Genomic DNA, 230,686 nt, shown 5'->3' with positions numbered 1-230,686 from the left:
AAATTCTTTAGCCTTACGTAAGTTTTGTATGCGGTTTATCAGTTCGCGGGCTATGCCCTCTTCTTTCAACTCATCGGTTATCGTAACATCTAAAGCCACGGTTAGTTTGCCTAAATTTGCAACCTGCCATCCCGGTACATCTTCTGCGATGATCTCCACGTCGGTAAGTAGTATCGGGTATTTGCCATCAAGCACTGTAATAGTGCCTGCAATCTCTAATTCCGAAATCTCTTCCTGTCCAAAAGCGTTAATGGCAGCAGCCACATCCTTCATATCCTTACCTACTTTGGCACCAAGGGCCTTAAAGTTTGGTTTGATCTTCTTTTTGATAAAACCGGCGGCATCGGTAATGTATTCTATGCCTTTGATATTGGTTTCAGATAGGATCAGCTCTTTTACTTTTTCTATCTGCTCTTTAAAGTTCTTATCCAGTATCGGCAATAAAATTTTGCTTAAAGGGCGGCGGACAGGGATCTCGATCTTTTTACGGAGCGATAATACCAGTGATGATATATCCTGCGCCATCTGCATCCGCTCTTCCAGTGCGGCATCTACCAGGTTGTTATGATATTCCGGGTAGTAAGCCAGATGTACAGATTCAAATTCCTCTTTACCGGTTACGCTGTTCAGGTCGGTATATAAACGCTCGGCAAAAAACGGCGCAATAGGTGCCATTAATTTGCTGATGGTGATTAAACAGGTGTAAAGCGTTTGGTAAGCAGATAGCTTATCATCCGAGTTATCCGACCGCCAGAAACGGCGGCGGCTTAAACGGATGTACCAGTTACTAAAGTGTGCATCCACAAATTCCTGTATAGCACGGGCGGCTTTGGTAGGCTCAAAATCAGCGTAAAAATCGTCAACCTCTTTGCTTAAGGTATTTAGTAAGGAGATGATCCAGCGGTCAAGCTCGGGGCGTTGCTCAATGGCTATCTCGGCTTCCTCATACTTAAACTGATCGATATTGGCATAAAGCACAAAGAATGAATAAGTATTATACAGCGTACCGAAGAACTTACGTCGAACCTCATCCAGGCCTTCTATGTTAAACTTCAGGTTATCCCATGGTGCGGCATTGCTGATCATGTACCAGCGGGCGGCATCGGCACCAAATTGCTCTATGGTTTCAAACGGATCTATACCATTGCCTAAACGTTTAGACATTTTGTTACCGTTCTTATCCAGCACTAAACCGTTAGATACTACGTTTTTAAACGCTACGCCCTTGTTGCCAACCAGTTCGTTAATGGCTTTCACCTCGTCGCTGGCTTCGCTCAACATCACTGCAATGGCATGCAGGGTAAAAAACCAGCCGCGGGTTTGGTCAACACCTTCGGCAATAAAATCTGCCGGATAGGCAGCAGCAAATTCGTCTTTATTCTCAAAAGGGAAATGCCATTGCGCATAAGGCATAGCGCCGCTATCAAACCAAACGTCAATCAGGTCAGGCTCGCGCAGCATGCGTTTACCGGTAGATGAAGTCAGTATTACATCATCCACATAGGGGCGGTGCATATCCTCCAGCTTAAAGCCCGCAGGCATTAAACCTGCTGCAATAGATTTTTCAATTTCGGCATTCAGTTCTGCTATCGAACCGATGCATTTTTCTTCTTTGCCATCTTCCTCGCGCCAGATAGGCAGTGGGGTACCCCAATAGCGTGAACGCGACAGGTTCCAGTCCACCAAATTCTCCAACCAGTTACCAAAACGGCCTGTACCGGTGCTTTCGGGTTTCCAGTTAATGGTTTTGTTCAGCGCAACCATTTTATCCTTCACCGCGGTAGTACGGATGAACCAGCTATCTAACGGGTAGTATAGTATCGGCTCATCAGAACGCCACGAATGTGGGTAGCTGTGCTCGTATTTTTTAACATCGAATGCGCGGTTCTCTGTTTTTAATTTGATAGAGATCAGTACATCAGTTGGTTTAAAACCTTCTGCTGTACGGTCTGCATCAGTATAATATTCTTCTTTAACATAACGGCCTGCAAAATCGGTAACTTCATCTACAAAACGGCCTTGTTTATCAACCAAAGGCACTTCTTTACCATTCTCGTCTTTGATCAGTACCGATGGCACGTTATTTTCCTTACATGCCCTAAAGTCATCCGCACCAAAAATAGATGCCGTGTGTACGATACCGGTACCATCCTCGGTAGTCACAAAATCAGCAGGAATAACACGGAAAGCATTAGCCTCCAGATCCGCATTGGTTACATACGGCATTAGCTGTTCGTAGTGGATGCCCAACAGATCCGTGCCTTTAAACTCGCGGGTTAAAGTCCACGGTATAATTTTATCACCGCCTTTGTAATCATCAAAAGAAGCATTTTCTCCTTCGGCCTTAAAGTATTTTTTTACCAGATCCTTAGCCAATACAACGCTAACAGGCTCGTAAGTATAAGGGTTAAAGGTATTTATCTGTACGTAATTAATGGTTTCACCAACGGCCAGCGCACAGTTTGATGGAAGCGTCCAGGGGGTGGTCGTCCAGGCCAGGATAAATACATCGCTGTTTACGCCATCAAATAAAAAGGCCGAATCCTGATAGTTCTTTACTTTAAACTGGGCCACAATGGTGGTATCCTTTACCATTTTGTAGGTACCCGGCTGGTTCAGCTCGTGCGAGCTAAGGCCCGTGCCCGATTTTGGTGAGTAGGGCTGTACGGTGTAACCTTTATAAAGCAGGCCCTTATTGTAAAGCTGTTTCAGGATCCACCAAAGGCTTTCTATATATTCGTTCTCGTAAGTAACGTAGGGATTATCAAGATCGACCCAGTAACCCATTTTAAGGGTAAGGTCGTTCCAAACATCCGTGTAACGCATTACCTCTTTGCGGCAGGCGTCGTTATACTCTTTTACAGTTATCTTTTTACCAATATCATCTTTAGTGATGCCTAAGGATTTTTCTACAGCCAGCTCAATAGGCAAACCGTGGGTATCCCAGCCGCCTTTACGCTTTACCTGGAAACCTTTGAGGGTTTTGTAACGGCAAAAAATATCTTTAATGCTACGCCCCATAACGTGGTGAATACCGGGCATACCATTAGCGCTGGGCGGGCCTTCGTAAAAGGTGTATGGCTTGCTTGCCGGCCTGCTGCTGATACTTTTCTCGAATATGCCGTTCTGTTTCCAGAAATCCAGCACATCTTTACCTGTTTGGGATAGATTTAACTGCTTATATTCCTTGTACATCAATGTGTTCGCGTCGAATTTTAAAGGTTGCAAAAATAGGCAATTTTATTATTAAATGATAGTTAATTGGCTAATAATGACGGAGAGATTTTGTTTAATTAATATAGAGTATGGCTTAGATTTAACCACAGAGCGCACTGGAGGATTGCATGATTATTAATCACAGAGAGCACTGAGATGTTTAAATTTGATTTTTTAGTCTCCATGGCCTCTGTGATTCCCTCTCTGTGCCCTACGTGGTTAAAAAAACCTTTCTATATTTGATCAACAAACACATCCGATCATGAAAAAAACTTCAGGATTTATAGCCCTAACAGCCATTGCCGCCTTTTTTGCAGGCTGTGCAGGTAACGAAAAGAAATCAACAACAAGTACAACACCTGATACCGGCCTTGCAGCCGACATCAAACAGCATATTGCCGTTTTAGCTAATGATAGCCTGCTTGGCCGCAAGCCATTTACCAAAGGCGAGGACAAGACAATTGCCTACATAGCAAGCGAATTTAAAAAGCTGGGCTTAGAGCCGGGCAACAACGGCAGCTACTTTCAGGAAGTGCCGTTGGTAGAAATAACATCTGCCGCGCAGGATATGCAGATACAAGGCGCGGCCACGGTTGCCCTTAAACCGGGTGTGGATTTTGTTGCCGCTACCCGCCGCGAAGTAGATACATTAAGCTTAAAAAAATCTCCGCTGGTATTTGCCGGCTTTGGCGTAGTGGCGCCCGAGTATGGCTGGAACGACTATAAAGGCTTGGATGTTAAGGGGAAAACGGTTATTGTTTTGGTAAATGACCCCGGCTTTAAGGCCGAAAAGAAATTATTTAAAGGTGATACCATGAGCTATTACGGCCGGTGGACCTACAAATACGAAGAAGCCGCCCGGCAAGGTGCCGCAGGGGTGATCATTGTACATCAAACCGAGCCGGCAAGCTACGGCTGGCAGGTGATCCAAAATAGCTTTAGCGGTGCAAAACTATATCTGCAACAGGCTGATAAACATTTCAATCGCTGCCAGGTAGAGGGCTGGATAAGCGAAGAAGCTGCAACAAAATTACTGTCGTCCGCAGGTATTACGGGTGATATGCGTGCTTATGCGCGTAAGCCTGGTTTTAAGGCTGTTGCCTTAAACAGCACGGTATCTTTATCCTTAAAAAATACGCTGAAGTATTCTAAATCGCACAATGTAATCGCTACCCTAAAAGGTACCGAAAGGCCCGATGAAACCGTACTTTACACCGCCCACTGGGACCATTTTGGCGTAGGTAAACCCGATGCTAAAGGAGACAGCATTTACAACGGCGCCATTGATAATGCCAGCGGTGTGGCAGCTATTTTAGCGGTGGCCAAAAAATTCATCCAACAAAAAGAGAAACCAAAACGCAGCATTGTTTTTTTAGCGGTAACTGCTGAAGAACAGGGCCTTCTGGGTTCTGAATATTATGCTACACACCCTGTTTACCCCTTAAATAAAACGGTGGCTGATCTGAATATTGATGCCCTATCCGACTTTGGCGAGACCAGTAATTTCTCTATCACCGGTAAGGGACAAAACGACCTGGATGACTATGTGATTGCCTTAGCCAAACCCAAAGGCTGGGATGTTGTGGGCGATGAAACACCGGGCTCGGGCAGCTACTACCGGTCAGACCATTTTAACTTTGCCAAGGTGGGCGTACCGGCGCTCGACCTGCATAATGGCTCTAAAAGCATCCAGCGGGGCGAAGAATTTGGCAAGGAAAAAGCTAAGGAGTATAACGAGCAGCACTACCACCAACCCTCAGATGAATACACCGACGCCATGGACACCAAAGGCATGGCCCAAACCGCCAACTTGATGTACCAGCTTGGCGTTAAACTCAGTAACGAAACTACCTTCCCCGGATGGAAAAAAGGTTCGGAGTTTAAGGCCATAAGGGATAAGGCGATGGTGAAGTAAGTATTGTTAAGGTGTTTAAAGTATTGTTAATGAATTATTTATAATATTAAAAAATTTATGTTACCCTTGCTCGTATCCAAACAAATTCGCAAAGCTGATGCTTACACTATCGCTCATGAACCGATAAGTTCTGTTGATTTGATGGAGCGGGCATCCAAAGCTTTTGTAGGGTGGTTTATCAACCATTTTCCGGATAAGGAGCAGGCTATCGCCGTTTACTGCGGTACTGGCAATAACGGGGGCGACGGCCTGGCCATTGCCCGCATTTTATGCGAGCATAGTTATTGTAATATTAATGTGAAGATTTGCCGCTTTAATAACAGCGCCAGCGACGACTTTAAATCGACTTTAAAACGCCTTAAAACGACTTCAATAAGCATCAAAGAGATCAAGCCAGGCACCAAACCGACCGAAGAAAAAGCCGACCTGATTATTGATGCCATGCTGGGCAGCGGGTTGAACAAACTGCTCCAAAATGATTATAAAATTTGGGTTGAATACCTCAACAGCCTTAGTAAAATTGTTGTAGCCGTTGATGTGCCTACCGGTTTTTTCACCGATGGCGAGATCCCCCCAAATGCTACGATTTTAAAGGCCGACCTGGTGATCACTTTTCAGCAACCCAAACTTAACTTTTTGCTGCCGGAGAGCGGGCCGCATATCAATTGCTGGGAGGTGGTAAAGATAGGCCTGAGCGAAGCGTTTATAAACCATACCCCTACGCCCTACCAGCTGGTAGAGGAGGGCGATGTACAGCGAATCATCAAAACCCGGCGGCGGTTTAGCAACAAAGGCACCTATGGGCATGCCCTGGTTATAGCCGGTAAAAACGAAACAATGGGGGCGGCCCTGCTGTCGGCTTCGGCCTGTGCGCATACAGGGGCGGGGCTTACTACGGCCTGTATCCCGCAAAGCGGATTGATTGCCCTGAATACCTCTATGCCCGAGGTAATGGCCCTGGTGCGGGATGAAAATAAGGTACCTGATGTGGAGTGGGATAAGTTTAGCTCCATCGGCATCGGCCCGGGCCTGGGTAAAACGCCCGGCACCTTAAAGCTGCTTAAAGCGGTTTTTAAAAATTATAACAAACCTGTGGTGATTGATGCAGATGCCCTGAACGTGCTGGCTGATAACCCCGCCCTGTTGAAAAAAATACCTGCAGGGAGTATCTTAACGCCGCATATGAAAGAGTTTGACCGACTGTTTGGCAAGCATACCAGCTGGTGGCAGCGCTTACAAACAGCCGGGGCCAAAGCCAAAGAGCTGAATAGCTATATCATCCTTAAAAACGATTATACCATTACGGCTACGCCGGATGAAAAGTTTTATTTTAACAGTACCAGTAATGCGGCTATGGCAACAGGTGGGATGGGCGATGTACTTACGGGGATCCTCACATCGTTGCTGGCGCAAAAATATTTGCCGGGGGATGCCTGTATAGCAGGTGTGTATATCCACGGCAAAGCGGGCGACGAACTGGCGCTGCCCAATAGAATGTATGTGGTGCTACCCACCAACATCATCAACCGGTTACCGGTTACCATGGCAAAATTAAAGGCATAAAAAAAGCGGGGATCAGTATCAGAATCCCCGCTTTTTAACTATTAACTGATCTTATAAAGAACTAAATACTTCTAATTAACTGTATATATGACGTGTGAGCCATACATTAGTTACACTAACAACGCGAAATATTTAAATGTTTTATAACCGCAACCGCATTTAACAAAAATTTAACATAAAAGGGCCTTTTGCACCGTGCAAAAGGCCCTTTTATGTTATTATAAGTTATTTAATATATCTTATTAAAATTTCCCGATAACCACCATCTGGTCAATTGTTGGGTTAACGCTGCCGCCCATAGGTTCAAGCGTTACGGCAAATGCATCGGCAGATGCTATGGCCTTCATTTCTTTTACGCCTGCGGTACTATCTGCCTTCGGTGCGTCAAAAACGCCCATGTCAACCGGCTTGCCGCCTACAAGTGCCCATAGCTGGTACTGGTGCTTTTGATCGTGCTGCGGCAGTTTAAGGGTTTGCATATCAACCATTACCTTTTTACTTACCGAGTTCCAGGCAAGTATCATCGCGGCAGTTGGCGTTTTTGGCATACCTTTTAGTTTAAGCACTTTATAAGCCGTATCGCGGTACATATTTAGCTGGCTATCCATCAGGTTTACCTGGTTGGCAAAGCGCTGCTTATCGGTTTGCAGTGCGGTTAGCTGGCTGTTTGAATCCTGCAGTTTGGTGTATAAATTAACCAGGCCATATATGCTTACCAATAACAGGGTAAGGCAGGCGGCAAAGGCATATTTATAAAAGCTGTTAACCCTTGCAACAGGCAGGGCTACTACATTATCGTCATCCTGGTGTGTTCTGCTTTTGGTAAAGGTATTATCATCGCCCAGGTTTACCAGCAGGCTGTTCAGCACTTTGGTACGCAATTGTTCTGATGGTTCAACGGCATGCTCTTCCGCATAAAACTCCATTGATCTTTCTATTTCGGTAATTTCGGCCCTTACCTCGGCATAATTTGCGGCCATCTCCTCCACATGCGCTTTTTCTTCTGCGCTGATGTCTCCTAAAACATAAAGTTCTAAGATGCCTGATTCGATATATGCCTTAACGTCTTTCACTGTCAATTAAAATGTTTTCTGAGTTGAAGTATAGCCATTCTTAACCTTGTTTTAATGGTGCCCAGTGGTACGCCAAGTTCTTCGGCCGCCTCCACATGGGTATAACCCTTAAAATACACCAGGTCCAGAATTGATTTTTGCTCAGGTTTTAGGGTAGATACTAATTCCCTGATGCCCAACAACTCAGGCTTGTAAACTGTATTTCTTTGTTCGTCAATGAAAGTTACGTTATTTTCAAGCTCATGGTTTTTGCTTTGGTTCTTAAAATCTTTCGATCTTACCTTGTCTATAGCTAAATTGCGTGCGATATTTACCATCCAGGTAAATAAACGGCCTTTTTCGCTGCTGTAGCCGCTAAAGGAATGCCAGATCTTTACAAAAGTTTCCTGCAAAACATCTTCGGCAACGGCTTCGTCGGTAATAATTCTGGAGATAACACCAAACAGGGATGCAGAGTACATATCGTACAAAGCCTCAACCGCAATTTTTTCGCGGTTGCGCAAAGCAAGAACTAACTCGTCCTCAGATAGTGATATTTTACGTTTGGGGCTCAATTCGATGAAGATATAAAGGAAAACTTACATTTCAAACAAATGTTTTTCGGCATGGTAGGATGAGCGTACCAGCGGGCCGCTTTCTACATACCTGAACCCCTTTTTTAACCCCCATTCTTTATAGCTGGCAAACTGATCCGGGTGGATCCAGTCTATCACCGGGTGGTGGTTGCGGGTTGGCTGCAGGTACTGGCCTAAGGTAAGGATGTGCACACCTGCTTCCAGCAGATCGTCCATCGCCTCCAGCACATCTTCTTCGCGCTCGCCCAGGCCAAGCATAATGCCCGATTTGGTGCGCAGGCCGGTAGCCGATGTGCGTTTTAAAGCTTCCAGGCTGCGGTCGTATTTAGCCTGGATGCGCACTTCGCGGGTTAGGCGGCGCACAGTTTCTAAATTATGTGATACTACCTCGGGGCGGGTTTGCAGCACACGATCCAGGTTATCCCAAATACCCCTAAAGTCGGGCAGTAAAGTTTCCAGCGTAGTATCCGGGCTTTCGCGGCGGATGGCGTTGATTGTTTCTGCCCAGATGATGGAGCCGCCGTCTTTAATATCATCGCGGTCTACCGAGGTGATCACGCAATGCTTCACCTGCATCAGCTTTACCGAATTGGCCACGCGGTTCGGCTCGTCGGTATCAACAGCCAAAGGCCTGCCGGTGGCAACGGCGCAAAAAGAGCAGGAGCGGGTACAAATATTACCCAGTATCATGAATGTGGCAGTACCGGCGCCCCAGCACTCGCCCATATTAGGGCAATTGCCGCTTTCGCAGATGGTGTGCAGCTTATGTTCGTCAACCAAACCACGTACGTGGGCGTATTCCTTCCCTACCGGAAGCCTAACCCTTAACCAATCGGGCTTGCGCTGCGGTTGGGTGGCGGGTACTACTGGCAAATCTATCATGCAACAAAAATAGGTAAAAAGCAATTAGGTGCATCCTGCCGGTAAACTAAAATTACTTAGAAACGATAATGTGAATCGCTGCCGCGAGATTAGCGTAGCGTATCTGGTGGTAGGGCAGGTGGCAGGCTTTCAGCTGGCATCAGCTGAAAGCTGACCTTATGCGCACCACGAGCTGAAAGCTCGCGGCAGCACTTTATTAATATCTACGATTCGGTTAATTCGCCCCGCAGGTCTTTTTCCAGGCAGCGTTTTACTTCTTTGGGGTCGTCTATTTCGCCAAGCAGGTACATCATTTTGGTAACGGCGGCCTCGTAGGTCATGTCGTAGCCGTTGGCAACGCCAATATCTTTAAGCTGTTTGCTGGTTTCATAACGGCCAAGTTCAACCGTACCTACCTTGCATTGCGAGATATCCAGTATCACCTTACCACTGTCTATAGCAGTTTTCAGCAGGTCTACAAACCATTGGTCGGTTGTGGTGTTACCGGCGCCGAAAGTTTCCATCACAATGCCGCGCACATCTGCTGTCAGGATAGTTTCTACCACTTTAGGGCTGATGCCGGGGTATAGCTTTAATACGGCCACATCGCTTACCAGTTTATTATGGATCTTTAGCGGGCCTTCTCCCGGCTCGCGGATATCGTTCACACTAAAACGCAGGTGCACGCCCGACTCGGCCAGGATAGGGTAATTAGGCGAGCGAAACGCCTCGAACTTGGAGGAGTTGTATTTAAAGGCACGGTTACCGCGAAAAAGCTTGTAATCAAAATAGATACAAACCTCGGGCACGCGCGACTTATCGTTCTTTTTGGCCTTGGCAATTTCTATAGAGGTCATCAGGTTTTCCTTGGCATCGGTACGTACCGCGCTAATGGGCAACTGCGACCCGGTAAAAATAACAGGCTTGTTCAGGTTTTGCAGCATAAAGCTCAATGCCGACGCCGTAAAGGCCATCGTATCCGAGCCATGCAGTATCACAAAGCCATCCACTTCATCATAACTGGCCTCAATAAGCGTAGCCAGTTCGCCCCAAATCTCGGGGTTCATGTTGGATGAATCGATGATGTGCTCAAAAGAGTGTACCTTAATTTTACAATTAAGCTTCTCTAATTCGGGCACGTTATCCATTATCTGCTCAAAATTAATGGGCACCAATGTTTTGGTAACAGGGTCGCTCATCATACCAATTGTCCCTCCGGTATAGATGATCAGGATCTGGCTCATTCAGGTATCAGGTTTATACGTTTAATAAAAATTCAATTGATTCAGGAAATCAAGATACAGGATTCAAGAAAATCGCTTACTGCTGTTTTTCTTGGATCCTGACGCTCATCATCCTGCATCTGCTTATACACCAAATATTTTTATTGAGTTTTGGGTGGTGATATTGGCCACCTCCTCAACAGGTATTTGATATAGCTCCGCAACCTTTTGGGCCACGTGTATCAAGTAAGAGCTTTCGTTTGGTTTACCTCGGTACGGAACAGGCGCAAGATACGGAGAATCGGTTTCTAAAACGATATGCTTTAAATCAATTTGTGGTAAAACCAGATCAAGCCCCGCCTTTTTATAAGTTACCACCCCGCCGATGCCCAAATAAAAACCCAGGCCGGTTATTTTATTGGCCTGCTCCGGCGTGCCGCCAAAACAATGGAATATGCCGCGCAGCTTATCGTCCTGCTCATCCAGCAGTACCTGGTACACCTCGTCAAAGGCATCGCGGCAATGTATCACAATGGGCAGGTTTAAGCTTTTTGCCCATTTTATTTGCAGCTTAAAAGCCTGTATCTGCTCATTCAGGAAGGTTTTATCCCAGTAAAGGTCTATCCCAATTTCGCCAATGGCGTAGATAGGGTGTTTGTGAAGAGCGGGCTGTATCACTGCCAGTTCTTCTTCCCAGTTATTATTTACCGAGCAGGGGTGCAGCCCCAGCATGGCGTAGCAATTGCCGGGATAGGCCTGCAGCAGATCAAACACCATGGGTACAGATGCTGCATCAACATTTGGTAAAAACAACCTGCTAACGCCGTTGTCTATGCACCGCTGCATCAGGCCGGCGCGCTTATCTGCATCAGTTTCGTAATACAGATGGGTATGTGTATCGGTTAACACCATGGCACAAAAGTAAAAAAGCCTTCTTTGCAGATGGCTTTTCTATTGTAATTAATTTTTCTTTTTTGTGGCGGTTCGCTTTTTAACAGCCGTTTTTTTCTTTAGCGGCGCCTTGGCAGCAGGTTTAACAGCAGCGTGTTTTATCCTGCCTACTTTTACCAGCTCTACATCAAACACCAGCGTTGAAAAGGGTTTGATAACCGGGCCGGAAGCATTTTCGCCATAAGCGAGGTCAGACGGGATGATAAACCTTGCCTTCGAGCCTTCGTTCAATAACGATAAGCCCTCTTCCCAGCCTTTAATAACGCGGTTGCTGCCCAGCACAAAATCAATAGGCTCGTACGGCCTGCCGGCCTGGAAAATACCGCCTGCTTTTGCATCAGCCTCAATGCTGCTATCAAACATTTTACCATCTAGCGTTTGGCCGGTGTAGTTCACATATACGGTATCGCCATTTAGCGGTTTAGGTTTAGCACCTACCGATTTAACAATGTATTTTAAGCCCGATGGCGTAGTGGTTGCCGTAATATTATTCTTTTTAAGATAAGCGGCCATGGTGGCAGTTTCGGCAAGCTTTAATTTGCCGGCTTCGGCCTTTGCTTTCCCCAGGGCGGCATTACGCTCGGCCATCGCCTCGTCCAGCGTTTGTACCTTTAAAACCTTCAGCTTAAAAACAATGCTGCCGCCTTTTTTAAAGATGGGGGGCATCTCGGTTTCGTGGCCTTTAAAAACAGAATCAACGGGCACTTTTACGATTGCGCTGTCATTAACAGACAATAGCGGGAAAATATCCATCAGATCGGCAATGTTGTTTGAAGCACGTATCTGGGTTTTGATTGGCTGCCCTGCGCTGTAAGTACTAAACAATACCGAATCCTTATCTGTGCTTTGGGTAGCATTAAAAGTAATTATATCATTCATTTTTAACTTAGCGCCGGGGTTGGTGCTGATGATCTGATATTGCGCACCCTTTGCAGTGGTGGTAAACTGTGCGTTTGCATTTACGGCAAACAGGCAAAATGTAAGGGATGTAAAAAGAATATTTTTCATGGTCATAAAAAAAGCCCTCCGGGTAAAACCGGAAGGCTGTATAAGTTTTATAATAATTATCTAACTGCCGGGGCTGCAGGCTGTGCAGGCTTAGGCGCGTTAGGGTTGGCTTTAATAATGTTCACCATTTCTACATCAAAGGTAACCGGTGCAAAAGAACCGATCTTTGGCGGAGCGCCTTGTTCGCCCCAACCCAGGTTTGACGGGATCACCAAAGTAGCTTTGGCGCCTTTGTTTAACAATTGCAAACCTTCGTCCCAGCCTTTAATTACAGCACCCTGGCCAACTACCACCTTAATAGGCTCGTAACGGCGGCGCGGGTCAAAATCTTTGGTAGATTTCATGGCTTCTTCTTTAATGCTGGTATCAAACAATTTATCATTTAAAGTTTTACCAATGTAATTAACAACGGCGGTATCACCTACGGTTGCGTTTGCACCTGCACCCGGTTTGGTAATTACATACTGTAAGCCCGATGCTGTGGTTTTAGTAGCAAGTTTTTTGTCTTCGATAAATTTTTTGATCTTGGCAGGCTCCTGTTTTTTGATCACGTCGGCCTGTGCCTTAAAGTAATCGGTAACATGCGCCTGGAAAACCGCTTCGCTTGCAGAACCACGTGGAATTACTTTTTCAATTTTAACCTCGTAAACCAGGTATTTACCTTTAATGCCCGGCGGCTTAGGCTGGCCTTTCTTAAACATCGAATCAACCGCTAATTTAACGGTTGCGCTATCACCTTCGCTTAGTAATAAAAATGCGGAAGAGATATCACCTTTACGGCTGCTTTTTTCCATAATCTGCGGCACGGGGCGGCCCAAATCATAGGTGCTGCCAATTACCGAGTCGCCCTCGGTTTTCAGGATTAGGTTAAGGCTTACAAAATCGCCCGGTTTAATGGTAGCGCCGGCCTTATCTGTACGGATGTTGTATAACAAACCGCCTTCGCCTTGTTTAAACCCGCCTTTGCAACTTGCAAGCCCTAATGCCGCAACTGCTATGATCATTAAGTTTTTTCTCATTTTCTTTTTTTAGTTCTTATTGTAATAATAGTGTTTTATACTGGGGTAATATTGATTTTAATTTGGCTACGGTTGCCTCCAGCGATTCATCAGACTGCCCGCCGGCGGCATTGCGGTGCCCGCCGCCTTCAAAATATTTTTTACAGATCTCATTAGCCGGGAATTCGCCTTTAGAGCGTAAGGATAGTTTAACCCTATCGGTACGTTCAACCACAAAGGCGGCTAAATGCACATTTGCTATAGATAGTGCATAGTTAACAATCCCTTCGGTATCGCCGGTGTTTACATCAAACCGGGCAATATCACTTTTACTAACGGTAATAATGGCCGTATTGTATTCGGGCAGTATCTCTAAACAGTTTGCCAGGCAATGGCCTAAAAAGCGCAGGCGGTTTTCTGACGAGCTGCTGTAGATCAATTCGTGAATGCGGGAGTTATTGGCGCCGGCATCAATCAGGTCGGCCACTATGCGGTGCACCGTTGCTGTGGTGTTTGGCAAACGGAAGGATGCAGAATCCGTCATGATGCCTGTATATAAACAGGTAGCAACATCTTTATTGATATATTGCTTTTGATTAAGCTGGTTAGCTATAAAGGTGTAAACCAGCTGTGCAGCTGCGCAGGCATTGATATCCCAATGGCGGTAATCGTCAAAATCTTCGGGCTCCAGGTGATGGTCTATCATCACTTTAATGGCTTTGCTTTCGCCTACCAGCGCACCCATCTCGTTGATGCGGCCAAGGGCGTTAAAGTCGAGGCAAAAAATGATCCCGGCATCGGCAATCAACCTGGCCGAAAGATCCTTATTTTCTGTATAGATGATCACCTCTTCGTTACCGGGCATCCAGGCTAAAAACTCCGGGTAATCTGTTGGGGTAACTACTTTGGCGTGGTGCCCAAGCTGTATCAAAAAATTGTATAACCCTAAAGACGATCCCATGGCGTCACCATCAGGCTTATGATGGGTGGTGATCACAATTTTACGGGGCTGACTTAAAAGTTCAGTAAGCGAAGCTAAATCCAACATCAATTTTAAAAGAGTTGCAAAGCTAAGTAAATTAATTAAATACGTATAGCATATTTATAGCAAAAGCTTTAATTTTCAGTTATAAAACCCTACTTTTGCGCCACTTTAATTATCAAGCATATTACACAATGGCAAATAACAGAACTTTTACAATGATAAAGCCCGATGCAGTTGCAAACGGCCACATTGGTGCTATTTTAGATCACATAACCAAAGCGGGTTTTAAAATTGTAGCATTAAAATACACATCACTAAGCCCCGAAAAAGCGGGTGAATTTTACGCAGTGCATGCCGAACGCGGTTTCTTTGCAGACCTGGTTGGCTTTATGTCATCAGGCCCTATCGTGGCGGCCATACTGGAAAAAGATAATGCTATCGAAGATTTTCGTAAACTGATTGGCGCTACCGACCCGGCCAAGGCTGACAAGGGCACCATCCGTAACTTATTTGCAAAATCTATCGATGCCAATGCCGTGCACGGGTCAGATTCTGACGAGAACGCAGCCATTGAAGGCAACTTCTTCTTTTCGGCATTCGAAAGATTCTAAATTATTGAGGCTCAATTGAAAAAGCGTTTGTAAAATATACCTTACAAACGCTTTTTTTTGGCATTTTAGTTGCGAAACTAAAAGCAATGTGTACCTTTACATACCAGGGCAACTTTACGCCCGCCAATTAAATGCAAAAGCCATGAAGTCACTGTTTAAGTACCTGATCTATTCATTAATCATTGTTGCTATAATCGTTACTTCTATGGATATCTTCAGAAACCATCCTGAGGCGCAGTTTGCATTTATCTTCCCTGGTATCTTTTTGCTTGCCTTTTCGCAGATCATGGATGATAGTTTCCGTAAAGTATCACATCGCCTGCGTTTTTCCCGCGGAAGATAATCCCCACATTGGGTAAAATAATCTACGTTTATTTATAGGAATACGATTTCTGTTACTAATTCTGTATTAGCATCTTCATTTATTTTGTGGATGATTTGGTTGCGCATCATTACCAATTCGTTTTTTATTACAGAAGATTCTATCCGTAAAAACAACTTCTTATCGCGTATAAATAACTCCTTAGTGCGGTTAGCTACAGATTTACCCACCAATTGCGGCCATGCGCTTGCAATAGCGGTTTCATCATAACGGCGCTTAATTTTATACACATTAAGCATCTGCTCAATGGCCTCTTTCAGCGTTTTATCATTGGCCTTACGCATCTATGCCACCCTCCATTACCTTAAACAGTTTTACATCCACACTTATCTTATTAAAAATCCCTTCTACCCTGGCCCGGCTGGTATCGGTTATAAACACCTGCCCAAAATCGTTGTTAGATACCATTTGCATCAGCTTGGTTACCCGGCTATCATCCAGCTTATCAAAAATATCATCCAGCAGCAGCAAAGGCTTAAACCCTTTTTTTTGCGTAAGGAAGGTATATTGCGCCAGTTTTAAGGCTATCAGAAAAGATTTTTGCTGCCCCTGCGATCCAAACTTTTTCATGGCCATGCCGTGGATGTTAAACTGCAGGTCGTCCTTGTGGATGCCGGTTGTGGTGCGCTCCAGGATGCGGTCGCGCTCCATGCTTTTTTTTAGCAGATTAGCAAAGCTATCCTGCAGTAATTGCGATTCGTAAACCATTTCCACCCGTTCGGCATCCTCGCTTATAAACTGGTAATGCCGGTTAAAAATTTGGGTAAAGCTTTCCATAAAGGCACGGCGTTTTTCAAAAATGCGCGCGCCGGATGCTATTAATTGTTCATCAAAAACGGCCAGCAGTTCCGGGTCGTAACGGCCGGTATCGGCAATTTGCTTTAGCAGCGCGTTGCGGTTGGTTAATACCTTATTATAGGCTATCAGTTCATCCAGGTATTGATGGTCGGTCTGCGAGATCACATTATCGATGAATTTGCGGCGTTCCTCACTACCTTCTATAATAATGCTGATGTCATACGGCGAGATCATTACCAGGGGCAGCAGGCCAATATGGTCGGCCAGGCGCTGGTAGTCTTTCTTATTGCGTTTAAACTGCTTTTTTTGATTACGCTTAACCCCGCAGGCCACTACTTCTTTATTCCCGTTTTTTTGAAAAATGCCGTTGATCATAAAAAAATCGGCACCCTGTTTTATTTGCTGCGTATCAATCGGGTTAAAATAGCTTTTACAAAGCGAGAGGTAGTGCACTGCATCCAGCAGGTTGGTTTTACCCGCCCCGTTATTACCCACAAAAGCATTCACCCCCTCGGCCAGTGTAATTTCGGCTTCGGTATAGTTTTTAAAATTGATGAAAGAGAGTTGCTGCAGGTACATAAGCGGAAGGCAAATTTAGTGTTTTTACATTAGTTTATTGATAATTTTTGGAAGATGCACGATACTTCGCGTATGTTATAGACAGGTTAACACTTGTTAGGTTTGAATGCATAGATACGCGAAGTATCGCGTATCTATGATAGAATTTATTTACCTATATTAACGTCACTGCAATTTGCACCAACCTATCCAAAGGCGCGAAGTATCGCGCCTCTACGGGTAAAGGGGAATGCCCGATAGGCCAGGCAATACAAGGCGCGAGGCATTGCGCCTGTACGTGCAGCATGGCCCTTTAAATAATAACATTATGCCGTGTGTTTTCAAAATCCGGTAGATCGAAAAAATCTGTTTGATCCCGGTTCAGACACTCAAACAATCAGCCCTTTAAGGATGCGAAATTTAAATTTGCTAAAAGGTTTGAAAACCGTATTTTTGCAAACTTAATTTTCAAATACAGATGTCAGCAACCGAGGTGAATACCAAAACTACAGCAGAAAAAGCAACTGTTGTAAAAAGCAGTAGTTTTGTTCAGGAGAACCAAAAAAGCTTGTTATTTATTGCAGCAGCCATTGTTGTAATGATTGTTATATATGTGGCTTACCTAAAGCTTTACCTTGCACCAAGGGAGGTTACTGCTGCCAACCAAATGCACGTAGCACAAGATTTTTGGGCTAAAAAAGATTGGGACAAAGCCATTAAAGGCGATGCCGGTTACCCTGGTTTTGAAAAGATCATAGCAGATTACAGCAACACCAAAGTTGCTAACCTGGCTTATTTTTATTTGGGTACCGCCTATTTAAACAAAGGCGAATACCGCAAGGCTATCGAAAACTTAACCAACTACCGCGGCGATGATAATATGGTTGCTGCCGAGGCTTTGGGTAGCGCAGGTGATGCTTATGTAGAATTGAAAGATTACGACAAGGCCGAAACCTACTTCAAAAAAGCGGCTGATAAAGCAAGCAACAAATTCCTTTCGCCGTTTTACTTAAAAAAACTGGGTTTGGTTTACGAAGCTAAAAACAACTTTAAAGATGCTGCCGATACCTACAAAAAAATCAAAACAGATTATTTTGACAGCGCAGAAGCACAAAATATAGAGGAATACATTGCCCGCGCAGAAGCGAAGTAATTATTCTGCTTATTAAGCATGTTAATAATGCCTGCCTCAAAAGCAGGCATTATTTATTTAAAACGATTGATATCTTTACATGAAGTATTTACGTGTATCTTATGAGATGTAAGACCGTAAATCATAATTCTGAAAAAAAATGGCTACTCAATTAAAAAACCTTTCAGATTTTTCAACCGCAAGCGAAATTCCATCGGCACAGAATTACAGCTTTGGTATTGTGGTTGCAGAATGGAATGCCGAAATAACCAATGCCCTGTACCAGGGTGCATACGATAGCCTGATAAAATACGGCGCCCAGCCCGAAAATATTCACTCGTACCCTGTACCGGGCAGCTTTGAGCTAACCAGCGGCGCCGAGCTGTTGCTGAAAAACAAAAAGCTAGATGCCGTGATAACCCTGGGCTGTGTGATACAGGGCGAAACCCGCCATTTTGATTTTATTTGCGCAGCAGTTGCAAATGGTGTAACTAATGTTGCCGTAAAATATTCAAAACCAGTTATATTTGGGGTATTAACTACGGATAATCAGCAGCAGGCGATAGACCGCAGCGGCGGCAAACATGGCAACAAAGGTGATGAAGCCGCTGTAACGGCCATTAAAATGGCCAGGCTAAACGAAACTTTGGCCGGCTAAATCCGTATAAATATTAACTCGAAAAAGCATATGAAAAAGATTTTATACATTGTAATTATGGCGCTGGCATTAGGTAGCATGTCTTCATGCTCCAATAAATTATGCCCGGCATACGGCTCGTATCCTAACCACCGCTAATACAGTAATTTGTCATTTTTTTACTTTTGAGTTAAAACTAAAAGCGGTTTTACATTGTTTTTACTTTTAAACTGGCATTTTACTATACTTTTGTTGCATGGAATGGATATCGTTGGACACGGCAGATCAGCTGGATAATATTAAGCAAAACCAGGGCTACAGCCTTATTTTTAAGCATAGCACCCGCTGCTCTATCAGCATGATGGCTAAAAGGCGTTTTGAAATGGACTGGGAAAACCTGCCTGCAGATATGCCCCTTTACTTTTTAGACCTGATCAAACACCGCGACCTATCCAACAAAGTAGCGCAAGATTTTTCGGTGTACCACGAGTCGCCGCAGATGCTGCTGATCAAAGATGGCGAATGTATCCTCGATCAATCGCACGGCTCTATCTCGGTAGATGAGGCCATGAGTGTGCTTTCTTAAAAGAAGCAAGATTTTCAGAGTCAGGGATCAAGAACAAGATATATACGATCCGCAGGTTTATGCTGCGGATTTTTTTTGTTTATTACTCTGCTGCCGCGAGCTTTCAGCTCGTGATGCGCATAAGGTCAGCTTTTAGCTAATGCCAGATCTACCACACAGAACAATTAGGCTAAAAGCTATGTTTATGGTCATATGCATGCAACGGCCATTACCATCGTTTTTCCGCATCAGTTGTTTGAGCAACATCCGGCGGTGCAGCCGGGGCGGCTGGTTTACCTGGTAGAAGAGGCCCTGTATTTTAACCAATACACTTTCCACAAAAAAAAGCTGGTGCTGCATCGTGCATCCATGCAGTATTATGCAGAAATGTTGGAGCGTAAAGGCATCGAAGTAAAGTATATCGAAGCAACCGATCTGCTTTGCGACATCCGCCAACTGGTGCCTTACCTGGCCAAACAGAGTGTAAATACCATTCACTATGCCCATGTGGCCGACGACTGGCTGGAGAAACGACTGGACGGCCAATGCGCCAAACACAACATCGCGTTAACAAAATATCGCACACCCAATTACCTGAACAGCGCCGAAGAAGTGGCCGATTTTTTTGATAACCGTAAAACCTATTTCCAAACTGATTTTTACATTGCGCAGCGCAAACAACGAAATATTTTACTGGAAGCAAACGGCAAACCCCTCGGCGGTAAATGGACCTACGATACCGACAACCGCCAAAAATTCCCTAAAAATGGAGTGGTGCCCGTGCTGGATGTCCCTGCCGAAAATAATTATGTTGCGCAAGCGCAAATATGGGTAGATAAAAACTATCCGGATAATTACGGCAGCACAGCCTCGCCCTTTGGCAACCTGGGCGGCTTTTACCCGGTTACTCACCAGGAAGCCGAACAATGGCTGGATGATTTTTTGCTGCAGCGCTTTCATCATTTTGGTATTTACGAGGATGCGATGGTTGGGCAGCAAAGTTTTTTATATCATTCGGTGCTTACACCGGTATTAAACATCGGGCTGTTAAACCCGCAGCAGATTATTGATCGAGCGCTTGATTTTGCCGCAGAGCATGATATCCCGCTAAACTCGCTCGAGGGTTTCATCAGGCAGGTGATGGGCTGGCGCGAGTTTATCCATATCGTGTACGAACGCGAAGGGGTAAAACAGCGTACCAAAAACTATTGGGGCTTTAAACGTAAGATCCCCGCATCTTTTTGGAAAGGCGAAACAGGCATAGCGCCGGTAGATGCGGTTATTAAAAAGGTACTGCATACCGGGTACAGCCACCATATAGAACGCCTGATGGTGATGGGTAACTTTATGCTGCTTTGTGAATTTGACCCGCATCACGTTTACCAATGGTTTATGGAACTATACATTGATGCCTACGACTGGGTAATGGTGCCCAATACCTACGGCATGACCCAGTTTGCCGATGGCGGCCTGATGATGACCAAGCCCTACATCAGCGGCAGCAACTATTTACTCAAAATGGGCGACTGGCCCAAAGGCCCCTGGCAGGATGTATGGGACGGCCTGTTTTGGCGGTTTATGCACGTGCACCGCAACTTTTTTTTGCAAAACCCGCGCCTGGGCATGCTGATTAAAACTTTTGATAAAATGCCCGAAGAGAAAAAAGCCAAACACCTGCAAAATGCCGAGCAGTTTTTGACCGGGCTGGACAGACAGGAAAATTATAATTAAAAATAAACTTTCAAAAATTTTTGAAAGTTTGAAAAGATGTTTATATTTGTACATGGAATTACCAGAAGCAAAACTAAAGTTTATTGAAGCATGGGGCAAGCTGGGTTCTGAGTGGGGGATAAACCGCACCATGGCGCAGGTGCATGCCCTGTTGCTGGTTACGCCGGATGCGCTGACTACCGAAGAGATCATGGAAAGCCTGAGCATCTCTCGCGGTAATGCCAACATGACCCTGCGCGAACTGATGGGTTGGGGCCTGGTAGAAAAACACCATAAGGCAGGCGAGCGCAAGGAGTATTTTTTTGCCGATAAAAACACCTGGAATATTGCCCGCCAGGTAGCCAAAGAACGCCGCAAGCGCGAACTGGAACCGGTACTTAAGATACTGGATGAACTTACCAAAGTAAAAGGCGACAATAAACACCCGGATTACAAAACTTTTAATACCACCGTTACCGACATTAATAAAATGGCCAAAAACGTAGACAAAACTTTAGATGCCATGCTTAAGGCAGAAGAGAGCTGGTTTTGGGGCTCTATTTTTAAAATGTTCAAGTAGCATTTTTTTTGCTCAAAATATTTCATAATTTATTGAAAGTTCAAATATTATTATAATGACAACCTTAAAGAACCACACAATTTTATACGATGCCGAATGCCCCATGTGCAAGCTATACACCCATGCATTTGTGCAAACCGGCCTGCTTGATAAAAATGGCAGGGCGCCTTATCAGCAATTACCACAGGATGCCTGCCCTATGGTTAACAGGCAGCGCGCCGTAAACGAAATAGCACTCATTAACCAGCAAACAGGCGAGGTTACCTACGGTGTAAAAAGCCTCTTTAAAATTATTGGTAACGCTATGCCGGTATTTAAACCGTTGTTTGGTTTTAGTCCGTTTGTGTGGCTCATGAGCAAGGTTTATGCCTTTATCTCTTACAATCGCCGGGTAATTATCCCAACCGCAGGCGATGGGTTTGCATTGCAGCCCACCTTTAAATTAAGGTATCGGGTAACCTACTTAGTATTTGCCTGGGCGCTTACCTCATATATCCTTACCTGCTACGCCCCGTTGTTGGGTGGTATCATGCCGGTAGGCAACCTCTACCGCGAAGCCTTGATATGCGGCGGACAAATATTTTTTCAGGGGGTGGTTATCAGTATAGTCGCCAATAAAAAGAAATGGGATTATTTGGGCAGCATGATGACCATCTCTTTAGCAGGCGGGCTTTTATTACTGCCTGTGGTTTTACTGGCTAATGTATTTGGGCCGCACCCCATTATCTACGCAGGTTATTTTATGCTGATAGCAGGCCTGATGTTTTTAGAACACATCCGCAGAAGTAAAGTATTAGGAATTGGCTGGGTGCTAACGATTACCTGGGCTGTATATCGTGCCGCGATACTGGCGGCTATTTTATTTATTTAACATTATCATCATCATGAAATACAAAAAGATCATATTAGCCGGCGGCAACGGGCAGTTAGGCAAGGCCCTTGCCGGGCATTACAAATATGATACCGAACAGATCCTTGTTTTAAGCAGAAGGCCGCAGGCCGACCAGGGCAACATTAAAACACTGGTATGGGACGGCCGCACCATGGGCGACTGGGCCCAACAACTGGAAGGAGCGGATATGCTGATCAATCTGTGTGGTAAAAACGTGAATTGCCGTTATACAGAAAAGAATAAAGAAGAAATCATCACCTCCAGGGTAGAGCCAACCAACTTACTTGGCAAAGTGGTAGACGGACTGATCCATCCGCCTAAGTTGTGGATCAATGCGGCATCTGCCACCATATATCGCCACGCCGAAGACCGCCCGCAGGATGAGGAAACCGGCGAAATAGGCTACGGTTTTTCTATAGAGGTATGCAAGATCTGGGAGAAAACCTTTTTTGACTTAGAACTGCCCAATACCCGTAAAGTTGCGCTGCGCATAGGTATTGTACTTGGCCGTAATGATGGCGCGCTGCCCCGTTTAATTAACCTGGTTAAGGCAGGTATGGGCGGTAAGCAGGGCGATGGGCAACAGTACGTTTCATGGGTGCATGAGCAGGATGTGGTAAAAACCACCGAATGGCTAATGCAGCACCCCGAAATAAACGGCGTGATCAATTGCACCGCGCCCGAACCTGTTAAGAATACCGACCTGATGAAAGAGCTGCGGCACGCCTATGGCATCCCTATCGGTTTACCGGCGCCCGCCTGGCTTTTAGAAATAGGCGCAGCGCTGATTGGCACCGAAACCGAACTGATCCTGAAAAGCCGCTGGGTAGTACCTAAACGTTTGCTGGATGCAGGTTTCCGGTTTCAGTTTGCGAGGGTGGCCCATGCCGTTAAAGATATTTTAAGTATCCGCTTTTAAAACACCTTATTATGCAACCCACCGAAACGCAATTAAAAAAGAAAATTAAATGCTGGCTTATCTTCCTGATAGCAGGCCTGTTTTTAAGCGGCGCAACCGCCTTCCCGATAGAGAGCGAACTGGCCATAGCCGTAAATAACCTGGATGCCTTTTCGCCCAAAATACAGCAATGGTTAACTACCATCTACACGGCGGTTAAAACCACCAATGCGCAATATCCTTACCTTAGTTACGGCACCGATTGGCTGGCATTTGCGCATGTGATACTGGCCTTGCTGTTTGTTGGCCCGCTGCGCGATCCGGTACGTAATATCTGGGTATTGCAGTTTGGGATGATAGCTTGCGTATTGATCTTGCCGCTGGCTTTTATTGCCGGGCCTATCAGGCATATCCCGCTGTTTTGGCAACTGATAGATTGTTCTTTCGGGGTGGTGGGGATTGTTCCACTATATATAGCCTACCGGTACACTAAACAGTTAGAAAGTATCACAAATTATAATCATATTTAATAAACCTTACCATGTTACAAAAAGTATTTTCCGTAAAAAATAATGGCTTTATTGTTTCAAATGCCGTTGCTTTAATCATCATTGGGGGCACTAAGTATCTTTTCCAGCGCTTTTATGATGTTCCCGGCGTACTTGTATTTTCTGAGTTTGTTATCATCCCCATGTTGATGGGTATCGTTAGCATTTGGTATTGGCGAAACATAGTTACAACCAAACGGCAATTAACTTTGTGGGCTTTAGCTAATACATTTATAGCTTGTGTGTTAAGTGCTGTTTTTTTGAAAGAGGGTATCATATGCCTCATAATAGTATCGCCTTTGTTATTTGCATTTATATTGATAGGGCAGGTGGTTGGTAAAGCAATGTTTAACCGTAATAATCAAACCCTCAACACAAGTGTGTTTGTGATGCTGTTTGGTATCTTTATTTATGATTCGCTGTCTGTACATCATTACGAAAACATGGTTGCAGATACCATCACCGTAAATGCACCACCTGCCGAAGTATGGAAATATGTAGTGGCCTATAAGCGGATCGAAAAGAAAAGTGATTACTGGTTGTTTAGAATTGGAATGTCAAGCCCGGTGCAATCAACCGCCGAGGGCTACTACCTGGGCGCTAAACGTAAGTGCATTTTTAGTAATGGTTATGTGTTTGATGAAAAGATTGTTACGTATGATGAGAACAAAGACCTTACTTTTGATATTACCAACCAGCCCCGCGACCCGGAGATCATGGGACACATCGATATCCTGCGCGGGCAATTTTTATTGAAGGATAATGGCAACGGCACCACAACGCTAACGGGCAACAGCTGGTATAGATTGTATGTGTTCCCGGTTTGGTATTATGATATCTGGGCAGAGAGTGTTACCCGTAACGTGCACCTGCGTGTAATGGAGCATATTAAAGAACTGGCCGAGGCTAAGTAAACATGTTTAAATTCATCATCAGGTATTTTGGTTTTTTAAAGTTTGTGCCCGGCCTGGCATTGGTATTTGATGCATTTTTAGTTTTGTGGACGCTGATGACAAACCCAGCCCTGCTTGATCATATGGATGCGTTGGAAAAAAAAGTTTTAAGCTGGCCAAACACCACCTCAACCATACATAAGTATGGCGGCTTGCAGCTTAATTACGGTAAAAAGGAATTAGGCCATATACATGGTAATGGCTTGCTGGATATGCTGCTCAACAGGAAATTAAAGGCATACGTGATGGGTAATGATAGTAAGATAAAAGATCATCACAGTTTTAAGGATAGTGGCTGGATAAGCTTTTATATTAAAGATGAGTGTGACAAACAGGTTGCGTTAAACCTGTTTAACTTAGCTTATCAATGGCATGTTAATAAAGGTTAAATAAGTAAACATTAGTTAAAAAAGGCTGTTCTATCAGTTCACAAACTTTAAAATATAGTTATGAGTATTTCATTAGAACAAGCAGAGCAATTATCAAAAGTTGCGAAAGAAAAAGCAAATGCAATTGGTGTGCCTATGAATATAGCCATTGTTGATGAAGGCGCTAACCTGGTGGCTTTCCATCGCATGGATAATGCCTGGTTAGGGTCGATAGATATTGCTATTAAGAAAGCAAGGACAGCGCGTTTTTTTGATATGAACTCGGGCGAAATAGGTAAACTATCGCAACCGGGCGGCCCGCTTTACAATATCGAACACTCTAATGGCGGGTTAATTTCTTTCCCGGGTGGTGTGGTGTTAAAAGATGGCGACGGTAAGATCGTTGGTGCTATTGGTGTATCCGGCGGTTCGGTAGAGCAGGACCATGAGGTGGCATCTGCCGGTGCGGAAGCTTTATAGTAATAATTTATAAGCCAAAAAAATAGCCTGCAATTTACACTGCAGGCTATTTTTTTTTGAATTTTTTTTAGCGTCTGTTTGCTTTTGGGCCTAACTGATAATCGTAAGGTGGCTCGGCACCTAACAGGTTCTTTACAAAGTAATCCCAGCGGCGTCGCATCATGTAGTACGAGTACTGGCCGTAACCATGTGCACTGTTAGGGAACACCACCAGGTCGAAGCTTTTGTTAGCTTTCTCAAGTGCCTCGGCTACTAACAGGGTGTTATATGGCGGTACGTTGTTATCCAGCATACCGGTAGCAAGCATGATTTTTCCTTTCAGGTTTTTAGCGAAGTTTTGGTTGGCTTGTGCGTCATAGTCCGAGTTTTCTACCAGGCCGTTATAGCGTTCCCCCCAATCATCCTCGTAGTTGCGGTTCTCGTGGTTGCCAGATTCGGAGATCCCTACTTTAAAAAAGTCAGGATATTTAAACATGGCTGTTGCTGTTGCAAAACCACCGCCCGAGTGCCCCCAGATGCCCACCTTAGTGGTATCGATAGGGTATTGCGCAGCTAATTGTTTAATACCGGTTATCTGATCAGGCAACGTGTTATCACCCATGTTGCCGTAGCTCATATCATGGAAGCTTTTTGAGCGCAGCGGGTTGCTGGTACCTTCTATCACCACCACAATAAAGCCAAGTTCGGCCAGCGCCTGGTGGTCGCCGCGCGATGCCACGAACGACCAGCTGCCCACACCACCGCCCTGCGGGCCGGGGTAAATGTAATTGATAACCGGGTACTTTTTACCGGCAGCCATTTGGGTTGGGGTAAACATCAGCCCGTAAATATCGGTAGTGCCGTCATGCGCTTTTACCTTTACCGGGATAGGCGCTTTCCAGCCGGTGGCCACCAGGCGCGACAGGTCTGTTTTTTCTAATGTCGAGATCAGTTTGCCTTTTACATCGCGCAAAACGGTAACAGGTGCCACATCAGGCTTGGAGTAGCTATCCACAAAATAAGTATAATCCGGCGAGAAGGTTACGCTGTGGTTACCATCCTCGGGCGTAAGCAGGGTTAACCCTTTGCCATTAAAGCCAATTTTATACAGATGCGAAAAATAGGGATTGCCCGGTTCGCGGCCGCCTGCCACAAAATACAGGGTGCGGGTTTTTTCATCAACCTTAAGCAGTTTGGTTACTACCCAGTCGCCTTTGGTGATCTGGTTTTTTACTTTCCCGGTTGTAGCATCATACAGGTATAAATGGCCCCAGTTATCGCGTTCAGAGAACCAAATGATCTCTTTTGACGCAGGCAGATAACGCCAGTTGATAGCGCCCCAGCCAGATTCGTATTGCGTTTTTACGGTTTCTTCAAACACCTCCCTAACAGCGCCCGTAGTGGCGTTGGCAATGCGGAATTTTTCGTTCTTATGATCGCGTGAGGTAGATACGAAGGCAAACTCGCTGCCGTCGGCTTTCCAGTCGGCATCATCAAAGCTGCCGCTGCTGGATATATCATCGCTCAGGGTAGCACGGTGCGGGTCCGGCGCAATATTAAAGCGCACTACCTTGGGGTTATCCACATCAATGATCACACGCTGAATGGTGATGATCTCTTTATCGCCGGGCAAAGGGTATTTCCAGGCTTTAAGGGTTGGCTTGCCTACATTTGTGGTAACCAGGTACATATCGCTGGCGTTGCGCTGATCCTGCTGAAAGGTTGCCACCTTTTTAGAATCGGGCGACCACGATACGATCGGCCTGTCGCTCATGGTCCAGCCGGCGTTATCGGTTGCATAGCCAAAATCTTTTACACCATCGGTGGTTAGCTGGGTTTGTTTGCCGCCGGCAACATCGCGCACCCAAAGGTTATAATCTTTTATAAACACGGCTTTGGTACCATCCGGGGATAATACTTCGTTACCGCCGCCACGTGCCGCGCGGCCGGTTAGGGCAGGAGCTTTTGTAGCCACCGAATTAGATGTATCTGCACTTACCTGGTTGGTTTGCGGGTTATAGGCCCATTTTTTACCATCGGCAGTAAATAAAACCTGTGTGCCGTCGGCAGCATAGCTAATAGTTTGGAATGGCAGTTTATCAGCCTCATACTTTTTACCGGCGGCGGCAGATAAGGCGTCGGCCAGCTTCTGCGGATCGAAAGCTGCTGTACGCGTTTTTTTTGTCGGGTCTACCCATATAAATTCGGCACCCTGGGCCGTGTTTACGCGGTACCAGAATTTATTGCTCCCGCTGATCCAGTTTGGGCGAACATTTGCACGATCTATCAAAGATTCGGTATTATAACCCAAAAAGCTTTCGGCATGTGCGTAATCCTTAGCGGTTACGGTGGCGCTTTGCTGGGCATTTGCATTCAGCGCCAATACAAATGCGGTTACCGTTAGTAAATATTTGTTCATAGCTATAAAATAGTTTTCGGTATTAAAATTTACGATACCAAGGTAAAGCAATTTAACAATTTAATAATGCCGGTAAAGGTATAATGATTGTTACACAGGCGCGTTAATATTTAAGTGCGCCGCTGCCAAAATCTCTTAATAAATGGGCAATAAATCAGAAAATATCTTGCGCTGAATAAGGTTAATTTGAAAAACCAATATCTAAGAATTGATAATATCTTTACACCTGCAAATATTATGAAAGTACTCACCTGTGCAGAACCCGGATCATTAGTTTACTCGGAACAGGAAATTCCTGTTGCAAAAAAAGATCACGCCATCATCAGGATTAGGCGGATTGGAATTTGCGGGACTGACCTGCACGCCTTTGGCGGCAACCAGCCCTTTTTTAATTACCCGCGTGTGCTTGGGCATGAACTGGCCGGGGAACTGGTTGATACCGGTGATGCGCCCGGCTTTAGCGTAGGCGAAGCGGTAACCCTGATACCGTATTTTAATTGCGGCAGCTGCCTGCCTTGCCGCAGCGGTAAGCCAAACCACTGTGTTAATATAAAGGTATGCGGCGTGCATATTGATGGCGGCATGGCGCAATATCTGTCTGTGCCATCCTATTCCCTTGTACATGGTAAAAAATTAAGTTTTGACCAGCTGGCGCTGGTTGAGCCTTTGGCCATTGGCGCACATGGTGTGAACAGGGCAGGGGTGCAAAAAGATGAATGGGTACTGGTGATTGGTGCAGGCCCCATTGGTTTAGGCGCCATGGAGTTTGCACGTATTGCAGGCGCCAAAGTAATTGCTATGGACCTGAGTGATGCCAAGCTGCAGTTTTGTAAAGCGTATTTAAAGGTTGATGAAACCATCAATGCCGCATCGGCAGATGTGGTTGAGCAGCTACAGCGGATCACGAACGGAGATATGCCTACGGTAGTGATAGACGCTACCGGGAGCCTCGCAGCAATAAATAATGGCTTTAAATACATGTCGCACGGGGCAAGGTATGTGCTTATAGGGCTGCAGAAGGGCAATATTGAATTTAATCATCCCGAGTTTCATAAACGCGAAGCTACGCTGATGAGCAGCAGGAACGCGGTACGGGCAGATTTTGACCATGTAATCAACGCGCTTGAACAAGGATGGATAGACCCGCTAAACTATATTACACACCGGGTAAAATTTAGTGGGGTAAAGGATGATTTTGCAAGCTGGACGAAACCCGAAACGGGCGTAATAAAGGCTATGGTTACGGTTGATTGATCTGATATGCCTTGTTTTATGGCCTATGTGGCCGCTATCCCTGCCGGCTGATTCATTTGTTCGCCATCGCTGGTTTTAAACTTATCGTTTTTATCTGTTTGTTTTTTGGCAGGCGGCCAGTTCACATGTTCGCCGTTTAAGATACCTTCTATCCGGGTTACAAAAAGCGATTCCTTGTCAACACCTGCAGCCCCGTAAGGCCCTACATTAAAATTATAGTAATAGATCTCGGGCTTAAGCAACTCCTGGGTAGACCGGTAGCCGGCCCAAAGTTCCTGGTAATTAAAAGTTTTTAGCCCGGTTGTAAGAATGGCTACAATAACAGATACGATAATGACCATCAAATTCAGGGTGCTTTTAATATCAATACCCAGAATATCCGTTTTAAAACTGCCCAGTGCGGCAAAAACGGGCGTTAAGGCAGACAGTATGATCAGGATCCATTGAAATTTATTGTATTTGTGCTGGTTTTTTGCAGCCCAGTTACTGTAGTAATCCATCTGTACCAGGTAGCGCTCCTGCACATACTGATCAAAAAGTTTTTTGTCCATGATTTAGGTTTGCAATAAAAATAGGAAATAAATATATATTTTTAAGTAATAATTATATAAGTTTATACAAAATCAAAATCCCGGCAAATGTCCGGTAGGAATACCTAACCTAAAACTTATGGCCGGCCAAACGATACGAATCTTTCTTGCTTCGTCTTCAGAACTCAAAGCTGACAGGGAACAATTTAAACTGTTTGTTTCAGAAGAAAATGTGCGGCTTAAAGCAATGGATATTTTTTTGGAGGTAGTAGGTTACGAGAATTTTCCTAACGCGATATCAAACACCGGCCTGCAGGCCGAGTACAATAAAGCTTTATGCGCCTGCGATATGGCGGTATTCCTGGTGTTTTCAAAGGTTGGTACTTTTACCAATCAGGAATTTGATGCCGCAATGGCCGCCTTTAAAAATAAACAGTCGCCCCAGATCTGGACTTATTTTAAGAATGAAGCCTTGTATCCCGAATCTATACGGGAAGAAGATATCCGGTCGTTATTCGCCTTTAAAAAAAAGTTGAAGGATCTGATGCACTATCGCACAGCCTACAACAATATCGATCATTTAAAGTACCAGTTTAAGGTAGAGTTAGACCATAAATACCCAAGTTTATTTGCACCTGCGCCAGAAAAGCATGCCGAAGAAGAAGGGCCCAAATCAGAAATTGTAGATACGGCATCGAAAAGGGCTTATAACGAAGTGCTGAGTTTCAGGCTTTTTGAGGCGATAAGGGATAAGAACGACCGGGCTAAAGAGTTGTTTGAGATAGCCGAAATGAATGAAATACTTTGGCAGCATGATGTAGCCTACCGTAAGGAAGCTAAGGCGATAATTGCCAGCGCTTACGGTGTTTTAGGTGTACAATTGCGTAAGCTGATGGCTATCGGCGCCCAGGATAATGCTGTTGAAAATAGCCATACTGCCAACGAGAATCAAAAAAACTATATTATTATTTGCCACTTAACAGCGCTTAGGGCAATACAGCTTTTGTGCTTTGCCATGCTATCTAAGTTATGGGATGAAAAAAGCAAGGGCTATTTATACGAGGCCGCACAGGTAGACCTGGTACGAAGGTTTTTTAACACCCCGGTAGAGATGCCGCTGGCGGGATATAAAAAACTGCTGCTAACCCTGCTGGCCATGTTTGATGAAAAACAGCTGGATTACCCCATGATAGAACTAAAAAACTTTATGGTAAATATGCAGCCCGGCAGCGCCTTTATAACGGCCTGCGATAGCCTGAATGCCATGTCGCGGTCTGCTTACAGCGAAGAGGATTGTAAGGAAGCCGAAAACAGCCTTACTGTGATGCTGGAGCATCTGAGCTTTTTAACCAACTACACCATGGAATCTATCAAAAATGTGGAGTATTTTGGTTTGCGCAATATCAAACAATATTATGTACACAATTATACGGCGCTGGGCTGCGATGAAAATACCACGATAGACCTGAGCAAGCAACAGGATGCACCCTTAAACACGTATGCTGTTTTGCTGAAAAACACCAAGATCGCGTATCAGCCAAAATTAAACCTGTTTCCCTTTATTATCGATGCGAATGCGCTTGCGGCTGAAAAAGGAGCAAAGATCTATTTCTATTCATCCACCAGTGCAGACGGAAGCTTAAAATATAGTTTTTGGGAAGACAGGGAAAATGTAATTGCTATCACACAGTCGCCGGCGGGTGGCGCAGCGGATGTGGGTGGGGCAAAGTTTAATGCCAGCCGCTCGTTAGATGTGCTCACCTTATTTGAGGATGCCCAGCGGGCCATTACCGGTACCGAACAGCAGCCATTATAATTTAACCTAAGCCTTATTACTAATATGAAACGATACCCGTTTAAATTTTTAGATTCATATAATAAAAACGATGCGAGGTTTTTTTCTGGCCGGGATGAGGAGATTGCACAGCTTTATGAAATGGTTTTTCAATCGCCCATATTACTGGTTTACGGGGCATCGGGCACGGGTAAAACAAGTTTGATCCAGTGCGGGCTTGCCAGCAGGTTCGCTTCGCACGATTGGATGGCCTTAACCATAAGGCGCGGTGCCAACATCAATCATAGCCTGCAAAAGGTACTTACAGAGGCCGGCGGCCAGGGTAGTGCCGGCACTGCAGAACCGGGCTGGCTAAGTAAGTTTAAAGAGAAAAACACCGTTATAGAAAATTCTGGCCCGGCTACGGTGATGACCGGCGCCCTTAAAAACATCTATCTCAATTCGTTTAAACCGGTTTACCTTATTTTTGATCAGTTTGAAGAACTGTACATTTTTGGTTCGGCCGATGAGCAGTCGGAATTTATCAGCTGTGTGCAACAGATCCTGCAGGTTGAGCAGCCGGTAAAAATGATCTTTTCTATCCGGGAGGAATTTTTGGGCTATCTGGATGAATTTGAAAGGGAAGTACCCCAGCTTACCCATAAAAAGTTACGGGTAGAGCCCATGAACGATACCAAGATAAAACAGGTGATAAGCCGTGCTACCTGTAAAGATAATTCATTGGTAACCATAGCGCCCGGCGAAGAACAGCAGGTAGAAAAGCTGATATTTGAGAAACTGAAGATCACCGAGCGGGCCAAAACCATCCAGCTGCCTTACCTGCAGGTTTTTTTAGACCGGTTTTACCTGGCTGTTACCAAGGATGCGGCCAAAGAAACTGAGGCCGTGTTTGATTTAGCGCAGCTGAGTAAACAAGGCAAAATAGGCGATGTGCTTCAGGATTTTTTGGAAGAGCAGGTTACCAGTATCAGCACAAAAATGGTTGCAGGCAATGGTGACCTGAAGCCTGCAATAATTTGGAACATGTTATCGCCGTTTGCCACCCTGGAAGGCACCAAAGACCCCATCAGCAAAGATATGCTGTACGGCAGATTGCCGGGTGTGGATAACATACTGATAGATACCGTGGTGGAAGAATTTGTTAACAGCCGTATCATTCGCTATGATGAACATGCCGACAGGTACGAACTGGCGCACGACTCTTTAGCCAACCGCATAGCCGAAAAACGGAGCAAGCAGGAGATTGCTTTGCTGGAAGCAAAAAGCATCCTTAAATTCAGAACAAACCGTAATAATAGCAATGAAGATATCCTGTCTGAAAGCGACCTGGCCTTTGTGGAGCCGTTTTTAGATAAGCTGAAGCTTACCGCAGAAGAACAACAACTGTTTGATAAAAGTAAAAATGCTGCCATACGGCGGCGCAAATCTGAAGAGTTGCGGCTGATGAAAGATAACCGGCAGTTGAAAAAAACGCAGCGTTTGTTAGAAAAGAACGCCAGGTGGCAAAAAATAATTATAGCCGTTACGGGCGGTTTCCTGCTGTTAACGATTGGGTTTACCTATCACACCATTACATCGTACAGAAATTTGCAGGCCTTACAGGCAACCACTAAGAAACTGATCGCGTCTGTATTATTTTACAGGGATAAAATAGGCCTGGCAAAAAAGGAGATCGACGGCAAGCTATGGTATGGGTTTATTGATAAGAACCTGAATGTTATTATCGATTATAAATATACCGATGCCGAAACATTTGACGATACGGGCTTTGCGAAAGGAAAGCGCGACGGTAAATTATACCTGATAGATATTGCAGGTAACGAATACTTGTTAAGCACCCGGGTAGATTCGTTAAACAACAATACCACGGCTCTTGTTTTAAGTGGTACCGACCATAAGAAATTCCCAAGCCAGATCTATAATTACACGCATTTAAAAGTGCTGATCTTATCAGATTGTAATATTGATGAACTGCCTGCCGGGATAGAAAAATTAACTAACTTAAGGCAGCTGGACTTGTCGCAAAATTATCTGACAAAGATCCCCCCGTCTGTTTTAAAATTAAGTAACCTGACAGAACTGAACCTGTCGCGCAATAATCTTGCAGCCTTACCAAAAGATATCGATCAGCTTCAAAAATTACAGGAGTTACAGTTGTATTGGAACACCGGGTTAAAAGAGTTGCCTTTGCAGCTTAGTAATATAAAATCGCTAAACTGGCTGGATTTAGCCGGTACAGGGGTGAAAAGCACAAGCACAGGCATTAAAAAGCTACTGGCGGCATCCCCTAACTGCAGAATAATCTGGAGAGGCAAGCAGGTATATTAAAACAGCTATACCATAAAAGCATAAAAATTTAAATAATAAACATTTATTAAACTAAATACCTAAACCATGACAGCACAATTTGAAGCAACTTATGCAATAACCATGAAAAATGAAGGCGGCTATGCCAATAACCCTAACGACCGTGGCGGAGAAACCTGGCGCGGAATTGCACGGAATTTTTGGGGCAGCTGGCCCGGATGGAAAATTGTTGACCAGATAAAACAGACAAACCCGGCATCGTTGAACGCTGCACTGGCCGCTAACACGCAGCTTGAAAGTTTGGTGCTTGTTTTTTACAAACAAAATTTTTGGAACCCGTTGAGGCTTGATCAGATCGTGTGTGCGCAAATTGCTAACCAGTTGTTTGATATCAGTGTAAATTCGGGTACTGCACGCGGGGCAAAAATGTTGCAGCAGGCAATTAACCAATTCCGTGGCAATAACCCCATCGCTGTTGACGGGCAAGTTGGGCCTGCCACACTTGCCGCTGCAAACAGCATTGGGCATCAGCAGCTTTACAACCAGATAAATGTGTTAAGGGCAGCTTTTTATAATAGTATCATTCAAAATAATCCGTCGCAAGCTCAATTCAGGAATTCCTGGTTTAGCCGTATTAAGCCTTTTGTACCCGAAAGCGGCGCCACCCAGGCATAACCTTTAGCAATTAACCCTGCCCCAGATGCACTCCCCGTTATTTATAAAAGTGGATAATATACAGATGAGGCAGGCTGATTAGGGATATTATTTTTTTATAGTATCTACCAATAAAAAGCATTAAATTAGCTTAAACCTAAACTTATTACAATGGCACAAAATTACACAATCGGCGCAAGCACTGCGCAGATCACCCTTGAGCTTAATGTAAACACTATTGGCCTTGCCGCAAGCCGTGTGTTTTACCTGGACGTAGCCGGCACAGGCGCGGGCAAAGCAGTAGCACACTCTGTAGATGCAACAGGCGATATTGCTACGGCACCGGTAGGTAACTTCAGTACGCTGAAAGGCATGCGACTGGCCACGTTTACTAAAATTTCTTTGATTGGTGCAGATGCCGACGCCCGGCAAACAGAGGCAAACAACTGTACTGCCGAATGCACGATAGACGGTGGGGATGGCGGCATCAAAACCTACACAAACCCCGACAAAACCTACCTGGACCCGAATGTATTTTTATCCTTTAGCATCGATATGCAATGAAAAAGATCATCATCACGATTGTAATCGGCATCAGCGGCATGGCTGCTTTTGCCCAAAGCCCGGCTAATACCAAACTAAGCGACCTGGCCGTTCCGGCTTCGCCGGCATTTGTCATTACCGATATTACACCTACCCTGATCCAGGATCCTGCCACGCCCAAATCATTAGTGCTTGGTATCGCCCAATCTACCGTTCAGCAATCAGGCCTTGCGTTCCCGAATAATTATTCGGCAGAGTTTGCACCATACTGGTGGATAAAGCCCGACGGAAGGAATGTTTACGGCGTACTGGGCATAAATAAGCAAACCGGAAAGGAAGACCCCTTTGCCGGCCTTAAGTTTAGCCGCATATCTATCGCCTTTATTAATAAGGACCTGATACCGGATACATCCAGCGGTAACCAAAAAGTATTTGCCATAGGCCTGCGCACCACCCTGATAAAGGTACATGGTAAACAATGGGCGGCAAATATCACCAAAACTATTGCCGATTGGGTAACGGCAGCCAAAGGCGAGCTTGACTTTACAGCCAATGCCGATGTACAGGCCGCTTATGTGCGCGCATCTGGTAACCCGGATAAACAGGCACAGATCATTAAGGATTACAATAATTCGATGACGGCGGCCAGTTTTGCGGCTATCAATAAGCTGCTGTTGCAAAAACCCACTTTTACCTGGGATATAGCCGGCGCATATTCTGCCTACGGTATCAATAACCAAACCATTAGCACCGGCAGGAATGGCGCCTGGACTACGTTATCCTATTACCAGCCTTTAGATAAAGGCAACGTAAATTATTTTAATATCGGGGGTTCGGTGCGTTATTTGGTAGATAACTTTCAAAAAGATGATGCAGGTGTAATAGGGCGGGCAAACAACCTGGATGTAGGCGGATCTGCAGGTTTTAGTTTCAATCAGCTAACTATCGGTGTCGAGTCGCTTTACCGTTACAGCAAAGGTGTTGCTAATACAGCTAACCGCACTGTGGGGGTGGTTAATTTTAAGGTAGCAGAGAATATTTACGTCAGCGGTATCTTTGGTAAAGATTTTGCCGGGCCAAATAAAATTATCTCGGCCTTTGGCCTTAACTGGGGTTTCGGGAGCGAGAAGGTTGAGTTGCCTGCCGGCCAGTAATAGTAATTACACTTGCGGAGATCTTAACATACAGCACTTTTAATATTTTTTTACTTTAAAACAAGCGCCTTACGCCACTGCTTGAAAAAAAATTCTAATAATATAAAATATAATTAACACTAAACCTTAGCGTTTAGTGTTAATTAAAAAAGTTAAAGTATCAATTAGAGAGAAATTGATTTACTTTTGCAAACAATATTTTTTTAAATATTGTTCTTATTCTGATATTTTATATGAATAGATTTCTAATAATTTTAATTGTTATCAATGTTTTTTGCGGTGCATTATTTACTAAGGCCGTGGCACAGGGTAGTTTGCAAAATATCTCCTCTGTTAATGTAGATAACCTTTCAAATCAACAAATAAGCCAGTTGCTGCAACAGGCAGAAAAAGCGGGCTTAAGCGATGCAGAAGTACTGCAACAGGCGCAGGCCAAAGGTATGCAGGCAGATCAGGTTCAAAAACTGCAAAGCCGCATTCAAAGTTTTAGGGCAAACAGTGCAGGGCGCGTTGCCTCAGGTGCAGACACCTCCGGTTCTTCGCAAAGGCAACTTAACTATAAGCCCGATACCGAAGATAATGACAATAGCCGTAAGGACCTGTTTGAAAGTTTAAAGCCCCAAATTTTTGGTGCAGATATCTTTAAGAACAAAAACAGTTCATTTCAGCCAAATTTAAGGTTAGCTACACCTGTAAATTATATTGTAGGCCCAAGCGATCAGCTTAATGTAAATGTGTATGGCAAATCGCTGGTTAACTGGAAACTTGAAGTAAGCCCGGAGGGTACTATTAACATACCGGGTACCGGTGTATTAAATGTTGGCGGCAAAACTATTGAACAGGCTACCGCCCTGATAAAAAGTAAACTTGCAGCCAATAACTATGCGGTTGACCGGGGCACAACCGTGCAGGTATCATTAGGCAACATCCGCAGCATACAGGTAATTATTATTGGGCAGGTGCTAAAGCCGGGTACTTATACCTTGCCTTCGCTTGCTACTGTTTTTAATGCTTTGTATGTGGCAGGCGGCCCAAATGATAACGGTAGCTTACGGCAGATAGAGGTTATCAGAAACAACCGCATCGTGCGGCATCTGGATGTGTATGATTTCTTGTTAAAAGCAGATCAAAAGAATAATATTGCGCTTCAGGACCAGGACATAGTTAGGGTGCCAACGTACCGTACAAGGGTTGAACTTAGTGGCGAAGTAAAAACACCTGCTTTGTTTGAGGTTTTACCGGGCGAATCATTACAAAACGTCATCAATTTTGCAGGAGGCTTTACAGATAGTGCTTATACGGCCCGTATCAAGGTATCGCAGATAAGCGATCAGCAACGTAAGCTTACCGATGTTATAGAAGCTGATTATAAAAATTATATCCCATTAAGAGGAGATAAATATACGGTAGAATCTATTATCAACAGGTTTGAGAACCGGGTTGTTATTAATGGGGCGGTTTTTAGGCCGGGTATTTATGAGCTGCAAACCGGTTTAACATTACTGCAGTTGATAGAAAAGGCATCAGGGTTAAAAGAAGATGCTTTTACCGAGCGGGGTGTTATAACCCGTTTGAAGCCGGATAATACAACAGAAACGATAAGTTTTAATGTGAAGGATGTAATTAACAAAACCGTAAACATCCCGCTGCAACGCGAAGATGTGGTCAATATCTCCTCTATATTTGATCTGCGCGATAAATATACGGTTACCATAAATGGCAATGTGCGCAGGCCCGGCGTTTTCGCTTTTGCCGAGAATATGAAAGTAGAAGACCTGATACTGAAAGCGGGCGGGTTTGCAGAAGGTGCCAGCACTAACCGGATTGAGGTTGCACGCAGGATTGCAGATGCTAATCCAAACTCAAAAAACAGTTCGGTAGCACAAGTGTTCAGCGTAAATATTGACGGGCAACTTAAACCTGCAGATGCCAATTTTGTATTATCGCCGTTTGATATTGTTTCTATTTACAGCCTGCCGGGTTACGAAAAACAAAAAGTGGTAAAGGTGGAGGGTGAGGTTTTGTATCCGGGATCATACACTATTAAAAATAAGAACGAGAAAGTATCAGACCTGGTTGCAAGGGCCGGTGGGCTTACGGCATCTGCCGATGCCCAGGGCGGATCCTTAAAGCGCGAAAACATTGCCATACTTGGTATCGATAAAAATAAAACTGATTCTACTACAGTCGCATCTGAGCGGGCCAATCAGGCAAACCGTTTAAAAAGAACTTACCGGGACTCTACCAATACCGAAGACTTTCAGCTGCGCAATAATTTTGTAGGTATCGAGCTGGATAAGATCCTTAAAAACCCGGGCACAAATGGCGATCTGCTGCTGGAGGACGGTGATGTTTTAAGAATTCCGAAACAACAGCAGGTTGTTCGGGTTAACGGGCAGGTATTGTACCCAAGTGCGGTGGTTTTCGATAAATCTAAATCTTTTAACGATTTTGTATCAAATGCGGGTGGTTACGCGCCAAGGGCTTTAAAAAGCGGGGCGTATGTAGTTTATCCAAATGGTACAGTAAAAGGTACCCGAAAGTTTTTGTTTTTTAATAGCCATCCTGCTGTAAAACCAGGCAGTGAAATTTATGTGCCAAGAAAGCCTGAAAGCAAAGGAACATCCGTACAAACCATTTTAGGGTTCACTACAGGTTTAGCATCATTAGGTGCAATTATTTTGGGCATATTAAGTTTAAATAGATAGCCTCAATAAGTTTTATAGTATTATTTATTTAAATGGATAAAATTAATAGTAGCGAGCCGGAAGAGATTTCAGTAAAAGATATTATTCTGAAATATCAGGACGGTTTACGATTCCTTAAAAGCAAAATAAAAATAATTTTACTTTGCGGTGCTGTAGGCAGTGTTGTGGGTGTTGGTTATGCAATTATGAAAAAGCCGGTATATACGGCTACGTGCACTTTTGTTTTAGATGATAACAGGGGTGGTGGTTTGGGCCAATATGCCAGTTTAGCTGCATTTGCAGGTATAGACATTGCCGGCGGTACAGGGGGCGTATTTGAAGGTGATAACATCATGGAGCTTTACAAATCAAGAAACATGATAAAGCAGGCCTTGTTGAGTAGCATTGTAATGCCCGACGGTAAAAAACAATTGTTAATAGACAGGTATGTTAGCGTTTTAAACCTTAAAAAAAGATGGAAAGAAAAAGATCATATCGAAACTATAAATTTTAACCCCTCGGCAGATAAATTTAACAGAAAACAGGATAGTTTAATTATAGATATATCTTCTACTATTGCCAATAAAATTTTAAACATCAGCAAGCCGGATAAAAAGCTGAATGTTGTTAAGGTAGATATTGCATTTGTTGATGAACTGTTTTCTAAAGAGTTTAATGATAAACTTGTTGCAACGGTAAACGACTTTTACATAAAAACGAAAACCAAAAAGGCGCAAAAAAACCTCGATATATTAAAGAACCAGGTAGATAGCGTGAAAGGTATCCTTAACCAATCTTTAGGCAGGGTAGCTTCATCAAACGATGCTACACCTAACGCAAACCCTTTAAGGTCAATTTTGAATGTGCCATCCCAAAGAAAACAGGTGGATGTACAGGCGAGTTCAAGCATTTATGCCGAACTGGTTAAAAACTTAGAGTTAGCCAAAATTTCATTACGGCAGGAAATGCCCCTGATACAGGTAATAGACGAACCTATTTATCCCTTGTCAAAAAGTACTTCAAATAAAATACTATACATAGTTGGTGGCTTTTTTTTAATGGTGCTTGCATCTGTTTTTATATTAATAGTTTGGGGCACATCAAAAAAAAGTAAAGAATTTAAGGATGCTTAAAAAAAACATTTTCTTTAATTTTTTACTATCTGTAAGCCAGATTTTATTCTCTCTCATCATTTTTCCTTACGCTTCCAGAACGCTTGGGCCGGCAGGTATTGGTTCGGTTGTTTTTATTGACAGTATAACACAGATCTTTTTACTAATTGCGGCTTTAGGCATACCGATTTATGGCATAAGAGAAATATCGAAAGCCCGGAATGATCCGGAAAAATTTGCCAGCCTGTTCTCTGAACTTGTAGTGATCCATTTAATTTGCACGGCGCTGTTTGTTGTAGGATACATTATAGTAGCATTATTTGTTAAAGAGATCTACATCCATTTTAACCTGGTAATAATTGGCCTGTTTATTTTGGTATGTAATGTTTTTACCATGGAGTGGTTTTTTCAGGGGATAGAGCAGTTTACTTATATTACTAAAAGGACACTTTTGGTAAGAGGTACTTTTATCGTACTGCTTTTTATTTTTGTACATAAAAAGGGTGATGAGGCTTTATACTACGGATTTACGGCAGCCAGTTATTTATTTAATGCCTTGTTTAATTTTTTCTATAGCCGCAAATACGTAAAGTTATCCTTTAAGGGGTTGGATCTTAAAAAGCATGTTAAGCCCCTGGTTATTATATTATGCTCAAATATTGTAATGACGGTTTATCTGTTAATGGATAATACGATACTCGGTTTTATAAAGGGCGAAACGCCCGTGGGTTTTTACAGTACAGCCGTTAAAATAGCCAAAATTTCAATCACCATAGTAACGGCGCTTGGTGCGGTACTTATTCCGCAAATTAGCAGTGCTTATAAGGATAAAGATTTTGGTAAGATCCAATCACTTATTAACAAGTCGTTTAATTTTGTATGTACTTTTGGTGTGCCAATATGTATCGGTATGATTATTACCGGGCCCTTTTTAATAGGTATTATATTTGGCAAGGCCTTTACACCATCTATTTTACCGCTACAGTTGCTATCCCCTATTATCATTATCATCGGGATGACCAACATATTTGTTTGGCAGATACTTTCGCCTTTGGGTATGGATAAAAAGGTGCTTACCGTTGTTGTTTTTGGGATGATAGTAAGTTTGGTGTTAAACTTTGCTACCATACCATATTTTTCGCAAAACGGCGCAGCCATTTCTAATACTTTAACAGAACTTACAGTAATGGTATCAAGCTTTATATTTGTCAGGAGGCTTAAAATAGTAACGCTGGATATAAAGCCTTTAATTTATAGTGGGTTGGGTTCTGCATTATTTTTTGTAATTGCCTATGCAATACACCACTTATTTGCACAAACTATTATCACCGAAGTTTGTGTTATTATGCTATGTGCAGGTGTTTACTTTGCCTTTCAGTTATACGTGGTAAAAAACCAGATTATATTATCTGTAATTAACATGGTGAAAAGTAAATTAATTAAAGTTGCCCCCCTTAATAATCAATAACACAATTGATAGTACTTATGAAAATAAATGTAGTTTTTCCATTTATTCCTAAAAAACCCGGCGGCGGTTTACGTGTGCTTTTTGAATATGCTAATCAACTGGCAGAATTTGGGCATGAGGTTACTGTTTATTACCCTGGGTTTGTAAATTATGTACATACCGGTAATAAATTTAAAAATTACTTAAAATATTTATATCGGAAGCTTTTTGAAAAGAATATACCCGAGTGGTTTAGCCTGAATAGAAATATTGCCGTTAAATATGTTAAAAAAATAGATGATACAACTATTAACGATGGCGACGTAATCCTGTCTACCTGGTGGGCGCTTGTGTTTGAACTTGAAAAATTGAGTGTTTTAAAAGGGGCCAGGTTTAACCTTGTGCAGGATATCGAAGACTGGGCAGGTAACAGTGCCAAGGTTAAAGAATCGTATCTTGTTAAGGGGTCTAAAAACGTTGTAATAGCTAATTACCTTTATAAATATTTATCTGAGATGGCCGGCTATCATCCCTATAAAATTTCCTTGGCTATTGATAAAACAAAGTACCATGTTTATAACCCGATAGCCAACCGCAACCCCTTATCAGTTTGTATGATGTATTCTACAGAACCCAGAAAGGGTTCGGTTTTTGGGATCAAAGCATTGCAAATAGTTAAAAAGAATCATCCGGAGCTGGTGGTTAACCTTTTTAGTATTTATGATAAGCCGGCTGATTTGCCGGATTGGATGATCTATCATTACAAAAACAGCAAGCTGGAAGATATTTACAATTCATCGGCCATTTTTTTAGGGCCAAGTGTGCAGGAGGGTTGTGCATTACCCCCTATGGAAGCAATGTATTGTGGTTGTGCAGTTGTATGCAGTGATATTGACGGGCATAAGGATTATGCCTTTGATAACGATACAGCCATATACGCCAAAACGGAAAACGCCGATGATATGGCATCAAAAATTGAAAAGCTGATTTTTGATATCAAACTACGCCAAGAAACAGCTACCCGGGGAAATACATTTATCAGTACACATACCTGGTACAATTCGGCAAAGGAATTGGAACTGGCTTTTGAAACTGAATTGAATAAAAAGTAACGAATGGGCAGTAAGGTTTATATTATACTTGTTAATTATATAAAGTTTCAGGATACCATTGAGTGCCTTGAAAGTATCTTTAAGAGTAGTTATAAGGATTTTCAGGTATTGGTTGTAGATAACTCACCTGATGAGATTTCGGCCGGTAATATAAAAGAGTGGCTTAACAACAACTATAAACAGGTTGATACGCTATACAAAGATTTGGTTTACCCGTTAATTGATGCACCAATACCATTCGTTTATTTAAAAGAAACAGAGCTTGAGCGGGCAACCGAGATATACGATGTGCCTGTTGTTTTGGTAAGCGCAGTAAACAACGGCTTTGCTGCTGCTAATAACGTTGCCTTAAAATACGTATTGAAAAATGCAACCGATACATCTTTTGCCTGGCTTTTAAACAACGATACTGTTATTGATACATATGCTATAGAAAACTTAGTGGCATTTTATAAAACTAAGCACGATAAGGCATATTTTATAACCAGCAAGCTGTTGTTTTATCATCAAAAAAATAAAATACAGGCTGTAGCGGGCAAATATAATAAGTGGACAGGCAGCAGTTACCACATTGGCGAAGGCGAAGATGATAACGGGCAGTATGATAATTACCAGCTGGCCGAGGGTAATTATCTGGTGGGTGCATCTATGTTTATGCCCTACCAGTTTATGAAGCAAGCCGGGTTAATGGCCGAGGATTATTTTTTATATTTTGAAGACCTGGATTGGTCTATGCAGGCTGTTAAAAAAGGCTTCAAACTTGCTTTACAGCCGGCAGCGAGGGTGTACCATAAAGAGGGCGGTACCAATGTTACTATCATAAATAATAAAGCCAATAAAGATATGCCCGGATATTACACACTGGTAAACCGGGTTAAGTTTACAAAAAAATGGTATCCGCTTATGCTGTTCACCGTTTATTTAGGCGTTATTTTTGGGCTTGTGAAACGGATATTGCAGGGTAAAACAGCGGTTGTAAAAAAGGCCTGTTTTGCTTTAATGAATACAGATAAACTTATAAGGTATTAACCTTAAGATGAAAGATTTTGACGCTATTGCTGGTGTGGTAAGGTTTAATTGGGTATTGTTTATACTCAATTTAATCCTTATCGTACATTTTTTCTCGTCATGGTATTTATCTTACAAAAAAACCGGCTGGAAGATAGATTACTGGAATTTTACCATGTTCCTGGTATATTTTGTGCCGTTTTTATTAATGTATCCGTTTGCCGGTTCGCTTTTAAACGTAATAGCGGTTGGCGATAATATTGATGCCATACAAGGCTATATCAGCCAGGCATACCTGATAAGTTTTGCTGGATATGTAAGCGTTTTTATAGGTAAGTTTTTGTTTGACAGGTATTTGCTGAGTAATGTGATCAACTATTGTTTTATATTTCCATTTGAACTTTCAATTACCCGCTTATATATTTCAATTGTTAAAAGTAAAATTTGCTGCATAATTACTTTTCTTCTATTTTGTTTAGCATTGTTCTTTGTTCTTTTACTTGCGTTAAAATCAGGCCAGATCCTTAATCCAAGGGGGTATTTTCAATCGGATACCAGTGTAAGGCCTATTTATAATTTTATGCTGGTTTTAAGTGCTGTGATAGCACAGATATTTATAGCACGAATATTTGTTTATAACCAGTTAAGCGATAAAGTTATTTTTGGTGTTTACCTGTTGCTCTCAATGTTTATCGGCTCGCGGGGGGCAATTGTATATCCTATTATTCAGCTTTATACCTACTACCTGTTTTTAAAAAAGCAGGGTAAAGTGAATTTAACAAAACTGATTTTTCTTGGGCTCTTCATGTTGTTTTTTGTAATTTATTTAGGGTCTGTAAGAGATGGCGATACATCAGTTATGAATACGCTCGCAAAAATGTCTATGATGACTTTTTACGGTAATTCATTTTCTGATCTTCGTGATTTTTCGTGGGTGCTATCTGCATGGGATGGTATTTATCTTAACGGCAAAACCTATCTGTCAGCCTTTATCTCATTTGTGCCGAGTGCCATTTCCAGTTTCAGGACGCAATGGGGGATAGGCAAAGTTACTGCAGTGTTAGCGGGTTTTGACCCGCTCGAACACCCGGGATTACGCCCCGGCATGTTTGGTGAGTCTTTTTTAAATTTTGGGATAGCTGGTGTAATGTTTATTGGTACCATACTTGGCTACAGCTATAGGTATATTGATTATAAAATAAAAAAAGCAGCAAATAATAAGGATTTTATAATAGCGTTTTCGGCACCGATGTCCTGTATTTTTATTTCAAACCTCCCGATAACTCCCGGCTTTTTTAATTTGTACTTTATGCTGCTGATATTTTTATTATTGTTTTTTATAAAAGCCCTGTTATATATTTTTATAAAAAAAGATGTATCAATAAAGGCTTAACATAATAAAAATCAAATTAATTGTAAATGATGCCAGATAAAAAAACGCTATGTATTGATGCAAGGATGTTACACCACTCGGGTATTGGTACCTACCTGCGCATGTTACTGCCTTATGTGTTAGCAGAATTTAGTGTTACTTTACTTGGCGACCCGGAAGTATTGAAAGCGTACAGTGGTGAGGCTGCTATCATTCCGTTTAATGCGCCTATTTACTCTATAGAAGAGCAAAAGCAATATAAAAGTATTGTTCCGCATACGGATCTTTTTTGGTCTCCTCATTACAATACCCCTGTATTTGCAGTTAAGGCCAAAAAAAGGGTAGTAACTATTCATGATGTTTTTCACCTGGCATTTTTTAAGCAGCTAAGTATAAAACAAAAAATATATGCAAAGCTGATGATAAGCCGTGCGGTGAAAGCCAGCGATGCTATCATCACCGTATCTAATTTTTCAAAGGGCGAGATCACTACACTTGCCCATGCCAAACCCGGTAAAATAACTGTTATATATAACGGCGTTAAACAAAAGCCATTAACCGGGGTGTTTGAAACTGTAGCAGCTAAATATAAGCTGCCTGCAAAGTATATGCTATATGTAGGTAATGTTAAGCCGCATAAAAATTTAAAAGGGCTTGTAGCCGCTTATTTAAAGTTATCAACAGAAATACAGCAGCAATATAAAATTGTGGTAGTAGGTAAAATTGAAGGCTTTATTACCGGCGATGAAAGCTTATTTGAACTGATCAATAAAAATAATATTAAAGATCATATTGTATTTACCGGCTTTGTTAATGACGATGATATGGATACTATTTACGCCGGTGCATCGCTTTTTATACTCCCATCCCTTTACGAAGGATTTGGCCTGCCCCCGCTTGAGGCAATGGTAAACAAATGCCCGGTGCTGGTATCTAACCTAAATAGCCTGCCCGAGGTATGTGGCGACGCCGCGGTTTATTTTGATCCGCAAGATTATGATGATATAGCCTTGCAGATAAATAAGGTTTTATCAGATCCGTCTTTAAGTAAGGGCCTGGTGATGAAGGGTACCGAACGTATCAAGTTATTTACCTGGGCCGATAGCGCAAGGCAGCACATACAATTATTTAAAAAATTAATAAATAGCTAATAATGAAAGTTGCGTTAGTACATGAATGGCTTACCGTTATTGGCGGTTCTGAAAATGTTTTTAAAGAAATAGCCTCACTTTATCCCGAAGCTGATATTTTTACCCTGGTAGCACGCGAAGAAACGATCAAAAAATTAAAGCTTGACGGGCACAAGGTTACCACCTCTTTTATTCAAAAGCTGCCTTTTGCAAAAACCAAATACAGGTCATATCTGCCACTTTTCCCGTTAGCTATCGAGCAATTTGATCTGTCTGGTTATGATATGGTCATTTCATCATCACATGCCGTTGCTAAGGGCGCGTTAACAAACTCTAACCAGTTGCACATCTGTTATTGCCACTCGCCCATAAGATACGCCTGGGATCTGCATCATCAGTATTTGAAAGAATCGGGGCTTAATAAGGGAATTAAGGGGTTTATAGCAAAATACTTACTGCACCGTATCCGTATATGGGATATCATCAGCACTAACCGGGTAGATTATTTTATTGCCAATTCAAATTACATTGCCCGGCGCATTAAAAAGATCTATGGCCGCGATAGTGTGGTTATTTATCCAAATGTTGCAACCGAAGATTTTTTGCCGGTTTTTAAAAAGGAAGATTACTATGTTACCTGTTCGAGGTTTGTCCCTTACAAAAAGATCGACCTGATTGTAAAGGCTTTTGCACAAATGCCGGATAAAAAACTTTTTGTAATTGGCGAGGGGCCCGACTTTAAAAAGGTAAGCAAGCTGGCTGCGCCAAATACCGTTTTGTTAGGCTATCAGCCTTTTGATGTTATGAAACAGTATATGGCCGGGGCACAGGCATTTGTTTTTGCTGCTGAAGAAGATTTTGGCATTTTACCGGTAGAAGCACAGGCATGCGGTACGCCGGTAATAGCCTTTGGGAAAGGCGGGGCGCTGGAAAGTGTCGTAGAAAATAAAACAGGAATGTTTTTTTATGAACAATCGGCAGATGCTATTAAGGAATCTGTAAAACAATTCGAACTTAATAAAGCATCTTTTAATAACGAAGATATTTCCAGGCACGCATCATCGTTTTCCACCCAAGTATTTAAAAATCAGATGCTTGAATTCATAAATGAGAAATTAAGTACGAAATAGAAAAAATAATGGAGGTTATTTGTAGCATTTTTAAACATTCATACGTATTTAGTAAATAAATATCTTTTTTGTAAAGAAAAGCGATTTTTTTATAAAACATTTTAATTAATAGTGTGTTTTGTAAATATGTTTATATTTGTACCTTTTAAACTCCATTTGCGATGCGTTATTCAAAATTACTAAAACCATTTACGTTTCTCTGTGATCTGGCAATGCTCAATATCGCATTATCCATATCCAGTTTTTTGGTTGTCAGGTATTATTCTACAGAAGCACAAACGGCAAATTTTATCTTGTTATCTAATTTAACGTGGGTTTCTATCGCTTCACTAACAAAAAATTATACTATTAACAGGCCGTTAGTACTAAGCCAAAATCTTAATAATTTTCTATCATCCATTGTTTACCACCTTGTATTGGTATTGGGTATAGTTTACTTTTTTAGATTTTTTGAAGTTAGCAGGCTACAAATGTTATTTACCTACATGTTGTTTGTTGCTTTAATCGTGATAGAGCGTTCGTTCATTTTTACCGTGCTGGATTATATTCGTAAGAAAGGCTTTAATAATAAGCAGATTCTTGTGATCGGGAATGATGATGTAGCCCGCAGGATGGAAAAGTCGTTTATGAAACATCCGGAATACGGTTATAACTTTACTAAAAATCTTTCGGAAGAAGCGCTTGCCAATTTTACAAAGCAGGGTTTGTTCGATCATATCTTAGAAACTAACGTTAGCGAAATATTTATATGTTACACGGCGCTTGATCAGGACTTTTTGAAAAGCCTTGTTGATTTTGGCGACCAAAACTCCATCAAGATCAAGTTTGTACCCGACCTGTTACTTGAAAATAGCAAGGCAACAATTATCAATTACGGCAACCTTCCGGTAATACAATTATCGGGTGGAATGGAATTAAGCTTTAAGATAGTTGTGTTTAAAAGATGTTTTGATGTTTTATTCTCATTGGCGGTAATGATACCAGGCTTGCCTGTTTTTGTATTATTAACCCTTATTACCAAGCTAACCTCAAAAGGCCCTGTGTTTTACGCCCAAGAACGAATAGGGAAGAATAACAAGCCTTTTAGAATTTATAAGTTTAGGAGCATGCATGTTAATTCAGAAAAACTTGGTCCTCAGTTATCCCGTGATCATGATCCGCGTATTACTAAATGGGGGCGGGTAATCAGAAAGTCGCGTTTGGATGAATTACCACAGTTTTGGAACGTATTAAAAGGTGATATGTCTGTTGTAGGGCCAAGGCCAGAGCGCCAGTTCTTTATAGAACAACTTATGCAAAGGTCTCCTAATTATAAAAAGTTATTGCGCTTAAAACCAGGACTAACATCAATGGGGCAAGTGAACTATGGCTATGCAGAAAATGTTGACCAAATGTGCAATCGCGTACGTTATGACTTGCTTTATTTAAACAACATCAATTTTAACAGTGAGATGGGCGTTATCCTGAAAACCATTAAAGTGATGGCACAATTGAAAGGCAAATAGTCAGCAAAATAAGCGTTTATTAAAACGCAAACGCAATGTATAAAAAAGAGGTTATTCAATTTTGAATAACCTCTTTTTATTTGAAAGCTGGCTAATTTTGCCGTGCCTTGGGATATATTCTATTATTTGTAATTAATTTTAGTTTAATTTTTTATCTTATTAAAACAATTATCTATTCGTATTCCTTAGTTATTAAACAGGATAAGAATATGCAAGCACTATCAAACACAGATAAAGAAAACAGTATTACATCAAGCTTTTATAAGCATCTCCCCGGCAATATTATCTGCTTTTCTCATTTAAGATGGGATTTCGTTTTTCAGCGGCCGCAGCATCTCATGACCCGGCTATCAAAACAGTTTAATATATTTTTTATAGAGGAGCCCGTTTTAGATACAGATGGTGATGCATATTATGTTTACCATCAGCGGGATGACTTGCAGGTTGTTGTTCCGCATTTACCCAAAGCCACGCATGCAAAAGATGTTACCCGGCAACTCAAAGCTTTGCTGGATGATTTTATGAGTGGCAAATCATTTAACAACTATACTTTTTGGTATTATACGCCAATGGCACTTGAGTTTTCGCGCAAGCATCAGCCTGATTTAACGGTGTACGATTGTATGGATGAACTATCTGCATTTAAATATGCCCCGCAATCGCTTAAGGAGCTCGAAAAGGAACTTTTGAAAAAAGCGGATATTGTTTTTACCGGCGGCCAATCCCTATACGAAGCCAAAAGGGATCAGCATTCAAATATCCATCCTTTCCCGAGCAGTATTGATAAAAAACACTTTCAATCCGCAAGGGATATCAGAATGAAGTTAAAAGCGCAGGGTAAAAGTGATAATACTGTTAAGCTTGGCTTTTACGGTGTAATAGACGAGCGTTTTGATATTGAATTAATAAAGGGGATTGCAGATGCAAGGCCCAACTGGCAAATTATTTTATTGGGGCCAGTTGTTAAGATAGATGCGGCGCAACTCCCTGCAAATAAAAACATACATTATCCCGGCGCAAAAACCTACCAGCAACTCCCGGCTTACCTGGCAGAGTGGGATGTAGCTTTAATACCGTTCCTTTTAAATGAATCTACCAAATTCATTAGCCCTACCAAAACGCCGGAATATCTGGCGGCAGGTGTGCCGGTTATATCTACTGCTATAAGGGATGTAGTAAACCCCTATGGTAAAAACAAACTTGTTAAAATTGCAGCAACTGCCAAAGAGTTTATTACCGAAGCAGAAAAACCTATGCAAGCTTTGGAAAAAGAGAACTGGCTTGTTCATGTAGATGAGTTTCTTTCGCAAAATTCATGGGATAACACCTGCAGCCGCATGTTGAATTTAATGAGTAAAACTATAGCTGGTCGTTCGCTTTCATCTATTGCACAGTAAATTGCTTTACAAACACAAAATTTAAGCAGCATTACAATTGCTGTTTAAATTTTGTGTGAAACTGCAATAGCAGGCTATTGGTTATAAATATTGTGGCTGATGTGTTTGTACCACAGTATAATTAAATTTCGTTGATAAGTAGTTCGTTGTATTTTTCTAACAGTAAGAGGTATTTGTCCTTATACAAGTCGTTCTCGTTAGTATTAACATTTACCTCGTTAGGTATTTGGTACGGAAACTTTTTTGTAGTTGCCCGGAAATCATCGCTTGTGAAAAACTCAGGGAACTCCTGCGAAAAATCGTGTCTTAAAACACATCCTATATTATATATCACATCACACCGCAGCATTTTTTGGTTAAACCAGTTATAAATAGATCTTCTGTTAACATTTGTATTTCTTGCCAGGTCGCTAATACTGTAACCATTTTTCCTAACCACATATTCTATTATTTGTCCATGATGCTTGTCCATAACATTGCTTTGTAGTAATAACTGTATTATCAATTAATTTTTATAAAAATAAATAGCTATTAAAATCTATCAGCATGTATTAGTACCATAAAAAAAAGTTTAATACTTAAAATGTAATGTATTTATACGAAAGCCATGTTTTCCATAATCGATGAGAGCCTTTCTCTGGTTACAGGTTTTATAAGATATGACTTTACAAACGCATATTTTTCTGAACGCTTAACATCTTTTGGGTCAACTGATGATGAAAGGATGTAAACATTTAAGGGTTTTATCAATTCCGGATACAGCACTTTTAAGCCTTCTAAAAAACGCCAGCCGTTTAATTTGGGCATATTCAGATCTAAAAAAAGTAATTCGGGCAATATTTTTTTTTCATTTTTATGTGCCGATAAAAATTCCAGCACATTTACACCGTCGTCGGTAAATATCGTATCGCTGGTTATACCATATTTACCCATCATCTTTTTTAAGATCAGTTGCTGGATCTGGTCATCATCTAACACAATAACTTTACACATACTTTTAGCTTAACTGTATAATCATCAAAGCTATTTTATAGATGAAACTTTAAGGCGAAAAGGCCTGCACGTTGTACGGTCTATTTTTATCACATAGGTGAGAAGCAACAGCTCATTTTACAGCAATGTGATACCTATTACACACTATTTCTCAACATGTTATACGCTTTAGGGTAAGCAGGAATTTGAAGGCTTTTAACTCATAGTTTTACAAAAAAAATACGAAATTATGAGAAAATTAAATTACAAAAGCTTAAATACGGCCAGCAAACATCTGCCGTTATTTTTTGATGTTAAAAAGTTAATGCTGGTATGCATTATCATTTTAACTGCGGTAGGGTGTAAAAAAGCTGACAACGAAGACCGCAATTATGGGTATGCTAAAATAATTGTTAAATGCGAAAAAAAGTGTAATGTACTTTACGGCACCCCCGAGAAAATGAACGCATTTGACGTGGAGGCAAGTACAGCCACTTATTACCAGCGCTACCAGCGTAATTACAATCTGGATATTAATATAACCCCGGTTGATGCAGATCAGAGTATTGATTTAAGCGTTTACAGCAGGGAAGAAAAGCAGATCTTCCATAACTCTGTGGTTAGAAAATCAAACGTATTATGGAATTCAAAGATCTTGATCCCATAAAGTATAAACCTAAGAATAGTTATTACCCCCGGTAATAACTATTCTTAGGTTATTGATATTTGCTATGTATTTTATTTAATAATTGCCAGGTTAATCAGGTTGGCTGGTGCAGGCGGTTTATCAGCAGGTCGTTGTATCTTTCCAGCAAAGCAATGTATTTATCTTTCCACACAACATTCTCAGGTATCTCGTTATTAGCAACAAGGGGTTTGTCACTTTTATTAAAATGTTCGGGTGTGAACAATTCCGGGAATTCAACAGAAAAGTCGTGATTGATGATGCAGCCTATCCGGTATATAATTTCTGGCTTTAAGTATTTTTGATTGAACCAATTATAAACTGATTTCCTGTTAATTGAGGTTAAGCGTGCTATCTCGCTTATACTGTAACCGCCTTTTCTAATAACCAGTTCAACAATTTGTCCGTAATGCTTATCCATGATATTGTATTTTTTCGGTTCTTATAACCTGATTAATTAAGCATGCAATAATTGGTTCTGATCAATTTTTACAGTTAGTACACAGTTTAATTTTTCGATGATCATTACCACCGCTTTTCCATGTATCTCTTTAATCTCGCCGGTGTGATCAATCAACAAACCGTTTTTTATTTTTACCCTGTCACCAATGTTAATATCATTTAAAGGCAAGGTTTCAATATCTGAGTACACTCTTACTGTATTACGGATCCGGTCAATTTCTTTATCGCTTATTACAGCCGGTTTCCCGCAATGGGATACATAATTAATTACACCGTTTGTTTGTATGGCTTTTGTTAATTCTAATGGTGTGGCATTAATAAACAAGTACGAATTGAATAAAGGCATTTCAACAACTTTGTTTCTATCCACCCATTTTCTGTTCCTTTTTACCAATGGGCAAAAACAGGTAATATTCTGATCAGACAAAAGTTTATCAACCTTCTTTTCCCATCGGGATCGGGTATAAAGCACTACCCAGTTTTTCATTGCAATTTTAGTCATGACCTTGATGTTTACTTTTTAGCATTAATTAAACTCACAGATAATTGATTGTTTAAATCAAAAAAATGTGTTTCTTTTTTGAAACTAAATTATATTAAAAGGAACAATGAATTTAATTATTGGTCAAATTGTGTATCAACATGTGAAAATTTGAGAAGAGAAAAAGTCTCCCTTAAAAAGCTTGTTTACAGTGCTTTATTTGGCATCGCCACAAGCAGGCGCCTATTTTGCCACATCTTGGTGGCAGGCCGGTAATGGAGTTTTCTCACCGCGTTCACACATTTGTGCCAATAATTTACAACTGCTTTACAAGTTGATACTGTGCCGGTGTTTTTAGTGGGTTATTGGTTAAAATTGTAAAAAGCTTAAAAAAATCGCCTCAAAAAACTTATAATGTAAGTGAAAGAGCGAAGCTATATCAATAAGTAAGCCCGGTATGTTGAGGCTGCTACACTACTGCCTGATGATTTCTTTATCAGGCTTATTTACCTGTCTGTATTAAAAATTCATTTGCATGATACTGCCTGTGCTTCATTTTCTTAAAAAACATCTGTTAGTTATATTAACGGCATTGGCATCGGTTTTTTTTGTGGTGATTTTTAACCAAAACTTTTTTGGAAAAAATAGCACTTTGCCCCAGGCAAATTACCGGGATACAGAAACCTTTAACCTGGCCGAGGCACCGGTTATCGAACCGCTAAAAATTAATTTTCAGGATGAAAAAACGGTGCCGCCGCCGGGCTGGCTAAAAGATATTGGTGAGCCTTTTGGCCCTCATCCGGGTATTTACCAGGGCGCGCCTTTGGTTTATGGCTGGCGTGCTGTTCAAAATAAATTGCCGGTAGATTTAAAAGGTAATGGGCGCGCCAGAACCGAGCCCGAGGATGTCTTATTATCTACGTTTATGCACATGCAATCTGATGACATCAGTATAAGATACGGAATGTTTGAAGGTATTAAAGCTAATGCATTCTGGGAGCTGAAGCTACTTAACGGTGTTTACAAAGTATCTGTAGCTGTTGGCGATGCCACAGGCAAGGCAGAAGAAGTGGATTGTATAAATATTGAAGGTGTAAAAACCATCTCTAACTTTAAACCTTTTGGGAAAATGCGTAGCCCGGGCAGGTTTAAATCAGCGTCATCAACAGTTACCGTTGATGATGGCTACCTTACTATTGATGCCCTTGGTGGTAAAAATACCAAGCTGTGTTATGTAGAGGTGACGCCGGTAACCATGATGCCTTACATATATCTCCTGTCAAAAACCCAAAACTTATTGGTAAAAAAAGGCAGTAAGCAGGCAAGGGCATTTAATGTTAAGATCAAAAATTCATTAGGGGAAAATGCAGCGTATAATTTATCGGTCACTCATAGTTTACAAAGTGCGCCCTGGCTGCATATCAATCAAAAAACCACTACAGATACGGTAATAAATGTGGATTACATGGTAGCAGACCAGCTGCCCGTGGGCACATACACAGCTAAAATAAATGCTGTTGCAAACGGTTATACCGGTAATAGCCTGGCTATACAACTGCGTGTTGTGAGTAATAACAGGCCTTATGTAATAACAGCCACCCCGGTAAACGGATCGCGCATAAACAACAATTTTTCTATTGCGGCAAATAGCCTTTATATACCCGCCATACAGGGGTTTAAAGGGGGGATTGATAATACCACTATCAACAATAACACAGTAAAGCTTTTAAAAATAAATAGCGGCAAAGAAATAAGCATACCGGGTGTTGTACAGGGTACCGGCGGCGGCGATGCTATAAGTTTTACCCCATCACGGCAGCTGGAACCTAATAGCAACTACAAATTTGTAATTACAGATGGTGTAAAGTCTTACAGTCACCTGGCATTTATTCCGTTCGAGTCGTATTTTTCAACTTCCGCAGCACCTATAGATTCTGCCAATATCTTAAATGCCTCATTCACCAAAATATCTATGCCCGGCACACAAAATAAAAAATACACATCGCTGGTGTTTGGCCCCGATGGTAAATTTTATGCCCTTAAAATTGATGGCGGGATAGAGCGTTATGCTGTTGACCATACAAGCGGCATGCTTACCGGGAAACAGGAGATTAATACCCTGATTAAAAAAAGAGGGCAGTCAACCGCTATTGGTTTAACTTTTGATCAGGCCTCAACAGCAGGTAAAATGGTTGCATGGGTATCATACTCATCTGCCGGTTTAAACGCGGCCCCTGTATTTGATGGCAAGATATCAAAGTTAAGCGGCCCAAACCTGCAGTATGAAGAACAGGTGATTATAAACTTGCCCCGGTCAACCAGAGACCACATGGTTAACAGCATGGCTTTTGGCCCCGATGGTGCGCTATATATTTCGGTAGGCAGTAACAGTTCTGCTGGCTTATATGATAAAGGATGGCAGCGGGATGAAACCTTGCTGGCAGGTGCCATACTGCGGCTGGATACTAAAATGCTACAGGGACTAAAGCTGCCTTTAGATGTAAAAACCACTGCAAACCAGGATCTGATCAACAAGGCATCCGGCAGCAGCCCTAAAATGGCCGATGGTACTTACAACCCGTATAGTTCAAATTCTGCGTTAACTATTTATGCATCAGGCATACGTAATGCGTATGATTTGATCTGGCATAGTAACGGGCAGTTGTATATCCCCGCAAACGGGTCTGGCGGCGGCGGTAATTCACCGGCATCGGTAAACGGTACAAAAAGGCCGGATAATACTTTTTATAACGGGCCGGATATTGTTTCTACCGAAGATATCCCTGTTCAGCATGATTGGCTTTTTCGGGTAAATCCAAACAGGGGGGTAGGTTATTACGGCCATCCCAACCCTTTAAGGGGCGAATATGTGATAAACAGGGGCTATCCTGATAACCCAACGTATTCTCCAAAAGTTAAGCCTGATGTAAATTACCGCGGTGCTGCATTTGATTTTGGCTTCAACAAATCGCCAAACGGGGTAATTGAATATAAAAGCGCTGCATTCAATGGCGTGTTAAAGGGTAAGTTGCTGGTGTGCCGGTTTAGCGGCGGCGGGGATATTATGGTGCTTGAACCCGGTTCAATGAAACGGATCAGCATGGCTGATAACAGTAAGGATGGAATTTATGATATTGTCCGCTCGTCAAGCGGCTCGGGTAATTATGGTTTGCAGGGCATGGTGGGTTTTGCCAATCCTTTAGATATAATCGAGGATGTCACTAACGGTAATTTATATGTAAGCGAGTTTAACTGGAATGAGAACCCCAATCTTACTTCGCAGATAACCCTTTTAAAAGTGAACGATAAGCCTAAAAAATGGCTTGCAAATAACACCCGGCCACGTAAATAATTACGTTTTATCGGCCCCTTTATTCCGGCTTATTCGCCCACACCCACTTTACTTATTACAAATCTTTAAATGATATAATTTATACCGCTGGTTATGATGTGTTTTATACAGGTGTTTGTTTTTAAGCAATGCAAAAAGCTTTTTGCTGCAGGGTTATTGCTGTTGGTTTTTGTATCTGCTTATCCTGCGGCAGGCATAATTACTGCTGCGCCATTAAAAGTGCATCAGGATACATGCAGCCCTTTAAGTACGCTTCCTTGTAACTCCTTATCGGTTACGCTGCCATTCAGCCTTTCATTTGATGCACCGGTTAATGCAAGCATAGCTGATAGGGAAGGTATGGGTACAGGTTTTACCACTGTAAACAACTACTCGGGCGTACGGCTTGCAGCAGACGGCCCGCCATCAAACACCCTGGTGCCCGGTTACGAACCATCAAAAATATTTTTAAACGGGGGTAAGCTGCAGTTAACAGCAAGCAAAGGAATAGATTACCTGACAAATAACAATCAACTAAATATTTTAGGGGTAAAGCTTGCTACGGTTAAAAAATTGCAGGCAGAAGTAGATGTGGTTAATCCTTACAATGGTACGCAAGCGCAGCAGGCCGGTTTATGGTATGGGTTAAATGACAAAATGTTTATTAAACTAACGATATCCGGCAACAAAGTAGAGCTAAGGAAAGAAACCAATGATATATCAAGCACCGTATCGGGAAGCACTAACCAGGATCAGCGGATAACCGGCGTTATTAACGGTCTTAACACCAAAACTGTGCGTTTACGTATCGTTATTGATTCGGCACAAAACACTGCCGAGGGATTCTATTCTGTTGATGGCGGTGCAACATATACCAGCACGGGTGCAGGGTACGGGTCTCCGCTGAATATAGCAGGGATGGGGATCACCGGCAGTAGTGCTTATGCAGGTGTTTATGGTACTTACCGTAATGGTACCAGTGCTGTTACCTATAGTTTTGATGATTTTTCTATCCAATCTGTTGCTGCCCCTGTGTCGCAGCTGGTAAATATAAATTTTCAGCCGGCCAATACCACAATTCCGGCAGGTTACCTGGCAGATACAGGTTTACCCTTTGATGCAGCGCGCAAATATGGCTGGCTGGATGCAACAACCGGCCAGCCGGTAAGCCTGCAGGCAAATATGCGGGCAAGAAGCGGCACAGGCGATGCCCGGCAGCTTACACTGGTACAAATGCAGGCAACCACTAACGGGCAATTACCGGGCAAATGGGAATACGCTTTAAATAACGGCATATACAGGGTAACAGTTAGTGCAGGTGATAACGGGTATTATGACAGCAACAACCAGATAAATGTTGAAGGGTTACCGGCTATAGCAGATCAGATCCCGTCAGCTGCAGATAAGTATCGCCTGGCTGCAGCTGTTGTACAGGTGAACGACGGAAAGCTTACCATTGATGCAAATGGCGGCGTAAACACCAAAATGAATTATATAACCATAGCACCTGCAACCCCGGTTAGCGATGCAGTTGGCCCCAAAGTAAGCGCCAGGTTAGCGGGTACGCTTAAATCGGCCGGTGTATATGATGACCAGGTACAGGTGTATATTACAGCATCGGATGATGGCGGTTCGGGGCTGGCGGCGGTGCAGTATTCAATTAATAACAGTGCCTACACAGATTATAAATTACCGTTTACAATAACCGCGGCAGGTAATTATACCTTAAATGTAAAAGCTGTAGACGGTAACAATAATCAATCTGTTATTAATACATACAACTTTGCTGTAGCGGCACAGCCAACTAACGGGGCCTATATGGTGTTAAAAAATATGGATAACTTCCCATCTAACGACCGGCTTGTTTTCTCTTTGATACAAACACCCTGGCGGCGCACCAGCCCGGATACCACCCCTTATAATGCAAACCACGATAGGGTTAGGCTGCGTGTAAACAACAAAGGCACAGGCAAGCTCATCATCAGCGGTTTAAACCTTTCTAACGCACCCGCATGGAAAATTGTATCTGTAAATTCAGATACGCTGGCCAAAATGCCGGTATCTTTAAACACCGGCACTTATGCAGATGTTACCATACGGTTTATTGCAAAAGATGCCGCTACAAGGTTAAAGGTTTTTACCGATACGCTTACCATAACCAGTAATGATAGTATTGCCCCGGCTAAAAAGGTAATATTAAGCGGCATATGGCAAAAGGCAGGCGAAAGTACCAATGAGCCTTATGCACAGCAAATTATAAGTGCATTTGGTTTTAATACCACAGTTGGTTATGGCCACGATGATGGTAATATAGATGGCAGTACCAGGGTGCCCGGCTCAAGCGAGGTAAATGCAGCCTATTTTGTAAAGGCTGATCTTAGCAAGCCGGTTACAATATATCAAATGGCGGCATATCATGGCTGTTGCTCGGCGGTAGAATCTATCAGGTATCACAAAAAAGGCTCTTCATCAGTATTTAACGTTTTTACACATAATAATTTAGATGGCCAGTCGGTATTACCGCGGCTTACAGGGTCGGGCACTAATCTGGCTCAGGGTAGTTTTGATCCAACCGGCACTTTTGGTTTAAAGGTAGGCTCCTCTTGGTCAGATCGTACCCAAAACTACAACGGCCTCATTGGTATCCGGTTTTTAAAAGTTTATGATGGTAACGGTAACATTGTACCCGATGCCTATTTTATGAATTGCGATTACCTTGGCACATCATTCACCAATTATGATTACCAGGATAATATTTATTATATCGAAAATATCAGGCCCGATTCCGGCTCGGTACATAATTCTGAACTTGCATCACTGCCTGTTACCGGAATAAATTTTGCACCAACCTTAACCGGTAACAATGCCAGTTTTAATTTAACGCTTAAAAATTTAGGTAATACCTACCCGGATGGTTCCAATGACCCGGCCATTCAGCTTAAAAGTGCGCAGATAGTAGGCCCCAATGCTAATGAGTTTTCCATTGGTACATTTACGGCATCCAGCCTGGCAATTCAGGCAACAAGGGCCGTAGCCGTTAAATTTAATCCTGCTACTGTTGGTATAAAAAATGCGGCTTTATTAATCAGCTACAATAATTCAAGGTCGCCGCTGCGTATTCCGTTGTATGGTATTGGCAATAGCACTGCGGCAACTATAAGTGTTACCAAGCGTATTAAAGGCGCTGCAGATGTTAATGTAACTATAGGTAATAACCTGTACGAAGCCGACAAAAACTACCGTAAGGGCTCAATTAAGATAGATAAGCAAACCATATTAAGCGGCGTGGCCGGTACAGATATAGATTCGTTATACCAAACCTATTTATCTGCCGCTGCTGATCTTGCAGAAACGCGGTACGAGATACCGGTACCTAACGGTAACTATTTTGTAAGAATGCATTTTGTAGAGAACTATTGGCCCGGGGCCGGGCAGCGGGTATTCGCAATTACCTTAGAAAATGCAATTGTGCTTTCAAATTTTGACATTTTTAACGAGGTTGGTTACCGTGCAGCACTGGTAAAGGACTTTAATACATCAGTTAATGATGGCGTTTTAAATATAAAGTTTAACCCTACGGCAAATCGCGTTGCACTTGCTGCGGTAGAATTGTTTAAAGCTAATGATACTACGCCGGCTATGATGGCGATGACCGAACGGCCCGTTAACGCCGAAAGATCACTCATCGTTTACCCTAATCCTAATACCGGGAGTTTTTTCAATTTAAGGCTAACCAGTTTCTTAAAAAACGAAAGGGTATCCGTATCTGTAACAAACACATGGGGCAGATTAATACAAACCCAGATACTTACAACAGATGGCTTTGGTAATGCAACTATACCGGTAACATTTAACAGAGTTTTAGATAAAGGCGTTTATATGATCAATGCTAACTCTGCGTCCGGTATTAAAATGTATGGTAAACTCCTGGTACAATAGCCTGTAAGGTTAAATACATACACCTTCATCACCCTCAAAGTAATTAGCCGGCAGCATTTTATTGCCGGCCATTAATAACTATACGCCCTGAATTTTATGAAAATAGAAACTTTGAATATAATCGCGCTGGTGATATATGGTTCGTTATTACCCGTTTCTTTAGTTGCTATTTCTTGCCTTAGGTATAAAAGAAAAAAGCATTAGTGTTACCTGTCAACATATATTTTCTCATCTGTTGCACACTATTTTACATTAAGGTATCAAGGTGGCAGATCAGGCTTTTTCTTTTAATATTTTAACAATCTTTGTTTATAAATAATGAAAAAGTGATTACAAACCAAGCGATAAATGCATCGGATTTGTAATTTCTGAAGCCAAATTTTAAAACAAAGATATTGCTTATGTAAGCGAAATGGCGAAGCTGTAAGCCCCGCCTGTTTATTTAACGTTACCTATGGCTGTATCCGGTTGCAGATTTTAAGAAGTGTAACCAATATCCTGTAAGCAGCCACTAACCTCAATTAAAAAAATGAAAAAATTGCCATTCCTGATGCAGCTGTTATTGATTGTTACGGTTGCAGGTATGTTAAGCTCTTGCGCAAACACCAAAAGACTCAGGTACTTTCAGGACCTGTCTGAATCTGCCACGGCCTCTGACCTTGCGATTGCAAAATATAATGAGCCCTACATACAACCGGATGACATCTTATCCATAAACATCAATACAATTGACCCCGAAGCTACTGCAAGTATTAATAACAGGAATGGCGGTTATTCAAATGTTGCCGGTGCGCAGCCGGGCAGTGTAGCCTCAACATCAGGTTACCTGGTTGATAAGGATGGCTTTGCAGATATACCTGTTTTAGGGAAAATTAAGCTGGCAGGCTTAACCACATTGCAGGCCAGGGATGCGGTAAGGGCCAAAGCGCTGGCATCGTTTAAAAACCCGGTTGTAGATGTGAGGTTTTCAAACTTTAAAATAACTGTAATAGGCGAAGTTAACCGCCCGGCATCATATATCATACCAAACGAGCAGGTAACCCTGTTAGATGCCATTGGTTACGCTGGCGACTTAACCGTTTATGGCAAGCGCGAAAATGTATTGCTTATCCGTAAAGATGCAAACGGCAAAAACTTTTCGGTAAAAATGGATATGACTAAAAAAAGCACCCTTAACTCGCCCTATTTCTACCTGCGCCAAAATGATGTTATTTACGTGGAGCCAAACAAAACCAAAGTGCTTAACAGCGATAATAACCTGATCAAATATATTACGGTTGCTGCAACCGTGTTTACCGCATTTGTGCTGGGTATAAGGTACCTGTAAGGTAAAGGCCTTGTACCTGATATTATAAATCTAAAAATAAACTATGAAAAATTATAACGTGAAAGAGAATAACAACTTCAACTTCTTTCTTTCACAATTTAAATCATACTGGTATTTATTTGTGATATGCCTGTTACTTTTTATCGGCCTGGCATATGTGTACAACACTTATGCTACCAAACAATATTTAATTAGCAGTACCATGCTGCTGCAGCAGCATCCCAACGCGCCGGATGCTTCCTCTCAGTTTGCTAATGGCGGCGTGTCTTCGGTGTTAAACATTACTGATAATATTAAAAACGAGGGTGATGTGCTGCGTTCGCGCAACCTGATGAAGGAAGTAGTGCAAAACATGCATCTTAACATGCAATATTTTACCGGCAGCGGGTTATCTGCTGTCGAGATTTATGATGAGGCGCCATTTGAATTGAAAATCTTAAAATATAAGGTCGATTCCCTCCAAAAGCAGGAATATGTGATTGATATTATTGATGCCAATACGATAAATATTGTAAACGATGATGAGGAAGTTAACAGCAAACTGCCTTTTAATAAAGTGATAAGCCTGCCGCAATACGATTTGCAGATAATTCGCCGCCCCCAGGTGCCTTTGGTGCCACAGCAGCAATTTTCTGCACGGATCGTATCAGAAGATGATGCCGTTACCGCTTTGCTGGCTAACTACGATGCCGAGTTTACAGATAAGGCAACTACCAACATTGCGTTTACGCTTTATTATCCCAATGCAAAAAAGGGCGAAGTGATATTACAGAACCTGATGGCCCGGTATTTACAGGATAATATCAATAACAAAAAACAAGCTATTGACAGCACCATTAATTTTATAAACGGCCGTATAGGAGTTGTTGAGAATGAACTGAGCGGAATAGAGAAAAAGTATCAGGAATTTAGAAGCAATAATGAGATAACGGATATCGACGAGCAATCTAAAGTATTGGTGGGCGATGCCAGCGAAAATACCAACAGGTATCAGCAGCAGCAAATACAGCTATCAATTATTAACGATCTTAAAAGAAGGTTAAACGACCCAACAAATAAAGAGGTTATACCAAGCTCGTTAAGTATCCAAAATACATCGTTTGCTGCAGGCCTGGCACAATACAATAATTTAATGACGGAGCGGGAAAGGCGAAAACTATCCTACACCGAATCAAACCCCGTAATACAAAACATCGATCAGCAGATACAGGTGGTAAGGCGCAACTTATTGCAAAGCATCGATAGCTATAAAAAGGAAATGGAATTGAGCAGCAGCGGTTTAAGCAGCCAAAACAATACCATAAGCAACTTTATTAAAAAAGTACCCGGAAAGCAGCGTGCCATTATAGATTTTGCAAGGCAGCAGGAATTAAAGCAGCAGCTGTATGTTTATCTGCTGCAAAAAAGGGAAGAAACAGCCATGGCCAAAGCAGCCGATATGCCTTATTCCCGAATTGTTGATAACGCTAAAAGTACCAAGCAACCTGTAAAGCCAATCAAGTCTATTATCTACGTAATGTCTTTCTTTTTAGGGATAGTTGTTCCGTTTGGTTATATAAACTCTAAACAACTGCTGGGTACCAAAATAAGTTCGGAGGCTGATATCGAAAAGCAAACAGATGTTACCATTATTGGTAAAATAGGGCACAACGCCTTATCCGAGAAATACCTGGTAGATATTGCATCCAGATCGCCGGTAACGGAGAGCTTCCGTACCTTGAGGACTAAACTGGGTAATATACTGGACAGGCAGCAATCAAACGTTATCATGATCACCTCAAGCGTTAAGGGTGAAGGTAAAACCTTTTTAACTTATAACCTGGGTAGCACGCTGGCAATGTCTGGCAAAAGTGTGGTACTGGTAGAGCTTGATCTGCGCAAGCCAAGGCTATCCGGTTTATTAGGGATAGAGAATACGAAGCTTGGTTTTTCAAACTATGTAATTGATGATCTGGATGTAAGCAGTATCATTAAACCAAGTAAATTTAGCCCCAATTGCTTTGTAATATCATCAGGCCCCGTAGTTGCCAATGCCAGCGAATTATTACTGAATGATAAACTTGGCGACATGATCAGCTACCTGCGTACTAAGTTTGATTATATACTGATAGATAGTTCGCCGGTTGGGCTGGTATCTGATGCACTGGTTATTCAAAAACATGTAGATATGACTATCTACGTATGCCGCCATAATTATACGGATAAAAACCAGATAGAAATTATCAATGATATTAAGTTAAAGGACAATGTAGATAACATTTACGTTGTGATAAATGATGTAGACTTTTCAAAGGCGGGCTATTTTGGTTATGGCTATGGTTTAGGATACGGTGATTAAGGCTGCCAGCCAAAATGCCTGCTTTTGATAATTTACTTCATAACAAGTTTATCTGCACCATGCTTAACACCTATCCAAATTATCCGTTTGAACATACCGGGCCGTTTATTAAAAAGTATGTAAACGTACTGATGCTGTTTTTCCCGGTAACGGCGTTTTTATTGATACCTGCCATACCCAGCACAACTATCACAACCGTTTTTGCGGGTTTAATGTTATTGCTTATCCCGCTATCATCATTTAAAGAAGAGAAAACCTGGTTTGCGATAGAGCTGCTGTATTTTTTCAGTGTGTTATTTGTATTAAGTTTTTGTTCGCAGTTTATTAACCTGGTTAGCCATTTAAAATTAACCAACAACCTGATTTTAATTAACCGGAATGATTTTACCAAAACCTTTTACAGAACGTCGCATTTAACGCAAACGCTATCTTTAGTTGTTGGGTTTATTATTTACACCTATGTAAAGTACTTTTCAAAAGAAACGATCATAAACTATATATACTGGGGCTTGCGCTTGCTTTGTATTTATGGCCTGTATGAATTTTGCTTTTATATTTTAACAGGGCAAAGCGGCGATTTTGTTGTTAACCGCACATTCGGAGACGGAGAAAAATCAGGGTCGTTATTCCAAACAGTAAGCTTAGGTGGTTTAAGTTTAATGCGGTTTAAAGGTTATACCGGCGAGCCATCGATGTTTGTTTTTACGGTTTTCCCGTTTTGGGTACTATCATTTGGCTTAAAGCGCACATTTGATCAGTACTTTTTACTGGGCTGTTTAATATTATCGTTCTCTACTACGGCTTACCTAAGCATCATGATGTTTTTAACCTTTTGGCTGATATATAAAAGGCAGTTTCAGATATTTTATTACCTCAGTATATTTATTGTAATTGTTTGCTTCATTCTGCAGTTAGACAGGTTTCAGCATTTGTTAGATAGCATTTATAACTTTGTATTTGCGGGTAAGATACAGGGGCATGCAGCATCCTCCAGGGATAGGAGTAATGCCTTTAATAACCACATATCATTTTGGGCCAGCCTTAACGGGTTTAACCAGGCGTTTGGTATAGGTTTCGGTTACGTGCGCTCTACAGATTTTTTCTCTACCATTATTGTAAACAACGGGCTTATCGGTTTCCTGGTTTTTACCTGGTTTGTGTTAAAGAATATCTGGCTTAAGATACCCAACCGATTGTTATCAATATGCTACAAAATAGGCTTATTTATGGTTTACCTCATCATGATGGCCACGGTGCCCGAATTTGCCTACCCATCTTTATGGATCTATATTGGGTTAGGGTTTGTTCTTCAGCAGATGCATTAGCCGACACGGTTAAACAGCCATAACGCATAACGTTACATTCATTTATTAAGCCATGAAAAATACGATGCTTAAAGCATGGTTAATTGTACCCTGTGTATTATTATGCTGCAATTTACAAGCACAAGATACAGGTGCGCCATTTGTTTGGGGTATCAACGGCCATCCGTTAACGCAGGCTGCCTATGCCAATAACTGGGACGATCAGTTTAACAGGTTAAAAGATCTGCAATTAAACAGCTATCGTTTTGATGTGCTTTTAAATGCAGATGGAATTGCAAAAAAAGATGCACTGTTTAACAAACTTTTAAACAGGTTAAAAACCAGCGGTATCAAACCTTTGCCCGTAATTAGCCTGAGCGGACTTAAAGGGCTGGATAGCACTGCAATTTATCAGACCAGCTACAGGCAGGGCATAAATTTTGGCCAGCGTTATGGCAGCTATTTATCTGTAATGGAAGTTAATAACGAAGTTGATAACAAAATAATGTATAAGGGCGATCGGCCGGGCACAAGGGCAAGCGATTACGATCCCGAAAAAACCACCAGGATATTAACCGGGATGCGTGGCTTTATTGATGGTGTAAAATATGCTGTATCATCAGTTAAATTTACATTATCAGTTAGTTACACACATTTTTATTACCTGGAACTACTGCAGCGATACCAGGTAAATTACGATATAATAGGATGCCACTGGTACTCGTCTATGGGTGATATTACCAACTTCAGGCCGCCGTTTGGTAATATCTTAACTATGCTTACCCAAAAGTTTAAGAAGCCCATCTGGATCACCGAATTCAACTATTCAAAAGGTACCACTTATGCTACTTTTGCCAAACAAAACGATTATATAACTACAGCCATCCCTAAAATACTGGCTCAAAAAATAATAGGCGGCATATTTATATATGAATTGTATGACCAGCCTTTAATAAGAAAGCAATACCCCTTTGAGGCTTGTTACGGCCTTTTGCAAAAGGATTACAACGGCAATACAATCGAAAAAGGGGCATACCAGGGGTACAAGCAGGTTGTTCAAAAATATCGTTAGTATTTGCCTGCAGTATATATTTCTCTGATGCAGGTAATACTGTATTTATACATTTTCTCTCTACTTATGAAAATAGCAATTGTACATGATAAACTTGTATGCAAAGGTGGTGCAGAACAGGTTGTGTTAAGTTTTCATAACGCTTTCCCGGATGCGCCCATTTACACGCTTGCTTATGATGCCGATAACACCTACCCGGAATTTAAAGCATGCCGGGTAAAAACCAGTTGGTTTGGGCGGATCATTAAAAGCGAAAAAAATGTAAAACGGTTATATTTCCCGCTGGGTGTGTTAGCTATGCAGCAGTTGGATGTTACCGGTTATGATGTTGTTTTGCAATCTGCAACGCACTGTGCAAAATACGTAAAAACAAGCCCGGCATCGTTGGTAATAACCTATTGCCATAATCCGTTCCGCCTGGTTTGGAGTACAGAATCTTATGAGGTTATGCTTCGTACCAATGGTATAAAAAAGTTTTTGTATCAGCAGGCTATCGCTATTTTAAAGCATATAGACGTTTTTTTTGCCAACAGAACCAACTGGTATATCACCAATTCGGCAGAAGTACGGTCACGCATTAAGGCGGCCTACGCACCGCAGAATGAAATAACGGTAATTAACCCATCGGTTAAATGCAGTAATTTTTATGTTTCAAATACCGAAGGCGGTTATTATCTGATCGTATCGAGATTTGAAAGTTATAAGCGGGTAAACCTGGTTATAAATGCTTTTAACCAAATGCCCCATAAAAGGCTGGTTGTTGTAGGTAAGGGATCCAGAGAAGATGAATTGAAAGGGATTGCCGGGCCAAACATTACTTTTTTAAATGGATTAAAAGCAAACGAGCTTGCAGATATATATGCAAATTGCAAAGCACTGGTTTTTCCGCAATTAGAAGATTATGGCATTACTCCGCTTGAAGCAAATGCCGCCGGCAGGCCGGTGATAGCCTATGCAAAGGGCGGCGTTTTAGAAACAATGATACCTTATACAACAAATTCATTAAAGTGTACTGCTGTATTTTTTGATGAACAAACAGAAGAGGCTTTAATAAAGGCCGTAAACCTTTTTGAAACACTGTTATTTGATGCTGCTTTTATACGCTCGCATGCCGAGTTGTTTGATGAGTTTGCTTTTGTAAATAAGATAAAGGAGTTTGTTACCCAAAAGTACGGCCAGAAAAACACACAGGCAGATACTCGTGTAGCCCCGGCTGATATCACAACAGTTGCTGTATGAAAGTACTTTTAGTAAATACTTTTTATTACCCGGCATTTGATGGCGGGGCTGAAATTTCTGTTAAGCTTTTGGCCGAAGGAATTTACAACAATGGGCACAAAGCGTATGTGTTAACAACAGGTTTAACAAACAGGGTTTATCGTGTAAACGGCGTAATTGTGATCAGCATTAAGCAAAAAAATATTTTTAACAGTTATGCCAGGGATAACAAACCATTGCCTTTTAAATTAATATGGCACTTAATAGATAGCTGTAACATATTTTACCATTTTAAGGTAATTGCTTTAATAAAAAAAATAAAGCCTGCGCTTGTTCATACCAACAATATCCAGGGGTTTTCGCCTTTTTTATGGTTAACTATAAAGTCGCAAAAAATACCTTTGATACATTCTATGCGCGATTATTATATGCTTTGTTTTAAGTGCAACATGTTTAATGGCGATAACAAAGCAAATTGCGAGGGATTGTGTGGTATTTGCAAAGTAACACATACCATCAAAAAGAACTTTTTTAAATATCCCGATCATTTTATTGGCATAAGCCAGTTTATCCTGAATAAATATAAGGCTTACGTAAATATCAGTAAAAGCACATCGGTTATTTATAATGCAGTAAATAACCATATTGCCAGGGTTGATAAAATACAGGCAAAAAAATTACACTTTGGTTTTATCGGCAGAATAGCCAGGGATAAAGGAGTTGAGTACCTGGTTGATGAACTGGCAAAGTTAAGCAAGCATCAAAAAACAGAATTTAAGATAACCTTTGCCGGTAAAGGCGACCCTGAATTTTTACAGCAGATCAAAAAAAAGCTGCAGGGTATAGAATGCCGGTTTTTAGGTGTGGTAAGCCCCGAAGTTTTTTATGGCCAGATAGATGTGTTATTGGTGCCCGCTTTATGGAATGAGCCGTTTGGGCGTATTGTAATAGAGTCTTTATCCTATTCGGTGCCCGTTTGCCAGTCGGACAGGGGCGGTTTAAAAGAACTTTATAACCCCCAAAACTCCTGGATGTTTTCACCCAAAGATGGCGAGCTTTTTAACTTATTATCAAACATATTAAACAACGTTGATCAGGTTTGGCAAAAGAAAAGCAAATGTGCCGATGGGCTCGAAAAATTTTCTCACGAAAATTATATCAACAATCATTTAGAAGTATATCGTCAACTAACCTCCAATAAACCTGAAAGTAGTAAAGCAGGAGATCTGCCTGCTTTACTTACTAAAATGGATTACTTGCCCGAAAGGTAGTTGGCTACTAATTTATTTTTCCAAAGGGTGTAGTTGGTTATCCACTTGGCTATACCGTAGTTGCTTTCGTCGGCTCTTTTATAAGGCTCATCAAACAACTCATAAATCATGGCAACTTTAACCTGCGGGTTATTTTTGCACTTGGCAATAAAGTTTGATACGAATGTTTTTTGGTCGGCCTCGTTTGTGGTGCTTGATGATTTATATCTGTAATTAAACTCCGTGAACCAGATAGGTTTATTGGGGAACAAGCTGGACAGCTTTTTGGTAATATCAGGGATATTATTGGGCGATTTTGGTGCGGCAGCTTCCATATCAGAGTACCAGTGGTAGGCTACAACATCAAATTTAACCCCATACCAGGCGCACATCCTGATGAAGCCATAGTGCAACCAACCGGCAGAAACCATGGTTTTTGCATCCGGGTCTTTAGATTTAATACCTTCATCCATGCCTTTTAAATAGGCAGCCATGGTATTAAACTTTTTACGGTCGTAATGTTCCTGGCTTTGGCCTGTTTTGTTGGGCAATAATACTTTAAGGTCTAAATCATTGCCCAGGTCATAGTAGCTGAATTTATCAGCATACTTTGCCGCAAAGTTTGCACCAAGTGTTTTGCCTTTGGCATAAGATTCGGCTTGGCTGTCAGACAGGTCCATTGTGCGTGGATTAAGCATAGGCAGCAATTTTACTTTGCCTGCTTCGGCAGCTTCAAGTAAGGGGCTAAGTAAATGCGGCACGGTAACCGTACCGTTTGATTGTGTCAACAAGTCGATCCTGTACCAGGACATGTTCATGTTGTTTAACAAATTGATTTGCTTTGCCGGTGTTGTGGCAAGGTAAGGGGCATCCCCAAGTGGGTGCCCGTTGATACCCAGTTGCAAATTTGAGCCTGCTAAAAGCGACGTACTGGCAGTACTTGCTGCCATAAGCGTTTCTGTTGAGGCGGATAGGGGAAGAGGGCTAACGGCAACATCTTTTTTGCACGACGATAATACAAAACCCGCAATGCAAACCAGCATCACTTGTTTTTTTAAGTAACTTTCTAACATAAGCGTTTTAATTAATCAATAGTTACCCCTTTAACGGGGCAATTATTCAAAAGTTATACACTGTGTCGTTCTAATTAAACCAATTGAAATAAACAGAGAAGTTGTAGCGTATCTAAATTTTTTACAAACAGATTATAAATCATACAAAATCAATAATTTAAAAAAGCCTTAGTGTTTTCAAAAAAAAATGAAAATTTTTAAAACTTTTTTCAATTTTTAATCACAAAGCACCAAAAATAATAGTGAATGGATCATATTATTAAAAATAAAGTGGTAGAAAACGACAAAAAATTGGTGATATCCGGCGTTTTCTGGACGTTTTTACAACTCATCGTAAACCAATCATTCGCTTTTATTTTAAAGTTGATCTTAGCTAAACTATTGTATCCAAACCAGTTTGGCTTAGTAGGTATGGCGGCAGTTTTTACCGGTTTTGTACAAGTGTTAAATGATTTAGGTATTGGCGCCGCGCTTGTGCAACGTAAAAAAGACCAGTTACGCAACGAGCATTATCATACCGCTTTTTGGACGGGCGTTATATGGTCGGTATTACTGTTTGCAATAATGAGCCTTGCTGTTGCGCCTTTAGCGGCGCATTTTTATAACGAGCCGTTATTAAAGGCAATTATACCGGTTTTAAGCATAGGTATTTTAATGAGCCCGGTTAACCTGGTGCATAAAGCGCAGTTATCTAAACAAATGAGTTTTAAGAAATTGGCTTTTATTGATAATGCTTCAAATATTGCCGCGGGTATTATTGCATTTGCAATGGCCTGGTATGGCGCCGGGGTTTGGGCTTTGGTATTTAATTCGGTAGCGACGGTTTTTTTTGCTATGCCATTATTTTTTAATGCTACCGGGTGGAAACCGGCTTTCGTATTTGAAAAGCAGGCATTTAAAGAAGTGTTTGGTTTTGGTGCTTATGCTACCGGTTCAAACATCATGAATTATTTATACAATAATCTTGATTATTTATTGATCGGGAAACTTTTGGGCGCATCCGCATTAGGGGTTTACACGTTGGCGTTTGTGCTTACAGATACTTTTAGAAGCAGGTTGATGTCTGTTATTAATAGTGTAATGTATCCGCTTTATGGTAACAGGCAAACCGATTTTGAATCGTTAAAAAGATATTATTTAAAAGTGGTACTGTTTAATTGCCTGTTTATTTTTCCGATAATGCTATTTTTTGTGATGGAAGGCGGGCCGTTTATTACGCATGTATTTGGGTTAAAATGGCAGCAAACGGTTGGGCCGCTGCAAATATTAGCTCTATCAGTAATGTTGCATATACTGGTTAGTGGTAATACGGCTTTGCTAAGGGGGATAGGCCGCCCCGGGCTGGAGATGAAGCAGCAATTGTTAAAAGCAGCTATATTTTTACCAACCCTGGCTTTAGGTATTTATTACTATGGCCTGATGGGCGCTGCTGTTGCAATAATGCTTAATAAATTTATTGTAGTTGTTATTGCACAGTACACTTTTAACTTTCTTATCCCCGTAAAAATTTCTATTGCCGAATTTATTGCAGCTATTAAAGCCCCGTTGGTTGCATCGTTCTTTTCTGCCTCGATACTTATTCTTTCGCGCTTTTTGGGATTGAATTTTATAATTGCCGGGGTAATATTAAGTATCACCTATTGCGGAATTATCTGGCTGATGATGGGCACAGAACTTAAAGCCCTGCTTTCGGATTTTAAAAAATAACATCGCTTTTAATAGTTAATAATGGTATCAGTTGTTATTCCATGCCATAATTGTGCAAACTTTATTGATCGTGCCATTTGCAGCGTAATGGCCCAAAGCTATACTGATATTGAAATAATATTAGTTAATAACAATTCAACAGATAATACACTGCGGATATTGAATTATTATCAAAAAAAATATCCCCATTGTGTATCTGTGTATAGTGAGTATAAACGGGGGGCACCAGCTGCGCGGAATTGTGGTTTGCAACAGGCTAAAGGCGAATGGGTGCAATTTTTGGATGCGGATGACGAACTGGCAGAGAGTAAAATATTAAGGCAGGTGCAACTGGGGGATAATTATGAAGCAGATATTATTGCAGGTGCCTGTTTATTAAAATATGCTACTCCTCAAAAAACATATGATGTTTACAGGCCGGTAGATGATGATATCTGGAAGGGTTTGATAACCTCTAATTTGGGCATCACCAGTTCTAACCTATGGCGAAGGGAGGCCCTTTTGCAAGTTAACGGATGGAATGAGCGATTTAGTTCGTCGCAAGAGTACGATCTGCTTTTCCGGATGATCAAGAATGGGGCAAAGGTTATAGCTGATGAGCAGTTTAATACGATCGTTCATTTCTCTGGCAACTCTGTTTCTAAAACAAGTAATAAAGAGCGGTTGGAAGAGATCCTGAACAACAGGATAGAGTTAAGATTAGCGATAAAGAATGAATTAATGTTGCGCGGGCTGCTAACCCCCGGTCTTTTGCTTAGTATTGATACTTATATCTACAGCGAATTGGTAAATAATGCCGACCAGGTAAGTGATTACGCTTATAGCCTTTTAAAAAAATATCATCTTAACGTTAAGCTGGAAACAGTGCTGAAGCTTAAAGGCAAAATGTATCTGAAAAAGCTGTTAAGAATAGTGGATAGCATACAAGCTTAACCCTGTTCTCTCTTCCATCATATCCGGCTATAAGTTTAAAGCTGTTATATATATGAATAAAACTTTTGTATCTATTATAATCCCAACCTTTAAAGATTGGGGCAGGCTGTCATTTTGTTTAAATTCTTTGTCGCGCCAAAGTTATCCGCAAAACGGTTTTGAAATTATCCTGATTAACAATTATGTGGGGGATAAAGTACCGGATGACTATTTTATCCCGCAAAATTGCAGGGTGTTTACCGAAGAGAAGCCCGGCTCTTACGCAGCCCGTAATTTGGGTATTACAAAATCTGCAGGGAATATTATTGGTTTTACCGATTCGGACTGTATCCCGGATATAGATTGGGTAGCCAACGCAGTTAAAGCATTTAAAGATAACCAGGCCTATAGCCGCATTGCCGGCAGGATAAGGTTGTACTATAAATCTGAAAAGCTAACCAAGGCGGAGCTGTATGAAAAGATATATGCTTTTAACCAGGATATTTATGTGGAGCAGGATGGATCTGGCGTTACGGCAAACATGTTTACTTACAGGCATGTATTTGATGAAGTTGGGCTGTTTAAAGAGAACCTGCTTTCGGGCGGTGACTACGAATGGTCTGTTAGGGCAAGAGATGCCGGCCACAAAATTAAATATGCCGAAGACGTTGTAGTAAATCACCCGGCAAGGTTCCACTTAAACGAGTTAATTAAAAAAGCTAAAAGGGTAGGCGGCGGGCAGGCCGGCTTTGATGATCTGCCAAACTTTCGCTCATTCCGCTCATTCTTCAGGTTGGTTTATGACCTTCGCCCGCCTGTTAAAAGTATTCCGCTTATCATTAACAAAGGTAAAGGCCTTCAGCTTTCGCAAAAGCTGCTTGTTTTTTACATCAGGTACTATCTATCCATCATAACCGCATGCGAAAAATTTAAGGTGAGCCTTGGTAAAACCTCCCAGCGCGAATGATCTGTTCTACCCGCAAATATTAATTACATACACACAAATATTAAATTTTATGAAAATAGCTGTGATAGGAACAGGTTATGTTGGCCTGGTAACCGGTACATGTTTAGCAGAAACGGGCAACATCGTAACATGCGTTGATATTAACAAGCAAAAAGTGCAGATGATGCAACAGGGCCAGCTGCCAATTTACGAGCCTGGGATAGAAACGCTGTTTCATCGTAATATTATTGAAGAACGCCTTTTTTTTACTGCAAACCTGGCCGGGGCAATTGCAGACGCCACCATTATATTTTTAGCGCTGCCAACGCCGCCCGGTGCAGATGGGGATGCCGATTTAAGTTATGTATTGGGCGCATCTAAAGATATCGCATTACTCATATCATCATACAAGGTAATTATAACCAAATCAACAGTGCCGGTGGGTACGGCAGATAAGGTAAAAGCCATATTCAGGCAAAATACAGATGTTGCGGTAGCGGTAGTATCAAACCCCGAATTTTTGCGCGAAGGGGTAGCCGTTGAAGATTTTATGAAGCCCGACAGGATAGTTATAGGCACACAGGATGAAAGGGCCAAAGAGATACTGACGGAACTTTATGCCCCTTATGTGCGCCAGGGCAACCCTATTATTTTTATGGACGAAAGATCGGCGGAGTTAACCAAGTATGCGGCAAATTCTTTCCTTGCAACCAAGATCTCATTTATGAACGAGATTGCAAATTTATGTGAAAAACTTGGTGCGGATGTAGATATGGTAAGGCTTGGAGTTGGTGCCGACGAACGGATAGGCAAGCGGTTTTTATTCCCTGGCATAGGCTATGGTGGCAGCTGTTTCCCTAAGGATGTACAAGCCCTGGCAAAATCGGCAGAAACCAATGATTACGATTTTAAGATCCTCCATTCGGTAATACAGGTAAACAGCCTGCAAAAAAATGTATTGATAAATAAACTGAACGCATTTTTTAATAACGATTTGAAAGGCAAAACATTTGCTTTATGGGGACTGTCTTTTAAACCCGAAACCGATGACATCCGCGAGGCGCCATCTTTAACGGTTATTGGCCACTTGCTTAAAGCAGGCGCTAAGGTTGTTGCTTACGACCCCGAAGCAATGAATAACGTTAAAGCCCTGATTGGCGAAAAAATTAAATATGCCGACGACCAGTACGATGCTTTGATTGGCGCTGATGCCTTATTGATACTTACAGAATGGAGCGTTTTTAGAACGCCGGATTTTAATCGCATTAAAAAACTGCTGGCCGGCCCCGTAATTTTTGACGGGCGCAATTTATATAGCCCGCATAAAATGGCCGGTTTTGGCTTTTATTACAACAGCATAGGCAGAATGGCAGCAGGCCCCAAATATGCAGCGGTTGCGCCTTTGTAAAGCAGTATTTAATATCTATTCATTCAGTTAATACCCCATAATCATGAAAACACGCTACCTATATATGGTGTATTTTATAATGTCGGTTACTGATATTATTACCATCAATATTTCTAACATAATTGCTAATAATTATCATAATCTTAATACCAGCGCATCTGTAAGCCAGTTAATTGTAGCTAATTATTTATGGCTGCTTGCTGCCGTATATTTTGGTTTATATAGCCGTAAGTTTATACACAGTTTAAAAAATGTTTACCAGCTAACGGTTAAAAGCTTTATACTGTTTACATTTTTATTTTTCCCTTACGTAGCTATCACTAAAAGCACGCCGTCTACCGGTTTTTTGGTGCTGTTTTATGTAATTATGCTGATAGGCTTATTACTTAACAGGCTTTTATACACCATTAGCGAAAACCTTTTAAAAAAGTATTTTAAAATAACCAAGCCCGTAGCCATTATTGGTTCTAACGATATGGCTTTGCGCCTGGCCGGCTACTTTAAAGAAACCAATAATCATTTTGCATTCGAAGGCTTTTTACATCAGGAAAACGCATCTTATCTGGATGGCCAGGGGAGTATCCTGCCATCTATTGTAAGCCAGATAGAATCAGCTGCGCATAGCGGTATCAAAGATATTTATGTATCACTTTCTACCGAAAGGTTTACAGAATTTGAACTGCTGCAAAAAGAAGCCGAAAAGCATTGCATGCGTGTAAAAATGGTGCCCGACAGTTCTTTAGCTTCGCATTTAAAGGTAAGTTACATGGGCGATTTTGCCGTGTTAAGCCATCGTGATGAACCGCTGGAGGAAATAGAGAACAGGTTTAAAAAACGTGTTTTTGATATTGTATTCAGTTCGCTGGTTATTGTGTTTATACTTAGCTGGCTTTATCCAATCATCGGGTTAATAATTAAGCTGCAAAGCCCGGGGCCTGTATTGTTTAAGCAACTCAGAAGCGGTAAAAATAACAAAGCCTTTATATGTTACAAGTTCAGGAGTATGCGTATGCATGATGGTTTTAAACAAGCCACCAGGGACGATGATCGTATCACCCGGATCGGGGCCTTTTTACGCAAAACCAGCCTGGATGAATTGCCGCAGTTTTTTAATGTACTGTTGGGCGACATGAGCACGGTTGGCCCGCGGCCGCATGTGCTAAACATGACAAAAGAGTACAGCCAGATCATCAATCAATATATGGTTAGGCATTTTTTAAAGTCGGGCATAACGGGCTGGGCCCAGGTAAACGGCTTTAGGGGCGAAACTAAAGACCCGGTATTGATGCAAAAAAGGGTAGAGCATGATATATGGTATCTGGAGAACTGGTCGATGTGGCTGGATCTGAAGATCGTTTTTAAAACCGTGTTCCAGGTTTTAAAAGGAGACGAAAATGCTTATTGATCTTAAGATTTCTGATCAGGCTATATCAGCACTATTATCCATCTAAAAAAACTCATTATGCTTCTGGAAAAACTTAATTATTTAAAAGCATCAGCTACCGGGTGCCCGATACTTGTTATAGGCGATCTGATGATAGATCATTACATTGTTGGTAACTGTACAAGGCTTTCGCCCGAGGCGCCGGTGCCGGTAGTAAACGTACAAAACGAATCTACTACCCTGGGTGGCGCCGGTAATGTTGTTCAAAACCTGGTATCGCTGGGTGCCGGTGTAACCATTGGCGGTGTTGTAGGGAATGATGCCGCTGCTGCACAATTGCTGCAGATGTTAAGCCTGGAAGAGGTTAAAACAGATTGCATAGTAAAAGATCCTATGCGTTTAACCACGGTTAAAACAAGGGTTTTAGCAGGTGGCCATCAACTGGTTCGGTTTGATAAGGAACACGTTCATCCTTTGTGCGAAAGTGTTGAAGATGAATTAATGGCGCATCTGATACCCTGTATGCAAACTGCAGAGATAATTGTTTTCTCTGACTATAATAAAGGGTTGTTTTCCCCCCGGTTTACACAGCGCCTCATCCTGGAGGCCCAAAGGCTGAACAAGCCGGTAGTTATAGACCCAAAGGGGAACGATTACAGCAAATACAAGGGTGCTTACATTATTAAGCCCAACCGGCAGGAGCTTGCAGTTGCTGCCAATGTAAGCAGCATCAATACCATAGAAAGCCTGCAAGCAGCTGCTAAAGTTATTTTTAAACAAACCGGTGCCCGGTATCTGATCGTAACATTATCAGAAGAAGGGATGGTGATATTAACCGAAAACGGGCATACCTCGTTACCTGTAAAGGCTACCGAAGTGTTTGATGTAACCGGGGCAGGAGATACTGTTTTGGCAACTATTACCTATTTTTTGGCATTGGGCTTTACTTTACCCGAAGCCTGCGAACTGGCCAACCACGCTGCCGCAATAGTTATCAGGCAAATAGGGGCGGCTACTACCACTGTGCAAGAGATCATAAACGATATCAAAGAAGACGATAAGCGGCAGCTAAATTTACAATTTAAACCGACACAACTATAATAATGGTATTAACAGAACTTACATCCCATCATGATTTAATTAAAAAGGTTATAACAGAAACAGCAGCCGATATCACATCGGCCTGTAATATGGTTACAACCGCAATAAGCAATGGCAACAAAATTTTTTTAGCCGGCAATGGGGGCAGCGCTGCAGATGCGCAGCACATCGCAGCAGAATTAACGGGTCGTTTTGTAAAAGAGCGCAAGCCCCTTCCCGGGATGGCCTTAACTACAGATACCTCTGCTTTAACGGCAATAGCGAATGATTATGGTTACAGGCATGTATTTTCCCGGCAGTTAGAAGCGTTTGCTGTGCCGGGTGATCTGTTTATCGGGATCTCTACAAGCGGTAATAGCGCCGGCATCTTAAACGCTTTTGATTCTGCACAAAAAATAGGTTGCCGCACTTTAGGCTTATCCGGCAACGATGGCGGTATGATGAATGATAAATGCGAACTTAATATTGTTGTGCCATCTGATACAACTGCGCGCATACAAGAAATGCACATACTTATAGGCCATATACTGTGCAAAGCAGTAGACGGCCTTTTTTAAAGCCGCTAAAATACACCAATGCCGCAGCCGGCACACTCTTCAGCCGGCCATCCTAACAGATGCAAGATCATCTGTCAGGATACCTTGATATCCCGCCCCTACCAAAGTATTGCAAATACTATTGGCAGCAGCACGCCATTTCTTTAACAATTATTTATTTATAAATAATAATGAAACCTATAAGATACAGGTTCAGCCCAAACGTTTCGCCTAATAAAATTGCTTTAATTAAATTAATTGACAGGGCATTGCTTTTTTTAATGCCTAAGCCTGCTTATCAACCACAGGTACCTGTTAAAACGATCACAATTACGCAGTTTGCACACATTGGCGACTTAATACTATTGATGCCCGCCCTAAAAAAGCTGAAGATATTAACTAACTATAAAATAAACTTAGTGGTTAGCTCACAAAATTTTTCTATAGCAAGTAAATTAAAGTTTATTGATAAAATTGAGATTGCAGATGCGCCTTATTTTTTACGCGGTAAAAAGGGCACGTATTTTCAATTTATCGGTCAGCTAAAAAAAATAAAGACAGATTTGATATTTGATGTTCGGGGCGATTTGCGTAACAACCTTTTTATTAAATTATTTACCAGGCATAAGCTGTTTGTTGGCTATAACGTTGCCGGTGGCGATGCCCTTTTAAATTTGGTGTTACCGTATCCGCATGGCCGGCATATCACCGGTTTGGTAGATCCGCTGTTTGATTATTTACAGTTGCCCCAAATAAATTTTTCTGTTTGCTGGCATGAGAAGGATGTTCCCTTTGAGGTTATTGACGATCATTTGTTCCCCGAAGATTTTATGGTTGTGCATTTAGGCGCAGGCGAGCAGTCCAGAAGGTGGGGGATGCATAATTTTGCAAAAACGATAAAAAGCCTGGCCGAAACCATACCTGTTTATGTTTTAGGTACAGCGCAAGACGCTGATGCCGGGCAATTAAAATTGTTGAACAGTATCCCTAATGTTACCGTTTGTATTGGTAGATACAGCATACTGCAATCCATATATATCCTTAAAAAGAGCAGTGTTTTTTTGGGCCTCGATTCCGGCTTTTCGCACATAGCCGCTATGTTGAAGAAAAAGGTATTTGTACTGTTTAGCGGTACTGCAAATAAAGATGTATGGCGGCCCTATAATTTTTACGATAACCAGATCACCTTTATAAAACGCAATGTACCATGTGATTGCGGTACAGGCTGTGGAAAACTAATATGTGCGGATAATATCTGCATGACCTTGATTAGTCCGCCCGAGGTAATTAATTTAATTAAAATTTACCTCAGTAAAAAAGCAAGTGTAATCAATAATGGCTAACCGGTTTATTCGTTAACAACATTGATGCTGATGTTTTCTAACAAGGCATCAAGCTGGGTGTAATAATCCTCAAAAGCAATTTTAGCCTTCTGCATTTGTTCCCTTAAAAAATCAAATTGAATTTTAACGGCATGCTTTTTTGTAAATCCTTCAGCTACAATAAGTTTGTTTTTGTGGTAGCTAACTAATTGCGGGTATTTTGTTGAAGCAATAACACTTTCAATCTTTTTTATCTTGTTATTTTCGGCAATAATCAAGTGTAGCATTCTCACATTCTTGTGGCATCTAATAATGTTTTCTGCTCTTCTTCTTTGTCTGTTTATCATCTTAATATATATTAGCAGCTCACATGCAGGCCCTCAAAAATATAAAGCTTTTTTAGGCGCTGCTTTTTGCAATTTAAGTGAGAATTTTTACTTTTTTAATAAATATAAAATTTAGTTTTTAACATGTTTTGGGCTGTAGTAAACTACCCGTACCCAGGCTTATATTTAACTGTTTTGCTATATATTTATTATACGATTTATCAGTAACAGATGTTGCAAAAAAAAATAAAATTATTAAAAAAGGGCTCGAAATTTTCGAGCCCTTTTTTAATATAAAAAATAATGTATTTAACTGTAGTGGTTAACTGTTTTTAGCTTATTGTTTGCTATCGTGTGATCTATTTGTTCACCTATGGCATCAACCTCTAACTGGCACACTGGCCCTGGGTAAGATACGGCCTTGTACGTGTTGTTGTCAAAGCGGCGTAATAGGGCAAACCAGCGGCCATCTTTATAAACATGGTAGCTTTCGGTATTTGATAATGGCTTTAAGGCAACCTTTAAATTACAGGTTGTATTTTTAATAAGGCAATTGATTGTAAATTTTTCGGCCATATGTTAATTTTTATCTAATTTAAATATTACATACAGCAAATCCTTTTCAATCAACAGGTTGTGTGCATTTTTGAGAAACCCTTCACAAACTTTACACACCTTCTAAATCATCAATATTTCTTGTAGTAGCGCTTATCAAAGTTTAATAAAAGCGTTTTAATCTGATTTCGCCTGTGGTATGGTTTTTTACCTTTTGTATGATGATGTTTTTTAATTTTTTACAGGGTTGCAAATCGGCAATAAAGCACCAGTCGTTATGGTCGTTAATCAGTATATATTTGGCATAAAGTATCCTTATCTCGTAAATAAAATAGTTTACAGAACCTTTGGCCGACGTTATCTTAAGATCGTAACTGGTGCCCATATAAGTAAAATTCAGAATGGTTTTCTTGCTTGGTTTCATACTTTAAGATCGTAACTTTTACGCCGTGTTTGGTGTACAACACTATGGGCATCTTTTTTCTCACATTAGTGCTTGTTTGTGCAGATATAAAACGCTTTTAATAATTCAACTAACCGGGCGGGCTGATGTATCGGGGTTTTATCATAAGGGCTATTCTGTTCTGTAATTATGCACACTTTCACGTTTTTAAGATGCCTTTCTCAATTTAGGATACATGCTTGCAAGTAGCTGTTTAAGTTGATTTTAACATTTTAAGTTTGAGGAATTATAACCTAAAGTTGCAGGCCGTTGGGCGATGCGATCTTCAAACAAAAAATATGATCAATACAATTACTGACTATCTGAGGAATAGCGGCGAGTTTACCAAAAGAATTAAGGACCGGCACGACACTTTCTGGAAAAATGCTGATGCAGAGGCCATCAGAAACGCAAAAATGACCAAAGACGATCATTTTGAAAAGTGGCAGGACATTCCACATTGGCAAAGAAAGCTTAGTAATAAATTTAATGCCCGCGAATTTGCGTATAAGCATGGTTGTAAGCTACCCGAACTATATTGGAAAGGGGCCGATCCGGATAGTATTGATTTTTCTAAACTGCCCGCTAACTACGTTATCCGGCCCACTACGGGCCATTGCTCCAGCCTGGTATTTTTAATGCGCGACGGCTTAAACCTGTTTGACAGGAAAATGTATAAGCCCGATCAGATCCGGGAGATTTTGAAGCAGGAAACGATCAATAAGCCTGATCTTGAATTTTTATTTGAGGAGTTTTTAGAGCAAGAACAAGGTAAGCATGGCATATTGAATGATTATAAGTTTTTTTGTTTTAATGGCGAGATAGCCTGTATCCAGGTAATAAACCGGCTTGGCCCAAACCAGGGTTATGGTTCGTTTTATGATGAAAATTGGAATAGAATAAGAAAAGTTACACATACCTATAAACCGGCTAAACCACAAAGTGCCCCGGCATGCCTGCAGGATATGGTGGTTGCTGCCAAAAAATTAAGTAAGGCGTACGGCATATTTGTTAGGATCGATTTTTACGCCACTTACAAAGGATGCGTTTTTGGCGAGTTTACGCCCACCCCGTCAATGGGCAGAAACTACAGCAGTTTTGGCAGAAAACTACTGCTTAATTATTGGGACAAGTATTGCGCCGGGTTAATATAAGCCTTGATTGAAAAAGCATAATTGCTGTGTTGATACAACATATTGGTTAATAAAGCAGTTATAAATCAATAAACAAATTGGTATGAATCAATATATCCGTTTAGTGTTAAACGTATTGGGCATGGCTGTGATATTTACGGCATGTAAAAAGGATAACGATGCTGGTAATAAGCAGGGAGCGGTTACCATTGGCTTGTATCAATACCAATCGGGCAGTTACAAACGAATTTTTTTACCCCTTACAAAAGTGGGTACCCAGGCAGTTAATTATTACACTATTTTTGATACCGGGTCGGCTGGGCTAACTCTTGATGCGCAGGGGATCTTGCCTGCATCTATGATAACGGCAGATGGCATACAGGTAACCGGCGATTCGGTTGTGGTTAATGGTATTACCGTAACCTCAAAAACATCGGTAATGAGTTATGGGGATGCAACCGGGCTTTTTAAAGAATATGGTAACCTGGCTTATACCACATTAACCTTGGGTGATGCCAACGGCAATATCACCACGCAGCGCATCCCGTTTTTTTTATACTATAAATTAGTTAAGGTAAGTACAAACGAAACAATGCCCGCCCATTCTGCCGATATTTTTGGCGTGGCACCGGGTTTTAGCTATGCAAGTCAGTTAATTCAAAGCCCTTTAAGTTATCTGGATGTGGGTAGCAACAACAAAAAAGGGTTTAGGCTGGCATTGCTTAAACGGGACCGCTTTACAACCGCCGGCTCGTATGTGGGCGGCTTGCTAACCATTGGTTTAGCACCCGCAGATCTGCTGCCAACGGCCGGCTTTATTATGCACCCTATGCAATACACGGCCAGGAGCGGCTATTCGCCCAATATACCGGCTACTATAACGTATAATGGCACCAGTACACAGGCGCAGGTACTGTTTGATACTGGTAACCCCATGCAAACGATCATCGAAAATCAGCTGGAAACGAACGCTTTGGGTAACCTGCCCGTAAACTCAGTGGTGAATGTTACCACTAATATGGGCTTCAGCTATACTTATACAACTACAGGCTCATCAAATTTTACGCTGATTCAAAACCCTAATAATTCTGATGATTACCGGTCCATATTCAGCATAGATTTTTTTGTGGAAAATGAATATCTGACAAATTATACCGACCACCAGACAGGACTTAAAAACGACTGAAAACGACTTTTAAACGCCCTTAAAAAGCCTTAATAAGTATCATCATCATCCGCGTTTAGATACCTGTTTTTTTCACCACAACGCCTATCGTTTTAAGCAAAATATAAGCATCAAGGCAAAAGCTTTTTTTGCTGATATACAATTTATCGTAATGCTGCATTTGCCTGATGCTTACGTTGCTGCGCGGGCCAATTTGCCAAAGGCCCGTTAAGCCGGGTTTAACAGAATTGCGGGTAGCCCTGGTATTGGGAGGCAAGGATTCTGCCAGGTACTTTTCTAATGGCCGCGGGCCAACAAACGCCATATCCCCGTTAATGATATTGATGAGCTGCGGTATCTCATCAATACTTAAACGCCGGGCTAACCTGGCGGCAGCACCGGCAATCCTCGGGTCGTTTTTTAAGCCGCCATAATCCCGCCACTCTGTAGCCAGTAACTGGTTGTTCTCTATTAATCGTGCTAAAACAATATCGGCGTTAACTACCATGGTGCGAAGCTTCCAGATCAGAAAGAACCGGCCGTGCCTGCCTTCCCGCAGCTGCTTAAAAAACATGGGCCCCGGATGCTTCAGCCTGATTATAACACCCGTAATTAAGGCGATGGGTAAAAGGGCAATAAGTAATAACCCGGCAATCAATTTACGCAGCATAACTATTTAATAAAATGCCGGGCAATCATGTAAGCCTCTGCAAAGTCCTGGCCTGTTTGTGCGCCCCTTAAACGCATCAGCGTTTCCAGATTGCCGGGTGTGCGCCCAAATTCTGTTTCGGTGTTATACCGGCTCATGGCCGATACCTTTTTGTTTACATCATCAATATTTAAACTGATAAAGCAATTAGGCGAAAAGGTATAGGTAAAAGCCTGATCTGTAGAGGTGGCAATTTCAAAAAACAGCACTGTTTTTTGGATGCGGAAAGGCCGGGTGGCTAATTCTACCGCCCTGGATACCGCCCGGTGCGCCTGGTGCGAATCGCCGTGCCAGTGTGTAAGGATAATATCGGCCCATTGTACATAGCTATTAATAATGCCATATATTTCGTGCACGTGCACTTCGGCGGTAATATCGCTCACCATATCTTCGGTTATTACCGCCTCGGCGCCCAATATCCGGCAGGCACTGCGTAGCTGCTCTTTTAAAGTGTCCCAATGCCTAATGCCCCTTGGGTCGCCGCGGCGTATAGGCAGCAACACTTTACATTGTGCGTTTTGCATTGCCGCCCGGCTTAAAAAGCCCCCGCATCCAATCGTCTCATCATCCGGATGAGCAATTATTGCCAGTATTTTTTTGCTGCCTATTTCCATGCCATGCTAAAGGGCTGGCTAAAACCATAAAAGTTTAAAGCGGCATCAATATCGTGCGGGTTTAAGTGCTCGTAATAAGCCAGTGATTCGGCAAGGCCTTCATCATAGGGCGTAAAGTTAATTTCGCCAATGGTTTTTATCAGGTCTGTATTATCGGCAACCAAACGGGTGTTATGCGTTTCGCCGATCCGCATGGGCATGTGTTTAATGCCTGCGCTGTTGTTAAAATATTTGTTTACAGATTCTGCAACTTCTAAAACAGTCATCTCGGTACCGGTTCCGCAGTCCATCGCATCGGGGTTGAATTTGTTGCGCATTACCTCAACGGTAATGTATGCCGCATCCTTTACATAAAGCATATCTACGGTTTGGTTACCTTCGCCATAAACATGCAGGGGCAAACCGCGCATGGCCTGTACGGCAAAGGTTGGCAGCACTTTTCTTACCGGGTATATTTTTTGCCCCGGGCCGTAAATATTTAAATATCTTAATACACTTATTTCTACAGGGTGATACCTGGAAAGTAAATTGGCAATTTTTTCGGCAGTGTGTTTGGTTATGGTGTAGGTGTTAAGCCATACGCTTGGTTTAGAAGCCAGAAACACCCGCGGCACTTTACAGGCCAGGGCGGTTTCAAACACGGTAAGCGCACCCAAAATGTTTGTTTCTATCGCCATGCGCATAGCGCTTTCTAACTCTGAAGTGCCCAGCTGCCCTGCCAGCAGATAGATCTCGTCTGCCCCTTCAAAGGCGGCGGTCAGCATTTCCCTGTCAAGTATATTCCCTTCCAAAAAAGTTAACTTATCATCGGTTTTGGTATCATCTTCGGGTTTTGGTTTTTTGCGGCCCTTGTCAAAGCCCGTTACGGTATCGCCCCTTTTAAGTAATTCTTCTACACAGGCCCTGCCCACAAAGCCCGAAGATCCTAATACTACACATTTCATATATGATTTGATTTATTGTTTGCTTTTTACTGCCGGTGATACCGTTCTGGCAACGCTGCAAGAGCACCCTTTACCAAAGATAAAAGCCTTGATAATCAAACCTTAGGGTGTTTAGTGGTTGTATCTTAAAATGTGAAATATGTGAAAGTATGAAGCATATTTGCCGGGCAGCCGGCTATGCAGTACCGGTGCAAAAAGGCCCGGTTTTAAAATGATCATCTGCCAGTTGCTGTACATGTGCCTGGTATTCGGTTTCAAACCGTTGCTTGCTAAACCTTTGGGCATAAGCACTTATTTTTTTAGCATCAAATAAATGGTAACCGGCTTCAAAAGCATTGATACACAGCTGTACATCATCTGCCGTTTGGCGGGCGAAGAACATGCCGGTTTGCAGCGGGGCCACCGTTTCGGCCGAGCCGCCTTTTTTGTAGGCAAGTACCGGGGTGCCGCAAGCCATCGCTTCAATAGGGGCTATGCCAAAATCTTCGTTAGCCGCAAATATAAATGCCTTTGCCCTTTGCAAATATTTAACCAGTTGGTTTTGGGGTTGATACCCCATAAAAAAAACGTTTTTTGAAGCCCCGCTTTGCAGCGCTTTTAGCTCCGGCCCGTCGCCAATTACATATAGCTTTTTATCGGGCAGGTTTTGGAATGCCTTCACAATAACATCTATCCTTTTATGATAAACCAGCCGCGATGCAGTAATGTAATAATCATCCTTTTGCTCCTGTAACGGGAATGCCGCTACATCAACGGGGGGGTATATCACTACACTTTCGCGGCCATAGATCTTTTTGATGCGCCGGGCCGTAAATTTAGAGTTGGCGATAAAATGATCTACCCGGTTGGCTGTTGTAACATCCCACAGCCTTAAATAATGAAACACCATGCGCGTAAAAAAGCCTTTGATACCCCTGCCGTTATTGGAGTGGGATAAAAATTGATGATAAAGCTCCCAGGCCGGCCTGATGGGGTTATGCATATAACAGATGTGCAATTGCTCGGTGTTGGATATTAACCCTTTGGCAACAATAAATGACGAGGATAAAATAACATCGAAAGCCCTCAGATCAAACTGCTCTATGGCGATAGGATACAGGGGCAGATAAGCCCGGTACTTTTTTACGCCCCAGGGCATTTTTTGAATGAACGAAGTGATGATCTCGGCATGCTTAAAAAAAGATTTTTTTACCGCATTTTTGTGGGCAACCAGCGTATAAACCGGCGATGGATAAACGGTGTATATGGATTGGAGGGTGTTATCTGCACCGCCAATTGTAGTAACCAGATCATGCACTATGGCTGTTTTCATGCATTTGCTACAAGTTGGGTGTTGATGCCGGCTAAAAAGGTGGCGGCCAGGTCTATCCCGTCCTTAATCGCATTCTCCATACCGTAGTTAAAGTTAACAGATGCATTGCGGCCTGTAATATGCAGGTTTTGAAAAAAGGATAACTGCTCTGTAAGCTTATCCCGGTTCTCTGTTAAATCAAGGTTGGGTATTTGAAAAGCATTCTTTACTTTTTTAATGCAATTATCCAATACCTTTAAACCCGGATAAATGCCTGTTTTTTGCAGCTCGGCAACCGCCATACGGTTAATTTCGGCATCTGTAGCATACCATATTTCATCCTCATCGCTGCACCAAAACTCCAACAACAGTATCGCAAAATCCAATTCTTTATCCGGGGTAAATTCATTAAAGTTGGTGACCCTGGTAATTTTTATAGTTTCCGAATAGCAGTAAAAGCATTGCCCGGCTACAGCATCATCCAACTGTACCTTTAGATATACCAGGATATCGCTTCTGAAATTGATATGACCGGCAGGCTGCAGGTAGCCGCCGCTGCTGTTTTTAAAATAAGCAATAAGCGATAGTATGGGGATGGTAGAGATTACATGGTCATATTCGTTTATCGTGCCGTCGTTTATAAAAATATGCGATATTTTGCCGGGCTTTTTCATACAAGCCATTTCATTGATAGAGCTTGACAGATAAAATTTGCCGCCCTGTTGCTGTATCTTTTGCTTTAATGCCTCCCACAGGGTAGTTAGCCCGTTTAGCGGATAAACGTATTTGCTTTGTTGTACCGTACGTGTAAAACCGCCGCTAAACTTTTTATAAATAATTTTTAAGGGGGAATAGCCGCCGCTGAACCCCAGTAACGATTTGGCAAAAACATCTGACACCATGCCCCCATCCAACCCCCATAATTTTTTTGAAAAATTGCAGAAAAAGTACCGGTACAGATGAGCGCCCAGGTGTTGCGTAACAAAAGCCTCGGCTGTTTTAGCCGGTTTGGCCGGCGCAATTGTTTGTTTAATTAACCCGCCGGCGGCGAGGCATAATTGCGCAACGTTCATTTTTTTTAAAATGTCGGTAATAACGGGGGGGTAAAAAAACCTTTTATTGCCTATAACGATAAATGTTTTACGCCGGTAGGTGGTGTATTGCCCGTTAAGCGCCCCTAACACCAGATCGTGCACTTGGGGGATATTCCCTGCATCTAAAAAATGCGGCCCTATCTCTACGTTTCGCCCCCATAGCGTTATCGATTTTGCAAAACCACCCACCATAGGGGCGCTATCATAAATATCAACCTGTAAATTTTTTTCAGAAAGCTGGTGGGCTACGGTTAAGCCTGTTGGCCCGGCCCCAATAATTGCTACTTTCATTTATAAATGGTTCTCTGATGATTATTATTGATCACAAGTTACCCTGTAATTAAACCCGGAAGATGCCGGCTTAAGCAATAGTGAAGAGAATGAGAAAATAGTGTGCAATAAGTGTGCAATAAATATTGTTCAGCCTTGTCTGTTGCCAGATTTTTTTCTTTAGAGGCAACATCCCTCTATCGGGGAGATCCGCCTTAATGAATGGCTTATGTGGGCATCAGCATAAAAAGCCACAAATGGTACAATGTTTTTTTGATAGCGTTAAGCCCTGTAATGTTTACGGGAGTGTGTAATAGCTGAGAAGTTATGTATAGCTAATTGTGTAGTATATTATTTTGTATATGCTGATACATTTATACAATAATAAGATCAGGTATTAGTTATGTTGAAAAGAGCAAATGCGCAAGGCATTTGCTCTTTTTTTATGGTTCGGCTACCAGGTACAGCCCGTGGTTAATGATATCCCTAACGGTAATGGTGATGTGTTTCTGCATGGCGTTTTTTCCGTCGTCATAGCCTTGCCTTAGCCAGGTTGTGCCCGGCAAGGTGTTTAAAACCAATATCGTATTGGTGTTAAACAGCTGTTGAAAAGCTTGTGCCAGGCTGGTATCATTTAAGATATGGCATCTTTTAACCAGATAATAACCGGTAATATAAGCTGCAAATTGTGATTCCTGAGCGGGGGTTAAGCCAAGTTTGTATTTTTTTACAAGTGTTGCCGCAAACTGCTGCGCAAGGCGAATAATAATATCAGCCCTGGTATCTGCAATGGTTTGCGGCCCGCAGGCAGTATCCATATCAAGAAAGATATTGTAATCCTGCAGGTTGGGGGTAGTTTTAAAAGCAGCCAGCGTAAGGTCTTCGCCGTAGGTTTTATAAAAATACAGGTTGGGCGAGATCATAAACGTTGCCGATAGATAATCCGCCTCCTGCCGCACGATACGGTTGATAACGCTATCGCCGCCGCAGGTATAAAAAATGGGCGATGTGAAGCCTGTACTATCGGGCAAATTACTGTTGAAAGCGGATAGTTGCGCCCGGATGCCGGTGCAGGTTAAAAGCATCACCATTAAAATAAAACACGTTTTCATAACCCTTTTTTTGATTAAAACTAAGGGTGTTGCAGGGTTGTATGTTATTGAAAACGTGGACTGTACCGCAGTACGTAAAAGTTTACACACCTATTTGCACACAATGGTTACCCATTGCACATTGCAAATAACAGTGTGGTGCGCTTATGTGGTTTTTTTAACCGTATTATAGCTTGCTGCACATAATTTTTACAACCTGCTTTTTCATTAAACAATAAGCCGGGGCACAGCATTTTACCTTATATAAATAAAATGCAGCGTTATGAAAGCAAGTACCCTATTATTTATTTGCCTGGCCCTATTGCTAATGAATGCAAAGGCTGATGCCGTTAAACCGGCTGTTAAAGCAAAAACCCCTGTAAAGCACCGCCCGGTGCCCGATGATTTGACAAAAAACCTGGAATTTGATTTTTGTAAGGCTATTGTGCATGCATCATCAAACAAGCAGTTAGATGATCTGGCCAGTTATGCTATCGAAAACAATTCGGCTATAGCGCTTCGTGGCCATGCAGATGCCATAGGCACCTATGTGGGCAACTGGAAGATGTCTGAAAAGCGGGCCATTGCAGTTAAGGAATACCTGGTTAAAAAAGGCGTAGCCGGCGATAAGATCATAACAACACCATTTGGCAGCACCCTGCCCATAGCCACTAATAAAACAGCTGCAGGGCGCCGGCATAACCGCCGGGTTGAAATAAAGCTGCAGGATGTTAAAAGCTAACAAAAAGCATAAGGCAAACTAATTGCCTTATGCTTGGCCAATTACAGGGTAAGTGTTTTGGCTATGGTTTTTTTAGCCCAGATGGTATAAGGGGTGGTCCATTTTAAGATACCAAAATTGCGCTCTTCGGTATTTTTGTAGGGCTCGTTAAAAAGCTCGTAGATCATCACCACCTTAACTTTGGGGTTGTTTTTGCATTTGGCTATAAACTTTTTTACAAACTCGTTCTGGTCTTCCTCGTAGTTGGTATTGGTAGGTTTATACCTGTAATTCATCTCGGTGAACCAGATGGGCTTGTTTGGAAAAAGGTTAGACAGCCTGGTGGTAATATCATCAATATTGTAGGGGGCATTTGCCGCCGCGCGCTCCATATCCGAGTACCAGTGGTAAGCCACCACATCAAACTTTACCCCATACCAATCGCACATCCTGATAAAGCCATAATGCAGCCACCCTGCCGAGATCATTGTTTTGGCATCAGGGTCTTTTGATTTTATGCCCTCGTCCATACCTTTTAAGTATGCCGCGGTTACATTAAGCTTTTGCCGGTTGTAATGAAACTGGCTTTTCCCGGTTTTATTTGGCTCCAGTAATTCAAGCTCCAGATCGTTCCCCAGGTCGTAATAGCTAAAGTATTTGCCATATTTGGCGGCAAAGTTACTGCCCAGTGTTTTACCCATTTTATACGATTCGGCTTCTGTTTTTGATAAATTAAGGGTACGGGTATAAAGCATGGGCAACAGGTTAATATTTTCTTTTTCTGCAGCCTGCTGTAGCTCATGAAACAAGATGGAGGCAGACATGGTGCCGTCGGCTTTGGTTTGTACGTTGATCCGGTACCAGTTCATGCCCATGCTTTTAAGTAGTTGTACTTGCCTGGCAGCCCCTGTGGTAATGTAAGGCGCATCGCCAAGCGGATGGCCGTTTATCCCCAGCATTAAACCGGGGCCGGTTAAGTTAGAAATTGTTACTGCGGTTGCCATTACCATTTCGGGTATGTTTTTTACTGGCATCGAATTTGTAGCCGGTTCAGGGTCATCGTTTTTAGTACACGATAAAAGTAAAATGCCGGGGACAAAAAGCCGGATCGCGAAATTGCTTTTTAAGATCTTTTTAATCATACAGTTTTATTTGATAATAGATATCAACAAAACGGCCTAATTATTAGCATGTTGCGCAGTAATAACGGGTGTTACTTAGGTTGAGTAAAGGGTTGGATAAAAGCTGTAAAGTGAATTTTTAAACTGCAAAACCCTAATTAAATTACTAAATATACTATCTATCAGCATGGGCCACATTTTTTAGATAGATGCTTACTAAATACTGTTTACACATTAAAGGCACAATTTACTGTGTAATTGTGTAGGTATCTGTGTAGTAATTATGTATAAAAACGTAGGCATTTATTCTAAAAATAGCTTAAATTGCTTAAGGACTTTTATTATCCTACTAACAAAACAATTGAAAATTTATAAGAAATTCATTATTATATTTATGTAATTGTTATAATTGCAGTTGCAGCTAACTGTTTGTTATACTTTATGTTAAAGGAAAATTATGGACAAGCACTACGGGCAGATTGTTGAATATGTTGTTAGAAAGAAGGGTTATAGTATAACCGATTTGGCAAAAGCCATTTTGGTGAACAGAAGATCTATCTATAACTGGTTTAATCAAAAACAGCTAAAAAGCGATATTATATACAGGATAGGCTATGCCATAAAGCACGATTTTTCGAACGAGTTTCCGGAGTTGTTTTGCACCGAAGATTTTAAAAGCGTTTACAAAACAGCCAAGCCCTTTATCGCTTACCATACCGGGGAAGACTGGAAAAGTAAATATCTTATACTTTTAGAAAAATACAACCTGATGCTCTTAAAAAAGGCAATGAGTAAAGTACTTCCGGTACTGTCGCTTTTTTCGGTTGTTTATATTTAAATCTGGTTAAAAATAACTGACGAGTGCCTTTTCCAGCCCATAAAAAAATGCCTTAAACTATAGTTAAGGCGTTTTTTTATGGGCTGATATTAATTAAGCACACTGCCTGCCTGGGATATGCGGTGATCAATTTACATCAAACCAAAGTTTTGTTGTAAGCGCGTCGGCCCCCTGGGCGGCAACGGCTGCCCTGTAATTGGTGCCGTTTAACGATTGTTCGGTACCCGGGTAAATAAACCTCACCGGGATCTTACCGCCCAGGGTGCCGGCAGCGGCAGGTTGCAGCTGCGGATAATCCAGCCTGCGCCATTCAGCAAAGGCCTCTAAACCTTGCCCAAACAAGGCTATCCATTTTTGGTCGCCTATGGCTTTTTTATAGTTGGCAGCATCGTACTGTACAGCAGGCAGCGTCGTATAAGCCGTTACAGCCGCATCTGCAATACCATATTGCTTAAGCGAGGCGGTAATAGCTTGTTTGTACAGGTCGGCTGCGTTTTCGGTTGTAAAGCCGCGGGCAGCGGCTTCGACACGGCCAAACAATACCTCTGCATAGCTAATAATTACGGCCGGCGCATTAGGGGCTAAAAAGTAGGTGCCCGGTTTAGATGTTTTGGTAAAGCCATAGGCGCTGGCATCGCCCACTAACAAACCGTTGGGTAAACCTACATAAGTTTTGGGTGTTGCATCTTTAGTTGGGCTGGCGTAAATGGGTAAACGGGGGTCGTTCAGTTCAAACAGCTTATCAACGATGGTTTTGCTGATACGGTAATCGTCACGGGTATCAAACAAGTTGCTTATGGGGTTTTGGTTGGGCGATGTGGAGTACACCAGCTGGGCTATTTCGCTGTTATCGCTAATATAACCGCTTCCTTCTGCCTGTACATCTGCTAAAACCTGTTTAGCTTTTTCCGGTTCGCGGTCTGCAATTCTCAGGGCGATACGTAAGCGTAAGGAGTTGGCAAATTTTTTCCATAAGCCAATCTGGTTGGGTTTGCCGCCATAAATAATATCGCCGCTTATGGCGGGTCCGGCTGCGTTTAACGCTTCCTGTGCCGATCTCAGATCTTCTAAAACCGCAAAGTACACGTCTTTTTGCTTATCATAAACAGGCGTTAGGTATTCTTTGATATTTGCCGCCTGCGAATAAGGGATATCGCCGTAGTTATCCGTCAGCAAGGTGAAAACCCACGACCGCAGTACCAGTGCTACCCCTTTATAGTTGGGGTTGGCCTGTGCATCAGCAGTTTTAATTAACTGGTTTAGGTTGGTGATACCCCTGGTGTATCCCGTTGTCCATAATTCCTGAAAAGAGCTGTTGGTATAAATATACCTGTCGGGGTCTGTATATTGTATTTTAGACCAGTTTTGTACAAACAGCAGGCTTGCATCCATATTGTTGGCCGTTCCCCAATAAGTATCGGCAATGGCCTTTGTAGTGCCTGTCAGCAGGTAATCTGGCTGGGCGGTTTCAGATGCATTTGGGTTTTTGTTGATCTCTTCCAGATCTTTTTTGCAGGCTGTTACCGATAATAGTATTGCCCCGGATAATATGATGGTTGAATATTTGAGTTTCATGGTTATTAGAATTTAAGGTTAATATTAAAACCAAGGTTACGTACGGTTGGTAGCGTAAGGTCCTCTAAACCCTGTGCGTTACCGGTATTGAATGCGGTTTCGGGGTCTATATTAGGCACGTTCTTGTGGATGATCCAAAGGTTACGGCCCACCAATGATACCGTGGCCGACTGCAGGCCAACACCCTTAACCCATTGCGAAGGCAGCGCGTAACCTATTTTAACTTCGCGCAGTTTAACGTATGATGCACTGTAGATAAAGGCTTCATCAACATTGGTAAAACCCTTGTAGTACGATTGTGCGGGCACAATGGTAGTATTGGCGGTACCATCAGCCTTTACGCCTTTAAAAACCATACCATCATCATAAACGGTTGCGCCGCCCGGTGCGCTGGCCCCGGTATTTACCTGCACAGCCGGCAGGGATGTATTGTTATTGGGGTAGTAGTAGCTTAACCCGCCATTTGCTGTGCCGCGGCCGGGCAGGGTAGATGCCAGTACGCCGGTGTAAGTACCTGTACGGTTGGTGTTAGAATAAATAGAACCACCAATCCGCGCATCAACCAAAAAGCTTACGTTGATATTTTTGTAGGTAAAACTATTGTTGATGCTCCCCAGCCAATCGGGCGTAAATTTACCCAGGTACTTTTTGGTATTGTTGATAACAGGGGTGCCGTTTGCGCCGATGATGATCTGGCCGGATGCATCGCGGGTGTATGATGTACCAAACAAAGTGCCATAAGGCTGGCCAACTGCTGCCAGCACATCAACCGTACGGTTAGTACCTAAGATGTAGTTTTGCAGGTTGCCTTCATCATAAAGGGATATAACCTTGCTTTTATTGCGCGAGTAATTTACAGTAACATCCCAGCTGAACGCATTTGTTTTTACAGGGGTAATACCCAGTTGCACCTCAAGCCCTTTATTGTTGATACTGCCGCCGTTAATCAGCTTGGTGCTGTAACCGGTGGTTGCGCTTACGTTTACGCCCAATATCTGGTCGATACTGTTGGTATTGTAAGCGCTGACATCAAGGCGTAGCCTGTTGTTAAAAAAGCCTGCCTCTATACCGGCTTCTGTAGATGTGGTTGTTTCGGGTTTCAGATTCGGGTTTAAATCTATGGTAGCTGCTGTTTGCTGCGGGTTGGCTATGGTGCCCGATGAGGTGTTTAACACAAACGGCGCAGCAAAATTATAATAGTTAATCAGCTGATAAGGGGTAGTGGCTTTACCTACTTTTGACCACCCGCCGCGCAATTTCAAATAACTTAATATATCGCTTTTCAGGTCAAGCGCCTCTGATAACACCAAACTGCCGTTTACAGAAGGATAGAAATAAGATAAATTGGCCGCCGGCAGGGTAGACGACCAATCGTTACGGCCGGTTAGGTTAAGGAAGGCATAATTACGGAAACCGATCTGCGCAGATGCAAAGTAGCTGTACGTTTTTAGTTTGCCGTAATAGTTGGATGAAACCAGCGGATCACGGGAGTTACTGAGCGTATATAAACCCGCAACGGCCAGCTTTGGTGCAATCTGGTCGTTTTGTTCGTTCAAAATAGTGCTGATGTTACCGCCTATAAAACCATCGAAAGAAAAATCCTTATTCAGCTTTTTGGTGTATTGTAAACGCCCTTCGGTATTGGTTTCGTTAACGGTGTAAGCATCTTCTTCATAAGAGCCGAATGGCGTTCCGTTGGTGCCGTAAGCAACCTTGATCTTGCGGCGGTCGGTGTAGTAATCGGTACCCGTACGGAAGTTGGCAGACAAGCCGCTGATGATCTTGTAATTCAGTTCCACACTCCCTATAATGCGGTTTTTGTGCTGCGCCACCGTGTTTTCATAAGCTATAAAGTAAGGGTTGCTATAGTAGCTGTTGTTCCAGTTAATGTTATTGCCATTAGCGTCGCGGTAGTTTTTTAAGCGGTTAATATCCACCTGCCTGCCAAACCAGGTAAACTGCAGCATGGTGCTGGTGGCGCGCCTGCCATAAGCCCCCGGCAGGTTATCGGCATCATCTTTAATATAGTTGGCAATGGTAGTAATGGTTAATTTTGAGTTTGGGCGATAGGTTGCATTCAGCAGGAATGAATTTTTGCCTTGTGAGGAATTGGGCACCACGCCCGTTTGGTGCAGGTTGTTGTACGATAAGCGATAATCAAACTTTTCATCGCTGCCGGCTAACGATACCCCGTTATTAAGGGTAACCCCGGTTTTAAAAAAATCGCGTACGTTATTAGGGTGGGCTTCAAAAGGTACCGCCTGGCCGTTAGAATAAAATTGCGGAATAAGCTGGCCGTTAAGTGCCGGCCCCCAGCTTTCGTCCACACCATCATTTACACCGGCACCGGCGCCGTTTACATAGCTGAATTTACCGTTAGAGCCCTGGCCGAATTGATTCTGATAATCAGGAAATACCTTTAGGGTAGCAAAGGATGTGTTGGAATTGATGGTAATGCCTAAGCCTTTGGTGCCCTTGCCGGTTTTGGTTTTAATAAGTATTACACCGCTGGCTGCGCGCGAGCCATATAAAGCAGCGGCATTAGGGCCTTTTAAAACACTGATAGACTCGATATCCTCGGAATTAAGGTCGGATATTGCGTTTTGGAAATCCCTTGATCCGTTGGTGCCCTGAAACTGCGAATTATCAACTATCACACCATCCACCACAAATAAAGGCTGGTTATTGCCGGATACAGATGTTTCGCCGCGGATAACAATGCGCGAAGACCCCATATCGCCCTGGCTGCCGGTTACCTGCAAGCCCGCAATTTTACCCGATAGCGCGTTAACCAGGTTGGTTTCTTTAGCCTCCGAAATATCTTTAGCCTTGAGCCCCTGCACGGCGTAGCCTAACGATTTTTTATCTTTTGAGATATTAAGCGCGGTTACCACTACTTCGTTTAAAGAGTTTGGCGCTTCCTGCAACACTATCTGTAAGGTAGCGGTAGCATTGGTAACGGGCACCTCTTGTGTAGTAAAACCAATGTACGAAATGCGTAAAACATCGTTAACAGCAGCATTTACGGTGAATTTACCCTGCAGATCTGTTTGGGTGCCGTTGCCAGAGCCTTTTATACCGATGCTTACACCGGGGAGCGGCTGCCCGTCTGCACGTGCGGTTACCACTCCGCTTATTTTTACAGCTTGCGCGTTTGCCTGCTGTATGGTTAAAAATAGCAATACAATTGCCAGTATGAATTTGTAATTTTTAAACATGGTTTGTTTGATAAAATATATAAATACCTATACAAATAATGTAGCCCTGATAACTGGTAAAACCATAGCAATGCCAAACCTGGCGGCGTAGTTAATTGTAAAGAATGAATTGTGAATATTTAGCAGCCCTTAGCAGATATGCTTAGGCCGGCAACTGTTAAGGTGTTAACAGCTGCAACACATGGCAGGCATGCAAGCAGGCATAAAGCGGTTAATGAACAGGGCTGAATTATTTTGGAGTGTAATTCGCTTAGGGTGAGTAATATTTGTTTCCATATAAATTTGTGTTTGTATTAGTAAATGGCAGCGGTTGGTTTATTGGCGAGTGCATCAACAACTTTTAGCATGGCCGAAAACTCCTGCTGATTATATAAACGGGTAAGATACACGATGCGGCCGTTGCGGTCTATCACCACATTGCGGGTAACACCGCTCTTTTTATTGGCAAACCGTGCAAAAATAGCTGCACCAGGGTCAAGCGCCAGCGGGTAGCTGATGTTCATGGCCTGCCTAAAGCCGATAACTTTTTGCAGGGGTTCATCGCGGTCAACACCTATCAAAACAACATTCTTATCTTTATAAACCTGCCAAAGCTCTTTTTCCAGGTGGGGCATTTCCTCGCGGCAAACGCTGCACCAGCTGGCTGTAAATTGCAGTATCACAATTTTGCCGGCAAGTTGCTTCAGCGAAGTTTTTGTACCGTCGGTAAGCTGCAGTTCAAAATCTGCAGGTGCGGTATCGCCAACCTTAACCATATAGCCCCTGTCGGTATCTGCAGTGTTAGCCGGTTGGGCCGTTTGCGCCCGGGCTGCTATAACCGAAAATAGCAGGGCGCAGGTAATGAGTAAATGTTTAATTTTCATAGTAATGCTTTTAAAATTATTCCGGCTAAAAAATCAAGAAGAGACAGGAGCAGACAAAGACGATGTAAAAATTACCTAAACAGGCATGCTATATTTACGAACATTATCTTCTCTGCACTGCTGCAGACAGGAGTTAGCACCTTTATACCTGTGGCGTATAGGTTGCTAAGACATCATCGGGCCTTTCCCTCAGTCTTTCTTGATAATTATTAAGAACTATTTCGATGCAAATATATAACAATATCTACTATTTCTATAGTATTTATATTTTTTATTAAAATTGGTTGAAATAGATTATAAAAGACGAGAATGATTAGATGTACTAAAAACAAAAAACGCCTTAAATAATGTATTTAGGCGTTTTAAATTTATGCTTAGAATTACCAATGGAAAAAAAAAAATAATTTTTAGCTATTAATTATCTTCTTATCACCACTAATTATTTGTTTAAGGACTTAATTTGCTGTTTAAGTTCGTCGATTTGCTTTTGCTGATTAATTAAATACAGGGTTAGTTCTTCTACTTTTTTTGTTAGTAGCTTATTCATCTCTCCAAGTTTTAATCCATTTTCAACCACTTCTTTTTCTGAAGGCATTTCGGGCAGCCGATGGTTTTGTTGTATGTAAGTTTCCACATCATTAAGGCCGGGGAGAATATAAGTTTTGTCAAATACATAGTCAGACCATCCATTCAAATCAACCTTTACTTCCTTGGTATGAATGGTACCATTTACGGCCAGTTTGTCTGTTGGGTTAGTGGTGCCAATACCTACGTTACCGTTTGCGTTTGTTATGGTAATATAATCGTTTGTGCCTAAGGTAGAAGAATTTGACAATTTGAATTTTTTACTATCAGATTGATCTATTCCCCATGTAAACGATACGCCCGGAACAACAAAGGCCAAACCGGCGTTGCCCGTACCACTGTCTCTTATAAGAGCGCCGGGTATAACCGAATTGCTTTGAGAAACTACGAGTTTATTTTGAGGATTATTAATGCCAATGCCTACGTTGCCTGCAAAATAATTAAGATCGGTGCTGCCTAATTGGGAAATACCATAACCTGTAGTAACATTAGTAACTAATTGCGGATGAATTACTAAGCCATAGCTGGTTGTTACCGTGCCTGTTGAAGTAAACATAGGTGTTGTTACTAACATATTATTCACTATTCCAATATTACCTGTACCGCGGTTATTAATTGAAGTTACTATGCCGTTCATTGTCCCAATATTATTAGATAGTCCCGTTTCCGTCCCCATTTGTGAATAAATGCCGAATAAGCTTGCGGTAGAATTAGCTGTAGGATTGGCCATCATCTGCAGGCCCAGCATTCCACCTGTTCCGCTTGTAATAACTGGGCTGTAGCGTATAGCGGCCTGCTGATAACCTAAAATGAATGAGTTTCCGCCAACAGATAGCAAACTTGTTGGAGCAGTTGTGCCAACGCCTACAAAACCATCACTGGTTATCCGCATTTTTTCTGCGAGCGTGGTTCCGTTATTAGTACGAAATAAAAGTGCACCTGCAGCATTATCTACATTTGTGTTTAACCCTACCACAGCAGCCTTTATCCTGGGGCCTGTTTGTGTGCCAAAAGAAATCCCGATAGTTTCGTTTAAATTATTAGTAGCGGTTTGTAAATTTATTGCGCTGCTGCCGGCTGCATCAACAATGTGAAGTTTGTTAGTTGGCGAAAGCGTACCAATGCCCACGTTGCTGCCAGATTCGGTAGGGAAAGTATTTTGTGCAAAAACAGCTTGAGATAAAGCAAGAAATAGAATAAAAAGTAATTTTTTTTTCATCAATTGTGAGTGTTAAGGTTGTAATTAACAGATGTACATCTGCATGTGATAAAATTATACAAAATATGGTATTCTAACGGATAGTTTTTAAAATATATAGTTGACTAAAATCCATGAACCGGGCATTGAAGTTTAAAAAAATTATTGAGTAACAAGCCGATGAATATTTCATGCGTACCGCTGTTAACCGTTCTAAGAGATGAGGTATTGATATCGTAACCGTAGCCTAAATTAATTAAGGAGTTTAAATTAAAACCAACCATACCGGTAATAGCATCGTTGCGTCTGTAGGCTGCACCAAGCCAAAATTTATTACGGAATGAAAATTTGGTATTCAAATCAAAGGAAACAGGTATCGGTTGTGTCAACTTCAACAACGCCGAGGGTGTTACGCTAATATCATCATTAAGAAATATTTTAACACCTGCCGAAAAATAATAGTGAGGTATATTTACAATATCTGTAGTTGGGTTATTACCATTATTAAAACTTTTTTGGTTGAGATATTGCTGAATTGAAAATCCAATAAAATAATTTGATGAGTAGGCCCATAAACCCAATCCTACATCCGGCTGCCATGTGTTACCATTTAAATTATTAATTGTAGGGTCATCCTGGTTTTTTAAGGTTAAAAGTGCTGTGTTTATTTGCTGATGTGTAAAACCAGCCGACACACCAAGCGACAAATTTAACCGGTTGCTGATGCCTAAATGATAGGCGTAAGTACCCATTAAATTTGTTTGTGTAATTGCCCCTGCTTTATCTGATACGACCATCATACCTATACCGTGATGTGGATCAGAAGCTGTATATTCGGAAGGGTCGTACCTGCTAAATGGGTTTTGACTGGCTTCCGATTCAAAAGAGGTGGGGTCACCGTGAATAAATTCGCCGCCAATAGGGGCATTGACAGAAAAGAAAGCGGTGGTAGGAGCGCCTTCAATACCTGCCCACTGCGCACGGTAACCGAGTTTAACATCTGTATAACTCTCCATTCCGGACAATGCCGGATTGAGTAAATAATTATTAAAAATATATTGGCTGTATTGAGGGCGCTGTTGCGCATACAGCTGATTAAAAGTAAAACAAATTAAACATAAGATATAAAGGCAAATCAAGAACCTCATCTTAAAACTGTTACATATCCAGAAAACGGTTTCTTGCCATTCCCCAGATTGATGGTATAATAATATGTACCCGCAGGCACATTCTGCCCTTTATATTTACCATCCCAATAATTACTTGGCTCAGTAGTGTGAAATACAACTATACCATAACGATTAAATACGTCAACTACAACTTTTGGATAAACCTCCAAATTATCAATCTCCCAAAAGTCATTTTTTCCATCACCGTTTGGTGTAAAAGTGTTTCTAACCAACGGCTCGTGTATAACTTTCAGATTAATTATGGCCGTTGCCATACAGGCCCCGTTAGTAATAGTAAGGCGATATGCTGTGCTTTCTAAAGCGTTACTTGTAGGATATGCAATATTACTCAGATCAAGTGTTGTAGCAGGCTCCCAGGAATAGCTCAGATTATCTCCCTGGTATTGTGGATGCAGCGTTATAGATGTACCCGCTTTTGTGGTAAAGTTTTGGTCATTTATTATTGGCTCTGATAATACATTAATAAATTGTTTTTTTGAATCTATGCAATTGCCGTTGGTTGTAAATTCAAACCTTATTTCATGTGATCCAATACCTGCAATTGCTGGAGAAAATAACCCGCTTTCTGTTACTCCGTTTCCCAAATACTTTCCTAAGCCAGATTGCCCGTATTGTTCAACAGCCTTGAGTTGTAATGGTTGAGCGGTAATACATAATGGCTGAACAGCTGGAAATGAAATTACCGGAGAAGGAAATTGCGTTATGCTTGCCTCTTTCTGATCAAAGCATCCGGCAGTTGTATAGGCAATTACTTTTATAAGATGAATTCTACTTTCATTTCCTGTTAAAGTGGGATAGTCAAAAGTTAAGATTTGCCCTGCTTGTGGTTGTGAAATTATAGTTTTTTGGTCTGGTTTGTTCAAAGCATCATAATAAACTTCCAGGCTACTCAAGCCTGTAACATTAGAGGTGTTTTTAAGAATAACCTGTGTGCCGCATATTGACAAACCACTAATTACTTCAAAATCAACCTTTAGTGGCCCGTTAATAATCATTTTTTTTACAACTGTTTTTTTGCAGCCCTGGTCGGAATTTACTGTAAGCAAAACATCATAATTGCCAGGACCGGAGAATTGATGTTTAGGGTTTTTATCTGTTGATTCATTACTTAAAGATTGAGGGTCACCAAAATCCCATTTGTAATTTAAAATAGCGTTACTGGTTACAGACGAGTTATTATTAAAACTTGTAAACGCATCCTGGTTACAATCTTGCGTAAAAGTAAAATCGGCCAAAATGTCGGGATTAATCGTTAGTATCTGTTCAAATGCACCGCTAATACATCCCTTAGAATTTATTAATTGAAGGCGAACGGTGAATTTACCACTTAGCAAATAAGTATGCTGTGCAGTTTTAATGGAAGTTTCCAGTATTGGGCTTCCGTCACCAAAGTCCCATTGCCATTTGTCAGGGCCAAATACTGCAGAACCATTTAAATCTGTGAAGATGATCTGATTTCCTGCGCACAAAGGAGAAGAACTGCTGAATGTGGGCACGAAATTTTGGATCACTAAAGGGATGGTTTTTGTAGCACTGCACCCATATGATGATTTTACAGTTAACGTTACTTGAAAAGTACCGTTAGCAGAAAATAAATGTTGCGGATTTTCCTCTCCGGATGTATTACTGGTGCCAGAACCCGGGTCACCAAAATTCCAATCATATTGTAAAGGGCCGTCGCCGGTGCTTTGGCCGGTAAAGCGATAGCTGTTAAAGCAATCCATAGCGGCCTTAAAATCAGGAATTGGTTGAGCATGGCTGGTAAAAATATAATTTATATTTTGGCTATTTGCACCGCATTTCGCTATATTGTAATCAGCAATTATCTTTACTTCGTGATTACCAGGCTGGTTATAAGCCGGTGATTTAGGAAAGCGATAAACATAAGCAGTGCGCCCGTTCTCCATAATTTCTGTCGCCGCCGGATTTTGCTGTATGACAGGCTGTTCTTTTGCATCAAGTTGCCAGGTAATCTTCGGGCTCAGGTAAGATAAAACAAGCCTGAAATAAAAATTATCATCTACACATGCATTGTCTATTTCTTTTTGTAATAGCTCGCTGTATCCACTAATTTTATGATTTGTTGCCATGTTTGTCCCTGCCGAGTATGCATATGATTCTACTTCGCCAAAACCGTAAGCTATTGCGTTAAAGCCGCCATCTGCCTGCAGGTGAAAATTGCCGTCGGCTTCTTTCGGCAGCAATAATTGTATGTACGAATAGCCGGGCATGGCTGTAAAGGTTTGAAAAGGTTTTGAAGGTGGGGCGTTGTTTATTCTGAATGAGGCTGCATCTTTTGTTTTGATCAGTATATTTACAAACTGTTGCTGTATCTTCTCTTTATTGGAAGAATATATCGTGATATCTTTAATATTATAATTGACCGGGTTGAGCAAAACCATATCCGGATCGCCCAGTGTACCGATTGAAAGATAGTCGGGCCAGTTACTACAGTCTCGTGATTGCGCAAATTGTGCTGCGCTTACCGGTTTGTTAGCCTCTATGTAAGCAGGTTGTGCAAGCGCTTTTGATGTTGCATAAAATTCTCCGCTGTTAAGAGTAGCTACAACAGCACCGTTAAATTTTACTATGGTACCATCATCTTTAGCAATAACACGCACTATCTGTCCTCCGGTTCTTACCGGGTAGGCAACAGTAGATTCCATTGAAAATGGAATGTAGCCATAAGTATAGCCCCAGCTTTCTACAGGATAGCATTGCTGGTAAAGGGGATCTAATGTTTGTGCATCACAAAGATCTGTATAGTAGATTTTAACACCGGAATTGCCGGAAAACACTGCGAAATTGTTGCAGGATGTTCCGTCGGTTCGTACGTAAGCTCCGGTTAAGTCTGCAACATTATAATATTCATATACATCACCGGCATGGGCCAACAGAACGCCTTCGGGTATAAGTTCCTTATTTTTTAATCTGATAAATATCCTGGTGTTGTCTTCGGTTGCTACAAGTGTGATGAAATTTTTGCCATAGGCGTTTTGGGGGTTAATATAATTCATACTGTAATACTGGTTGCCTAAGGCATTTACCGGAAGTATCAGCGAAGCAGCAGATCGGGCTCATGCAAAAATATGTGCATAAACAACCACTTTAGGTTGGCCGGCATCCACAGTTACATGAATGGCGCGATTTTTCAGAACAGTGCCGCTTTCATTTTCTTCAAATGAACAGACGGAAGAGATATGGAATAATTGTACGCCTGCCGCTAATTGCCGTGTGCCCGATCGTGAATGGCTTTTATACCGCGATTATTACCTGGAACTTAAAGAGAAGATATATACCCAACTGGCTAACCAAAATTGCGGCAATGCTTGCCCGGTGGGCCAAAAGCTGAATTTTCAGTTGCCCGGTTCCTGCCCGGTTGCTGCTGATTTTAGCTTACGTAGCTATACAGGCAGTACCCCTGCCTGTACGGGTAGCCAAACCATTTTGCTTACGCGTGATGCAGGGCCCGTTGGGCAGGCTGTAACCGTTGATTTGTATTATCCGCCTGCTGTTGATAATCCGGATCTGACACATACTTTCGTATTTGCAGCTGGCGAATCGCAAAAAAGCTTTTGTGTGCCTGATAATATCTCGCTTTCATCGGTGTTGATTAAAAGCGCTGTTTGCGGCTCTGGTGGTAGTAATACAGGTAGCAGTGGTTCAGGCAATGTTTTGGTTGAGATAATTAATGATAGGGATATTAATTCTTCATTAAGTGGTTGCGGCGATATTAGCACTTTCCCTATACTGCATCTTTTGGTTACTTTGAAGAATAGTGCGGGTAATACAGTTGTTGCACCTAATCCTATTACGCTTGTTTTTTCAGCTACAAAAAAGCAAGCCCCTTACTACTCAAGTTCTACTAATACCACGATCAGCCTAAGTATCAATACCGGCCAAAGCACCGCAGAATATGAATATATGGGTAGTCGCCTTGATCCCGGTAATTCAAACTGTACTATTGATTCATATAATATTGATTGCCTTTTAAATATAAGCGGGGCTACGGAATTTACATCAACATCTGCGGTGCCTAAGTGTTCAAATTTCACGGCAACACCTTATACGCCGCCCGTTAATAATTGCCCGGCCGTTTATGCTTACAAAAAAACAAGATTCCCGGATGTTGAAGATAATTTTGCGGCTCAGGCAGGCGCTACCAATCAATCCGATCTGGAGGCGCAGACAAAGGCTGAGATAAAAGCACAGGGTGCAGCCGCTTGTGCATCTATGGCTGATATCTGGATAGAACGCTTACAGCCAGGGCTTGATCTTGCTTCTAAAACCGCACAGCAAATCACCAATCTGCGCAACGGCCTGCTGGAGGTATGTACTGCCGGAAGTGATATAAACCATCCTTTTGGTGCAAGCACACGACCGGTGACTTCTGCAGTGTATCTTTACAACTCTTTTGGGGATGTTATCTTATCTACGCTTAACTTAAGCAATTTTACGCCCTTGCTTAACCCCTGGCTGATAGATGCGCCTTATCCATATACACCGCAGCAGCAATCGGTAGTAAAAACTATCAGTAACACTAATGCCGATATATGTACCAAGCTAAATAGTTTAACCCAACTGGCAGCAGGCGCAAATATGCCCCTGTATAATTACCTGGTGGCCACCTTCCCATCTGCCATGACCATTACTGCTACAGAACTTGCTGCCCTGCAAAAATCCTGTAACAATTGCCGTTTTGTGCTGCCTGTAGATATTAGCTTGCCGGTATTTCTGGATGGGGCCAATAGCGGTTATGCTACTTACAGCGATTATGTTGATAAGAAGGCGAATATGAATAGCTTGTTTAATAATGCGCTTTCTGCAAGTGATGCTAACTATGGGGTGATACTGAGCAACTTTATGAATCAGGCGTATGGCTTCTCCCTCACTTACGATGATTATCTTAATTATGAGGCATCGGTAAGCCAGGCCAACCCGGCACCGCTGCTGGTGAATACACTGCCCTACGGCAGCGTACCGCAGGATGCTTATGATTGTGTGAAAAACGCTGTTACTGTTGCGCTTAGTTCAGGCAAAATAGGGTATGATAACTACATTGCCGAAAACCGCCGTGCTTTTAGGGAAAACTATATCAATACCTGTAAACTGGCTAAAGCCAATGCGGGGCTTACAGCCGTACAGCAAATTTATCATTACACACTTTATTATTACGACCAGGCTGATAACCTGGTGCGCACTATCCCGCCGGAAGGTGTTACCCTTTTTGATAGCAAGTATTTTAGAAATATAGACCAGCAACGCGACTACGGGGTTAACCCGCAGCCAATGAATTATAATGGGCCTGCGGCTGCCACCTCTGTACCCGATGCGCTCTTGAGCCTTTCGCAGGTGCTTTCGGCCCCGCAGGGGGCGGTTGCCATGTGGTTTTATAACGATGGATCTACAAACACCCATTTTATAGAAACCACAAGCGATGAAAAATATACATTCCAGGTAACTATTGCCAATTCTAAACTTGATATCAATGTGTTCCCGATGAACCAGACTGTAGCCAACGGGATCAGTTTTGTGCCATCAAATGCTCACTACCAGGCAAATATTTCGGCAGTTTTACCGCTGGACCGTTTTATGCATATTGTGTTTCAGGGTAATAGCCTGGGTGTGCCCGGCACGCCGGAGCTTTACCTTAACGGTACCAAACTAACCGTAACCAGCGGGTCTGCCATTGCTTCACCTTATGGCTTTAGCATAAAAGCAGCCAACCCGAATGTGATACTGCCTGATAATTTACAAAGCATCAAACACATGCTGCTTTATGACCATGTTTTGCCTTTGGCTACCATCAAATCAGATGCTTCGCAATTGTATTTTGCAGCCACCGAACTGCCGAATAAAGGCTGGTACCGCTTTAATGTGCCACCGGCAGGCGGGCCTACAACGGTTGATAACACCACTAACGAAACCGTTTTACGCGAGTATTACAATGCCCATACCTTACCCACCACTTATGCTTACAACAGCACCAACCAGGTAAGCCTGCAGCTATCGCCGGATGGCGGCAGTAACCGGTACTGGTATGACCTGTTGAGCAGGCTGGTGATCTCGCAGAACGATAAGCAGTACGGCACGGCAGCCTCACCGCTTAATAATTACAGCTATACCCAATACGATGTACTGGGCCGCATTACCGAGGTAGGGCAGAAGAACCAGTTGGCTGTTACGCTTGGTACCGCCGATTTTTTACCAGACGGCACCATCAGTCAGTTTGCCACATCGGGTCAAAACAGCCAGATCACGCGTACGTGGTATGACGTGCCTGCGCCGCCGGGCAACGGTATAGCATCGCTTGCCAGCCAGAACAACCTGCGCAAAAGAGTAGCCGCCAGCACCTATGCCGATACGCAGACCGGCCCCTCCCTGCGGGGTACCTATTACGATTATGACCTGGACGGGAACGTAAGAACGCTGTGGCAGCAGATCAGCGGCCTGCCCAATTCAGAGACGGAAGCCGGCCTTAAACGGATCGATTACGAATATGACCTGATCAGCGGGAAGGTGAACCTGGTGCGCTACCAGGACGGGCAGCCCGACCAGTTTTACTACAGTTACCTTTACGATGCTGAGAACAGGCTGAAAGAAGCCTGGACGGGCAGGCGCGCCATCGTTAACGCCCTGCAGGGCAGCTATCTGCTTAAAGACCATAGCCGGCTGGATGCAAGCTATAACTACTACCTGCACGGCCCTTTAAGCCGTACGGAGACCGGGGATGTTTACGGCAAGGTGCAGGGTACAGACTATGCCTACACGCTGCAGGGCTGGCTAAAAGGCGTAAACAGCACAGCCGTAACCGCTACCGCCGATATAGGCGGCGATGGCGGCACGGCGCACCCAACCATAGCCAAAGATGCCTACGGCTATAACCTGTATTACCATAATACCGATTATACGCCGGTAACCAACAGCAAAACGCCATTTGCCGCCACGCTGCAAACCGGCAGCCTGCTCAAACCACTGTTCAACGGCAATATAGCGGGCAGTTCGGTCAACATCCCCAAACTGGGGAGCGACTGGATAGACCGCACGTACCGTTACGACCAGCTGAACCGGATCCTGAGCGTAAAGAACTACCATAGCACATCTGCCACAGCCACGCCGGCAGCAAACGGAGACTACGACGAAACCTTTACGTATGACGGTAACGGCAATATCCTGACGTTGAACCGCACGGGGGCAGGCATCGGCAGCCAGAAGGATGTGATGGCCTATAACTATAACCGCGATGCCGCAGGCAAGCTGGTCAATAACCAACTCAGGTACCTAAGCGGTACGGCAGCCGCCAGCGGCATAGCGGGCAGCCAGGCGGATAACAACTATCTGTACGACAATATCGGCAACCTGACGGCGGATGTACAGGCGGGGATCACGGGTATCGAGTGGAGCGTTTACGGGAAGATCAGAAGCATAGCCAAAGGGGGCGGCGGGATCACTTATGCCTACGATGCGGGAGGCAACCGGGTAAGCAAGATACATAACGGGCTTACGACCTATTATATACGAGATGCACAGGGCAATACCCTGGCGGTGTATGACAATGCAGCCGGCGGCACCACGTGGCGGGAGCAGCACCTGTACGGCAGCAGCCGGCTGGGGATGTGGCAGCCAAACGTAAACCTGACAGGCGGCGACCCGCAAACCGCCTGGCAAACCACGGGGTTAAGGCAGTACGAACTGAGCAACCACCTGGGTAACATAATGGCGACGATTACGGATAAGCGCCTGCAGCATACCGGCAACAATACAGCAATAGATTACTACGAAGCCGACATCAGTACCGCGCAGGATTACTATGCCTTTGGCAGCCAGCAGCCGGGGAGGAGTTTTGCTGCTAACAGCTCTTACCGGTATGGCTTTAACGGTAAGGAGAATGATAATGACGTAGGCAAAGGTACCGGTAACCAGCAGGATTATGGGATGCGGATCTATGATGGCAGGGTGGGAAGGTTTTTGAGTGTGGATCCGTTAAGTAAAGAATATCCAGCATTAACGCCTTATCAATTTGCAAGTAATAGCCCGATTGCAGGCAGAGACCGGGATGGTTTGGAGTTTGAACCTTATTGGGCTACTACAGTGCCCCAAAAAATCAGAGAGTATGAAACTCAATTAAGGAAAGATGATCCTAAGAATGCCGATGCTATTATTAGACAACATAATATTAATGCGTTTCTGTTTGTAGGTGGTGCTTTAACGGCAGGAAGTGGTAGCGCGGCAACAGCGTTTTGGGATATAGTAATGGCAGGTGGCACAGCCAGAGCTTTACAAGGCATTGCTAATCATAATAAAACTCAAACATCTGAAGGAGTTCATATTATGTTTGGTGCGGCGATGGGTGAACTCGGTGGGACGCTTATTGGGAAAACTTTTGAAGTAGTATCGCCACTAATAAGAAGCGCAGGTAAGTCATTAACGGGTACCTGGGTTAAAGAAAGCATTTCAGGTTGGTCGGAGAATGCTGTACACTATCAAGAGTTTATTACTGGAGTTAAAGCAGGGCAAACATTTGAGGTAAATGGTTACAATTTTGATGGATTTAGAAATGGAGTATTACTTGATGCAAAATCTGGATTAGGTAATTTTGTTGATAAACAAACAGGTACTTTTAAATCGTTCTTTAAAGGTCAAGAAAGTCTTGTTATTCAAGCCCGTAATCAGCTTGGCGCCGCAAATGGTACTCCTATAGAATGGAACTTTGAAATTAAAGCAGTCAGAGATGCAATGGAAAAACTTTTTGAAAAACGGGGGGTTAAAGGAATATCATTAAAATATACACCTAAAAAGTAAATGGAAAACTTTAGAACAATAGGGGCTCACTGGTATTCGCGGCCAGAAACACTTAAACAATGCACAGAAAAGTTGCTTGACTTCTTAATCAAGCTAAAAGAACTTAATCCCGATTACTTTGGAAATTGGTTTGAGTTAGGTTACAGTAAAAAAGAAGCGTTAAAATGTAATGTCGAATTAAACTATGACTATATTAAAAAAATGCTTTCAATAAAACAGAAAGAAAATGACTTTCCTAAAACATCGTTTAGTATCGGTGTTTGGGACGGGACACTTATTGAAATTGGCGTTACTTCGTTGAGTGTATCACTTGGCAGCAATGAATCTGAATACTATACTAACAATTGTGTTGTTGAACTCCCTTTTGACGCAACAAAAAACGACTACTATAATAGCAGCAAAACCAACCAGGAAGCTTTACTGAATTTGATGAAGAAAAGCTGGCAACCGGAATGGATAAGTGTAAACGGGAACAAAATATATCCTTAATTGGCGTAATAAGAGTGTTAGCATAATCGTGTTCTGCCATCATAAAATGAACAAATTAAAAACTTTTTCTATAGGGTTAATTAGAGCGTAGCCACATTCTTTTGGAAGAAGTCTTTAAACTTCTTGTTGGTGAGCATCTTGTCGATGAGTTTGCAGATAGTTTGCTTATCCCCACTGGTCTAAGTTTAGCATAGCGTAACTTAGACCCTGTGTATTGCTTATAAATAAGATACTGATTATTAATGTGTTAAATTTTGTTCATGGCGTTCACGGCTTTGTGAACATGAACAAAATATATGCAACAGTTGGCAGGTTACCGCAAAAGTTTTAAATTACAGCACCCCGTTCTTTGAAATGAATTTCCATGCGTTAGCGATAGGAGCGGATTCCGGCCCTCGTGTTTAATGCCTGTGCCGTATGAGCGGATAGCGCGGGCCGCAGGCAACGCTATTGTGGTGAGCGCTATTTAAAAACGGCAACCTGACGGCGGATGTACAGGCGGGGATCACGGGCATCGACTGGAGCGTTTACGGCAAGATCAGAAGCATAGCCAAAGGGGGCGGCGGGATCACTTATGCCTACGATGCGGCAGGCAACCGGGTAAGCAAGATACAGAACGGGCTTACGACCTATTATATACGAGATGCACAGGGCAATACCCTGGCGGTGTATGACAATGCAGCCGGCGGCACCACGTGGCGGGAGCAGCACCTGTACGGCAGCAGCCGGCTGGGGATGTGGCAGCCAAACGCAAACCTGACAGGCGGCGACCCGCAAACCGCCTGGCAAACCACGGGGCTAAGGCAGTACGAACTGAGCAACCACCTGGGTAACGTACTGGCGACGATTACGGATAAGCGCCTGCAGCACACTACTAACAACACAGCAATAGATTACTACGAAGCCGACATTAGTACCGCGCAGGATTACTATGCCTTTGGCAGCCAGCAGCCGGGGAGGAGTTTTGCTGCTAACAGCAATTACAGATACGGCTTTAACGGGAAGGAAAATGATAATGATGTGGGTAAGGGTATCGGCAATCAGCAGGATTATGGCATGCGGATTTATGATGGCAGGTTAGGTAGGTTCTTGAGTGTGGATCCGATAACAGCGCAATATCCTGAATTAACTCCTTATCAATTTGCAAGTAATAGACCGATTGATGGTATTGATCAAGACGGGTTGGAATATGCAAGTAGTATGACAAAAGCATTTAGTGATGGTGCTCAAAAAGGTGAAGATCCATTAAAAGCGGTACAGCAAAGTGCGAAGACTACTTATAAGTTTATTGGTAGTTTAATTTATGGTGCAGCTGCCGTTGTATTCGCCCCATTTAACGGAATATCCGAAGCTCACTATGCCAACAACTCAAAAACCCCAGAACAAAGAGCTTACCATAATAGTGAGGCAAACAAGTATTTTAAGGAAACAGCATTTAATATAGTAACAGCTGAACTTGGCGGCGAGTTATTTGGAAAGCTAGGAAAAGCTTTGTCAAAACAGAGCACTCCATTTGTAACGATTGGGAGATTTTCTATTGAAAGTGGTATTAAATTTTCAGAAAGTGAAGTAAGGGCTGGCGCTTATATGCAAAGCCTTGGTTATGACGTAACCCTTAGAAAACCTGTAGGTATAAGGGCAGTTGATGGACAAACTTCAGATTTGGTAATTAATGGGAATATAAATTATGACGTCTATACTCCAACTACAAGCAATGTGAGCAGAATGGTTAAAGCGATAGCAAATAAAAACAATCAAGCAACTGGTATTGTTGTGGATTTATCTAAATCAAGCGCAACAGCAGCTGACTTGGAAAATATCTTACAAAGAGTTAGAGGTACGGGTGCAAAAAACATAACTGATATTAAAGTAATCGATTCAAAACCACAACCCAATGCCGGCAATTAGATGTAAATGCAGTAACATAATTAATTATGGAGAAATTCCAAATCCCAATGAATTACTTATGATTTCAGATGTCAAGTACGATAATTATTCAGGTTTGATCGATGCTGAAGATTTATATGGAGAAATGACAAGTATTCTCCAGTGCAATGTTTGTGGTCGATTATGGATTTATTGGAACGGGTTTAAAAATATTCCTGTATGTTATTTGCCTGAAGATAAATAAATGGCTTTATCTATCTTCAGGTATTACCACTAAACGGAAATGATATTAGGGGAATGCGAAAGCATTACCCGCTTTTGATATACCCCCCCCACTGGTCTAAGTTTAGCATAGCGTAACTTAGACCTTGCGCATTGCTAATAAATAAGATACTGATTATTAATGTGTTAAATTTGTTCATGGCGTTCACGGCTTTGTGAACATGAACAAAATATATGCAACAGTTGGCAGGTTACCGCAAAAGCTTTAAATTACAGCACCCCCCCACTGGTCTAAGTTTAGCATAGCGTAACTTAGACCCTGCACATTGCTTATAAATAAGTTGCTGATTATTAATGTGTTAAATTTGTTCATGGCGTTTACGGCTTTGTGAACATGAACAAAATATATGCAACAGTTGGCAGGTTACCGCAAAAGCTTTAAATTACAGTACCCCGTTCTTTGAAATGAATTTCCATGCGTTAGCGATAGGAGCGGATACAGGCCCTCGTGGCTAATGCCTGTGCCGTATTACCCGCTACCACGAGATTAACATTAGTGTATCTTGTGGTATGCATTTTACAAGCTTTCAGCTTGTGTAAACAGTAAGTCAATAGGCTGTATGCAGTACAGTAAGCGATGCTATTTTTTAATAAACTGCTGAATAACCTGTTGCAATTGCCCGGCCTGCATTACGCCGCTTTGGCGCCATTTGCTTTCCCCGTTCTGGAAGATCATAAGCGTGGGTACGCTTTGTACCCGATAGGCGCTGGCAGCAGCCGGATTTTTATCGATATCTATTTTGATGATGGTAACTTTGTCGCCCAGTGCGTCCTTAACCTGTTTTAGTATCGGCGGCATCATTTTACAGGGTCCGCACCATTCTGCCGCAAAATCTACCAATACGGGTTTGTCTGAAGCTATAATATCCTGAAAGTTTGCCATTGTTTAAATCTCCTTTGTGCTATTAACCATAAAAATGAGAATACGTTTTTTAGGATCTATCATTTATATGCCATTTGTGGAGAGGGGCGTACCTACGGCACGCAATGTTTGTGTATTTATGCGAGCTACAAAGCGGTTGTCCCGATGGGACAGGGAATATAAAACTGATTTGTTACGTATCACAATTTAATATCGAACACCGAATGCTAATGTCGAATAAAATTCGATGCGTGTATTCGAGATCTATGATCTGATATTTTATTGATTTGATTAGACTGCCCCATCGGGGCTACCGCTTTGTAGAAAAATAGCAAACGATCTTTTTTTGTTCCGTAGGAACTACCCTTTACGAATTTACAACCTAATGCAAAATCTTCTTCCGTTCGGGCTGTAAAATGTGGCTGTCTTCCAGCCAGTCGGCCAGGCGCTGCGGCCAGTTATTGATAGATCTTAGCTTGCGGTTGGTACCCATGTTAAAGGCATGGTCGCCCTGGGCATACAGGTGCATCTCTACCGGTACCTTTGCTTCGCGATAGCGCTGTAACAACTGAATAATAGGTAACGAGCAGCAGGCATCATCATTGGCGGCCACCAAAAATGCCGGTGGCGCATCTGCCGGTATGGTTTCGGGTACATAACCCGGCCCGGGATAAACCTGAACGATGAAATTAGGTTTGGCGTTGGCGCGGTCTATCGGGTCAGAGGCTTTCGGGTCGCCCTTCCAGCCGTTAAAGGCCACCATATCTACCACCTCGCCGCCTGCCGAAAAGCCCATCATACCAATCCTGTTGGTGTCTATATTAAATTCTGCTGCGCGGCTGCGAACCAGGCGCATAGCCCGGTAGGCATCTTGTTTGGGATGCACATCAACCTGGTAGGGCGATAGCGTATCCCTGCCTAAACGGTACTTGAGTATAAAAACGGTTATACCCAAGCTATTGTAGAATTTGGCGGGTGCCACACCCTCGGCATTATAAACCAGTAAGCGGTGCCCGCCGCCGGGGCATACAATAACAGCTGCACCGTTGGCTTTACCGGCAGGCGGCGCATATACGGTTAAGGATGGGTTATGAATGTTTTTTACCCAGTAATCTTTGGCCTGCTCGGGCTCGTTGCGGCGTTTCTCAAACCCCGGCGCGCCTTTTGCCCACAGCGGGATAACTGTTTGGGCATGGGCACACAGCGGCCCTGCCAGCATCATAAATAAAAGCCTGCCTATTGCCAACTGGTTTTTCATGATGCAATTTAACTTATTTACTCATAAAACGTTTCCACCAAAGCGAATTATATGGGCCGTTTACCTCTGTGGGTTTACCCGGTTCGGGCATAAACAGTTTAATGTTTTTCTGTTCGGCAAAATTTACCAATCGTTCGCCGGGCTCGTACCAGGCATGCGGGGCCAGGTTAAAGGTTGCCCAGTGCAGCGGCATCATCAGGTTGCCTTTTAAGGCAAGGTGCGCATTGGTAGCGTTATCCGGCCCCATGTGGATATCCGGCCAGTGCTGGCCGTAGGCACCAATTTCCAGCATCGTCAGGTCAAACGGACCAAACGCTTCGCCAATTTCTGCAAAGCCCGGAAACCAGCCCGAATCTGCACCGAAAAAGATATTATGCTGCGGGCCCTTGATCACAAATGAGGCCCAGAGGGTTTCATTCCGATTGATGATCCCCCGGCCGGAGAAATGCCTGGATGGGGTGGCCGTGATGCTGCAATCGCCTATCAGCACACTATCGCCCCAGTCCACCTCATTTGTATAGTTTTTAAGGATGCCCCAATCTTCCAGGTAATTGCAAACGCCCATAGGGGTAATAAACGGGATGGGTTTGCCGGCAAAGAATTTGATGGTGGCCTTGTCCAGGTGGTCGTAATGGTCGTGCGATACAATAACCACGTCTATCGGCGGCAGGTCGGCCAGTGCCAGGGGCGGCTCAAAAAATCTTTTAGGCCCGAATGATTGGGAGAAGGATACCCGCCGGCTCCAAACCGGGTCGGTTAAAATGCGGATGCCATCAATTTCTATCAGCAAACTGCTATGCCCAACCCACGTAACGCGCAAACCGCTTGCAGGTGGGGTTTGGTAGACGGACAGATCCGTTTGAGGGATGGTTAAAGGCGTTTTAGGTACGTTTTCGGCCTTGTTGTTCATGTACTCCCTAAGGATGGGGATCATGGTGCCCAAACCAGCTTCATCAGTTGGAATAGGATTTAAAAATTTGCGGCCTTTTTTTTGTGCTCCTGTTAAACTCATCCGGCAATTATAAAAATTGTGTGTTTGTTTTTGATATGTAATGATGAAAGATTGCTTACAGATGGCTTGGCACCTTATTTTTAAAGAAATCTATCGCGATATCGCAAAACTGTAATAGCTGGGGCGGCAGATCAGGCAGCACGTAGGGATGTGTGGCATTGAATACATGGTCGGCATCCGGGATAATTACCAACTCTGCATTCGGCTGTGCTTTATGCAGTTGCACGGCGTGGCTTAGGGGTACGCTGGTATCGCTGTCGCCATGAATGATCAGCCAGGGTTGCGTTATTTCAGATGCTTTCAGCGGGATATCTAAACGTTCCGGGTTGTTATCCAGATCTTGCAGCAAGGATGATTTATAGGGCATATTTTGGCCCGTGCGGGAGTTTTTCATGTACATTACACCCTGCAGGCGCCACTGTTTTTCGGCCTCTTTTGGCCAAAGATTATAAAAGCCGGATATCGCCGCCATGGTAACCAGTTTGGCAATCCGCTTATCCTCGGCTGTTTTAATGATGCTGATACCACCGCCCATGCTGTGGCCTATCAGGTAAACCTGTTTAACCCTCGGGATGGCCGATCCGCCGCAGGCGAAATCAATAACCAGTTTCAGGTCCTCCAGTTCAAAGGAAAATGTGTTGTCGCTAAAGGCGATCAGGTCTGCAAATTCGGTAGGATTATCTGCTGTGGTGCCGTTATGCGAAAAATTGAATTTGAGGAACCGGAAGCCGTTTTCTGCAAAATACCGGGCAACCAGGTTATGCGACCCCCAGTCTTTAAACCCCCTGATGCCGTGGGCAAATATTACTAATGGCGCGTAGGGGTGCAGGGTATCATAAGTTATATCGGCTGTCATCCCGCGGCCTTTGGCACCGGGAATGGTATAGTGTTGCTTAACGATCATAAGGATACAAAATGCTAATGTATCATTTAGTTTAACCAACGGCACTATTATATTTTCTTCCCGTTAAAAGTTATCCCGTACAGATCTGTACGCCTGTCTTTTAAATTTTGCACACTGCCATACTCATGCAGTTCACCTAATACGGAAAGGTCAACATCTGCAATCACGATCATCTCGCTGTTAGGCGTAGCTTCCGACTGGATGCCGTTGGTAGGGAAGCCAAAATCTGAAGGTGTGAAAACGGCGGATTGTGCATAAGAGATACCCATGTTATTTACATTAGGCAAATTACCCACGCAACCGGCAATAGCTACATAGCATTCATTCTCTACAGCGCGGGCCTGTGCACAAAATTTAACCCGGTTAAACCCATTTTGGGTATCCGTTAAAAACGGTACAAACAGGATCTGCATATCCTGGCTTGCCAATATGCGCGAAAGCTCGGGGAATTCTACATCATAACAGATCAGGATACCTATTTTCCCTGCATCGGTTTCAAAGGCTATCACCTCGTCGCCGCCACGCATTCCCCACGAACTGATCTCGGCAGGGGTGGGGTGTATCTTGGTCGTTTCTTCCATGCTGCCATTCCTCCTGAACAGGTAAGACACATTGTAAAGCGAGTCTTCCTCTATCTTCGGCATGCTGCCGGCAATGATGTTTACGTTGTAGGATACGGCCAGTTTGGCAAATTCCTCAACAATAGGCTGAGTGTATTTTGCTAACTCGCGCATGGCTTTAGCTGCATCCATGTGGTTGTAATCGGCCATTAACGGGGTGTTAAACAACTCGGGGAACAGGATAAAATCCGACTGGTAATCACTCACTGCATCCACAAAGTACTCGGCATGTTTCATCAGTTCGCTGATGTTGTTATATGGCCGCATTTGCCATTGCACCAGGCCAATACGTACTACGGTTTTATTATTGATAGCCGTGGTAGTTTCTTCATAATACACATTGTTCCACTCTATAAGCGTAGCAAAACCCTTAGACCGGCTATCTTCAGGCAGGTAATTACGCAAAATTTTACGCACGTGGAAATCATTTGCCAACTGAAACGATAGGGTTGGATCATAGATCTCTTTATACTTTACCTTATCTATATATTGTTTTGGGGTAAGCTCGTTCTGGAATTTTTGATAATTGGGGATGCGGCCGCCTGCAATAATGCTTTTCAGGTTCAGGTTTTCGCAAAGCGATTTACGGGCATCGTAAAGCCGGCGGGCAAGGCGCAGGCCACGGTATTTAGGGTGTACAAAAATATCTATTCCGTAAAGCACATCGCCCTTATCGGTATGGGTTTTAAAGGTGCTGTCGCCGGTTATTTGCTTGTAGGTATGGGTATCGCCAAACTTATCATATTCAACAATAATGGATAGAGCGCAACCTACCACCACGTTGTTAACGGTAACGCATATCTGCCCTTCCGGGAAAAGTTTAATGAGTTTTTTGATCGAAGCGGCATCCCAATAGTCCTCGTCCATATCCAGGTAAGCCGATTTCATTGACTTTTTAAGTTCCTGGTAGTCTTGTACCTCCAGGTTGCGCATTTCAATACTTTGCAAATCCATTTTTCTGTAACCCCGTTGCCGGCTAAATGTTTGGGTTTGGGCCGCGTGTTAACGATTAATGCAAATATGGCAATAGCTTAACCTTTTAATGCAAGTACCTATTACCTATGCCACCAGGCCCAAAGCATCAATGCCGGCTGTAACAGTAAACGGATCCAGGCAATGGCAGGGGTAACCAGCAGGCTGCCCAGTTTTACCGGTGCATTCATCAGCATGGTGATATGTACAGGCAAAAAAGCAATTAACATCAATATAATACCGTACGAGGCAACCTTACGGGTTTTTGGCCGTATCAGCAATAACGCAAACAATATTTCAAATACACCGGCCAGTAAGTTTAATAAAACAGGTGCAGGTAAATAACCCGGAATGATACGGAGATAACCTTGCGGATGAATAAAGTGATTGGCACCTGCTACAAGGTATCCAATTACTAAAATTACCAGGCTTATGTTTTTAAATTTTCGCATTTTTAATTCTTCAATCGATTGATTAATAAGGATTTTTGTAAAAATAAAGGTTGTTTTTTGAATAAATTGAATTATTTATAATCATTCTAAATGCGCCTGTTTGACATATCCTTGACATTGCATGCATCCTGGTGTGTTACTTTTGTTGGGTCAAAATAAAAACTGCTTTGAAGTATTTAAAAGTAATTGCTTTTACACATAAACAGATTGAGCTGAAGGAATTAGGGCGCTTAGTGCTATGTCAGGAAAATCTGTCTCAAAAACTTCATGAAGTTAAGGCCCAATTTGGTATTAACGAAATTTTTTATCTGGCAACCTGCAACCGGGTAGAATTTGTGATGTCTACACAACACACGGTTGACAAGGCTTTTACACAAGAATTTTTAGGCGCCATGCAAATGGGCCTTTGCCCCAATACCACCAGTAACTTTTTGGCTGCAGCATCTATTTATGAAGGCCAGGATGCGATGAACCATTTATTGCGTACTTCCTGCTCTTTAGAAAGCCTGATAGTTGGCGAAAAAGAAATTTTAGCCCAGCTGCGCAAAGCTTATGAAGATTGCCGCGAGGCCGGCCTTACTGCCGATAAGCTGCGCCTGGTGATGGAATGTGTAGTTAAAACAGCTAAAGAGGTTTATACGCATACCAATATATCTAAAAACCCTATTTCTGTTGTATCCCTGGCTTACCGTAAATTAAAAGATCTAAAGCTGTGTTCAAACGCACGGGTACTGATCATAGGTGCAGGCGAAACCAACCGCAACTTATCTAAATATCTGCAAAAGCATAAATTTTCTAACTTCTCGGTATTTAACCGTACGCTTTCAAAAGCGCAGGCATTAGCTGCCGACCTGAATGGCAATGCCTTTGAATTGGATGAATTAAAGCATTTTAAAGGCGGGTTTGATGCCATCATCACCTGTACATCAGCTACTGAGCCTATCATCACTACAGAGATATATACCTCTCTTTTAAATGGTGACACGGATAAAAAGACCATTGTAGATCTGGCTATCCCCAATGATACCGCAACCGAGGTGTTAGAGCAATTTGACGTAAACTTTATTGAGGTACACAGCCTTAACGAAATTGCCAAGAAAAACCTGCAGGAACGTTACCAGGAACTGGTACATGCCGAAGCCATCATCGAGCAAAATGTTGCCGAGTTTTTAGTGATGCTTAAGCAACGCAAAATTGAGCTGGCTATGCGCCAGGTGCCCCAAAAGATCAAAGAGATCCGCAACAATGCGGTGAACACCGTATTTGCCGAAGAAGTGCAAAGCCTTGACAAAGAATCGCGCGAGATCCTGGAAAAGGTGATCAACTACATGGAAAAAAAATATATCAGTGTACCCATGATCATGGCAAAGGATATATTGATCAATAATAATTAAGCATTCGCTTTTGTAATGCTGTCGCGAGTTTAGCGCAGCGTAACTCGCGACATGGCACAAAGTAAGCTTTCAGCTTACACTACTGTTTTATCACTAAAGCTGAAAGCTTTAGCCATGCCGTGTTACGAGTTACGCTGTGCTAAACTCGCGACAGCATCTTTACCAAACTTTCTCCGTCAGCCCACTCTCATATCCTTAATTAATACTGCATTACTGTTCATAAAAAATTAAATTTGTACTGTAAAAATTTATCCCCTTGGACAGAACAGTAATCATAGGAACGCGTGGCAGCGATTTGGCTTTATGGCAAGCTAACTTTGTAAAAGATAGCCTGGCCGCAATAAACATTACCGCCGAACTTAAAATTATAAAAACACAGGGCGACCGTATCCTTAACTTAAGCTTTGATAAGCTGGAGGGTAAAGGTTTTTTCACCAAAGAATTAGAAGAAGAATTATTGGCAGGCACCATAGATATTGCCGTGCATTCGCATAAGGACCTGCCAACAGAAAACCCTCCGGGACTCATCATCGCAGCAGTGTCAGAACGGGAAGACCCGGCTGAACTGTTGCTGATCTTGAAAGATGTGGTGGATGTGCGCCAAAAGCTATCTGTTAAATTTGGCGGTTTGGTAGGCACCTCATCTAACAGGCGCAAGGCCCAGTTGCTGGCCGTTCGCCCCGACCTGGAGATAGATGAACTGCGTGGCAACGTGCCAACCCGCATTGGTAAACTGCGCGATGAAAAGTATGATGCCATTATGCTGGCCAAAGCCGGTGTTACCCGTTTGGGTATCGATCTGAGCGAGTTTCATGTTGAAGAACTTACCGTCACCGAGTTTATCCCGGCACCGGCGCAAGGTGCGTTAGCTATACAAATTAGGGAAAGTAATACAGAATTGTTTGAGATATTACAGGCCCTGCACCACCCGGATGTAGCCGAAGAATTGGGCCTGGAACGCGGTGTGTTAAAAAGGTTTGGCGGTGGTTGCCACTTACCGCTTGGCGTGTATTGCCGTAAAGATGATGGTAAATACCAGGTGTTTACTTCAAAGGCAGATGCAGGCGATCAGTTTCCCGACCGTTATTTTATTGAAAGCGAAACCCTTGATGGCGTTGCCGATAAAATAGTAGCCCGTTTTGCTAAGGACAGGAAATTCCCGTCGAAAGTATTTATATCAAGGGATATCCCGGCTACCAGCTATTTCCGCAAGGCGCTGGAAAAACATAAGATAGAGATTGAGGCCCGTTCGCTCATCCGCACCGTGCCGGTGATCACCAAATTTGATTCGTACATCTTAAAAAATACCGACTGGGTGTTCTTTACCAGTAAAAATGCGGTTGAGTACTTTTTTAAGTTATTGCCACAGTTCCCTAAAAAGATCAAGTTTGGGGTGATGGGTGCCGGCAGCGAAGATATGCTGCGCCGCAACGGCCACTTTGCCGATTTTGTGGGCGAAAGCAATGATACGGCCGATGTAGCTGCCGATTTTGCCGAGTTGGCAAATGGTACAACCATCCTGTTCCCCGGTGCCGATAACCCAATGAGGAGCATACAGCAAGGCCTCTCTGCAGAAACAAAAATAATTGACCTGCCCGTTTACGAAACCGTACTGGAAGAAGAGGTAGAGCCAAGCGGAGCCGAAATAATGGTGTTTACCAGCCCAAGCAACGTAGAGGCTTACTTTGCCGATAACCTGCTGGAGCCCGGCCAAAAGGTGATAGCCATTGGCAAATCTACCGGTAAAAAGTTTGATGAAATGGGTGTAAAATATACCCTGCCTTTCTCGCCCGACGAAGTGGGGCTGGCAGAGGCAGTGTTTGGGATTTAGGCCCCCTAACCCCCTGAAGGGGGAATGATAGTGGGTAATTAATAAATAAAATTTTCAAAAAAACTCCCCCTTTAGGGGGTTGGGGGGCATATGCTACAACGACCAAGAAGAAACCGTAAAAGTGAAGTTATCCGCCAGATGGTGCAGGAAACGCATGTTAGCGCGGCTAACCTGATCTTCCCGCTGTTTATTGTGGATGGCGATAACCAAAAAACCGAGGTGTCATCTATGCCGGGTATCTTCCGGTATTCGATAGATAACCTGCTGCGCGAGGTAGAAAGCTGCATGAAGCTTGGCCTAAAATCTTTTGATCTGTTCCCCAATATAGAAGAGGCCTTAAAAGATAAATACGCTACCGAAAGCCACCGCGACGAGAGCCTTTACCTGCGCGCTATCCGTGCCGTAAAAAAGGAATTCCCGGAAGCATGCGTGATAACCGACGTAGCCATGGACCCCTACAGCAGCGATGGCCACGATGGTGTGGTAGAGAATGGCGAGATCCTGAACGATGAAACGCTGGAAGTTTTAGGGAAAATGGCTTTAGCACATGCCCGTAGCGGCGCCGATATTATTGCCCCGTCGGATATGATGGACGGCCGTGTGGGTTATATCCGCAAAACGCTGGATGATGCAGGTTTTACAGGCGTATCCATCATGTCGTATTCGGCTAAATATGCCAGTGCATTTTACGGTCCGTTTAGGGATGCCTTAAATTCGGCACCTAAATTTGGCGATAAAAAAACCTACCAGATGAACCCCGCCAACCAGCGCGAAGCTTTGATTGAAGCCCGCCTGGATGAAATAGAAGGTGCCGACTTCCTGATGGTAAAGCCTGGCTTGCCATACCTGGATGTCATCAAACTTTTAAAAGATAATACCGAGTTACCCATAGCAGCTTACAATGTAAGCGGCGAATATGCCATGATCAAGGCGGCTGTACAAAACGGCTGGCTTAACGAGCAGCGCTCGGTTACCGAAGTGCTGACCAGCTTCCGCAGGGCAGGCGCCAGTGCGATACTAACCTATCACGCTAAGGAAGTGTTAGCGAATAAGTGGCTGTAAGAAGCCAAACCCTCCCCGCAAGGGAGCGCTTATGAACAAACTAAAAAATTTAATTAAAAGTCTCCCCTATCGGGGGAGATTTAAAGGGGGCTACAATGAGCAAACCAGATATAAGCAGGGCGAAATCTGCAGCATTATACGAAAAAGCAAAAACTTATTTCCCTGGTGGGGTAAACTCGCCGGTAAGGGCGTTTAAATCTGTTTACGGTACGCCGCTTTTTATCGAAAAAGGCGACGGCAGCCATATTTGGGATGCTGATGGAAACGAGTTTATAGATTTTTGCTGCTCATGGGGGCCGCTAATTTTAGGGCATAACCATGCAGCCGTTAGAGAGAAGGTTACTGAGGTGATGCAAAAGGGCATGTCATTCGGTGCGCCGACGGCATTGGAAAATGAGTTGGCGGAATTGATTCTTAGCAACAATAGATTCATCCAAAAAATTCGTTTTGTAAGTTCGGGTACAGAAGCGGTGATGTCGGCCATCCGGCTGGCAAGGGGTTACACCAAACGCGATAAAGTATTAAAGTTTGAGGGCTGCTATCATGGGCACTCAGATAGTTTGCTGGTTAAGGCAGGCTCGGGCCTGGTAACCTTTGGCGAAACCTCATCGGCAGGCGTACCAAAGGCTTTCGCCGACGAAACCATCGTAGTGTCGCTGGATGATAAAAAAGCCCTGCAAGAGGCCTTTGAAGAGTTTAAAGGCCAGATAGCGGCAGTTATTATTGAGCCGGTACCGGCCAACAACGGCCTGCTGTTACAAACGCAGGATTATTTAGATCATCTGCGCCAGCTTTGTACCGAAAACGGCACCATGCTGATCTTTGATGAAGTGATATCAGGTTTCCGCGTGGGTTTTGAAGGTGCAGCGGGCTATTACGGCATTCAGCCGGATATCATTACCTATGGTAAGATCATTGGTGGTGGCTTGCCGGTTGGCGCTTACGGTGCCTCGGCAGAAGTGATGGACCATGTTTCGCCGGTGGGTTCGGTTTACCAGGCGGGTACCTTATCGGGTAATCCGGTAGCCATGGCGGCGGGCATAGCCCAGATAGGCGAGTTATTAAAGCCCGGCTTTTATGACAGCCTGCATGCTAAAACGGCAGGTTTTGTAAACGATATACAGCACTTTGTTGATGAGCGTGGTTACACGGTTAAAATATTTACCATTGGGTCTATCTTTTGGTTTGCCTTTACAGATCAGGAAAGTATTACTACTGCCGAGCAAATTGACCCAAACAGCATGATCAGGTTTAAAGAAATGCACCGCGAGCTGATAAACAGGGGCATTTATTTAGGCCCGTCGGGCTACGAAGTTGGTTTTATATCTGCCGCGCACACATCAACCGACTTGGAAACCACAAAAACTGCTATATTTGATAGTCTGGATATTGTATTTAAATAGTTAGCAGTTACCTGTGGGTAGTTTGCGTGAAGCCACTGCCAACTATAAACTGCCTACAGCAAACTTAAAGTTATGAAGAAGACGCTTGTAATATTTTACGCCATTATCATTTACGCCATTGCAGAACTGCTTTGGTGGGGCTATATGCTGGTCCATTTAAACCCAAGCCGTAAGGGCATGATCATGGGCGAAGGGTGCATGTTTGTAGCCGTGTTTTTAGTAGGCGCTTACTTTTTACATAAATCATTAAACAAAGAGGCTAAGTTGCAGGAGCAGAAAAAGAATTTCCTGCTCTCGGTAACGCACGAGCTTAAATCGCCCCTGGCATCCATCAAAATACTGCTGCAAACCATCCAAAAGCGCGACCTGACCAAAGAGCAGATCCTGAACTTTATCGACAAATCTTTACTGGATGTGGAGCGTTTGGACGATATGGTGGAAAATATGCTGCTGGCATCTAAAATTGATAACCGCTCATACACCTTCCCCAAGGCTCAGTTCAACCTGTCGGTATTGGTAGATAGCATTGTTAACCGGCTGCAAATAAGCAAGTGCGATTGCAACCAGCAGATCATCAATGCCGAAATAGAGCCAAAAATTGAAATTGTGGGCGACAAGTTTGCGCTAACATCAGTAGTGACCAACCTGGTAGAAAATGCCGTGAAATATTCCAGCCCCTGCGAAACGGTGAACGTAAAACTGTTTGAGAAGGAGGGTAAAGTTTACTTTCAGGTGGCAGACCATGGCATAGGTATTGCGGATAATGAAAAGCAGCGTATTTTTGATAAATTTTACCGTGTAGGCAGCGAAGATACACGTAATACCAAAGGTACCGGTTTGGGTTTATACATCGTAAAAGAAGTATTGGATAAACACCAGGCCAGCATAAAAGTTAAAGATAACCGCCCTGCCGGTAGCGTATTTGAAGTTGTATTTGCATTAACCTAAACATGATAGACATGCCAAACAAAAAAAGAATTTTATTAGCCGAAGACGAAGACCATTTGTTAGAAGCAATAAAACTAAACCTGGAGCTGGAAGGCTACAAGGTTTCTACTGCCAATAATGGTAAAAAAGCGCTCCAGATATTTAAGGAAGAGCGTTTTAACCTGGTGATATTGGATGTAATGATGCCCGAGATCGACGGCTTTGTGGTTGCAGAAACCATTCGCCTGGAAAACTCTGAGGTGCCCATTATGTTCCTGACCGCCAAGAACACCAATGAGGATAAAATATCTGGCCTTAAAAAAGGTGCTGATGATTACCTGACCAAGCCCTTTAACCTGGAAGAGCTGATCCTGCGCGTTAACAACCTGGTAAAACGCAGCCTGAAAGGTGAAGACCTGAAAGAGTTTAACAGTTATAAAATAGGTGATAAAACCATCCACTTTAACTCGTTTGAACTGGTTAATGAGGATGAAAGCATCACCCCGCTTACCAAAAAGGAAACCATGCTGTTAAAGCTGCTGATAGAGCGCCGTAATGAGGCGGTATCGCGCGAGCAGATCCTGGAAACTGTTTGGAACTACGATGTGTACCCGTCAACCCGTACGATAGATAATTTTATCCTAACCTTTCGTAAGTACTTTGAACCGGACCCTAAAAACCCCGTTTATTTCCACTCTATACGTGGTGTAGGTTATAAATTTACTGATAACCAGCACTAAGTTAGATAGATGTTCACAACAAGGGCACGCATATTAGTAGCCGGTCTTTTTATGATCATGCTGGCCATTACTATTCAGTTAAAGGTTTACCAGTTAACGGCTCTTGCAGTAATGTTTATTTGCTTTTTGATATGGGGCTATTTTAAGCAGGGAACCATTGTGCTGGCAGCAAAGGCATTCCACCAAAAAGATTATGATAAGGCAGAGGGCCTGTTAAAAGAGGTTTATAAACCCGGCTGGCTGAGTAAAAGGCGGCGGGGCTTTTATGAGTTTATATATGGCGGTGTATGCCTGCAAAAACGGGCGTATGACGAAGCCGAGAAACATTATGAATTAGCCGCGCTGTTTCCGCTGCGCACCGCTAATGACCATGTGGCCGCGCTGGTGCATGTAGCCAATATAAATGTACGCAAGGGTAATTACGAAAAAGCCAGGGCATACCTGCAACTAACAGAAAAGCATCAGGACAATATTACTGCCAAAATGAAGGACGTGATCCAAAAGGTTGAGCAGGAGTTACAGAAACACAAATAACCGTAGAGACGCGATACTTCGCGTGTTTATGAAATATAAAAACCGTACAGAGGCGCCAGGTATGGCGCCTCTACAAGAAACATGAAAGATTCGTTATTTTTAAAAGCCGCATTTTCAGAGAAAACAGAACGACCACCCGTATGGATGATGCGCCAGGCAGGCCGCTTTATGCCGCAATACTGGGAGATCAAAAACAAGTATTCGTTTTTGGAGATGTGCAAAACGCCCGAGATCGCTGCTGATGTTACCATGCTGCCGGTAGATCTGCTGGATATTGATGCCGCCATCTTATTTTCGGATATATTGGTTACCGGCGAAGCCATGGGCGGCGATTTGAGCTTTACACAGGGTGTAGGCCCCAGGTTTGCTAACCCGGTACGCACCCAGGCTGATATTGATGCTTTAGAAACTAATGTAGGCGATAGGTTACAATATGTGGCCGATGCTATAAAAGTAATTCAGCAACGGCTAAACGGCCGTATCCCGCTGATTGGTTTTGCAGGGGCGCCTTTTACGGTGATGAGTTACCTGGTAGAGGGCGGTTCATCTAAAGATTTTAAGCTAACCAAACTGATGCTGCATAATCACCCCGAAATGGCGCATCAGCTATTATCAAAAATAGCTACCGTAACGGCAGATTACCTGAACCTGCAGATAGCTGCCGGCGTTAATGCCGTGCAGATCTTCGATAGCTGGGCGCAGGCTTTATCCTGGGATGATTATACCGAGTTTTCGCACCGTTACATCCAGGAGATCATCAGCAAACTAAACAGGAAAGATATCCCGGTGATCTCGTTCTGTAAAGGCAGTTCGGTTTTTGCACCGTTAATGGCCGAAGCCAAACCGGATGTGATATCTATCGATTGGAATGTTGATCTGTTAGATATCAAAAAACGCTTACCTCAAAATATAGCCGTACAGGGCAATCTGGACCCGCATATTCTGTATGCAGATAAACCGGTCATCAAAGAGCGGATCCACCGCCTTTTTGAGCGAATGAGGGGCGAAAACGGGTTTGTTTTTAACCTTGGCCACGGTATTATGCCCGATATCCCGTTTGATAACGTGAAATACGCGGTTGAGGTAATTAAAGAGTTTAGCTATTAGCCCCCCAGCCCCCTGAAGGGGGAACAGGAGGAATAAGATAATTGATTTTCAAAAAACTCCCCCTTTAGGGGGCCGGGGGGTTAGGCATGTACCAATACGTTTTAGCCATACATATCATTTTTGTAGTCTGCTGGATGGCGGGGCTGTTTTATGTGGTGCGCCTGTTTATTTATCACCGCGAGGCACAAGACAAGCCCGAGCCTGCCCGCACCATTCTCTCCGAGCAGTTTGAGGTGATGGAAAAGAAGCTTTGGTGGATCATTGCTACCCCAAGCATGTACCTGGTTTTAGCGGCAGGCATCACCATGGTGTTCATCAATAAGCCTTTACTACAAATGCCCTGGCTGCATATTAAATTGTTGTTTGTAGCCGGGCTGATTGTTTATCATTTTATCTGCCAGTATAAAATGAAGCAGATGGCTAATGGCGTATTTAAGTGGACATCTACACAATTACGCCTTTGGAACGAATTAGCTACCCTGATCCTTTTCGCCATTGTATTCCTGGTGGTGCTTAAAAATACTTTAAACTGGATCTTTGGAGTGATCGGCATTATTCTTTTCAGCCTGATACTCATGTCTGCGGTAAAGGTTTATAAGTATTTTAGGGAGAAAAAGTAGGTTATTTTATAACTCCCTCATAAAGGTCGTGAATGGGGAACATTAAATCGTAATTATTCCAGTTTAAATTGCCATTTGATACGCTGAATTGCTTAAATAATTCTATATCAAGGTATTTTGAAATAGAAGGATGCAGGGATCTTGTAAGAAATATTTTAAAATCTATAATTTTTTCAGAACCATCATTAAAAAAAATCCGTATTGAATAATCTTTAACATACTTAGCCAGAAGTATTTCTATTACATCGGTATGTTCAGTTTCAATATAATCCTGAATAATCTTCATTTTAATTTTTCGGTGATTCTTTCAAACACAACTTCTTTGTGATGAACAAAATAATCAATCCGTTTTTCAACTACTTTGTTTGCATACGCTTACCAAGATATTCGAATATTTTAGGCATAACAAATTAAACAACCAATATATTAAAATTTATTTCACCACTCATGCAACCATTCTGCATTCCGCTACATCTTACTGTTAAATGATGTTTTTGGAATCTAAACCCCATATCAACGAACTGATAGAACGCTGCAAAGCCGGGCAGCGAAAGGCGCAGGAATTGCTGTATAAGCAGTTTGCAGCCAAAATGCTTGGCGTGTGTATGCGTTATGCAACGGATAAGATGGAAGCGGAGGACATGCTGCAGAATGGGTTTATCAAAGTATTTCAAAAGATAGCAGATTACCGCGGAGAAGGGTCATTTGAAGGATGGGTGCGCCGTATTATGGTACATAGCTCTATCGAATACTACCGCCGCCATCATAAGATGATGCAAATGGTTGATATGGAAGGCGCCGGCCACGAGCCATCGGTAAATGCCGCTGCCGCAAGCAGCCTGGAGGCTAAAGACTTGCTGATAATCATAAAAGCCCTGTCGCCGGGTTACCGCATGGTGTTTAACCTGTATGCCATTGATGGTTACTCGCACAAAGAGATAGCCGAAATTATGTGTATTAGCGAAGGGGCGTCAAAGTCGCAGCTATCAAGGGCAAGGGCTATTTTAAAAGAACAGGTTTTAAAAATGGATAACAAAAGATATGGATATGCAGGATAAAGAAATTGACCAGTTATTCAGGTCTAAACTGGATGATCTGGAGGTGGAACCTTCCGGCCGGGTTTGGAATGGCATTGCCTCTGGCATGGATAAACGCAAAAAAAGCTTAAAAACATATTTAAGCATGGCAGCAAGTTTGCTGCTTTTGCTTGGTGCAGGTTTGTATTTGGTATCGCAAACAAATAATAACATTAAAAAGCCGGTACAAATAGCGGTAACCAAAAACAATAAGCCGGTAAAAGTAATTATACAGCCTGTAGTTAAAGCGCCGGTGCTTGTACAGCCAAAAGCAGATGAGGCAGTTGTAAAAAATGCCATAAAGCCGTTGCGTAAATTAAGGGTAAAGTTGCAACATAATGTTTTGCCTGAAGTAGCGCCGGTTATGGTTGATGCACAACCGGCACAGCAGCTGGCACAAGTGCAGCCTGTTCAAAAACCTGCTGAAGCAATAAAATTTACAGTGCCCGACAGAACCGTGCCTTTTAACGAAAAAATTGAAATTACAGAGAATGCACCGTTTAAATCGAATACTTTAGCTGCACAGAATATCCCTGCTGCTAAAACGATGGCTGCCGCGCCGGCAAAAAAGCATCGCATCCGTAGCCTGGGCGACCTGATCAATGTAGTTGTAAGTAAAGTAGATAAACGTAAAGATAAACTGATAGAGTTTTCTAACCCGGCAGATGAGGATGATACCGTTGTAAGCGGCCTTAACCTGGGTTTTATCAAAATAAAAAAAGAACAATAGCATATACAAACATACCATATTATGAAACGCCTGATATTTACCACAATGATATGCCTGGCGGCTGTAACAGCCGTGTTTGCACAAACAACAGATAGTGTTAAAACGATAACCGATACTACCAGAACCCGCCGTACCCGTATCCGCCTTGGCTTTGGCGATGATGTTACGCAGGTAGCTATTAATGATACCAATGTTTACAGGTCAAAAGCGCCGGGCCTGTCATTCGGGCTTACGTTTACCAGGTTTGATATTGGTTTAACCACTCTGAATGATAACGGCAGCTTTACCTTATCCCCGGCTAATCAGTTTTTAAATTACCGGTCGTGGAGAAGCAGTAACATTGGTTTTGATGTGCTGCAGTTAAGTTACCGTTTCAGCAGTTCTTTCCGGGTTTACACCGCCGGCGGGTTCGATTGGACAAACCTGCGCCTGCGAGAAAGTGTTACGATTCTGCGGGATCAGCCCTCGTTAAGCTATACTCAGGATAATATCAAATATCGCAAAAACCGGTTGTCGTCTACCTACATCAGGGTGCCTGTAGCATTTGATTTCCGTACCCACGATGATGCCGACGGCAGAAGGTTCCACTTTGTAGGCGCCGCCGAAATGGGCTTGCTGATAAGCAGCAGCGTTAAGCAGGAAAGTGATACCAATGGTGATGTAAAACTGAGCGGTAATTACAATTTTGCCAAATTCAGGTACGGCGCATCATTGCGGGTAGGCTATGGGGCTATTGGTGTATTTGGTAAATATTATTTCAACAATATGTTTGATAACAGCCCCGCACAAGATGGGCTTAGAAATTTCTCCTTCGGGATGAGTGTGGGTTGGTAGACACGATTAATACACGATTACAGGATTTAGGGATTAACAGGATTTTTGATTGGGTTTGATTTCAGATCAACCCCTAATTTTATAATCCTATTAATCTTTAAATCCTGTAATCGTGTCTATCTTTGCCGTAATGGCAGAAACCCCTTTTTTACAGGCAAATTCAGTAAGCAGAACCTACGGCGGCGACCAGCCCTCAGGTGTAAAACAAATAAGCCTTGATATCACCCCTGGCAAAATCACTGCAATAATTGGTGAAAGCGGCAGCGGTAAAAGTACTTTATTAAGATTGCTTTATGGTTTGCTTTCGCCGGATACAGGCACCGTTAGCTTTAAGGGCGAACGCATTTGGGGGCCGGAAGAAAAGTTGATACCCGGCCATGATGCCATGAAAATGGTAACCCAGCATACCGACGACCTGAACCTTTTTGCCCGTGTATGGGATAACGTAGCTGCCCAGCTGCCCAGCACCAATGTAAAGCTTAAGGAAGAAAAGACAGAACAAGTGCTTACCCAATTAAATATGATGCAGCTGGCCTACAAACGCGTTGCCGACCTAAGTGGCGGCGAAAAACAACGCGTTGCCATTGCCCGTGCCATTATTACCCGCCCCGAGGTACTACTGCTTGATGAACCCTTTAACCAGGTGGATACATCATTTAGAGAGGGCCTGCAGCACGATATCAGGCAGATAGTAAAAGAAACGGGCCTTACGGTAGTAATGGTATCGCATGACCCGGCAGAGGTGCTTTCTATGGCCGATGAACTGATTGTTTTAAAGCAGGGCGAAATAGTAGAGACCGGCCATCCCAAAACACTGTATCAAAATCCGCTTAATTTATACACGGCCGAATTGCTTACCAATTGCAATGTGCTTACGGTGGATGAAGCCAAAGTATGTGGAATTGAGGCCGGCAAAGAAACGGTGGTTATTTACCCCGAATGGATCAGGCTGAATAATATTCTTAAAACCAGCAAGTGGGCTGTTAAGCAGGTTTTGTTTAAAGGCTTTTATGAAGACCTGATACTGGAGCACAACGGTGCGATACTGCGCGTTGTAAACGATGAAAGCGGCAAATATACCGAAGGCGACATGGTGGGCCTTAAAATAAAAAAGTGGCTGGAGTATTAGCCTCACCCAAACCCTCTCCGGAGGAGAGGGCTTAAGCAAGCTTTAGCGGCTTTAATTTATCTCGAAAGCAGATAACTGAACAAATTGTTGTATGCGTGCGGCAATTTCATCCTGTGTCAGGTTTTTGATCTTTTCTGCACCAAATTTTTCCACACAAAAAGAGGCAAGGGCAGAACCGAAGATAATGGCATTCTTCATGTTATTAAAGTTTACGGTACCTACCTTAGCCATATAGCCAATAAAACCACCGGCAAAAGTATCGCCGGCGCCTGTTGGGTCAAATACCTCGGCCAGGGGCAGCGCCGGGGCCGAGAAGATCTGATCTTCGTGAAATAATAGTGCACCATGCTCGCCTTTTTTGATAATGAGGTATTTTGGGCCCATGGTTAATATTTTTTTGGCTGCTTTAACTAAAGAGTACTCGCCGGATAGCTGGCGGGCTTCTGCATCATTAATGGTTAAAACGTCGATCATTTTAATGGTTTCCAGCAAATCGCCCATAGCAATATCCATCCAGAAGTTCATGGTATCCATCACGATCAGTTTAGGGCGGTTTTTAAGCCGTTTAATAACTGTTTGCTGTACCTGTGGGGTAAGATTACCCAGCATCAGGTATTCGCAGTCCTGGTAAGCCTCCGGGATGATCGGGTCAAAGTCTGCCAGTACGTTCAGTTCGGTTACAAGTGTATCGCGGCTGTTCATGTCGTTATGATACCTGCCGCTCCAGAAAAAAGATTTTTCGCCTTGCTTTATTTGCAGGCCTTCGGTATCTATATTGTGGTTGTTAAAGTCTTTAATGTCTTCCTGCGGGAAGTCGTCACCCACCACAGCAACGATTTTAATCTTATCATAAAAGTAAGAAGCGGCCAAACTTGCATAGGTTGCAGCCCCTCCAACAATTTTATCTGTTTTCCCGAAAGGGGTTTCAATTGCGTCAAACGCCACAGTACCAATCACTAACAAACTCATGTAAAATATTTTTAATTTTTTTTTATGCAAATATTGTGAAATTACATCAGAAATCATACTTTTGCACCACTCCAAACCGGAAAACACTCCTGAGTAGCTCAGCTGGTTAGAGCATCTGACTGTTAATCAGAGGGTCGCTGGTTCGAGCCCAGCCTCAGGAGCCTGAAAATCAATGATTTAACCCCACTCTGGCGAGTGGGGTTTTTTTATTCTCACACATTTCTCACACATTTTTGAAGGTTTTTAAATTAGGCGAAGTTTTTTGTGCAAGAGCTAAATAAGGATTTCGGGTAGTGAATGGTTAAGAGTGGAATAATTTTGGACATTATTTGATTGCCAATAGACAATCAGTAAGCTAAATTTTGATAGCCTAATAATATGACATCCTGATCGAACTAAAATATTTTCCGCCACTCAAATATCTGGTTTGTCAAGTATTGAAAATTTTGCTTTGGCCGCTTTTTTCTGTTCCATTTTTTTTTCAACCACCTGCATTAACGTTGTATTGAAAACATATAAGTGTACTTTTCGATGCACATCTTAACTACGTTAAAGATTATGCTCTAACTATCTGATAGGTTTTTAAATCGTAATAGTTAGTTTGCATTTCCCCAGAACATGTTGTAAGTGAAAACCGCGCAATGTTTGAATCATACTTATCCATATTGTTCTCTATAGGCAAATCAATTGCCAATTGTGAAGCAGTAGCAAAAACATAAACAGGTTTTTTTAAAAGGAATAAGTTGTAAAAGTCATCGCTACTCAAACCATTGGTGCTACGTTGTTTATTTGATAGTCCGTCATAAAGTTTATCGAAAAATGATCTTTGCTTGGCAGTTATAGCTTCTCTAAGTCTTCGTGCACTAATTAATATTTGATTGGTTAACTCTCTAACTCGCGATGTAAAGCTATGTTTAACATGAATCAGATATAATTCGTTTCCGGAAACGTAAAGTATGTCACACAATTCGATACCGTCTACAATAATAGTATCAAATACAAAATAGTTCGGTAAACCGTTGTATTGCATATTGTATTCGCCTTCATCATCAAATTGCTTTTTTACAGTGTCAAAAGTCCAAGGAAAGTGCAAGATGGAGTGCGTCAACTTCGTGTTTCGGAGAATACGTTCGGTTTGAGCTATAAGACTTTCTATAAACGATTGTTTTAATCGATACCACTTACTATCGACCAGAAACACCGCATCACTGCCAACCGAAAACTCAGCGTTGAAATGATACATAAAGCCGGCTGCGGCAGTTTGTCTTTTACCCACATAGCATTGTACACTTACACCATACAAATAAAATAAAATTCCATTCTCATTGTTGCCATTCAGCTCATATGCTCTTCGTATTACGGTAGAGTATATTTCGTTTTTATCTCTGACAGTTGCGAAAAGTCCATCTTTTTTACGATTACTTTCAGTTCTTTCAACCAAATCATAGTATTCCGCCTCATAAAACTCCTCAATCTTATTAGGGTTACAGAAATCAAACTCAAATGCATCATTAGGGTCTTTACTTTGACTCACAACAACGGGAATATTATTGTATATCTTCCTTGTTAATATGCCTTTTAACTGAATCAGGTATTGGCTATCACGAACTTCTATGTAAGAGCTTAATAAGTCTTTCGGTGCCATAGACATAATGATACATAGCTCGTTAATTAATCGATGCAATGTGTCAAAATCCACTTCTTTGTTTACTTTGAACCCTTTCCCCACAGCGATCTGTAGTTTTTCCAATGGTTTTGCAAGTACAAAATTAAAATGCGAAAAGCTTGTATCGGCGGATAGCCTTACGTGTAATTCCTTCGGTATCTTTCCAAATTGAAGATAATTCATCATTCGGTAATCATCCCTAAACTGTTCACTTACTCCGGTATTGTAACCGGTCATCCTTCTTGATTTTGTTGAAACAGCTTCATCATTCTCTAAAGAAATAATACGGTCATACGTCACTAAGCCGAAAAGGTGGTCCATGTAGCTTGCAACTATCCAATAAGCAGATCCACCCACTATAGTAAAAAGATCAAATTCAGTGTCGATGAATAAAACTAAATTTACTTTGCTTTGGGCAAAGACTGAAGTATCTTTCAATTGGGATGGCAAAAATTTTGACCAATCAGATTCAATATCATTAGTCCGGTATACATATAGAAAATATGTATAATCGTCCTTTTGGAATTGTGTTAGCGTAAGTGCTTGTTCATCTATGCTCTTTTCTCTTTTTTTGTAAGATTGAGTAATAATGTATTTAACGATTTCCTCAGTGTTTGTTAGATTTTGAAGAGCTGCTTGGGACTTTTCAATTCTAAATATGTTAGGTACAATCTTCATTAAGGTAAGGTTTAAGTATAATCTCACTCAATGTACTGATTAAAAACTAATTGATTATATATTTATACTCAAGTTCAATATCGGACATTAGTTCGAGCGACTAAATCAATGTAGCATAGCGAAATTGGTGCAAGCTAAGCAAACGGTCTTTGCAATAGAAGCGAATAACACGGCTGCAAAGTATCTGGGACGAACAACTGGCACTGTGATTGAGGAGCCGTTCGCTTCGGCGAAGGCGAACCTAATGATCGTTTTATTCTTTTGACGGCGACGGTTCCCGTTATCTTCTCATAATGCAGAAGCCTTAGCCGCGGTCAAGCGTGGGCGTTTGGCGGCCTTGGTAAGTAACTGATTCTTCTACAATCTCTTTTCACTGTTCTAATTTGCTTAGTTTTACCAAAGTAATCATGAAACTAATCAGCGATATTATAAATGAATTAATGGACCATGCTCATCCCATTGCAGGTCCGTTGTTAAAAACAAAGGTTTTGGCAGCCAGAATTGGCAATGCCGAATTATCGGGTTGGGTGGATAATGAAATCAACGGTTATTGTGAAAATGGTAATACGCCTGACTACAGGCGGTCGTCCGGCATTTTAATGGGAACATTTGTAAACGGCAATAAACAATACAGCCGAGCGCAAGTGCCTTTGGGTGATATTACCGATGAGGAACGTCATTTGTTAACAGATTTTGTTATTAAAGACAGCATTAGTTCAGTTGAGAAAATGCAGGAAAGTAAGGATTTAAAAATAAGTGTCAGCGCCGACGCTAAAGCTTTTATAGAACATTCAGTTAGAAGCTTAGGTAATCGTTTTTTTGAGATCCTGGTCGTTTATATAGATGTTCCCTCAGCATTATTTGCCAATATCCTGACCAGTGTAAGATCTAAATTACTTGATTTTATGTTGGCTATTGAGCATGAGTTTGGTCAAGAAACAGAACTGGAAGATCTACGCACAAAGAACAAATTAATCAATCAAATTATGCATACTACAATAAATAACAACGGTGACGGTAATGTCATTAATACCGGCACTAATGCTCATATATCTGCGAGCAATACCATAATTAAAGGTAATGCGGAAGCGTTAAAACATACCTTAAAAGAACATGGTGTTCAGGATCAGGATATAGATGACCTTCTTTTAGTTATAGATGAGGTACAACCTGAGCAGCCTAATACTTATAGTCCAAATGTTGCTCAGTGGATAAAAAATATGGTGGGTAAATCATTGGATGGTACCTGGCAAATTGGTATTGGAGCAGCAGGCACATTACTGGCGGAGGCTTTGACTAAGTATTACGGATTATAAACGTTATCTCTTTGCGCTAATTAATAACGAGTAACATCGATTTCTGTACCTGAGCCGGTATTGATCACATTGTTATGCCCTTTATTGATGACTTCAGTCCGAAAATAATTGTTGACCACGTTGTTATTGACGGCTTGATCTGTTTTGAAAGGAACAAGGTCAATTTCGAAGCTATAAGTTTCAGCAAGCTGCATACAGAAACCTAGCAACCTTGACCTTACGGTACTCAATATTTGAGGTAAGATATTGGCATTGGCAAGAATCATTGCACCTGTAACTGTTACACCGCCGTCAACGCGGTATAATTTTGATGCTGCTGGTTGAATTTGTGTGACCATCTCCATGGGCAATCCCGTCATCAGGAGCTGATTTTTTACCGGATCAGTGTTCTGGGTCATATGTTCTATTACCCGGACTCCGTCAAAAATCGTATGATATCTCATCCGTTCATTTAGTGGAGCCGGCAGCATGGAAATCGGCAATTCTCGAGTTGTTTCATCTCCATATGCGGTTTGCAAGTTAATTTTTAAAGTAGCAATTCCTTTACGGTAATCAGGCGCCGCCATACCTTTATAACCGCTGATCTCAGCATTGGTGTAGTTAATTAGCTCTTCGTTTTTGATCATTCTACCAAAGTAATTCAGCTTAAAAAGTGCACCTTCCAAGGAACTTTTGACGTCAATCAAGTCATTAATTACGTCCTGTAAAATAAAAGTTTTGTTTTCGCTCATGTCTGGTCGGCTTAAAAATGAAATTTTTACTGTGAATTTCGTAAATTAATCCAATATTATGGGTTAATATTAACTAATATCTTCATGTCTGAAAAATAGTCGCAGAAATTGAATATATCCTCCAGCTGCCCCTCGCATCGGTCATCCTTACTATTCTCAGCTCAAGCTTAGCACGCACCTTCACCAGGTTATTTCACGGGGCCATTACTGTATGAATATCCTTATAGGCCATCGGCGCTTCGTTTCATATCGCTACCTGTAAGGCTGTGTTTCTCAATTAGATTGGCGGTGATGCAAGAGTGTTATTTGCAAATTATTTTTCTGTACTTCCACCACCCATAGCAATTTTAAAATAAATGCCCCAAATTTGTTATTGATATATATATTAATTTAACTAAATGGTATATGCAGCATCTAAAAGAATTTTTAACCCGCATTCAAACATTTGATCTGCGTATCATTGAAACTGATATTCAAATTGAATCGGGCACGAATGAAAAGAAGCATGTAAAAGCCTATGATTTAACCTACCAAACCCAATACTATGATTCCTTTTCCTACAGGAGCGAATTAAGGGTGTTAAAGGACATGGCTTTCATTGATCTGATTGCATTGGATAAAGAGCGTATTAAACTTCAACTTTCTGAATTATCTAAAGTACGCAATCGGTTTAAAGAGTTTTGGGGTAATTATAATCAGCATTATTCTGAAATGAAGGTGGCTTATGGTCGCTCTTTCATTTTTGGATTTAAGCATGTCCAGAAAAAGATTATTCAGCCTTATTACACCCAGATAATTAACTTCCATTTCGTAGGCGGCACCCTCCAGATGTTTGTCATTAGCAATACCTAAATTTAAAGGAGGAACAAGCACAGCAGCATTATTGTACAAGATATCAATACCGCCCAATCCTATAACCTGATTAAGAAGAGTTTTTGCATCCGCTTCATTTCCGGCATCGCTCTGTATAGCAGTTAAAGCTGGATGTAGCTTTTGGGCAGCATCCAGTTTCGCCTTGTTTCTGCCGGTGATGATCACCTTCGCGCCGTTCTCTGTAAACTGTTTTGCTGCTTCCAGTCCTATGCCGGATGCACCACCTGTTATCAATACTGTTTTCCCTTGTAATTGCATGTATTTTTTATTTTTATTTCGAGGCTTTAACTGATCTCAGAATGCCTACTATCCCGTGCGGCTTTATTATACTTTTTAGTATATTTTATATCAAAAAAAATTAAATGGTATAGCTTTCCAGTTCAGCTTTAAGGCTTTTAAGTAAGCCGGCCATCGGTTTTGCCGTATTCATTGATCGGCACATCACAACAGCCCCTTCAACAGCAGCTACGGCTTTAAATGCATAAACGGCGGCATCAAGTTTTTTTGAAAACTCGCCATCCTTAATGCCCTGGTTTAAAATAGCTACAAACAATTCTTGTCCTCGCCTAATCACACCAGCTGTTTTTTCTCTTACAGCCGGGAAGTTGTCGTCAGATTCTACCGCCATATTAAACACCGGGCATCCTCCCTTTAAATAGGTATTTAACGGGTCTTTATAAAAATCAAGAAAGGCAAATACCTTGGCTTTTGCTGTTTTAGCCTGGCTAATGGTTAGCAGCATTTTTTCGCCATTGGTATTCAGCATGTATTCAACAACCTGCAAAGCCAAATCGTCCTTACCTTCAAAATGGCCGTAAAGGCAACCCTTGGTCAGCCTGGAGGCAGCAAGTACATCGTCTATATTCGCTCCGGATATACCTTTTTGGTTAAAAATAGGTGCAGCTGTTTCCAGGATAAATTGTTTTGTTCTTTCTGCTTTAGTACGCATTAAAATAAGTTTTACCGGGTAAAAATATACTAAATAGTTTATTTTTTAATTAATTATTTTAACAGCGTTAAAGATGACATGATTATGTTACTTGCCTCCGGTATGGTGAGCTACGATTAGTTTTAAGCACCAGGGGTATTTGACAGACGCCTCCAAAAAATATTTCGGGATCCTGCCAAGCGAAATAAAATTATCCGGATAAGCTTGATGAGCATTTAAGCACGATAAAACCCGGTTTAAAGATCAGTGCGTTTTTAGTATCAAAAAAGGTAGTTTAAGGCCGTTTTCGGCTTTTAAAAAAAGCGACTTATTTACGCTATTGATATTATGCAATGCGCTTATTATTAATGGTTTGCATTTTGTTCACGGTGTTCACACCGCGTGAACGTGAACACCGCCGGTATTGCTGCTGCCGGCCGGCTTAAAAACAAAAATCGCCTTAAATGTATCATTTAAGGCGATTTACAGAGTGGGATGGAGGTGCCCAATCCGGTTAAATTTATTCGTTATAGCTGTGGGTCAAATTCCACAATCCATTCAATACCATATTTGTCTCTGAACATTCCGGCGTAAGTACCCCATGGGCTGTCGCCAATAGGCCCTTCAACATCTCCACCTGCCGATAGCCCGTTAAAAATTTTGTCTGCCTCTTCACGGCTTTCGGCACTAACGGATATTTTAGATCGGTTTTCATTTTCGTTTACGCGGCCCATAAATTCGGGTACATCATTGGCAATTAGTAAGTTATGTTTGCCAATAGGCAAGGCAATATACATGAGTTTATTTGCTTCATTGTCGGGCACCTGAAATTCTGCGCTTGCCAGTTCCTTAAACCGGACGATTTTTGTGAACTCTCCGCCAAAAACTGATTGGTAAAAAGTGAATGCTTTTTCAGCATTACCGTTAAAGTTGATCCAGGGATTGATTGTTCTCATAAATTTTATTTCTTGGTTTTTTGTTTTTTTAATTATAATGAAGAAAAAGTTTATCTAATTTATGAAAAAAAGGGATGATTTTTTCAATCATCCCTTTCAGCGGAGAGGGAGGGATTCGAACCCTCGATGCACTTTTGGCGCATACACACTTTCCAGGCGTGCTCTTTCGACCACTCAGACACCTCTCCGGGCATTTAAAGGATTGCAAAGGTAAAAATAAATGGCAATAAAAAAGCGGAACCTTTACAGGCCCCGCTTCTTAAACGAAAACTTTAACTCACAAAAACTAAACTTATATGCTGTTATTACTAACTATTATATCAGATTATAAAAAGTAACTAAGGTTTAAAGCATTATAAAATTAATTAGGTGTTTATGCATATATATTTTTTAAAGCTTATGTTTGCTGCGGATTGCCAGGTAAGGTAATTGCACTAAAGCTTGTTTTGTTCGGATGCTGAACATCAACGAAATTAAAAGACCTATTGCTGCCGAGATTGATGTTTTTGAAGAGAAGTTCAAGGCATCAATGAAAACGCCCGTACACCTGCTTGATCGGATCCTTTATTATGTGGTTAAAAGTAAGGGTAAAAAGATCAGGCCAATGTTTGTCTTTTTTTCGGCGAGTATCTGCGGCGGCATCAACGAGGCCACACACCGTGGCGCCGTACTGGTAGAATTGCTGCATACCGCAACCCTGATGCATGATGATGTGGTTGATAACTCTTATCAGCGCCGTGGTTTTTTCTCTATCAATGCTTTATGGAAAAATAAAATAGCCGTTTTAGTGGGTGATTACCTGTTGAGCAAAGGCCTGCTGCTTTCTATAGATAACGGCGACTTTAAACTACTCAAGATCGTATCTGAAGCGGTGAAGCAAATGAGCGAGGGCGAATTGCTGCAGGTAGAAAAAGCCCGCCGGATGGATATCAGCGAAGAGATCTACTATGAAGTTATCCGCCAGAAAACAGCATCGCTTATTGCATCTTGCTGTGCCTGCGGGGCTGCGTCTGCCGATGCGGATAAAGCCACAATAGAAAAAATGCGCCTGTTTGGCGAAAAGATAGGGATCGCTTTCCAGATCAAGGATGATATGTTTGATTTTGGCACCGATGATGTGGGCAAACCGCTGGGTATCGATATTAAAGAAAAAAAGGTTACGCTGCCGCTGATATATGCGCTGAATAATAGCGATAGCGGCGAGAAAAAGCGCATGATAAACCTGGTTAAAAACCACAACGACGACCCCAAAAAAATAAGCGAGATCATTAGCTTTGTAAAGCAAAAAGGCGGGCTGGAATATGCCGAGACCCAAATGAAGAAATACCAGGATGACGCTTTTGCCATATTGGATACCTTCCCTGCGGGGGCGGCAAAAACCGGCCTGGAGCAGCTGGTGCGCTTTACTACCGAACGCAATAAATAACGCACCGCCAATAATGATGTTAACCGAAACTTATTAACTTCGTAACATGCATTCCTTCGATTTCAGCTTCCTTAAACTTGGCGTATTTGATGTACTGGATGTGCTGTTGGTTGCGTTTATTGTTTATCAGCTTTATAACCTTATCCGCGGTACCATAGCGGCCAATATTTTTATTGGTTTTATGACTATTTACCTGCTTTACATGGTGGTAGATGCGTTGCATATGAAACTACTCACCGGCATCCTTAAACGGTTTGCAGATGTGGGCATTATAGCCATCATCATTGTTTTTCAGCAGGAAGTACGGCGGTTTTTGCTTTTGGTAGGTAAAAATGCATCCCTGCAGCGTAACAAGGCCTGGTGGAAATACTTTTTTGGCAAAGCCGAAGATGAAAAGAATAATTATGCCCGTATAAAACCCATTATTGATGCCTGCAAAAGCATGAAACAAACCCGCACGGGGGCGCTTATTGTTTTTGCCAAATATTATGATGAGCAGTTTTACCAGAACAGCTGCGAAGTGCTGGATGCCAAAATTTCTAAACGGGTGCTGGAAAGCATTTTTCAGAAGAATAGCCCCCTGCATGACGGGGCGGTTGTGATAGCAGAGAACAAGATCAAATCTGCCAGTTGTATCTTACCCGTTACCGAAAAGGCAGATTTGCCCGCCCAGTTTGGTTTACGACACCGTGCAGGCATAGGCGTAACCGAAGCTAATGATGCCTCGGCTATTATCGTATCTGAAGAAACCGGCGAGATCTCATACGCCAAACAGGGCCGCATCAAAATGGATATCAGCTTTGCCGAACTGGAAAAATTGTTGAATAAAGATTTTTAAGCTTACGGATTTACCGCCACCACCTCATTATCATTGCCTGCAATCGGCATTTTTGAATTGCCCTGTAACTTTATTACCGGCATTTTAGAGTTACCTTTTGTTTTGATGACAGGCATATTATAGCTGCCGGTATTGATAGCCAAAGCGTTTGGTAAATTGCTTTTAAAACTTTGCGGTGTAAACAATTTATTGGTTGATGAAACAGGCAGATTAACCCTCCATGTACTATCAGCTTTAAATGGCCGGATAAGGTTATTACTTAACGGATTATCCAATGGGGCAATGGTGGCTTTTTGAGCCGTCAGCTTACCACTGATGATCAACAGGACCATAAAAATTATCAGCTTTTTCATAATCGGTTTGGTTAATACCAAGGTAACTATTTTAACATCAATGCTAAATCTGTAAAATGTTAAAATAAATTATTTACACTTTGATGCTGATAAAATAGCACCCATAAAAAAACGCCTCCCTGATTAGGGAAGGCGTTTATAGGGTTTACTCTGAAAGCTTATTCTGCTTTTTGCAGATCAACGGTTGCTTTATCAATAGCAGCTACAGCCGCAGTATCATTAAGCTTGGTCCTGCTTTCTTTAATGCCGCCTAATATCTGCACTACCTGTGGGGCAACGCCATATTTTTTAAATTTGGTACCAAAATCAGCAATGGCCTTTATGCCTTTTTGTGCCTGCTCAGAGCTTTTAACACGCCCTGTAAAATCAGCAAACTTTTTCATTAGGTTAAACTGAGTTTGCGGCTGGCCTTCGGTAAATGCTTTGTACACATAATCGTATTGTTCATCGGTACCGCTTGTGGCATAAGTAACCAATATAGCCTGTTTTAAGGCGCCTTCGCTATCTTTTTCGTATGATTTTGCCAGGCTCATAGCTTCGGTAGGGTTGAGCATATCTATGGCAGATAAGGCCGCGCCCTGTACCGCGTATGATTGGCTGTTTAAAGCCTGCTTAAACAAATTCATATTGCCGGATGCCTTTAGCTTACCCAAAGCTGTAATAGCCGCTGCCCTAACCAGGGTGTTAGGGTCGGTTTGTGCCAGTTTAACTAAAACAGGCTGGGCAGCATTACGTACATCATCATTGGTCATATCAGCCGCTTTAATGGCTTTTATCTGCAATTCGTAATACTTATCGTTTAAAGCTGCAATAATTACTTTGCGTGCGCCTGCATTAGTTTGTTGCTTGGCAGCGGCGGTAATAGCCTCAAAACGATCTAAAAATAACGGCGCGTTAAAATATTGGAAGGTAAACTCCTCGATGGATTTGCTATCTGTTTTTTTGGCTAATAACATTTTATCACCATCCACATTCACCAGGCTTGGCTTAACTGCCGAATGGAACACCAAGCTATCTACCTTGTTGCGCATCCAGAATTTACGGCGGTCCATTTTGCCGCCTGCATAAACGTCAATAGCTAAAGGCATTGTAAATGCATCGCCATCCTGGGTTTGGTTTAGGTAAACGGTTTGTGTTTTGGTAGCATCATTCCATTTGTAGGTGATGTTTAGCACCGGGTGGCCTGCGCCAAAGTACCATTGGTTAAAAAACCAGTTTAAGTCGCGGCCACTGGCTTCTTCCAGGGCTAAACGCAGTTGATGTGCTTCACCATTTTTAAAGGCGTTTGATTTTAGGTAGATGTTTAAGCCCTTGTAAAATGCAGCATTACCCAGGTAGTTGCGCAGCATATATAATATGGCGCCGCCTTTTTGATAGGTAACCGCATCAAACATATCCTCTTTGTTGCCGTAGTGAAAACGGATCAGGTCTTTTGTTTTTAGTTCAGGCTGGCTCAGGTAGTTCATCCTGTCCTCGTAGATATGCGCGTCACCGGCATCTTTGCCATATTTATATTCGGCCCAAAGGGTTTCGCTAAAGTCAGCAAATGATTCATTTACCGATAGGTTGCTCCAGCTTTCGGCAGTTACATAATCACCAAACCACTGGTGGAAAAGTTCGTGCACAATAGTGCTGCGGCCCTGGCTGTAATAGGCATCTATCAACTCGCGTTTGGTAGCCTGTACATAGTCGCCATGCAGGGTAGCGCTGGTGTTTTCCATCGCACCGCTCACATAATCGCGCACTACTATCTGCGAGTATTTGTTCCAGGGGTAATCAACCCCCAGGGTTTTTGAATAAAAATCGATCACCTCTGGTGTAAAGCCAAAAATATCTTTGGCATAGGGCGCATATTTAGGTTCCAGGTAATAGCTCACTTCTTTGCCTTTCCAGGTGTCTTTGGTTATTTTAAAATCACCCACAGCCATCATAAACAAGTATGGCGAGTGTGGCAATTCCATTTTCCAGGTATCGGTACGGGTGCCGTCACCATTAAGTTTTTGCGATGCTAAACGCCCGTTTGACAGTGTAACGTATTTGGCCGGAACGGTCATGGTGATCTCGTCGGTAGTTTTCTGGTTCGGCTTGTCAATCGTAGGGAACCAGGCCGATGAGCTTTGGGTTTCGCCCTGTGTCCATATCTGGGTTGGTTTATCTTTTTCGGTACCGTCGGGGTTAATAAAGTATAAACCTTTGGCATCGGTTATCGCAGCGCTGCCCTGTGCTTTAAGTTCGTTTGGTTTAGCGGTGTAATCAATATAAACCGTGTAGCTTTCGTTATTGCGGTAGGTACGGTCAAGCTGTATGTTGATGGTCAGGCTATCGTAGGTGAATTTAAGCGGCGTATTTTTACCGGCTTTAACAATAGATACATTTTTTATATCCATGCCCTGGGCGTCCAGGCTTAAAGAATCGGTAGGGTAAAAGTGTGGTTTTAAGGTAACCCATTCCTTGCCATACAGGTACCGTTTTTTGTAATCGAAACGCACATCAAGTTTAGTGTGCACCAGGTCGCTGTACTTTGGCGGGGTTTCGCGATAGATCTTTAGTGCAGGGTCTGCAGGTGGGGTAGTTTGCGCAACTGCGCTATTTAAGGCGCAGGCACTGATGCTGCCGATCAGCATGGCAGCGTAAAAAGTTTTCATATAGTTTTGGTTTGATTTAATATGCATGCATAATAAAAGCTAAAATATTAGTTTTTATTTGATTTAAGACGGCTAAGTAAGATTAATGTTACAAGGAATAACTATTAAACTACTAAATTAGCCTTACCAATTATTGCGCTTATACATCACCAATACCTATTTGTTATGCAACGCAGAAAGTTTATTCAAAACGTAGCCCTTACAGGCACAAGTTTAGTATTAAGCCAAAACCTGGCTATGGCCGGTATTTTTAAAGGCAACCCGGCTAAAAAAGTGGTGCTGGGCGTTATGGGCGTAAACAGCAGGGGCGCATTCCTGGCACAAAAGTTTGCTGCCCTGGCTGATGTAGAGATAGGCTATATATGCGATGTTGACAGTGTGGCTATGGCCAGGTGCATTGCCGAAATTGGAAAAATAACCGGTAAAAAGCCACAGGGCATAACCGATGTGCGCAAATTGTTAGAAAAGAATGATCTGGACGCCCTGGTTATTGCCGCACCCGATCACTGGCATGCCCCTGCAACCATTCTGGCTTGCCAGGCAGGCAAACACGTTTATGTAGAAAAACCCTGCAGCCATAACCCGCACGAGGGTGAAATGGCGATAGCAGCAGCAGCAAAGTATAATAAGCTGGTGCAAATGGGCAGCCAGCGCCGGTCTTTTGATAACGTACAAAAAATGGTGGCCGAATTACACAGCGGCATTATTGGCCGTGCCTATTTTGCAAGGGGCTGGTATGTAAATAACCGTAAAAGCATTGGTATTGGTAAACAAGTGCCTGTTCCTGCCAACCTAAATTACGATCTATGGCAAGGCTATGCCCCGCGCAGGCCGTATAAAGATAATTTGATCCACTATAACTGGCACTGGCATTGGAACTGGGGAACAGGCGAAGCTTTGAACAATGGTACTCACGAAATTGATGTGATGCGCTGGGGGTTGGGTGTTGATTTCCCTGACAGGGTGACCTCAAGCGGCGGCCGTTTTGCCTTTAAAGATGATTGGGAAACGCCTGATACGCAAACGATATTAGCTAATTTCCCTAACAATACGGCGCTATCCTGGGAGGGGCGCAGCTGCAACGCTTTTAACTCTGAAGGGGTGGGGCGAGGGGTTGTGTTTTATGGGGACCATGGTACCATCAATTATGGCGGTGGTAACGGCTATCAGGTATTTGATTATGATAACAAGCTTGTAAAAGAAATAAAGGACGAAACCCCGGTGGATGCAACCAATAAGGTAAGCCCTACAGAAATGCTGGATAGAGTACACCTGCAAAATTTTGTGAACGCCATTCGCGGGGAGGAGAAACTAAACCAAACCATCATCAACGGGCACCGGTCTACCTTAATACCGCAGTTGGGTAACATTGCCCAACGGGTTGGCAGGGTGCTTAACCTCGATACATCAAACGGGCACATTTTGCACGATGCCGAAGCCGCCAAACTTTGGGGCCGCGAGTACGAACCCGGATGGAATTTGAAAGTTTAATATATCAGCCTGAATATACATTTATGAGAAACTTTAAAACCTGTTTACTTGTGGTGGCAATTGCTGCCGGTATGCAAAGCGCATCGGCACAAAATAAAGCCGGATACATTAACTTGTTTAATGGTAAGAACCTGAATGGCTGGAAGATACTGGCCGGCAAAGCCGAATACAAGGTGGAAAATGGCGGCATTACCGGCACTGCGGTGCTTAATAGCGGCAACACCTTTTTAGTAACCGAAAAGGAATATGGCGATTTCATCCTGGAGCTGGATGCTAAAACAGAAAGCATGCTTACCAACTCGGGCATACAGCTACGCAGCCATTTTGATGCTGCCGGGCACGATGGCAAGGGGCTGGTTTATGGCCGCCAATGCGAAATTGACCCCAGCGACCGCAAATGGACCGGCGGTATCTATGACGAAGGCCGCCGCGACTGGCTGTACCCAATGGAACTGAACGCCAAGGCGCAATCTGCCTGGAAGAACGGGCAGTTTAACCACATCAAAATAGAGTGCATTGGTAATAGCACAAAAACCTGGATAAACGGCATTGCTACTGCTTATGTGGTAGATACCATAGATACCCGCGGCTTTATAGGTTTACAGGTACATGCTATTGATAATGAGCAACAAGCAGGTAAAAAGATCTTCTTTAAAAACATCCAAATTAAAACTACTAACCTTAAACCGCAGCCATTTGCTAAAGATGTATATGTGGTTAACCTGCAGCCAAATGTACTATCGCCATACGAGAAGCAGGATGGCTGGAAGCTGCTGTTTGATGGTAAAACGCCGAATGGTTGGCGCAGTGCATCATCTATGGCCTTTCCAACTAAGGGGTGGAAGGTTGCGGACGGCATGCTATCGGTAATTGGTGCTAACGGCGGCGAGGCGGCTAATGGCGGCGATATTATTACCGATGGCCAGTACAAGGCTTTTGATATGTCATTCGAGTTCAGGATGAGTAGGGGGGCAAACAGCGGGGTGAAGTATTTTGTTACCCTGTCCGAAAAAACCACAGGCTCGGCCATTGGCCTGGAGTACCAGGTACTGGACGATGAAGTGCACCCCGATGCCAAACTGGGCAGGGACGGCAACCGCAAATTGGCGTCCTTATATGACCTTATTCCGGCCCAAAAACAGCCCCGTTTCGTCCACAAAATAGGGGAGTGGAACACCGGCCGCATTGTGGTGTCGCCAACCAATCATGTCACCCATTTTTTGAACGGTGTAAAAGTGTTGGAGTATGACCGCGGCTCCAAAACTTACCGCGACCTGGTAGCCATCAGCAAGTATAAGATCTGGAAAGATTTTGGCGAAGCCCCGCAAGGCCATATCCTGCTACAGGACCATGGCTTTGATGTGGATTATCGTAGCGTGAAGATAAAGGAGCTCAAATAGCTTTTTCTTCTTGTCATGCTGGACACTTTTGTCAGTCTGAGCTTGTCGGAGACTTGGCGATGCTGCTACTGGTTCGACAGGCTCACCATAACATCGGTAAATTATTCATACATACCTGTTTATATCCGAACACCCTACCGTCCGTAAACGAACGGTTTTATAACATTATTTGATTTTAAGTAATTGATAATTAGTATTTTGTAAATTTGGCACATATGTTATACGATATGCCTTGCGGCAAGCTTGCTTGCTGCCTATTTGCCTACCAAACTTAAATCATCATGTTTAAAAATTACTTAAAAATATCGTGGCGTAACCTTACCAAAAACAAAGCGCATACATTTATTAATGTAACAGGCCTGTCGGTAGGTATGGCGGTGGCTATGCTTATCGGGCTTTGGATCTGGGATGAGGTATCATACGATAAGTACTTTAAAAACCACGATAAAATTGTGCAGGTATGGCAGCACCAAACCTTTAACGGCAAGGTAGGCAGCCAGATAGCTATGCCCATACCGCTGGGTACCATGCTGCGTAATGATTACACCGGCAAGGATAAAGATTTTAAATACACCGTACTTTCCAGTTGGAATTTTGAACATATTTTGGCCCTCGGCGATAAAAAGATAACACAACAAGGTAGTTTTATGCAGGCCGAAGCACCCGAAATGCTTTCGCTGAAAATGCTGAAGGGTACCCGCGCAGGCCTGGCAGACCCATCATCTGTACTGTTATCTCAAAAGGTAGCCAAAGCGCTGTTTGGCGATGCCGACCCGATGAACAAAACCCTGAAACTTGATAACAAGGACCTGGTTAAGGTTACCGGCGTTTATGAAGATATCCCACATAATTCTTCGTTTAACGAATTATCAATGATCCTGCCGTGGGACCTGTACCTGTCATCGCAGGATTGGGTGAAAAGATCTGCAAGCCAATGGGGTAACAACTCGTTCCAGATCTTCGCGCAATTAAATGATCATGCCGATATTGGAAAAGTCAGCGCACGCATAAAAGGCATCAAAGAAAAAAATATCGCCCTGGCCGGCGATAAGGTTGGCGCTTCGTTTAAGCCGGTAGTATTTCTGCACCCTATGGATAAATGGCACCTGCGCAGCGAATTTAAGGATGGGGTTAATACCGGTGGGGCCATACAGTTTGTTTGGATGTTCGGCATCATAGGCACCTTTGTATTGCTGCTGGCCTGTATCAATTTCATGAACTTGAGCACCGCCCGGTCAGAGAAGCGCGCCAAAGAAGTAGGCATCCGCAAAACAGTAGGCTCGTTACGCAGCCAGCTGATAGGCCAGTTCTTCAGCGAATCGCTGATGGTGGTGGCATTTGCCTTTCTGCTTTCGGTTATTTTGGTATTGCTTACTCTGCCCTGGTTTAACCAGGTGGCCGATAAAACCATGACGGTGCTGTGGGCCAATCCGGTATTTTGGCTGATGGGTTTGGGCTTTAGTCTGCTTACGGGGCTGATTGCCGGTAGCTACCCGGCCTTTTACCTGTCGTCGTTTCAGCCGGTAAAAGTTTTAAAAGGCACTTTTAAGGCGGGGCGGTATGCCGCTTTACCGCGTAAAATACTGGTAGTGCTGCAGTTTACGGTTTCGGTTACGCTTATTATAGGCACTATTGTAGTTTTCAGGCAGGTGCAGCATACCAAAAACAGGGCCGTAGGCTATGAGCGCACCGGGTTGTTGCAGATGAACATGAAATCTGACGATATTCATAAAAATTTTGCCGCTGTGCGTAACGATCTGTTACAAAGCGGCGTGATAGAAGAAATGGCCGAATCCGGCAGCCCGCTAACGGATGTTTACTCTAACAATAGCGGCCTTACCTGGCGTGGCAAACCGGCCGGCCTGCAAGACGATTTCGGTACCATCAGGATTACGCATGAATTTGGAAAGGTGGCTAAGTGGAAGGTTGTTGAAGGGCGCGATTTTTCGAGGGCCTTCGTAAGCGATTCTACCGGGATGATCCTGAACGAGTCGGCGGCCAAATTCATGAACTTTAAGCATCCCGTAGGCGAAATAATTGAGTGGGGAGGCAAGTATAAAGTAATAGGCGTGGTAAAAGATATGGTCATGTCGTCGCCCTATGAGCCGGTTAAGCCAAGTATATTTATCCTGCAAAATTTCGACGGGGGGATAGTTGACATCCGCTTAAACCCAAAAGTGAGCACCCGCGAAGCTTTAGGCAAGATTGAAGCTGTATTTAAGCAGTATGACCCGGGCAGCCCGTTCGATTATAAATTTACCGACGACGAGTACAATAAAAAGTTTGCCAACGAAGAGCGTGTAGGCAAACTGGCCGGATTTTTTACCCTGCTCGCTATCTTTATCAGCTGTATGGGCTTATTTGGCATGGCATCGTTTATGGCCGAGCAGCGCATCAAAGAGATCGGCGTACGTAAAGTACTGGGGGCATCGGTATTTAATTTATGGAAGCTGATGTCTGCAGATTTTATCATCCTGGTAAGTATCGCCTTACTGTTTGCCATACCAACGGCCTATTACTTTATGCATAACTGGCTGCAGGATTATAAGTACCGGGCCGAGCTTTCCTGGTGGATCTTTGCCCTGACGGCAGTTGGCGCCATTACCATAACCATATTAACGGTAAGCTACCAAAGCATCAAAGCTGCGCTTACCAACCCGGTTAAAAGTTTAAAAACAGAATAATAACCTGCACCCGTATGATCAATAATTATTTAAAAATGGCCTGGCGCATCCTAATCCGCCAAAGGCTGTTCTCGGCTATTAATATATTGGGCCTGGTAATTGGTATGGTTGCAACCTTGCTAATTGTGCAGTACATAAGCTTCGAGCTAAGTTTTGATGATTTTCAACAACATGCCGATCGGATCTACCGCGTTAAACATCAAAATTACAGGGATGGAAGCCTGATAGAAAATACCCCAAAAACCTACTCGGCAGTTGGGCCGGCAATAAAGGCCGAGATACTGGGCGTAGCAGAGCAGACCCGTGTATCTAAACTGGAGGGGCAGGTAAGCACACAGCAGGCCGGCAAAGATGCTGTAGCGTTTAACGAACGGCATTTGTACCTGGCAGATCGCTCGTTCCTTAAAATGTTCTCCTTCCGGATGGTGGAGGGAACAACAGCGGCGCTGGATGGCCCCAACGCGGTTGTGCTGACAGAAACCACCGCCAAAAAATATTTCTCCGGGCAGGATGCGCTTGGCAAAACCATCCGCATTCAGCAGAATGTATCGGGCACCAATATTACCGCTACGGTAACCGGTGTTTGTAAAGATGTGCCTGCCAACTCGCACCTGCAGTTTGATTTCCTGGTGTCGCAGGATCTGCAGGCCGGCGATTGGGTTTATGCCGACTCCTACACCTATCTTTTACTATCGCCCAAAACAGACCATAAAATGTTTGAGGCAATGCTGCCGGCTTTTATAAAAAGGCACAGCACCGGGAATGATAAGATCCGAAACTCCAGTTTTACACAGGGCAAAAGCAATTTAAGCAGCATCGTTTTAACCTTACAGCCCCTGCGGGATATTCACCTGTATGCTAACCTTAGCGATGAGATAAGCCCCGGCGGGAATGGCAATATGGTTTGGTACCTGGGTATTATTGCGGCTTTAATTTTAATTATCGCTTATATCAATTACATCAACCTTACTACCGCTAAAATCATTGAACGGACAAGGGAGGTAGGCATCCGCAAGGTGTTAGGCTCGCAGCGGCTGCAGCTTATCCTCCAGTTTTTGTTAGAATCGCTGGTGTTGAACAGTATCAGCGTAATTATTGCCGTAGTGGCTGTAATGATGCTGATGCCCTGGTTTAGCGCATTGTGCGGTGTAAACATCCAATTTACGCTTTGGCAAAACGGGCTGTTTTTAGCCGGCTTTGTTGGGTGCTTGTTATCCGGCATTTTGCTGTCGGCATTTTACCCGGCGCTTATCCTGTCTAACTACAGGCCGGTACAAATACTTAAGGGCAGGTTTCAAACCGGGGGGCAAGGTATCTCGCTGCGTAAATCATTAGTGGTTTTTCAGTTTGCGGCCACCATTACCTTTATGATAGGTACGCTGGTAGTTTACAGCCAGGTAAATTATATGAAAACCGGCAATAATGGTATGGATATGAAACAAACGCTGGTATTGATGGCCCCGCAGAATGTAAGGCAGAATGATGCCGAGGCGATGGATTTTATGCATAGGGACAGTGTTTTTCAAACAGAACTGATGCGCAGCCCGCGTGTACAGGGTGTAACATCGTCATCAAGCATCCCCGGCGAGGTTATCAATTATACAATGGCTTACACCCGGCCCCAAAATGCAGCAGAAGAAAAGAGCATCAGGCTGCCCACGCTGGAGATAGGGAGTAGTTTTTTAAACCAGTTTAAGGTGAAGATAATTGCCGGGAACAATTTTTCTGCAGCAGCACGGTCGGCAGGTTCGGCCATGATGCTGAATGAAGCAGCCGTAGTATCGTTAGGGTTTAAGAACCCGCAGGATGCCGTAGGCAAAATCATCCAAACCAAAAACGGGCGCGGCCGCATATTTGAGAACACAATTGCCGGGGTTGTTAAAAACTTTCATCAAACATCCTTAAAAGAAGATTTTACCCCAACGGTTTTCAGGCTGATAGACCCATCCAGCGTTACCCATTACGAGCTGAAGGTAAATACGGCAGATTTGCCTGCTACCATGGCGCAGATAAATAAAACCTATAAAAGCGTATTCCCGGATGCTGCCTTTGATTATTTTTTTCTGGATGAGTTTTTTGATCAGCAGTACAAGGCCGAGCAGCACTTTGGTAAAATATTCAGTCTTTTCTCCGGCCTGGCAATTTTGGTTGCCTGCCTGGGTTTATTTGGGTTAACGCTTATAACCGTTAACCAGCGCATTAAAGAGATAGGCGTACGTAAGATATTAGGGGCATCTATACCCAACATCCTGCTGCTGATATCAAAAGATTTTATTGGCTTGCTGGGTTTGGCATGTGCTATTGCAGTGCCTGTGGCTTACTGGGGCAGCTACCGCTGGTTGCAAAACTATATTTTCCGCATTAACTTTAGCGTGTGGTTTTTTATTGTTCCTATGGCATCGGTATTAATTATGGCATTGGCTACAATTAGTTTACAGGCCATCAAAGCAGCGCTTGCCAACCCCATTAAAAGTTTAAAAGCAGAGTGATATACATGATCAGGAAAACAGCATACGCCATGCTGCTGCTGTTAGCGGCAGGGTTGGGGGTTAAGGGCCAGTCGTCCCATCAGGATTCGGTTCAAAAAAAGATTGCACTGGTAGAAAAAAACCTGATAGGCTTGATCCAGACCGAAGGGCAGCAACCCTGGACCATTCAGGAACGGATGGCACATTACAAGGTGAATGGTGTAACTGTGGCCGTTATCCGTAATTATAAAATGGAATGGGCAAAGGGCTACGGCTGGGCCGATGCAGGCAAGAGAATACCGGTTACTGCTCAAATACTTTTCCAGGCGGCATCTATCAGTAAATCCTTAAATGCAGTAGGGGTTTTAAAGCTGGTGCAAGATGGTAAACTGGATGCGGATAAAGACATCAACCAATATCTTACCACCTGGAAATTTCCGTATGATACGGTAGCCAGGGGAAAGATCATCAATACTAAAAACCTGCTTAGTCATACCGCGGGTTTAACGGTGCACGGCTTTGGGGGCTACAGCCATAAAGATACGCTGCCAACTATAGTGCAAATACTAAATGGCACCAAACCGGCCAATTCAGATGCTGTACGATCGATGTTTGAGCCCGGCTTACGGTCAGAATACTCTGGCGGCGGCACAACTATAACGCAATTAATGGTGATGGATATTACGCACCAGCCGTATGATAAATATATGTACCAGCAGGTGCTGAAACCTTTGGGGATGACGGGCAGCACCTATACCCAGCCCCCGGTAAATACCAAAGCCGGAATATTAGCTACCGGCTACCGTAATGATGGCGCCGAGCTTGAGGGCAAATACAACATTTACCCCGAAGAAGCCCCCGCCGGCTTATGGACAAACCCTACCGACCTGGCTAAATACATTATCGAAACACAGCTGGCTTACCAGGGCAAATCAAGCAAGGTGCTTAACCAGGCATTTACCCGGTTAAGGCTTACGCCGTATATGGATAAATCTGCCGCTTTGGGTGTTTTTATAAACGATTTTGAGGGTACTAAATATTTTGAACACGGCGGTGCTAACGAGGGTTTCCGCTGCCAGTATTTTGGCAGCCTGGAAGGTGGTAACGGTGTGGTAGTGATGGTAAACTCAGATGAGGGGGCCATCAATAACGAAATTATAAACAGCGTAGCCAAAGTGTACAATTTTAAGGGCCTGTATCGTTCCAAAATTTATAAGACCGCTATTGTTGACAGCGCTGTATTACAAACTTATGTGGGTAAATACGAAATGAGGCCCGGCTTTAACCTGATGATCACCCGGGAAGGAAACAAGCTATACGGGCAGGCAACCGGCCAGGCCAGGCTGGACCTGTTTGCCGAAGCCCAAAACAAATTTTACCTGAAGGTTGCGCCTGTAGAAATTGAGTTTATCAAGAATGAAAAAGGCGAAGTGATAACCTGCCGCATCTATCAGGGTGGTGTAAACGATGCAAAAAGGATAGAGTAATGATTGCAGGAAGATTTTATTTTTTTTTGGCGGCACTATTGATAACGCTTAATATAGCCCATGTTGCTGAAGCACAGGATACCGTTATTATTAATAAGGAATATGGTAAGCTTGACAGTATCGGTTCAGCAATACTTAAACAGAAAAGGTTTTTGCAGGTTTTTGTACCTGCTGGCTACAAGCCGGGCAGCAGCCAGAAATATGATGTAATTTATGTGCTTGACGGCGGAAACTGGAATACCGGTTTAATAAACTACATACAGCATTTTGTAGCAGGCGAAGGCAATATGCCGCCCACTATTGTGGTAAGCATTTTGGGGATAGACAGGGATAAAGATCTTACGCCTACGCATTTGGCCGATTGGAAAACATCCGGCGGGGCAAACAATTTTTTGGCCTTTATTAAAAACGAGGCTATTCCGTACATCAACAAAAAATATCCGTGTAACGGAGATAATACCCTTTGGGGGCACTCTTTTGGGGGGCTGTTTGTAATGTATGCGCTATTGAACGAGCCCGCAACTTTCAAATCTTTTATAGCGGTTGACCCCAGTATATGGTGGGACAACTGTTATATAGCTAAAGCAGCGCATTTTAAGCTGCGCGCCTTAGCCGGGCTAAATACCACGCTTTTCATCAGCGGGCGCGAGGGTGCCGACGGTGCATCCATGAGGATTGACAGTATGAACGCGGCCCTGAAAAAAGATGCCCCGGCAAACCTGATATGGAAAAGTATGCTTTACCCGGACGAAACCCACAGTTCGGTAAGGTTTAAAAGTATTTACGATGGTTTAAAATTCACCTATTCGGGTTATAGCGGGGGTGTTGAATTTTTGCCTGTGAATGGCATCGTGCTAAAAGATACGCCATTAAAAATTTGGTATTATAATGACCCCGCTAAAATACATTACACTACCGATGGCACCGAGCCCACCTTAGCCTCGCCTAAAGTAGTATCAGATATTGAAATAGCTGCACCGGCCAAACTTATAGTTAAAAGCATTACCAACCGCAGCCGTTATAACAGTAGCGCAAGCGGTAATTTTAAAACAGGAGATTGGCTACTGCCGGCAAAAATGCAAAAGAATGCCAAGCCGGGCGGTTTTAAATACGATTATTACGAAGGTACATGGCTTAAGCTGCCCGATTTTAAGAAAATAAAACCAATTAAGCAGGGCATAACCGATAGCACCTTTAACATCGAAAAACTACCCCAGCAAAACAATTTTGCCCTGATCATAAGCGGCCAGATGAAGATTGAAGAAGATGGTTATTACATTTTTATTATGGATGCAAACACAGAAGCAAGCCTGTGGATAGGCAACCAGCCCGTTATAACAGCAGATGAATTGCATAAAAGCGGGCAATCGTACATCTTACCCATAAAAAAAGGCTACCATAACTTCCGGATACAATATTGGCATAAAGCAGGCCCACCTAAGTTAAATTTACTTTATGTAACACCTAAAAGTGCGCTGAAAAAAGATGCGACAGTTATTCCGTTACAATTGCAGTACAGTCAACGCTAAATAAAATTTAACCACAAAAAAAACCGATGCACAGCATCGGTTTTTTTATAAAGTCAGAGAACTGATCTCCACTCGCTAATCTGTATTTACTGAACTTAGCAATATTGCTCAAACGCACCAATCAGGTTATCAGCTATCATTTGTGCCGGGCGGCCTTCAATCTGGTGGCGCTCTATAATATGTACCAGTTTACCATCCTTAAACAAAGCCATTGATGGCGATGATGGCGGGTAAGGCAACATCAGGTTACGGGCAGCATCTACGGCATCTTTTTCCATACCTGCAAAAACGGTAACCAGGCGGTCCGGGTGTTTTTCATTTGCTGCTGCGGCGCGTGCTGCAGGGCGTGCATTAGCTGCAGCGCAGCCACAAACCGAGTTTACCATTACAAATACAGTGCCTTCGCTTTTAATAGCCTGCTCAACAGATTGGGCATCTTTTAATTCTTCAAAACCAACTTTGGTTAATTCTTCCCGCATTGGGGCAACTAAATATTCTGGGTACATAATTTTACTTCGCTTAAATTCAATACAAAAATATCAAATTCAAAATAAAAACAACCCGTAATCAGAATAATCCGTAATAATTGACGTTTCGCTTATAATAACAGGGGGAAGTGTGAGCCGGAATTTATGGCGATGATTTATTATATTGCGTACTTATTGTTTTAACCCTAATTAAAACTATAGAATGAACTTAAAATTAAAGATTTAGGTATGGGCATTATTACGAAAAAAAATAACGCCCAGCCGCGTATTGTACAGGTAAAAGCAAAGCATATTAACAGCCTTAAAGCAGCGGTAGCCGCCGTGTTAATTGTGGTAATGGTGCTGATGACAGCCATTGTGCGCTTAAGCACGCAATCGTTACAGCAAAGGCAGGAAAACAGCAGGCTGCAATCGCAGGTGGTTGCCCTGCAGGTGCAGATAGATAAAGAAACGCAGGATGCACTGCTGGTTAACGCCGAAAAAGAGGGCAGCCGCAGTAAGGCTGTTTCTTATATTCAGGATATCCAATCCAAACTAAAAACTATTAACAATTATATGAGCAAGCGGGGTTTGCGCGGCTTATCATTCCGTAAACTAAACGTTGGCGATAAGCCCAAAAGCGATACCAAGCTGTATGCCGATTTTAGTAACTACCTGGATAGGCTGGTAAACAATATTGCCTATGTGCCTATGGGCTACCCAAGGTTAAGCTCGTTCACATCTTTTTTTGGCTCGCGCGGTAACCCGTTTGATTTTGGCGGGCGCGAGTTTCACCCCGGTATTGATTTTGCAGGCCACCGCGGCGACCCGGTTAAATGCACCGCCAGCGGCAGGGTGGTGTTTGCAGGTAAGGCAGGCGGCTATGGCAACTGTATAAAGATACGCCATGCCAATAACCTGGAGACCTGGTACGGCCACCTATCCAAAATAAACGTTAAAGAGGGGCAGCGCGTAACCGTTGGCGATATGATAGGTAAAGTTGGTTCAACAGGCCGCTCCACAGGCCCCCATCTGCATTACGAGATCCGGAAGAATGGCCACCCGGTAAATCCCAAACAGTATTTAAGTTTAAACATGTAAGGCAGCTTGATAATTATTGCAAAATAGGTGCGCAAACGTAAATCCATTTGTTGCTGTTTTACGTTATATTGCTAAACTATTTGATATATTATTTTGTAATAGTAATAAGTACTATATTAGCTAAACAATTTTAAATCTACCGTTATGAAAAAACTGTTAAAAAACCAGGATCTTAAAAGCGTGAATTTTACTGCCCTGTCCAGAGATGCCATGAAAAATGTACTGGGTGCCGCTGCCGATTTAACCAAACAGCAGTATTGCGAGGCCGACCACGTAGGCAGGTGCGGTGTTTGCGATAAACAAGGCGTATTTACCCCATGCGCGTAACCGGTAAATGAAGATAATTGTACTGTGTTTCTGGATCATCTTAACCCGTGTAGGTTATTTCTTTTTAATACAAGGTAATCACGACGGGCTGTATTACATGAAGATGAACAATCTTAAAGATATCAGCCAGTACCTTATCGTTGCAACCTTTTTGGCATTGTATTACCATAAACAATTATCTGCTAAAATAAAGCAGTTAATTGTTTTCACAATTGTTTACTGCCTTTCTTTTACCTGTATTATGCTTTACCCTTTTATGGGCAGCGAATTCAGGGGCAACAGCGAGCCCTTCCTTATCGCTTATAATGCTTTCTGGGCGTATGCCGTGGCAGCAATGTTTTTATACATTGTATTCAGCTCAGATAAATTCTCAACCAAAAGCACCGAAGTATAACAACCGCAAAGCCGCGCCTTTACTGCAAATTAAGGCTGCTGCTTATCAATCTTCATGCTATTGCAATAACCGGGTAATGTTAAGCTATCCAATTTCATTAAAATATTAATATTCACTATTTTTGCATCTCAAAAACTGAATTATATGTCATTAGTAGAAACTGCATACGTTAAAAGTAAAGTGAAGGATCCTTCACTGGCCGCTTGGGGCCGTAAAGAGATTGAATTGGCTGAGGCAGAAATGCCTGGTTTAATGGCACTGCGTAAAGAATACGGCCCGGCTAAAATATTACAGGGCGCACGTATTGCAGGCTGCTTACACATGACCATACAAACAGCTGTTTTAATAGAAACCCTGATAGAACTGGGTGCAGAAGTTACCTGGTCGTCATGTAATATATTTTCCACACAAGATCATGCTGCTGCTGCCATTGCTGCTGCCGGCACTTCTGTTTACGCCTGGAAAGGGATGAACGAGCAGGAATTTGACTGGTGTATAGAGCAAACTTTATTTTTTGGCGAAGACCGCAAACCGTTAAACATGATATTGGATGATGGCGGCGATTTAACCAATATGGTTTTTGATAAATACCCGGAGCTTGCCGCAGGCATCAAAGGTTTATCTGAAGAAACTACTACAGGTGTACACCGCTTATATGAGCGTATGAAAGCCGGTACCTTATTGGTGCCTGCCATCAATATTAACGATTCTGTTACCAAATCTAAATTTGATAATAAATACGGTTGCCGCGAATCATTGGTAGACGCCATCCGCCGTGCTACCGATGTGATGATGGCCGGTAAAGTTGGTGTTGTTTGCGGTTACGGTGATGTAGGTAAAGGTTCTGCCGATAGCTTACGCAACGCCGGTGTACGCGTTATTGTTACCGAGATCGACCCTATCTGCGCCTTACAGGCAGCTATGGAAGGTTATGAAGTTAAAAAGCTTTCTACCGCCATTGCCGAAGCTGATATTGTTGTTACAGCAACAGGCAACAAAAACATCGTTCGCGAAAGCCACTTCCGCGCATTAAAAGATAAAGCCATTGTTTGTAACATAGGCCACTTTGATAACGAGATTGACATGGCCTGGTTAAATGGCGCTTATGGCGATAGCAAAATAGAGATTAAGCCACAGGTTGATAAATATACTATCGACGGTAAAGATGTAATTGTATTGGCAGAAGGCCGTTTGGTAAACTTAGGCTGCGCCACAGGCCACCCAAGCTTTGTAATGAGTAACTCGTTCACCAACCAAACCCTGGCACAAATTGAGTTATGGACAAACACCAACGCTTACGAAAATAAAGTTTACACCCTGCCTAAACACCTCGACGAAAAGGTTGCCCGTTTACACTTAGAAAAAATTGGTGTGGAACTGGAAGTTTTAGAGCAAGACCAGGCCGAATACATCGGCGTAACCGTTGAAGGTCCGTTTAAACCGGAGTACTACCGTTACTAAGCTAAAAGTATTTAAATAAGAGAAAAGGGATATGGTGCAAGCCATATCCCTTTTTTGATTGAAAGATTTACTGCTTTGCTTTGTGGCGATAAAGTTTGTCGAAGTATTAGTCGCTTTGCCAAGTTTTCGACAAGCTCAAACTGACAATTTTTGTTTTAGCATGTCCTGGTGAGCCTGTCGAACCATTAGCTGCTTTGCTAAGTCTTCGACAGGCTCAGACTGACATGGTGGTGGTGGGGCCTATGGAACCATTAGTCGCTTTGTTAAGTCTTCGACAAGCCCAAACTGACAATTTTTATTTTAGCATGTCCTGATGAGCCTGTCGAACCATTAGCTGCTTTGCTAAGTCTTCGACAGGCTCAGACTGACATGGTGGTGGGGCCTATAGAACCATTAGTCGCTTTGCCAAGTTTTCGACAAGCTCAAACTGACAATTTTTGTTTTAGCATGTCCTGGTGAGCCTGTCGAACCATTAGCTGCTTTGCTAAGTATTCGACAGGCTCAGACTGACATGGTAGTGGTGGGCCTATAGAATCATTAGTCGCTTTGCCAAGTTTTCGACAAGCTCAAACTGACAATTTTTGTTTTAGCGTGTCCTGGTGAGCCTGTCGAACCATTAGCTGCTTTGCTAAGTATTCGACAGGCTCAGACTGACATGGTGGTGGGCCTATAGAACCATTAGTCGCTTTGCCAAGTTTTCGACAAGCTCAAAATGACAATTTTTGTTTTAGCATGTCATGGTGAGCCTGTCGAACCATTAGCTGCTTTGCTAAGTCTTCGACAGGCTCAGACTGACATGGTGGTGGTGGGCCTATGGAACCATTAGTCGCTTTGTTAAGTCAAACTGACAATATGTTCAATCATTAAGATTTATTTTCTACAACAATCCATACGATTCCCTTATCCAGGTAAACAGCTGCGGCCTTAAGTCATTAGTGCTGCTTAACCTGATGTGGTTTTCAAATCGTTTGGCTGTGGCTTGGGTGCTTTTGATAACCGGCGGCTCATCCAGTTTGGTGGCCGAATAAAATTTTAGGTCCAGCTGTTTTTGCATCGGGCGGATCACGAAGAAGGTTTGCCTGTGCACAAAAGTGATGCAGTTGGGGGTAACACCAACCAGCACATCGGGCCAGCCGGCAACTTCTGCCAATAGTTTATCAAACAGCAAGATCAGTTCATCAGGCTTGCCTTTAAAAAGATCATCCGGATTTACACGGGCGCAGTAGTGCCGCTGGTGTTGGCCGGTTAATTCGCGGTCGCATTTGGGGCAGGTGTATGGCATTAAAATACGATGGTAAATTTGGTGCCCACATTGGGTTCGCTTTCTACCGTTATTTTGCCGCCAAAGGTTTCTATCTGGGTTTTGGTCATAAACAGGCCAATGCCTTTACTGTCATGCCCGGCATGGAAAACGCTGTTGAGTTTAAACATATCCTTACCATGTTTTTTCAGGTCGATGCCCAGGCCGTTGTCTGCAAAAGTTAGGCTCATACGGCCGTTTGCCAGTTGTGATGTAATGTGTATTACCGGCGCAACATCCGGCTTACTGTATTTTAACGAGTTACTTACCATGTTATAAAATATACTCTCCAGGTACATCTTAGGGAACTGCATGCTGGTTATCTGCAAATTGGTAGTAATAACAGCGTTTTTACTTATCATTTGCCCCTTTAACATGGTGCCGGTAACTTTTACCATATCGTTAAGGTTGCAGGTATCGTAGGCTATGTTTTTACTGTTGCGCACTTCCAGCACACGCATCAGTTCATTCAGTGTTTCGTTAAGGGTTTCGCTGCTTTGGTTCAGCATCTGCAGCAATTCTTCTTTTTCGTGCTCGTCGGCAGCTTCTGCAATCATATTCAGGATCATGCGGATACTGCCCGAGGGGCCGCGCAGATTATGCGCCACAATACGGTTAAAATCTTCATACTGGCTTATGCGGTTTTCCAGATCTAAAGCGCGCTTGTACTCATCAATATCATAGCAAGACCCAAACCATTTTAAAATGGTGCCGTTGGCAGCGCGCATGGGTGTGGCCTGAGACAGGTGCCATTTATAAACACCATCCGCCGCCCTGCGAAAACGCACTTCGGATTTATATGGGTTGCCCGTAGCCAACGATTGCTGCCACTTTTTATAATCATCCGCCGCATCATCCTTATGTATCACCGGTTCCCATCCATAAAACAGGGTATCGTCCATGCTCATGCCGGTATAATCAAACCAATGCTTGTTGTAATAATCCATGGTGCCATCCGGGTTCGATGTCCAGATGATCTGCGGGATCGAGTCGGCCAGGAATTTAAATTCCTGGATCTTTTCTATCGTTTTATCCTGCTCTTTAACCAGTGCTACCTGCTTCATAAGCTCCAGGTTTAGCGCCTCCTGCGTTTCTACAGATTTTTTGAGGGCCAGTTCTGCCGCCTTATAATCATTAATATCCTGAAACGTGCCATACAGCCTGTTGCATACACTGTTTGTAAATTCGGCATTGCCAAGCGCACGCACCCAAAGCTGCTTGCCTTGCGCGTTAATTATTTGCAGTTCTTCATCCCAGGGGGTGCCGTCGGCAATGGCTTTTTCAATAGCGGCGCTTATGCGGTTGCGGCTGTCGCCTTCTTTATAAAAATCAATACCCGTTGCCAGGTCCGGCTCATAACCGGCAGACACACCGTGTATCTCTTTGGTAACAGATGTCCAATAAACTTTTTGTTGCTGTATATCCAATTCCCAGCCGCCCACGCGGGCAACCTGGTTAGTTTGCTCTAATATCTCTTTGGTGCGTTCCAGGTCCTTCTCCAGGCGGTAGCGCTCGGTAATATCAATGGCGTTACCAATAACGTAGGTGCCCTCGCGCGGGGATGTTTGCAGGGTATTATTATAAAGCCATACCTTTAAACTGCCATTTTTATGCCGGGTAAGCATTTGCCCTTTTGCCTGGCCTGTTGCCGTAATCTGTTTAAGGTAAGCATCTAAAAAAGCATGGCGCTCCTGAGGCACAATATCATACAGGCCCATTTTTAAAAGTTCTTCGGGCGTATAGCCCAAAATGGCAGCCCCAGCAGTATTTAATGATAAAAATTCACCATTAAGGTCATGCGTGCACATCAGGCCTTGCGAGTTTTCGAAGAAAATGCGGAGTTTTTCTTCACTTTCGGCCAGCATCTTGTCTTTAATCACAATAGAAGATACATCGCGGCCAATGCCAAAGATGTTCCCCGTAAGAGTTTCGGGGGTGGCGGTCCACTCAATGGTTTTAAAATCGCCGTTAATAGTTTTTAAGCGTTGTAAAAAATTGATGGTATCATGGCCAAGGCTTAAATTTTTAAGCTCGTGTTCGGTTGCTGCAATATCGTCCGGGTGTATAAGTTCAAAAACCGGTGTGTGGAGTAAATGTGCTTCGCTCCAGCCCAAAACCTTTGTAAAGGCGGGGTTAACGCGTTTAAAAAATCCATCTGTGCTGCCAACAAAAACCAAATCGTTGGATGAACGGAAAAGCTTCTCTACATTTTTAAGGTCCTGTTTCTTGCGGCGTTCTACAATCAGGGCAATTACCTCTTCGGCCAGCAGTTGCAACGCGCGTTTTTGCCGGTCGGTCAATATGCGGGGTACCCTGTCAATAACACACAAAGTGCCCAGCGCGTAACCATTTGGGTCTATAAGCGGGTAGCCGGCATAAAAACGGATATCCGGGTCGCCTGTTACCAGGGCGTTGTGTTTAAAACGGATATCCTGTGTGGCGTCGCCTACTTCTAAAAATTGGGCGTCGGTAATGGTGTAGCGGCAAAAGGCTAAATCGCGCGGAGTTTCTTTAACCTGCAGCCCCACGGCCGATTTAAACCACTGCCGCCGTTCATCCAATAACGATACAAGCGAGATAGGCGCTTCGCAAATGATAGATGCCAGTTCGGTTAGCCGGTCAAACTCGTGCTCGCTTAACGTATCTAATATGTCATAGTCGTCCAGCGCTTTTAAGCGTTCTTTTTCGTTGGCCGGTGTAGGAGAAGTGCTCACAATAGTTGATACAATGTTTACGAATATATTGATTAATTAGTTTTATGTATTGATTAAACAAAGCGCTTATTGAAAAATAAAGCAAACCACAGGTAGTAACTAAGGCACCGTGCAGAAAATATATTTAATAAATTTTTGTAACTTAATCCGTTTTATAACACCTAATCCCAAATGAAACTATTTAACAAAAAAAACATGGTAACCGCGGCCTTATGCCTGGGTGCGGTTACAGCTTTTTCGCAGGGGGCCCAAAACCTGCCTAAAGATTATCTGAGCAAAGAATTTCATGCAGGCAGGCGCCAGGCGCTGCGCAATTTAATGCCTGCCAATTCGGTAACGGTAGTATTTGCCTATCCCGAGCGTGTGTTTTCTAAAGATGTAAACTACGTTTATCATGCCAACCCCGATCTGTATTACTTTACCGGTTATAAAGAGGCCGATGCCATGCTGATGGTGTTTAAAGATATGCAGGGGCAGGGCGATAGTAGTTATAACGAAGTGCTTTTTGTACGCAAGCGCGACCCGCAGCGCGAATCGTGGACGGGCCGCCGCCTGGGGGCGGAAGGTGCAAAGGCGCAGCTTGGCATTAAGTATGCCTACAATGGCGAAGCTTTTGGCAATTTCCCTATAGATTTTAAGAAGTTTAAAACCATTATTTATGATGACCTGCCGGATGATATAGGCCAGGATGCCGGATTAGATTATTTGGTTAAAACCTTTAAAGGAAAAGCCAGCCTGCCGGAAGTAGATAAAAGCCTGGTGAACAGCCTTAACATGGTTGCCGCCCGTGGCACACCACAAAACATCCCGCAGGTATTAAATTATTTAAAAAGGAGCCTGAAACCCGAAGTATATCAGGGCAACGAACTTATACAGCAGCTGGCCAACAAGCCGGATAGCGCTACCCTGATAAGCGTTAAGGCTAAAATTAAAGAGCAGTTTGGTTCGATGGCGCTGTTTAATGATATGACCGTTGCATTGCGCGGCATTAAACAACCCGAAGAACTGGCGCTTTTAAGTAAATCGGCCCAGCTATCGGCCATAGCACATGCCGAGGTGATGAAAGCCATAAAACCCGGTATGAGCGAGCGCGAACTGGAAGGGGTGCTGCTGTATGTACATAAAAAATATGGCGCCGAAGATGAAGGCTACCCGCCAATTGTTGGGTTAGGCGCTAACGCCTGTATTTTACATTATGAAGAAAACAGTGCACAAATGCTGAATAACCAGCTGGTATTGCTTGATGTAGGATCTGAGTACCATGGTTACTCGGCCGATGTTACCCGTACCGTGCCGGGTAACGGCAAATTCAGCGAAGCGCAAAAAGCCATTTACCAGTTGGTATATGATGCGCAGGAAACGGTGATTAAAATGTGCAAGGCCGGTGTGCCTTATGCCTCGCTGGAAGAAAAAACCGGCGAAGTGCTTGGTGCAGGCCTGGTTAAGTTAGGTATAATTAAAGATGCCAAAGATGTAAGGCAATACTATCCGCATGGCGTATCGCACCATTTGGGGCTTGATGTGCACGATAAAGGCGCTTATGACGGTAACCTGGAAGAGAATATGGTGATTACTGTAGAGCCGGGCATCTACATCCCCGCAGGCAGCCCCTGCGACAAAAAATGGTGGAACATTGGGGTGCGGATAGAGGATGATATTTTAATAGGTAAGGATAAATTTACCAACCTTTCTGCAGATGCACCGCGCACCTGGCAGGAAGTTGAGAAAATGGCCGCACAAAACAGTATATTTGACGGTGCGAAATTCCCGCCGCTTAAATAGGATTACTTATTATATCAGAGAGCCCCGATGCAAATCGGGGCTCTCTTGTTTTTGAACTACTACATATAAATACATGTCAGTATGGTCCTGTCGAATACTTAACAAAGCAGCTAATGGTTCGACAAGATCGCCATGACAATTTACACAATGTTAGTCAGTAGCCCGTCGAAGACTTGCTTTCACTAATCGTTCGATAAATTAAATATGTATTATTTCACCTCTGCTTCTTCTTCAACGGTTTCGCGGAGGTCGTAAAGCAGCCATTGTTTGCCGGCAATCGCTTTTGCTTTTGATTGCAGCAGCTTTATAAAATCATTTACACCTACGGGCTCGTTGCCATTGCCGTGGATCAGTACAATACTGCCTGCCTGCGGTTGCTGCCCTTTGGCCAGCCAGGCATCGGTGCCAATAGGTATCAGCCCAAAACCGGTTATCTGATACACCAGCTGCTGATCTGACACCAGCCCCGGAAACCTGAAAAACACCGAAGGCAGCAAGCCATTAGCCAGCATCAGCTTTTCGGTTTCTAAAACTTCGTAGTTAATATCTGTGCCGGGCTCCAGTAAAAAATTTGTTTTAAGCGGGTTGGTACTGCTAACGCGATGGTTAAAGGAGTGGTTTATCCAGGTAATGTAGATCTGCTGATTGGCCTGCAGCTGTTTTAACCAGGCAAGGTCCTGCATGTGGTGTTTCATCCACAGGCCGCTAACAGATAGGGCAATGGGCACGGGCTTTTCTACCCGGCTAAAACCATTGATAAGATCGGTAAAAAGTTTCCTCTCCAGCGGGCGGTGCGATGGGCAAAGGTCGGCAGTAAGGCTTATGCCGGTTTCTTTGGGCAGGCCGCGCTCTATACCGGCATCCTGTATCGTAACCGATTGGCTTTCGGCCTTGCTTAGTGCCTTTTGGTAGGGTGTGCTGCCGAATAATTTGCGTGCTTCTGCAAAGCTCATCGGTTTTATCTGGTAAAACCCGGCATCGTTCACTTTGGTTTGCAGGGTTTGCGGGTTCACCATCAGCAGGTAAGGTTTGCCGTTATTTTCAAAGCGGCGCAGTATCAGCCAGTCTTGCGGGTAACGTTTTGCCCAGCCATAATAAGCCTGGTAGTTTTTAATATTGCCGTAAGTTACCTGCGCATTGGCAGGCAAGCTATAAAACAAGGTTAACAGTACAAATACAATCCGGAGCAGCGCTTTCATAATCATGCAAAGTAACACAATCACAAAAACATTTCAATTGTTAGGGTAGTAATAATGATATTTGCCCTAAACACCGTTCGCCATGACCAGATTATCTGTAAATATCAATAAAATAGCCACCCTGCGAAATTCGCGCGGTGGCGATAACCCCAATTTGGTACAAGTTGCTAAAGACTGTGAGCGTTTTGGCGCACAAGGTATAACCGTGCACCCCAGGCCGGATGAAAGGCATATCCGATATCAGGATGTGTTTGACCTGAAAAAAATAGTGACCACCGAATTTAATATTGAAGGCAACTGCCAGGAGCAAAAATTTATCGACCTGGTGCTGGCCGCCAAGCCCGAGCAGGTTACCCTGGTGCCGGATGTTTTGGGCCAGATAACATCAAACCACGGGTGGGATACGATCAAAAACCAGCAGTATTTAAAAGATATGATACAGGTGTTTAAAGGCGCCGGTATCCGTGTATCTATATTTGTTGACCCGGTTACAGAGATGGTAGAAGCCGCGGCCACCACCGGTACCGACCGGATTGAGCTTTACACCGAAGCCTATGCGCATCACTACGCTGAGAACAAAGAACAGGCTATAGCGCCTTATGTTAAAGCTGCCGAAACCGCCTATCAACTTGGCCTGGGCATTAATGCCGGCCATGATCTTGACCTGCAAAACCTGCAGTATTTTGCCCAAAATATCCCTGCGCTTGATGAGGTAAGCATAGGCCATGCGCTGATAAGCGATGCCTTATATTACGGGTTAGAGAATACCATCCAGATGTATTTACGGCAGCTGAACTAAAGCAGCTTAAAATAAAAGGCTTTTAAAACAAATGGCGCACTATTAATTGCTTAAATAGTGCGCCATTTGATAATTAAATTAACAACTATGCTTCAGGGTTGCTGCAGCATACCAAATCTTGCCCTATCTGGCAGTATTGTGTTTGGTTGGGTGTGTAAGTACAGCCATAAGTTAACAGTGGCGGCGGCGCCTGGCAGGTGCATCCCGGAGGGGTTGGTAATTTACCGCCGCTTACGTTTTTCATTTCTGTTCTTGTCAGTTGTTTTTTCATCAGATGTTTTTTTAAGTTTTAGTTTTTACTGATTTGGCCGAGGTTTATTACCGGTACAAGGCTCAATTACCGTAAGACGCTATAGTTAGTTAAAAAAATTTAGTTTTGATAAAGGCGCAACTGTTTAATCAGTGCAAAATTAACTGCCTTGTTATATAATTAGGGTGGTGTTAATGTTTAAGGCAAGTTAATTATAAATTATTAACTTATAGTAAGTTGGGTAAAATATTTTAATAAAAATTTATGCCATTCGCCTATCGTAGAATGGTTAGGCTATCCGATAGTATATTGCAGCTTTTTAGATCAACAATATAATAGTAAACCCCTAGCCCCGGTATGGATACTTTCGCAGGTTTCGTAAATGAGGCTTATATATAGCTGCGATTTCGGTAATGCAGTAATTAATAATAAGCTCCTTTTTATAAGGATAGTAAAAGGCCAGGTAAATATGATAGTTTACTTGTAAAAGCACTGTCAGTATAATATTAGCGCGTTGTTATTCATTACCTAAAATTGTACCTTTGCGGTAAATTTAAGGGACACCCATTTCAATGAAGCTGAACATTAATTACCAGGAGAAATTCGAGCAAAGGCACATCGCGCCAAACCAGGCCGATACCGACAAAATGTTAAAAACCATCGGGGTAAATTCGCTTGATGAATTGATAGACCAAACCGTACCGGCAAAGATAAGATTGAAAGATCCGCTGAATTTACCGGCCGCAAAAAGCGAGTTTGATTACCTGAACACACTAAAACAAACAGCTTCAAAAAACAAGGTGTTTAAATCATACATCGGCCAGGGTTACTATGATGTAATTGTGCCGGGTGTTATTCAGCGCAACATTCTGGAGAACCCCGGATGGTACACCCAGTACACGCCTTACCAGGCAGAAATTGCGCAGGGCCGTTTACAGGCTTTGCTAAATTTCCAAACCATGGTGATTGATTTAACCGGGATGGAAATTGCCAATGCTTCTTTACTGGACGAAGGTACTGCCGCTGCCGAAGCGATGTTTATGCAGTACAGCCTGCGTAAAAACCAGCAGGCTAACGTTTTCTTTGTATCAGAAGAAGTATTTTCGCAAACTATTGATATTTTAAAGACCCGCAGCGAGCCTTACGGCATAAAACTGCAAATAGGCGACCACCGCACGGCTGAACTTACCGACGATATGTTTGGCGCCATGGTGCAATACCCCGCAGGCCACGGTGCGGTTTATAATTATACCGATTTTGCCAATGCGCTGCATGCCAAAAATATTAAGCTAACCGTTGTTGCCGATATCATGAGCCTGTTACTGTTAACCCCACCGGGTGAATGGGGCGCAGATATTGTGGTGGGTTCTACCCAGCGTTTTGGGGTGCCTATGGGTTTTGGCGGCCCGCACGCTGCGTTTTTTGCTACCAAAGAAGAGTACAAACGCTCTATCCCCGGCCGTATTATAGGGGTAACGATAGATAGCGCAGGCAACTATGCCCTGCGCATGGCATTGCAAACCCGCGAGCAGCACATCCGCAGGGATAAGGCAACTTCCAATATATGTACCGCGCAGGCCCTGCTGGCTATTATGGCCGGTATGTATGCCGTTTACCATGGCCCGCAGGGTTTAAAGCTGATTGCCGAAAGGATACACGGTTTAACCGTTTTGCTGGCCAATGCTTTAACCGAGCTTGGTTATGAGCAGCAGAACGATACTTACTTTGATACGTTAAAAGTGGAGCTTGGCATATTGGCAGGCCCGATAAAATCAGAAGCGTTAAACAACGAGCTTAACCTGAATTACCAGGGCACGGTAGCTACCATTTCTATAGATGAAACTACCTCGCCTGATGATATCAAAACCATTGTACGCTTTTTTGCAAAAGTTAAAGGCAAAACGTTGGCTGATGCTAACCTTGATGCCCTGCAGAATAGAATTGAAGGCGTTATCCCGGCCGAAATGCAGCGCACATCTGCCTGCTTAACACACGGGGTATTTAACACGCACCATTCCGAGCATGAGATGCTGCGTTACATCAAATCGCTGGAGGCAAAGGATCTTTCGCTGTGCCACTCGATGATAGCCCTGGGGTCATGCACCATGAAACTGAATGCTACTACCGAAATGGTACCGGTTACCTGGGCGGAATTCAGCAAAATGCACCCCTTTGCACCAACCGACCAGGTAGGGGGCTACATGCAGTTATTTGACGAACTGAACAAATGGTTAAGCGAGATTACCGGATTTGCAGCCATGAGCCTGCAGCCAAACGCAGGTGCGCAAGGCGAGTATGCCGGCTTAATGGTTATACGCGCCTATCATCATGACAGGGGCGACCATCACCGTAATATTGCCCTGATTCCTTCATCTGCACATGGTACCAATCCTGCTTCTGCAGCGATGGCCGGGATGAAGATCGTGGTGGTAAAATGTGATGATAACGGTAATATTGATGTTGCCGATATGAAAGCCAAAGCCGAGCAGTATAAAAACGAATTATCGTGCTTAATGGTTACTTACCCATCTACACACGGTGTGTTTGAGGAAAGTATTATCGAGATCTGCGAAACCATCCACCAGAATGGCGGGCAGGTTTATATGGATGGCGCTAACATGAACGCACAGGTTGGTTTAACCAGCCCGGCCAATATTGGTGCAGATGTTTGCCACCTTAACCTGCATAAAACCTTCTGTATCCCGCATGGCGGCGGTGGCCCGGGCATGGGCCCTATCGGCGTAGCCAAACACCTGGTGCCTTATTTGCCGGGGCATGCTGTAGTTGATATTGATAATGGTAAAGCTATCCATGCCGTATCTGCTGCACCATGGGGTTCGGCATCTATCCTGATCATATCACACGCTTACATTGCTATGATGGGCGGCGATGGTTTAACCAATGCAACCCGTTATGCCATCCTTAATGCTAATTATATTAAGGCGCGTTTAGAAAGCCACTACCCGGTATTATATACCGGCGCAAACGGCCGTTGTGCACACGAAATGATTCTGGATTGCCGCTCGTTCAAGTCATTCGGTATCGAGGTAACGGACATTGCCAAACGTTTAATGGATTATGGTTTCCACGCGCCAACGGTATCTTTCCCGGTTGCGGGTACGGTAATGGTAGAGCCGACCGAATCTGAACCAAAACATGAATTAGACCGTTTCTGCGATGCTATGATCTCTATCCGTGGTGAGATTGATGATGTAGAGAAAGCGGTATCTGATAAAACGGATAACCCGTTAAAAAATGCGCCGCACACTGCCGCTGTAATTACCGGCAACGATTGGGGGCATCCATATACCCGCCAAAAAGCTGCTTACCCCTTGCCTTATGTGGCCCAGTTTAAATTCTGGCCGTCTGTTGGCAGGGTGAACGATACCTATGGCGACCGCACACTGATCTGCTCTTGCCCGCCGCTTACCGATTACGAATTTGAAGAAAGTGAAGTAACTACCCCCGAATACGGAACGTGATTGTAAAGAGGTAGGCGCACACACACAATAACTACATGGAGGCTCCTTATTGAAGGAGCCTTCTTTTATTTGATTTAAAACTAATTCAATTTTAGTTTGCTTTTTTAATATCATACATATACTAAAGCAGTAAAAAACAATAGATCTAACCCCATATAAGTTATCGTTACGTACTTTAGACAGTTGCGCTGTTGCTGTAATTTGTGCAATAATTACAATCTTTATTAGGTTAACAGTTTTGTTACAATACATAGGTTATATAAACGCGTTACAACTATTAAGAATATAACCTTTTAAATTTTAATTCCGTATAAAGAAGATATGAGCCCTAATAGCGACAAAACAGTAAGTGTTTTATTGGTTGACGATGATGAGATAAACAATTTTATATCGATAAAGTTAATCAAGAAAGCTTTAACCAGTTCTAATATTATGGCATGTTTAAATGGTAAATTTGCTATTGAACAACTGCTTGAAATTCAGCGTAAAGACCCTGATAAACTGCCTGATTACATCCTGCTGGATATTAATATGCCGATTATGAACGGCTGGGAATTTCTGGACGAATATAAGCGCCTGAATGTAGACCCGCTGGGTAAAAGTAAAATTTATATTATTTCTTCTTCGGTTTTTAGTAACGATATCAATAAAGCACGTTCATACCCGCTTGTAAAAGATTTTATATCTAAACCGCTCAACGTAGAAAAGATCAAAGAACTTTTTAACGTAGCACAGGTTTAAACCGGGGTAACCGTAAAGGCATCATCCTGGTATTTAACCATGCCTAAAGCAGTTGCCCTTGCATGGTAAAACAGGCAAATGTAACCTTCTGCGGCTGCCATTTTACCGTATTGTATGCGTAGTTCGGCTGCCCGGTGGCCATCGTAATCATACTTAGCCACAAATTTTCTGATCAGTTGCTCGGGCTCGGGCAGTTCATCGCCGCCAAAAAATACTTTTTGCCCTTCCATTTCTATCCGGAATACCTGGTGAAACCTGCAATGCCCGCCCGATAATTCATAACTGATGCCCGGTTTGTATTCGCCGGATCCCTCAACAAAATCTATTTTAGCGTTTGCCTGCAGGGCTTTAAAGATCTCTGCGTGGTATGATGAAGATTTACCGGTAAGGCCAAATTCAAATTCCTGGCGCTGTATAACATGCGTTGCCTGCGGGAAGCTTGGCTGCAGTTTGCCGTTTTGCTCTACCACCAAACCGCCCGAATGGTCATAGTGCAGGTGAGACATCAGTACCAGCGTAACATCATCCGGATCGAAACCCGCATTACGGATATGCTGATGCAGCAATAGCTCGTCGCGGGTATCTTTATAACCCAGGCCGGCATCCAGCACGATCAGGTCATCCGCGGTTTTGATGAGAAATGGGTTTACATGGATAAACAGCGAGCCGGGGCGGTCTTTTTTACTATCAGTTTCGGGGTTAAATGGGATAAACTTTTTAGTGGCATCAACCGAGTAAGAGCCTTCGCCCAAAGCAAAAATTTCCATAGCGTAGTGTTTGCGCAAATATAGCTTGCAAAAAACTAAGATGGCAACACCCGCGAATAAATGACATTAGCAGTTTGATTCCCCCTGCAATTTAAGCTATATCTCCCTTGTGAAAAAGGTTGGTATTTAAGTATGTTTGAAAGGAATTTTAAGAAGAATTAGTTTATAAAATACCCAAAGCCCTAATTTAAAACTATATGTACGATCCATCATTACATTTCCCGCTTGAAAAATCAATGGGGATAGAATCAAAACCTGTTGACGCCCGCAGCTATTTTTATGACGAGACGCTTGCTGTTTACAGGCCTTATTTAAACATCGACGAGGTATTTGATTACCTTAATACCGGCGATGCAAGAACAGGGCAGTTCCCTATTATTGTTAATACCGGCGGCTATGTACTTGATGGTAATGTGTACGAAGGCGTTAATAAAGAATATTGGTTTAAAGATGGTATATCCAACTGCGAATTGATAGAGAAAGCCGAAGCCGCGTACAAATCAAATACAGACGACTACAACAACTGGCAGTTTAACGGTTACGGCTTGTCATACTCCGGCAACGGAGTTGGCAATTATGCTGAAGGGATATTGGAGTGCAGGGATGGTGTTGTTTATAACGTATTCAGATCGGCTACCGACTCGACATTGGATAATTCCGGGCAGATCGTTCTAAGGATCTCAACAGATAGCATTAAAACATTTACAGCTCCGGTAACCATTTTTAACGGCACATATGATGACAGATATATATCAGGTGGGTTCGTTGGCGATACCGGTCGGTTTGTGGTTTTTATAAGGCAATACAATTATTTGATACCTGCAGAGGTGGATTTTGGTTTTATTTACTCGGATGACCTGACAACTGCCGGCACTGATGCAACATGGAGCGCGTTCCAATCCGTTGCACCATCAATTGTGCCGTTGGGCACAGTAGGGTATGGTAAAATAATATCGGTGAACGCAAAGTATATTTTAGCTACTTATACAGGTAACCGTAAGGCGCAGCTTTTAGAAAGTGCGGATGGCGCTACCTGGACACTGGGTGCAACCATGTATGATTATACCACATCATTAGCCCGAAAAGTTACAGAACCCTCAATAGTTGCCATTGGCAATAATTATTTGCTTTGTATTGCACGTAATGATGATAACGGGCCATACTATCAGTACGAGTCTATTGATGGAGGTACAACATGGGTATTTACAGGGCTGACAAACACTTATAGTGAAAGCGTAGCTGTAAGATCAGCCTGCCCGGTACTTTTATATAATGCCGAAAGGGAAGAACTGATATTATTTGGTACGGCAAGAGGAGGCACAACTGCTAAACGAAATAATGACCGGATGCAGGTTTATGTAAACTTTAAGTATGAGGTTTTTGGTATTGCCAACGGATGGACGTTACGTGAACAGGTTACCCGCCCGTTTAATAATAACAGGAATTTTTATAACCAGCCATGTGTTGCTTTTTTAAATGCTAACACTATAGTAGGCTTTTCTACAGATGGGGAATATAGCAGCCCATCAACAGATTTGAATAAAGAGCGGATGTTTTTGTATGGATTTAATTATACCTACAGCTTGCTAAATACAATAAATAAAACAGCCGTGCCTGAGGGTATTTACACAGAGGTTTGGAATGCAAAAAATAATGCCTTTCAGCTTAAAACATTACAACAGCCATTTGCTGTAGAACCCGTTAATGGTAATGTTTATTTAAGCAACCCGGGTACGCTTGTATTGAATGGTGGCGTAAATGCTTTAACAAACGAAAGTATTGCCATATACAGCAGCAACTTAGCAACAAAAATATTTTCCGTAACCGGTAATGGCAACATACTTACGCCTAATTTACCTGCCGGTACGGTAGCATCCGGCAGCATAGTAGTAACCAACACCACCACTAAAAATCTGCAGCTGGTGCCTTTTGCTACAGCATTTACAAATGTTGCATTAACAGGCATACCTACAGCACCTACTGCCCCCGTTACCACTAACACAACACAGATAGCTACAACGGCAAATGTCATGTCGCATTTCCTTACTGCCACAGCAACGCTGGCTTTCCCGGCTACAGCGGCACAAACATCATCAGAGCTTACCATTACAGTAAACGGCGCTGTTGACGGTGATGTGGTAAGTGTAGGTGTACCCAATGCGGCGAGTAATGCCAATTCATGTTTCACAGCAAGAGTCTCAGCAGCAAACACGGTGAGTGTAAAATTTAATAATTATTCATCCGCAGCTATAACGCCTGCAAGCGCAACATTTAAAGTAACGGTGTTTAAATAAAGTTTATGTAGCCGCTTAAATTAAGCAGTCAGATTGTAACGTATGCTTTTTTATAACGTCTGTTATAAACGATAAGGCAGGCCAATGAGCCTGCCTTATCGTTTATAATTACTGCATTTGTGAAAATAAAAAATTATTTATTAATAAAATTTTGATATACGAAAACTATCGTACATATTTGTACGAAGAAATTCGTACAACTTTATAACATGGATTTGAAACCGACGGAAAGCGAGCTGGAAATATTACAGGTGATTTGGAAAAGGGGGCAGTGCAGCGTTAGGGATGTGCATGAAGAACTGGTTAAAAACAAAGAAGCCGGTTATACCACCACCCTTAAACTGATGCAGATAATGCACGAAAAAGGTTTGGTAGAACGCGATACTAATGCCAAAACGCATTTATACAAAGCACTGATAAGCCGCGAGCGGGCACAGCAAGGCGCACTGGATAAAATTATATCTACTGTGTTTAAAGGTTCAACGTCTGACCTGGTGATACAGGCCCTTGGGCAACACCGCGCATCTAAAGATGAGATAGATGCGATCAAAAGTTTTTTAGATCAGTTTGAGGGTAGAGATTAGAGACTTGAGTTAAGAGATCAGGATTTAACTTTTAGAGATTAGGATTTAGAGTTTAGAATTTACAATAATGGAAAACATATTATACAACATTAGCCAGGTTTTAGGCATTGCCATTATCCACTCTTTATGGCAAGGCCTGCTTATTTACTTTATATTAAAGTTAGTACTGTTGTGTGCACATGAGCTTTCATCGTCAAAAAAATACTTAATTGCTTTAAGTAGCTTGCTGGCCATAACCGGCTGGTTTGCCTACACCCTAATTCACCAGATACAGCTATACGACTGGCTGGCCAAACCAGATAACTTGTCGCTGTTGGCTGCCTTTCCGCAGAATATACAGCAGTTTGGGCATCAAACCATCCGTTATTATTATAGTATTGAACAGTACCTGCCTTATGTAACAGCGGTGTATGCCTTAGGCCTGTTCATCAACTTAACAAGGGTTTTACTGGCCCACAGAAAGATACAAAACATAAAACACACCATGAGTTTGGGTGTACAGCTACAACGGCAGATAGGCGAATTTGCTCATAAACTGGATATCACCCAAACCGTAAAGGTAGGCTTTAGTCAAATGGTTGATGTGCCCTGTATAGTTGGGTATTTAAAACCAGTGATACTGCTGCCGTTCACTTTATCTACCTGTCTTGGGTCTGAAGAAATTGAAGCCATATTAATGCACGAACTGGCTCATATTAAACGTAACGATTACCTGATCAACCTGCTGCGGCAAGTTATCACCACGTTGTTATTTTTTAATCCGTGCGTATTACTGATCAATAAAATAATAGGCGAAGAGCGGGAGAACAGCTGCGACGATATGGTTGTAGATGTTACGCAAAAACCTGTTATCTACGCAAAAGCTTTATTTAAGCTGGAGCAAAACCGCCAAAATCAATTACAGTTAGCGCTGGCTGTAACAGGCAAAAAGTATTATTTATTAAAACGAATTGAAAGGATCATGAAAACAAAAAAACAAATGCCAAACATGCGCCCAACATTGGTGGCCATGCTAATACTAACTTTAAGCTTTGGCGCATTAGCCTTGCTTAACCCGCAAATTGCACAGGGCAAAATATCTGTAAAAGCTTTAACCCCGGCAGTTATAAAAAATATGCTGAGGGATACTGTACCGGTAGCTGCCAAATCCCCTACAACTACGCCGAAGCCTAAAATAGCTGCTATAAAAAGTAAAGCTGCTTTTAAACAAAAAAGGGCTGCCGGCAAGTGGAATGTAAACAACAACTATAATATAGATATTAACGACCCCGAACTGGAGCGCTTAAGCAAAGAGGTTGAAAAACATGGTGATGCCATTAGCAAATATTACGATAGCCCTGCGTTTAAAGCCCAAAGCGACCAAATGGAAAAACTGGGTAATGACGTGGAAGCATTTTACAACAGCGACAGGATCAAACAAGCCACCGCTGCACAAGAAAAAGCTGCTGCCGGATTTGAAAAACAATGGGGTGGCCGCAGTGGTAAAATGGACGAGTTAGGCAAGCAAATGTCTGCCGCGGGCGATGTAATGAGTAAGTACTATGAGTCGAAAGAGTTTAAGGAGATGAATGCCAGCCTCGCGAAAAAATATGGCGTACCCGTTAACGGATCTTATAATAGCGATGATAATAAAAACGATGATAAGTATCGCCAATATCAAGCCGAATTAAAGCAGCATATCCCGGCCGGGGTATTACAACAGCAGGATAAAATGAAGGAGCTGGGCAGGCAAATGCATGCTTATACCAATAACCCGGATGTGCAGAAAAGCCGTGAAGAAATGCGTGCCGCCGGCGATGAGATGCGCAAAGCTTTTAACAACCCCGATATGAAGCAAAAGCAGGAAGAAATGCGTAAGGTAGGCAGGCAAATGCGCAGCTTTACCGCCAACCCCGATATTGCCAACCAGAAAAAGCAATTGCAGGAAGCATCTGCCAAGTTAAGGGCATATACTCAATCCCCCGAGTTTAAAAAGAAGTTAGCCGAGTACCGGAAAACCTACCCGGAGAACGTTTACCGCTGGAATGAAAGCGAAGATGTAGAAAAACCAGAGGCCCCTGAAAAACCGGAACCTGTTGAAAGTAATTAGTGCTGGTTGATTGGATGAATAGAAACGATATAACCATTCAACTTAATCAACCGCTCACTCATACAAATCCTATTAAAATTAGTAATTTAGTATCCTCAAAAAAGGGGATACTTTTTTTATGCTTCAAAAGCTAACCATACAAAATTACGCACTGATAGATAACCTGGAGATTGGTTTTGACAAAGGGTTAAACATCTTAACCGGCGAAACCGGGGCGGGTAAATCCATCATTTTAGGTGCATTATCATTAATACTTGGCCAGCGGGCAGAGAGCCGTTACTTTTTTAATCAGCAAAAAAAATGTGTGATAGAAGGCGCATTCAAGATAAGCGGCTTCCATCTGAATACATTTTTTGAGGATAACGACCTGGATTACGACGGCGAAACCGTGTTGCGCCGCGAGATCTCTGCCGATGGTAAATCGCGCGCCTTTGTGAACGATACGCCGGTTAACCTAACTACGCTAAAGCAGCTTGGCGAAAAACTGATCGATATCCACTCGCAGCATGCCACCCGCGAGATCAACGACCCTGATTTTCAGCTTTTGGTGGTAGATGGTGTTGCCGGGCACCATGAATTGCTGGGCAGTTATCAAACAAAGTTTCGCGCTTATAAAAAGTCGCTTAAGCAGTTGGACGAACTGATAGCACAAAATGATAAGGCCAAGGCCGACCTGGATTATTACCAGTTTCAGTTTGATGAACTGGATAAAGCTGCCATTGCTGCAGATGAGCAGGAAGGGCTGGAAAAAGAACTGGCAACCCTAAACAACGCCGAAGAAATAAAGCGAAATTTATTAGGCGCATATTACCTGATGCACGAGGGCGAAACATCAGCCTTGATCCAGCTGCGCGAGGCGGGCCAGCAGTTATCAGCCATAGAAAGATATACCCCCGAGGTAGAAGAGCTGCACGAGCGCCTGAAAAGTACCCTGATAGAACTGAAAGATATTGCTGCCGAACTGGAGAACATCGAACAGCGTACGTTTACCAACGAGGCCCGTGCCGAAGAGGTGAACACGCGTTTAAGTATGTTGTATAATTTGCAAAAAAAGCACCGTGTAAATACTAATGTCGAATTGCTGGAAATACAAAACGACCTTTCTGAAAAGATCCAGCAGGCCGTATTTGGCGATGAGGCGGTAGAGAAACTGCAAACCCAAATTGCTACCGCTAAGCAGGAATTGGAGGGTATTGCCGCAACCCTATCTGCCAAGCGCGCCAAGGCTATCCCGGTAATACAAGAGAAAGTACTGGCCAACCTTACAGAAATGGGGATGAGTAATTCTGTTTTAGAGATAGAACAGATGGCGTTAGGCGAACTCACAAAGAATGGTGATGATACCATTCGTTTTATGTTCTCGGCCAACAAGGGCCATGCCCTGGCAGATATGAGTAAGGTAGCATCCGGCGGTGAGTTAAGCAGATTAATGCTCAGCATCAAATCTATCATTGCAGAATACACCGCGTTACCAACTATTATTTTTGATGAGATCGATACCGGCGTAAGCGGCGAGGTTGCCAATAAAGTAGGCCAGGTAATGGAGCGCCTGTCGCAAAACCTGCAGGTGATAACCATAACCCACCTGCCGCAAATTGCAGGCAAAGGCAAAAGCCATTACTTTGTTTATAAAGATAATACCGGCAGTACCACCTATACCCGCATGAAAAAGCTGGATGATAGCGAGCGTGTTTTAGAGATAGCCAAAATGCTTAGCGGTGATAACCCCGGCGAAAGCGCTTTACAAAATGCAAGGGAGTTGCTTGGTGGATAAAATCGATAAAGATTATTAACAAATGAGAAAAAATATTTTTCAAAAAGCACTTAAATATTCATTATTCATTGTAAATTAAGCTTTTAAACTTAACCTATATTTAATTATGAAAAAATTATCATTTGTTTTTGCTATTGCGGCATTTTCCCTAATTGCTTTTACGGCATTATCTTTTAAAACGGACCCTATTAATAAACCAGGGAAAATAAGCACTACCTTAAAGAGCCGCAAACCATTAAATCACACTTTTACATTTACTGCAAATGGAACCGCTGCTTCACAATACTACAGAATACAATTTTCAAGCTCCAGCTTTTCCGGCACGTATGTTTTTAACGGTGCTCCTGCCTCAATACCTGCAGGTACTTATTCAGTAGGTATATTTCCAGCAAGTCAGCCAACAAGTCATTTGTTTTCAGGTCAGTCTTGCGCAAATAATTATTCTGGTAGCGGCACGTCAATCACCTTTAGTAATGTATTGGTTTGTAGCGATGGCTATTTTGTTATCAACTAAAAAAATCTTTTTAAAAAAAGCCCGCTTTATCTAAAAGCGGGCTTTTTTTTGAACCTATTTTCAAAAAAATAAACGATTTTGTAACGAGTAATTAATAGCTAACTTTGCCACACTTACAAAACTAAAAACAATGGCTTACAATTTATTAAAAGGTAAAAAAGGAATTATTTTTGGTGCGCTTAACGAGCAGTCTATCGCCTGGAAAGTAGCGCAACGCTGCCATGCAGAGGGTGCCGAAATAGTTTTAACCAATTCGCCGCTGGCACTACGCATGGGCGAATTGAACAAACTTGCAGAGGAGTGCAGCGCCCCTGTTATCCCGGCGGATGTAACCAGTAACGAGGATGTAACCAACTTGTTTACCAAAAGCATGGAGCATTTTGGCGGCGGTGTAGATTTTGTTTTACATTCGATAGGTATGAGTGTAAACGTACGCAAAGGTATCCCATATACAGATAACAACTACGATTTTACCCATAAAGGGCTTGATATATCTGCACTAAGTTTTCATCGCGTTTTGCAAACAGCCATGAAAATGGATGCCATAAACGAATGGGGATCTGTACTGGCGCTTACTTACATTGCGGCCCAACGCGTATTCCCTGATTATAACGATATGGCCGATAATAAGGCCTATCTGGAAAGCATTGCGCGTAACTTTGGTTACCAGTATGGTGTTAAAAAGCACGTGCGTGTAAACACGATATCACAATCGCCTACGCGTACTACCGCCGGCAGCGGTGTAAAGGGTTTTGATGGTTTTATAAACTATGCCGAAAAAATGAGCCCGCTGGGCAACGCCAATGCCGATCAGTGTGCAGATTATTGTGTTAGCCTATTTAGCGACCTTACCCGTATGGTTACCATGCAGAACTTATTTCATGATGGTGGTTTCTCTTTCACCGGTGTTACTGCTGCTGTGATAGAGCAGATGGAAAAATAGTATTTCAAAATACACTTATAAAATAAAAGGCCTTCGGATATCCGAAGGCCTTTTATAGTTTTACTCAATTTATTTAGTTTGTGTCTGAGTCTATTAAAACAACTTTAATAGTAGCAGCTCCAGGTTTATTTATTGCTGGCAGCCCTCCGTCAAATGCTTGTGCAAGTACTTGTATAGAACCGGTTTGATGGCTAAAACTATAAGCAACGCCTTCATAGGTTTCGGGCACTTGTTCGTAAGTTTTTTCTCCGTCAAAAGAAATGTAAACTAAAACAGCACCATTAAGATGCAGATAATTATCAAGGGCAGGCTCATTTAAATTGGTATAATAACTCACCTGATTTGTAGTTTGCTGCCAATCAGATGCCGCTATATCAAAAATAAATGTGCGATTAGTGTTCGGAGCAACAACGGTTTCTTTTTTACATGATGCGACTGTCAGCACAACAATGGACAGGCATAGGATAGATAGTAGTTTTTTCATATAATATTTTTGTTTTTATTAGGCCTTAAAACAGCTACGATACTATTATAACGGTTTTAAGATTCGTTTATATATTCATAAGAACAAATAATTAGAAAAAGGTTTAATCTTTAAACAAAAAAAGTCCGCTTGCATGCACAAACGGACTTGATATTTTATACTTTGCCAACCTTTTAAAGGTAGCAAAGTGATTTAAAACTGATTGGAGCTGTTTACTTCTGCTCTTCCTGTTCTGGTTTGGCTTCGTTCTTTTTGTCGATAACCTTTATTTCGTTGGTTTCCTTATCGTGGTCAACCATCAGGGTGTCGCCTTCCGTCATTTCACCTTTCAGGATCTCTTCGGCAATCGGGTCTTCCAGGTATTTCTGAATGGCGCGTTTAAGCGGCCTTGCACCAAATTGCGAATCGTAACCCTTTTCGGCAATAAACTCTTTAGCGGCTTCGGTCAATTCAATTTTGTAGCCCAGGCTGTTCACACGGCCAAATAATGAAGCCAATTCGATATCGATGATCTTAAAGATCTCGTCTTTACCTAACGAGTTAAATACAATTACATCATCAATACGGTTCAAAAACTCAGGGGCGAAAGCACGTTTTAAAGCGTTCTCTATCACACCCCGTGAGTGTGTATCTGCCTGGATTGCTTTGGCATTGGTTGTGAAACCTACACCCTGGCCAAAATCTTTCAACTGGCGTGCGCCGATGTTAGAGGTCATGATGATGATGGTATTCCTGAAATCAACCTTACGGCCTAATGAATCAGTCAGCTGGCCTTCATCCAATACCTGCAACAAAATGTTAAACACATCCGGGTGGGCTTTTTCAATCTCATCCAGCAATACTACAGCATATGGTTTACGGCGTACCTTTTCGGTCAATTGTCCGCCTTCTTCATAACCCACATAACCCGGAGGCGCACCCACTAAGCGAGATACCGCGAATTTCTCCATGTACTCGCTCATGTCAATCTGTATTAACGCGTCTTCGGTATCAAACATAAAGCGTGCAAGCTCTTTGGCTAACTCAGTTTTACCAACACCGGTTGGTCCTAAGAAAATGAAAGAACCGATAGGCTTTTTAGGATCTTTTAATCCGGCACGGGTACGTTGTATGGCACGGGTAAGCTTTTTAATAGCATCATCCTGGCCAATAATTTTGCTGCCGATGGTGTTAGACATAGCCAGTAGTTTGGCACTGTCTGCCTGGCCAACACGCTGTACCGGGATACCTGTCATCATGCTGACCACTTCTGCCACATTATCTTCGGTTACGGTATAACGTTTGGATTTTGTTTCGGCTTCCCAAACAGATTTAGCCTGATCAAGCTCTTCCAGCAAATGTTTCTCGGTATCACGTAATTTAGCAGCTTCCTCATATTTTTGGCTGCGAACAACCTTATTCTTCTCGATCTTGATCTGCTCGATCTTTTGCTCGATATCCAGGATCTGCTGCGGAACATGAATATTTGTCAAGTGCACGCGTGAGCCTGATTCGTCCAGCGCATCAATAGCTTTATCGGGCAAAAACCTGTCGGTAATGTAACGTGTTGTTAAGGCAACACAGGCATTTATCGCTTCGTCTGTATAAGTTACTCCGTGGTGTTCTTCGTATTTCTCTTTGATGCGGTTCAGTATTTCTACAGTTTCATCCGGTGTGGCAGGTTCTACCATTACCTTTTGGAAACGGCGGTCTAAGGCGCCATCTTTTTCGATATACTGGCGATACTCATCCAGTGTGGTAGCACCAATGCACTGGATCTCGCCACGTGCCAGGGCCGGTTTGAACATATTGGATGCATCCAACGAGCCTGATGCGCCACCCGCGCCAACAATGGTATGGATCTCATCGATGAACAGGATAACATCCGGAGATTTTTCCAGTTCGTTCATCACCGCTTTCATACGTTCTTCAAACTGGCCGCGGTATTTGGTGCCGGCCACTAAAGAAGCCAGGTCCAGTGTAACCACCCGTTTGTTAAATAGCACACGCGATACTTTACGCTGTACGATACGCAGGGCTAAACCCTCTGCAATGGCAGATTTACCTACGCCCGGCTCGCCTATCAGAATAGGGTTGTTCTTTTTACGACGGGATAGTATTTGCGATACGCGTTCAATTTCTTTCTCGCGGCCTACAATCGGGTCAAGTTTGCCTTCTTCAGCTGCTTTGGTTAAATCGCGGCCAAAATTATCAAGTACAGGTGTTTTCGATTTGATATCTGATACTTTTTTGGGCTGACTAAACGAATCGTCTTCCTTAAAGTCGTCATCGCCGCCTGTTGATGAACCCGGCATTTCGTCGGTAACGTCGTTTTTGTTTGATTCTACTTCGCTCTTAAATACTTCGTAGTTTACGTTAAACTGCATCAGTATCTGTGAAGCAATGTTATCCTCATCGCGCAGGATAGACAGCAGCAGGTGCTCTGTACCTATCACATCGCTTTTAAAGATTTTGGCTTCCAGGTAAGTTATCTTCAACACCTTTTCGGCCTGTTTGGTTAACGGGATACTGCCAATATGTACATTAGTGCCAATGGTACCTTTCACAGCATCCTCAACAGCACGGCGTAATTTAGCGGTATCAACGGTTAGCCCCTTTAATAGTTTAATTGCCACACCATCACCATCACGGATCAGGCCAAGCAAAAGATGCTCAGTACCAATATAATCATGCCCAAGGCGCAACGCCTCTTCCCTGCTGTACTGTATCACATCCTTAACCCGTGGCGAAAATTTAGCTTCCATATATACCTTTCTGATTATGATCGTCCTAATCTATAAATTTGTTTTTATCTGTCAAGGCGATTGTAAGAACATTTATCAACAATATTGCCAACTTTTTAGCTTTATGGTAAACAGACAAATTAATGATATATGGCCTGTTAAAATAAAATTGAAAGAGACAGATTTATGATTTTTAACCTATCAAAGTGCCTGATTACTACTTTTAAACGGTTGATATTTGATTTTTTGATAGCCCGGCCATCAAAAAGTTTAATTTAATTACGAATTATATAACGTTGTGATATACAACAGGGCAAATAGTCACAGTTTATGACAATACGGCATGCCCGATTAGAAGGTTGCCGTATGCAATGCACTTTTAACAAACCAAACGATTTATATGGAAAGATACAAATTATAAGATGAATTTATGGTGAAAAATTATCTGTATTTATACCTCTCCGGCCTGGATGAGTATTTTGTTTATCAAAGCAAAAGATATACGGAAGTTTGTTTTTTGGATTTTTTCCAGATAGGGCTTGATAGAAAGTATAACACCTTGCTGTTTGGCAAATAATAACAAACCCACCGAGCCCTTTACTGTAATACCTCTTTGTTCGGCAATTTTACGTGCAGCTTTATCGTCTGTTAATAAATAATCACAACCTATTTCTTCAGCTAATGCAATGGCACTTGCTTCACCGGCATCAACAATTTTTAAAAAGATCGTTTTGTAAAGTGGGATTTTGTACTGATTGAATTATTACCCAATCTGGCAGGGGGTGTCCGTATTCTTTAGCTATTTGATGCGTGGTAATAATATTGTTAAATAAACAAGGCAGTAAATCAACAAGATCGATCTTATCTAAAATAATGAAGCAACTGGCATCGGTAATAACAACTGAAAATTTAGGATCAGCCATTGTTTAAGTCGGCTTCGGTGCTTGCGTCAAGATAGTACACGTCAAAATCAATTAACACTTCTGCAAAATCCCATTTCTTCATCCCACACATTTCTGCAGCCTGGCCCAAAGTTAATTTACCCGCCTCGTACAATTTGGCAGCAAGGAAACGAACAGTGTTATCATGTTCTTTTTCCAGCTCATCAGGAACCTGTAATGTTATTGTGGTCATGATATAAAGATAAGTATTATACTTTTAATATTAATTGCCTTATTGTAACGGGTTTAGCAAGCGTTAAATTGCTTTACAAATTTCGTATCAATTTTTATTTTGAGGCGCTATTGAAATCCTATATTTGCTACCTCTTAAAATTATAAGCACACCATGGCAGACGAAAAGATCATATTTTCTATGGCAGGGGTAAGCAAAGTTTACCCACCTCAAAAAACAGTACTTAAAAACATTTATCTGTCGTTTTTTTACGGCGCCAAAATTGGTGTGATCGGTTTAAACGGTTCGGGTAAGTCATCGCTGTTGAAAATTATTGCAGGGATAGACAAGACAAATATTGGCGAGGTAGTATTTTCGCCGGGTTATACCGTTGGTTACCTGAGCCAGGAGCCCGAGCTTGACCCAGATAAAACCGTAAAAGAAATTGTAGAAGAAGGCGTAGCCGCTACTACCGCGCTTTTAAAGGAATACGAAGACATCAACGAAAAATTCGGCCTGGAAGAGTATTACAGCGATGCTGATAAAATGGATAAGCTGATGGCTCGCCAGGGTGAATTGCAGGACAAAATAGATGCAACCAATGCCTGGGAACTGGATGTAAAGCTGGAGCGCGCCATGGATGCCCTGCGTTGCCCCGAGCCGGACACCAAAATTTCGGTATTATCGGGTGGTGAGCGCCGCCGCGTGGCTTTATGCCGCCTGCTTTTACAGGAACCGGATGTTTTATTGCTGGATGAGCCTACCAATCACCTGGATGCCGAATCTATCGACTGGTTGGAGCAGCATCTGAAACAATATAAAGGAACCGTTATTGCCGTAACACACGATAGGTACTTCCTGGATAATGTTGCCGGCTGGATCCTGGAGCTTGACCGCGGCGAAGGCCTGCCGTGGAAAGGTAACTACTCGTCATGGCTGGAGCAGAAATCAAAACGTTTAGCGCAGGAAGAAAAAACCGAAAGCAAACGCCAGAAAACGCTTGAACGTGAGTTGGAATGGGTGCGCATGGGGGCAAAAGGCCGCCAGGCAAAAGGTAAGGCACGTTTATCAAACTACGAAAAACTGGCATCCGAGGAAACAAAGGAAAGGGAAGAAAAACTGGAGCTGTTCATCCCGCCGGGGCCGCGCTTGGGTAATATCGTTATCGAAGCGAATAACGTAACCAAAGCCTATGGCGAAAAGGTATTGTTTGAGAACCTGAGCTTCTCGCTGCCACCTGCAGGTATTGTAGGCATTATAGGCCCCAATGGTGCCGGTAAAACTACACTGTTCCGTTTAATTACCGGGCAGGACCAGCCTGATGCAGGTACCTTCCGCGTAGGTGATACCGTTGCCTTAGGTTATGTTGACCAGATGCATGACGACCTTGACCCTAACAAATCTGTTTGGGAAAACGTAACGGATGGTTTAGATAACATTATGGTGGGTAACCGCCCGCTAAACTCGCGCGCCTACGTATCTAAATTCAACTTTAACGGTGCCGATCAGCAGAAAAAAGTAGGCGTTCTATCAGGTGGTGAGCGCAACCGGGTGCACCTGGCTATCACGCTTAAAAAAGGGTCTAACGTGTTACTGCTGGATGAGCCTACCAACGATATTGACGTAAACACCTTGCGTGCGCTGGAAGAAGCACTTGAAAACTTTGGTGGCTGTGCGGTGATCATCAGTCACGACCGCTGGTTCCTGGACAGGGTTTGTACCCACATCCTGGCGTTCGAGGGCAACTCGCAGGTTTACTTCTTCGAGGGTAACTACAGCGACTATGAAGAGAACTACAAAAAACGCGTTGGCGACGTGGCACCTAAAAGGTTGAAGTATAAAAAGCTGACGGTATAATAGAGCGTCAAGAAGTAAGAGTCATGATACAAGGCCGTAAAGTAGCCCGGATGTTTATGCATCCGGGCTACTTTGTTTCATACACGTTATTGCGAGGAGCGTAGCGACTTGGCAATCCTCTACATGCTTATCGCCAACTATTCTGTCGAAGCGTTGCCAAGCTATCGCTCGCAATGACGGGTCTTTTAACATTCGGCTATACGTTTATAACCGGATATTTGCGCTTATAAACCTTAAACGCCATCCACAAACCAATACCAGCTAATAGCAATACCCAAAGGTTGGCCAGGCCAATTATCAGATCAATAAATAAATACCAGCCATTACTTAGTGCCATCAAAAGGCGGTTGCCAAAAGGCATTTTATAAGCTGATGGATCATCATTAGCTATAGTTTCTTTATAAATGGTATTGCTTTGGTAAAAGTTAAGGCTCACTACACTAAAGCTAACAGCCTGGTCAATTTTTTGATTATTGATCTGTCCGTCTATCATATCGTCCTTTAGCCAAAGCACCGCTTCCGGATTTTTAATTTTTATTTTGCCGGTTTTTTGCTGGGCAACCATTTCCAACCGGTTCTTCAGTTTCAGCTTTGCCGAAAGGTAATCTAAAGATTTATCCTCTATATCCATCTTGCTCGAGATAACATAAATGCCCATGTGGCTAACGTGGTTCATAAAATCTTCCAGTTTTTCTGATGGCACCTTCACCGTCATATCGGCAGTGGTGTTAAATGCCGATACACGCAGTACCGAATCATTACTTAACCGCATATCTTCGCTTCGTTGTATAGACGTACCCATTTGGTGGTGCATTACCATACCGCTTAATTTTGCAGTAAGGCGTGATATAGAGTCGCCTGTTTGTTGCACGTTCTTTACTTTAAAGCTTATGTCGGCAGTTTTTACCAATTTGGGTTTGGCTTCCGCAATAGAATCGGTTATGCTGCTGCCGTTTGCTGTATCAGCGCTGGTGCTGCTATCGTTATTCACAACTTCGTAGCCACCGTTCCGGCCTTTGCAGGCTGCAAATAAGGCTATAGCCATCATTGCAATAAAAGTGCTTGTTTTCATAATTGTTTGATGATTGGTTTAGTATTGATACCAATTATCAAACAATAGTAACCCTATATGCTCATCATAAGCAAAATGTTACAAGGCGAGAAGAAAGATTACTTATCAGGAGAAAAGCATAAGGCATTATAGCATAATGCACAGATGCCGTTACTCTTGGTACTATGTTATGCGATAACCATTTTTTCCAGCGCATCTATCCATTTAGGCGCATTGTTTAAACTCTCTACTAACTGAACGTGCTCGCCACCCAGGGCTTTAAATTCATCGCCATATTCGTGGGTTACCTCAAACACGGTTTCCAGGCAATCAGATACAAAGGCGGGGCAAAATACCAGCAGGCGCTTTTTACCTTCTTTAGCCAATGTTGCAATGATCTCGCTGGTGTAGGGCTGCACCCAGGGGTCGCTGCCCAGGCGCGATTGAAAACAAACGGTGTACCTGTCTTTAGATAAATTCATTTTAGCGGCGATGAGCCTTGCCGTATCATGTGATTGTGCCGAATAACACAATTTATTGGTGTCGTTTAAGGTATCGCAGCAATCATTAACCTGCAGGCAATAGCTTTGGGTATGGTCGCATTTTTTTAGCTGGCGCTGCGGTAAGCCGTGAAAGCTGAACAGGATATGATCATAAGTTTCGGGCTGATATTTTTGCGCATTATCCGCAAAAGTTTCTATCATCAGCTCATTATCGTGAAACGAGTTTAAAAAAGATATAGTTGGAATGGTTTGCCACTCCTTAACCAGGCGCATCACTTTCTCTTGTACAGAGCCTGTACTGGCCGAGGCATACTGCGGAAACAGCGGTATTACCTGAATTTCGCTTACCAGGGCCTCTTTTAACCTTTGCAGGGCCGATTCAATAGACGGGCTTTGGTAGCGCATGGCCAATTCTACCATATAAGCATCGCCCAGGCGTTGCTGTAAGGCGGCTTGCTGTAACAAGCTGTAGTGCATTAAAGGCGAACCTGTTTGCTTGTCCCAAATGGCCTGGTAAAGTTTGGCAGACTTTGGCGCACGGAAAGGTACAATGATGCCTTTTACCAAAACGGTGCGTAACGCCGGGTTAACATCAATAACCCGCCCATCCATTAAAAACTCATTCAGATACTTACGAACATCCGCTGTAGAGGGGCTGTCTGGTGTACCCAGGTTTACTAATAAAACTCCTTTTTTTGCCATAATTTATAAGAGCGGCAAATGTAATAAAAAACACCCTAAACGCTTGATGCAGGAACTATTATTGCAAATTGATGATAGGTGTAATTACCATCATTGCAATGGCGTGAATTTTTACTTTTTCACCGTCCATAACTTCCACCAGGGTACCCAGGGGGCATCATGGTGCTCGTAATGATACCCGAAAAAGTAGCAGCTAAAAAAAGCCAGGAAGTGGTTGCGTTTTAAACTGCGCGACTGGTGTTTATTATCATGCTCGCCTTTGTGGGGTAAATAAGTGCCAAAATAAAATAATTGTAACGTGCTTAGTAACGAAGGTACCACCCAAAACAGCACCAGATTAGGTTGCGGGATCCAGATCTTAAGTACATTAAAAATAATAGCCATAATTACAATTTGCCATACAGACAGGTAATTACGGATAAACCTAACATACCATTTAAAAAAAGCCCCGTTATGGTAATCAGGGTCTGCATCTGTGTGCACGTGGTTGTGGTGCTGGTGGTGTTTGGTATATAGTTTAGGGTACCAGAACGAGGCGTATAAAAAAGTACTGATAAAGCCAATGGCTTTATTTAAGTTATTATTTGGCGCAACGGTACCGTGCATAGCATCATGCGCAGTAATAAAAAGCCCCGTGTACAAATGCATCTGTAATAAAATAAACAGGTACAGCAACGGGTTTTTGTAATCAACCTGCCATTGCATCAGCAAAATGGTTGATGCCGCCCAGCTGCCCAGCACCAGCAGGGCAATAAACAAACCGGTATATGAGGGTGATTTTTGCAAGATGATTTTTATACAGCAAATAGCATGCTGCTAATAGTTTTCCAGTTCGGCTTTTACTTTTTGCATCAGCCACATTGGGGTTGATGTTGCGCCTGCTATACCAACCTTGTCGCCGGCGTTAAACATGCTTTTATCCAATTCATCTATAGATGATACAAAATAAGTATCGGGATTATGTTTTTTGCAAACCTCGTACAGTACCTTACCGTTTGATGATTTTTTGCCCGATACAAATACTACCTTATCAAATTTTGTAGCAAAGGCGGGCAGGTCTTTATCACGGTTGCTTACCTGGCGGCAAATAGTATCGTTAGCCTTTACCTCGTACCCACGCGACAGCAATTCTTCCTTCACGCTGTAAAACTTCTCCATGCTTTTTGTCGTTTGGCTATAAAGGGTGAAGCTTGCAGGTAGTTCGGCGTTATCCAGCTCGGCTATATCCTGAAAAACCAGGGCGTCGCCATTGGTTTGCCCTTGCAGCCCTATTACTTCGGCATGGCCGTGCTTGCCAAAAATCAGGATCTTTTCATTACTGTCATACGATGTTTTGATGCGGTTTTGCAGTTTTAAAACTACCGGGCACGATGCATCTATCAGGGTAATATTGTTTTCTAAGGCGGTTCTGTAAGTTTCGGGCGCTTCGCCATGTGCACGGATCAGTACCTTTTCGTTATGCAGATCAGATAGTTCGGCGTGTTCAATTATGCGCAGGCCCATTGCTTTTAGCCTTAATACTTCCTCATCGTTATGCACAATATCGCCCAGGCAGTACAAATATCCATCTTCGGCCAAAATTTCTTCGGCCATATCAATAGCATAAACCACCCCAAAGCAAAAGCCCGAATCCTGGTCTATTGTAACTTGTAACTGATAATTACCCATGTTGGTACAAAAATACTAAATTCTAAACGCTAAATTCTAAAATTGAATATAAGCAACTGGTAAAACTCTGGTCATTATTTTATAACATCACCGCTAAATTCAACGCTCCAAAAAATACAAATTCGGTTATCAGTAATACGGGTGCAGCCTTGCTTTGTTTTTTAAACTTAAACCATTCAAATATCCCCAGCATCAACACGCTTACCAAAAACCAGCAAATGTAATTTTTAATCGGGATAATGCCCCCGGCCCAGTGCCAGTAATCAAACCTGATGGCAACAGGTTCTATCAGCAGATCAAGCAGTACCAAAATAGCGGCACCCGTTACCACCCGAAAAACAGCGCTTTTTAACCTGCTGCGCTGCATAGTTACCCCTACTGCATAAATCAGTAAAAACCAGTTTACGCCAATCATCAAAGGTATCTCCAAAAGTTTTATGCCGAGTGTTTTGCCGTATGCATAATTGCCAAAAAGTAACCCGGTGTGTACGCCCACCCATTCGGCGGTAAAGCCCAGTAAAAAAGTAACTAATGTAAAAATGCCAAAGCGATTGTTCGGCTTATCGTGCCCAAGCATTATCACCAGCATCATTAGTAGCAGGTGCCAGGCAACCAACTGTAAAAACAGCGGCCTTGTTGCAGCAACGGATAAGCCGGTAAAGCCAACAGCATGAAAAAGTATAATAACCGCAACGGCAACCTTTGGGGTGATATTTAAACTTTGCGGCCTTTCCATTCAGTGGTTTTAGTTAAATGCTTTTGTATAGATTTAATGCCGATAACCAACAGGTTAAGCATTTGTAAAGGGTGCAAAAGTACGTTAAGTAAAGCATTTTGCCCTGATAGAAATGATACCATAATGCGCGATAACACAATAAGGCTTACCATAAAACTTATTAGCTGCAGGCTGCCGGTACTAAAAATAAGCAGCGGCCCGCCTATAAGCAATGTTAAATATATTAAAAACATAGGGATGCTGTAATTAAAGGCAGCCATAAAGTTTTTGCTAAACCCGTTTAATGCCTCGGTATAGCCGGTGTACATGCGGCAGGTTATCATACGGTTTGCCAGCAAACCTTCGCCGTTATAACCATAAGCCTTTATAGTTTTCATGATCTCTACATCCTCTACAACCTTGTTCTTAACCAGTTTGTGCCATTGGTTATGATGGTAGGCCGCTGCATCAAACAGCATGAACTGCCCGCTGGCTGCTGCCACGGATGCTTGTTTTTTAACCAGGTATATCAGCCTTAACGGCAGCAGGTTGATCAACACATAATGCATAAGCGGCACAACGGTTAACTCGCCAATTGTTTTCATCTCCTGGTTGGTAAATAAGCTTAATAAGCCAAGCCCCCGTAAGTGCATCCGGTGAACGGCGCTGTTAATTAAACCGTTACTAACCGTTTCATCTGCATCTAAAAAAAGCAAATAACTCCCTTTTGCCTTTTGCGCCAGTTGATGGCAGGCATAATTTTTACCTATCCAGCCTTTTGGTAATCCCCCGCCTTTAATTACTTTGAATTTTGGATGATCTGCAGCAAAGGCTAAACAAATGTTATAAGTGTCATCTGTCGACTCATCATCCAATATAATTACTTCATAGTTGTTATAATCCTGCTGATGAATGGATTGCAGTAAAGAGATGATATTGCCCTGCTCGTTACGGGCAGGTATCAATACAGATACCAGGTCTGCATAGCGGGTGCCGATGCGCGGCAGTTTGGGGTTGGATATAAAGTTAAACAGGGTAACTGTAAACCGAAGTATAATAAAAAAGAATATAACCGATATTGCTACAACCACTGCCTAAATAACAAATTGTGTTTGTGAGAGTTTTGAAAAATTGTAATGCTGCTGATAAATATCCTGAAGCCTGCCCGCATCATTAGCCTTTAAAAGCTTTAAATTAACGCTGGCTGTTGGCTTTTTATGTTGCAGGGTTTCTATAAATGTTGCGGCCAGTATGGTTTGGCATTTATCGCCTGCCGCTTGCATGATCCTGCCGGCGCCTTTTTCTAAATTTATTTTATCTGCAAAATTGGAGTAAAGCTTACCCTGTGGAAATATCAGCACCAGATTGTCGGGATCGTTTAGTAGTGTGGCTGCATAATTTAAGGAAGCCAGTATATCGCGCGAGTTTTTACTTACCGAGAATGCACCCAGGTATTTAAAAAAAGAAACTTTTTGTATCGTTTCTTCTATCACCATTACATGAAAACGCTTTTTAAATAGCTTTTGGTTGATATAATACATCAAAAAACCATCCCACCAGCTAAAGTGATTGGCCAGCAATAAAACAGATCTGTTTGCATCTGCTGAAAGGCTGTTAAACTTTACCGCATAAAAATTACTTTTTACGATCCGCAGGATGTAATGATGGAAAAACCAGGTAATGAGTTTATTTTTTTGCGGATATATCATAACTAATGCTCCACCTGTATTTGTGCTTTGAGGGCTTGCTGATGAAAGGTATTTATTTGTGTAACCAATTCGTCAAAAGGTACTTCGCCTGCCACGCCGCAATCAAATAAATGGAAAAACACCGATGGCTTTAAGCTTTCAAAATAATCTATCAGTGCGCAGTTATAAACAATCTGGCAGGGCCCTTTTATATTCTTGATCAGTCGCTCGATGCCCTTTTCTACCTTAATTTCGGTAGTGTGGTTTGAGATCAGTTCGCCTTGCGGAAATACCACCACCAGGTTTTGAGGATCATTCAACAACCCCGCGGCATATTGCAAGGATTTGACCATCTCGCGCGATGATCTGTTTATCGAAAAGCCCCCAAAAAGATTCAGCAGCATCCGCTTTTGCAGGTGATCTTCCTGCATCATAATGTACAGATCTTTGTTAAGGTGCCAATAGGCCAGGTAATTTCCCCACAGGCCATCCCACCAGCTAAAATGGTTACAAAGCAATAGCACAGAATGCCCTGGTTTTGGCGTAAAGGGTGTAACCACCAGCCGGTTAAAAGCTTTACGCATACGGTAGCGCATATATATGGCAAACCAGTTGCTAAAAAGTTTTACTCTGCGTGCGGGTATCATTGCTGCAAATTTACTAAATACTCATCCAGTTGTTTGGTAACCAGCCAATGCCCCATATCTACCTCATGCACCTCGGCATGGGGCAGCTTATCAATAAATGGCATGGCCGCTTTCATCGGGAACAAATTATCGTGCCTGCCAAATATAAGCCTGCATTTTATATGGTACCGGTTAATCAGCTGCGCTATTTTGGTGGTATCGGGTTTTAACAAACGGATGAGGTTTAGGGTATAATAAACATCCTGCCGTTTTTGTTCGGTATCAATTTCATTATAGGCTATGTGGTACAGGCTTTCGTCAATAAAATTAACCTTTTTTAAATTTTTAAGCAGCGCCGGCGCCAGCCATTTACTTTTGGTGACCCTTTTAAATAAATATTTACCTATAGGCTGATAAGTTAAAAATTGAAAGCCTTTGTAAACCGATAATCCATCGGGCGCCATCAGGATCATATCATCAATCAAATCGGCATACTCTTCTACCAGTATCAAAGCCACATTCGCGCCTATAGAGTATCCCATTACCGAAAAACGCTGCCTGCCGTATTGTTTAAACCATTCTTCCATGTAAGCTTTTACCATGGGCTTAGGCATACCTTCTATAATTTGTTGTCCGGTCCAGTCGCCAAGTTTACTTTCACCATGAAAAAAATGATCGAAACCATAAACGTGGTATGCTGTTAGGACAGACTTTTCGAGCACGTGGAATTGCCTGCCCGTCATCCCGTAGCCATGAAAAGCGAGCAGCGGTTTGCTGCCTGTTCCATATTGGTGATAATGTGCCCTGCCCAAGCCGGGGATATCCAAAAAGCCCATAACAGCAATATTAAGAATTACTCCTTTAATATGCATGTCATTTTCTGGCGAAATTGAACTATGGCAGTAAGGTGAAAGGGCTAATGCTGCTCCTTCATATAAGCCATTATAGTATCTGTAGCACCAACATTTTCAAAAACATACTTTTTAGCTGTTGCCGAAGCCGCGTGCCGTGTAGTTTCATTATTCATTAATAAACCCGCAATACGGTTTAATTCCTCCTGCGAATTGATGCTGAAGCCTGCTTGTAATTTTACCAGGTCTTTTGCCTCTTTAAATTTATCGTGTTTAGGGCCAAAAATAACCGGCATGCCAAAGGCCGCGGCTTCTAATGTATTGTGGATGCCTGCGCCAAAGCCGCCGCCTATATAAGCTATATCTGCATATTGATAAAGTGAGGAGAGCATACCAATGTTATCTATGATTAGACATGAGATGTGAGATGTGAGATGTGAGATTTGGGAAAACCTTAATGTTGTTTCTTTTGGTAACAAATTCATCAAGCTGTTTATTTTATCCTCTCCAATCTCGTGCGGTGCGATGATAAATTTCCAATGGGGGTGTTGGGCAATCAGGTTAGCTATCAACTTTTCATCGGCAGGCCAGGTGCTGCCGGCAATAAATAGGTTTTGCCCGTTTTTAAATTCAGCTACATATTTGAGTGATTTGGGCTGCTGTGCATTCGCCCATACCCTGTCAAACCGGGTGTCGCCGCTAATAGTAACATTGGTAATACCGGCATCGTGCAATAAATGTTTAGAATCTGAGTCCTGAACAAAAAACCAGGTCGCCATTTTTAGCATGTTGCGGTGCAGGCTGCCATACCACTTAAAAAAAACCTGCCCGGGCCTAAAAATGCCCGATATGATATATAGCGGTATATGCTGCGTGTGTAATTCGTTAAAAAAATGATACCAATACTCGTACTTGGTAAAAATAGCCATTACCGGTTTTATCGTATTAACAAAAGTTCGGGCATTAGCAGCCCTGTCAAGGGGTAAATAATACACAGCATCGGCAAGCGGCGTGTTTTTTCTGGCTTCGTAGCCCGATGGCGAGAAGAAAGTTATTACAATTTTATACTGCGGATAACTGCTCTTTACAGCCTCTAAAACAGGGCGGCCCTGTTCAAATTCGCCTAATGATGCAAAATGAAACCAGATGCTTGCTTCTATTTGCTGCACTTGCTGCCACTTGCGCCCGTTTATCCATAATTTGGCTTTATTTTTATAAAATGAAACTATATACACAAGCGTGTAGTATAATGTAATGCCAATGTTGTATAGTAAGCGCATTTTTAAATTGCTAATTCTTATCTTCGTCGGCATAAAAGTAATAACATTAATAACAAAAAGTATTTATGAAAATAGCTGTTGTTGGAACAGGTTACGTTGGATTGGTAACCGGCACATGTTTAGCCGAAACCGGTAACCAGGTTACTTGCGTTGATATTAACGAACAAAAGGTAAAAATGATGCAGGAAGGTAAACTTCCCATTTATGAGCCGGGTCTTGAGTTGCTTTTCCATCGTAATATCAGCCAGAAAAGGCTGCTATTTACAAATGTTTTGGCTGATGCTATTGCTGATGCTCAAATCATATTTTTAGCATTGCCAACTCCTCCGGGTGGTGATGGCTCGGCAGATCTGAGCTACGTTTTAGGCGCTGCTAAAGATATTGCCAAATTAGTTACTGATTATAAGGTTATCGTAACCAAAAGCACCGTGCCTGTTGGCACAGCAGATAAAGTTACAGCTGTTATAAAGGCCAATACCAATATAGAATGCGCCGTGGTATCAAACCCCGAATTTTTGCGCGAAGGTGTGGCCGTTGAAGATTTTATGAAACCCGACCGTGTAGTAGTAGGTACTACCGACGAGCGCGCCCGTAAACTAATGGCCGAGCTTTATGCGCCATACGTACGCCAGGGTAACCCGGTAATATTTATGGATGAGCGTTCATCAGAGTTAACCAAGTATGCTGCAAACTCATTCCTGGCTACCAAAATATCATTTATGAACGAGGTAGCCAACCTTTGCGAACTGGTTGGTGCAGATGTTGATATGGTGCGCCGGGGCATAGGTGCCGATAACCGTATCGGTAACCGCTTCCTGTTCTCGGGTATTGGCTACGGTGGCAGCTGTTTCCCTAAAGATGTGCAGGCCCTGGCAAAATCGGCAGAAGAGAACCAGTATGATTTTAAAATCCTTAACTCGGTTATGGAAGTTAACGAGATCCAGAAAAAAGTGCTGGTACAGAAGTTGAAAAAATACTATAACGGCGACTTAAAAGGCAAACACTTTGCCATGTGGGGCCTGGCCTTTAAGCCGGAAACTGATGACATCCGCGAAGCACCTGCTTTGTATATTATTGATGAATTACTAAAAGAAGGTGCAACCATCAGCGTGTTTGACCCTGAGGGTATGAATAACGTAAAGGCACTTGTAGGTGATAAAATTACTTACGGAGCTGATGCTTACGAAACTTTAAACGATGCTGATGCTTTACTGATCGTTACCGAATGGTCGGCTTTCCGCACACCAGATTTTGAACAGATAGGCAGCCTGCTTAAAAGCAAAGTGATATTTGACGGCCGTAATCTTTACGACCTGCAAAAAATGATAGATCTGGGCTTTTATTATAACAGTATCGGCAGAAAAATAATTAACTAATGGCCAACCGAAAAAGAATTTTGATAACCGGCGCAGCCGGTTTTTTAGGCTCGCATCTTTGCGACAGGTTTATTAAGGAAGATTACCATGTTATTGCCATGGATAACCTGATAACCGGCGATCTGCGGAATATCGAGCACTTGTTTAAGCTGGAAAATTTTGAGTTTTACAACCACGATGTTTCCAAATTTGTACATGTACCCGGCGAATTGAATTATATATTACACTTTGCTTCGCCGGCAAGCCCGATAGATTATTTGAAGATCCCTATCCAAACCTTAAAAGTAGGGTCGTTAGGCACACATAATTTGCTTGGGCTGGCACGTGCCAAAAAAGCAAGGATGCTGATCGCTTCAACATCCGAAATTTATGGCGATCCAACCGTTAACCCGCAACCCGAAGAGTATTGGGGTAACGTAAATACAGTTGGCCCGCGCGGCGTATATGACGAAGCCAAGCGTTTTCAGGAATCTATTACCATGGCCTATCATACTTTCCATGGGTTAGAAACCCGCATTGTCAGGATCTTTAACACTTATGGCCCGCGTATGCGTCTTAACGACGGGCGGGTATTGCCGGCATTTATTGGCCAGGCCCTGCGCGGCGAACCGCTAACCATGTTTGGCGATGGGTCGCAAACCCGGTCGTTTTGCTATGTAGATGATTTGATTGAAGGTATTTACCGCCTGCTGCATAGCGATTATGCACAGCCCATGAACATTGGTAACCCTGATGAGATCACTATTCGCGAGTTTGGTGAAGAGATTATCAAATTAACCGGTACCGATCAGCAAATGATCAGCCTGCCTTTACCAACAGACGATCCTAAACAGCGCCGCCCGGATATTACCAAAGCACGCGCCATATTAGGCTGGGAGCCAAAAGTATCCCGCAGCGAAGGTTTAAAAATAACTTATGAGTATTTTAAATCGTTGCCAGAGCAGGAGATTCAGCATAAAGATTTTACTTACTATAATAAGCAATAGTAACAATTATACCTGTAGTGCGTTATTAAACAGCCTTACAGGTTTAACGGTAATAACCGTTTAAAACTATCTACCTATGAAAATATTAGTAACGGGCGGCTTGGGCTTTATTGGTTCGCACACTGTTGTAGAACTTATTAATGCAGGGTACGACCCGATAATTGTTGATGATCTTTCAAACTCCAACATCAAAATATTAGATCAGCTGGAAAAAATAATAGGCCTTAAGCCTGCCTTTTACCAGTTAGACCTTTGTGATGCACAAGCTGTAAAAGATTTTGCTGCAAAGGAGGCAGATCTTGCCGGTATCATTCATTTTGCGGCGTACAAGGCCGTTGGTGAGTCGGTTAAGGAGCCTTTAAAGTATTATTATAACAACTTTTACTCGCTTATCAATATCCTGAAAGCTTACGATGGCAAGCCTTTGAATTTTGTATTTTCATCAAGCTGTACCGTATATGGCCAGCCGGATGTTTTGCCGGTAACCGAAGATGCACCTGTAAAAGCGGCGCAATCGCCCTATGGCAATACCAAACAAATAGCCGAAGAAATACTGAAAGATATTGTTGCCGCAGGTACCGGCTATAAAATAACATCATTACGTTACTTTAACCCGGTAGGTGCGCACCAAACCGCTTTAATAGGCGAACTGCCCAACGGTGTACCGCAAAACCTGGTGCCGTTTATCACACAGGCAGCTATTGGTAAACGCGAAAAGATAACGGTATTTGGCGATACCTACAACACATCCGATGGCAGCTGTGTTAGGGATTATATCCATGTAGTTGATTTAGCTAAGGCACACGTGGCCGCTATTAAACTTATGGAGCAGCCCGCCTTTAGCGGTTACGATGTGTTTAATATTGGCACAGGTAACGGCAGCTCGGTATTGGAAGTGATCAAGGCATTTGAAGAAGCCACCGGCGTAAAACTAAAGTACGAGATAGGGCCGCCACGCGATGGGGATGTAGAGCAGGTTTGGGGCGACGTAAGCAAATCAACCGAAAAATTAAACTGGAAAGCCGAACTTGACCTGAGTACAATGATGTCATCGGCATGGAACTGGGAGAAATATATTGCCCAAAACCCATTATAATTAACATCTATTCGCATGAAAAAAATTATTATTACAGGTGGCGCAGGCTTTATCGGCTCGCACGTGGTTCGTCGCTTTGTAACCAACTACCCCGATTATACAATTGTAAACCTTGATAAGTTAACTTACGCCGGTAACCTGGCCAACCTTAAAGATATTGAAGGGCAGCCTAATTACCGTTTTATAAAAGGCGATATTGTTGATATTGAATTTGTAAACCATCTGTTTGAGGCCGAGCAGCCGGATGCGGTGATCCACCTGGCGGCAGAATCGCACGTAGATCGTTCTATTACTAACCCGCTCGAGTTTGTTTATACCAACGTGGTGGGCACCGTTAACCTGCTTAATGCGGCTAAAAACCTGTGGAAGGGCCAGTATGATCAAAAACGTTTTTACCATGTATCTACCGATGAGGTTTACGGTACCCTGGGCGATACGGATATGTTTACAGAAAAAACCGCCTATGATCCGCATTCGCCATATTCGGCATCAAAAGCAAGTTCCGATCATTTTGTAAGGGCTTATTATGATACTTATGGCCTGGGCACGGTGATCTCTAATTGCTCCAACAATTATGGCTCGTACCATTTTCCGGAGAAGTTGATACCGCTGGCTATCCATAATATTAAGCAAAATAAACCGGTACCCGTTTACGGTAAAGGTGAGAACGTACGCGACTGGCTTTGGGTGGAAGACCACGCCAGGGCAATAGATGTGATTTTTCATAAAGCGGCGGCTGGTTCTACCTATAATATTGGCGGCCATAACGAATGGAAAAACATTGACCTGATTAAACTGTTATGCACCATACTGGATAGTAAACTGGGGCGTGAAGAAGGTGAATCGGCAAAACTGATAACCTACGTAACAGACCGTGCCGGGCACGATCTAAGATATGCTATTGATGCTACCAAACTTAAGGATGAATTAGGGTGGGAGCCATCAATAACCTTTGAAGAAGGCCTGGAGAAAACGGTTGACTGGTACCTGGCAAACGAGCAATGGCTAAATGATGTTACCAGTGGCCATTACCAGGATTACTACCAGGGGCAATACAACGACAGGTAGAGAGATGTTTGGACTATTTAAAAAAAAGGAATCAAAAAAAGCAGTAACATTTGATTACAGCACTGTAGTTACTGATATGCATTCGCATGTTTTGCCCGGCATTGATGATGGCGCACAAACTTTAGAAGATTCTGTTTACCTGATCAGAAAAATGATGTCGCTTGGCATCAAAAAAATAATTGCTACTCCGCATATTATGATAGATTATTATCGTAACGATGCAGAAAGCATTGGCAACGCGCTTGCTTTACTTAAAGAAGAGCTGGTAAAGCAAAATATCGACATTGATATATCTGCCGCGGCAGAGCATTATTTTGATGAAACCTTTGAAAAACGGCTAACAGACCGCAAAGTTTTAACCATGGGCGATAACTATGTGCTGTTCGAACTATCATTCATTAATCAGCCGCCAAACCTTATCCCGGTTATCCAAAAAATGAAGGATATGGGGTATAAACCTATTTTAGCCCACCCCGAGCGATATGGTTACATGGATATTGAGCAAATGAAAACCATACGCAGTTGGGGCTGCAACCTGCAATTAAACACCATTGCGCTATCGGGATATTACGGTAAGCATGCTAAAAAGATAGCCGAAGAAATGGTAGATAACCAGATAGTTGATTTTATATCGAGCGATATGCACCACCCCCGCCATGCCGCCGCCTTTGAAAGCACACTCGCTATGCCGTATATACAAAAACTCCTTTTTGATTATCCCTTAAAAAATGTGATGCTTTAAACGTTTTGCAAATGCAATTGGTTTAAAGCATATCTTTTCCATCCCACATTATTTCCCGGTACTTTTCCAAATCTGCGTGAATATGCAATGCCAACTTGTTGTTAATTGCTGTAATTTGAAAGCAAAATCTATTCGAAATTGGCGTGTTAAAACCTTTGGTTTTAGAAATTAATAAATTTTAAATTAATATTTTGAAATGCAATGCTTTTTCACCAATTTTAAAAAGCACTTCAAACAATTTAAAAAAAATATCAAACTATTTTTTTTAATCTAAGCACTTCTCATTTGCTGCAGTAATGCGGCTTAGGCCCGGGATGATCTGTTTATTAACAGTTTACGGGATAACTATTGTATTTTTTTAAGAGGAACCAATATAAACCAAATAAAAACCACTGTTATGAGAAACCAAAACACAAAAAAGAATGTGCAAAGTGCATGGAGCAAAGTTTTAACCATGATATTCGTTCTGAGTATCATGCTCACATCCTGTTCTAAAAACCAAATAAAAAACGATCCGGGGCCGGGGGCTGGTAATACAGCTATTAATAAACTAACCACTTTTTCATCATCAACGCCTATCCCTGCTACAACAAATAATAAGGTAGCCTACTACACATTTGATGCAACCCCAACAGGTAGCCCGGCGGTAAAATTAAGTATGCTTGATTTTGCAAAATCAGCCAATATTGTGGTTGTTTTTGAGGGTACCCCCTGGGAACTTGCAGATACCGCCCATTATACCTATCCCGGTACCATTATGCTGAGTGGTTATTATAAAAACTACCGGTCTATCATTAATGATATTCATACTTTACAGGCACGCGGCGTAAAAGTGATAATTAATGTTGACGACCAAACCAGCTGGAATACCACCACACCTTTTACCACCTATAACGGCATCAAAAAAAGCTATCAGCAGTTTGCCGTTTTTTTAGATAGCTGCGTAACTAACGTATTAAATATGGATGGTATCGGGCTGGATGTAGAGCATCTGGGCAGTACAGCTGCTAATGCCAACTATGTCAACTTAATTAAAGAGTTTGGTAAATACTTCGGCCCAAAATCAACCAAGCCAACCACAACAGTTTACACTGCCGCTATTTATGATGGCGGGCAGGCAGGTTTTGCAATCGGGCAATCTGTAGATGTAGCCAGCTATATGAATTTTGTTATTGACCAGGGGTATTTTGAAGATAATACACAAAGGTTTTACAGATGGGCAAATTACATCGGTGCAGAAAAAACAATGGTTGGTTTAGTAAAAGATTATAACAACCAGGCAAATGGTATAGCTGCGGCAAAATTCCAGCCAACAAACGGTAATAAAGCCGGCATTATGGTGTATGCCGCCAATGTAGATTCGGCTTATTCAAATAATATCCTGCGCGCGTTATCTGCCCCGGTAACTGCTGCAACCGGCGCTGTTTTTTACCAGGATACACAATACGGCTTAACTGCAACCAAGGCAATACCTAAAGGCAGCTACACACTTACCCAGTTAAAAACATATGGCTTTATAGGTAACTGGGCATCATCTGTAAAATTGCCAACCGGGTGGACCATGACCATGTATAAAGGCACAAACTTAAGCGGCACTTCATGGGCGTTAACAACATCCAATGCCGATTTTACCAAGCTGTTGCCAAGTGCAAATGATGTGGTAAATTCTGTTAAGATCAATTAACTGCTATAAAAAACTTCGGTTCAATAAAAGCGCCCGGTTGCATTTATGCAGCCAGGCGCTTTTATTATTTATAGCTTACTCGTATCTTAAAGCTTCTACCGGATCGAGTTTAGATGCTTTTTTTGCCGGATAAAACCCCGATGACAGCCCGATAAATGTACACAGGCCAATTGCTGCAAAAAGCCAAAACCATGGTACAACAAATGTCCCGCTTATTTGCACAGCTATCAGGTTGCCGGCGCCCATACCCAAAATAATGCCGCCGAAACCGCCCATCAGGCATATCACAATAGCCTCAATTAAAAATTGTTTACGAATTACCGATGGTGTGGCGCCAATGGCCTTGCGCAAGCCAATTTCGCGGGTACGCTCGGTTACCGATACCAGCATAATGTTCATTAAGCCTATAGCAGCCCCTATTAGGGTAATGGCCCCAATGGCAAAACCGGCAAGGGTAATACCAGCTAACTGGCCGGATAATTCCTGTTGGATAGAATCACTGCGGGATATTTCAAAGTTTTCTGCCTGGCCTAAACGGATGCCACGTATATTTCTCATCAGGGAGGTTGCCTCGCCTATACTGGCATCCAGTACATCAGGGCTGTTTACGTTTACCGTTACACCAAAGGATGGCTTTGAAGTAGCTGCAATTTGCCTTGCCTTTTGCACCGGGATAATACAGAATTTATCGCCGCCGAAACTGTTACTGCCCTTGGGTGCCACAACACCAATTATCCTGAATTTGCTGCTGCCCAGTAAAATTGATTTATTGATCGGGTCCTCATTTTTAAATAGCTTTTGCTTTAATTCATCACCAATAATAACCACATTGGCGCCGTGCTCCAGCTCGGACGACGAAAAATTACGGCCAAAAGCAAGTTTGTGCCCTTTTATCGCCAGGTAATTATCGTTACTGCCCGTTACAGAGATATTAGGATTGGTTTTAATACTGTTGTATTTGGCGATGGCTGTACCGGTAACACTCAGATCTATGCTGATGCGTGCGGGGAGCTTGTAAAGTTTGGCAAATCTTGCGGCCTCGTCATAACTAATGGCGGGGTATATTTTACGGTGCCCGCCGTTGCCAAAACTAATGCCGCTACCCCGGTTTTGTATAGTAAAGGAGTTTGCGCCCAGCCCGGCAAAGGCATCATTGGTAAATTGCTTTATGCCTTCAATAGCGGTTAATATACCAACCAAGGCCATAATACCAATAGCTATAATCAGCGCCGTAAGCGATGTGCGCAGCCTGTTACCACTAATGGATTGCAGGGCAATAGCTATATTTTCTTTGTAGGATGTTTTTACCGGCATGGCATAAATATATAAAAAACTCGATGGTATGACTATGGGAGGGAGCGGTTTGTTACAGCAGGCCCTTTATTTAAAACATTATTTTAGTAGGATGCAGTAATCAAAACTTGTAGTAACTTCATCATACTGTTACATCAGAATTTTTATGAAAAAAACCTTATCACTCCTGATCATTATCGCCGCATTTGCGCTAAGTGCCCAATCGCAGCAAACCCCGGTAACCGGCAACACAGTTGAACGCCCGGAATCATTTTTAAATAATAAAATAATCATTGACTCGGCCGGGGCGGTTTTGCCCAGGGATAGCTGGAGGGCTTTACTTAATAGTGGCGGATATACATTAAAGAGCACTTCGGAAAGCAGAGATACCATGAGGCTGGTGAGAATGACCGCTGCCGATATTGAATTAAGAGAATCAATGATGCGGTTGCCCAAACAAAGCGAATCTTTCCCGGTTGGGGCAAAAATGGAGATGTTTAAAGCAAGAGATATCACCGGCAAAAAAATAGATCCGAAAGAATTGCAGGGCAAAACCATTGTTTTAAATTTTTGGTTTATCGCCTGCCCGCCCTGCAAGGCAGAGATTCCCGAACTAAATAAAATTGTTGCCGATTATGCTACAAACCCAAATGTTGTTTTTATAGCCGTATGCCTTGACCAGCGCTGGGAAATAAAAGATTTTTTAAAGCAAACGCCGTTTAATTATATGCAGGTTGCCGATGGCCGGTCATACAGTAACGACTTTAATGTTAAAGGCTATCCAACAAGTGTAGTTGTCGATCCGCAGGGAATCATCCGTTTTAGCTCTACCGGTTACGGTGGGAGTGTTAAACACTTAAAAAAGGCAATTGAAGAAAGCAGTAAAATATAATCACACAAAAAAGGCCCTGATCAGGGCCTTTAAAATATCATTTAACTTTATAATTATACCGAAAACGATGTGCCGCAACCACAGGTACTGGCCGCGTTGGGGTTATTAAAGGTAAAGCCGCGGGCGTTTAAACCATCCTGAAAATCTATCTGCATACCGGCCAGATACAAGCCATGTGCCTTGTGCATGTATGTTTTAATGCCGTCTATTAAAAACTCCTGGTCGCCGTCTTTCTTTTGGTCAAAGCCTAAAACATAGCTCATGCCAGAGCAGCCGCCGCCTTCCACACCAATGCGCAAACCAAAATCATCGCTCAGTTCCTGCTGGTCTCTTAATTTAAAAAGTTCTTTTACGGCACCTGTGGTAAAGGTTACAGGTGCGGTTAGGGTTTCAACAATAGCGCTCATCTTATTTTTAATTAACTACACAAATATAAGGTAAAATGCGGATTTTTGCACCGGCCGGATTATTTATGACCTCTGCCTAACATTAACCATAAATGCAGTTATACAGTTTACTATTAGATGTTTTAAAATACACCGCAGCCGGTATCGGCGTGATATACATAGCCTTTTATTTGTTTAAACCCTACCTGGATAAAGGCCAGAACCTACAGGCGCTCGAACTTAAAAAGGCCATTAGCGGCCAAACACTCCCGCTGCGTTTACAGGCGTATGAGCGCCTGGTTTTGTTTATAGACAGGATAAACCCGGCTAACCTGCTTGTGCGCTTAAATGGCAATAGCTACAGCGCTGCCGAATTGCATAGTATCATATTAAACGAGATCCGTACCGAGTATCAGCATAATGTTACCCAGCAAATTTACGTAAGCGCACAGGCCTGGGCCGTTGTAAAGCGCACTAAAGAAGATACCCTGAACCTGGTTAATAACGCCGTGAAGGCCATGCCCGAAAATGCTACCGGGCTTGATTTTGGCAGGGTGCTGCTAACCCATTTAAGTAAGCTGGAAGATGACCCGTATGAAATTGCAACCAGCCTGGTACGTAAAGATCTGGAACATATATTTTAAGCATCATGGCCGAAAAAAAATTCACCACCATTTCGGGGATCGAACTGAAGGAGGTTTATACCCAGCCATCGGGCATGAATGAATTACCCGGCCAGTTCCCTTATACCCGCGGCATTCAAAAGGATATGTACCGCGGCAAACCGTGGACCATGCGCCAGTATGCCGGTTTTTCTACCGCCGAAGAAAGCAACAAACGTTATCATTATTTATTAAGCCAGGGCACTATGGGCCTCTCGGTAGCGTTTGACCTGCCCACCCAGATAGGGTACGACAGCGACCACGAGCTATCTGAAGGTGAAGTAGGCAAAGTTGGCGTAGCCATAGATTCTTTAAAGGATATAGAGATACTGTTTGCAGGCATTGAATTGAAGGATATTACCACCAGCATGACTATTAATGCCACGGCATCCATCCTGCTGGCCATGTACATTGCTTTAGCCAAAAAACAGGGGGCCGATCTGAAACAGATCTCGGGCACTATACAAAACGATATATTAAAGGAGTACGCAGCAAGGGGCACCTATATTTACCCGCCGGGCCCGTCTATGCGCCTCATTACCGATATTTTTGAGTACTGCAGTAAGGAAGTGCCCAAGTGGAACACCATCTCTATCTCGGGCTACCACATCCGCGAAGCTGGTTCAACCGCGGTGCAGGAACTGGCTTTTACTTTGGCCAACGGCAAAACCTATTTAAAGGCTGCCTTAGAAAAAGGGCTGGATATCAATGTATTTGCCAAGCGCCTTTCCTTCTTTTTCAATTGCCATAATAATTTTTTTGAAGAGATAGCTAAATTCCGTGCGGCGCGCCGCATGTGGGCACATATCACCCAAAATTTGGGCGCCACAGATGCCGGCGCGCAAAAGCTGCGTTTCCATACCCAAACCGGGGGCTCTACCTTAACGGCGCAGCAACCCATGAACAATGTGGTGCGCGTAAGTATGCAAGCCCTGGCTGCCGTACTTGGCGGCACACAATCGCTGCATACCAATGGATACGATGAGGCCTTATCTTTACCAACCGAAGCCGCAGCTAAAATAGCCCTGCGCACTCAGCAGATCATTGCTTTTGAAAGCGGCGTTACCGATACGGTAGACCCTTTGGCAGGCTCATACTTTATAGAAGCTTTAACCGATGAGCTGGAAACCGCCGCGCAGATATATATAGATAAGATAGACGCCATGGGCGGATCCGTAAAAGCTATTGAGCAGGATTATATACAACAGGAAATAGCCGCTGCTGCTTACCAATATCAAAACGATATCGAGAGCGGCGACCAGATACTGGTAGGCGTTAACAAATTTACACAGGCCGAAGAGGTGAACCCACCCGTGTTTAGGGTAGATGATGCCATCCGCAGGCAACAAATGGATAAACTTATCCGTTTAAAAGAAGAGCGCGACAACATACAGGTTGAAAAAGCACTGGCAAATTTAACATCAGCTGCCCGTAGCAAAGATAACCTGATGCCCTATATTTTAACTGCAGTGGAGTGTTATGCAACACTTGGCGAAATAGCCGATACACTACGGGATGTGTTTGGAGAGTATTAAAAAAAAATTCTTAATTAAGGAATTTTAGAAACACCTGCTAATAAATTAATCCACAATTCTTCACAAAACGGTGTTGTAACTTTTAAAAGCGCCATACGGTAAAACTGATGCATAAAAGTGGCTTCTGCATGCGAAATATAGTGTTAATAACTTTAATATTTGCAATAAAAAGGCGTAATTTTTATAAATATATTTCATGAAATATGTTTTTTAATCCGCTTTTTTTTAGAATATTCGATGTTCCGAAACGGCCGAAAAATTGACCGTCTGGGAGACTGGAAATCAAGATATTACTGAATAACAATATGGAAAAAACTTGTACTAACGTTTGGAATAGCTGCCTTCAGATCATAAAAGACAACATACCGGCACAAAGCTTTAAAACCTGGTTCGAACCAATCAAAGCTTTGCGTATGGAGGGTAGCGTTTTAACGATACAGGTACCAAGTTTATTCTTTTACGAGTGGCTGGAAGAGCATTATGTGGGCTTGCTGCGCAAAACAATAAAAAAGCAATTGGGCGACGAAGGCCGCCTGGAATATAACATTGTTGTTGAGCAATCGTCAAGCAAACCATATACTACTAACATGCCCTCGAATGGGAATGGTGCTGAATCTAAAAATCAGTCTATGCCAATACCTATTTCTATTAATAAGGACATTAAGAACCCGTTTGTAATACCGGGCCTTAAAAAGCTGAATGTAGACCCGCAGCTAAACCGCAACTATACCTTCGAGAATTTTGTTGAAGGCGATTGCAACCGTTTGGCGCGTTCTGCAGGTTATGCTGTTGCAGCCAAACCGGGCGGCACATCATTTAACCCTTTAATGATATATGGTGGCGTAGGCCTGGGTAAAACCCACCTGGCACAAGCCATTGGTAACGAGATAAAACGCACCCTGCCCGATAAACTGGTACTGTATGTAAGCTGCGAAAAATTCACGCAGCAATTTGTTGATGCATTGAAGCACAATAACATAAATGATTTTGTGAACTTTTACCAGGCAATAGATGTACTGATCATGGATGATGTACACAACTTTGCCGGTAAAGAAAAAACGCAGGATTTCTTTTTTCACATTTTTAACCACCTGCATCAAAGCGGCAAACAACTGATCATCACCTCAGATAAAGCGCCCAAGGATCTGGCCGGTTTAGAAGAGCGTTTGTTATCGCGTTTTAAATGGGGCCTTTCTGCAGATCTGCAGATCCCTGATCTGGAAACCCGCATGGCCATCCTTAAAAATAAGATCTACCAGGATGGTATCGAATTATCAAACGATGTGGTAGAGTACGTTGCCCACAATATTGATAATAACGTGCGCGAACTGGAAGGCGCCATGGTATCCTTATTGGCGCAATCAACCCTTAACCGTAAAGAGATTGACCTGAACCTGGCGAAGCAAATGCTGAAGAATTTTGTGAAAAATTCGGCCAAGGAAATCTCGATGGAATACATCCAGAGCCTGGTTTGCGAGTACTTTGAAGTGCCGATAGAAATGGTAAAATCACAAACCCGCAAACGCGAAATTGTACAGGCCCGCCAAATATCTATGTACCTGGCTAAGGCACACACCAAAAGCTCATTAAAATCAATCGGCCACTTCTTTGGCGGTCGTGATCACTCTACTGTTATCTACGCCTGCCAAACGGTAGAAGATTTAATAGATACCGATAAAAAATTTAAAGGCTACGTAGCCGATATCCAAAAGAAACTCAAAATGTCGTAAATGACGTATTAAATAAGAGAAAGCCTTGCAGCAATGCAGGGCTTTTTTGGTTAATTATGAATTTTGTAGATCCCGGATTCGTTATCCTCCAGGAATTATTGATACGATCTTCAAATTTTAAAAGCAAAGCTGCAACTTCTGCCGTTGCAACATTACCGGTACGCAGCCAGATGATTTTGGGTTGATAGAAATATATGTTTTGAAGATCTGGAAAGTCTTCATCAAAAGTTAAAATGGCAAATTAGTTTGCTTTGGCAAATTTCCATATCATCTTATCGCTTAATCTAAAGTCTGTCTTAATTTCATTTAGAAGGCAGAATATCCCACTGAGGTATGAATTTTTTTTTAAACGCCAGGAAATATTTTCATCAGCAATTAAACGCATTGCTATGCACTTTTGTAATGCGTTCTTTATTGGCAGCATAGGCAAGGCAAGCCAAAATTCGGGTTTCATTCAACTGGGGATAGTCGGTAACTATATTTTGATGCGTTATACCTGATGCCAGCCATTGCAAAACGTCATAAACAGTAATTCGTGTACCCATGATCACAGGTTTTCCAAAACGGATGTTCGGGTCAACTTCAATATATTTTCAGTAATCTATTTGCATGATATACAAACTTATATAAAAAACTTTTATTTAAATTGCCTTCACCAAACAGCCTCATTATGAAAAAACTATTCCTTGCTGCCCTGCTGATAGCGCTATCAGCCCCCGCCTTTTGCCAAACAGATAAAGAAGATATTAAAAAAACAATTACAACCATGTTTGATGCGATGCGTAAAGGCGATAGTTCCCTGCTTAGATCTGTATTTGCGGAGGGCATTGTTTTCCAAAGTGCAGGTGCCAAAAAAGACGGAAGCATGGTGCTTGAGAACGAAAAACCCGATGGTTTTATAAAAGCCGTAGGCACGCCGCACAAGGAAATTTGGGACGAGCGCATTACCTGGGGCGACATTAAAATTGACGGCCCGCTGGCCAGCGCCTGGACACCTTATAAGTTTTACCTGGGCAGCAAATTCAGCCATTGCGGAGTTGATTTTTATCAGCTGATGAAAACCAAATCCGGCTGGAAGATCATTTATATTGTAGATACCAGGCGTACGGATAATTGCCCCGGGTAGTTAGCTTTTCCAAACGTTATTTACATGAATGGCTGCTACAGAAATTTTTGTTGTAGGCGTAAAATAATGTTTAAAAGCAGGTGGCTTTTTAGATGCACATCATTATTTAACAAAGCCGGCGGTGATCTTTGCCGATAACAAACATAGCGGGATCCCGCCGCCCGGATGTACACTGCCGCCGCAAAAGTATAATCCCGCCGCTTTTGATGATCTGTTGGCATGCCTTAAAAAGGCTGCAAACTGGCTGTTAGAACTGGTACCGTAAATAGAACCTTTGTATGATGACGTTTTATTTTCGATACCCCGCGGGTCAAGAATGCTTTCGGTAGTAATTAGTTTACCTATATCTTGATGGAGTAAGCGGGATAGTTTATTCATAATGTGATTACGCGCAGTAGCGATGAGCTGGTCCCAATCCTGCCCGTTGTTAGCCGGTACATTGATCATTACAAACCAGTTCTCGCAGCCTTCGGGGGCATCATCTGTTTTATATTTCGAACTGATGTTGAGGTAAACGGTTGGGTCGTGGTAAATGTCCTGCTGGTTCCAGATGTGGTCGAACTCTGTTTGGTAATCAGCACTAAAAAAAATATTATGCAGATCAAGCTCCGGAAATTGCTTGTTGATGCCCCAGTAAAATATCAATGCCGAACTGCTGCGCTCCTGGCTTAGTATTTTCTTAGGATGTAGTTTTGGATGTTTACTCAGCAAGCGGTTGTAAGTGAACCATACGTCCATGTTTGATACCACCACATCAGCCAAAATATCTTCACCTTTTGCACGGATGCCTTTAGCTACGCTGTTGATGACCACTATTTCGTCAACCTTATAATTGTACTTGAATTGTACCCCTAACTCTTCTGCCAGCTTTACCAGGCTTTGCGTTATACTGTACATGCCGCCATCCGGGAAGTAAGCTCCAAAGTGATGCTCCAGATGCGGGATAACATTTAGGGTAGCAGGTGCCTGGTATGGATCAGAGCCGTTATAGGTCGAATAACGGTCGAAAAATTGTACTATACGGGCGTCTTTAAATCCTGATAAGTTGGCTTTATGCATGGTCCTGAACGGGTCTATCTGCGGGAATCTGAGTATCGACCGTATGGTATCCCATCTCAAAAAGGTTTTTAAGCGATGTAAGGATCTTTCTAAAAAAACGTGATTCGTAATATCGTAAATGTCGCGGCTATTAGCTAAGTGCCTAATAATGGCAGCGGCGGGTTCCTGCGTTTTATCTTCAATTTCTTTTGCAAATTGCTTAGTATCAGCATAAGCGCTCAGGCGGGTGCCGTCCTCGTAAAAGTATTTGCAAACTACATCAAGCTTTTGGTAACCAAAGTAGTCGGCCGCATTTTTACCGGCCAGCTTAAAAAGCTCATCTACATATTGCGGCATGGTAAACAGGCTTGGCCCGGCATCAAAGCGGTAACCGTTCTGCTCAAATTGGGATAGCTTGCCACCCGGGTAGCTGTTAGCCTCATAAACTTCAACTGTGTATCCCTTAACTGCCAAGCGGATAGCCGCCGCGATCCCTGCTATACCAGCACCAATAATTACAGCTTTTTGTTGAGGCATGGGGTAAAGATAAAAAGAAACCCTAACCCCCTGAAGGGGAATGAAATTTAATATCGAACACCCAATATCGAACATCGAATGATAAAGTTTAAAACTTCAATATTCGAAATTTAATATTTAGTGTTCAATATTATCCTTAATCACTTTACTATGATTTGCAGCGGATTACGCATGTATTCCCTCGCTAATTTCCTCTATGGTTTTTTTATTGAAGGCTTCCAGATCGGCGGGGGTACGGCTGGTAACCAGGCCATTGTCGGTAACTACCGCTTCATCAACCCAATCGGCACCGGCGTTCTTCAGGTCGGTTTGCAGCGATGGATATGAGGTAAGCCTGCGGCCTTGCAGCATCCCGGTCTCTATCAGTAACTGGGGGCCGTGGCAGATAGCGGCAAGCGGCTTACCTTCATCCAAAAATGCAGAGGTAAATGCAATGGCATCTTTATTCTGGCGCAACTTATCGGGGTTTAAAACACCACCAGGCAATACCAGCGCATCATAATCATCCGGATTGGCATCGCTCAGATTTTTATCTACATCAATTTCAATTCCCCATTTATCTTTATCCCATGCTTTAATTTTGCCACTTTTTGGCGAAATAATGTGCACGGTAGCGCCCGCAGCCTCCAGCGCTTCTTTAGGGCTGGTTAATTCAACCTGCTCAAATCCTTCTTCGGTTAGTATTGCTATTTTTTTATTACTTAAATCAGCCATAATGGTAGTTTTTATATTTTTTGTATATTAACTACAGGTGGTTTAAATTATAGTTTTAAGAAAATTGAGATTGGCGAATAATTTGATTTAAAAAAATAGAGATAATCTTCCGATCATCCCTATTAAATATATACAGAGCAACTAAGCTCTTATTAAAAGCCTCTAATCTCTAAACAGCAACTGCCTGTCCAATTAAGTTTTTAGCAGCTAAATACTCTGCAATTTGTACAGCGTTGGTAGCCGCACCTTTACGCAGGTTGTCAGATACTATCCAGCAGTTAAGGGTGTTATCCTGTGTTTCGTCGCGGCGAAGGCGGCCTATAAATACATCGTCCTTATCGTGTGCATCAAGCGGCATTGGGTATTTTAAGTTGGCAACATCATCAACCACCACAATACCCGGCGAGTTGGCTAATAATTCGCGCACTTCGCTCAGGTCAAAATCATGCAAAAACTCAATGTTTACAGATTCGGAATGGCCACCCATAACCGGGATACGCACAGTGGTTGCCGTAACCTTAATACTGTCATCGCCCATTATCTTTTTGGTTTCCAGTATCATTTTCATCTCCTCTTTGGTGTAACCATTCTCGGTGAATACATCAATTTGGGGGATCACGTTCAGGTCGATGGTATAAGGATAAACCTTTGGCCCGTCGATGCCTTTACGCTCGTTAAATAACTGGTCAACCGCTTTAACGCCGGTACCGGTCACCGATTGGTAGGTAGATACCACTACGCGTTTAATTTTATATTTATCGTGCAGGGGCTTTAAGGCCACTACCATTTGTATGGTTGAGCAATTGGGGTTAGCAATGATCTTGTCTTCGGCTGTCAATACATCTGCATTAACTTCTGGCACAACCAGTTTTTTGGTAGGGTCCATGCGCCAGGCGGATGAATTATCAATAACGGTAATGCCGGCTGCCGCAAAAAGTGGTGCCTGCTCTAAAGAAGTACTGCCGCCTGCGCTAAAAATAGCAACATCGGGCTTCTGTTTAATCGCATCCTCAACAGAAACCACCTTAAACGGCTTACCCTTAAAAGTAATTTCTTTACCAATACTTTTAGCGGAGGCTACGGGGATCAACTCTGTAACGGGGAAGTTGCGTTCTGCAAGAACCTGCAACACTTTAGTGCCTACCAAACCTGTGGCACCAACAACTGCGATTTTCATTTTCTGAATAAAATTATTTGTGTATGTTAATTAAACTCCAAATATGCGATTTTTTTTGCGGAATGACTACCATTTTAGTATGATAAATTGTTTGGTTCTAAGTCCATCTGCACCGGAATTTTTTGAATTAAGAATTTATATCCTGGTAAAAAAATGTAAGATTAGGGTTTGATACTATAATTCCTTCAAATTCAGGTTCAGACAAAAATTCGCGATTACGCCCAAATTTTTACCTTTGTACCCAAACCTGGGATTGCATGAGCGAAAAGATTTTAGTGATTGGCGCCAATGGACAAATTGGTACCGAACTGGTAACAGCTTTACGGAAAATACATGGAGCCGAAAATGTTATAGCATCTGATATTAACAGCCCTAACTATGCTATCCGCAACAGTGGGCCATTTGAATTTGCGAACGTACTTGATAAAGACAACCTGCATCATTTATTTGATAAGCACCGACCTACACAAGTATATCTGCTTGCGGCCATATTATCTGCTGTAGGCGAACAAAAGCCTAAAGTGGCCTGGGATTTGAATATGACCGGCCTGTTACATGTGCTTGATTTTGCTGTTGAATTTAAAACCTCAAAAATTTTCTGGCCAAGCTCTATAGCCGTATTCGGGCCACATTCGCCTCAGTACGATACGCCGCAATATTGTGTGATGGATCCAAACACAGTATATGGTTTTAGTAAGCTGGCCGGCGAGCGCTGGTGCGAATATTACCATACTAAATATGGCGTGGATGTACGCAGCTTACGTTACCCCGGCCTGATAGGCTGGCGGGCAAATCCCGGTGGTGGTACAACAGATTATGCCGTGCATATTTTTCATGAAGCATTAAAGCATGGTAAATACCAGGGTTTCCTGTCGGCACAAACAGCTTTGCCCATGATGTATATGGAAGATGCTATCCGTGCTACCATTAATTTAATGGATGCGCCGGTTGAGAACCTGAGTATCCGGTCGAGTTATAACCTGGCGGGCATCAGTTTTACGCCGGAGCAGCTTGCCGCAGAGATTAAAAAGCATATACCTGATTTTGAAATGAGCTATGCGGATAACGATCCGCGCCAGGCAATCGCGGATAGCTGGCCAAAATCAATAGACGATACACAGGCCCAGCAGGACTGGGGCTGGCAATTAGATTACGATCTGGCGAAGATCACCGGGGATATGCTAACTAATTTAAAAAATGTAATTTAGAGCCCCTAACCCCTGAAGGGGGAATAAGTAGGCTGATGGTATAACATAAAAAAAATAATTCCCGGCTCCCCCTTTAAGGGGCTGGGGGGCTAATATGGGAAGAGCATTTGAATTCCGTAAAGAAAGAAAGTTTAAGCGCTGGGCCAAAATGGCGGTGCAGTTTACCCGTTTAGGTAAGGAGATTGTAATGGCTGTTAAAGCCGGCGGGGGCGACCCTACAACCAACTCGCGCCTGCGCACGGCTATCCAAAACTCAAAAGCAGTTAATATGCCTAAGGATAGGGTAGAAGCTGCCATAAAACGTGCAACCAGCCGCGACGAGAAGGATTACGAAGAAATTGTATATGAAGGGTACGCACAACACGGCGTGGCTATACTGGTAGAAACTGCTACCGATAACCTCAATCGTACCGTTGCTAATGTACGCAGCTATTTTACCAAATATGGTGGTACACTGGGCAAAACCGGCTCGCTGGATTTTATCTTCAGCCGTAAATCGGTATTTACCTTTGACCCGGGCGACCGCGACCTGGAAGAACTGGAATTTGAACTGATAGATGCCGGTTTAGAAGACCTGTTTGTAGAGGCCGACGAAGAAGGGAACGATGTTGCTGTATTGCACACCGCATATGAAGATTTTGGCAAGATGCAGAAGATGCTGGAAGAATTGGGTATAGAAACCAAATCGGCTAAGCTGGAGCGGATTGCACAATCTACCACATCGGTAAGCGAAGAGCAGGCTGTAGACGTTTTCAAGATCATCGATCGCTTAGAGGAAGATGACGACGTGCAGGCCGTTTACCATAATATGGCGGAGTAAGGCGATTTTTGATTTTTGACTGATTGAAGTATCCGGTTTCGATTTTTGACTTTTGAATTTTCACTTTTGACTTAATATTATGCCTCTATTCTCGTCAAACAAACAGGAAAAAAAAGTTAAAATAACCTTTGCCAATGGTTTACTTTTTGTGGAAAAACCTGATGGCAAGCAACAGGCATTCCCGCTGGAATGGTTCCCTAAGCTAATGAATGCTACGGATGAAGAGCGCGATGACTGGAAACAAACAGCAACCGGCATCCACTTTAATGCGTTGGATGTGGATGTAGCTTTGTAGGAGATCACTATAGGAGATTTGAGTATAGAGATATGAGATTTGAGAAAAATAGGCTTCGGTCTCACGTCTCATATCTCATATCTCACATCTAAACATAACATGACTTTTGAAGAGTTTTTTAATAAAAAGCGGATAGACCTGGTTGCCTTAAAGGCAGCAGAGCCGGGCCTGTATGCCGAATTTGAAAAACACTTTGCCCAAATGGGCGAAAAAAGTTTCGATCATACCAAAAAGTATTGGTTTAATAAATTAAGGTTGCTGTATCACTTGGCGCCCGGGTTAAAACCCGAAAAAATGCGCCAGGAAAATCAGCTGGCCGAGCAAACTATAGTTGAAACGTTAACCGAAGCTATTCCTGCACCAACAACCGGTTTTAAGCCAAGGTTTAAACCGGGTATGTTAAGCAAACCCGCATCAGCAACCAGTGATGTACAGAAGCCGGCGCCCGAACACAGTGCTACAGCTACACCCGAAGTTAATGAGGCTGCTACTATAAAAGACCAAGACCCACCGTTTGAGCAGGCGAAGGAAGCCATGCAGGATGCGGCTGATGCAACGCCACGTACAACAGATACGGTGGAAGCAAAAACAGAACCATTGGCGGCCAAGCCCGGCTTTAAGACACGGTTTAATATGAAAATGACTAAAGGCGACGCCCCGCAAACCAAGGAGTTTGAAAAAGAGCCAAAGCCCGAAAGTGAAACACAAGTGCCCGAATCAGCAGGGAAACCTGATGTGCCTAAACCCGGCTTTAAGCCACGGTTTAATATGAAAACAATGGCGCCAAAGGCAATTGAAGCAGAAGATACAGAACCCGAAACCAAGCCTGCCACCGAAACTATTGAACCCGCTGCAGAGCCTGAAAAGACCGCACCTAAGCCTGCTGGCTTTAAACCTCGTTTTAATATGAAAACGATGGCCCCAAAAGCAGCAGATAGTATTGCAGAAAACACAGAAGATAAGGAACACCCGGTAAAAGAAAAACCGGAGGATATAACAGCAGCTAAACCGCCCGAAGAAGCACCTGCATCGCCCAAAATTGGTTTTAAACCAAGGTTTAATGCCAAAGCCACCAAAGCCCAACCACCCGAAGCACCTGAAGAATAATTTAATATGGAAACCGAAGAACTTTTTAACAAAAACAGGGGAGAAGAGCAGCCGCCAAAGAAAGAAAGCCCGCTGGTTAGTTTAGAGCGCGACCTTAAATTTTTTAACGAGTCTATCCATGAGGTAGCTATTGAAATTATGGTTGAAGGCCTGTCATCACATCCAATTTTTGTAGCCCACCAGCACAAACTTAAGTTGGGTGAACTGATACTGGACAGGAACGAACTGAATACCGAATGGAGCATCCATGCATCAACCATCGAGGAATTTACAGAGCGTGGTATCATTAAAGCAGAATTGAAAGAGCGCTTTCTATCTACCTACAAAAACCCTAACGATTTTATGTGCCTGTTTGTGGTAGTGCCCGAGGGGGCTAATTTTGTATATTATCCTTACGTAAAAAGTTAAGAACCGTTGAAACGTTCTTTTATATTTACATTTTGAAATTCTGGCTTAACTTTATAATATTTCAACTTTTACAATATACCAACTCGTTACCATGTCTGATAAAAAGATCCTGATACTAAACAGCCAGCAAATACAGCAAAAGATAGATCGTATCGCTTACCAGATCCTGGAGGATAACTTTGATGAAACGGAGATCCTGATCGCAGGGATACTGCCGCGTGGTAACCATGTAGCCGAACGCTTAAAAACTATTTTAGATAAAATAGCACCCTTTAAAAGTCGCTTGCTTACCATCGAACTGGATAAGCAAAGCAGCCAGCTGCATGCTAAAACAAATTTTGATGTGCAGGAATGCAGCGATAAGGTTATTGTGTTGGTAGATGATGTACTGAATAGCGGCAAAACTTTGGCTTATGGCTTTGGTATATTTTTGGATGTGCCCTTAAAAAAACTACGCACCGTTGTACTGGTAGACCGTAACCATAAAAACTTCCCGGTAACTACAGATTATGCCGGTGTGGCGCTGTCAACCGTTATTAAAGAACATGTAGATGTGGTAATTGACGTTGAGGGCGAAGAAGATGCAGTTTATTTGAGGTAGAGAATTTCCTAACTAAGTACTAATCTAAAACTTCTATCAACTTCTCTACACTCATATCTATCCCGTTCACTATATGGGTTGCCTTTAAATAAAACCCTTCACGTTCGGCTAATTTTTGTTCGATGAATTTAACCAGTTCATTGCCTTTTTTGTCCTGTAATACGGGGCGCTGCGTTTTGGCATTTTCTAAACGGTTACCCAGTGCCTTGGGCGATAACTGGATATAAAGCGTTTGGCCATGGCTGTTCATCCAATCTATATTGTCAAAAAAACAGGGCAGGCCGCCGCCGGTTGATATAATGGTATTTTCCGGATAATCAGTCGTTTTTAAGATCTCCGATTCCAGTTTGCGAAATGCTTCTTCGCCGTACGATGTGAAATATTCGGCTATGGTTAAGCCTGCTTGGGCTTCAAGCGCATGGTCCAGGTCAATAAATTCGTAATCCAAACCTGCAGCCAGTTTGCGCCCCCACGAGGTTTTGCCGCAGCCCATAAATCCTACTAAAAATATCAGGCCCATTATTGCTTGCTCAGGTAGTTTTTAACAATATCCTCGTACTTAGGCATGTTATGAAAATGCCATTTATTAATTACTATGCCATTCTTTAACAAAATAATGCCGGGGTTAGAGCGTACCATCGTTTTTAACGGAACACCGTCGGCATAAAATAATTCGCTGATCAGCTTGTGGGCTTTAGCAAACTTTTGTGCATTATCCGGCGCGTTAGAGGTTAGGAAGATGGTGCGTGTATTGTAGTTTTGAGTAAGATTAATAGCTAAAGCGTTGATGCGATTAACCGCCTCTGCATTAGTATCTTCTAAATTCCAGGCGACGATAACTAAGCTATAAAACGGACTGCTTAATAATTCTTCGTTATAATTATTACCCTGCGCATCCTGGATGTTCAGATCGCGGATTTTAGGTTCAAAGCCTTTCTTAACCAGGCGGCTTTCGGGGTTGCCCTTTACTTCCCATTTGGTGTCTTTCCAAATGCCCGATTTGATGTATTCCTTGTCAGACATGGTTTTGCTTTCCTTCGTCTTTTTATTTTTTAGGATGTAGGTAACCTCAAACTCATCAGGTACGGCACCCGGCGGGGTTTTCATTTCCTGAAGGATGTTTGCTCCAACTTTATACGGCAGAAAATCTACCACAGGTAAAAAGTTGTAAGTGTAAAGGCCAAAACCAATAGAAATAATAGTAGCACCGATCAGTAATTTATCGCTGGTTTTAGCATTGGTTAATGGTTTAATGCTTTTACGGTTAACAAACAGCACCATCACCAAAAGCAATAGTGCCATATCTTTGGAAAAAGATTGCCACGGGGTAAGCGGTATGGCATCACCAAAGCATCCGCAGGTTTGCACCACTTTAAAGTAGGCCGAGTAAAAGGTAAGAAAACCAAAGAAAATGATCAATAACAACAAGCCCCACACTACCTTTATAGCGCGTGCACCAACCAGCAAGGTAAAGCCCAGGATCATTTCTAAAGCGCATAGCAGCACAGACATGCTCAAAGCAAGGCCATTAAGCCAGGTAATATGGAATACCTCAAAATACTCTTCCAGCTTGTAAGAAAAACCAAGCGGATCGTTGGCTTTTATCAATCCCGAAAAGATGAACAATAAGCCAACGGTTATTCTGCAAAACCAAACTGATCCGTTCTTCATTATTGTACCCCTAATTTTATCAGTGCAAACACCGCATAGTTAAGCATATCCTGGTAATTGGCTTTTACACCTTCTGATGCCAGGGTTTGGCCTTTGTTATCTTCTATCTGTTTTACACGCAGTAGTTTCATCAGTATCAGATCAGTCAATGAGCTGATGCGCATATCGCGCCAGGCCTCGCCATAGTCATGGTTTTTGGCAAACATCAGTTCTTTGGTTTCGGTTACCTTGCCATCAAATATCATTTCCACTTCGGCAGGGTCAAGCTCGGCAGGGGTTTCCGGGCCGCAATCCAGCTGCATCATAGCAATAACGCAATAGTTTACAATACCGATGTATTCGCCGGTAATATCATCCCCCACTTTTGATACCTGCTTTTCTTCGAGCGTACGGATGCGCTGGGCTTTAATAAAAATCTGATCGGTGATAGATTCCAGCCTTAGTATGCGCCATGCCGTGCCATAGTCGCGCGTTTTTTTGATAAAAAGCCCTTTGCAAATTTTTATTACTGCTTCGTATTCTGCTGTTGTATTGCTCAAGATATTGTAATGTTTAAATGTTTTAAGGTTGGAATGTTCATGTTATGAGATAGAAAGATTTTATAAAGTGATTTAACTTTACAACTTTGTAACCTTTCAACATTGCAACAACCATAACGTGGCTAAAGATACATTTTTTCAGAAAAAAGTAACCCTGAATGCGGGTGGTAAATTAACAGACCTATCGGCCCCCAGGGTGATGGGCATCATCAATATCACGCCCGATTCTTTTTATGCCGAAAGCCGCAAAACCGGCGTAAATGTATTGCAGCAGGCCGGTAAAATGCTGGCAGATGGTGCTGCTTTTTTAGATCTTGGAGCTTACTCCTCGCGCCCGGGGGCAGCAGATATTGCTGAACAGGAAGAAATGGACAGGCTGTTGCCTGCTGTTGAGGCTATTGCAAAAGCATATCCGGATGCCCTAATTTCTGTAGATACTTTTCGCTCGGGGGTTGCCGAAGCGGCTATAAAAGCCGGTGCCCATATTATAAATGATATTAGCGGTGGTATGCTGGATGAAGCGATGTTTGCCACCGTTGCACGTTTGCAAGTGCCCTATATTTTAATGCATATGAAAGGTACACCGCAAACTATGCAGCAACTGGCTGCTTATGAGGATGTATTTGCCGAAGTGTACGATTATTTTGTACAGAAGATCTATCAGCTTAAACAATTGGGCGTGCATGATATCATCCTTGATCCCGGTTTTGGTTTTGCCAAAAGGCCCGAACATAGCTATGCGCTGATGAACAGGATGCAGGAATTTCATCGCCTGCAATTGCCGGTGCTAGCCGGTGTTTCCCGCAAAAAAATGATTTACGGGCTTTTAAACGCCAGCGCGCAGGAGGCCCTAAACGGTACCACTGCGCTAAACACCATTGCCCTGATGAAAGGCGCAGGCATTTTGCGTGTGCATGATGTAAAGGAGGCAGTTGAAGCAGTGAAAATATACGAGGCCGTTACTTCTTAATCCTGATATATTGATAAGTTGGCCCATCTGCTGCCGAACTGCCTAATAACATGGTGTCTGCTTTAAAGCTGATAGCATCCGAATAATCGGGGTTAGTGAAGGTAATGGTACCAAACCTGTAGCCATTATTTTCATCAATAAATTTTATACTGAATTTACCCTCAGTTACAACTTTATTGGTATCCGTTTTAGCATACCTGCTGTTTAATATGAATTCATACCTGTCTCTTTTTTCGGTGGGGACTACCATGCCCGGGCCAAAGCCTCCGGTAATTTTTGTCAGTTCCCAGGTGCCATTAACAGAGGGGATGTCTGATCTGTCTTTTTTGCATGATGTAAGAGAAATAACCAGCACCATTATCAGTAAAGCTTTTTTCATTTTTAATAAATTGGATACAGCTATTACGAGAACCTGTACCCAGATGCTACAGGAGTGTGGTTATGAAATAATTAAGATGATGTAAATTAATTCCCCACAAACGCTGTCATTTTTAAAATGGCATCCACATATTCTCGGTTGTTGGCCAGGCGGGGTACTTTATGCTGACCGCCAATTTTGCCTTTTTCTTTCATCCAGTTAAAAAAGGTGTTTTGCGCCATTACTTTTACCTGCGGGCGGCGCAAGGCCATATCTTTAAAGCGTTTTGCATCGTAATCGGAGTTTACACGGCGCAGGGTTTCATCCAGCAGGTCTATAAATCGTTCAAATTCGGTTGGGTGCTTTTCAAATTCTATCAGCCATTCGTGGGCGCCGCATTGGTTATCGCTAAAATAAACGGGGGCGGCCGTATAATCACGGATGATGGCGCCTGTTTGTGCGCAGGCCTCGGCAAGTGCGCGTTCGGCATTATCTATAATAAGTTCCTCGCCAAAAGCATTGATAAAATGTTTGGTACGGCCGGTTATCTGGATGCGGTAAGGTACCAACGAGGTGAACCTAACCGTGTCACCTATCATATAGCGCCAAAGGCCTGCATTGGTGCTGATGATGAGTGCGTAATTTTTGTTCAGTTCTACCTCATCTAAGGTTAATGTTTTTGGGTTATCCTTATGAAGATGCTCAATAGGTAGAAACTCATAGAAGATGCCGTAATCAAGCATTAATAGTAAATCGCCGGGTTCTTCCAAATCCTGTATGCCAAAAAAACCTTCGGATGCGTTGTAGGTTTCCAGGTAATACATATCATCGTTCGGAATCAGCTTTTTAAACTGTTCGCGGTATGGGGTAAAGTTTACGGCGCCATGAAAGTAGAGCTCCAGGTTCGGCCACACTTCCAGCAGGTTTTTTTTGCCGGTGATCTCCAGGATGCGTTTAAACAGCAGAATATTCCAGGTAGGCACGCCGCTGATGCTGGTTACATTAACATCTTTGGTGGCATGGGCCATCTTTTCTATCTTTTCTTCAAAGTTTTCCAGCAGGGCAATATCTAAATGGGGGGTGCGGTAAAACTCTGCCCAAAGAGGCAGGTTTTTCATGATCACGGCAGACAGGTCGCCAAAAAAGGTATCAGAATTAAGCTGGCCTATCTGGTGGCTACCGCCCAGTGTTAAACTTTTACCGGTAAATATGCGTGCGTTGGGGCGGTTGTTAAAGTAAAGGGTAAGCATATCCTTGCCACCTTTAAAATGGCATTCCTCTAATGATTCTTCGCTTACGGGGATAAACTTGCTCCTGTCGCTGGTGGTGCCTGATGATTTGGCAAACCAACGGATCTCTGACGGCCACAATACATTTTGCTCGCCTTTCAGCATCCGCTCGATGTAGGGTTTTAGCGTGTCGTAATTTTGGATAGGCACCCGCTCTTTAAACTGGGCAAGGTTTTCGATGCTTTTATAACCATACTGCTTGCCCCATTCGGTGTTTTCGGCACCGGCAATCAGTTGTTCAAACCACTCCTCCTGCACCTCGTTGGGATATTTCATAAAAAGCTCTATCTGGTGGATACGCTTTTTCATGAACCAGGTAAATACAGAGTTAAGAATGGTCATAATTTAGTTGGTAGTTTATCGATCATAGTTCATAGCAGGAGTTGAGCGGCTATGAAGCATCAACTATGATGTATGAATACTTATTAAATATGTAATTACTGCGGAAATGTTTTTCTTTTCAGCACAAAGTTGGCCCCAAGGTAAACCTTACGTACCATTTCGTTAGCAGCCAATACTTCGGGTACGCCCGATTCCAGTATCTTGCCTTCAAAAAGCAGGTAAGCGCGGTCGGTGATCGACAAGGTTTCCTGCACGTTATGGTCCGTTATCAGGATACCGATGTTACGATGCCTTAATTTAGCTACCATGGCCTGGATCTCTTCCACGGCTATCGGGTCAACCCCGGCAAAGGGTTCATCCAGCAGGATAAAATTTGGTTCGGCAGCAAGGGCGCGGGCAATCTCTGTACGTCGGCGCTCACCACCGGATAGCAGGTCGCCACGATTTTTGCGTACTTTGTGTAAACTAAATTCATCTATCAATTCTTCGAGTTTATCCCTTTGCTTGTCCTTGCTCATTTTACCCATTTCCAGCACGGCTTTAATGTTATCTTCTACAGATAGCTTACGGAAAACCGATGCCTCCTGCGCCAAATAGCCAATACCCTTTTGGGCGCGGCGGTACATGGGGTCGGTTGTGATATCTTCATCATCTAAAAATATTTTGCCTTCGTTGGGTTTAATTAAACCTACTATCATGTAAAATGAGGTGGTTTTACCCGCGCCATTCGGCCCAAGCAAACCCACAATTTCGCCCTGCGCCACATTAAATGTTACATCGTTCACTACGGTGCGCTGCTTATATTTTTTTACTAAATTCTCTGCTCTGAGTATCATTAATTCAAAATTCAAAAGTTAAAATTCAAAATGTCTGCAGTCTAAGCTTATCGCTTTTTTGACTTTTTAATTTTGACTTTTTATTTAGATTCTAATTGCTTTTATATTTAATTGTATAGTACGCTGCTCGCGCCATACGTTTTCTTCAATCGTGTAACAAATATCAAAAGGTACGCCCGGTTTTAATTGTGGCAGCAATTCGCCCTGGTTAAAGGCAATACTGCTAAAAGCTGCCGAGCCCTGCTGCATTACAAACATTTTAAGGTGTGTACTGCCTACCAAACCCGCATTACCGCTAACATACACATTTTTGGTAAGGAATACCGGCGCCATGTTCTCCGGGCCGAAGGGCGCAAACTGGTTCATGATCCTGAAAAACTTTGAGTTGATATCTGTTAATTTAATTTCAGCATCAATGCTTACCTGCTGAATTAATAATTCATCAGGGATGGTCGAGCTTACAACCTCCTCAAATTTTTGCATAAAGGCCGGTACATTCTCCGGATGCATGGTTAAACCGGCAGCATACTTATGCCCTCCAAACTGAATCAGCAGGTCGCTGCAACCGCATAATGCCTCATATAGATCGTACCCCAAAACAGAGCGCGCAGAACCTGCGACGTGCCCGTTTGAGCGGGTAAGTACTACGGTAGGCCGGTAATACTTTTCGGTCAGGCGCGATGCTACAATGCCAATAACGCCTTTATGCCAGTCCTCATTAAACACCACGGTAGATTTGCGGGCTATCAGCACCTTATCATTATCAATTATACTGAGAGCCTGTTCGGTAATTTGCAGGTCGTGCCCTTTGCGCTCAGTATTGCGGATGTTGATCATGTCGCCCTTTTCTTTGGCGGCATCTTCATGGCAGGCTATCAACAGTTCAACAGCGTGTTTGGCATCATCTATCCGGCCGGCGGCATTAATGCGCGGGCCTAATAAAAATACCACATCACTTATGGTGTAGGTGCTGCCCCTGCCGGCTACTTCCATCAAAGTTTTTACACCGATGCAAGGGTTCTCGTTTATCTTTTGTAAGCCTAAATGGGCCAGTACGCGGTTTTCGCCGGTAATGTGTACAATATCGCAAGCTATGCTGATGGCTACCAGGTCCAGGTATTCGGCAACATCTTCAAACGGCAGGTTGTGTTTTTCGGCCCAGGCCTGGATCAGCTTAAAACCGATACCCGCACCGGAAAGTTCTTTATACGGATAACCGCAATCTGCACGTTTAGGGTCCAGCACGGCAACAGCCGCAGGCAGTTCTTCGCCGGGTAGGTGGTGGTCGCAAATAATAAAATCTACACCTAAGGTATTTGCATAGGCAATTTTATCTACCGATTTGATGCCGCAATCCAACGCAATGATCAGTCCGAAGCCATTGACTGCGGCGTAATCAATCCCCTGGGTAGAAATTCCGTACCCTTCTTTATATCTGTCGGGAATGTAGTATTCTATATTTTGATGCAGTTTTTTAAAGTAGCTGTAAACAATGGATACAGCCGTAGTGCCATCCACATCATAATCCCCGTAAACTAAAATCTTTTCGTTATCGGCTATGGCTTTTTCTATGCGATAGATGGCCTTTTCCATGTCCTGCATCAAAAAGGGATCGTGCAGGTGCAGGGCATTAGGGCGAAAGAAATATTTGGCCTCATCAAAGCTTTTAATGCCACGCTGTACCAGTAAGGTAGATAAAACAGGGTTGATGTTGAGCCCGTCAGCAAGTTCCTGTACTGTAATTGCATCTGCCGCTTTTTTTAACACCCAACGTTTAGTCATATAATATTCTATCGCTTAAAAAGAGTAAAGATAGTAATTCAGCCTGAACTCGAATTTTTCGTACGTAATTAGTTTTTTAAGGCACTCAACAGGGCTTCGCCGTTTTTTAGAATTAACGATTTTTTTGAAGTTACTATATCGGATGATCAATAATTCTATAAATTATTTAATGGTACTACAGACAATAAAGATTAATTAGGAAGCCGTGTAACGATATAGTATGTTTGTATAACATACTAAACGGTATTAAAATGTCTAAAGCTGCCAAAACCCGTACCATGATCCTGACCAAATCCTTCGAGCTTATTTATAAGCAGGGTTACCAGGCAACCAGTATAGATAATATTTTGGCTACAACAAAGGTTACCAAAGGCGCATTCTTTTATCATTTTAAAAATAAGGACCAGATGGGCCTGGCGATGATCAATGATATTATTTGCCCGGGCATGCACACTTCATTAGTGAAACCACTGCTGGATACAAATGACCCTGTTGTTGATATTTACGAAATGATGCGGATAGTTTTGCTGAAAGTGCCTTTTTTGCGGGCCAAATACGGTTGCCCGGTGGTGAATTTAATTGAAGAAATGTCGGCAATAAATGACGATTTTAAATCGGCTTTGCTTAGGTTTATTAAAGAGTGGCAGGAGGCTGTAAAAGGCAGTATTGAACAGGGTAAAGCCTTAAACAAGATCAATAAAGAAGTTAATGCGGGGCATGTTGCCTGCTTTGTAGTGGCTGGTTACAGTGGTGTGCGTAACATGGGTAAAGCAATGGGATCATCCTGTTACACGGTTTTTTTGCAGGAGTTTAAAAATTACCTGAAGCAGTTAGCCTGATGCAGCCGAATGATATGCAAATGTTAATTAGTTTCCTTTTAAGGTTTGATATTTACCGCCATTTGCCGGGTCGGCCAGAGAGAGGATGTTCATGGCCTGGATTCTGTCTTGCGGGGAAGCATTACTAAATATAGATACCAGTTCGGCATTTTTCGCCGTAAAAAATGCCAGCGGGAAATAAGACCCCAGTCGCTTACGGTCTACCTGGCTTAAAACAGGTAATATGCTGCTGATATATTTACGGGCTTTAGCAGGGTTATCTGCCATTATATCCAGCCCGTTACGGTGGTAATTGTAGATAAATTCGCGCAGGTTATTGTACAGTTTATTATTCAGGTTTTCTACCAGCCAGTAGCGGTTAACGTTATTATCAAAGGCTTTCCAGCCCTTAAACGAGGTGGTTTGCGCGTTGATAGAAATATTCTGGGCGTTTAAAAAATATTGGGTGCCACCGTATTTAGAGAACGAATCATAATCCATCCCCACAATAATGTATGCGTAAAAGGCCATTACCGCACTTAAATTATTTTGAAACAGCTGGTCGCTATAGTCAATGGTTTGGCCTTCGGTATAGGTAAAATCAAAGTCCTTATCATTAATGTTTAACAGTGTGGTGGTATAGGTGGCATTATATACCGGCCTTGACGATTGCACCTGCAGCTCGCCGCTAAAGTTGCTGCTGCCATCCCAGGCAGTTACATTAAGTACAAAGTTACAGTCTATACGTTCCTGCGGGGCAATATCGTCTGCGCTCCATTTGCGGCCGTTCAGAAAATCCTTCATAGCCGTTTCCAGCGTTTGCAGGGCACGCTTGTTGGTAAGCTGTAATTTAGGTGCTACAACTTTTACCCGCGCGTTAAGATCCTGGGCCTTTGCAACAGCATAGCAGGCAAAAAACAGCACGATAAAAGTTATAAATCTTTTCATTTTTTTAGCAGTTGGGTAAGCTTAACGCAAATGTCATGGGCCACTTCGGTCTTGTTTTTCAGGTCGTAAGTAGTTTTATTCAGGCTGCGGTCTATCAAAGTTACTTTATTTGTATCATTCTTAAAGCCTGCCCCCTCATCATTTAATGAATTTAATACAATCAGGTCAAGGTTTTTCTTTTGGAGTTTGTCAATCGCGTACTGCTCTTCGTTTTGGGTTTCCAGCGCAAACCCAACTAATACCTGATTTGCACGTTTTTGCTGGCCAAGGGTTTTTAAGATGTCGGTAGTTTTTTTTAGCTGAATGTTAAGCCCGTCATCGTGCTTTTTTATTTTTTGTGCCGATACGTGCGCCGGGGTATAATCGGCAACGGCGGCACACATTACGCAGGCATTTGCATCTGTAAAATGTTCCAGGCATTGCGTCAGCATATCGGCCGCGCTTACTACATCTATTCTTTTAATGCTATGGTATTTGCTTATCTGGGCCGTAGGGCCTGCAATTAAAGTAACATCTGCCCCAAGCGAAGCCAGTTCATCTGCCAGGGCAAAGCCCATTTTGCCGGATGAATGGTTGCCGATAAACCGTACCGGGTCTATCGCCTCATATGTTGGCCCGGCAGTAACCAGTATTTTTTGATCTGTCAGCGGCAATTTCTTTTTAATATCATCTGCCAGGAAGGTTATGATGTCCTCCGGCTCGGCCATGCGGCCTTCGCCGTGCAGGCCACTGGCCAGTTCGCCGCTGCCCGGTGGTATCATCACATTACCAAAGCCCTGCAGGCCGGCAATGTTTTGCTGCGTAGTATCGTGTTTCCACATATCCAGATCCATTGCCGGGGCAAAGTACACCGGGCACTTAGCCGACAGATAAACTGCGGTAAGCAGGTTATCAACCAAACCGTTTGCCATTTTGGCCATGGTGTTGGCGCTGGCTGGTGCTATGATCATGGCATCGGCCCAAAGCCCAAGTTCTACATGGTTGTTCCACTCGCCGGTTTTAGGCTCAAAGTAATTGGCATATACTGGGCGTTTAGATAAGGTAGATAACGTAAGCGGCGTAATAAAATTAGTGGCATCAGGCGTCATCACCACTTGTACCTGCGCACCCGCCTTAACCAGCAGCCTTACCAATGTAGCTGTTTTATAAGCCGCAATACTCCCGCAAACTCCTAATACTATTTTTTTACCTTCTAACATACTATTAAAGTAAAAAATAAAAAGTCAAAATTCAAAAGGAGGCGTACCTGCATCTTTGAATTTTGACTTTTAACTTTTGAACTGAGCGAAGTGCTTAAACTTCTCTTGCTTCTTTAGCCGGGTTACGGTAGTAAATTTTATTATCTAAAAACTCCTGTACGGCTACTAAGGTAGGTTTAGGCAGTTTTTCGTAATATTTAGAGATCTCTATCTGTTCGCGGTTCTCAAAAACCTCTTCCAGGTTATCGTTAGCCGATGCAAATTCAGAAAGCTTTTGGTGTAATTCTTCTTTTATGTTGTTTGAGATCTGATTTGCCCTTTTTGACATAATTACCAACGACTCATATATATTGTCGGTTTTCACATCCAGTTCACGCAGGTCACGGGTAACTGTACTGCTGGCTACAGCTGGCTTGTTAGTTGGGTTGTTAACGTTCATGTCTTTTATTTACTTATTATTAATATGGTATTTTCTGGTTATCTCTGTCTTTTATTGATGGCGGCTGGCCGGTGTTGGTTGTATCTTTTTTAGCAACCTTTTCGGCAACCTTAGGGTTAATTTCGGCCTCGGCTATAACCCTTTTAGCCCGCAAGATACCTTGCTGGCTTTCTTTTTTATAATCAGCAGCATCCTTTAAAAACTTACTGTTAGGATATTTCTCTGTAAACTGGTCGGCATAGGTCATGGCCTGCTCAAAACGTTCGGGCTGTTTTCTTTCAAAGCTAACTTTGGCGTATTGGTATTGGGCACGTATAGTTAAAAATTCAAGCTCTTCGGCATATTTAGTGTCCGGGTAATCGCGCAGGGTATTGTTAAACGCAATAACTGCCGACTGGTAATCGCCAATGGTTAAATATAATTTTGAATTGGCATAAGCTTTTTGTTCCAGCTTATCGCGCAGGTTTTGTATCAGCTTGCTTGCCTCGGTAACACGGTCACTTTTCGGGTAAAGGTTAATAAACAACTGTAACGACTCGATAGCCTTGGTGGTGTTCTCCTGATCTAACGAGTAAATGGGCGAATCCAGATAAAAGCAATAAGCAGCAATAAAGCGGCATTCCTCTGCCCTTGGGCTGGATGGATAAGTATCGGCAAAAGTTTTAAAATGGAACCTGGCCGAGGTATAATCTTTTAGCCTGTAATTGGTGTAAGCATAGTAATAAAACAAATCCTCAGCTTCGGCCCGCCCGCGGTAACGGGTAACCAGGTCTTCAAACAATCCTAAAGCCTTGGTATAATCTTTTTTATTATAAAACTTAACCGCCTCCTGGTATTTTTTGGCGTTATCGTTACTCGCCTTTAATTTTTCGTATTTGCTTTTACAACTGCCAAGCGTAACAATAAGCAATAACATTACGCCCGAAAATATGAGTAGTTGTTTTTTGAACATTTTGCAAAGATAGTTGAATATTATAAATCAGTCAATTATTTATTTAGTGGGCGAATATATAACCACAATTCCACACCTTATATATAAGGTATGTTTATTTAACATCTTTTAACGTTGCAAAATGTGGCTTGGTATATTGGTTGCCAGGCATTGCTACGCCTGTATTTAGTTTTGTGTATATAACTATATAGGCGTTCCGTTAGCCAACGGGCCGGGCTATCCGCTCATACTGCACTGGCCTTAGCCACTGGGCCGGTATCCGCTATCCCTAACGCAATTGTGTGTTTTGGCGAATTTTAAAACCATTTTTACAATAGATCATGTAAAAAGGTCTTTATACACAGTTTAGTCGCCTTTGTTTAAAACAAGCTTCATTTTTTCTGCTTCATTTACAGCGTGTTAAAAGTACACTATCAATAACTTTAACCAATCATTTGCATAAGTAAAATTTGTGCGTACCTTTGCAGCCCGCAAACGAAATAGCGGGGTGTTCATTAAAATATAACAATACAAGTTTTTAAAAATAAAGTTTGCAATTTAAACAAAGGTTTCTACCTTTGCAGCCCGCAAAAGCCGAAAGGTGGGAGTGGTAGTTAGATTGAAAAGGGGCTTTAAATTATTTAGAAATAAAGTTTGCAAAAACAAAAAAGGTTTCTACCTTTGCAATCCCAAAACGAGGGAGAAAAAGCCGGAAGCGGTTTAGAAAAAAACGTTAGCAGAACCAGGAG

The 230,686-nt window shown here is 42.8% G+C and carries 199 protein-coding genes, 2 tRNA genes and 1 riboswitch (1 of these 202 cut by a window edge); of the genes, 112 read left to right on the top strand and 89 right to left on the bottom strand.

Annotated features, from left to right (window positions below; all coding sequences use genetic code 11):
* A protein-coding gene (gene ileS, locus E2R65_RS14505; RefSeq protein WP_134337456.1) for an isoleucine--tRNA ligase crosses the window boundary here: on the bottom strand, positions 1 to 3,195 show its 5' portion. Its footprint begins 189 nt before the window's first position; only the first 3,195 of its 3,384 coding nucleotides appear in the window; it begins with the start codon at positions 3,193 to 3,195; its stop codon lies beyond the left edge, outside the window.
* Positions 3,196 to 3,478: 283 nt separating this feature from the next.
* On the opposite strand from ileS, the gene E2R65_RS14500 reads away from it, so the two are divergent.
* Positions 3,479 to 5,131 (top strand): M28 family metallopeptidase, encoded by a 1,653-nt coding sequence (locus E2R65_RS14500; RefSeq protein WP_134337200.1) that lies wholly within the window; start codon positions 3,479 to 3,481, stop codon positions 5,129 to 5,131.
* A 57-nt stretch (positions 5,132 to 5,188) separates the two neighbouring features.
* Positions 5,189 to 6,694, top strand: a complete 1,506-nt coding sequence (locus E2R65_RS14495) for an NAD(P)H-hydrate dehydratase (protein WP_134337199.1) — start codon at positions 5,189 to 5,191, stop codon at positions 6,692 to 6,694.
* A gap of 242 nt (positions 6,695 to 6,936) precedes the next feature.
* Here the strand turns inward: E2R65_RS14495 and E2R65_RS14490 are convergent, their stop codons facing one another.
* The 8 genes from E2R65_RS14490 to E2R65_RS14455 all read right to left on the bottom strand — a co-directional run bounded on the left by E2R65_RS14490 (position 6,937) and on the right by E2R65_RS14455 (position 14,431).
* Positions 6,937 to 7,767: an anti-sigma factor gene (locus E2R65_RS14490; protein WP_134337198.1), complete on the bottom strand. Its 831-nt coding sequence runs from the start codon at positions 7,765 to 7,767 to the stop codon at positions 6,937 to 6,939.
* 2 nt (positions 7,768 to 7,769) lie between these two features.
* Positions 7,770 to 8,321, bottom strand: coding sequence for an RNA polymerase sigma factor (locus tag E2R65_RS14485; protein WP_134337197.1), 552 nt, complete (start codon positions 8,319 to 8,321; stop codon positions 7,770 to 7,772).
* A 24-nt stretch (positions 8,322 to 8,345) separates the two neighbouring features.
* A complete protein-coding gene (gene lipA / locus E2R65_RS14480; protein ID WP_134337196.1) occupies positions 8,346 to 9,224 on the bottom strand; it encodes a lipoyl synthase in 879 nt (292 codons plus the stop codon).
* A 203-nt stretch (positions 9,225 to 9,427) separates the two neighbouring features.
* Positions 9,428 to 10,447, bottom strand: a complete 1,020-nt coding sequence (locus E2R65_RS14475; protein ID WP_134337195.1) for an asparaginase — start codon at positions 10,445 to 10,447, stop codon at positions 9,428 to 9,430.
* Positions 10,448 to 10,570: 123 nt separating this feature from the next.
* A complete protein-coding gene (locus E2R65_RS14470; protein WP_134337194.1) occupies positions 10,571 to 11,338 on the bottom strand; it encodes a TatD family hydrolase in 768 nt (255 codons plus the stop codon).
* A 48-nt stretch (positions 11,339 to 11,386) separates the two neighbouring features.
* The gene (locus E2R65_RS14465; RefSeq protein ID WP_158285284.1) at positions 11,387 to 12,385 is read right to left on the bottom strand and encodes an FKBP-type peptidyl-prolyl cis-trans isomerase; all 999 of its coding nucleotides are present in this window, start codon (positions 12,383 to 12,385) and stop codon (positions 11,387 to 11,389) included.
* Between the two features lie 56 nt (positions 12,386 to 12,441).
* Entirely contained in the window at positions 12,442 to 13,404 is a 963-nt protein-coding gene (locus tag E2R65_RS14460; RefSeq protein ID WP_134337192.1) for an FKBP-type peptidyl-prolyl cis-trans isomerase, read from the bottom strand.
* 16 nt (positions 13,405 to 13,420) lie between these two features.
* Positions 13,421 to 14,431 carry a DHH family phosphoesterase gene (locus E2R65_RS14455; RefSeq protein WP_134337191.1) on the bottom strand — a complete coding sequence of 337 codons (1,011 nt, stop codon included), beginning with the start codon at positions 14,429 to 14,431 and terminating at the stop codon, positions 13,421 to 13,423.
* 128 nt (positions 14,432 to 14,559) lie between these two features.
* Here E2R65_RS14455 and E2R65_RS14450 point away from each other — a divergent pair, with 128 nt between their 5' ends.
* Complete coding sequence (locus tag E2R65_RS14450) at positions 14,560 to 14,979, top strand: nucleoside-diphosphate kinase (protein ID WP_134337190.1); 420 nt, start codon at positions 14,560 to 14,562, stop codon at positions 14,977 to 14,979.
* 142 nt (positions 14,980 to 15,121) lie between these two features.
* Positions 15,122 to 15,322: a hypothetical protein gene (locus E2R65_RS14445; RefSeq protein WP_134337189.1), complete on the top strand. Its 201-nt coding sequence runs from the start codon at positions 15,122 to 15,124 to the stop codon at positions 15,320 to 15,322.
* 32 nt (positions 15,323 to 15,354) lie between these two features.
* On the opposite strand, the gene E2R65_RS14440 is transcribed toward E2R65_RS14445, so the two are convergent.
* Positions 15,355 to 15,645: a DUF721 domain-containing protein gene (locus tag E2R65_RS14440; RefSeq protein WP_134337188.1), complete on the bottom strand. Its 291-nt coding sequence runs from the start codon at positions 15,643 to 15,645 to the stop codon at positions 15,355 to 15,357.
* On the bottom strand, positions 15,638 to 16,738 hold the full coding sequence (gene recF, locus E2R65_RS14435) for a DNA replication/repair protein RecF (protein ID WP_134337187.1): 1,101 nt from the start codon (positions 16,736 to 16,738) through the stop codon (positions 15,638 to 15,640). Before recF ends, E2R65_RS14440 begins: the two co-directional genes overlap by 8 nt.
* Positions 16,739 to 17,195: 457 nt before the next feature.
* On the opposite strand from recF, the gene E2R65_RS14430 reads away from it, so the two are divergent.
* From E2R65_RS14430 to E2R65_RS14380, 11 genes are all read left to right on the top strand, one after another.
* Positions 17,196 to 17,870, top strand: coding sequence for a tetratricopeptide repeat protein (locus tag E2R65_RS14430; protein WP_134337186.1), 675 nt, complete (start codon positions 17,196 to 17,198; stop codon positions 17,868 to 17,870).
* Between the two features lie 139 nt (positions 17,871 to 18,009).
* Complete coding sequence (gene ribH, locus E2R65_RS14425; protein ID WP_134337185.1) at positions 18,010 to 18,507, top strand: 6,7-dimethyl-8-ribityllumazine synthase; 498 nt, start codon at positions 18,010 to 18,012, stop codon at positions 18,505 to 18,507.
* A gap of 235 nt (positions 18,508 to 18,742) precedes the next feature.
* Positions 18,743 to 19,072 carry a bacillithiol system redox-active protein YtxJ gene (ytxJ, locus tag E2R65_RS14420; protein WP_134337184.1) on the top strand — a complete coding sequence of 110 codons (330 nt, stop codon included), beginning with the start codon at positions 18,743 to 18,745 and terminating at the stop codon, positions 19,070 to 19,072.
* A 192-nt stretch (positions 19,073 to 19,264) separates the two neighbouring features.
* Entirely contained in the window at positions 19,265 to 20,782 is a 1,518-nt protein-coding gene (locus E2R65_RS14415; RefSeq protein ID WP_134337183.1) for a cryptochrome/photolyase family protein, read from the top strand.
* Between the two features lie 52 nt (positions 20,783 to 20,834).
* Positions 20,835 to 21,341, top strand: a complete 507-nt coding sequence (locus E2R65_RS14410) for a GbsR/MarR family transcriptional regulator (protein WP_134337182.1) — start codon at positions 20,835 to 20,837, stop codon at positions 21,339 to 21,341.
* 55 nt (positions 21,342 to 21,396) lie between these two features.
* Positions 21,397 to 22,212 (top strand): thiol-disulfide oxidoreductase DCC family protein, encoded by an 816-nt coding sequence (locus tag E2R65_RS14405; RefSeq protein ID WP_134337181.1) that lies wholly within the window; start codon positions 21,397 to 21,399, stop codon positions 22,210 to 22,212.
* Between the two features lie 13 nt (positions 22,213 to 22,225).
* The gene (locus E2R65_RS14400; RefSeq protein ID WP_134337180.1) at positions 22,226 to 23,152 is read left to right on the top strand and encodes a TIGR01777 family oxidoreductase; all 927 of its coding nucleotides are present in this window, start codon (positions 22,226 to 22,228) and stop codon (positions 23,150 to 23,152) included.
* 11 nt (positions 23,153 to 23,163) lie between these two features.
* Entirely contained in the window at positions 23,164 to 23,661 is a 498-nt protein-coding gene (locus E2R65_RS14395) for a hypothetical protein (protein WP_134337179.1), read from the top strand.
* Between the two features lie 11 nt (positions 23,662 to 23,672).
* On the top strand, positions 23,673 to 24,593 hold the full coding sequence (locus E2R65_RS14390; protein ID WP_134337178.1) for an SRPBCC family protein: 921 nt from the start codon (positions 23,673 to 23,675) through the stop codon (positions 24,591 to 24,593).
* 2 nt (positions 24,594 to 24,595) lie between these two features.
* Complete coding sequence (locus E2R65_RS14385) at positions 24,596 to 25,021, top strand: luciferase domain-containing protein (RefSeq protein WP_134337177.1); 426 nt, start codon at positions 24,596 to 24,598, stop codon at positions 25,019 to 25,021.
* A gap of 60 nt (positions 25,022 to 25,081) precedes the next feature.
* Positions 25,082 to 25,480 (top strand): GlcG/HbpS family heme-binding protein, encoded by a 399-nt coding sequence (locus E2R65_RS14380; protein WP_134337176.1) that lies wholly within the window; start codon positions 25,082 to 25,084, stop codon positions 25,478 to 25,480.
* A 67-nt stretch (positions 25,481 to 25,547) separates the two neighbouring features.
* Here the strand turns inward: E2R65_RS14380 and E2R65_RS14375 are convergent, their stop codons facing one another.
* On the bottom strand, positions 25,548 to 27,878 hold the full coding sequence (locus tag E2R65_RS14375; RefSeq protein ID WP_134337175.1) for a S9 family peptidase: 2,331 nt from the start codon (positions 27,876 to 27,878) through the stop codon (positions 25,548 to 25,550).
* 237 nt (positions 27,879 to 28,115) lie between these two features.
* On the opposite strand from E2R65_RS14375, the gene E2R65_RS14370 reads away from it, so the two are divergent.
* Positions 28,116 to 29,132: a zinc-binding alcohol dehydrogenase family protein gene (locus tag E2R65_RS14370; RefSeq protein ID WP_134337174.1), complete on the top strand. Its 1,017-nt coding sequence runs from the start codon at positions 28,116 to 28,118 to the stop codon at positions 29,130 to 29,132.
* A gap of 23 nt (positions 29,133 to 29,155) precedes the next feature.
* Here E2R65_RS14370 and E2R65_RS14365 read toward each other — a convergent pair whose 3' ends face one another.
* Positions 29,156 to 29,683 (bottom strand): DUF4231 domain-containing protein, encoded by a 528-nt coding sequence (locus E2R65_RS14365; RefSeq protein WP_134337173.1) that lies wholly within the window; start codon positions 29,681 to 29,683, stop codon positions 29,156 to 29,158.
* A 226-nt stretch (positions 29,684 to 29,909) separates the two neighbouring features.
* Between E2R65_RS14365 and E2R65_RS14360 the strand changes: the two genes are divergently transcribed.
* The 15 genes from E2R65_RS14360 to E2R65_RS14290 all read left to right on the top strand — a co-directional run bounded on the left by E2R65_RS14360 (position 29,910) and on the right by E2R65_RS14290 (position 50,015).
* Positions 29,910 to 31,478, top strand: a complete 1,569-nt coding sequence (locus tag E2R65_RS14360) for a hypothetical protein (RefSeq protein WP_134337172.1) — start codon at positions 29,910 to 29,912, stop codon at positions 31,476 to 31,478.
* 24 nt (positions 31,479 to 31,502) lie between these two features.
* Positions 31,503 to 33,785, top strand: coding sequence for an nSTAND1 domain-containing NTPase (locus tag E2R65_RS14355; RefSeq protein WP_134337171.1), 2,283 nt, complete (start codon positions 31,503 to 31,505; stop codon positions 33,783 to 33,785).
* Between the two features lie 66 nt (positions 33,786 to 33,851).
* Positions 33,852 to 34,439 (top strand): glycoside hydrolase family 108 protein, encoded by a 588-nt coding sequence (locus E2R65_RS14350; protein WP_134337170.1) that lies wholly within the window; start codon positions 33,852 to 33,854, stop codon positions 34,437 to 34,439.
* Positions 34,440 to 34,589: 150 nt separating this feature from the next.
* Positions 34,590 to 34,982: a hypothetical protein gene (locus tag E2R65_RS14345; protein ID WP_134337169.1), complete on the top strand. Its 393-nt coding sequence runs from the start codon at positions 34,590 to 34,592 to the stop codon at positions 34,980 to 34,982.
* On the top strand, positions 34,979 to 36,115 hold the full coding sequence (locus tag E2R65_RS14340; RefSeq protein WP_134337168.1) for a hypothetical protein: 1,137 nt from the start codon (positions 34,979 to 34,981) through the stop codon (positions 36,113 to 36,115). The genes E2R65_RS14345 and E2R65_RS14340 overlap by 4 nt, the downstream gene beginning before the upstream one ends.
* Before the next feature lie 233 nt (positions 36,116 to 36,348).
* Positions 36,349 to 38,823 (top strand): SLBB domain-containing protein, encoded by a 2,475-nt coding sequence (locus E2R65_RS14335; protein WP_134337167.1) that lies wholly within the window; start codon positions 36,349 to 36,351, stop codon positions 38,821 to 38,823.
* Between the two features lie 32 nt (positions 38,824 to 38,855).
* Positions 38,856 to 39,935 (top strand): lipopolysaccharide biosynthesis protein, encoded by a 1,080-nt coding sequence (locus E2R65_RS14330; RefSeq protein ID WP_134337166.1) that lies wholly within the window; start codon positions 38,856 to 38,858, stop codon positions 39,933 to 39,935.
* Positions 39,928 to 41,382, top strand: a complete 1,455-nt coding sequence (locus E2R65_RS14325) for a flippase (protein ID WP_134337165.1) — start codon at positions 39,928 to 39,930, stop codon at positions 41,380 to 41,382. Before E2R65_RS14330 ends, E2R65_RS14325 begins: the two co-directional genes overlap by 8 nt.
* Before the next feature lie 17 nt (positions 41,383 to 41,399).
* Positions 41,400 to 42,473 (top strand): glycosyltransferase family 4 protein, encoded by a 1,074-nt coding sequence (locus tag E2R65_RS14320; RefSeq protein WP_134337164.1) that lies wholly within the window; start codon positions 41,400 to 41,402, stop codon positions 42,471 to 42,473.
* 3 nt (positions 42,474 to 42,476) lie between these two features.
* Entirely contained in the window at positions 42,477 to 43,502 is a 1,026-nt protein-coding gene (locus tag E2R65_RS14315) for a glycosyltransferase family 2 protein (protein WP_134337163.1), read from the top strand.
* 7 nt (positions 43,503 to 43,509) lie between these two features.
* A complete protein-coding gene (locus E2R65_RS14310; RefSeq protein WP_134337162.1) occupies positions 43,510 to 44,874 on the top strand; it encodes an O-antigen polymerase in 1,365 nt (454 codons plus the stop codon).
* Between the two features lie 26 nt (positions 44,875 to 44,900).
* On the top strand, positions 44,901 to 46,004 hold the full coding sequence (locus E2R65_RS14305; RefSeq protein WP_204986319.1) for a glycosyltransferase family 4 protein: 1,104 nt from the start codon (positions 44,901 to 44,903) through the stop codon (positions 46,002 to 46,004).
* A 2-nt stretch (positions 46,005 to 46,006) separates the two neighbouring features.
* Complete coding sequence (locus E2R65_RS14300) at positions 46,007 to 47,113, top strand: glycosyltransferase family 4 protein (RefSeq protein ID WP_134337161.1); 1,107 nt, start codon at positions 46,007 to 46,009, stop codon at positions 47,111 to 47,113.
* Between the two features lie 161 nt (positions 47,114 to 47,274).
* Positions 47,275 to 48,618 carry a sugar transferase gene (locus E2R65_RS14295; RefSeq protein WP_134337160.1) on the top strand — a complete coding sequence of 448 codons (1,344 nt, stop codon included), beginning with the start codon at positions 47,275 to 47,277 and terminating at the stop codon, positions 48,616 to 48,618.
* Positions 48,619 to 48,827: 209 nt separating this feature from the next.
* The gene (locus E2R65_RS14290; RefSeq protein WP_134337159.1) at positions 48,828 to 50,015 is read left to right on the top strand and encodes a glycosyltransferase; all 1,188 of its coding nucleotides are present in this window, start codon (positions 48,828 to 48,830) and stop codon (positions 50,013 to 50,015) included.
* A gap of 121 nt (positions 50,016 to 50,136) precedes the next feature.
* Here the strand turns inward: E2R65_RS14290 and E2R65_RS14285 are convergent, their stop codons facing one another.
* Both E2R65_RS14285 and E2R65_RS14280 read right to left on the bottom strand, forming a co-directional pair.
* The gene (locus E2R65_RS14285; RefSeq protein ID WP_134337158.1) at positions 50,137 to 50,487 is read right to left on the bottom strand and encodes a helix-turn-helix domain-containing protein; all 351 of its coding nucleotides are present in this window, start codon (positions 50,485 to 50,487) and stop codon (positions 50,137 to 50,139) included.
* A gap of 122 nt (positions 50,488 to 50,609) precedes the next feature.
* On the bottom strand, positions 50,610 to 51,008 hold the full coding sequence (locus E2R65_RS14280; RefSeq protein ID WP_134337157.1) for a response regulator: 399 nt from the start codon (positions 51,006 to 51,008) through the stop codon (positions 50,610 to 50,612).
* A gap of 229 nt (positions 51,009 to 51,237) precedes the next feature.
* Here E2R65_RS14280 and E2R65_RS14275 point away from each other — a divergent pair, with 229 nt between their 5' ends.
* On the top strand, positions 51,238 to 51,654 hold the full coding sequence (locus tag E2R65_RS14275; protein WP_134337156.1) for a hypothetical protein: 417 nt from the start codon (positions 51,238 to 51,240) through the stop codon (positions 51,652 to 51,654).
* A gap of 94 nt (positions 51,655 to 51,748) precedes the next feature.
* On the opposite strand, the gene E2R65_RS14270 is transcribed toward E2R65_RS14275, so the two are convergent.
* Both E2R65_RS14270 and E2R65_RS14265 read right to left on the bottom strand, forming a co-directional pair.
* A complete protein-coding gene (locus E2R65_RS14270) occupies positions 51,749 to 52,093 on the bottom strand; it encodes a helix-turn-helix domain-containing protein (protein WP_134337155.1) in 345 nt (114 codons plus the stop codon).
* 36 nt (positions 52,094 to 52,129) lie between these two features.
* Positions 52,130 to 52,636 carry a UpxY family transcription antiterminator gene (locus E2R65_RS14265; protein WP_134337154.1) on the bottom strand — a complete coding sequence of 169 codons (507 nt, stop codon included), beginning with the start codon at positions 52,634 to 52,636 and terminating at the stop codon, positions 52,130 to 52,132.
* Positions 52,637 to 53,150: 514 nt separating this feature from the next.
* On the opposite strand from E2R65_RS14265, the gene E2R65_RS14260 reads away from it, so the two are divergent.
* From E2R65_RS14260 to E2R65_RS14225, 8 genes are all read left to right on the top strand, one after another.
* Complete coding sequence (locus E2R65_RS14260; protein ID WP_134337153.1) at positions 53,151 to 55,967, top strand: Ig-like domain-containing protein; 2,817 nt, start codon at positions 53,151 to 53,153, stop codon at positions 55,965 to 55,967.
* A gap of 93 nt (positions 55,968 to 56,060) precedes the next feature.
* On the top strand, positions 56,061 to 59,885 hold the full coding sequence (locus E2R65_RS14255; RefSeq protein ID WP_134337152.1) for a malectin domain-containing carbohydrate-binding protein: 3,825 nt from the start codon (positions 56,061 to 56,063) through the stop codon (positions 59,883 to 59,885).
* 529 nt (positions 59,886 to 60,414) lie between these two features.
* Positions 60,415 to 61,212 carry a polysaccharide biosynthesis/export family protein gene (locus E2R65_RS14250; RefSeq protein ID WP_134337151.1) on the top strand — a complete coding sequence of 266 codons (798 nt, stop codon included), beginning with the start codon at positions 60,415 to 60,417 and terminating at the stop codon, positions 61,210 to 61,212.
* A 43-nt stretch (positions 61,213 to 61,255) separates the two neighbouring features.
* Entirely contained in the window at positions 61,256 to 63,550 is a 2,295-nt protein-coding gene (locus tag E2R65_RS14245) for a GumC family protein (protein ID WP_134337150.1), read from the top strand.
* Positions 63,551 to 63,609: 59 nt separating this feature from the next.
* Positions 63,610 to 64,875 (top strand): hypothetical protein, encoded by a 1,266-nt coding sequence (locus E2R65_RS14240; protein WP_134337149.1) that lies wholly within the window; start codon positions 63,610 to 63,612, stop codon positions 64,873 to 64,875.
* A gap of 52 nt (positions 64,876 to 64,927) precedes the next feature.
* Positions 64,928 to 65,926, top strand: a complete 999-nt coding sequence (locus tag E2R65_RS14235; protein WP_134337148.1) for a glycosyl hydrolase — start codon at positions 64,928 to 64,930, stop codon at positions 65,924 to 65,926.
* Between the two features lie 66 nt (positions 65,927 to 65,992).
* Positions 65,993 to 67,165 carry a glycosyltransferase gene (locus E2R65_RS14230; RefSeq protein ID WP_134337147.1) on the top strand — a complete coding sequence of 391 codons (1,173 nt, stop codon included), beginning with the start codon at positions 65,993 to 65,995 and terminating at the stop codon, positions 67,163 to 67,165.
* Complete coding sequence (locus E2R65_RS14225) at positions 67,162 to 68,415, top strand: glycosyltransferase (RefSeq protein ID WP_134337146.1); 1,254 nt, start codon at positions 67,162 to 67,164, stop codon at positions 68,413 to 68,415. The genes E2R65_RS14230 and E2R65_RS14225 overlap by 4 nt, the downstream gene beginning before the upstream one ends.
* On the opposite strand, the gene E2R65_RS14220 is transcribed toward E2R65_RS14225, so the two are convergent.
* Positions 68,397 to 69,467 (bottom strand): glycosyl hydrolase, encoded by a 1,071-nt coding sequence (locus tag E2R65_RS14220; protein WP_134337145.1) that lies wholly within the window; start codon positions 69,465 to 69,467, stop codon positions 68,397 to 68,399. The genes E2R65_RS14225 and E2R65_RS14220 overlap by 19 nt on opposite strands.
* Positions 69,468 to 69,713: 246 nt before the next feature.
* On the opposite strand from E2R65_RS14220, the gene E2R65_RS14215 reads away from it, so the two are divergent.
* The 8 genes from E2R65_RS14215 to E2R65_RS14180 all read left to right on the top strand — a co-directional run bounded on the left by E2R65_RS14215 (position 69,714) and on the right by E2R65_RS14180 (position 78,804).
* Entirely contained in the window at positions 69,714 to 71,174 is a 1,461-nt protein-coding gene (locus E2R65_RS14215; RefSeq protein WP_134337144.1) for a lipopolysaccharide biosynthesis protein, read from the top strand.
* Between the two features lie 21 nt (positions 71,175 to 71,195).
* On the top strand, positions 71,196 to 72,107 hold the full coding sequence (locus E2R65_RS14210) for a glycosyltransferase family 2 protein (RefSeq protein WP_134337143.1): 912 nt from the start codon (positions 71,196 to 71,198) through the stop codon (positions 72,105 to 72,107).
* A gap of 52 nt (positions 72,108 to 72,159) precedes the next feature.
* Positions 72,160 to 73,053, top strand: a complete 894-nt coding sequence (locus E2R65_RS14205; RefSeq protein WP_134337142.1) for a glycosyltransferase — start codon at positions 72,160 to 72,162, stop codon at positions 73,051 to 73,053.
* Positions 73,054 to 73,102: 49 nt separating this feature from the next.
* Complete coding sequence (locus E2R65_RS14200; protein WP_134337141.1) at positions 73,103 to 74,440, top strand: UDP-glucose dehydrogenase family protein; 1,338 nt, start codon at positions 73,103 to 73,105, stop codon at positions 74,438 to 74,440.
* 43 nt (positions 74,441 to 74,483) lie between these two features.
* The gene (locus tag E2R65_RS14195; RefSeq protein WP_134337140.1) at positions 74,484 to 75,845 is read left to right on the top strand and encodes an undecaprenyl-phosphate glucose phosphotransferase; all 1,362 of its coding nucleotides are present in this window, start codon (positions 74,484 to 74,486) and stop codon (positions 75,843 to 75,845) included.
* 57 nt (positions 75,846 to 75,902) lie between these two features.
* Entirely contained in the window at positions 75,903 to 76,925 is a 1,023-nt protein-coding gene (rfaE1, locus tag E2R65_RS14190) for a D-glycero-beta-D-manno-heptose-7-phosphate kinase (protein ID WP_134337139.1), read from the top strand.
* 2 nt (positions 76,926 to 76,927) lie between these two features.
* On the top strand, positions 76,928 to 77,482 hold the full coding sequence (locus E2R65_RS14185) for a D-sedoheptulose 7-phosphate isomerase (protein WP_134337138.1): 555 nt from the start codon (positions 76,928 to 76,930) through the stop codon (positions 77,480 to 77,482).
* 170 nt (positions 77,483 to 77,652) lie between these two features.
* The gene (locus E2R65_RS14180) at positions 77,653 to 78,804 is read left to right on the top strand and encodes a glycosyltransferase family 9 protein (protein ID WP_134337137.1); all 1,152 of its coding nucleotides are present in this window, start codon (positions 77,653 to 77,655) and stop codon (positions 78,802 to 78,804) included.
* 5 nt (positions 78,805 to 78,809) lie between these two features.
* Here E2R65_RS14180 and E2R65_RS14175 read toward each other — a convergent pair whose 3' ends face one another.
* The 3 genes from E2R65_RS14175 to E2R65_RS14165 form a co-directional block, all read right to left on the bottom strand.
* Positions 78,810 to 79,130: a hypothetical protein gene (locus E2R65_RS14175; RefSeq protein WP_134337136.1), complete on the bottom strand. Its 321-nt coding sequence runs from the start codon at positions 79,128 to 79,130 to the stop codon at positions 78,810 to 78,812.
* A 288-nt stretch (positions 79,131 to 79,418) separates the two neighbouring features.
* Complete coding sequence (locus tag E2R65_RS14170; protein ID WP_134337135.1) at positions 79,419 to 79,685, bottom strand: hypothetical protein; 267 nt, start codon at positions 79,683 to 79,685, stop codon at positions 79,419 to 79,421.
* Between the two features lie 142 nt (positions 79,686 to 79,827).
* A complete protein-coding gene (locus E2R65_RS14165) occupies positions 79,828 to 80,088 on the bottom strand; it encodes a hypothetical protein (protein ID WP_134337134.1) in 261 nt (86 codons plus the stop codon).
* Positions 80,089 to 80,405: 317 nt separating this feature from the next.
* Here E2R65_RS14165 and E2R65_RS14160 point away from each other — a divergent pair, with 317 nt between their 5' ends.
* Complete coding sequence (locus E2R65_RS14160; RefSeq protein WP_134337133.1) at positions 80,406 to 81,260, top strand: ATP-grasp fold amidoligase family protein; 855 nt, start codon at positions 80,406 to 80,408, stop codon at positions 81,258 to 81,260.
* 82 nt (positions 81,261 to 81,342) lie between these two features.
* The gene (locus E2R65_RS14155) at positions 81,343 to 82,425 is read left to right on the top strand and encodes a hypothetical protein (protein ID WP_134337132.1); all 1,083 of its coding nucleotides are present in this window, start codon (positions 81,343 to 81,345) and stop codon (positions 82,423 to 82,425) included.
* A 55-nt stretch (positions 82,426 to 82,480) separates the two neighbouring features.
* Here the strand turns inward: E2R65_RS14155 and E2R65_RS14150 are convergent, their stop codons facing one another.
* The 6 genes from E2R65_RS14150 to E2R65_RS14125 form a co-directional block, all read right to left on the bottom strand.
* Complete coding sequence (locus E2R65_RS14150) at positions 82,481 to 83,074, bottom strand: sugar transferase (RefSeq protein ID WP_134337131.1); 594 nt, start codon at positions 83,072 to 83,074, stop codon at positions 82,481 to 82,483.
* Positions 83,075 to 83,076: 2 nt separating this feature from the next.
* Positions 83,077 to 83,727, bottom strand: coding sequence for a PIG-L deacetylase family protein (locus E2R65_RS14145; protein WP_134337130.1), 651 nt, complete (start codon positions 83,725 to 83,727; stop codon positions 83,077 to 83,079).
* On the bottom strand, positions 83,718 to 84,671 hold the full coding sequence (locus E2R65_RS14140; protein ID WP_134337129.1) for an NAD-dependent epimerase/dehydratase family protein: 954 nt from the start codon (positions 84,669 to 84,671) through the stop codon (positions 83,718 to 83,720). Before E2R65_RS14140 ends, E2R65_RS14145 begins: the two co-directional genes overlap by 10 nt.
* Before the next feature lie 175 nt (positions 84,672 to 84,846).
* On the bottom strand, positions 84,847 to 85,983 hold the full coding sequence (locus E2R65_RS14135) for a glycosyltransferase (protein ID WP_134337128.1): 1,137 nt from the start codon (positions 85,981 to 85,983) through the stop codon (positions 84,847 to 84,849).
* Positions 85,980 to 87,347, bottom strand: coding sequence for a protoporphyrinogen/coproporphyrinogen oxidase (locus E2R65_RS14130; RefSeq protein ID WP_134337127.1), 1,368 nt, complete (start codon positions 87,345 to 87,347; stop codon positions 85,980 to 85,982). Before E2R65_RS14130 ends, E2R65_RS14135 begins: the two co-directional genes overlap by 4 nt.
* Before the next feature lie 422 nt (positions 87,348 to 87,769).
* The gene (locus E2R65_RS14125) at positions 87,770 to 88,438 is read right to left on the bottom strand and encodes a hypothetical protein (protein WP_134337126.1); all 669 of its coding nucleotides are present in this window, start codon (positions 88,436 to 88,438) and stop codon (positions 87,770 to 87,772) included.
* A gap of 262 nt (positions 88,439 to 88,700) precedes the next feature.
* Here E2R65_RS14125 and E2R65_RS14120 point away from each other — a divergent pair, with 262 nt between their 5' ends.
* Entirely contained in the window at positions 88,701 to 89,159 is a 459-nt protein-coding gene (locus E2R65_RS14120) for an OmpA family protein (protein WP_229704672.1), read from the top strand.
* Between the two features lie 41 nt (positions 89,160 to 89,200).
* Here the strand turns inward: E2R65_RS14120 and E2R65_RS14115 are convergent, their stop codons facing one another.
* The gene (locus E2R65_RS14115) at positions 89,201 to 90,280 is read right to left on the bottom strand and encodes a glycosyl hydrolase (protein WP_134337125.1); all 1,080 of its coding nucleotides are present in this window, start codon (positions 90,278 to 90,280) and stop codon (positions 89,201 to 89,203) included.
* A gap of 436 nt (positions 90,281 to 90,716) precedes the next feature.
* Between E2R65_RS14115 and E2R65_RS14110 the strand changes: the two genes are divergently transcribed.
* Positions 90,717 to 91,097: a hypothetical protein gene (locus tag E2R65_RS14110; protein WP_134337124.1), complete on the top strand. Its 381-nt coding sequence runs from the start codon at positions 90,717 to 90,719 to the stop codon at positions 91,095 to 91,097.
* Positions 91,098 to 91,223: 126 nt separating this feature from the next.
* Here E2R65_RS14110 and E2R65_RS14105 read toward each other — a convergent pair whose 3' ends face one another.
* The 6 genes from E2R65_RS14105 to E2R65_RS14080 all read right to left on the bottom strand — a co-directional run bounded on the left by E2R65_RS14105 (position 91,224) and on the right by E2R65_RS14080 (position 102,782).
* A complete protein-coding gene (locus tag E2R65_RS14105; RefSeq protein WP_134337123.1) occupies positions 91,224 to 92,672 on the bottom strand; it encodes a SusD/RagB family nutrient-binding outer membrane lipoprotein in 1,449 nt (482 codons plus the stop codon).
* Positions 92,673 to 92,677: 5 nt separating this feature from the next.
* On the bottom strand, positions 92,678 to 95,890 hold the full coding sequence (locus E2R65_RS14100) for a SusC/RagA family TonB-linked outer membrane protein (protein ID WP_134337122.1): 3,213 nt from the start codon (positions 95,888 to 95,890) through the stop codon (positions 92,678 to 92,680).
* 293 nt (positions 95,891 to 96,183) lie between these two features.
* Positions 96,184 to 96,753 (bottom strand): TlpA family protein disulfide reductase, encoded by a 570-nt coding sequence (locus tag E2R65_RS14095; protein WP_134337121.1) that lies wholly within the window; start codon positions 96,751 to 96,753, stop codon positions 96,184 to 96,186.
* Between the two features lie 100 nt (positions 96,754 to 96,853).
* Positions 96,854 to 96,962: riboswitch (SAM riboswitch) on the bottom strand.
* A 230-nt stretch (positions 96,963 to 97,192) separates the two neighbouring features.
* The gene (locus tag E2R65_RS14090; protein WP_134337120.1) at positions 97,193 to 98,557 is read right to left on the bottom strand and encodes an autotransporter outer membrane beta-barrel domain-containing protein; all 1,365 of its coding nucleotides are present in this window, start codon (positions 98,555 to 98,557) and stop codon (positions 97,193 to 97,195) included.
* Between the two features lie 104 nt (positions 98,558 to 98,661).
* On the bottom strand, positions 98,662 to 99,684 hold the full coding sequence (locus E2R65_RS14085) for a PorP/SprF family type IX secretion system membrane protein (protein WP_134337119.1): 1,023 nt from the start codon (positions 99,682 to 99,684) through the stop codon (positions 98,662 to 98,664).
* Positions 99,681 to 102,782 carry a PKD domain-containing protein gene (locus tag E2R65_RS14080; RefSeq protein ID WP_262712270.1) on the bottom strand — a complete coding sequence of 1,034 codons (3,102 nt, stop codon included), beginning with the start codon at positions 102,780 to 102,782 and terminating at the stop codon, positions 99,681 to 99,683. Before E2R65_RS14080 ends, E2R65_RS14085 begins: the two co-directional genes overlap by 4 nt.
* Before the next feature lie 82 nt (positions 102,783 to 102,864).
* Here E2R65_RS14080 and E2R65_RS14075 point away from each other — a divergent pair, with 82 nt between their 5' ends.
* From E2R65_RS14075 to E2R65_RS14065, 3 genes are all read left to right on the top strand, one after another.
* A complete protein-coding gene (locus E2R65_RS14075; RefSeq protein ID WP_134337117.1) occupies positions 102,865 to 108,528 on the top strand; it encodes a Tox-REase-5 domain-containing protein in 5,664 nt (1,887 codons plus the stop codon).
* Positions 108,529 to 109,017: an Imm52 family immunity protein gene (locus E2R65_RS14070; protein ID WP_134337116.1), complete on the top strand. Its 489-nt coding sequence runs from the start codon at positions 108,529 to 108,531 to the stop codon at positions 109,015 to 109,017.
* 666 nt (positions 109,018 to 109,683) lie between these two features.
* Positions 109,684 to 110,925 carry an RHS repeat-associated core domain-containing protein gene (locus E2R65_RS14065; RefSeq protein WP_134337115.1) on the top strand — a complete coding sequence of 414 codons (1,242 nt, stop codon included), beginning with the start codon at positions 109,684 to 109,686 and terminating at the stop codon, positions 110,923 to 110,925.
* Between the two features lie 841 nt (positions 110,926 to 111,766).
* Here the strand turns inward: E2R65_RS14065 and trxA are convergent.
* The 6 genes from trxA to E2R65_RS14030 form a co-directional block, all read right to left on the bottom strand.
* A complete protein-coding gene (gene trxA, locus E2R65_RS14055) occupies positions 111,767 to 112,069 on the bottom strand; it encodes a thioredoxin (RefSeq protein WP_134337113.1) in 303 nt (100 codons plus the stop codon).
* 361 nt (positions 112,070 to 112,430) lie between these two features.
* Positions 112,431 to 113,306, bottom strand: coding sequence for an alpha/beta hydrolase (locus tag E2R65_RS14050; RefSeq protein WP_134337112.1), 876 nt, complete (start codon positions 113,304 to 113,306; stop codon positions 112,431 to 112,433).
* A 13-nt stretch (positions 113,307 to 113,319) separates the two neighbouring features.
* Positions 113,320 to 114,318, bottom strand: coding sequence for an MBL fold metallo-hydrolase (locus E2R65_RS14045; RefSeq protein WP_134337111.1), 999 nt, complete (start codon positions 114,316 to 114,318; stop codon positions 113,320 to 113,322).
* A gap of 55 nt (positions 114,319 to 114,373) precedes the next feature.
* The gene (locus tag E2R65_RS14040) at positions 114,374 to 115,222 is read right to left on the bottom strand and encodes an alpha/beta hydrolase (protein ID WP_134337110.1); all 849 of its coding nucleotides are present in this window, start codon (positions 115,220 to 115,222) and stop codon (positions 114,374 to 114,376) included.
* Positions 115,223 to 115,269: 47 nt separating this feature from the next.
* Complete coding sequence (locus E2R65_RS14035) at positions 115,270 to 116,796, bottom strand: carbon-nitrogen hydrolase family protein (protein ID WP_134337109.1); 1,527 nt, start codon at positions 116,794 to 116,796, stop codon at positions 115,270 to 115,272.
* Positions 116,797 to 116,897: 101 nt separating this feature from the next.
* The gene (locus E2R65_RS14030) at positions 116,898 to 117,266 is read right to left on the bottom strand and encodes a DoxX family protein (protein WP_134337108.1); all 369 of its coding nucleotides are present in this window, start codon (positions 117,264 to 117,266) and stop codon (positions 116,898 to 116,900) included.
* Positions 117,267 to 117,433: 167 nt separating this feature from the next.
* Here E2R65_RS14030 and hemA point away from each other — a divergent pair, with 167 nt between their 5' ends.
* From hemA to E2R65_RS13985, 9 genes are all read left to right on the top strand, one after another.
* Entirely contained in the window at positions 117,434 to 118,660 is a 1,227-nt protein-coding gene (gene hemA / locus E2R65_RS14025; protein ID WP_134337107.1) for a glutamyl-tRNA reductase, read from the top strand.
* Positions 118,661 to 118,916: 256 nt separating this feature from the next.
* Positions 118,917 to 120,491, top strand: coding sequence for a hydroxymethylbilane synthase (hemC, locus tag E2R65_RS14020; protein ID WP_134337106.1), 1,575 nt, complete (start codon positions 118,917 to 118,919; stop codon positions 120,489 to 120,491).
* 90 nt (positions 120,492 to 120,581) lie between these two features.
* On the top strand, positions 120,582 to 121,553 hold the full coding sequence (gene hemB / locus E2R65_RS14015; protein ID WP_134337105.1) for a porphobilinogen synthase: 972 nt from the start codon (positions 120,582 to 120,584) through the stop codon (positions 121,551 to 121,553).
* Between the two features lie 95 nt (positions 121,554 to 121,648).
* The gene (hemL, locus tag E2R65_RS14010) at positions 121,649 to 122,956 is read left to right on the top strand and encodes a glutamate-1-semialdehyde 2,1-aminomutase (RefSeq protein ID WP_134337104.1); all 1,308 of its coding nucleotides are present in this window, start codon (positions 121,649 to 121,651) and stop codon (positions 122,954 to 122,956) included.
* Positions 122,957 to 123,028: 72 nt separating this feature from the next.
* Positions 123,029 to 123,904, top strand: a complete 876-nt coding sequence (locus E2R65_RS14005; protein WP_134337103.1) for a sensor histidine kinase — start codon at positions 123,029 to 123,031, stop codon at positions 123,902 to 123,904.
* A gap of 11 nt (positions 123,905 to 123,915) precedes the next feature.
* Positions 123,916 to 124,623 (top strand): response regulator transcription factor, encoded by a 708-nt coding sequence (locus E2R65_RS14000; RefSeq protein ID WP_134337453.1) that lies wholly within the window; start codon positions 123,916 to 123,918, stop codon positions 124,621 to 124,623.
* Between the two features lie 9 nt (positions 124,624 to 124,632).
* A complete protein-coding gene (locus E2R65_RS13995) occupies positions 124,633 to 125,157 on the top strand; it encodes a tetratricopeptide repeat protein (protein ID WP_134337102.1) in 525 nt (174 codons plus the stop codon).
* Positions 125,158 to 125,238: 81 nt separating this feature from the next.
* Positions 125,239 to 126,264 carry a uroporphyrinogen decarboxylase gene (gene hemE / locus E2R65_RS13990; RefSeq protein ID WP_134337101.1) on the top strand — a complete coding sequence of 342 codons (1,026 nt, stop codon included), beginning with the start codon at positions 125,239 to 125,241 and terminating at the stop codon, positions 126,262 to 126,264.
* A gap of 86 nt (positions 126,265 to 126,350) precedes the next feature.
* Positions 126,351 to 126,884 carry a CopD family protein gene (locus tag E2R65_RS13985; RefSeq protein WP_134337100.1) on the top strand — a complete coding sequence of 178 codons (534 nt, stop codon included), beginning with the start codon at positions 126,351 to 126,353 and terminating at the stop codon, positions 126,882 to 126,884.
* A gap of 1 nt (position 126,885) precedes the next feature.
* On the opposite strand, the gene E2R65_RS13980 is transcribed toward E2R65_RS13985, so the two are convergent.
* Positions 126,886 to 127,170 carry a DUF2442 domain-containing protein gene (locus E2R65_RS13980; RefSeq protein ID WP_134337099.1) on the bottom strand — a complete coding sequence of 95 codons (285 nt, stop codon included), beginning with the start codon at positions 127,168 to 127,170 and terminating at the stop codon, positions 126,886 to 126,888.
* A gap of 199 nt (positions 127,171 to 127,369) precedes the next feature.
* Between E2R65_RS13980 and E2R65_RS13975 the strand changes: the two genes are divergently transcribed.
* The 4 genes from E2R65_RS13975 to E2R65_RS13960 all read left to right on the top strand — a co-directional run bounded on the left by E2R65_RS13975 (position 127,370) and on the right by E2R65_RS13960 (position 130,653).
* On the top strand, positions 127,370 to 127,942 hold the full coding sequence (locus E2R65_RS13975; RefSeq protein ID WP_308472302.1) for an RNA polymerase sigma factor: 573 nt from the start codon (positions 127,370 to 127,372) through the stop codon (positions 127,940 to 127,942).
* Positions 127,926 to 128,690, top strand: coding sequence for a hypothetical protein (locus tag E2R65_RS13970; RefSeq protein ID WP_134337098.1), 765 nt, complete (start codon positions 127,926 to 127,928; stop codon positions 128,688 to 128,690). The genes E2R65_RS13975 and E2R65_RS13970 overlap by 17 nt, the downstream gene beginning before the upstream one ends.
* 21 nt (positions 128,691 to 128,711) lie before the next feature.
* The gene (locus E2R65_RS13965) at positions 128,712 to 129,524 is read left to right on the top strand and encodes an outer membrane beta-barrel protein (RefSeq protein ID WP_134337097.1); all 813 of its coding nucleotides are present in this window, start codon (positions 128,712 to 128,714) and stop codon (positions 129,522 to 129,524) included.
* Positions 129,525 to 129,654: 130 nt separating this feature from the next.
* Complete coding sequence (locus E2R65_RS13960) at positions 129,655 to 130,653, top strand: ABC transporter ATP-binding protein (RefSeq protein WP_134337096.1); 999 nt, start codon at positions 129,655 to 129,657, stop codon at positions 130,651 to 130,653.
* A gap of 51 nt (positions 130,654 to 130,704) precedes the next feature.
* Here E2R65_RS13960 and E2R65_RS13955 read toward each other — a convergent pair whose 3' ends face one another.
* The gene (locus E2R65_RS13955) at positions 130,705 to 131,622 is read right to left on the bottom strand and encodes a PfkB family carbohydrate kinase (protein WP_134337095.1); all 918 of its coding nucleotides are present in this window, start codon (positions 131,620 to 131,622) and stop codon (positions 130,705 to 130,707) included.
* Between the two features lie 87 nt (positions 131,623 to 131,709).
* On the opposite strand from E2R65_RS13955, the gene E2R65_RS13950 reads away from it, so the two are divergent.
* Positions 131,710 to 131,783, top strand: a tRNA-Asn gene (locus E2R65_RS13950).
* A gap of 395 nt (positions 131,784 to 132,178) precedes the next feature.
* Here E2R65_RS13950 and E2R65_RS13945 read toward each other — a convergent pair.
* Complete coding sequence (locus E2R65_RS13945) at positions 132,179 to 133,966, bottom strand: DUF6119 family protein (RefSeq protein WP_134337094.1); 1,788 nt, start codon at positions 133,964 to 133,966, stop codon at positions 132,179 to 132,181.
* A 407-nt stretch (positions 133,967 to 134,373) separates the two neighbouring features.
* Between E2R65_RS13945 and E2R65_RS13940 the strand changes: the two genes are divergently transcribed.
* Positions 134,374 to 135,282, top strand: coding sequence for an AbiTii domain-containing protein (locus E2R65_RS13940; RefSeq protein WP_134337093.1), 909 nt, complete (start codon positions 134,374 to 134,376; stop codon positions 135,280 to 135,282).
* 20 nt (positions 135,283 to 135,302) lie between these two features.
* On the opposite strand, the gene E2R65_RS13935 is transcribed toward E2R65_RS13940, so the two are convergent.
* The 5 genes from E2R65_RS13935 to E2R65_RS13910 all read right to left on the bottom strand — a co-directional run bounded on the left by E2R65_RS13935 (position 135,303) and on the right by E2R65_RS13910 (position 138,958).
* Positions 135,303 to 136,013, bottom strand: a complete 711-nt coding sequence (locus E2R65_RS13935; RefSeq protein ID WP_134337092.1) for an AbiTii domain-containing protein — start codon at positions 136,011 to 136,013, stop codon at positions 135,303 to 135,305.
* A gap of 648 nt (positions 136,014 to 136,661) precedes the next feature.
* Positions 136,662 to 137,144, bottom strand: coding sequence for an SDR family NAD(P)-dependent oxidoreductase (locus E2R65_RS13925; protein ID WP_134337091.1), 483 nt, complete (start codon positions 137,142 to 137,144; stop codon positions 136,662 to 136,664).
* A 100-nt stretch (positions 137,145 to 137,244) separates the two neighbouring features.
* Entirely contained in the window at positions 137,245 to 137,835 is a 591-nt protein-coding gene (locus E2R65_RS13920) for a TetR/AcrR family transcriptional regulator (RefSeq protein WP_134337090.1), read from the bottom strand.
* Positions 137,836 to 138,341: 506 nt separating this feature from the next.
* Complete coding sequence (locus E2R65_RS13915; RefSeq protein WP_134337089.1) at positions 138,342 to 138,770, bottom strand: VOC family protein; 429 nt, start codon at positions 138,768 to 138,770, stop codon at positions 138,342 to 138,344.
* A gap of 100 nt (positions 138,771 to 138,870) precedes the next feature.
* Positions 138,871 to 138,958 (bottom strand) — tRNA-Ser (locus E2R65_RS13910).
* 266 nt (positions 138,959 to 139,224) lie between these two features.
* On the opposite strand from E2R65_RS13910, the gene E2R65_RS13905 reads away from it, so the two are divergent.
* Both E2R65_RS13905 and cdaA read left to right on the top strand, forming a co-directional pair.
* A complete protein-coding gene (locus E2R65_RS13905) occupies positions 139,225 to 140,196 on the top strand; it encodes a polyprenyl synthetase family protein (protein ID WP_134337088.1) in 972 nt (323 codons plus the stop codon).
* Between the two features lie 46 nt (positions 140,197 to 140,242).
* Positions 140,243 to 141,034, top strand: a complete 792-nt coding sequence (gene cdaA / locus E2R65_RS13900; RefSeq protein WP_134337087.1) for a diadenylate cyclase CdaA — start codon at positions 140,243 to 140,245, stop codon at positions 141,032 to 141,034.
* 2 nt (positions 141,035 to 141,036) lie between these two features.
* Here the strand turns inward: cdaA and E2R65_RS13895 are convergent, their stop codons facing one another.
* Both E2R65_RS13895 and E2R65_RS13890 read right to left on the bottom strand, forming a co-directional pair.
* Complete coding sequence (locus E2R65_RS13895) at positions 141,037 to 141,387, bottom strand: hypothetical protein (protein WP_134337086.1); 351 nt, start codon at positions 141,385 to 141,387, stop codon at positions 141,037 to 141,039.
* 158 nt (positions 141,388 to 141,545) lie between these two features.
* Positions 141,546 to 144,032 carry a M1 family aminopeptidase gene (locus E2R65_RS13890; RefSeq protein ID WP_134337085.1) on the bottom strand — a complete coding sequence of 829 codons (2,487 nt, stop codon included), beginning with the start codon at positions 144,030 to 144,032 and terminating at the stop codon, positions 141,546 to 141,548.
* A gap of 165 nt (positions 144,033 to 144,197) precedes the next feature.
* On the opposite strand from E2R65_RS13890, the gene E2R65_RS13885 reads away from it, so the two are divergent.
* The 6 genes from E2R65_RS13885 to E2R65_RS13860 all read left to right on the top strand — a co-directional run bounded on the left by E2R65_RS13885 (position 144,198) and on the right by E2R65_RS13860 (position 155,091).
* Positions 144,198 to 145,523: a Gfo/Idh/MocA family protein gene (locus E2R65_RS13885; RefSeq protein WP_134337084.1), complete on the top strand. Its 1,326-nt coding sequence runs from the start codon at positions 144,198 to 144,200 to the stop codon at positions 145,521 to 145,523.
* A gap of 23 nt (positions 145,524 to 145,546) precedes the next feature.
* Positions 145,547 to 146,923, top strand: a complete 1,377-nt coding sequence (locus E2R65_RS13880) for a 3-keto-disaccharide hydrolase (protein WP_134337083.1) — start codon at positions 145,547 to 145,549, stop codon at positions 146,921 to 146,923.
* Positions 146,924 to 147,204: 281 nt separating this feature from the next.
* The gene (locus E2R65_RS13875; protein ID WP_134337082.1) at positions 147,205 to 149,607 is read left to right on the top strand and encodes an ABC transporter permease; all 2,403 of its coding nucleotides are present in this window, start codon (positions 147,205 to 147,207) and stop codon (positions 149,605 to 149,607) included.
* A gap of 14 nt (positions 149,608 to 149,621) precedes the next feature.
* The gene (locus E2R65_RS13870) at positions 149,622 to 152,096 is read left to right on the top strand and encodes an ABC transporter permease (RefSeq protein ID WP_134337081.1); all 2,475 of its coding nucleotides are present in this window, start codon (positions 149,622 to 149,624) and stop codon (positions 152,094 to 152,096) included.
* A gap of 5 nt (positions 152,097 to 152,101) precedes the next feature.
* A complete protein-coding gene (locus E2R65_RS13865; protein WP_134337080.1) occupies positions 152,102 to 153,562 on the top strand; it encodes a serine hydrolase in 1,461 nt (486 codons plus the stop codon).
* The gene (locus E2R65_RS13860; protein ID WP_134337079.1) at positions 153,562 to 155,091 is read left to right on the top strand and encodes an alpha/beta hydrolase-fold protein; all 1,530 of its coding nucleotides are present in this window, start codon (positions 153,562 to 153,564) and stop codon (positions 155,089 to 155,091) included. Before E2R65_RS13865 ends, E2R65_RS13860 begins: the two co-directional genes overlap by 1 nt.
* 95 nt (positions 155,092 to 155,186) lie before the next feature.
* Here the strand turns inward: E2R65_RS13860 and E2R65_RS13855 are convergent, their stop codons facing one another.
* Positions 155,187 to 155,597 carry a BrxA/BrxB family bacilliredoxin gene (locus tag E2R65_RS13855; protein WP_134337078.1) on the bottom strand — a complete coding sequence of 137 codons (411 nt, stop codon included), beginning with the start codon at positions 155,595 to 155,597 and terminating at the stop codon, positions 155,187 to 155,189.
* A gap of 210 nt (positions 155,598 to 155,807) precedes the next feature.
* Here E2R65_RS13855 and E2R65_RS13850 point away from each other — a divergent pair, with 210 nt between their 5' ends.
* The 4 genes from E2R65_RS13850 (at position 155,808) to ahcY (ending at position 158,841) form a co-directional block, all read left to right on the top strand.
* On the top strand, positions 155,808 to 156,659 hold the full coding sequence (locus tag E2R65_RS13850; RefSeq protein WP_134337077.1) for a M23 family metallopeptidase: 852 nt from the start codon (positions 155,808 to 155,810) through the stop codon (positions 156,657 to 156,659).
* Between the two features lie 144 nt (positions 156,660 to 156,803).
* Positions 156,804 to 156,986, top strand: coding sequence for a hypothetical protein (locus E2R65_RS13845; RefSeq protein ID WP_134337076.1), 183 nt, complete (start codon positions 156,804 to 156,806; stop codon positions 156,984 to 156,986).
* 7 nt (positions 156,987 to 156,993) lie between these two features.
* Positions 156,994 to 157,380 carry a hypothetical protein gene (locus tag E2R65_RS13840; protein WP_134337075.1) on the top strand — a complete coding sequence of 129 codons (387 nt, stop codon included), beginning with the start codon at positions 156,994 to 156,996 and terminating at the stop codon, positions 157,378 to 157,380.
* 144 nt (positions 157,381 to 157,524) lie between these two features.
* The gene (gene ahcY, locus E2R65_RS13835; protein WP_134337074.1) at positions 157,525 to 158,841 is read left to right on the top strand and encodes an adenosylhomocysteinase; all 1,317 of its coding nucleotides are present in this window, start codon (positions 157,525 to 157,527) and stop codon (positions 158,839 to 158,841) included.
* A gap of 877 nt (positions 158,842 to 159,718) precedes the next feature.
* On the opposite strand, the gene E2R65_RS13830 is transcribed toward ahcY, so the two are convergent.
* Positions 159,719 to 160,123 carry a DUF5655 domain-containing protein gene (locus E2R65_RS13830; protein WP_134337073.1) on the bottom strand — a complete coding sequence of 135 codons (405 nt, stop codon included), beginning with the start codon at positions 160,121 to 160,123 and terminating at the stop codon, positions 159,719 to 159,721.
* Positions 160,123 to 162,855, bottom strand: coding sequence for a PAS domain S-box protein (locus E2R65_RS13825; RefSeq protein ID WP_134337072.1), 2,733 nt, complete (start codon positions 162,853 to 162,855; stop codon positions 160,123 to 160,125). Before E2R65_RS13825 ends, E2R65_RS13830 begins: the two co-directional genes overlap by 1 nt.
* 171 nt (positions 162,856 to 163,026) lie before the next feature.
* Between E2R65_RS13825 and E2R65_RS13820 the strand changes: the two genes are divergently transcribed.
* On the top strand, positions 163,027 to 164,637 hold the full coding sequence (locus tag E2R65_RS13820; protein ID WP_204986318.1) for an aminopeptidase P family protein: 1,611 nt from the start codon (positions 163,027 to 163,029) through the stop codon (positions 164,635 to 164,637).
* Between the two features lie 209 nt (positions 164,638 to 164,846).
* Here E2R65_RS13820 and E2R65_RS13815 read toward each other — a convergent pair whose 3' ends face one another.
* Positions 164,847 to 165,836: a polysaccharide deacetylase family protein gene (locus E2R65_RS13815; protein WP_229704673.1), complete on the bottom strand. Its 990-nt coding sequence runs from the start codon at positions 165,834 to 165,836 to the stop codon at positions 164,847 to 164,849.
* Between the two features lie 82 nt (positions 165,837 to 165,918).
* Here E2R65_RS13815 and E2R65_RS13810 point away from each other — a divergent pair, with 82 nt between their 5' ends.
* Positions 165,919 to 166,635: a pyridoxine 5'-phosphate synthase gene (locus E2R65_RS13810; RefSeq protein WP_134337071.1), complete on the top strand. Its 717-nt coding sequence runs from the start codon at positions 165,919 to 165,921 to the stop codon at positions 166,633 to 166,635.
* Positions 166,636 to 166,720: 85 nt separating this feature from the next.
* Here the strand turns inward: E2R65_RS13810 and E2R65_RS13805 are convergent, their stop codons facing one another.
* Entirely contained in the window at positions 166,721 to 166,906 is a 186-nt protein-coding gene (locus tag E2R65_RS13805) for a hypothetical protein (RefSeq protein ID WP_134337070.1), read from the bottom strand.
* A 551-nt stretch (positions 166,907 to 167,457) separates the two neighbouring features.
* Between E2R65_RS13805 and gcvP the strand changes: the two genes are divergently transcribed.
* Together gcvP and E2R65_RS13795 are read left to right on the top strand one after the other, a co-directional pair.
* A complete protein-coding gene (gene gcvP, locus E2R65_RS13800; protein WP_134337069.1) occupies positions 167,458 to 170,367 on the top strand; it encodes an aminomethyl-transferring glycine dehydrogenase in 2,910 nt (969 codons plus the stop codon).
* Positions 170,368 to 170,688: 321 nt separating this feature from the next.
* Positions 170,689 to 171,108 carry a response regulator gene (locus tag E2R65_RS13795; RefSeq protein WP_134337068.1) on the top strand — a complete coding sequence of 140 codons (420 nt, stop codon included), beginning with the start codon at positions 170,689 to 170,691 and terminating at the stop codon, positions 171,106 to 171,108.
* On the opposite strand, the gene E2R65_RS13790 is transcribed toward E2R65_RS13795, so the two are convergent.
* Positions 171,105 to 171,875 carry an MBL fold metallo-hydrolase gene (locus E2R65_RS13790; RefSeq protein ID WP_134337067.1) on the bottom strand — a complete coding sequence of 257 codons (771 nt, stop codon included), beginning with the start codon at positions 171,873 to 171,875 and terminating at the stop codon, positions 171,105 to 171,107. The two genes, E2R65_RS13795 and E2R65_RS13790, sit on opposite strands and share 4 nt — an antisense overlap.
* 197 nt (positions 171,876 to 172,072) lie before the next feature.
* On the opposite strand from E2R65_RS13790, the gene E2R65_RS13785 reads away from it, so the two are divergent.
* From E2R65_RS13785 to E2R65_RS13760, 6 genes are all read left to right on the top strand, one after another.
* Complete coding sequence (locus E2R65_RS13785; RefSeq protein ID WP_134337066.1) at positions 172,073 to 174,169, top strand: sialidase family protein; 2,097 nt, start codon at positions 172,073 to 172,075, stop codon at positions 174,167 to 174,169.
* Between the two features lie 209 nt (positions 174,170 to 174,378).
* Positions 174,379 to 174,753 (top strand): BlaI/MecI/CopY family transcriptional regulator, encoded by a 375-nt coding sequence (locus tag E2R65_RS13780; protein WP_134337065.1) that lies wholly within the window; start codon positions 174,379 to 174,381, stop codon positions 174,751 to 174,753.
* A 67-nt stretch (positions 174,754 to 174,820) separates the two neighbouring features.
* A complete protein-coding gene (locus E2R65_RS13775) occupies positions 174,821 to 176,842 on the top strand; it encodes a M56 family metallopeptidase (RefSeq protein ID WP_134337064.1) in 2,022 nt (673 codons plus the stop codon).
* 118 nt (positions 176,843 to 176,960) lie between these two features.
* Positions 176,961 to 178,616 carry a DNA repair protein RecN gene (recN, locus tag E2R65_RS13770; RefSeq protein WP_134337063.1) on the top strand — a complete coding sequence of 552 codons (1,656 nt, stop codon included), beginning with the start codon at positions 176,961 to 176,963 and terminating at the stop codon, positions 178,614 to 178,616.
* A 106-nt stretch (positions 178,617 to 178,722) separates the two neighbouring features.
* On the top strand, positions 178,723 to 179,130 hold the full coding sequence (locus E2R65_RS13765; RefSeq protein ID WP_134337062.1) for a hypothetical protein: 408 nt from the start codon (positions 178,723 to 178,725) through the stop codon (positions 179,128 to 179,130).
* Positions 179,131 to 179,260: 130 nt separating this feature from the next.
* Positions 179,261 to 180,073, top strand: a complete 813-nt coding sequence (locus tag E2R65_RS13760) for an enoyl-ACP reductase FabI (protein ID WP_134337061.1) — start codon at positions 179,261 to 179,263, stop codon at positions 180,071 to 180,073.
* A gap of 73 nt (positions 180,074 to 180,146) precedes the next feature.
* On the opposite strand, the gene E2R65_RS13755 is transcribed toward E2R65_RS13760, so the two are convergent.
* The 5 genes from E2R65_RS13755 to E2R65_RS13735 form a co-directional block, all read right to left on the bottom strand.
* Positions 180,147 to 180,557, bottom strand: coding sequence for an alpha-crystallin domain-containing protein (locus tag E2R65_RS13755; protein WP_134337060.1), 411 nt, complete (start codon positions 180,555 to 180,557; stop codon positions 180,147 to 180,149).
* Between the two features lie 212 nt (positions 180,558 to 180,769).
* Positions 180,770 to 183,301 carry an ATP-dependent Clp protease ATP-binding subunit gene (locus tag E2R65_RS13750; protein ID WP_134337059.1) on the bottom strand — a complete coding sequence of 844 codons (2,532 nt, stop codon included), beginning with the start codon at positions 183,299 to 183,301 and terminating at the stop codon, positions 180,770 to 180,772.
* 430 nt (positions 183,302 to 183,731) lie between these two features.
* Positions 183,732 to 183,869 carry a DUF3368 domain-containing protein gene (locus tag E2R65_RS20025; RefSeq protein ID WP_158285283.1) on the bottom strand — a complete coding sequence of 46 codons (138 nt, stop codon included), beginning with the start codon at positions 183,867 to 183,869 and terminating at the stop codon, positions 183,732 to 183,734.
* Between the two features lie 118 nt (positions 183,870 to 183,987).
* Complete coding sequence (locus E2R65_RS13740; protein WP_134337058.1) at positions 183,988 to 184,203, bottom strand: hypothetical protein; 216 nt, start codon at positions 184,201 to 184,203, stop codon at positions 183,988 to 183,990.
* Positions 184,196 to 184,414, bottom strand: a complete 219-nt coding sequence (locus E2R65_RS13735) for a UPF0175 family protein (protein ID WP_134337057.1) — start codon at positions 184,412 to 184,414, stop codon at positions 184,196 to 184,198. The genes E2R65_RS13740 and E2R65_RS13735 overlap by 8 nt, the downstream gene beginning before the upstream one ends.
* 153 nt (positions 184,415 to 184,567) lie before the next feature.
* On the opposite strand from E2R65_RS13735, the gene ettA reads away from it, so the two are divergent.
* Positions 184,568 to 186,250: an energy-dependent translational throttle protein EttA gene (gene ettA / locus E2R65_RS13730; RefSeq protein ID WP_134337056.1), complete on the top strand. Its 1,683-nt coding sequence runs from the start codon at positions 184,568 to 184,570 to the stop codon at positions 186,248 to 186,250.
* A 196-nt stretch (positions 186,251 to 186,446) separates the two neighbouring features.
* Here ettA and E2R65_RS13725 read toward each other — a convergent pair whose 3' ends face one another.
* The 10 genes from E2R65_RS13725 to E2R65_RS13680 all read right to left on the bottom strand — a co-directional run bounded on the left by E2R65_RS13725 (position 186,447) and on the right by E2R65_RS13680 (position 195,334).
* Positions 186,447 to 187,322: a DUF4349 domain-containing protein gene (locus E2R65_RS13725; protein ID WP_134337055.1), complete on the bottom strand. Its 876-nt coding sequence runs from the start codon at positions 187,320 to 187,322 to the stop codon at positions 186,447 to 186,449.
* A gap of 167 nt (positions 187,323 to 187,489) precedes the next feature.
* Positions 187,490 to 188,506 carry a ferrochelatase gene (gene hemH, locus E2R65_RS13720; protein WP_134337054.1) on the bottom strand — a complete coding sequence of 339 codons (1,017 nt, stop codon included), beginning with the start codon at positions 188,504 to 188,506 and terminating at the stop codon, positions 187,490 to 187,492.
* 111 nt (positions 188,507 to 188,617) lie between these two features.
* Positions 188,618 to 189,292: a fatty acid desaturase gene (locus E2R65_RS13715; protein WP_229704675.1), complete on the bottom strand. Its 675-nt coding sequence runs from the start codon at positions 189,290 to 189,292 to the stop codon at positions 188,618 to 188,620.
* 30 nt (positions 189,293 to 189,322) lie between these two features.
* On the bottom strand, positions 189,323 to 190,174 hold the full coding sequence (locus E2R65_RS13710) for a 4-hydroxy-3-methylbut-2-enyl diphosphate reductase (protein WP_134337053.1): 852 nt from the start codon (positions 190,172 to 190,174) through the stop codon (positions 189,323 to 189,325).
* A 79-nt stretch (positions 190,175 to 190,253) separates the two neighbouring features.
* Positions 190,254 to 190,910: a carotenoid biosynthesis protein gene (locus E2R65_RS13705; RefSeq protein ID WP_134337052.1), complete on the bottom strand. Its 657-nt coding sequence runs from the start codon at positions 190,908 to 190,910 to the stop codon at positions 190,254 to 190,256.
* On the bottom strand, positions 190,889 to 191,980 hold the full coding sequence (locus E2R65_RS13700) for a glycosyltransferase (protein ID WP_134337051.1): 1,092 nt from the start codon (positions 191,978 to 191,980) through the stop codon (positions 190,889 to 190,891). The genes E2R65_RS13705 and E2R65_RS13700 overlap by 22 nt, the downstream gene beginning before the upstream one ends.
* A gap of 3 nt (positions 191,981 to 191,983) precedes the next feature.
* The gene (locus tag E2R65_RS13695) at positions 191,984 to 192,598 is read right to left on the bottom strand and encodes a lysophospholipid acyltransferase family protein (protein ID WP_134337050.1); all 615 of its coding nucleotides are present in this window, start codon (positions 192,596 to 192,598) and stop codon (positions 191,984 to 191,986) included.
* Between the two features lie 2 nt (positions 192,599 to 192,600).
* A complete protein-coding gene (locus tag E2R65_RS13690) occupies positions 192,601 to 193,224 on the bottom strand; it encodes a lysophospholipid acyltransferase family protein (protein ID WP_134337049.1) in 624 nt (207 codons plus the stop codon).
* Positions 193,221 to 194,075 (bottom strand): alpha/beta fold hydrolase, encoded by an 855-nt coding sequence (locus E2R65_RS13685; protein ID WP_134337048.1) that lies wholly within the window; start codon positions 194,073 to 194,075, stop codon positions 193,221 to 193,223. The genes E2R65_RS13690 and E2R65_RS13685 overlap by 4 nt, the downstream gene beginning before the upstream one ends.
* A 44-nt stretch (positions 194,076 to 194,119) precedes the next feature.
* Positions 194,120 to 195,334 (bottom strand): 3-deoxy-D-manno-octulosonic acid transferase, encoded by a 1,215-nt coding sequence (locus E2R65_RS13680; protein WP_134337047.1) that lies wholly within the window; start codon positions 195,332 to 195,334, stop codon positions 194,120 to 194,122.
* A gap of 65 nt (positions 195,335 to 195,399) precedes the next feature.
* On the opposite strand from E2R65_RS13680, the gene E2R65_RS13675 reads away from it, so the two are divergent.
* The 6 genes from E2R65_RS13675 to E2R65_RS13650 all read left to right on the top strand — a co-directional run bounded on the left by E2R65_RS13675 (position 195,400) and on the right by E2R65_RS13650 (position 202,286).
* Positions 195,400 to 196,710 carry a UDP-glucose dehydrogenase family protein gene (locus E2R65_RS13675; RefSeq protein ID WP_134337046.1) on the top strand — a complete coding sequence of 437 codons (1,311 nt, stop codon included), beginning with the start codon at positions 195,400 to 195,402 and terminating at the stop codon, positions 196,708 to 196,710.
* Positions 196,710 to 197,696, top strand: a complete 987-nt coding sequence (locus E2R65_RS13670) for a UDP-glucuronic acid decarboxylase family protein (protein WP_134337045.1) — start codon at positions 196,710 to 196,712, stop codon at positions 197,694 to 197,696. Before E2R65_RS13675 ends, E2R65_RS13670 begins: the two co-directional genes overlap by 1 nt.
* 76 nt (positions 197,697 to 197,772) lie before the next feature.
* A complete protein-coding gene (gene galE, locus E2R65_RS13665; RefSeq protein WP_134337044.1) occupies positions 197,773 to 198,792 on the top strand; it encodes a UDP-glucose 4-epimerase GalE in 1,020 nt (339 codons plus the stop codon).
* A 15-nt stretch (positions 198,793 to 198,807) separates the two neighbouring features.
* Complete coding sequence (gene rfbB / locus E2R65_RS13660) at positions 198,808 to 199,860, top strand: dTDP-glucose 4,6-dehydratase (protein ID WP_134337043.1); 1,053 nt, start codon at positions 198,808 to 198,810, stop codon at positions 199,858 to 199,860.
* Positions 199,861 to 199,864: 4 nt separating this feature from the next.
* Positions 199,865 to 200,602 (top strand): tyrosine-protein phosphatase, encoded by a 738-nt coding sequence (locus E2R65_RS13655; RefSeq protein ID WP_134337447.1) that lies wholly within the window; start codon positions 199,865 to 199,867, stop codon positions 200,600 to 200,602.
* Between the two features lie 397 nt (positions 200,603 to 200,999).
* Positions 201,000 to 202,286, top strand: a complete 1,287-nt coding sequence (locus E2R65_RS13650) for an EndoS/ChiA family endoglycosidase (RefSeq protein WP_134337042.1) — start codon at positions 201,000 to 201,002, stop codon at positions 202,284 to 202,286.
* Between the two features lie 75 nt (positions 202,287 to 202,361).
* Here the strand turns inward: E2R65_RS13650 and E2R65_RS13645 are convergent, their stop codons facing one another.
* On the bottom strand, positions 202,362 to 203,600 hold the full coding sequence (locus tag E2R65_RS13645; protein ID WP_134337041.1) for an ABC transporter permease: 1,239 nt from the start codon (positions 203,598 to 203,600) through the stop codon (positions 202,362 to 202,364).
* A 145-nt stretch (positions 203,601 to 203,745) separates the two neighbouring features.
* On the opposite strand from E2R65_RS13645, the gene E2R65_RS13640 reads away from it, so the two are divergent.
* Entirely contained in the window at positions 203,746 to 204,471 is a 726-nt protein-coding gene (locus E2R65_RS13640; RefSeq protein ID WP_134337040.1) for a TlpA family protein disulfide reductase, read from the top strand.
* Positions 204,472 to 204,524: 53 nt separating this feature from the next.
* Here E2R65_RS13640 and E2R65_RS13635 read toward each other — a convergent pair whose 3' ends face one another.
* Positions 204,525 to 204,878, bottom strand: a complete 354-nt coding sequence (locus E2R65_RS13635; RefSeq protein ID WP_134337039.1) for a HesB/IscA family protein — start codon at positions 204,876 to 204,878, stop codon at positions 204,525 to 204,527.
* Between the two features lie 92 nt (positions 204,879 to 204,970).
* On the opposite strand from E2R65_RS13635, the gene E2R65_RS13630 reads away from it, so the two are divergent.
* The 3 genes from E2R65_RS13630 (at position 204,971) to dnaA (ending at position 208,784) form a co-directional block, all read left to right on the top strand.
* Positions 204,971 to 205,501: a DUF7935 family protein gene (locus E2R65_RS13630; protein ID WP_134337038.1), complete on the top strand. Its 531-nt coding sequence runs from the start codon at positions 204,971 to 204,973 to the stop codon at positions 205,499 to 205,501.
* A gap of 5 nt (positions 205,502 to 205,506) precedes the next feature.
* On the top strand, positions 205,507 to 207,054 hold the full coding sequence (locus E2R65_RS13625) for an acyl-CoA mutase large subunit family protein (protein WP_134337037.1): 1,548 nt from the start codon (positions 205,507 to 205,509) through the stop codon (positions 207,052 to 207,054).
* A 305-nt stretch (positions 207,055 to 207,359) separates the two neighbouring features.
* Positions 207,360 to 208,784, top strand: coding sequence for a chromosomal replication initiator protein DnaA (dnaA, locus tag E2R65_RS13620; RefSeq protein ID WP_121248810.1), 1,425 nt, complete (start codon positions 207,360 to 207,362; stop codon positions 208,782 to 208,784).
* On the opposite strand, the gene E2R65_RS20020 is transcribed toward dnaA, so the two are convergent.
* Positions 208,771 to 209,019, bottom strand: coding sequence for a DUF5615 family PIN-like protein (locus E2R65_RS20020; protein WP_373867800.1), 249 nt, complete (start codon positions 209,017 to 209,019; stop codon positions 208,771 to 208,773). The genes dnaA and E2R65_RS20020 overlap by 14 nt on opposite strands.
* Positions 209,020 to 209,152: 133 nt before the next feature.
* A complete protein-coding gene (locus E2R65_RS13615) occupies positions 209,153 to 209,371 on the bottom strand; it encodes a DUF433 domain-containing protein (RefSeq protein ID WP_262712269.1) in 219 nt (72 codons plus the stop codon).
* 83 nt (positions 209,372 to 209,454) lie between these two features.
* On the opposite strand from E2R65_RS13615, the gene E2R65_RS13610 reads away from it, so the two are divergent.
* A complete protein-coding gene (locus E2R65_RS13610) occupies positions 209,455 to 209,910 on the top strand; it encodes a nuclear transport factor 2 family protein (RefSeq protein WP_134337036.1) in 456 nt (151 codons plus the stop codon).
* Positions 209,911 to 210,012: 102 nt separating this feature from the next.
* Here E2R65_RS13610 and crtD read toward each other — a convergent pair whose 3' ends face one another.
* The 3 genes from crtD to E2R65_RS13595 all read right to left on the bottom strand — a co-directional run bounded on the left by crtD (position 210,013) and on the right by E2R65_RS13595 (position 213,376).
* Positions 210,013 to 211,485 (bottom strand): 1-hydroxycarotenoid 3,4-desaturase CrtD, encoded by a 1,473-nt coding sequence (crtD, locus tag E2R65_RS13605; RefSeq protein WP_134337035.1) that lies wholly within the window; start codon positions 211,483 to 211,485, stop codon positions 210,013 to 210,015.
* Positions 211,486 to 211,650: 165 nt separating this feature from the next.
* Complete coding sequence (locus E2R65_RS13600; RefSeq protein ID WP_134337034.1) at positions 211,651 to 212,199, bottom strand: type 1 glutamine amidotransferase domain-containing protein; 549 nt, start codon at positions 212,197 to 212,199, stop codon at positions 211,651 to 211,653.
* A 169-nt stretch (positions 212,200 to 212,368) separates the two neighbouring features.
* Positions 212,369 to 213,376: an aspartate-semialdehyde dehydrogenase gene (locus E2R65_RS13595; protein ID WP_134337033.1), complete on the bottom strand. Its 1,008-nt coding sequence runs from the start codon at positions 213,374 to 213,376 to the stop codon at positions 212,369 to 212,371.
* 257 nt (positions 213,377 to 213,633) lie between these two features.
* On the opposite strand from E2R65_RS13595, the gene E2R65_RS13590 reads away from it, so the two are divergent.
* From E2R65_RS13590 to E2R65_RS13565, 6 genes are all read left to right on the top strand, one after another.
* Positions 213,634 to 214,584: an NAD-dependent epimerase/dehydratase family protein gene (locus tag E2R65_RS13590; protein WP_134337032.1), complete on the top strand. Its 951-nt coding sequence runs from the start codon at positions 213,634 to 213,636 to the stop codon at positions 214,582 to 214,584.
* Between the two features lie 94 nt (positions 214,585 to 214,678).
* Positions 214,679 to 215,404: a YebC/PmpR family DNA-binding transcriptional regulator gene (locus tag E2R65_RS13585; RefSeq protein ID WP_134337031.1), complete on the top strand. Its 726-nt coding sequence runs from the start codon at positions 214,679 to 214,681 to the stop codon at positions 215,402 to 215,404.
* Positions 215,405 to 215,483: 79 nt separating this feature from the next.
* A complete protein-coding gene (locus E2R65_RS13580; protein ID WP_134337030.1) occupies positions 215,484 to 215,699 on the top strand; it encodes a DUF2442 domain-containing protein in 216 nt (71 codons plus the stop codon).
* Positions 215,700 to 215,798: 99 nt separating this feature from the next.
* The gene (locus E2R65_RS13575; protein ID WP_134337029.1) at positions 215,799 to 216,806 is read left to right on the top strand and encodes a hypothetical protein; all 1,008 of its coding nucleotides are present in this window, start codon (positions 215,799 to 215,801) and stop codon (positions 216,804 to 216,806) included.
* 6 nt (positions 216,807 to 216,812) lie between these two features.
* A complete protein-coding gene (locus E2R65_RS13570; protein WP_134337028.1) occupies positions 216,813 to 217,214 on the top strand; it encodes a hypothetical protein in 402 nt (133 codons plus the stop codon).
* 91 nt (positions 217,215 to 217,305) lie between these two features.
* Positions 217,306 to 217,815, top strand: a complete 510-nt coding sequence (locus E2R65_RS13565) for a phosphoribosyltransferase family protein (RefSeq protein ID WP_134337027.1) — start codon at positions 217,306 to 217,308, stop codon at positions 217,813 to 217,815.
* A gap of 19 nt (positions 217,816 to 217,834) precedes the next feature.
* Here the strand turns inward: E2R65_RS13565 and E2R65_RS13560 are convergent, their stop codons facing one another.
* From E2R65_RS13560 to E2R65_RS13550, 3 genes are read right to left on the bottom strand one after another with little or no spacing between them, the layout of a single operon-like run.
* A complete protein-coding gene (locus E2R65_RS13560) occupies positions 217,835 to 218,335 on the bottom strand; it encodes a shikimate kinase (protein ID WP_134337026.1) in 501 nt (166 codons plus the stop codon).
* Positions 218,335 to 219,486: a BT_3928 family protein gene (locus E2R65_RS13555; RefSeq protein ID WP_134337025.1), complete on the bottom strand. Its 1,152-nt coding sequence runs from the start codon at positions 219,484 to 219,486 to the stop codon at positions 218,335 to 218,337. Before E2R65_RS13555 ends, E2R65_RS13560 begins: the two co-directional genes overlap by 1 nt.
* Positions 219,486 to 220,028 (bottom strand): DUF1599 domain-containing protein, encoded by a 543-nt coding sequence (locus E2R65_RS13550; protein WP_134337024.1) that lies wholly within the window; start codon positions 220,026 to 220,028, stop codon positions 219,486 to 219,488. Before E2R65_RS13550 ends, E2R65_RS13555 begins: the two co-directional genes overlap by 1 nt.
* Positions 220,029 to 220,143: 115 nt before the next feature.
* Here E2R65_RS13550 and folP point away from each other — a divergent pair, with 115 nt between their 5' ends.
* Positions 220,144 to 220,995: a dihydropteroate synthase gene (gene folP, locus E2R65_RS13545; RefSeq protein WP_229704677.1), complete on the top strand. Its 852-nt coding sequence runs from the start codon at positions 220,144 to 220,146 to the stop codon at positions 220,993 to 220,995.
* Here the strand turns inward: folP and E2R65_RS13540 are convergent.
* The 4 genes from E2R65_RS13540 to recJ form a co-directional block, all read right to left on the bottom strand.
* Complete coding sequence (locus E2R65_RS13540; RefSeq protein WP_134337023.1) at positions 220,985 to 221,374, bottom strand: hypothetical protein; 390 nt, start codon at positions 221,372 to 221,374, stop codon at positions 220,985 to 220,987. The genes folP and E2R65_RS13540 overlap by 11 nt on opposite strands.
* A gap of 86 nt (positions 221,375 to 221,460) precedes the next feature.
* Positions 221,461 to 222,984, bottom strand: a complete 1,524-nt coding sequence (locus E2R65_RS13535) for a GH3 auxin-responsive promoter family protein (RefSeq protein WP_134337022.1) — start codon at positions 222,982 to 222,984, stop codon at positions 221,461 to 221,463.
* A 95-nt stretch (positions 222,985 to 223,079) separates the two neighbouring features.
* Complete coding sequence (gene lptB / locus E2R65_RS13530; RefSeq protein ID WP_134337021.1) at positions 223,080 to 223,820, bottom strand: LPS export ABC transporter ATP-binding protein; 741 nt, start codon at positions 223,818 to 223,820, stop codon at positions 223,080 to 223,082.
* Positions 223,821 to 223,904: 84 nt separating this feature from the next.
* On the bottom strand, positions 223,905 to 225,602 hold the full coding sequence (recJ, locus tag E2R65_RS13525) for a single-stranded-DNA-specific exonuclease RecJ (RefSeq protein ID WP_134337020.1): 1,698 nt from the start codon (positions 225,600 to 225,602) through the stop codon (positions 223,905 to 223,907).
* Between the two features lie 251 nt (positions 225,603 to 225,853).
* Between recJ and E2R65_RS13520 the strand changes: the two genes are divergently transcribed.
* Entirely contained in the window at positions 225,854 to 226,441 is a 588-nt protein-coding gene (locus E2R65_RS13520; RefSeq protein ID WP_134337019.1) for a TetR/AcrR family transcriptional regulator, read from the top strand.
* 27 nt (positions 226,442 to 226,468) lie between these two features.
* Here E2R65_RS13520 and porD read toward each other — a convergent pair whose 3' ends face one another.
* From porD to E2R65_RS13500, 4 genes are all read right to left on the bottom strand, one after another.
* Positions 226,469 to 227,368 carry a type IX secretion system protein PorD gene (gene porD / locus E2R65_RS13515; protein WP_134337018.1) on the bottom strand — a complete coding sequence of 300 codons (900 nt, stop codon included), beginning with the start codon at positions 227,366 to 227,368 and terminating at the stop codon, positions 226,469 to 226,471.
* Entirely contained in the window at positions 227,365 to 228,567 is a 1,203-nt protein-coding gene (gene coaBC, locus E2R65_RS13510; protein ID WP_134337017.1) for a bifunctional phosphopantothenoylcysteine decarboxylase/phosphopantothenate--cysteine ligase CoaBC, read from the bottom strand. The genes porD and coaBC overlap by 4 nt, the downstream gene beginning before the upstream one ends.
* Positions 228,568 to 228,661: 94 nt before the next feature.
* Entirely contained in the window at positions 228,662 to 229,006 is a 345-nt protein-coding gene (locus tag E2R65_RS13505) for a DNA-directed RNA polymerase subunit omega (protein WP_121248887.1), read from the bottom strand.
* Between the two features lie 19 nt (positions 229,007 to 229,025).
* On the bottom strand, positions 229,026 to 229,958 hold the full coding sequence (locus E2R65_RS13500; RefSeq protein ID WP_134337016.1) for an outer membrane protein assembly factor BamD: 933 nt from the start codon (positions 229,956 to 229,958) through the stop codon (positions 229,026 to 229,028).
* Positions 229,959 to 230,686: the final 728 nt, after the last annotated feature.

Origin of the sequence: Mucilaginibacter phyllosphaerae (genome assembly GCF_004378255.1) — a bacterium.
GTDB classification, from domain to species: domain Bacteria; phylum Bacteroidota; class Bacteroidia; order Sphingobacteriales; family Sphingobacteriaceae; genus Mucilaginibacter; species Mucilaginibacter phyllosphaerae.
The sequence above is the reverse complement of the archived record's forward strand: the minus strand, read 5'-3'. Positions and strand labels throughout refer to the sequence as shown.

What these genes read in the sequence shown, in the direction of transcription:
- E2R65_RS14500 (WP_134337200.1), top strand. Translation starts at nt 3,479, where the DNA reads ATGAAAAAAACTTCAGGATTTATAGCCCTAACAGCCATTGCCGCCTTT.
- E2R65_RS14495 (WP_134337199.1), top strand. Translation starts at nt 5,189, where the DNA reads ATGTTACCCTTGCTCGTATCCAAACAAATTCGCAAAGCTGATGCTTAC.
- lipA (WP_134337196.1), bottom strand. Translation starts at nt 9,224, where the DNA reads ATGATAGATTTGCCAGTAGTACCCGCCACCCAACCGCAGCGCAAGCCC.
- E2R65_RS14475 (WP_134337195.1), bottom strand. Translation starts at nt 10,447, where the DNA reads ATGAGCCAGATCCTGATCATCTATACCGGAGGGACAATTGGTATGATG.
- E2R65_RS14470 (WP_134337194.1), bottom strand. Translation starts at nt 11,338, where the DNA reads ATGGTGTTAACCGATACACATACCCATCTGTATTACGAAACTGATGCA.
- E2R65_RS14465 (WP_158285284.1), bottom strand. Translation starts at nt 12,385, where the DNA reads ATGAAAAATATTCTTTTTACATCCCTTACATTTTGCCTGTTTGCCGTA.
- E2R65_RS14460 (WP_134337192.1), bottom strand. Translation starts at nt 13,404, where the DNA reads ATGAGAAAAAACTTAATGATCATAGCAGTTGCGGCATTAGGGCTTGCA.
- E2R65_RS14455 (WP_134337191.1), bottom strand. Translation starts at nt 14,431, where the DNA reads ATGTTGGATTTAGCTTCGCTTACTGAACTTTTAAGTCAGCCCCGTAAA.
- E2R65_RS14450 (WP_134337190.1), top strand. Translation starts at nt 14,560, where the DNA reads ATGGCAAATAACAGAACTTTTACAATGATAAAGCCCGATGCAGTTGCA.
- E2R65_RS14445 (WP_134337189.1), top strand. Translation starts at nt 15,122, where the DNA reads ATGAAGTCACTGTTTAAGTACCTGATCTATTCATTAATCATTGTTGCT.
- E2R65_RS14440 (WP_134337188.1), bottom strand. Translation starts at nt 15,645, where the DNA reads ATGCGTAAGGCCAATGATAAAACGCTGAAAGAGGCCATTGAGCAGATG.
- recF (WP_134337187.1), bottom strand. Translation starts at nt 16,738, where the DNA reads ATGTACCTGCAGCAACTCTCTTTCATCAATTTTAAAAACTATACCGAA.
- E2R65_RS14430 (WP_134337186.1), top strand. Translation starts at nt 17,196, where the DNA reads ATGTCAGCAACCGAGGTGAATACCAAAACTACAGCAGAAAAAGCAACT.
- ribH (WP_134337185.1), top strand. Translation starts at nt 18,010, where the DNA reads ATGGCTACTCAATTAAAAAACCTTTCAGATTTTTCAACCGCAAGCGAA.
- ytxJ (WP_134337184.1), top strand. Translation starts at nt 18,743, where the DNA reads ATGGAATGGATATCGTTGGACACGGCAGATCAGCTGGATAATATTAAG.
- E2R65_RS14415 (WP_134337183.1), top strand. Translation starts at nt 19,265, where the DNA reads ATGCATGCAACGGCCATTACCATCGTTTTTCCGCATCAGTTGTTTGAG.
- E2R65_RS14410 (WP_134337182.1), top strand. Translation starts at nt 20,835, where the DNA reads ATGGAATTACCAGAAGCAAAACTAAAGTTTATTGAAGCATGGGGCAAG.
- E2R65_RS14405 (WP_134337181.1), top strand. Translation starts at nt 21,397, where the DNA reads ATGACAACCTTAAAGAACCACACAATTTTATACGATGCCGAATGCCCC.
- E2R65_RS14400 (WP_134337180.1), top strand. Translation starts at nt 22,226, where the DNA reads ATGAAATACAAAAAGATCATATTAGCCGGCGGCAACGGGCAGTTAGGC.
- E2R65_RS14395 (WP_134337179.1), top strand. Translation starts at nt 23,164, where the DNA reads ATGCAACCCACCGAAACGCAATTAAAAAAGAAAATTAAATGCTGGCTT.
- E2R65_RS14390 (WP_134337178.1), top strand. Translation starts at nt 23,673, where the DNA reads ATGTTACAAAAAGTATTTTCCGTAAAAAATAATGGCTTTATTGTTTCA.
- E2R65_RS14385 (WP_134337177.1), top strand. Translation starts at nt 24,596, where the DNA reads ATGTTTAAATTCATCATCAGGTATTTTGGTTTTTTAAAGTTTGTGCCC.
- E2R65_RS14380 (WP_134337176.1), top strand. Translation starts at nt 25,082, where the DNA reads ATGAGTATTTCATTAGAACAAGCAGAGCAATTATCAAAAGTTGCGAAA.
- E2R65_RS14375 (WP_134337175.1), bottom strand. Translation starts at nt 27,878, where the DNA reads ATGAACAAATATTTACTAACGGTAACCGCATTTGTATTGGCGCTGAAT.
- E2R65_RS14370 (WP_134337174.1), top strand. Translation starts at nt 28,116, where the DNA reads ATGAAAGTACTCACCTGTGCAGAACCCGGATCATTAGTTTACTCGGAA.
- E2R65_RS14365 (WP_134337173.1), bottom strand. Translation starts at nt 29,683, where the DNA reads ATGGACAAAAAACTTTTTGATCAGTATGTGCAGGAGCGCTACCTGGTA.
- E2R65_RS14360 (WP_134337172.1), top strand. Translation starts at nt 29,910, where the DNA reads ATGGATATTTTTTTGGAGGTAGTAGGTTACGAGAATTTTCCTAACGCG.
- E2R65_RS14355 (WP_134337171.1), top strand. Translation starts at nt 31,503, where the DNA reads ATGAAACGATACCCGTTTAAATTTTTAGATTCATATAATAAAAACGAT.
- E2R65_RS14350 (WP_134337170.1), top strand. Translation starts at nt 33,852, where the DNA reads ATGACAGCACAATTTGAAGCAACTTATGCAATAACCATGAAAAATGAA.
- E2R65_RS14345 (WP_134337169.1), top strand. Translation starts at nt 34,590, where the DNA reads ATGGCACAAAATTACACAATCGGCGCAAGCACTGCGCAGATCACCCTT.
- E2R65_RS14340 (WP_134337168.1), top strand. Translation starts at nt 34,979, where the DNA reads ATGAAAAAGATCATCATCACGATTGTAATCGGCATCAGCGGCATGGCT.
- E2R65_RS14335 (WP_134337167.1), top strand. Translation starts at nt 36,349, where the DNA reads ATGAATAGATTTCTAATAATTTTAATTGTTATCAATGTTTTTTGCGGT.
- E2R65_RS14330 (WP_134337166.1), top strand. Translation starts at nt 38,856, where the DNA reads ATGGATAAAATTAATAGTAGCGAGCCGGAAGAGATTTCAGTAAAAGAT.
- E2R65_RS14325 (WP_134337165.1), top strand. Translation starts at nt 39,928, where the DNA reads ATGCTTAAAAAAAACATTTTCTTTAATTTTTTACTATCTGTAAGCCAG.
- E2R65_RS14320 (WP_134337164.1), top strand. Translation starts at nt 41,400, where the DNA reads ATGAAAATAAATGTAGTTTTTCCATTTATTCCTAAAAAACCCGGCGGC.
- E2R65_RS14315 (WP_134337163.1), top strand. Translation starts at nt 42,477, where the DNA reads ATGGGCAGTAAGGTTTATATTATACTTGTTAATTATATAAAGTTTCAG.
- E2R65_RS14310 (WP_134337162.1), top strand. Translation starts at nt 43,510, where the DNA reads ATGAAAGATTTTGACGCTATTGCTGGTGTGGTAAGGTTTAATTGGGTA.
- E2R65_RS14305 (WP_204986319.1), top strand. Translation starts at nt 44,901, where the DNA reads ATGATGCCAGATAAAAAAACGCTATGTATTGATGCAAGGATGTTACAC.
- E2R65_RS14300 (WP_134337161.1), top strand. Translation starts at nt 46,007, where the DNA reads ATGAAAGTTGCGTTAGTACATGAATGGCTTACCGTTATTGGCGGTTCT.
- E2R65_RS14295 (WP_134337160.1), top strand. Translation starts at nt 47,275, where the DNA reads ATGCGTTATTCAAAATTACTAAAACCATTTACGTTTCTCTGTGATCTG.
- E2R65_RS14290 (WP_134337159.1), top strand. Translation starts at nt 48,828, where the DNA reads ATGCAAGCACTATCAAACACAGATAAAGAAAACAGTATTACATCAAGC.
- E2R65_RS14285 (WP_134337158.1), bottom strand. Translation starts at nt 50,487, where the DNA reads ATGGACAAGCATCATGGACAAATAATAGAATATGTGGTTAGGAAAAAT.
- E2R65_RS14280 (WP_134337157.1), bottom strand. Translation starts at nt 51,008, where the DNA reads ATGTGTAAAGTTATTGTGTTAGATGATGACCAGATCCAGCAACTGATC.
- E2R65_RS14275 (WP_134337156.1), top strand. Translation starts at nt 51,238, where the DNA reads ATGAGAAAATTAAATTACAAAAGCTTAAATACGGCCAGCAAACATCTG.
- E2R65_RS14270 (WP_134337155.1), bottom strand. Translation starts at nt 52,093, where the DNA reads ATGGATAAGCATTACGGACAAATTGTTGAACTGGTTATTAGAAAAGGC.
- E2R65_RS14265 (WP_134337154.1), bottom strand. Translation starts at nt 52,636, where the DNA reads ATGACTAAAATTGCAATGAAAAACTGGGTAGTGCTTTATACCCGATCC.
- E2R65_RS14260 (WP_134337153.1), top strand. Translation starts at nt 53,151, where the DNA reads ATGATACTGCCTGTGCTTCATTTTCTTAAAAAACATCTGTTAGTTATA.
- E2R65_RS14255 (WP_134337152.1), top strand. Translation starts at nt 56,061, where the DNA reads ATGATGTGTTTTATACAGGTGTTTGTTTTTAAGCAATGCAAAAAGCTT.
- E2R65_RS14250 (WP_134337151.1), top strand. Translation starts at nt 60,415, where the DNA reads ATGAAAAAATTGCCATTCCTGATGCAGCTGTTATTGATTGTTACGGTT.
- E2R65_RS14245 (WP_134337150.1), top strand. Translation starts at nt 61,256, where the DNA reads ATGAAAAATTATAACGTGAAAGAGAATAACAACTTCAACTTCTTTCTT.
- E2R65_RS14240 (WP_134337149.1), top strand. Translation starts at nt 63,610, where the DNA reads ATGCTTAACACCTATCCAAATTATCCGTTTGAACATACCGGGCCGTTT.
- E2R65_RS14235 (WP_134337148.1), top strand. Translation starts at nt 64,928, where the DNA reads ATGAAAAATACGATGCTTAAAGCATGGTTAATTGTACCCTGTGTATTA.
- E2R65_RS14230 (WP_134337147.1), top strand. Translation starts at nt 65,993, where the DNA reads ATGAAAATAGCAATTGTACATGATAAACTTGTATGCAAAGGTGGTGCA.
- E2R65_RS14225 (WP_134337146.1), top strand. Translation starts at nt 67,162, where the DNA reads ATGAAAGTACTTTTAGTAAATACTTTTTATTACCCGGCATTTGATGGC.
- E2R65_RS14220 (WP_134337145.1), bottom strand. Translation starts at nt 69,467, where the DNA reads ATGTTAGAAAGTTACTTAAAAAAACAAGTGATGCTGGTTTGCATTGCG.
- E2R65_RS14215 (WP_134337144.1), top strand. Translation starts at nt 69,714, where the DNA reads ATGGATCATATTATTAAAAATAAAGTGGTAGAAAACGACAAAAAATTG.
- E2R65_RS14210 (WP_134337143.1), top strand. Translation starts at nt 71,196, where the DNA reads ATGGTATCAGTTGTTATTCCATGCCATAATTGTGCAAACTTTATTGAT.
- E2R65_RS14205 (WP_134337142.1), top strand. Translation starts at nt 72,160, where the DNA reads ATGAATAAAACTTTTGTATCTATTATAATCCCAACCTTTAAAGATTGG.
- E2R65_RS14200 (WP_134337141.1), top strand. Translation starts at nt 73,103, where the DNA reads ATGAAAATAGCTGTGATAGGAACAGGTTATGTTGGCCTGGTAACCGGT.
- E2R65_RS14195 (WP_134337140.1), top strand. Translation starts at nt 74,484, where the DNA reads ATGAAAACACGCTACCTATATATGGTGTATTTTATAATGTCGGTTACT.
- rfaE1 (WP_134337139.1), top strand. Translation starts at nt 75,903, where the DNA reads ATGCTTCTGGAAAAACTTAATTATTTAAAAGCATCAGCTACCGGGTGC.
- E2R65_RS14185 (WP_134337138.1), top strand. Translation starts at nt 76,928, where the DNA reads ATGGTATTAACAGAACTTACATCCCATCATGATTTAATTAAAAAGGTT.
- E2R65_RS14180 (WP_134337137.1), top strand. Translation starts at nt 77,653, where the DNA reads ATGAAACCTATAAGATACAGGTTCAGCCCAAACGTTTCGCCTAATAAA.
- E2R65_RS14175 (WP_134337136.1), bottom strand. Translation starts at nt 79,130, where the DNA reads ATGATAAACAGACAAAGAAGAAGAGCAGAAAACATTATTAGATGCCAC.
- E2R65_RS14170 (WP_134337135.1), bottom strand. Translation starts at nt 79,685, where the DNA reads ATGGCCGAAAAATTTACAATCAATTGCCTTATTAAAAATACAACCTGT.
- E2R65_RS14165 (WP_134337134.1), bottom strand. Translation starts at nt 80,088, where the DNA reads ATGAAACCAAGCAAGAAAACCATTCTGAATTTTACTTATATGGGCACC.
- E2R65_RS14160 (WP_134337133.1), top strand. Translation starts at nt 80,406, where the DNA reads ATGATCAATACAATTACTGACTATCTGAGGAATAGCGGCGAGTTTACC.
- E2R65_RS14155 (WP_134337132.1), top strand. Translation starts at nt 81,343, where the DNA reads ATGAATCAATATATCCGTTTAGTGTTAAACGTATTGGGCATGGCTGTG.
- E2R65_RS14150 (WP_134337131.1), bottom strand. Translation starts at nt 83,074, where the DNA reads ATGCTGCGTAAATTGATTGCCGGGTTATTACTTATTGCCCTTTTACCC.
- E2R65_RS14145 (WP_134337130.1), bottom strand. Translation starts at nt 83,727, where the DNA reads ATGGAAATAGGCAGCAAAAAAATACTGGCAATAATTGCTCATCCGGAT.
- E2R65_RS14140 (WP_134337129.1), bottom strand. Translation starts at nt 84,671, where the DNA reads ATGAAATGTGTAGTATTAGGATCTTCGGGCTTTGTGGGCAGGGCCTGT.
- E2R65_RS14135 (WP_134337128.1), bottom strand. Translation starts at nt 85,983, where the DNA reads ATGAAAACAGCCATAGTGCATGATCTGGTTACTACAATTGGCGGTGCA.
- E2R65_RS14130 (WP_134337127.1), bottom strand. Translation starts at nt 87,347, where the DNA reads ATGAAAGTAGCAATTATTGGGGCCGGGCCAACAGGCTTAACCGTAGCC.
- E2R65_RS14125 (WP_134337126.1), bottom strand. Translation starts at nt 88,438, where the DNA reads ATGAAAACGTGTTTTATTTTAATGGTGATGCTTTTAACCTGCACCGGC.
- E2R65_RS14120 (WP_229704672.1), top strand. Translation starts at nt 88,701, where the DNA reads ATGAAAGCAAGTACCCTATTATTTATTTGCCTGGCCCTATTGCTAATG.
- E2R65_RS14115 (WP_134337125.1), bottom strand. Translation starts at nt 90,280, where the DNA reads ATGATTAAAAAGATCTTAAAAAGCAATTTCGCGATCCGGCTTTTTGTC.
- E2R65_RS14110 (WP_134337124.1), top strand. Translation starts at nt 90,717, where the DNA reads ATGGACAAGCACTACGGGCAGATTGTTGAATATGTTGTTAGAAAGAAG.
- E2R65_RS14105 (WP_134337123.1), bottom strand. Translation starts at nt 92,672, where the DNA reads ATGAAACTCAAATATTCAACCATCATATTATCCGGGGCAATACTATTA.
- E2R65_RS14100 (WP_134337122.1), bottom strand. Translation starts at nt 95,890, where the DNA reads ATGTTTAAAAATTACAAATTCATACTGGCAATTGTATTGCTATTTTTA.
- E2R65_RS14095 (WP_134337121.1), bottom strand. Translation starts at nt 96,753, where the DNA reads ATGAAAATTAAACATTTACTCATTACCTGCGCCCTGCTATTTTCGGTT.
- E2R65_RS14090 (WP_134337120.1), bottom strand. Translation starts at nt 98,557, where the DNA reads ATGAAAAAAAAATTACTTTTTATTCTATTTCTTGCTTTATCTCAAGCT.
- E2R65_RS14085 (WP_134337119.1), bottom strand. Translation starts at nt 99,684, where the DNA reads ATGAGGTTCTTGATTTGCCTTTATATCTTATGTTTAATTTGTTTTACT.
- E2R65_RS14075 (WP_134337117.1), top strand. Translation starts at nt 102,865, where the DNA reads ATGGCGCGATTTTTCAGAACAGTGCCGCTTTCATTTTCTTCAAATGAA.
- E2R65_RS14070 (WP_134337116.1), top strand. Translation starts at nt 108,529, where the DNA reads ATGGAAAACTTTAGAACAATAGGGGCTCACTGGTATTCGCGGCCAGAA.
- trxA (WP_134337113.1), bottom strand. Translation starts at nt 112,069, where the DNA reads ATGGCAAACTTTCAGGATATTATAGCTTCAGACAAACCCGTATTGGTA.
- E2R65_RS14050 (WP_134337112.1), bottom strand. Translation starts at nt 113,306, where the DNA reads ATGAAAAACCAGTTGGCAATAGGCAGGCTTTTATTTATGATGCTGGCA.
- E2R65_RS14045 (WP_134337111.1), bottom strand. Translation starts at nt 114,318, where the DNA reads ATGAGTTTAACAGGAGCACAAAAAAAAGGCCGCAAATTTTTAAATCCT.
- E2R65_RS14040 (WP_134337110.1), bottom strand. Translation starts at nt 115,222, where the DNA reads ATGATCGTTAAGCAACACTATACCATTCCCGGTGCCAAAGGCCGCGGG.
- E2R65_RS14035 (WP_134337109.1), bottom strand. Translation starts at nt 116,796, where the DNA reads ATGGATTTGCAAAGTATTGAAATGCGCAACCTGGAGGTACAAGACTAC.
- E2R65_RS14030 (WP_134337108.1), bottom strand. Translation starts at nt 117,266, where the DNA reads ATGCGAAAATTTAAAAACATAAGCCTGGTAATTTTAGTAATTGGATAC.
- hemB (WP_134337105.1), top strand. Translation starts at nt 120,582, where the DNA reads ATGCTACAACGACCAAGAAGAAACCGTAAAAGTGAAGTTATCCGCCAG.
- hemL (WP_134337104.1), top strand. Translation starts at nt 121,649, where the DNA reads ATGAGCAAACCAGATATAAGCAGGGCGAAATCTGCAGCATTATACGAA.
- E2R65_RS14005 (WP_134337103.1), top strand. Translation starts at nt 123,029, where the DNA reads ATGAAGAAGACGCTTGTAATATTTTACGCCATTATCATTTACGCCATT.
- E2R65_RS14000 (WP_134337453.1), top strand. Translation starts at nt 123,916, where the DNA reads ATGCCAAACAAAAAAAGAATTTTATTAGCCGAAGACGAAGACCATTTG.
- E2R65_RS13995 (WP_134337102.1), top strand. Translation starts at nt 124,633, where the DNA reads ATGTTCACAACAAGGGCACGCATATTAGTAGCCGGTCTTTTTATGATC.
- hemE (WP_134337101.1), top strand. Translation starts at nt 125,239, where the DNA reads ATGAAAGATTCGTTATTTTTAAAAGCCGCATTTTCAGAGAAAACAGAA.
- E2R65_RS13985 (WP_134337100.1), top strand. Translation starts at nt 126,351, where the DNA reads ATGTACCAATACGTTTTAGCCATACATATCATTTTTGTAGTCTGCTGG.
- E2R65_RS13980 (WP_134337099.1), bottom strand. Translation starts at nt 127,170, where the DNA reads ATGAAGATTATTCAGGATTATATTGAAACTGAACATACCGATGTAATA.
- E2R65_RS13975 (WP_308472302.1), top strand. Translation starts at nt 127,370, where the DNA reads ATGATGTTTTTGGAATCTAAACCCCATATCAACGAACTGATAGAACGC.
- E2R65_RS13970 (WP_134337098.1), top strand. Translation starts at nt 127,926, where the DNA reads ATGGATATGCAGGATAAAGAAATTGACCAGTTATTCAGGTCTAAACTG.
- E2R65_RS13965 (WP_134337097.1), top strand. Translation starts at nt 128,712, where the DNA reads ATGAAACGCCTGATATTTACCACAATGATATGCCTGGCGGCTGTAACA.
- E2R65_RS13960 (WP_134337096.1), top strand. Translation starts at nt 129,655, where the DNA reads ATGGCAGAAACCCCTTTTTTACAGGCAAATTCAGTAAGCAGAACCTAC.
- E2R65_RS13955 (WP_134337095.1), bottom strand. Translation starts at nt 131,622, where the DNA reads ATGAGTTTGTTAGTGATTGGTACTGTGGCGTTTGACGCAATTGAAACC.
- E2R65_RS13945 (WP_134337094.1), bottom strand. Translation starts at nt 133,966, where the DNA reads ATGAAGATTGTACCTAACATATTTAGAATTGAAAAGTCCCAAGCAGCT.
- E2R65_RS13940 (WP_134337093.1), top strand. Translation starts at nt 134,374, where the DNA reads ATGAAACTAATCAGCGATATTATAAATGAATTAATGGACCATGCTCAT.
- E2R65_RS13935 (WP_134337092.1), bottom strand. Translation starts at nt 136,013, where the DNA reads ATGAGCGAAAACAAAACTTTTATTTTACAGGACGTAATTAATGACTTG.
- E2R65_RS13925 (WP_134337091.1), bottom strand. Translation starts at nt 137,144, where the DNA reads ATGCAATTACAAGGGAAAACAGTATTGATAACAGGTGGTGCATCCGGC.
- E2R65_RS13920 (WP_134337090.1), bottom strand. Translation starts at nt 137,835, where the DNA reads ATGCGTACTAAAGCAGAAAGAACAAAACAATTTATCCTGGAAACAGCT.
- E2R65_RS13915 (WP_134337089.1), bottom strand. Translation starts at nt 138,770, where the DNA reads ATGAGAACAATCAATCCCTGGATCAACTTTAACGGTAATGCTGAAAAA.
- E2R65_RS13905 (WP_134337088.1), top strand. Translation starts at nt 139,225, where the DNA reads ATGCTGAACATCAACGAAATTAAAAGACCTATTGCTGCCGAGATTGAT.
- cdaA (WP_134337087.1), top strand. Translation starts at nt 140,243, where the DNA reads ATGCATTCCTTCGATTTCAGCTTCCTTAAACTTGGCGTATTTGATGTA.
- E2R65_RS13895 (WP_134337086.1), bottom strand. Translation starts at nt 141,387, where the DNA reads ATGAAAAAGCTGATAATTTTTATGGTCCTGTTGATCATCAGTGGTAAG.
- E2R65_RS13890 (WP_134337085.1), bottom strand. Translation starts at nt 144,032, where the DNA reads ATGAAAACTTTTTACGCTGCCATGCTGATCGGCAGCATCAGTGCCTGC.
- E2R65_RS13885 (WP_134337084.1), top strand. Translation starts at nt 144,198, where the DNA reads ATGCAACGCAGAAAGTTTATTCAAAACGTAGCCCTTACAGGCACAAGT.
- E2R65_RS13880 (WP_134337083.1), top strand. Translation starts at nt 145,547, where the DNA reads ATGAGAAACTTTAAAACCTGTTTACTTGTGGTGGCAATTGCTGCCGGT.
- E2R65_RS13875 (WP_134337082.1), top strand. Translation starts at nt 147,205, where the DNA reads ATGTTTAAAAATTACTTAAAAATATCGTGGCGTAACCTTACCAAAAAC.
- E2R65_RS13870 (WP_134337081.1), top strand. Translation starts at nt 149,622, where the DNA reads ATGATCAATAATTATTTAAAAATGGCCTGGCGCATCCTAATCCGCCAA.
- E2R65_RS13865 (WP_134337080.1), top strand. Translation starts at nt 152,102, where the DNA reads ATGATCAGGAAAACAGCATACGCCATGCTGCTGCTGTTAGCGGCAGGG.
- E2R65_RS13860 (WP_134337079.1), top strand. Translation starts at nt 153,562, where the DNA reads ATGATTGCAGGAAGATTTTATTTTTTTTTGGCGGCACTATTGATAACG.
- E2R65_RS13855 (WP_134337078.1), bottom strand. Translation starts at nt 155,597, where the DNA reads ATGTACCCAGAATATTTAGTTGCCCCAATGCGGGAAGAATTAACCAAA.
- E2R65_RS13850 (WP_134337077.1), top strand. Translation starts at nt 155,808, where the DNA reads ATGGGCATTATTACGAAAAAAAATAACGCCCAGCCGCGTATTGTACAG.
- E2R65_RS13845 (WP_134337076.1), top strand. Translation starts at nt 156,804, where the DNA reads ATGAAAAAACTGTTAAAAAACCAGGATCTTAAAAGCGTGAATTTTACT.
- E2R65_RS13840 (WP_134337075.1), top strand. Translation starts at nt 156,994, where the DNA reads ATGAAGATAATTGTACTGTGTTTCTGGATCATCTTAACCCGTGTAGGT.
- ahcY (WP_134337074.1), top strand. Translation starts at nt 157,525, where the DNA reads ATGTCATTAGTAGAAACTGCATACGTTAAAAGTAAAGTGAAGGATCCT.
- E2R65_RS13830 (WP_134337073.1), bottom strand. Translation starts at nt 160,123, where the DNA reads ATGCCATACACCTGCCCCAAATGCGACCGCGAATTAACCGGCCAACAC.
- E2R65_RS13820 (WP_204986318.1), top strand. Translation starts at nt 163,027, where the DNA reads ATGAAACTATTTAACAAAAAAAACATGGTAACCGCGGCCTTATGCCTG.
- E2R65_RS13815 (WP_229704673.1), bottom strand. Translation starts at nt 165,836, where the DNA reads ATGAAAGCGCTGCTCCGGATTGTATTTGTACTGTTAACCTTGTTTTAT.
- E2R65_RS13810 (WP_134337071.1), top strand. Translation starts at nt 165,919, where the DNA reads ATGACCAGATTATCTGTAAATATCAATAAAATAGCCACCCTGCGAAAT.
- E2R65_RS13805 (WP_134337070.1), bottom strand. Translation starts at nt 166,906, where the DNA reads ATGAAAAAACAACTGACAAGAACAGAAATGAAAAACGTAAGCGGCGGT.
- gcvP (WP_134337069.1), top strand. Translation starts at nt 167,458, where the DNA reads ATGAAGCTGAACATTAATTACCAGGAGAAATTCGAGCAAAGGCACATC.
- E2R65_RS13795 (WP_134337068.1), top strand. Translation starts at nt 170,689, where the DNA reads ATGAGCCCTAATAGCGACAAAACAGTAAGTGTTTTATTGGTTGACGAT.
- E2R65_RS13790 (WP_134337067.1), bottom strand. Translation starts at nt 171,875, where the DNA reads ATGGAAATTTTTGCTTTGGGCGAAGGCTCTTACTCGGTTGATGCCACT.
- E2R65_RS13785 (WP_134337066.1), top strand. Translation starts at nt 172,073, where the DNA reads ATGTACGATCCATCATTACATTTCCCGCTTGAAAAATCAATGGGGATA.
- E2R65_RS13780 (WP_134337065.1), top strand. Translation starts at nt 174,379, where the DNA reads ATGGATTTGAAACCGACGGAAAGCGAGCTGGAAATATTACAGGTGATT.
- E2R65_RS13775 (WP_134337064.1), top strand. Translation starts at nt 174,821, where the DNA reads ATGGAAAACATATTATACAACATTAGCCAGGTTTTAGGCATTGCCATT.
- recN (WP_134337063.1), top strand. Translation starts at nt 176,961, where the DNA reads ATGCTTCAAAAGCTAACCATACAAAATTACGCACTGATAGATAACCTG.
- E2R65_RS13765 (WP_134337062.1), top strand. Translation starts at nt 178,723, where the DNA reads ATGAAAAAATTATCATTTGTTTTTGCTATTGCGGCATTTTCCCTAATT.
- E2R65_RS13760 (WP_134337061.1), top strand. Translation starts at nt 179,261, where the DNA reads ATGGCTTACAATTTATTAAAAGGTAAAAAAGGAATTATTTTTGGTGCG.
- E2R65_RS13755 (WP_134337060.1), bottom strand. Translation starts at nt 180,557, where the DNA reads ATGAAAAAACTACTATCTATCCTATGCCTGTCCATTGTTGTGCTGACA.
- E2R65_RS13750 (WP_134337059.1), bottom strand. Translation starts at nt 183,301, where the DNA reads ATGGAAGCTAAATTTTCGCCACGGGTTAAGGATGTGATACAGTACAGC.
- E2R65_RS13740 (WP_134337058.1), bottom strand. Translation starts at nt 184,203, where the DNA reads ATGGCTGATCCTAAATTTTCAGTTGTTATTACCGATGCCAGTTGCTTC.
- E2R65_RS13735 (WP_134337057.1), bottom strand. Translation starts at nt 184,414, where the DNA reads ATGACCACAATAACATTACAGGTTCCTGATGAGCTGGAAAAAGAACAT.
- ettA (WP_134337056.1), top strand. Translation starts at nt 184,568, where the DNA reads ATGGCAGACGAAAAGATCATATTTTCTATGGCAGGGGTAAGCAAAGTT.
- E2R65_RS13725 (WP_134337055.1), bottom strand. Translation starts at nt 187,322, where the DNA reads ATGAAAACAAGCACTTTTATTGCAATGATGGCTATAGCCTTATTTGCA.
- hemH (WP_134337054.1), bottom strand. Translation starts at nt 188,506, where the DNA reads ATGGCAAAAAAAGGAGTTTTATTAGTAAACCTGGGTACACCAGACAGC.
- E2R65_RS13710 (WP_134337053.1), bottom strand. Translation starts at nt 190,174, where the DNA reads ATGGGTAATTATCAGTTACAAGTTACAATAGACCAGGATTCGGGCTTT.
- E2R65_RS13705 (WP_134337052.1), bottom strand. Translation starts at nt 190,910, where the DNA reads ATGGAAAGGCCGCAAAGTTTAAATATCACCCCAAAGGTTGCCGTTGCG.
- E2R65_RS13695 (WP_134337050.1), bottom strand. Translation starts at nt 192,598, where the DNA reads ATGATATATCCGCAAAAAAATAAACTCATTACCTGGTTTTTCCATCAT.
- E2R65_RS13690 (WP_134337049.1), bottom strand. Translation starts at nt 193,224, where the DNA reads ATGATACCCGCACGCAGAGTAAAACTTTTTAGCAACTGGTTTGCCATA.
- E2R65_RS13685 (WP_134337048.1), bottom strand. Translation starts at nt 194,075, where the DNA reads ATGCATATTAAAGGAGTAATTCTTAATATTGCTGTTATGGGCTTTTTG.
- E2R65_RS13680 (WP_134337047.1), bottom strand. Translation starts at nt 195,334, where the DNA reads ATGCGCTTACTATACAACATTGGCATTACATTATACTACACGCTTGTG.
- E2R65_RS13675 (WP_134337046.1), top strand. Translation starts at nt 195,400, where the DNA reads ATGAAAATAGCTGTTGTTGGAACAGGTTACGTTGGATTGGTAACCGGC.
- E2R65_RS13670 (WP_134337045.1), top strand. Translation starts at nt 196,710, where the DNA reads ATGGCCAACCGAAAAAGAATTTTGATAACCGGCGCAGCCGGTTTTTTA.
- galE (WP_134337044.1), top strand. Translation starts at nt 197,773, where the DNA reads ATGAAAATATTAGTAACGGGCGGCTTGGGCTTTATTGGTTCGCACACT.
- rfbB (WP_134337043.1), top strand. Translation starts at nt 198,808, where the DNA reads ATGAAAAAAATTATTATTACAGGTGGCGCAGGCTTTATCGGCTCGCAC.
- E2R65_RS13655 (WP_134337447.1), top strand. Translation starts at nt 199,865, where the DNA reads ATGTTTGGACTATTTAAAAAAAAGGAATCAAAAAAAGCAGTAACATTT.
- E2R65_RS13650 (WP_134337042.1), top strand. Translation starts at nt 201,000, where the DNA reads ATGAGAAACCAAAACACAAAAAAGAATGTGCAAAGTGCATGGAGCAAA.
- E2R65_RS13645 (WP_134337041.1), bottom strand. Translation starts at nt 203,600, where the DNA reads ATGCCGGTAAAAACATCCTACAAAGAAAATATAGCTATTGCCCTGCAA.
- E2R65_RS13640 (WP_134337040.1), top strand. Translation starts at nt 203,746, where the DNA reads ATGAAAAAAACCTTATCACTCCTGATCATTATCGCCGCATTTGCGCTA.
- E2R65_RS13635 (WP_134337039.1), bottom strand. Translation starts at nt 204,878, where the DNA reads ATGAGCGCTATTGTTGAAACCCTAACCGCACCTGTAACCTTTACCACA.
- E2R65_RS13630 (WP_134337038.1), top strand. Translation starts at nt 204,971, where the DNA reads ATGCAGTTATACAGTTTACTATTAGATGTTTTAAAATACACCGCAGCC.
- E2R65_RS13625 (WP_134337037.1), top strand. Translation starts at nt 205,507, where the DNA reads ATGGCCGAAAAAAAATTCACCACCATTTCGGGGATCGAACTGAAGGAG.
- dnaA (WP_121248810.1), top strand. Translation starts at nt 207,360, where the DNA reads ATGGAAAAAACTTGTACTAACGTTTGGAATAGCTGCCTTCAGATCATA.
- E2R65_RS13610 (WP_134337036.1), top strand. Translation starts at nt 209,455, where the DNA reads ATGAAAAAACTATTCCTTGCTGCCCTGCTGATAGCGCTATCAGCCCCC.
- crtD (WP_134337035.1), bottom strand. Translation starts at nt 211,485, where the DNA reads ATGCCTCAACAAAAAGCTGTAATTATTGGTGCTGGTATAGCAGGGATC.
- E2R65_RS13600 (WP_134337034.1), bottom strand. Translation starts at nt 212,199, where the DNA reads ATGGCTGATTTAAGTAATAAAAAAATAGCAATACTAACCGAAGAAGGA.
- E2R65_RS13595 (WP_134337033.1), bottom strand. Translation starts at nt 213,376, where the DNA reads ATGAAAATCGCAGTTGTTGGTGCCACAGGTTTGGTAGGCACTAAAGTG.
- E2R65_RS13590 (WP_134337032.1), top strand. Translation starts at nt 213,634, where the DNA reads ATGAGCGAAAAGATTTTAGTGATTGGCGCCAATGGACAAATTGGTACC.
- E2R65_RS13585 (WP_134337031.1), top strand. Translation starts at nt 214,679, where the DNA reads ATGGGAAGAGCATTTGAATTCCGTAAAGAAAGAAAGTTTAAGCGCTGG.
- E2R65_RS13580 (WP_134337030.1), top strand. Translation starts at nt 215,484, where the DNA reads ATGCCTCTATTCTCGTCAAACAAACAGGAAAAAAAAGTTAAAATAACC.
- E2R65_RS13575 (WP_134337029.1), top strand. Translation starts at nt 215,799, where the DNA reads ATGACTTTTGAAGAGTTTTTTAATAAAAAGCGGATAGACCTGGTTGCC.
- E2R65_RS13570 (WP_134337028.1), top strand. Translation starts at nt 216,813, where the DNA reads ATGGAAACCGAAGAACTTTTTAACAAAAACAGGGGAGAAGAGCAGCCG.
- E2R65_RS13565 (WP_134337027.1), top strand. Translation starts at nt 217,306, where the DNA reads ATGTCTGATAAAAAGATCCTGATACTAAACAGCCAGCAAATACAGCAA.
- E2R65_RS13560 (WP_134337026.1), bottom strand. Translation starts at nt 218,335, where the DNA reads ATGGGCCTGATATTTTTAGTAGGATTTATGGGCTGCGGCAAAACCTCG.
- E2R65_RS13555 (WP_134337025.1), bottom strand. Translation starts at nt 219,486, where the DNA reads ATGAAGAACGGATCAGTTTGGTTTTGCAGAATAACCGTTGGCTTATTG.
- E2R65_RS13540 (WP_134337023.1), bottom strand. Translation starts at nt 221,374, where the DNA reads ATGAAAAAAGCTTTACTGATAATGGTGCTGGTTATTTCTCTTACATCA.
- E2R65_RS13535 (WP_134337022.1), bottom strand. Translation starts at nt 222,984, where the DNA reads ATGACCATTCTTAACTCTGTATTTACCTGGTTCATGAAAAAGCGTATC.
- lptB (WP_134337021.1), bottom strand. Translation starts at nt 223,820, where the DNA reads ATGATACTCAGAGCAGAGAATTTAGTAAAAAAATATAAGCAGCGCACC.
- recJ (WP_134337020.1), bottom strand. Translation starts at nt 225,602, where the DNA reads ATGACTAAACGTTGGGTGTTAAAAAAAGCGGCAGATGCAATTACAGTA.
- E2R65_RS13520 (WP_134337019.1), top strand. Translation starts at nt 225,854, where the DNA reads ATGTCTAAAGCTGCCAAAACCCGTACCATGATCCTGACCAAATCCTTC.
- porD (WP_134337018.1), bottom strand. Translation starts at nt 227,368, where the DNA reads ATGAAAAGATTTATAACTTTTATCGTGCTGTTTTTTGCCTGCTATGCT.
- coaBC (WP_134337017.1), bottom strand. Translation starts at nt 228,567, where the DNA reads ATGTTAGAAGGTAAAAAAATAGTATTAGGAGTTTGCGGGAGTATTGCG.
- E2R65_RS13505 (WP_121248887.1), bottom strand. Translation starts at nt 229,006, where the DNA reads ATGAACGTTAACAACCCAACTAACAAGCCAGCTGTAGCCAGCAGTACA.
- E2R65_RS13500 (WP_134337016.1), bottom strand. Translation starts at nt 229,958, where the DNA reads ATGTTCAAAAAACAACTACTCATATTTTCGGGCGTAATGTTATTGCTT.